This window comes from Neobacillus kokaensis (assembly GCF_014656545.1).
GTDB lineage: Bacteria > Bacillota > Bacilli > Bacillales > Cytobacillaceae > Neobacillus > Neobacillus kokaensis.
In genome coordinates this window covers 2606-233291 of record NZ_BNDS01000003.1, presented here as the reverse complement: position 1 = coordinate 233291, position 230686 = coordinate 2606, and the positions used below count along the sequence as shown (strand labels likewise).

General features: G+C 40.2%; 183 protein-coding genes, 1 tRNA gene, 1 other RNA gene, 2 pseudogenes and 2 riboswitches (1 of these 189 only partly in view). Of the genes and pseudogenes, 34 read left to right on the top strand and 153 right to left on the bottom strand.

Annotation, left to right across the window (positions count from 1 at the left end; translation table 11 throughout):
* The 8 genes from IE222_RS05605 to IE222_RS05570 form a co-directional block, all read right to left on the bottom strand.
* Positions 1 to 758, bottom strand: partial view of a type II secretion system F family protein gene (locus tag IE222_RS05605; RefSeq protein ID WP_223282587.1) — the 5' portion only. The gene continues 205 nt to the left of window position 1, outside the view; the window shows 758 of its 963 coding nt (coding positions 1–758); its start codon is at positions 756 to 758; its stop codon lies off the left edge, out of view.
* On the bottom strand, positions 755 to 2104 hold the full coding sequence (locus IE222_RS05600) for a TadA family conjugal transfer-associated ATPase (protein WP_191270558.1): 1350 nt from the start codon (positions 2102 to 2104) through the stop codon (positions 755 to 757). The genes IE222_RS05605 and IE222_RS05600 overlap by 4 nt, the downstream gene beginning before the upstream one ends.
* Positions 2105 to 2117: 13 nt before the next feature.
* Entirely contained in the window at positions 2118 to 3302 is a 1185-nt protein-coding gene (locus tag IE222_RS05595) for a CpaE/TadZ family protein (RefSeq protein WP_191270556.1), read from the bottom strand.
* Positions 3302 to 3916, bottom strand: coding sequence for a Flp pilus assembly protein CpaB (cpaB, locus tag IE222_RS05590; RefSeq protein WP_191270554.1), 615 nt, complete (start codon positions 3914 to 3916; stop codon positions 3302 to 3304). Before cpaB ends, IE222_RS05595 begins: the two co-directional genes overlap by 1 nt.
* A gap of 33 nt (positions 3917 to 3949) precedes the next feature.
* Positions 3950 to 4954: a TadE/TadG family type IV pilus assembly protein gene (locus tag IE222_RS05585; RefSeq protein ID WP_191270552.1), complete on the bottom strand. Its 1005-nt coding sequence runs from the start codon at positions 4952 to 4954 to the stop codon at positions 3950 to 3952.
* Positions 4955 to 5320: a TadE/TadG family type IV pilus assembly protein gene (locus IE222_RS05580; protein ID WP_191270550.1), complete on the bottom strand. Its 366-nt coding sequence runs from the start codon at positions 5318 to 5320 to the stop codon at positions 4955 to 4957.
* On the bottom strand, positions 5320 to 5826 hold the full coding sequence (locus tag IE222_RS05575; RefSeq protein ID WP_191270548.1) for an A24 family peptidase: 507 nt from the start codon (positions 5824 to 5826) through the stop codon (positions 5320 to 5322). Before IE222_RS05575 ends, IE222_RS05580 begins: the two co-directional genes overlap by 1 nt.
* Positions 5827 to 5906: 80 nt before the next feature.
* Positions 5907 to 6101, bottom strand: a complete 195-nt coding sequence (locus IE222_RS05570) for a Flp family type IVb pilin (RefSeq protein ID WP_191270546.1) — start codon at positions 6099 to 6101, stop codon at positions 5907 to 5909.
* A 283-nt stretch (positions 6102 to 6384) separates the two neighbouring features.
* On the opposite strand from IE222_RS05570, the gene IE222_RS05565 reads away from it, so the two are divergent.
* The 3 genes from IE222_RS05565 (at position 6385) to IE222_RS05555 (ending at position 9743) form a co-directional block, all read left to right on the top strand.
* On the top strand, positions 6385 to 6711 hold the full coding sequence (locus tag IE222_RS05565) for a DUF192 domain-containing protein (RefSeq protein WP_191270544.1): 327 nt from the start codon (positions 6385 to 6387) through the stop codon (positions 6709 to 6711).
* A gap of 189 nt (positions 6712 to 6900) precedes the next feature.
* Positions 6901 to 8301 carry an arginine-ornithine antiporter gene (gene arcD / locus IE222_RS05560; RefSeq protein ID WP_191270542.1) on the top strand — a complete coding sequence of 467 codons (1401 nt, stop codon included), beginning with the start codon at positions 6901 to 6903 and terminating at the stop codon, positions 8299 to 8301.
* Between the two features lie 755 nt (positions 8302 to 9056).
* Positions 9057 to 9743, top strand: a complete 687-nt coding sequence (locus IE222_RS05555; RefSeq protein ID WP_191270873.1) for a spore coat protein — start codon at positions 9057 to 9059, stop codon at positions 9741 to 9743.
* A gap of 55 nt (positions 9744 to 9798) precedes the next feature.
* On the opposite strand, the gene IE222_RS05550 is transcribed toward IE222_RS05555, so the two are convergent.
* From IE222_RS05550 to IE222_RS05515, 8 genes are all read right to left on the bottom strand, one after another.
* Positions 9799 to 10371, bottom strand: coding sequence for a biotin transporter BioY (locus IE222_RS05550; RefSeq protein WP_223282595.1), 573 nt, complete (start codon positions 10369 to 10371; stop codon positions 9799 to 9801).
* 2 nt (positions 10372 to 10373) lie between these two features.
* Positions 10374 to 11732 (bottom strand): adenosylmethionine--8-amino-7-oxononanoate transaminase, encoded by a 1359-nt coding sequence (gene bioA, locus IE222_RS05545; RefSeq protein ID WP_191270539.1) that lies wholly within the window; start codon positions 11730 to 11732, stop codon positions 10374 to 10376.
* The gene (gene bioD, locus IE222_RS05540; protein ID WP_191270537.1) at positions 11729 to 12421 is read right to left on the bottom strand and encodes a dethiobiotin synthase; all 693 of its coding nucleotides are present in this window, start codon (positions 12419 to 12421) and stop codon (positions 11729 to 11731) included. The genes bioA and bioD overlap by 4 nt, the downstream gene beginning before the upstream one ends.
* A gap of 152 nt (positions 12422 to 12573) precedes the next feature.
* Entirely contained in the window at positions 12574 to 14847 is a 2274-nt protein-coding gene (gene metE, locus IE222_RS05535; RefSeq protein ID WP_370465010.1) for a 5-methyltetrahydropteroyltriglutamate--homocysteine S-methyltransferase, read from the bottom strand.
* A 146-nt stretch (positions 14848 to 14993) separates the two neighbouring features.
* A riboswitch (cobalamin riboswitch) is annotated at positions 14994 to 15190 on the bottom strand.
* Positions 15191 to 15301: 111 nt separating this feature from the next.
* Positions 15302 to 15640, bottom strand: a complete 339-nt coding sequence (locus IE222_RS05530) for a YmaF family protein (RefSeq protein WP_191270533.1) — start codon at positions 15638 to 15640, stop codon at positions 15302 to 15304.
* An 80-nt stretch (positions 15641 to 15720) separates the two neighbouring features.
* Complete coding sequence (locus IE222_RS05525) at positions 15721 to 16431, bottom strand: DUF421 domain-containing protein (RefSeq protein ID WP_191270532.1); 711 nt, start codon at positions 16429 to 16431, stop codon at positions 15721 to 15723.
* Between the two features lie 96 nt (positions 16432 to 16527).
* Positions 16528 to 16878: a PepSY domain-containing protein gene (locus IE222_RS05520; RefSeq protein WP_191270530.1), complete on the bottom strand. Its 351-nt coding sequence runs from the start codon at positions 16876 to 16878 to the stop codon at positions 16528 to 16530.
* A 174-nt stretch (positions 16879 to 17052) separates the two neighbouring features.
* Complete coding sequence (locus tag IE222_RS05515; protein WP_191270528.1) at positions 17053 to 17892, bottom strand: sulfite exporter TauE/SafE family protein; 840 nt, start codon at positions 17890 to 17892, stop codon at positions 17053 to 17055.
* A 216-nt stretch (positions 17893 to 18108) separates the two neighbouring features.
* On the opposite strand from IE222_RS05515, the gene IE222_RS05510 reads away from it, so the two are divergent.
* The gene (locus IE222_RS05510) at positions 18109 to 18993 is read left to right on the top strand and encodes a LysR family transcriptional regulator (protein WP_191270526.1); all 885 of its coding nucleotides are present in this window, start codon (positions 18109 to 18111) and stop codon (positions 18991 to 18993) included.
* A 124-nt stretch (positions 18994 to 19117) separates the two neighbouring features.
* Here the strand turns inward: IE222_RS05510 and ssrA are convergent.
* The 15 genes from ssrA to IE222_RS05435 form a co-directional block, all read right to left on the bottom strand.
* Positions 19118 to 19479, bottom strand: a transfer-messenger RNA (tmRNA) gene (gene ssrA / locus IE222_RS05505).
* 146 nt (positions 19480 to 19625) lie between these two features.
* On the bottom strand, positions 19626 to 20093 hold the full coding sequence (gene smpB, locus IE222_RS05500) for an SsrA-binding protein SmpB (protein ID WP_191270524.1): 468 nt from the start codon (positions 20091 to 20093) through the stop codon (positions 19626 to 19628).
* A 201-nt stretch (positions 20094 to 20294) separates the two neighbouring features.
* Positions 20295 to 22631 carry a ribonuclease R gene (rnr, locus tag IE222_RS05495; protein WP_191270516.1) on the bottom strand — a complete coding sequence of 779 codons (2337 nt, stop codon included), beginning with the start codon at positions 22629 to 22631 and terminating at the stop codon, positions 20295 to 20297.
* Between the two features lie 26 nt (positions 22632 to 22657).
* The gene (locus IE222_RS05490) at positions 22658 to 23404 is read right to left on the bottom strand and encodes an alpha/beta hydrolase (RefSeq protein WP_191270514.1); all 747 of its coding nucleotides are present in this window, start codon (positions 23402 to 23404) and stop codon (positions 22658 to 22660) included.
* A gap of 428 nt (positions 23405 to 23832) precedes the next feature.
* Positions 23833 to 24066 carry a preprotein translocase subunit SecG gene (secG, locus tag IE222_RS05485; RefSeq protein WP_191270513.1) on the bottom strand — a complete coding sequence of 78 codons (234 nt, stop codon included), beginning with the start codon at positions 24064 to 24066 and terminating at the stop codon, positions 23833 to 23835.
* 194 nt (positions 24067 to 24260) lie between these two features.
* The gene (locus IE222_RS05480; RefSeq protein ID WP_191270511.1) at positions 24261 to 26420 is read right to left on the bottom strand and encodes a S8 family serine peptidase; all 2160 of its coding nucleotides are present in this window, start codon (positions 26418 to 26420) and stop codon (positions 24261 to 24263) included.
* Between the two features lie 212 nt (positions 26421 to 26632).
* On the bottom strand, positions 26633 to 27931 hold the full coding sequence (gene eno / locus IE222_RS05475; protein WP_191270509.1) for a phosphopyruvate hydratase: 1299 nt from the start codon (positions 27929 to 27931) through the stop codon (positions 26633 to 26635).
* A 48-nt stretch (positions 27932 to 27979) separates the two neighbouring features.
* The gene (gene gpmI / locus IE222_RS05470) at positions 27980 to 29512 is read right to left on the bottom strand and encodes a 2,3-bisphosphoglycerate-independent phosphoglycerate mutase (RefSeq protein WP_191270507.1); all 1533 of its coding nucleotides are present in this window, start codon (positions 29510 to 29512) and stop codon (positions 27980 to 27982) included.
* A complete protein-coding gene (gene tpiA, locus IE222_RS05465; protein ID WP_191270505.1) occupies positions 29505 to 30266 on the bottom strand; it encodes a triose-phosphate isomerase in 762 nt (253 codons plus the stop codon). The genes gpmI and tpiA overlap by 8 nt, the downstream gene beginning before the upstream one ends.
* A 178-nt stretch (positions 30267 to 30444) precedes the next feature.
* Positions 30445 to 31629, bottom strand: coding sequence for a phosphoglycerate kinase (locus IE222_RS05460; RefSeq protein WP_191270503.1), 1185 nt, complete (start codon positions 31627 to 31629; stop codon positions 30445 to 30447).
* Between the two features lie 276 nt (positions 31630 to 31905).
* On the bottom strand, positions 31906 to 32913 hold the full coding sequence (gene gap, locus IE222_RS05455) for a type I glyceraldehyde-3-phosphate dehydrogenase (RefSeq protein ID WP_191270501.1): 1008 nt from the start codon (positions 32911 to 32913) through the stop codon (positions 31906 to 31908).
* A 53-nt stretch (positions 32914 to 32966) separates the two neighbouring features.
* A complete protein-coding gene (locus IE222_RS05450; RefSeq protein WP_191270499.1) occupies positions 32967 to 33989 on the bottom strand; it encodes a sugar-binding transcriptional regulator in 1023 nt (340 codons plus the stop codon).
* A gap of 232 nt (positions 33990 to 34221) precedes the next feature.
* Complete coding sequence (locus tag IE222_RS05445) at positions 34222 to 34476, bottom strand: glutaredoxin family protein (RefSeq protein ID WP_191270498.1); 255 nt, start codon at positions 34474 to 34476, stop codon at positions 34222 to 34224.
* Between the two features lie 101 nt (positions 34477 to 34577).
* Positions 34578 to 35897 carry an RNA polymerase factor sigma-54 gene (gene rpoN, locus IE222_RS05440; RefSeq protein WP_191270496.1) on the bottom strand — a complete coding sequence of 440 codons (1320 nt, stop codon included), beginning with the start codon at positions 35895 to 35897 and terminating at the stop codon, positions 34578 to 34580.
* 161 nt (positions 35898 to 36058) lie between these two features.
* Positions 36059 to 36130: transfer RNA gene (locus IE222_RS05435), tRNA-Arg, on the bottom strand.
* Positions 36131 to 36334: 204 nt separating this feature from the next.
* Here IE222_RS05435 and clpP point away from each other — a divergent pair.
* Positions 36335 to 36937: an ATP-dependent Clp endopeptidase proteolytic subunit ClpP gene (gene clpP, locus IE222_RS05430; protein WP_191270494.1), complete on the top strand. Its 603-nt coding sequence runs from the start codon at positions 36335 to 36337 to the stop codon at positions 36935 to 36937.
* Between the two features lie 103 nt (positions 36938 to 37040).
* Here the strand turns inward: clpP and IE222_RS05425 are convergent, their stop codons facing one another.
* The 33 genes from IE222_RS05425 to IE222_RS05265 form a co-directional block, all read right to left on the bottom strand.
* Positions 37041 to 37298 (bottom strand): HPr family phosphocarrier protein, encoded by a 258-nt coding sequence (locus IE222_RS05425; protein WP_191270492.1) that lies wholly within the window; start codon positions 37296 to 37298, stop codon positions 37041 to 37043.
* A gap of 64 nt (positions 37299 to 37362) precedes the next feature.
* Positions 37363 to 38313 (bottom strand): DNA-binding protein WhiA, encoded by a 951-nt coding sequence (gene whiA / locus IE222_RS05420; RefSeq protein WP_191270491.1) that lies wholly within the window; start codon positions 38311 to 38313, stop codon positions 37363 to 37365.
* 55 nt (positions 38314 to 38368) lie between these two features.
* A complete protein-coding gene (gene mgfK, locus IE222_RS05415) occupies positions 38369 to 39352 on the bottom strand; it encodes a gluconeogenesis morphogenetic factor MgfK (protein WP_191270489.1) in 984 nt (327 codons plus the stop codon).
* Positions 39349 to 40242 (bottom strand): RNase adapter RapZ, encoded by an 894-nt coding sequence (gene rapZ / locus IE222_RS05410; protein ID WP_191270487.1) that lies wholly within the window; start codon positions 40240 to 40242, stop codon positions 39349 to 39351. Before rapZ ends, mgfK begins: the two co-directional genes overlap by 4 nt.
* Before the next feature lie 13 nt (positions 40243 to 40255).
* A complete protein-coding gene (locus IE222_RS05405; protein WP_191270871.1) occupies positions 40256 to 40714 on the bottom strand; it encodes an 8-oxo-dGTP diphosphatase in 459 nt (152 codons plus the stop codon).
* 428 nt (positions 40715 to 41142) lie between these two features.
* A complete protein-coding gene (gene trxB / locus IE222_RS05400; RefSeq protein ID WP_191270485.1) occupies positions 41143 to 42093 on the bottom strand; it encodes a thioredoxin-disulfide reductase in 951 nt (316 codons plus the stop codon).
* A gap of 146 nt (positions 42094 to 42239) precedes the next feature.
* On the bottom strand, positions 42240 to 43736 hold the full coding sequence (locus tag IE222_RS05395; protein WP_191270484.1) for a tetratricopeptide repeat protein: 1497 nt from the start codon (positions 43734 to 43736) through the stop codon (positions 42240 to 42242).
* Between the two features lie 139 nt (positions 43737 to 43875).
* Entirely contained in the window at positions 43876 to 44502 is a 627-nt protein-coding gene (gene hisIE / locus IE222_RS05390; RefSeq protein ID WP_191270482.1) for a bifunctional phosphoribosyl-AMP cyclohydrolase/phosphoribosyl-ATP diphosphatase HisIE, read from the bottom strand.
* Entirely contained in the window at positions 44499 to 45260 is a 762-nt protein-coding gene (gene hisF, locus IE222_RS05385; protein WP_191270480.1) for an imidazole glycerol phosphate synthase subunit HisF, read from the bottom strand. Before hisF ends, hisIE begins: the two co-directional genes overlap by 4 nt.
* Positions 45257 to 45988 carry a 1-(5-phosphoribosyl)-5-[(5-phosphoribosylamino)methylideneamino]imidazole-4-carboxamide isomerase gene (gene hisA / locus IE222_RS05380; protein ID WP_191270478.1) on the bottom strand — a complete coding sequence of 244 codons (732 nt, stop codon included), beginning with the start codon at positions 45986 to 45988 and terminating at the stop codon, positions 45257 to 45259. Before hisA ends, hisF begins: the two co-directional genes overlap by 4 nt.
* On the bottom strand, positions 45985 to 46614 hold the full coding sequence (gene hisH, locus IE222_RS05375) for an imidazole glycerol phosphate synthase subunit HisH (RefSeq protein ID WP_191270869.1): 630 nt from the start codon (positions 46612 to 46614) through the stop codon (positions 45985 to 45987). Before hisH ends, hisA begins: the two co-directional genes overlap by 4 nt.
* A 55-nt stretch (positions 46615 to 46669) precedes the next feature.
* Positions 46670 to 47257: an imidazoleglycerol-phosphate dehydratase HisB gene (gene hisB / locus IE222_RS05370; protein WP_191270476.1), complete on the bottom strand. Its 588-nt coding sequence runs from the start codon at positions 47255 to 47257 to the stop codon at positions 46670 to 46672.
* A gap of 213 nt (positions 47258 to 47470) precedes the next feature.
* Positions 47471 to 48742 carry a histidinol dehydrogenase gene (gene hisD / locus IE222_RS05365; RefSeq protein WP_191270475.1) on the bottom strand — a complete coding sequence of 424 codons (1272 nt, stop codon included), beginning with the start codon at positions 48740 to 48742 and terminating at the stop codon, positions 47471 to 47473.
* Positions 48743 to 49381, bottom strand: coding sequence for an ATP phosphoribosyltransferase (gene hisG, locus IE222_RS05360; protein ID WP_191270473.1), 639 nt, complete (start codon positions 49379 to 49381; stop codon positions 48743 to 48745).
* A 12-nt stretch (positions 49382 to 49393) separates the two neighbouring features.
* Positions 49394 to 50566 carry an ATP phosphoribosyltransferase regulatory subunit gene (locus IE222_RS05355; RefSeq protein ID WP_191270471.1) on the bottom strand — a complete coding sequence of 391 codons (1173 nt, stop codon included), beginning with the start codon at positions 50564 to 50566 and terminating at the stop codon, positions 49394 to 49396.
* Between the two features lie 40 nt (positions 50567 to 50606).
* Positions 50607 to 50849: a hypothetical protein gene (locus IE222_RS05350; RefSeq protein WP_191270469.1), complete on the bottom strand. Its 243-nt coding sequence runs from the start codon at positions 50847 to 50849 to the stop codon at positions 50607 to 50609.
* 50 nt (positions 50850 to 50899) lie between these two features.
* Positions 50900 to 51430, bottom strand: coding sequence for an acyltransferase (locus IE222_RS05345; RefSeq protein WP_191270467.1), 531 nt, complete (start codon positions 51428 to 51430; stop codon positions 50900 to 50902).
* A gap of 4 nt (positions 51431 to 51434) precedes the next feature.
* On the bottom strand, positions 51435 to 52079 hold the full coding sequence (ppaX, locus tag IE222_RS05340; protein ID WP_191270466.1) for a pyrophosphatase PpaX: 645 nt from the start codon (positions 52077 to 52079) through the stop codon (positions 51435 to 51437).
* A complete protein-coding gene (locus IE222_RS05335) occupies positions 52072 to 53016 on the bottom strand; it encodes a nucleoside recognition domain-containing protein (protein WP_191270464.1) in 945 nt (314 codons plus the stop codon). Before IE222_RS05335 ends, ppaX begins: the two co-directional genes overlap by 8 nt.
* Positions 53017 to 53034: 18 nt before the next feature.
* Positions 53035 to 53874: a prolipoprotein diacylglyceryl transferase gene (gene lgt / locus IE222_RS05330; protein WP_191270462.1), complete on the bottom strand. Its 840-nt coding sequence runs from the start codon at positions 53872 to 53874 to the stop codon at positions 53035 to 53037.
* Positions 53875 to 53892: 18 nt separating this feature from the next.
* On the bottom strand, positions 53893 to 54834 hold the full coding sequence (hprK, locus tag IE222_RS05325; protein WP_191270460.1) for an HPr(Ser) kinase/phosphatase: 942 nt from the start codon (positions 54832 to 54834) through the stop codon (positions 53893 to 53895).
* 137 nt (positions 54835 to 54971) lie between these two features.
* Positions 54972 to 55340: a phage holin family protein gene (locus IE222_RS05320; protein ID WP_191270458.1), complete on the bottom strand. Its 369-nt coding sequence runs from the start codon at positions 55338 to 55340 to the stop codon at positions 54972 to 54974.
* A gap of 27 nt (positions 55341 to 55367) precedes the next feature.
* Positions 55368 to 56474, bottom strand: a complete 1107-nt coding sequence (locus IE222_RS05315) for a DUF4097 family beta strand repeat-containing protein (RefSeq protein ID WP_191270457.1) — start codon at positions 56472 to 56474, stop codon at positions 55368 to 55370.
* A gap of 40 nt (positions 56475 to 56514) precedes the next feature.
* The gene (locus IE222_RS05310; RefSeq protein WP_191270455.1) at positions 56515 to 56829 is read right to left on the bottom strand and encodes a magnetosome magnetite crystal formation protein family; all 315 of its coding nucleotides are present in this window, start codon (positions 56827 to 56829) and stop codon (positions 56515 to 56517) included.
* A gap of 416 nt (positions 56830 to 57245) precedes the next feature.
* Complete coding sequence (gene uvrA / locus IE222_RS05305) at positions 57246 to 60119, bottom strand: excinuclease ABC subunit UvrA (protein WP_191270453.1); 2874 nt, start codon at positions 60117 to 60119, stop codon at positions 57246 to 57248.
* Between the two features lie 176 nt (positions 60120 to 60295).
* Positions 60296 to 62272 (bottom strand): excinuclease ABC subunit UvrB, encoded by a 1977-nt coding sequence (uvrB, locus tag IE222_RS05300; RefSeq protein ID WP_191270451.1) that lies wholly within the window; start codon positions 62270 to 62272, stop codon positions 60296 to 60298.
* A 218-nt stretch (positions 62273 to 62490) separates the two neighbouring features.
* Positions 62491 to 62733, bottom strand: a complete 243-nt coding sequence (locus IE222_RS05295; protein WP_223282586.1) for a DUF2198 family protein — start codon at positions 62731 to 62733, stop codon at positions 62491 to 62493.
* 78 nt (positions 62734 to 62811) lie between these two features.
* Positions 62812 to 64242: a sodium/pantothenate symporter gene (gene panF / locus IE222_RS05290; protein ID WP_191270447.1), complete on the bottom strand. Its 1431-nt coding sequence runs from the start codon at positions 64240 to 64242 to the stop codon at positions 62812 to 62814.
* The gene (locus tag IE222_RS05285; RefSeq protein ID WP_191270445.1) at positions 64239 to 64523 is read right to left on the bottom strand and encodes a YhdT family protein; all 285 of its coding nucleotides are present in this window, start codon (positions 64521 to 64523) and stop codon (positions 64239 to 64241) included. The genes panF and IE222_RS05285 overlap by 4 nt, the downstream gene beginning before the upstream one ends.
* Before the next feature lie 394 nt (positions 64524 to 64917).
* A complete protein-coding gene (locus tag IE222_RS05280; RefSeq protein ID WP_191270444.1) occupies positions 64918 to 65853 on the bottom strand; it encodes a cation diffusion facilitator family transporter in 936 nt (311 codons plus the stop codon).
* A gap of 73 nt (positions 65854 to 65926) precedes the next feature.
* A complete protein-coding gene (locus tag IE222_RS05275) occupies positions 65927 to 66538 on the bottom strand; it encodes a class I SAM-dependent methyltransferase (RefSeq protein ID WP_191270442.1) in 612 nt (203 codons plus the stop codon).
* A 139-nt stretch (positions 66539 to 66677) separates the two neighbouring features.
* Positions 66678 to 68759 carry a heavy metal translocating P-type ATPase gene (locus IE222_RS05270; protein ID WP_191270440.1) on the bottom strand — a complete coding sequence of 694 codons (2082 nt, stop codon included), beginning with the start codon at positions 68757 to 68759 and terminating at the stop codon, positions 66678 to 66680.
* Complete coding sequence (locus IE222_RS05265; protein ID WP_191270439.1) at positions 68752 to 69123, bottom strand: ArsR/SmtB family transcription factor; 372 nt, start codon at positions 69121 to 69123, stop codon at positions 68752 to 68754. Before IE222_RS05265 ends, IE222_RS05270 begins: the two co-directional genes overlap by 8 nt.
* Before the next feature lie 92 nt (positions 69124 to 69215).
* On the opposite strand from IE222_RS05265, the gene IE222_RS05260 reads away from it, so the two are divergent.
* Positions 69216 to 69893 carry a YqjF family protein gene (locus tag IE222_RS05260; RefSeq protein ID WP_191270437.1) on the top strand — a complete coding sequence of 226 codons (678 nt, stop codon included), beginning with the start codon at positions 69216 to 69218 and terminating at the stop codon, positions 69891 to 69893.
* A 52-nt stretch (positions 69894 to 69945) separates the two neighbouring features.
* On the opposite strand, the gene IE222_RS05255 is transcribed toward IE222_RS05260, so the two are convergent.
* The 7 genes from IE222_RS05255 to IE222_RS05230 all read right to left on the bottom strand — a co-directional run bounded on the left by IE222_RS05255 (position 69946) and on the right by IE222_RS05230 (position 77975).
* The gene (locus IE222_RS05255) at positions 69946 to 70461 is read right to left on the bottom strand and encodes a hypothetical protein (protein ID WP_191270435.1); all 516 of its coding nucleotides are present in this window, start codon (positions 70459 to 70461) and stop codon (positions 69946 to 69948) included.
* Positions 70462 to 70534: 73 nt separating this feature from the next.
* Positions 70535 to 71710: a chromate transporter gene (locus tag IE222_RS05250; protein ID WP_191270433.1), complete on the bottom strand. Its 1176-nt coding sequence runs from the start codon at positions 71708 to 71710 to the stop codon at positions 70535 to 70537.
* A gap of 249 nt (positions 71711 to 71959) precedes the next feature.
* Positions 71960 to 72076 (bottom strand): cytochrome bd oxidase small subunit CydS family protein, encoded by a 117-nt coding sequence (cydS, locus tag IE222_RS27025; protein ID WP_440590004.1) that lies wholly within the window; start codon positions 72074 to 72076, stop codon positions 71960 to 71962.
* A 12-nt stretch (positions 72077 to 72088) separates the two neighbouring features.
* Positions 72089 to 73114, bottom strand: coding sequence for a cytochrome d ubiquinol oxidase subunit II (locus IE222_RS05245; protein ID WP_191270431.1), 1026 nt, complete (start codon positions 73112 to 73114; stop codon positions 72089 to 72091).
* The gene (locus IE222_RS05240) at positions 73099 to 74457 is read right to left on the bottom strand and encodes a cytochrome ubiquinol oxidase subunit I (protein ID WP_191270430.1); all 1359 of its coding nucleotides are present in this window, start codon (positions 74455 to 74457) and stop codon (positions 73099 to 73101) included. Before IE222_RS05240 ends, IE222_RS05245 begins: the two co-directional genes overlap by 16 nt.
* Positions 74458 to 74543: 86 nt before the next feature.
* Entirely contained in the window at positions 74544 to 75392 is an 849-nt protein-coding gene (locus IE222_RS05235; protein ID WP_191270428.1) for a cytochrome c oxidase assembly protein, read from the bottom strand.
* Between the two features lie 138 nt (positions 75393 to 75530).
* Entirely contained in the window at positions 75531 to 77975 is a 2445-nt protein-coding gene (locus IE222_RS05230; RefSeq protein WP_191270426.1) for a penicillin acylase family protein, read from the bottom strand.
* Positions 77976 to 78353: 378 nt separating this feature from the next.
* Here IE222_RS05230 and IE222_RS05225 point away from each other — a divergent pair, with 378 nt between their 5' ends.
* From IE222_RS05225 to IE222_RS05215, 3 genes are all read left to right on the top strand, one after another.
* Positions 78354 to 78959: a TetR/AcrR family transcriptional regulator gene (locus tag IE222_RS05225; RefSeq protein ID WP_191270424.1), complete on the top strand. Its 606-nt coding sequence runs from the start codon at positions 78354 to 78356 to the stop codon at positions 78957 to 78959.
* Between the two features lie 123 nt (positions 78960 to 79082).
* Positions 79083 to 79826 (top strand): ABC transporter ATP-binding protein, encoded by a 744-nt coding sequence (locus IE222_RS05220; RefSeq protein ID WP_191270422.1) that lies wholly within the window; start codon positions 79083 to 79085, stop codon positions 79824 to 79826.
* Positions 79804 to 80859 carry an ABC transporter permease gene (locus IE222_RS05215; RefSeq protein WP_191270420.1) on the top strand — a complete coding sequence of 352 codons (1056 nt, stop codon included), beginning with the start codon at positions 79804 to 79806 and terminating at the stop codon, positions 80857 to 80859. The genes IE222_RS05220 and IE222_RS05215 overlap by 23 nt, the downstream gene beginning before the upstream one ends.
* A gap of 33 nt (positions 80860 to 80892) precedes the next feature.
* Here IE222_RS05215 and IE222_RS05210 read toward each other — a convergent pair whose 3' ends face one another.
* From IE222_RS05210 to IE222_RS05155, 12 genes are all read right to left on the bottom strand, one after another.
* Positions 80893 to 81066 carry an asparagine synthase gene (locus tag IE222_RS05210; RefSeq protein WP_191270418.1) on the bottom strand — a complete coding sequence of 58 codons (174 nt, stop codon included), beginning with the start codon at positions 81064 to 81066 and terminating at the stop codon, positions 80893 to 80895.
* 176 nt (positions 81067 to 81242) lie between these two features.
* Complete coding sequence (locus IE222_RS05205) at positions 81243 to 81536, bottom strand: DUF378 domain-containing protein (protein WP_191270416.1); 294 nt, start codon at positions 81534 to 81536, stop codon at positions 81243 to 81245.
* Positions 81537 to 81797: 261 nt separating this feature from the next.
* Positions 81798 to 83339, bottom strand: coding sequence for an acyl-CoA carboxylase subunit beta (locus tag IE222_RS05200; RefSeq protein ID WP_191270867.1), 1542 nt, complete (start codon positions 83337 to 83339; stop codon positions 81798 to 81800).
* 60 nt (positions 83340 to 83399) lie between these two features.
* Positions 83400 to 83822 carry a methylmalonyl-CoA epimerase gene (gene mce / locus IE222_RS05195; protein ID WP_191270414.1) on the bottom strand — a complete coding sequence of 141 codons (423 nt, stop codon included), beginning with the start codon at positions 83820 to 83822 and terminating at the stop codon, positions 83400 to 83402.
* Positions 83823 to 83852: 30 nt separating this feature from the next.
* On the bottom strand, positions 83853 to 84980 hold the full coding sequence (gene meaB, locus IE222_RS05190; protein WP_191270412.1) for a methylmalonyl Co-A mutase-associated GTPase MeaB: 1128 nt from the start codon (positions 84978 to 84980) through the stop codon (positions 83853 to 83855).
* Positions 84980 to 87148 carry a methylmalonyl-CoA mutase gene (scpA, locus tag IE222_RS05185; protein ID WP_370465009.1) on the bottom strand — a complete coding sequence of 723 codons (2169 nt, stop codon included), beginning with the start codon at positions 87146 to 87148 and terminating at the stop codon, positions 84980 to 84982. The genes meaB and scpA overlap by 1 nt, the downstream gene beginning before the upstream one ends.
* Positions 87145 to 89307: a methylmalonyl-CoA mutase family protein gene (locus tag IE222_RS05180; protein WP_223282585.1), complete on the bottom strand. Its 2163-nt coding sequence runs from the start codon at positions 89305 to 89307 to the stop codon at positions 87145 to 87147. The genes scpA and IE222_RS05180 overlap by 4 nt, the downstream gene beginning before the upstream one ends.
* A gap of 26 nt (positions 89308 to 89333) precedes the next feature.
* A complete protein-coding gene (gene accB, locus IE222_RS05175) occupies positions 89334 to 89867 on the bottom strand; it encodes an acetyl-CoA carboxylase biotin carboxyl carrier protein (protein ID WP_191270409.1) in 534 nt (177 codons plus the stop codon).
* A 19-nt stretch (positions 89868 to 89886) separates the two neighbouring features.
* Positions 89887 to 91239 carry an acetyl-CoA carboxylase biotin carboxylase subunit gene (accC, locus tag IE222_RS05170; RefSeq protein WP_191270407.1) on the bottom strand — a complete coding sequence of 451 codons (1353 nt, stop codon included), beginning with the start codon at positions 91237 to 91239 and terminating at the stop codon, positions 89887 to 89889.
* Between the two features lie 15 nt (positions 91240 to 91254).
* Positions 91255 to 91737 (bottom strand): biotin/lipoyl-containing protein, encoded by a 483-nt coding sequence (locus IE222_RS05165; protein WP_223282584.1) that lies wholly within the window; start codon positions 91735 to 91737, stop codon positions 91255 to 91257.
* A gap of 403 nt (positions 91738 to 92140) precedes the next feature.
* Positions 92141 to 92794, bottom strand: a complete 654-nt coding sequence (locus IE222_RS05160; protein ID WP_191270405.1) for a TetR/AcrR family transcriptional regulator — start codon at positions 92792 to 92794, stop codon at positions 92141 to 92143.
* Positions 92795 to 93062: 268 nt separating this feature from the next.
* On the bottom strand, positions 93063 to 97400 hold the full coding sequence (locus IE222_RS05155; RefSeq protein ID WP_223282583.1) for a pullulanase X25 domain-containing protein: 4338 nt from the start codon (positions 97398 to 97400) through the stop codon (positions 93063 to 93065).
* A gap of 632 nt (positions 97401 to 98032) precedes the next feature.
* Here IE222_RS05155 and IE222_RS05150 point away from each other — a divergent pair.
* Positions 98033 to 102028 carry a discoidin domain-containing protein gene (locus tag IE222_RS05150; protein ID WP_191270401.1) on the top strand — a complete coding sequence of 1332 codons (3996 nt, stop codon included), beginning with the start codon at positions 98033 to 98035 and terminating at the stop codon, positions 102026 to 102028.
* 414 nt (positions 102029 to 102442) lie between these two features.
* Here the strand turns inward: IE222_RS05150 and IE222_RS05145 are convergent, their stop codons facing one another.
* From IE222_RS05145 to IE222_RS05080, 14 genes are all read right to left on the bottom strand, one after another.
* A complete protein-coding gene (locus IE222_RS05145; protein ID WP_191270400.1) occupies positions 102443 to 103633 on the bottom strand; it encodes a PDZ domain-containing protein in 1191 nt (396 codons plus the stop codon).
* A gap of 350 nt (positions 103634 to 103983) precedes the next feature.
* A complete protein-coding gene (locus tag IE222_RS05140; protein WP_191270398.1) occupies positions 103984 to 105435 on the bottom strand; it encodes a S41 family peptidase in 1452 nt (483 codons plus the stop codon).
* Between the two features lie 210 nt (positions 105436 to 105645).
* A complete protein-coding gene (locus IE222_RS05135) occupies positions 105646 to 106932 on the bottom strand; it encodes a murein hydrolase activator EnvC family protein (RefSeq protein WP_191270396.1) in 1287 nt (428 codons plus the stop codon).
* Positions 106933 to 107079: 147 nt separating this feature from the next.
* Positions 107080 to 107973, bottom strand: a complete 894-nt coding sequence (ftsX, locus tag IE222_RS05130) for a permease-like cell division protein FtsX (protein WP_191270394.1) — start codon at positions 107971 to 107973, stop codon at positions 107080 to 107082.
* Positions 107963 to 108649 (bottom strand): cell division ATP-binding protein FtsE, encoded by a 687-nt coding sequence (ftsE, locus tag IE222_RS05125; RefSeq protein ID WP_191270392.1) that lies wholly within the window; start codon positions 108647 to 108649, stop codon positions 107963 to 107965. Before ftsE ends, ftsX begins: the two co-directional genes overlap by 11 nt.
* Positions 108650 to 108954: 305 nt before the next feature.
* Complete coding sequence (cccB, locus tag IE222_RS05120) at positions 108955 to 109272, bottom strand: cytochrome c551 (RefSeq protein WP_191270390.1); 318 nt, start codon at positions 109270 to 109272, stop codon at positions 108955 to 108957.
* Positions 109273 to 109325: 53 nt separating this feature from the next.
* Positions 109326 to 110192 (bottom strand): YitT family protein, encoded by an 867-nt coding sequence (locus IE222_RS05115; protein WP_191270388.1) that lies wholly within the window; start codon positions 110190 to 110192, stop codon positions 109326 to 109328.
* A 213-nt stretch (positions 110193 to 110405) separates the two neighbouring features.
* A protein-coding gene (gene prfB / locus IE222_RS05110) for a peptide chain release factor 2 (RefSeq protein ID WP_191270386.1) occupies positions 110406 to 111507 on the bottom strand; the annotation gives its coding sequence in 2 pieces (ribosomal slippage) (positions 110406 to 111434 and positions 111436 to 111507; 1101 coding nt in all).
* Between the two features lie 138 nt (positions 111508 to 111645).
* Entirely contained in the window at positions 111646 to 113673 is a 2028-nt protein-coding gene (locus tag IE222_RS05105) for a cytochrome c3 family protein (RefSeq protein WP_191270384.1), read from the bottom strand.
* A gap of 324 nt (positions 113674 to 113997) precedes the next feature.
* A complete protein-coding gene (locus tag IE222_RS05100; protein WP_191270382.1) occupies positions 113998 to 115092 on the bottom strand; it encodes a cytochrome c3 family protein in 1095 nt (364 codons plus the stop codon).
* A gap of 108 nt (positions 115093 to 115200) precedes the next feature.
* A complete protein-coding gene (locus IE222_RS05095; RefSeq protein ID WP_191270380.1) occupies positions 115201 to 116166 on the bottom strand; it encodes a 6-bladed beta-propeller in 966 nt (321 codons plus the stop codon).
* A gap of 16 nt (positions 116167 to 116182) precedes the next feature.
* Entirely contained in the window at positions 116183 to 116872 is a 690-nt protein-coding gene (locus IE222_RS05090; RefSeq protein ID WP_191270378.1) for a tetratricopeptide repeat protein, read from the bottom strand.
* 17 nt (positions 116873 to 116889) lie between these two features.
* Positions 116890 to 118044 (bottom strand): NapC/NirT family cytochrome c, encoded by a 1155-nt coding sequence (locus tag IE222_RS05085; protein WP_191270376.1) that lies wholly within the window; start codon positions 118042 to 118044, stop codon positions 116890 to 116892.
* Between the two features lie 26 nt (positions 118045 to 118070).
* Positions 118071 to 119438, bottom strand: coding sequence for a NapC/NirT family cytochrome c (locus IE222_RS05080; RefSeq protein WP_191270374.1), 1368 nt, complete (start codon positions 119436 to 119438; stop codon positions 118071 to 118073).
* A 508-nt stretch (positions 119439 to 119946) separates the two neighbouring features.
* On the opposite strand from IE222_RS05080, the gene secA reads away from it, so the two are divergent.
* A complete protein-coding gene (gene secA / locus IE222_RS05075; RefSeq protein WP_191270372.1) occupies positions 119947 to 122457 on the top strand; it encodes a preprotein translocase subunit SecA in 2511 nt (836 codons plus the stop codon).
* A 280-nt stretch (positions 122458 to 122737) separates the two neighbouring features.
* Here the strand turns inward: secA and IE222_RS05070 are convergent, their stop codons facing one another.
* Together IE222_RS05070 and hpf are read right to left on the bottom strand one after the other, a co-directional pair.
* Positions 122738 to 124348: a gamma-glutamyltransferase family protein gene (locus IE222_RS05070; RefSeq protein ID WP_191270370.1), complete on the bottom strand. Its 1611-nt coding sequence runs from the start codon at positions 124346 to 124348 to the stop codon at positions 122738 to 122740.
* 121 nt (positions 124349 to 124469) lie between these two features.
* Positions 124470 to 125012, bottom strand: coding sequence for a ribosome hibernation-promoting factor, HPF/YfiA family (gene hpf, locus IE222_RS05065; protein WP_191270368.1), 543 nt, complete (start codon positions 125010 to 125012; stop codon positions 124470 to 124472).
* A 257-nt stretch (positions 125013 to 125269) separates the two neighbouring features.
* Here hpf and IE222_RS05060 point away from each other — a divergent pair, with 257 nt between their 5' ends.
* Positions 125270 to 125764 (top strand): spore coat protein, encoded by a 495-nt coding sequence (locus IE222_RS05060; RefSeq protein ID WP_191270366.1) that lies wholly within the window; start codon positions 125270 to 125272, stop codon positions 125762 to 125764.
* A gap of 62 nt (positions 125765 to 125826) precedes the next feature.
* Here the strand turns inward: IE222_RS05060 and IE222_RS05055 are convergent, their stop codons facing one another.
* The 6 genes from IE222_RS05055 to IE222_RS05030 all read right to left on the bottom strand — a co-directional run bounded on the left by IE222_RS05055 (position 125827) and on the right by IE222_RS05030 (position 133179).
* Positions 125827 to 126543, bottom strand: a complete 717-nt coding sequence (locus IE222_RS05055; protein ID WP_191270364.1) for a ComFC family protein — start codon at positions 126541 to 126543, stop codon at positions 125827 to 125829.
* Between the two features lie 71 nt (positions 126544 to 126614).
* A complete protein-coding gene (locus tag IE222_RS05050) occupies positions 126615 to 128105 on the bottom strand; it encodes an ATP-dependent helicase ComFA (RefSeq protein WP_191270362.1) in 1491 nt (496 codons plus the stop codon).
* Positions 128090 to 129094, bottom strand: a complete 1005-nt coding sequence (locus tag IE222_RS05045; protein WP_223282582.1) for a nuclease-related domain-containing protein — start codon at positions 129092 to 129094, stop codon at positions 128090 to 128092. The genes IE222_RS05050 and IE222_RS05045 overlap by 16 nt, the downstream gene beginning before the upstream one ends.
* Positions 129095 to 130249: 1155 nt before the next feature.
* A complete protein-coding gene (locus IE222_RS05040) occupies positions 130250 to 131092 on the bottom strand; it encodes a DegV family protein (RefSeq protein WP_191270358.1) in 843 nt (280 codons plus the stop codon).
* A gap of 167 nt (positions 131093 to 131259) precedes the next feature.
* Positions 131260 to 131943, bottom strand: a complete 684-nt coding sequence (locus IE222_RS05035) for a response regulator (RefSeq protein WP_240009760.1) — start codon at positions 131941 to 131943, stop codon at positions 131260 to 131262.
* A gap of 93 nt (positions 131944 to 132036) precedes the next feature.
* Positions 132037 to 133179 carry a sensor histidine kinase gene (locus IE222_RS05030; protein ID WP_191270357.1) on the bottom strand — a complete coding sequence of 381 codons (1143 nt, stop codon included), beginning with the start codon at positions 133177 to 133179 and terminating at the stop codon, positions 132037 to 132039.
* A 361-nt stretch (positions 133180 to 133540) separates the two neighbouring features.
* On the opposite strand from IE222_RS05030, the gene IE222_RS05025 reads away from it, so the two are divergent.
* Together IE222_RS05025 and IE222_RS05020 are read left to right on the top strand one after the other, a co-directional pair.
* The gene (locus IE222_RS05025; protein WP_191270355.1) at positions 133541 to 134176 is read left to right on the top strand and encodes a YigZ family protein; all 636 of its coding nucleotides are present in this window, start codon (positions 133541 to 133543) and stop codon (positions 134174 to 134176) included.
* A gap of 200 nt (positions 134177 to 134376) precedes the next feature.
* Positions 134377 to 135372, top strand: coding sequence for an LCP family protein (locus IE222_RS05020; protein ID WP_191270353.1), 996 nt, complete (start codon positions 134377 to 134379; stop codon positions 135370 to 135372).
* Between the two features lie 185 nt (positions 135373 to 135557).
* On the opposite strand, the gene IE222_RS05015 is transcribed toward IE222_RS05020, so the two are convergent.
* The 13 genes and pseudogenes from IE222_RS05015 to IE222_RS04955 form a co-directional block, all read right to left on the bottom strand.
* A complete protein-coding gene (locus IE222_RS05015) occupies positions 135558 to 136601 on the bottom strand; it encodes a glycosyltransferase family 4 protein (RefSeq protein WP_191270352.1) in 1044 nt (347 codons plus the stop codon).
* A gap of 201 nt (positions 136602 to 136802) precedes the next feature.
* On the bottom strand, positions 136803 to 137540 hold the full coding sequence (locus tag IE222_RS05010) for a WecB/TagA/CpsF family glycosyltransferase (protein ID WP_191270350.1): 738 nt from the start codon (positions 137538 to 137540) through the stop codon (positions 136803 to 136805).
* Between the two features lie 147 nt (positions 137541 to 137687).
* A pseudogene (tagH, locus tag IE222_RS05005) lies at positions 137688 to 138473 on the bottom strand (teichoic acids export ABC transporter ATP-binding subunit TagH); the annotation flags it as partial.
* Between the two features lie 49 nt (positions 138474 to 138522).
* Positions 138523 to 139353 (bottom strand): ABC transporter permease, encoded by an 831-nt coding sequence (locus IE222_RS05000; protein ID WP_191270346.1) that lies wholly within the window; start codon positions 139351 to 139353, stop codon positions 138523 to 138525.
* A gap of 111 nt (positions 139354 to 139464) precedes the next feature.
* The gene (locus IE222_RS04995; protein ID WP_191270344.1) at positions 139465 to 140670 is read right to left on the bottom strand and encodes a CDP-glycerol glycerophosphotransferase family protein; all 1206 of its coding nucleotides are present in this window, start codon (positions 140668 to 140670) and stop codon (positions 139465 to 139467) included.
* The gene (tagD, locus tag IE222_RS04990; RefSeq protein WP_191270342.1) at positions 140663 to 141061 is read right to left on the bottom strand and encodes a glycerol-3-phosphate cytidylyltransferase; all 399 of its coding nucleotides are present in this window, start codon (positions 141059 to 141061) and stop codon (positions 140663 to 140665) included. Before tagD ends, IE222_RS04995 begins: the two co-directional genes overlap by 8 nt.
* Positions 141062 to 141515: 454 nt before the next feature.
* Positions 141516 to 145100: a CDP-glycerol glycerophosphotransferase family protein gene (locus tag IE222_RS04985; protein ID WP_191270340.1), complete on the bottom strand. Its 3585-nt coding sequence runs from the start codon at positions 145098 to 145100 to the stop codon at positions 141516 to 141518.
* 228 nt (positions 145101 to 145328) lie between these two features.
* Positions 145329 to 146498 (bottom strand): annotated as a pseudogene (locus IE222_RS04980) (CDP-glycerol glycerophosphotransferase family protein); the annotation flags it as partial.
* A 241-nt stretch (positions 146499 to 146739) separates the two neighbouring features.
* Entirely contained in the window at positions 146740 to 149949 is a 3210-nt protein-coding gene (locus IE222_RS04975; RefSeq protein WP_191270338.1) for a CDP-glycerol glycerophosphotransferase family protein, read from the bottom strand.
* Between the two features lie 297 nt (positions 149950 to 150246).
* Positions 150247 to 152889 carry a glucosaminidase domain-containing protein gene (locus IE222_RS04970; protein ID WP_191270336.1) on the bottom strand — a complete coding sequence of 881 codons (2643 nt, stop codon included), beginning with the start codon at positions 152887 to 152889 and terminating at the stop codon, positions 150247 to 150249.
* Positions 152890 to 153208: 319 nt separating this feature from the next.
* Entirely contained in the window at positions 153209 to 156523 is a 3315-nt protein-coding gene (locus IE222_RS04965; protein WP_191270335.1) for a CDP-glycerol glycerophosphotransferase family protein, read from the bottom strand.
* 456 nt (positions 156524 to 156979) lie between these two features.
* Positions 156980 to 158890, bottom strand: coding sequence for a hypothetical protein (locus IE222_RS04960; RefSeq protein ID WP_191270333.1), 1911 nt, complete (start codon positions 158888 to 158890; stop codon positions 156980 to 156982).
* A 5-nt stretch (positions 158891 to 158895) separates the two neighbouring features.
* Positions 158896 to 159246, bottom strand: coding sequence for a hypothetical protein (locus tag IE222_RS04955; protein WP_191270331.1), 351 nt, complete (start codon positions 159244 to 159246; stop codon positions 158896 to 158898).
* 220 nt (positions 159247 to 159466) lie between these two features.
* Between IE222_RS04955 and IE222_RS04950 the strand changes: the two genes are divergently transcribed.
* Positions 159467 to 161140, top strand: a complete 1674-nt coding sequence (locus IE222_RS04950) for a right-handed parallel beta-helix repeat-containing protein (protein WP_191270329.1) — start codon at positions 159467 to 159469, stop codon at positions 161138 to 161140.
* A gap of 193 nt (positions 161141 to 161333) precedes the next feature.
* Here IE222_RS04950 and IE222_RS04945 read toward each other — a convergent pair whose 3' ends face one another.
* From IE222_RS04945 to IE222_RS04880, 14 genes are all read right to left on the bottom strand, one after another.
* On the bottom strand, positions 161334 to 162359 hold the full coding sequence (locus IE222_RS04945) for a hypothetical protein (RefSeq protein WP_191270327.1): 1026 nt from the start codon (positions 162357 to 162359) through the stop codon (positions 161334 to 161336).
* A gap of 34 nt (positions 162360 to 162393) precedes the next feature.
* Entirely contained in the window at positions 162394 to 163113 is a 720-nt protein-coding gene (locus IE222_RS04940) for a DUF6270 domain-containing protein (RefSeq protein ID WP_191270326.1), read from the bottom strand.
* Positions 163114 to 163245: 132 nt separating this feature from the next.
* Positions 163246 to 164880, bottom strand: coding sequence for an ATP-binding cassette domain-containing protein (locus tag IE222_RS04935; protein WP_191270324.1), 1635 nt, complete (start codon positions 164878 to 164880; stop codon positions 163246 to 163248).
* A gap of 15 nt (positions 164881 to 164895) precedes the next feature.
* Positions 164896 to 165699 (bottom strand): ABC transporter permease, encoded by an 804-nt coding sequence (locus IE222_RS04930; RefSeq protein ID WP_191270322.1) that lies wholly within the window; start codon positions 165697 to 165699, stop codon positions 164896 to 164898.
* The gene (locus tag IE222_RS04925; RefSeq protein WP_191270320.1) at positions 165696 to 166973 is read right to left on the bottom strand and encodes a nucleotide sugar dehydrogenase; all 1278 of its coding nucleotides are present in this window, start codon (positions 166971 to 166973) and stop codon (positions 165696 to 165698) included. Before IE222_RS04925 ends, IE222_RS04930 begins: the two co-directional genes overlap by 4 nt.
* On the bottom strand, positions 166974 to 169703 hold the full coding sequence (locus IE222_RS04920; RefSeq protein ID WP_191270312.1) for a heparinase II/III domain-containing protein: 2730 nt from the start codon (positions 169701 to 169703) through the stop codon (positions 166974 to 166976).
* A 65-nt stretch (positions 169704 to 169768) separates the two neighbouring features.
* Positions 169769 to 170773 carry a glycosyltransferase family 4 protein gene (locus tag IE222_RS04915; RefSeq protein ID WP_191270310.1) on the bottom strand — a complete coding sequence of 335 codons (1005 nt, stop codon included), beginning with the start codon at positions 170771 to 170773 and terminating at the stop codon, positions 169769 to 169771.
* Positions 170774 to 170784: 11 nt separating this feature from the next.
* On the bottom strand, positions 170785 to 174321 hold the full coding sequence (locus tag IE222_RS04910; RefSeq protein ID WP_191270308.1) for a CgeB family protein: 3537 nt from the start codon (positions 174319 to 174321) through the stop codon (positions 170785 to 170787).
* 27 nt (positions 174322 to 174348) lie between these two features.
* Positions 174349 to 174603 carry a hypothetical protein gene (locus IE222_RS04905; RefSeq protein ID WP_191270306.1) on the bottom strand — a complete coding sequence of 85 codons (255 nt, stop codon included), beginning with the start codon at positions 174601 to 174603 and terminating at the stop codon, positions 174349 to 174351.
* Between the two features lie 165 nt (positions 174604 to 174768).
* Positions 174769 to 175911 carry a non-hydrolyzing UDP-N-acetylglucosamine 2-epimerase gene (wecB, locus tag IE222_RS04900; RefSeq protein WP_191270304.1) on the bottom strand — a complete coding sequence of 381 codons (1143 nt, stop codon included), beginning with the start codon at positions 175909 to 175911 and terminating at the stop codon, positions 174769 to 174771.
* Between the two features lie 80 nt (positions 175912 to 175991).
* Positions 175992 to 177323: a glycosyltransferase gene (locus IE222_RS04895; RefSeq protein WP_191270302.1), complete on the bottom strand. Its 1332-nt coding sequence runs from the start codon at positions 177321 to 177323 to the stop codon at positions 175992 to 175994.
* A 24-nt stretch (positions 177324 to 177347) separates the two neighbouring features.
* Positions 177348 to 178529, bottom strand: coding sequence for a glycosyltransferase family 4 protein (locus IE222_RS04890; protein WP_223282581.1), 1182 nt, complete (start codon positions 178527 to 178529; stop codon positions 177348 to 177350).
* 354 nt (positions 178530 to 178883) lie between these two features.
* Positions 178884 to 180011, bottom strand: a complete 1128-nt coding sequence (locus IE222_RS26890; protein ID WP_370465008.1) for a C39 family peptidase — start codon at positions 180009 to 180011, stop codon at positions 178884 to 178886.
* Between the two features lie 452 nt (positions 180012 to 180463).
* Positions 180464 to 180715 carry a hypothetical protein gene (locus tag IE222_RS04880; RefSeq protein ID WP_191270300.1) on the bottom strand — a complete coding sequence of 84 codons (252 nt, stop codon included), beginning with the start codon at positions 180713 to 180715 and terminating at the stop codon, positions 180464 to 180466.
* A 370-nt stretch (positions 180716 to 181085) separates the two neighbouring features.
* On the opposite strand from IE222_RS04880, the gene tagU reads away from it, so the two are divergent.
* Entirely contained in the window at positions 181086 to 182009 is a 924-nt protein-coding gene (gene tagU, locus IE222_RS04875; RefSeq protein ID WP_191270298.1) for a polyisoprenyl-teichoic acid--peptidoglycan teichoic acid transferase TagU, read from the top strand.
* Between the two features lie 47 nt (positions 182010 to 182056).
* On the opposite strand, the gene IE222_RS04870 is transcribed toward tagU, so the two are convergent.
* The 4 genes from IE222_RS04870 to IE222_RS04855 form a co-directional block, all read right to left on the bottom strand.
* The gene (locus IE222_RS04870) at positions 182057 to 185092 is read right to left on the bottom strand and encodes a S8 family serine peptidase (protein WP_191270296.1); all 3036 of its coding nucleotides are present in this window, start codon (positions 185090 to 185092) and stop codon (positions 182057 to 182059) included.
* Between the two features lie 171 nt (positions 185093 to 185263).
* Entirely contained in the window at positions 185264 to 186790 is a 1527-nt protein-coding gene (locus tag IE222_RS04865) for an Ig-like domain-containing protein (RefSeq protein WP_191270294.1), read from the bottom strand.
* 194 nt (positions 186791 to 186984) lie between these two features.
* Positions 186985 to 191265, bottom strand: a complete 4281-nt coding sequence (locus IE222_RS04860) for a 5'-nucleotidase C-terminal domain-containing protein (RefSeq protein WP_191270292.1) — start codon at positions 191263 to 191265, stop codon at positions 186985 to 186987.
* Between the two features lie 401 nt (positions 191266 to 191666).
* The gene (locus IE222_RS04855) at positions 191667 to 191804 is read right to left on the bottom strand and encodes an FbpB family small basic protein (protein WP_191270290.1); all 138 of its coding nucleotides are present in this window, start codon (positions 191802 to 191804) and stop codon (positions 191667 to 191669) included.
* A gap of 218 nt (positions 191805 to 192022) precedes the next feature.
* Here IE222_RS04855 and IE222_RS04850 point away from each other — a divergent pair, with 218 nt between their 5' ends.
* The gene (locus tag IE222_RS04850; protein WP_223282580.1) at positions 192023 to 192634 is read left to right on the top strand and encodes a hypothetical protein; all 612 of its coding nucleotides are present in this window, start codon (positions 192023 to 192025) and stop codon (positions 192632 to 192634) included.
* 418 nt (positions 192635 to 193052) lie between these two features.
* Here the strand turns inward: IE222_RS04850 and IE222_RS04845 are convergent, their stop codons facing one another.
* Together IE222_RS04845 and IE222_RS04840 are read right to left on the bottom strand one after the other, a co-directional pair.
* Complete coding sequence (locus IE222_RS04845; protein WP_191270286.1) at positions 193053 to 194360, bottom strand: UDP-glucose dehydrogenase family protein; 1308 nt, start codon at positions 194358 to 194360, stop codon at positions 193053 to 193055.
* A 389-nt stretch (positions 194361 to 194749) separates the two neighbouring features.
* On the bottom strand, positions 194750 to 194893 hold the full coding sequence (locus tag IE222_RS04840) for a hypothetical protein (RefSeq protein WP_191270285.1): 144 nt from the start codon (positions 194891 to 194893) through the stop codon (positions 194750 to 194752).
* 229 nt (positions 194894 to 195122) lie between these two features.
* On the opposite strand from IE222_RS04840, the gene IE222_RS04835 reads away from it, so the two are divergent.
* A complete protein-coding gene (locus IE222_RS04835) occupies positions 195123 to 196178 on the top strand; it encodes a multicopper oxidase domain-containing protein (protein WP_191270283.1) in 1056 nt (351 codons plus the stop codon).
* 35 nt (positions 196179 to 196213) lie between these two features.
* Here IE222_RS04835 and IE222_RS04830 read toward each other — a convergent pair whose 3' ends face one another.
* The gene (locus tag IE222_RS04830) at positions 196214 to 196402 is read right to left on the bottom strand and encodes a hypothetical protein (protein ID WP_191270281.1); all 189 of its coding nucleotides are present in this window, start codon (positions 196400 to 196402) and stop codon (positions 196214 to 196216) included.
* 50 nt (positions 196403 to 196452) lie between these two features.
* A riboswitch (cyclic di-GMP riboswitch) is annotated at positions 196453 to 196537 on the bottom strand.
* 244 nt (positions 196538 to 196781) lie between these two features.
* Between IE222_RS04830 and IE222_RS04825 the strand changes: the two genes are divergently transcribed.
* Entirely contained in the window at positions 196782 to 197477 is a 696-nt protein-coding gene (locus tag IE222_RS04825) for a M15 family metallopeptidase (protein WP_370465013.1), read from the top strand.
* A gap of 275 nt (positions 197478 to 197752) precedes the next feature.
* Here IE222_RS04825 and IE222_RS04820 read toward each other — a convergent pair whose 3' ends face one another.
* The 4 genes from IE222_RS04820 to wecB (IE222_RS04805) all read right to left on the bottom strand — a co-directional run bounded on the left by IE222_RS04820 (position 197753) and on the right by wecB (IE222_RS04805) (position 201673).
* On the bottom strand, positions 197753 to 198940 hold the full coding sequence (locus IE222_RS04820) for a toxic anion resistance protein (RefSeq protein ID WP_191270277.1): 1188 nt from the start codon (positions 198938 to 198940) through the stop codon (positions 197753 to 197755).
* Positions 198937 to 199593, bottom strand: a complete 657-nt coding sequence (locus IE222_RS04815) for a 5-bromo-4-chloroindolyl phosphate hydrolysis family protein (protein WP_191270275.1) — start codon at positions 199591 to 199593, stop codon at positions 198937 to 198939. The genes IE222_RS04820 and IE222_RS04815 overlap by 4 nt, the downstream gene beginning before the upstream one ends.
* Before the next feature lie 303 nt (positions 199594 to 199896).
* Positions 199897 to 200283 carry an SMU1112c/YaeR family gloxylase I-like metalloprotein gene (gene gloA2, locus IE222_RS04810; protein ID WP_191270273.1) on the bottom strand — a complete coding sequence of 129 codons (387 nt, stop codon included), beginning with the start codon at positions 200281 to 200283 and terminating at the stop codon, positions 199897 to 199899.
* 238 nt (positions 200284 to 200521) lie between these two features.
* Complete coding sequence (gene wecB / locus IE222_RS04805; RefSeq protein ID WP_191270855.1) at positions 200522 to 201673, bottom strand: non-hydrolyzing UDP-N-acetylglucosamine 2-epimerase; 1152 nt, start codon at positions 201671 to 201673, stop codon at positions 200522 to 200524.
* Positions 201674 to 201901: 228 nt separating this feature from the next.
* On the opposite strand from wecB (IE222_RS04805), the gene zupT reads away from it, so the two are divergent.
* Both zupT and IE222_RS04795 read left to right on the top strand, forming a co-directional pair.
* Positions 201902 to 202711 (top strand): zinc transporter ZupT, encoded by an 810-nt coding sequence (gene zupT, locus IE222_RS04800; protein WP_191270271.1) that lies wholly within the window; start codon positions 201902 to 201904, stop codon positions 202709 to 202711.
* 633 nt (positions 202712 to 203344) lie between these two features.
* Positions 203345 to 203623 (top strand): hypothetical protein, encoded by a 279-nt coding sequence (locus IE222_RS04795; RefSeq protein ID WP_191270270.1) that lies wholly within the window; start codon positions 203345 to 203347, stop codon positions 203621 to 203623.
* An 88-nt stretch (positions 203624 to 203711) separates the two neighbouring features.
* On the opposite strand, the gene IE222_RS04790 is transcribed toward IE222_RS04795, so the two are convergent.
* A complete protein-coding gene (locus IE222_RS04790) occupies positions 203712 to 204152 on the bottom strand; it encodes a ferritin-like domain-containing protein (RefSeq protein WP_191270268.1) in 441 nt (146 codons plus the stop codon).
* Positions 204153 to 204403: 251 nt separating this feature from the next.
* On the bottom strand, positions 204404 to 205147 hold the full coding sequence (locus IE222_RS04785; RefSeq protein ID WP_191270266.1) for an SGNH/GDSL hydrolase family protein: 744 nt from the start codon (positions 205145 to 205147) through the stop codon (positions 204404 to 204406).
* 310 nt (positions 205148 to 205457) lie between these two features.
* On the opposite strand from IE222_RS04785, the gene ilvB reads away from it, so the two are divergent.
* Positions 205458 to 207152, top strand: a complete 1695-nt coding sequence (gene ilvB / locus IE222_RS04780; RefSeq protein ID WP_191270264.1) for a biosynthetic-type acetolactate synthase large subunit — start codon at positions 205458 to 205460, stop codon at positions 207150 to 207152.
* A gap of 52 nt (positions 207153 to 207204) precedes the next feature.
* Here ilvB and IE222_RS04775 read toward each other — a convergent pair whose 3' ends face one another.
* Together IE222_RS04775 and IE222_RS04770 are read right to left on the bottom strand one after the other, a co-directional pair.
* Positions 207205 to 208050: a YitT family protein gene (locus IE222_RS04775; RefSeq protein ID WP_191270854.1), complete on the bottom strand. Its 846-nt coding sequence runs from the start codon at positions 208048 to 208050 to the stop codon at positions 207205 to 207207.
* A 155-nt stretch (positions 208051 to 208205) separates the two neighbouring features.
* Positions 208206 to 208757, bottom strand: coding sequence for a GbsR/MarR family transcriptional regulator (locus IE222_RS04770; RefSeq protein WP_223282578.1), 552 nt, complete (start codon positions 208755 to 208757; stop codon positions 208206 to 208208).
* A 310-nt stretch (positions 208758 to 209067) separates the two neighbouring features.
* Between IE222_RS04770 and IE222_RS04765 the strand changes: the two genes are divergently transcribed.
* Genes IE222_RS04765 through IE222_RS04755 form a run of 3 tightly spaced genes read left to right on the top strand, consistent with a single transcriptional unit; the run spans position 209068 to position 212241 of the window.
* A complete protein-coding gene (locus IE222_RS04765; RefSeq protein ID WP_191270262.1) occupies positions 209068 to 210480 on the top strand; it encodes a quaternary amine ABC transporter ATP-binding protein in 1413 nt (470 codons plus the stop codon).
* 1 nt (position 210481) lies between these two features.
* Positions 210482 to 211333 carry an ABC transporter permease gene (locus IE222_RS04760; protein WP_191270260.1) on the top strand — a complete coding sequence of 284 codons (852 nt, stop codon included), beginning with the start codon at positions 210482 to 210484 and terminating at the stop codon, positions 211331 to 211333.
* Positions 211333 to 212241: a glycine betaine ABC transporter substrate-binding protein gene (locus tag IE222_RS04755; RefSeq protein WP_370465007.1), complete on the top strand. Its 909-nt coding sequence runs from the start codon at positions 211333 to 211335 to the stop codon at positions 212239 to 212241. Before IE222_RS04760 ends, IE222_RS04755 begins: the two co-directional genes overlap by 1 nt.
* Positions 212242 to 212422: 181 nt before the next feature.
* Here IE222_RS04755 and IE222_RS04750 read toward each other — a convergent pair whose 3' ends face one another.
* The 4 genes from IE222_RS04750 to IE222_RS04730 form a co-directional block, all read right to left on the bottom strand.
* Positions 212423 to 214417 (bottom strand): bifunctional 2',3'-cyclic-nucleotide 2'-phosphodiesterase/3'-nucleotidase, encoded by a 1995-nt coding sequence (locus IE222_RS04750; protein WP_223282594.1) that lies wholly within the window; start codon positions 214415 to 214417, stop codon positions 212423 to 212425.
* Between the two features lie 103 nt (positions 214418 to 214520).
* A complete protein-coding gene (locus IE222_RS04745; RefSeq protein WP_191270258.1) occupies positions 214521 to 214973 on the bottom strand; it encodes an NUDIX hydrolase in 453 nt (150 codons plus the stop codon).
* Positions 214974 to 215181: 208 nt separating this feature from the next.
* Positions 215182 to 215640, bottom strand: coding sequence for a hypothetical protein (locus IE222_RS04740; RefSeq protein WP_191270256.1), 459 nt, complete (start codon positions 215638 to 215640; stop codon positions 215182 to 215184).
* A 203-nt stretch (positions 215641 to 215843) separates the two neighbouring features.
* Positions 215844 to 217292, bottom strand: a complete 1449-nt coding sequence (locus tag IE222_RS04730) for a S8 family peptidase (protein ID WP_191270252.1) — start codon at positions 217290 to 217292, stop codon at positions 215844 to 215846.
* Between the two features lie 328 nt (positions 217293 to 217620).
* Here IE222_RS04730 and IE222_RS04725 point away from each other — a divergent pair, with 328 nt between their 5' ends.
* On the top strand, positions 217621 to 218223 hold the full coding sequence (locus IE222_RS04725) for a 3D domain-containing protein (protein WP_191270250.1): 603 nt from the start codon (positions 217621 to 217623) through the stop codon (positions 218221 to 218223).
* Positions 218224 to 218358: 135 nt separating this feature from the next.
* On the opposite strand, the gene galE is transcribed toward IE222_RS04725, so the two are convergent.
* Positions 218359 to 219330, bottom strand: a complete 972-nt coding sequence (galE, locus tag IE222_RS04720; protein ID WP_191270847.1) for a UDP-glucose 4-epimerase GalE — start codon at positions 219328 to 219330, stop codon at positions 218359 to 218361.
* 236 nt (positions 219331 to 219566) lie between these two features.
* On the opposite strand from galE, the gene IE222_RS04715 reads away from it, so the two are divergent.
* The 5 genes from IE222_RS04715 (at position 219567) to IE222_RS04695 (ending at position 224934) form a co-directional block, all read left to right on the top strand.
* The gene (locus IE222_RS04715; protein WP_191270248.1) at positions 219567 to 220400 is read left to right on the top strand and encodes an N-acetylmuramoyl-L-alanine amidase; all 834 of its coding nucleotides are present in this window, start codon (positions 219567 to 219569) and stop codon (positions 220398 to 220400) included.
* Between the two features lie 123 nt (positions 220401 to 220523).
* Positions 220524 to 222461 carry an N-acetylmuramoyl-L-alanine amidase gene (locus tag IE222_RS04710; RefSeq protein WP_191270246.1) on the top strand — a complete coding sequence of 646 codons (1938 nt, stop codon included), beginning with the start codon at positions 220524 to 220526 and terminating at the stop codon, positions 222459 to 222461.
* Between the two features lie 212 nt (positions 222462 to 222673).
* Positions 222674 to 223975, top strand: a complete 1302-nt coding sequence (locus IE222_RS04705; protein WP_191270244.1) for an NCS2 family permease — start codon at positions 222674 to 222676, stop codon at positions 223973 to 223975.
* Between the two features lie 245 nt (positions 223976 to 224220).
* Positions 224221 to 224379, top strand: a complete 159-nt coding sequence (locus tag IE222_RS04700; RefSeq protein WP_191270242.1) for a hypothetical protein — start codon at positions 224221 to 224223, stop codon at positions 224377 to 224379.
* 138 nt (positions 224380 to 224517) lie between these two features.
* A complete protein-coding gene (locus IE222_RS04695; protein ID WP_191270240.1) occupies positions 224518 to 224934 on the top strand; it encodes a VanZ family protein in 417 nt (138 codons plus the stop codon).
* Positions 224935 to 225065: 131 nt separating this feature from the next.
* Here IE222_RS04695 and IE222_RS04690 read toward each other — a convergent pair whose 3' ends face one another.
* The gene (locus tag IE222_RS04690) at positions 225066 to 226055 is read right to left on the bottom strand and encodes a zinc-binding dehydrogenase (RefSeq protein WP_191270238.1); all 990 of its coding nucleotides are present in this window, start codon (positions 226053 to 226055) and stop codon (positions 225066 to 225068) included.
* Positions 226056 to 226296: 241 nt separating this feature from the next.
* Here IE222_RS04690 and IE222_RS04685 point away from each other — a divergent pair, with 241 nt between their 5' ends.
* The 3 genes from IE222_RS04685 (at position 226297) to IE222_RS04675 (ending at position 230137) form a co-directional block, all read left to right on the top strand.
* Positions 226297 to 227865: a Na+/H+ antiporter gene (locus IE222_RS04685; protein WP_191270236.1), complete on the top strand. Its 1569-nt coding sequence runs from the start codon at positions 226297 to 226299 to the stop codon at positions 227863 to 227865.
* Between the two features lie 685 nt (positions 227866 to 228550).
* Positions 228551 to 229120 carry a DUF6241 domain-containing protein gene (locus tag IE222_RS04680; RefSeq protein WP_191270234.1) on the top strand — a complete coding sequence of 190 codons (570 nt, stop codon included), beginning with the start codon at positions 228551 to 228553 and terminating at the stop codon, positions 229118 to 229120.
* 78 nt (positions 229121 to 229198) lie between these two features.
* A complete protein-coding gene (locus tag IE222_RS04675) occupies positions 229199 to 230137 on the top strand; it encodes a c-type cytochrome (RefSeq protein ID WP_223282577.1) in 939 nt (312 codons plus the stop codon).
* Positions 230138 to 230686: the final 549 nt, after the last annotated feature.

Genomic DNA, 230686 nt, shown 5'->3' with positions numbered 1-230686 from the left:
CGCAATTCTTCTAAAATCCGCACTCTGCCTCGGATCGTATCCTCCATCGTTTCTAGCAGCTGTGCTAAATTTCCGCCGCTTTTTCGCTGTGCAAGAATGGCCCTAACCACCACTTCAAGTTCTTTGTTCGGCAATCTCTCAACCATTTCTTGAAACACATCGTCCAACGGTACTCCCAAGGCAACCTGACGAACAACCCGGTCAAATTCCGGACCAAGCGGATCTGGAACCTCTCTGCCTACAAGCTGCATCGCCTGCATAAAACTAAAGCCCGCCCGCATGGAATTAGCTTTCATACCTAATACTTCAATTAATTGATAGTTGATCCGTGCCAAGCGTTTTTTCCGTTTTTGCTTCATGAACTCTTTCGGTAAAATAAAGCCGATGACCACAACGAAAATTAGCGTATACCACGGTAGTCCAAGAAAGCCGATTAACAGTGCTAAAGCAGCAGCTGTGATAATTCTGAAAGCAAAAAATTCCTCAGGTTTCAGAGGACTGCCGGCTTCCGCTAAAATCTTTTCGGTACTTTCACTAAACCGGACATTTTTGAAAACATTGGCAACAGAAAGTAAGAAACGTTTTAAAAATGATGGCTTTTTTTCCTGGAATCCTACATCTTCCATAACTTCTGGTGAGGGTAAAAATTCTTTGATGCGGTTAGCGATTCTTCTTTTATAAGAATAACTTTTTAGTAGTAGAAATATTAAAATAGTCGCAACAATAATAATGATGGTTAATTCGATGGCAATTTTCATAGCTGCCACTCTCCGGTAAACCAAGAAGCAGGTATTTTATATCCATTCACCTCAAGCTGCTCGGCAAAGCTTGGACGAATACCGGTACTGATGAACTTCCCTTCAATGTGACCATCAGATGTGTAGCCTGTTTCTTTATAAATGAATAGATCCTGGAGGACGATTGTTTCGCCTTCGAGACCTAACACTTCTGTGATATGGGTAATTTTTCTCGTACCGTCCTTCATTCTTGATTGATGGACAATGATGTCGAGGGCATTGGCAATTTGTTCTCGGATAGCTTTAACTGGCAAATCAAACCCGGCCATTAACACCATCGTTTCCAAACGGGATAATATATCTCTTGGGGAATTGGCGTGACCGGTACTCAAACCGCCGTCATGACCAGTATTCATCGCCTGTAGCATATCCAACGCCTCTGCACCACGAACCTCACCAACGACGATACGGTCTGGCCGCATCCGCAGAGAGTTCCTGACTAAATCCCGGATCGTGATTTCGCCTTTTCCTTCGATATTCGGCGGCCGAGATTCAAGCGATACAATATGGTCCTGATAAAGCCGAAGTTCGGCAGCATCCTCAATCGTCACTATTCGGTGCGAGTTAGGGATGAATGAAGATAACACATTTAAGGTGGAGGTTTTCCCTGAACCTGTCCCCCCGCTGATAAAGACATTCAGCTTCGATTTAACACAAACCTCTAAAAACTCCGCCATCATTTCGTTTAAAGTACCGAAGTGGATTAAATCCCTTATTGTAAAAGGTGTTTCAGAGAATTTACGAATCGTCAGGCTTGGTCCTTTCAGCGCAAGTGGAGGGATAATGGCATTTACACGCGAACCGTCCGGCAGACGGGCATCAACCATTGGGGAGCTTTCGTCAATACGACGGCCGATTGGGGATACAATCCGTTCAATCACACGCATGACATGCTGATTATCCATGAAATTTACTTGGCTTTTATAAACCCTCCCGTTTTTCTCGTAATAGACCTCATCGAAATGGTTGACCATTACCTCACTAATTTGCGGGTTTTCTAGTAAGGGAGTGATTGGTCCATATGCCAGCAGTTCATCTTTTACATAGGCCAAAGCCTCTTGTTTTTCTTCAAATGTCAGCCTGGTTCCTTCCTGCTCAAAAAAAGCTCCCGATAATTCTTCAATCTTCCTGTTTTCTGTATGTTTATCCTGGCCAGGAAACTTTTTTAGTTCTGCCAGCAAATAATTATAAAGATCGTTTTCTACTTCCCAAAATTCTTGGGACTTTTTTGAAACCGGTCTTTCCACATGATTTTTAACGGCTGTCGTCATATTAGCCTCATCTAAATATCGTTTAAATAAGCTCATGTTTCTCGTTCACCTACTTTCCAACTTTAAACCATTTTTTCCGTTTCTTCACTTCCGCTGCCCCGTCCTCTTTCGGAACAAGCTTTTCGGACAAATTCAAAACTGATTTCCCGATATTGCTTCTGGAATTTGACAGAATAAATGGCTGCCCTGCTTTAATCGAAGAAGCAACAATATTCACATGTTCAGGTAAGATATGATAAACTTCTTTCGCTAAAATTTCTTCGATTCTTTTTAGCTCAAGGGCCTGCCCTTTCACAAAACGATTCAGGACGAGCTTTACTTTACCTTTTAGATTAATAGATTCTAACGTTTCTAAATAAAGCTGTGCCAGACGCAGACTAGATAGTTCATTAAGGGTAAGAAGCAAAATTTCGTCGGCCAGATCTAAACAGTGCAAGTGAATCTTAGATAAATAGACAGGCATATCGATTAAAATAATGTCATAGAACTTTTTAGCATCTTCAATTGCCTCTCTAATATGTTTTTCTGTAATCCCTTCAAAGAATTCAGGTCTCGGCGGGGCTGCAAGCACAGCCACATTCCCTTCCACATTTGTCATATATTGAGTAATAGAAAAATGCTCCCGGCCATATCCTTCCTTGACCCATTCATAAATAGATCTTTTCGGTTTCACATTATTGTAAATCGCCACTTCCCCAAACTGCAGGTTGGCATCAATTATGGCAACTTTTTTTCCCATCCTAGCAAACGAAACAGCAAGATTAACCGATACTACGGTTCTTCCCACACCACCCTTTGGACTAGAAACTGCGATAACTCTACTTTTCTCTTTAGGAATGTTGTTTAAACTAGTACGATCCATCTTTGCTCGATGCTGCATGAATTTCTTCGCATGGGAGATCGCCTCAGACAGTTCTCCTAGCTCATACGATGAACGGAGCGTATCCGAGGCCCCCATCAGCATCGCTTTTCTAAGATTCTCCAAGTTATCAGGAACAATTAAAATGATATAAACATGCGGGTAAAGCGCTGAGATTTCCTGGCAAAGTTCATACACATTAAAAAGCGTATGCGCTTTTAAAAATAAAACGGTTTGATGGTTGCCGATCACAAGGGAATGCAGTTTGTCTATTTCATTCGTTGTTGCTAATTGGAATTGCTGTTTATCCAAATAAGTTTGGATTTCTCCCGGCGGAGCATTTGTATCGGAAAAATAAACCCAGTTTATGTTCATTACTTATCATCCTCCTTAATGATTTCTCTTGTTTGCTTGAGCCCCGTTTTTCCGGTTTTGGTGTCTTCTGTATTCCTTAACATTAAATAGAATCCATTCTTATCTTTAGATGCTAAACTAAGCATGACTCCCTGTTCAGGAGTAACCTCCAATGTCACCGTTTCATAGTTAAGCGCACTTTCCTTAGGATCGGCCGATTTACCAGAAGTAAGCACTTTCACATTCTCAAGTACAAGGACTGCTGATAAAAACTTTTTATCCTTTTTTTCATCTTTGGTAGTTTCATAGGCTACAACGTCCACCATGGAATTTGGCGCAACGTATCCGGAAACACCCATTTCTAAGTCAACCTTGATTGATATTGCTCGTTTGCCCTTATCTACATCGACAATTGGGTTTGTGAATTCCCTTTGCAAGGCTTTCTCTTTTTCGGCTTGTTTTGCCTTTTCGACTTCTTCTTCTGCTTTTTTATCCTTTTCTTCCTGCGTTTCTTGACTTGCAGTAGCATTTGCAGGGGTCGTTTGGTTATTTTTGGCGAAAATAGATATGTAAACAAAACCTGCTACTGCTAAGCCAAGAACTAATGAAATTAGCCAGATTTTTTTTGTGTTCATTGTGTGCCTCCCGTCTTTCCACTCCTAAATAAACTATTCATCTAGTTTTACCTTATATAATCCATAATTGGAACTACTGTCGGAGTCTCCTGAATTTACTGCGTTAATAAATTGTCCTACGATGCTTTTACTTTTATCGTTATCTTTGTCCTCATTATTATTTTTATTATCATATTCTTTTACCCAAAAGGGAGCAAAACCTATTATTTCAACAGTATCACTAGCTCCGTTTATCCCCTCCCAAGTTTTAACAACCACCACATAAATTACTCTTTTACAGTTGTTATCAGCTGTAGCAGCGGACTGACACCACTCTTTGTCTTTATCACTATTAATTAAAGAGTCAATTGCAAGTTCAACCGCCTTGTCAATTGGACCATTCATTACCCCTGGTTCAGGATGTGGTGTATCACCTATTTTTACGGTTTTCTTACTACCATTTTTTATTCCTTCTTCCACCTTAGCTGCTCCAGTTCCATCTATTCTTAGAAAGCCACAATTCCCAGGGCTATTTTTTCCTGATTCGTCTTTCTCATTTCCTGTACAGGTAATCCTTATTTCTTTATTTTGAACAACTGAATCTTTCTCTACTCCAATCGGAGCTATTCCATTAGTAGATTTCAACGATCCATCAATACTTGCTTTTGCCGAAGCAGATACATCAGCCGAATTCATTCCTATTACTTTGGCAAACGTTAGTGGAACTGTTACTGTTTTCGCAACCTTTATATTAGATTTTTGAACAACCTCTTTTATATCTGCATCTAAGAGTTCAAAGCCATTTTTTGAGGATATATCTTTAGCCACCGTTCTTGCTTGGTCTTCACTTTCTGTCTTTTCTGCTAAAACAAGCTTGTGAGCCCCAGCTAGTACAGCAGCATCCAATGCTTTTTGCAGTTTACTTTTTTCCAGGTAAAGCCTTCCTCCATCAATTGTTATAGCGCAGAAGCCGAGCAAAGCTACCATTGAAATAGCTATTATTACGAATGTTGCACCGCTTTCATCACGCAAATTTAATAATTTTAAAAATCTTTTCATTTATTCCACCCTCATTACTGTGGTATCAGTTAATGTAATTTCGCCCACAACACTTCCAATTACTGGTGTGAGGAACGTTATCGGGTACGTTATCGTGACTGTGGCATCCGCTCCAGATGACCCTGGCGATACTTTTACATCGGTTAAATTAATACTCTTTCCAGCATTAATACCAATTTGTTCAGCTTCTGCCTGCGTTTTTCCGATACTGGCGGCCCGGGCCGCTTCTCTTCCTGCATGATCAATCGTTAAGTATGCATGGAAAATCCGTCCAAAATCAATAATTCCCAACACTAACATCACTAGTAACGGCAGAATCAAGGCAAATTCTACTAGTGATTGGCCTTTTTCCGATTTCATTAGCATTAGAATCCACCCCAGACAAGCGTGCATAATGTACCAAGAACAATGGCAACCCCATATGGGAATGAAATACTTGAGTGCTCATCCTTAGGGTTTAATATCGAACCTAGATTACCGCGCATAAAAATAATAGAGTAAAAAAAAGATTTTATTAAGTTAATAAAGCCTCTTTGTTTGATAATTAGTAATATAGCAATTACCCCACCAATTAAGGCGGTATAGATAAAGGAATGAAAAACAAAGCTTGCGCCCATTAAGGAGCCAATCGCCGCCATCAATTTCACATCACCTGCACCCATACCTTCTAGTAAATAAGGTATTAGGAGAAGTCCGAGACCGACTAGAAAACCTTTTCCGCTTAAAAGGAAGCCTTCGAATCCAGTAGTGGATATGTGATAAATCAAGCCAATCAAAATAGTAGGTAGAGTGACAATATTTAGTATCTTTCTAGACTTTATGTCGGTATATAGGCTAAAAAAAAGTACAACTAATAAGATAGCTATTTTCATGTGGATTTTGATCCTTTCTTATAAATAAGCCCCGCTTTTCATATAGGAAAAGCAGGGACGATTATAAATTATTTCAAAAATTATTCGGTTGCATCCCCTCCGCCGCCAGCTCCTGTTATGGCATTTTTAATTTCTTCAAATTTCCCATCTAAACCTGTACCAATAGCTGTTAAAGCACCTATCACTACCACTGCAATTAACGCAATAATCAACCCATACTCCGTTAAAGCTTGTCCTTCTTCTTTTACTACTAGATCTTTTAATTTTTTCAACATGTTTTTTTCCTCCTATTAATTGGTTTATTGTTTTTCAGTTTCGTTCAATTAAAAGAACAATAATTCTAAATTCCTGTTCTATAAGTTTCATCATTCCGTTCTATTTAATGAACAACCCTTGAGATAATAATAGTCTTATTTCCCTAAAAAGTAAATAGTTTTATAGTATTTTTGTTCTAAAAAGCGTACGACAAAGTTCTACAAAGTTTATTATTGAGAACAAGACAATGAAATTGTATATTCTATATATAGAACAAAAAAAAACAAAATAGGAGCATTTGCTATGAACTCATTAATAAGAACGATTCCTTACTCTATTGAACTGGCAGATTCATTTTTTAAGAGATTGAAAGGTCTTATGTTTCGAAAGGATCAACTAGTAGGGGAAGGATTGTGGATTATTCCTTGTAACTCGATTCATATGTGCTTTATGAACTTTTCCATCGATGCTGTTTTTTTATCTAAAGAAGGGCGGATTGTCAGATTGGTCGAGGACCTTAAGCCATGGCGCATTGTTAAGCCAATTAAAAATGCTTACTCTGTTATCGAACTTCCTGCTGGAACCATCAAAAAGCATGATCTAAAAATTGGAGAAATCATTAAACTTTAAGGTAATAGGCCGCATTCAATTCAAAGATTGCGGTCTTTTTATTTGTTGAAAATTTAAACTTTAGTTTGTCGCACTTTTTATTGATGTTCCCCAACATGAAATAGTGTAGTATGGATACTGCTGGTTTTAGCAAACATAAAAGAAATGTAAATTTTTTATTGAAATGCTTTTAATTAGAAGGTGGTTTATATGAACAACAAAGAAAATAAACTCGGGATTGTGGCTTTAATCGCCCTAGTAATTGGTTCGCAGATTGGCGGGGGCGGTTTCAATGTTGCCACCGATATGGCGGCAGGCGCGAACGCCGGAGCAATTATATTAGGCTGGATTATAACGGGGATCGGCATACTGGCATTAGTTTTTTCATTTCAAAATTTAACGAATAAACGGCCAGATTTGGAAGGCGGGATTTATAGTTTTGCAAAAGCTGGCTTTGGCAGCTTCTTTGGATTTAATTCCGCTTGGGGTTATTGGCTGTCTGTCTGGCTGGGGAATATTGCTTTTCTCACCCTGCTTTTTAGTTCAATCGGCTATTTCCTGCCAATATTTAATGGAGCAAACTTAGCTTCTGTAATCGGCGCATCTGTATTCCTATGGCTGCTGATTTTCTTTATTTCAAGAGGGATTCACACCGCAGCCATCATGAATATCGTTGTTACCATTGCAAAGTTAATCCCCATTATTCTGTTTATCATTATTGCCATTTTTGCCTTTAATATAGATATTTTTACGAAGGATTTTTGGGGTGGCAAAACATTCGACTTTAAAGATGTAATGGCACAGACGAAAAGTACCATGCTTGTCACTCTCTGGGTATTTACTGGTGTGGAAGGAGCGATTGTCCTGTCACGCCGGGCTAAAAATAAAAAGGATGTCGGCAAAGCAACCGTAATTGGGGTCATTTCCACCTTAACCATTTACATTTTAATCTCGCTATTATCTTTAGGGGTGATGACACGCGAGGAGCTTGCAGCGTTAAAAAGCCCGTCAATGGCTTATGTATTGGAAAGTATTGTCGGGCCATGGGGCGCGGCGTTTGTCAATCTTGGTTTAATCGTCTCTCTATTGGGTGCCTTGCTGGGCTGGACCTTGTTTTCCGCGGAGGTTCCTTATTTAGCAGGTAGAGATGGAACGTTTCCAAAGTTTTTCACGAAGGAAAATAAGCATAATGTACCAATCAATTCGCTTATTTTTACAGGAGTTTTAATTCAAATATTCCTCCTGACACTTTTGGTTTCCGATAAGCCATACAGTTTCGCTTTCTCCATGGCGAGTTCGACCATTTTAGTTCCTTACCTATTCTCTGCCTTATACCAAGCAAAATACAGCTGGCAGCAGAAACAATTTGGGCAAATGGTCATCGGCATTATAGCATCTGTCTATGGGGTCTGGATCTTATATGCCGCAGGGGTCGGCTATTTATTATTAACATCCATATTGTATTCACTTGGGATCCTGATCTTCTTGTTTGCTGCAAAAGAAAAAGTGCAGAAAGCATTCAAACCGTTTGAATTAGTATGGGCTTGTATATTTGTTTTGCTGGCGGTTCTAGCTATTATTATGCTGGCAATGGGAAGAATTGTGATTTAAAAAGGGCTGGGGAACCAGCTCTTTTTTTGATGAGTTTTGGGATTTCGCGGAATTGGTGGATGATTCGCTGGTTTTGTGATTATTTTCGCGGACTTTTGAATTTATTTCGCGGACTTTACCCAGGATTTCGCGGGATTCCCCATTTATTTCGCTACCCCCCCTTTATATTACCTCTTCTAGATGTATACTTACCGTTTTTTGTGCACACTTAGAGACTAAGGCTGGGTTCCGTTAGGTTCGGTAACGGAATTTCGCGCGTTTTCCAATTTATTTCGCCAACTTTTCTTTTTATTTCGCGGACTTTTGAATTTATTTCGCGGATTTTACCTAGGATTTCGCGGGATTTCCCACTTATTTCGCCAAACCCCTTTATAGTTACCTCTTTTAAGATGTACATTTACAGTTTTTCTGCACGCTTAAAGATTAGCGCTCAGGCTGGGTTCCGTTGGGTTCGGTAACGGAATTTCGCGGGTTTTCTAAATTATTTCGCCGACTTTTCTTTTTATTTCGCGGACTTTACCCAGGATTTCGCGGGATTCCCCATTTATTTCGCCACCTTAAACAAAAAGTTCGCGGGATGCAATATATCTCTTTAAGAACCGGTATCTCGTGATTTTTTTATTAGATACGCCAAATTAGTTTGAGTATAGGAAAAATATCCCGTTTTGAAACAGACTAATCGTTGTATAACTTTTGTCAGGGGTCACATAATATCATTGGCAAGTCAATTTCTCACCAGGAGGTAGCAGATTATGATGCAAAATCAACAGGGTCAAGTGCACCAAAATATGCATACAGGGGCTGTACCACCGCAATTGAATCACGGCGGTCATGAGGTATTTGATGTTCATGAGGTTTTATCCGGATCAATCGGTACAATGAATCAATACTTAATGCTGCGTCCGCACGTTAAAGACCAAGAGTTACTTGCCATTATGGACCGTCAATATAAGTTTATGCAGGATGAATATAATATCACCCTGGAGTGTTTCCAAACAGGACAAGATCCATCCCATCGGACACAGAGCTATAATATGACACAGGGCAATGACTTCATATATGGATTGAAGCCGGCACAGCCGAAAAAACCGATGCAATCCATGACGGAAATCTCGGATGAGTTTATTTCAGGCGCCATTCTTGCAGCTTGTAAATCAGGTGCATCGCATAAGACTATGGCCGCATTGGAAACCACCAATCCAGTTGTTCGCCGTGTTCTTGCTGATTCTGTGCCGAACTGCATTGAAATGGCTTATGAGCTTTCGGTTTATCAAAATAAAAACCATTATTACCAGGTACCACAGCTCTCGCAGCAGGATACACAGCAAATTGTCAATTCCTTTGCCCCTGCACAAGGGATGCCGCAAACTCAGAGTATGAATGCAGGCATGAATATGAACGCTGGGATGAACAATTATTCAAACAACAATATGAAGCATTAAATCAAAACAAAATAAGCTGTCCTTTCATCATCGAAAGGATAGCTTATTTAATATTTTATTTTGTTTTTTGAACATTCACTTGACGTTTCCGAATGGAATGAAAGGCTTTATACAGTCTCTTCGTTAACACCCCGGCAAGTACTGTCAGAATAAGATCACCGCCGATGCCATAGACAAACCCAACCATCACAATATGGCCCCAGCTGCTGGTTACCCCCATCCATGTATTTAGCGCCAGGTATAAATAAGGGACACCGATTAAATACACGACAAATATACCGGCTAAGTTCGCAAGGATAAAATGAATCGTTTTTGGATTTTCGATCCGTTCAATAATCCACCCGACGACAAAGGCGGCGGCAATAAAGCCGAGCAAGTAACCAAATGTCGGCTGAAGAAAATAACCGATTCCTCCTCCTTGTGTAAAGACAGGAACACCAGCCAAACCAATGCCGACATAAACGAGCTGGCTCAGCATTCCTTTTTTGCTGCCTAAAAGACTGCCGGCTAAATAAACAAACAGCACCTGAAGTGTAAACGGAACATATGGCAGTGGAATTTTTATAAAAGCACCAATGGCAGTTAAAGCGGCAAATAACGATACGGATGCTAAATTTGTCGTTTTAATATTCAAACACCGCCTTGCTTGAAATATTGCTGGAACGCCTCATTTGTCAGGTCGATCATCGCTTTGATTTCTTCTTTTGTGATCACATATGGCGGCATGAAATAAAGGATGTTACCTAATGGTCGTAAAAGCAGACCTTTTTCTAAAGCAATCTGATAAATTTGATAGCCGACCCGTTCCTCACTTGGAAAAGGTTCTTTTGTCACTTTGTCTTTCACCAATTCTATTGCCCCGACCATACCGGTTTGCCGGTATTCGCCGACATACGGCAGGCGGCTGAAGGTTTTAGAGGCTATCTCCCTCATATATGCACTTTTTTCTTGAATGACTTCCATATACTGCTCGTCTTCAAAAATTTGCAGGACCTCCAGCGCTACCCGGCATGCTAATGGATTCCCAGTATAACTATGCGAATGAAGAAAGGCCTTCATCGTTTCATAGTCATCGTAAAAGGCTTGATAAACTTCATCTGTCGTCAACACGACTGACATTGGCAAATAACCGCCCGTTAATCCTTTAGACAAGCATATGAAATCAGGAGTAATTCCCGCCTGCTCACATGCAAACATCGTCCCCGTCCGGCCAAATCCGACTGCCACTTCATCCGCTATCAGGTGCACATCATATTTCAAGCATAATTCCTTTAAATTTTCCAAATAGGAAGGAGGATACATCTTCATCCCGGCTGCCGCCTGGATTAACGGCTCAATAATAATGGCGCTAATTTCCTCATGGTGCTGCTTTAATTTTTCCTTAACAAAAGAAATACATGGTGTTTTGCAGCTTTCAGGCTTCTCATTAAATGGGCATCTAAAGCAATCAGGCCCTTGAGCCCTTACCGTATCCAACAATAGCGGTTGAAAAACCTCATTATAAAGTCCAACTCCTCCTACTGATAGGGCACCAAGGGTTTCACCATGATAGGCATCGGTTAATGCGAGGAATCGCTTTTTATTTGGCTTATTTTTTTGTGCATGATATTGAAAACTCATTTTTAATGCTACTTCAATGGCAGATGAACCGTTATCGGCAAAGAATACTTTTGTTAAGCCATCCGGTGTAATCGCTGCTAATTTTTCTGCTAAAAGTATGCCCGGCTCATGGGTAAAATTTGCAAATATAGCATGCTCCAGCTGGAAAGCCTGCTGTGATAATGCACTGCTGATCCGCTCATTAGCATGTCCAAATAAATTCACCCACCAGGAGGAAACAGCGTCTATGTACTGCTTCCCATTTTCATCATATAAATAGATCCCCTTCCCGCTTTTAATGACAATTGGCGGAAAATCTTCATAATCCTTCATCTGTGAACAAGGGTGCCAAACATGCGCTAAATCTCTTTTTTGTAAATCAGTAATCATTCATGCAACACCCTTTCAAAAAATAGTTTGTTAGAAATTTCAATAGTTTTAAAATCTGCTAGATTTGTTAATTTAGGAATGACAAGCGTTGGCAGGTTTGTGAGTTGTTGAATGGTTTGTATGTTATCCCTCTCAAGCTCAGTGTCTTCAAATGCATTAAAGACAATCCCTGCAACTGGAACGTCATTGATTTTAAGGGCCTCTAAAGTTAGTAAAGTATGATTAATTGTCCCTAATTTTGTCCGGGCAACGACTACTGCAGGCAGCTGCGACTGCTTAATCAGATTGAGAAAATGGTAATTACGCTGCTCATTGATTGGAACGTATAAGCCGCCGGCACCTTCACATATGACACGGTCGTATTTTGGCTTTAACTGCTCGATATGCTGGAGAATAACCTCTTCATTAATTTTTGCTCCTTCTAATCTGGCTGCATAATGAGGTGAAGCAGGTTCTACGAAAGAATAACTGTTCAAATCCTCTTTAACTAAAGTGTTCGCGCTAAATGTTTGATAGAATTCTGTATCTCCGTAGTATGCCCTTGAACCTTCGACAATCAGACCGGTTTGAATCGGCTTATACGGTATGACGTTTTCTCCCTTTGATTGAAAATAGTGCATGAAGTATGTAGTGACTAATGTTTTGCCGACATCTGTATCTGTACCGGTAATCCAAAAATGGTTTGACATTTATTCTCCCCCTTCGAAAATATATGTTAACTAATATATAAAATAAGTTAACATATATTGTGTAAACTTGTAAATCTACTTTTCGAAAAAGAGGAATAAAATATATAAAAAAACCAAAGGCAATTTCTATGCCTTTGGTTTAGCTTGAATCTTTAATTTGTCACGGCCAAGCGCTCACGAACTATATGTGTCGCTGTCACCATATTAGCTAAAGAACGAACGGTTTCGTCAATTCCTCTAGTTTTTAATCCACAATCTGGGTTAATCCAGAATTGATTCGTTTCAAGAGCCTTTAAACCTTGTTCAATTACTTCAATGATTTCTTCACATGACGGCACCCGCGGACTATGGATATCATAGACGCCAAGCCCGATTCCTTTATGATAGGCATTCTGATGAAAAGCGGAAACAAGCTCCCCATGACTTCGCGATGTTTCAATCGAAATGACATCCGCATCAAGCTGGTCAATGGCTCCAATAAAATCGTGGAATTCACAATAACACATATGGGTATGTATTTGCGTCATATCTGCAATAGAAGAGGTTGTCACTCGAAAGGCCTTTACCGCCCACTGTAAATAATCATCCCATTCTGATTGCTTCAATGGCAGTCCTTCTCTCAATGCCGGTTCATCCACCTGAATCATTTTAATCCCTGCTGCCTCAAGTGCCTCCACTTCGTTTCTTAAAGCAACCGCGATTTGAAAAGCTACCTGTGACCGCGTCAGGTCGTCCCTGACAAAAGACCAATTTAGAATCGTTACCGGACCGGTAATCATACCTTTAACAGGTTTGGTAGTTAGAGACTGTGCGAAGACACTTTCCTTCACCGTCATTTGCTGCAGGAACTCTACATCCCCATAAATGACTGGCGGCTTTACACAACGGGAGCCGTAGGATTGCACCCAGCCGTTCTTGGTAAACGCAAATCCGCCTAATTTTTCACCGAAAAACTCAACCATATCAGTCCGCTCAAATTCACCATGAACGAATACATCAAGACCCATATCCTCTTGAATATTAATCCATTTACGAATTTCCTTTTGTATAAATTGATCATATTCTTCTGTCGTCCATTCGCCTTTTCGCCATTTTCTTCGCGCCTGCCGAACCTCTAAAGTTTGCGGAAAACTGCCGATTGTTGTTGTCGGAAGGAGCGGCAGGTTCCAAGCTTTTTGTATTTCCCGACGTTGTTCAAAGGTGGAATTACGCTGTATATCCTGAGAAAGGAAAGCTGCTGCCGCCTCTTGAATTTCCTTTCGATTTCTCTCTATTGATTGGTTCAAGCGGGTAAGAGCTTTTTTAGATTGAGCAAACGGTTCTTCTTCGCCATTTGCGGCGTTTTCAGCCAAGCACTTTATTTCAGCCAATTTTTCATCAGCAAAAGCCAATGCTTCTTTTACGATCGGATTTAACTGATCTTCATGACGGACTGTAACAGGCACATGCAGCAAGCTGGAGGAAGGCTGCAGCCATAATTGTTCCTCTGATACAATATTTATGAGTGTGTCTACAAGCTGCTTCTTGACTGATAAATCAGAACGCCAAATGTTCCGCCCATCAATAATTCCTGCACCAAGCACTTTGTCCGTAGGAAATCCATGTTCTTTCAAAGCCTCAAGATTCTCATCCAAACCGTGGACAAAATCTAAGCCAACCCCGGCAACAGGCAAATTCATAAAATCCTCATAGTGCTCAACCGCATCAAAATAGGTTTGCAGCATAATTCTTAGCTGCGGCACCGCTTCATTCAACTGTTTATAGATATAGGTAACTGTTTTCATTTCATCTTTTGTGATCGATGTAACAAGGATTGGTTCATCCAGCTGCACCCATTGTACTCCCTCTGCTGCTAGCTCTTGTAATACTTGAATGTAAAGGGGAACAATTTGCAAAATAAGTGCCGGTAATTCCTTTGGTCCAAACCCTTTTGACAGCTTTAAAAACGTAAATGGACCCACGATGACGGGCTTTCCATCAATCCCTAGCTTTTCTTTTGCTTCACGATATGCTTGCAGCGGCTTATTTTCAGTCAGTGTTGGTTTCCGATCGCCCAGTTCTGGGACAATATAATGGTAATTCGTGTTAAACCATTTCGTCATTTCACTGGCCACTGCCCTATTGCTGCCACGCGCCATCGCAAAATAGGTTGAAAGAGGCACCGCTCCACCCTCGTAGTCATATCTTTTTGGAACAAACCCAAACATTACGGCCAAATCGAGCATATGATCGTAAAAAGTAAACTCCCCTACTGGTATCAAATCGATGCCTAAATCCTTTTGCTTTTGTAAATGTTGGAGCCGAATCTGTTCCATCTGTAAAAGAAAATCTGATTCTGTCACCTTCCCTGTCCAATATCCTTCTAAAGTTTTCTTCCATTCGCGGTCCTCCCCAATCCTTGGATACCCTAGATTACTGCTCTTCATCTCTCTCATTCCTCCTGTTTTTTAAAATAAAAAAGGCATTCCTAACGTTTCAATAGAAAGTTAGAAATGCCTAATATCGATCACGGCATACGCCGCCCTTGTATCATTAGCAGTCAATCTAACACCTCCCTATCTCCCGTAGGTTTACAGCGTTGTCGAAACAGGCAGGTCTCCTGACTTAAGGATCATCACCAGCCGCATACCTTCCCAATCATACCGATTAGTGGTTTATCCATGCGTTGATTTCCCTTTTACAGTGGCGGGACCGTGTCGGATTTACACCGAGCTTCCCTTTTCATCCTTGAACATCAGCTTTCAAGGAACCTGTTTCCACTTATTCTATTAAAGATATACCATCTCTTTTGGATAGTATAATGCTATCATACTGCAAAATAATAAAAAGTTCCAATTTTATTTCAATTGTAATTCTTCAAAAATAAAAAATCACTTTGCTTTATCTATTCCCAGGTGCCGCTTTATCAACACCGGTAACACGGTGGCGATGGCCATCGTCCTCACTTGTATAAAAATCATAGTAATGGACATGCATCCCGTTTCCTACTGGAATTGCAGGTCCGGAATAGGCCTTATAGTGATGCGTATGACCGTTTTCAAACATCACGTACCCTTCCGTATAATGAATGTGGCTTCCGTCCTGTGTTTGGATTGGTGGTGATGTAACATCTAAACATTGATGAACATGCTCTGAACTCATCGATGTATAATCAACTGAGCCATGATTATGATGCGGCACAAACCCGTTAACAAAATCATCTTTTCCTATCTTAGCCATATTCCCCCACCCCTTATGCAGCTTTATTACCCATGATATTTTCAAAAAAACGGGAATATGCTCAGTTGGCTGGAAATTAATCAATGATCCTTCCCAGGCTTGTAGTAATTAGGGTCATTATTATTTGCATGTTTGATCTGGTTATTATCAATAAACAACTTTCTGTTTTCTAAAAAGACGGCCAGCATAATGTCCTCAACTTTTTCTCCCTTGTTCTTCACCTCTTTCATTAGCCAATCAATGTCCAGCTTTAGGTATTTTAAGTTATGAGAAATGATTTGACCGTCCATAATCAGCGGAATCGGCAGATATTCCTTTTTAACTTTTAACTTTAAATCCTTCGGCTGAACCGGGCGGTAGTCCGCTTTTGGAATCACACTTATTTCGCCGGTTTCTTCCATCACGGCAATGGCAATATTTAGCGTTTCTGTATACCCTTTTACACGTAAGTGTGACAATAATTCATTCACGGGCATTCTGGCCTTTTTCAACCCTTTACGGTCAATATCACCGTTCCGAATTAAGACGGTAGGACTGTCATATAAGAGCCATCTTAATTTATTATGTAAGGATAGACGAACGATGATTTTATAAATAATGACTATGATTACACCATAGATGATGGCTTTCCCTAGACTTTCAACCTCAACTGGCGTACTAATAATATTTGTAAGAACAAAAATGTATAATAAATCAAACGAGTGCATTTCGGCGACTGCCTTTTTTCCCGTCAATCTTAAAAATACAAATCCGACCAAAAAGACGATCACTGCGCGGTAAATTAGTTCCAATGTGGTTCACCCCCGGGAATCGGCTACTATTGCTATCGATAGTATGAGAAGTTTTCCCTATCTCTAAACTTATAAGGGAGTGAAAATAAAAATAACCTATTCCAATGATTGAATAGGTCTTTTAGTCATTGTTGTAGTTTGAATATCTTTAGAAACTTCTAAAACCTTACCAGTTAATCCATTAATATCAACTTCAATTTCTTTACCTTGATTTACAATATTAACTTCGTATTTTTTAATTCCCTCTTCTTCCTTTGCTTGAATGTTTTTTACAAACCCACCTTTTGATACCTTTATAGCAGCTTCAATTGCTTCTATGTGGCGAATTGGATATGAAGTTGGATTTGTTTGTTCAGTTGCTGTATGGTTATTTGTCATTGCGTAAGCAGCGGCGCAAAGACCTCCAATAAAAGTAACTGCTATTAAAAATTGGGTTAGTAATTTCATTTTAATATCCTCCTTTTGCTGATACCTATATCATAATCAGCAAAAATGAGAACATCCGTATAAAAAGATTAGAAATTGGTGAGAGAATGGTGAGGGAATCAAATATAATGGGACCTGATAAAATAAAGAAGCATAATTTGGCATCATAATAAAACTATGCTTCTTAACAACAGCTTAATTAAAAAACATTCGAAAACCAATAGCAACTAATAATACTGACAGCATTTGTACGATAACTCTTCCGGGTATTTTCTGGGAAAGGAATACTCCTAACTGTGCCCCTATAATAACACCGAATCCTCCCCATAATACAATTTCCCAATCAATATTTCCATAAATGATTTGTGATATAACCCCTACTGAAGTGTATAGGCATAAGGAAAAAATAGATGTAGCGGTAGCAAAATGGGTAGATACTTTAAAAAAATAAATTAGAATAGGAACAAGCAGCCATCCGCCGCCGATGCCCAGATAGCTGGATAATACGCCCATTAGTAATCCAAGGGGTATTATCCATTTTGGCTCCAGCTTGGTATTTTCTCCACCGGATCCATCGGTAATAGAAGGGTTTCCATCTAATTTTACGGTATTCAATTCTCCCTCTCTAGCCATAACAGGCATCCTACCCTTTTTTTCTTTTGCAAAAGGAGAGTTTTTAGCAAATAAGAAAAAGCCGAGTAACACCAATAAACTAGCAAAAACAATATAAAATAATCTTGAAGAATAGATCTGTAGCAGCCACACTCCTATTAATGAACCTGGAATAGCACCTATTGCTAACATTAGTCCTGTTCTATATTGAATCCTCTTCTGTTTTCCGTACCCAATTACTCCTGATAAAGAGTTTACTAATACAATGATTAATCCAGTCCCAGATGCTACTACTGGATCCAAATTATAAATCAACAACAATGCCGGAACAAAAATAAATCCCCCTCCAGCCCCCACTATCGAACCATAAGCACCTGATAGAATCCCAATCAACGAAAGTAGCATCCCTGTAGTGATGTCCATTCAGTTCCTCCTTAACAAACTATATACTTTAAATATATCAAGGATAATAGGAACATTAAATTATCAATATTTTATAGGATATAAGGAAAAGTTATGGAGATTGGTTCATAAATTTCGGTATAAAATTATAACCTAATATATATGGATGAGAATTTTCTGATAATATTAATGATATAATTTAAAAATTTCTTTATAGAAAGTTGGTGACAAACTAAAATGAACGTGGAAAACTTAAGAATGTTTTGCCTAGTGGTTGAGGAGGGGAGTATAAGTAAAGCCGCGCGCTTAGGGTATGTATCGCAACCAGCTGTATCAAAACAAATTCATCAGTTGGAAAATCATTACGGTACATTATTATTTGAAAGAGTTGACGGAAGGTTATCCCTGACTGAAGCTGGTGAAGTACTCTACCCATTCGCCAAAGAAATCATTGATCGCTTTGAAAATTCTTTCGACGCCGTTCAAGAAATCTCGGGAAAGAAGGAAGCTGTTTTACGTTTAGGTGCCAGCTTAACAATTGGCGAATACCTGCTTCCTAGCTTATTGGGTTGTTTTAAAAAGAGCTTTCCTGATATCAAATTTAGTTTATTGATTGGAAATACTCCAAATATATTAACTAAATTAGAAAGCAATGAGATTGATATCGCCCTCGTCGAAAGTCAAGTAGAAAAAAATGAGTTCCTTGTTGAAAATTTCTCTAAAGATGAGTTAATCTTGGTAGCCTCGTCCAATCATCGATGGAGGAATCGTTCCCAGATAGAAATTAGTGAATTATCCAACGAAAAAATGATTTGGAGAGAATCAAATTCCGGTACCCGCCTAATAGTAGAACATGCCTTTAGAGAATATGGGATCCTTGACAGAATTGGAAATGCAATTGAACTTGGTAGTTTGCAGTCTATTAAGAGTGCAGTAGAAGCAGAACTTGGTGTAAGCATACTTCCTAAACTGACGGTGGAAAAAGAATTGAACTTCGGGACACTAATTGAGGTAAAGATAGAAAACTTCACATTAACAAGGGATTATTGGATGGTCCAAAAACCTCATCGCTTTAAAAAATCCATTGTAAATGATTTTATTCAATTTATTCGTAAGGAATAGTAATAAGATAGATGGGGATTGCACAATAATCCCCTATTAAGCTGCAGTGCAGTATTGAAAATACTTTTTACAATATAAAAAAGACCAGCATTATGAATGCTAGTCTTGTTATCCACCTTATGTATGGTGGAGACGGTGGGAATCGAACCCACGTCCAAAGATATCGGCACTTAAGCTTCTACGAGTGTAGTCGATATATTCGTGTTTCGCTGAAGCCATATGCCTATCGACGGGCGTCCGGTCAGCTAGCCTGGTTGTTCTCTTCCTTCATCCTCAGGCGGTGGAATCCGGCGTAGCCCACTGAGAGTGAGTCCGCTACCCTACCACATGGGCAATGGAGGGGCGAACCGCTTAGTGCTTAATTAGGCAGCTAAAGCGAAGTTGTTGTTAGTTTTGCCAGTTATTGGCTTTGACGTTTTAACGAGGCCGATCCCCTCGACTCGCAACCCAAGCTCGAACTACCCCTGTCGAATCCGTAGCGTCCCCATTATAAAAGTGCTGATAATCAGCAAGAACGTTAGGAAACTGGCAAGTTGTTTGAGCAAAAGTTTCTCATCGCTTTATCAGCGACAAACTTATTATAACATACTCAGTGAATTTTGCAATTGTAAGTATTTGTAAAACGCACCGAATTACATTTTCTGACGCTCCCTGAAGGCACGTTCAATTTCACGCTTCGCTTCCTTTTTCTTCAGATCCTCACGCTTGTCATAGTTTTTCTTACCCCTTGCAAGCCCGATTAAAACCTTGCAGAAGCCATTTTTTAAATACAGCTTCAATGGAATAAGCGCGTAACCCGATTCTTTTGAATCTCCAAAAAGCTTGTTGATTTCACGTTTGTGAAGCAGCAGTTTACGTGTCCGTAGCGGATCGTGATTGTATCGGTTCCCTTGTTCATATGGACTGACGTGCATTCCAAACAAAACAGCTTCGCCATTTTGAATCCTAACATACGAATCCTTGAGGTTCACCCGCCCGGCGCGAATTGACTTGATTTCAGTTCCTTGTAGTACAATTCCGGCCTCGTATGTTTCCTCGACAAAATAATCATGAGTAGCCTTTTTATTTTGGGCAACTACCTTTCCTACTCCTCTTGGCATAATTTTCACCTCATCTCTGGATTTTATTGTATCAGAAATAAATAGGACAGTACAACGAAAAGAGAGCTCTTTTGGAGCCCTCTAATTGGTGCAACGTGTGTTTCAAGAATTTCTCTGTCGTTTGGTCACGTAGATCTCTTCTACGTGACCTTTCGCTGCTTTATCACACCTAATCGGTCACGTCCACACTATAAACTAATTCTACCTTTTCTTTTTCCGTTTCGTACTCTTCGATACAGGTACATTCTCATAAAATTTGCGTTTCTTTTTCGGCTTTTTGCCTTCACCGGAAGCATCGGGCTTTTGATTTTTCCCGTCTTGTTTATTTCGGCGCGGCTTATGAGTATCACTGCCGGTTTTGAAAACCTTTGGAGTATCAGGACGTTCCCGACGGCGAGTGCCTTTCATGCCGACGATTTCAAAATCAATCGAATGTTCATCCTTATTTACTTTTACCACGCGGACGGTGATTTCATCGCCAATACGGTAGACATTCCCTGTTCGCTCACCGATCATCGCGTAATGACGTTCGTCAAAACGGTAATAATCATCGGTCATATAGCTGACGTGGACAAGTCCTTCAATCGTATTCGGCAGCTCGACAAACATCCCGAAGTTTGTAACCGAACTAATAATACCATCGTATTCTTCACCAATCTTATCCTCCATGTATTCCGCTTTCTTCAATTCATCCGTATCCCGCTCGGCATCGACTGCACGGCGTTCCATTTTTGAAGAATGCTCGGCAATGTCAGGCAGTTCGGCATTCCATTTTTCGCGTGTGGCTTCATCAAGTTTACCTTCAATTATATAAGTACGAATTAAACGGTGGACAATGGTATCCGGATAACGGCGGATTGGCGACGTGAAATGTGTATAGAACTGTGTCGATAATCCGAAGTGACCAAGGCTTTCAGGGTAGTACTTCGCCTGCTGCATTGAGCGGAGCATCACCGTGGAAACGACCATTTCTTCCGGCTTGCCCTGAACCTCTTCGATAATTTGTTGGAGTGCCCTTGGATGAACATTGTTAGCCGTGCCTCTCACAAGGTAGCCGAAGTTCGTAATAAACTCGAAAAACTTACGGAGCTTATCTTCCTTCGGATCCTCGTGAATCCGGTAAATAGCCGGAACATCCATCCAGTGAAAATGTTCAGCAACGGTTTCATTCGCTGCGAGCATAAATTCTTCAATCAGCCGCTCGGCCACTGAACGTTCCCGTAAAATAACATCAGTCGGCTTGCCTTCTTCATCGACAAGTACTTTTGATTCTTTAAAATCAAAATCAATCGCACCGCGCGTCATACGCTTATTTCGAAGGATAGCTGCGAGTTCCTCCATTAATTCAAACATCGGCACCAGCGGCTCGTAGCGGCCTCTCGTTTCCTCATCCTTATCCACAAGGATTCTGTTCACATCATGATAGGTCATCCGCTCGGTTGTTTTGATAACACTTTGAAAAATTTCATGGGAAACAACATGGCCCTCTGAGTCGATTTCCATTTCGCACGATAAAACGAGCCGGTCAACCCGAGGATTCAAGGAACAAATCCCATTCGACAAGCGATGTGGAATCATCGGTATCACACGATCAACTAAGTAAACACTCGTTGCCCTGTCGGATGCTTCGCGGTCAATTGGTGATCCCTCTTTTACATAGTAGCTGACATCAGCAATATGAACACCAAGCTTATAATTGCCGTTCTCTAAGCGAGTTACCGTCACGGCATCATCAAGGTCTTTGGCATCTGCCCCATCAATCGTGACAATCGTTTCACCGCGAAGGTCACGGCGATTCTCTAATTCACTTTCATCAATGGTGTCAGGCACTGCATTCGCCTGCTGTAAAACCTCATCAGGGAAGGCCATTGGCAGGCCATGCTTATGTATGATAGAAAGTATATCGACACCAGGGTCGTTTTTGTGGCCGAGGATCGTGACAACTTCCCCTTCAGCACTCTTTCTTCCTTCTGGATACGTGGTTAGCTTGACAACCACCTTATGCCCTTCGACCGCTCCTTTGGAAGCCTCCTTCGGGATAAAAATATCACTGGAGAATTTTTTATCATCAGGAATGACAAAACCGAAGCTCTTGCTTTCCACATAGGTGCCGACGATTTGCTGGACGCCCCGTTCAATAATTCGTATAATGCTTCCTTCTCGTCGCTGACCTGAGCTTTCCGTTGAAACACGGACTAACACTATATCTCCATGCATCGCGTTTTTCGTTTCTGTTGGCGGGATAAAAATATCATCCATCCCCGGTTCGTCTGGAACGACAAAGGCAAATCCTTTCGCATGTCCTGTCAGCTTACCACGGACAAGGTTCATTTTTTCCGGCAGGCCGTAACGATTAGCACGGGTGCGGACTACTAACCCTTTTTCCTCCATTTTGACGAGTGCTTTAACAAATTCTTTAAAGTCACTCGAGTCTTGAATCCCGAAAGCTTCTTCCAGTTCCTGAACTGTTAATGGCTTATAGGTCTCCTCTTTCATATATTGCAAAAGCCTATCGATGTGCTTTTGAATGTTTTCCATTGGCAATCCCTCCTCTATAGGATTTTCTAATTGTGCCAGTCGAGTTTTTCTAAAAAGGCGTATACATCCTCATGCAGCATATCTTTTTCCTTATCTAGCGTAATCACATGGCCTGATTCTTCATACCATTTGATTTCCTTTGTTGTCGATTCGATTTCACTGTAAATGATATTGGCGCTTTTGGGATTGATCATGTGATCATGGCGTGCCTGAACAACAAAGGTTGGTGCATAAATCATATCAATATTTTCCCGAACATCTGCAATTAATCCTTGAAGCGCTTTTAACGTGTTCATCGGTGTCTTTTTAAACTCGTTCATTTCCAATTCGATTTGCTCGTCCGATTTTCCTTCTCGCTTCTTAAATTCGCGGGCATATTCGAGAACCCCTTCATACATGACCTCTTCACTTTTTATATACATCGGCGCACACATCGGCACAATTCCTTTTATAGGTACAGTGTAACCTAATTTTAAAGAAAATACGCCGCCTAAGGAAAGACCTGCCACCGCAATTTCCTCGTAGCCGTTATTTTTTAAAAAATTGTACCCGTTCATGACATCCTGCCACCAATCTTCCGGACCGGTGTGGACCAATTCTTCCGGCGGCACCCCATGACCTTTGTAATGCGGCGCATGGCAGGTGTAGCCTTTTTTTTCAAGGAATCTTCCCAACATGCGAACATCAGATGAATTACCGGTAAAGCCATGCAGCAGGAGAACTGCTCTTTTACCACCTTTGAAGAAAAATGGTTTTGGTAATGTTATTTTCATGTAAAAAACTCCTTTGATGCAGTAAATATTGCTATTCTTTAGTTTAAGCAAAGGTGTCGTTAACATTCCAGAAAAAAGGCTTGATGATTGGGTTTTTGAGTTTTTTCTAGAGGCTGTATGGGGGACCGCCTGAGTTAAAATAGAATTCCGCGTACTTTTGGTTTAATTCCGCGGGTTTTCAAATTAATTTCGCCATCTTTTCAATTAATTTCGCCGATTTTTGAAATAATTTCGCGGGTTTTTACAAAGATTCCGCCAATGCCCTTTCCTAAACATAGATACCACCTAGCGTTAAAATTAATTCCACCAATTTTGGAATTCATTCCGCTGATTCCCTATAGAAAACCGCCGATAATAATCAGAATCCCGCGAAGCATTTTTAGGCATACAAAAACCCGGCACTCAGGCCGGGTTTTGATAGTTTCATATTAGATTTTGAAGTAAGTAACAGCAAGCGCAAGCAATATGAATAGGATTGATAATACAACCGTAATGCGATGTAAAACCAGATCGATTCCTCGTGCTTTTTGCTTACCAAATAGAGATTCCGCACCACCGGAAATGGCACCGGATAAACCAGCGCTTTTGCCTGATTGAAGTAGTACAACTGCAATGAGTGCGATACTTACAATTACTAATAATACGACTAAAAATGTATGCATGAAGGCCACCTCCTGTATACGTACATAACACAGTATAATAAATTTACCATATTATTTCCCATTTAACAATAGAATATTGCGACAGCTTCTGGGAAATACTGTAGTATCTAAATATCCTTTCGAACAATTGTATTTCAAATTTAAAAAATAAAACCAGACAAGGGTCACCTTGACTGGTTTATAACTATTGAGCATTAATTTACAGTAATGGAATCCACATTAATGGTAGTTGCCGATTTTTTAGCACCGGAATGAATTTTTCCAGTCCATTCAATTTTTAATACATGCCGGCCAGCTGATAACCCAGTTTTGCTAAATACTTTCGATTTGTAGGTTGTACTTGCTGAGTATAAATCTATATTGTAAGCCACCCCATCCAAGGTTACTTTAGCAATCCCTTGTGAACTGGACTTTAGCGAAGTGATAGAAATACCCGTTCCATTAAACACCAGCTGCCCGCTTGCTCCCAGTTCATTTACGGTTTTGTAGGAGCCGCCTGAGGCACTGCTAGTAGAAGCCTTGAGCCAATTCCCAGAAAAATTGATATTAGAGTTTGTGTCTTCATAAACGCCAGCTGTTACCCCGGATTTTACAGATGCTGTGTAGTTGCCTGACCCTTTATAGGCAAATATGTCTAAGTAATAGGTTCCATCTGATGGAGCAATAAAGCTAAATGATTCAGCAGACGTTCCGGTTTTTTCTGAGTAGGCTAATATCCCTATACTTGAATTGACCGTTTTAGCTGTCTTATCGTAAAGGTACATATCAAAATCTGTTCCTGTTGTACCTGTTAAAGTGACAGACAGCTTCTCGCCCTTTAGGAGATTAATAGAGTAAACATCATCCTTATCACTAGTTGAATTTAAGGTGGAGCTTACACTGGTGCCTTTAAATGGAACACCTGGAATATCCCCGTCTAAATCTCCTGAAACAGCGGCTCCAGCATTAATAAGACCCCCTGTGACCGTTTTTCCTGTCAGGGATGATAATTTTGTAACTGATTTCATAATCATATCTTTTATTTGTAATGATGTTAATGCCGGATTAGCAGCGGTTACAAGTGCTGCAGTTCCGGTGACATGCGGGGTAGCCATAGATGTTCCATCCAAATAACCATACGCATAGCTTTCAGGAAATGTACTTAAAATGGAAACACCCGGTGCTGCTACATCCACACTAGTTACACCATAGTTTGAAAAGGATGCCAAACTTCCAGTATTACTAATAGCCGCAACTGAAAGAATATTATTTAGATTAAAGGAAGCTGGATAAGTCGGTGTGGTGTCAATATTTTCCCCGTCATTTCCGGCCGCCGCTACGAAAAGAGAGTTGGAGTTCTTAATGGCATCGTATAAAGCTTGACTATATCCTCCCCCGCCCCAGGAGTTATTGGAAATCTTAACCCCCTTTGCTTTCGCATAATTAATAGCCTTAATTGCGTCAGAAGTAGATCCACCTTCGGGACCAATAAATTTTAACGGCATGATTTTCACATTAGGTGCTACTCCAATAACCCCAATTGTATTGGCTCTTCCAGCAATTGTTCCCGCAACATGCGTACCATGATAGTCTTCTCCTGCACTATAATACGGTGTCTTATTGTTATCAAAAAAGTTCCATCCAATCACATCATCTATATATCCGTTTTTATCATTATCGATTCCGTCATTAGCAATCTCACCAGGGTTTTTCCAAATATTATCTTTTAGATCCGGATGATTAAAATCAACCCCCGTATCAATCACGGCAATAACGGTGGATGAACTTCCTTTTGTTTTAGCCCATGCGGTCTCTGCCTTAATATCAATTCCTGCTTTACCTTGAACACCATTAATCGTTTGACCAGTGTTTTTAAGACCCCATAGGTATCCGTAATAAGGATCGGATACAGCTGCAGGCTTTAAAATATAGTTTGGTTCCGCATATTCAACAGCTCTAGAACTTTTAAACAATTTGATAATGTCATTTTCAGTCGATAAATTTTTGTTAAACTTGATTAATTGTATGCCTAATGACTTATCAAGGTGTTCTGCCACCTTTAAGCCTTTGTCTTTCGCTTTGGTTCCTAAAGCTTCCAAGGATTGGCCCTTTTTAAATCGAACAATCACTTCTCCTTTTTTATATCCACGTTTTTCATCGTCTTTTGACATACTCCTTTTTTTAACATTACTTAGAGAGAATTGGTACCTCTTCTTTTCCGATTGATTCTTGTCAATTTGAATAATAGGATTAACTTTTTGCGAAACCTTTTTTTGATTTGTTTGCTGCTGCGGTGATGCTCCAGCAGCAGTCGTTATCGACAGCAATAAACCTAATCCTGCTATAATACTTACAATCCTCTTCTTTTTCTTCATCCTATTCCTCCTCGTTATGTCCTATAAGAGTATGTAGGGCTTTCAGCATACCCACAGATTATATTTAATAGGCTTAGAGGAATATTAAGATTAATTTTTTTCGTATTTTTCCAACAATTTAATACACTTTTTGTAAAAACCGGAGAGAATTTAATACCCAAAACGCATAAAAAGGCACCCATTTATTAATGGATGCCTTTTGCTATGATAGATTATTTTTTCAAGTTATAGAAAGATTTAATTCCATGGTACTGTGCTGTTTCGCCTAATAGATCTTCGATGCGAAGTAATTGATTGTATTTCGCCACACGGTCTGTACGGGATGGTGCACCTGTTTTGATTTGGCCGGCGTTAGTGGCTACAGCGATGTCAGCGATGGTGCTGTCCTCCGTTTCACCTGAACGGTGAGAGATTACTGCAGTGTAACCAGCGCGTTTTGCCATTTCGATAGCATCAAAAGTTTCAGTTAGTGTACCAATTTGGTTTACTTTGATTAGGATTGCGTTGCCTACGCCATTTTCGATTCCTTCAGCAAGCTTCTTCGTATTTGTTACGAATAGGTCATCCCCAACTAATTGAACTTTGCCGCCAATGCGCTCTGTTAAAAGCTTGTGGCCATTCCAGTCGTTCTCATCAAGGCCGTCTTCGATTGAAATGATTGGATATTTAGAAACAAGCTCTTCGTACCAAGCAACCATTTCTTCAGAAGTTTTGACAACCCCTTCACCAGCAAGATGGTATTTACCGTCTTCTTTGTTGTAGAACTCAGAAGATGCAGCATCCATTGCAAGCATAACTTCTTCGCCTGGCTTGTAACCGGCTTTTTCGATTGCTTCTACGATCGTTTGAAGGGCTTCTTCGTTAGAGCCTAGGTTTGGTGCAAAACCGCCTTCGTCACCAACAGCTGTGTTAAGGCCTTTGCCTTTAAGAACTGTTTTTAATGTATGGAAAATTTCTGCACCCATACGAAGTGCTTCTTTAAAGCTTGGAGCACCAACAGGCATAATCATAAATTCTTGAATATCTACGTTGTTATCAGCGTGCTCACCGCCGTTAACGATGTTCATCATTGGAACTGGAAGCTGCTTTGCATTGAAGCCGCCAAGATATTGGTATAAAGGAAGTCCTAAAAAGTCAGCTGCAGCACGGGCAACAGCCATGGAAACGCCAAGAATTGCGTTTGCTCCTAATTTCCCTTTGTTGTCAGTTCCATCAAGTTCAATCAACGCTTTGTCCACGCCAACTTGATCAAGAACACTGAACTCTTCACTGATTAGCATTGGTGCAATAATATCATTTACGTTTTCAACAGCCTTAAGAACTCCCTTTCCAAGGTAGCGGCTCTTGTCGCCATCGCGAAGCTCAACTGCTTCATATTCCCCCGTTGAGGCACCACTTGGAACTAATGCACGGCCAAAAGCGCCGGATTCAGTGTAAACTTCAACTTCAACTGTTGGATTACCGCGGGAATCCAATACTTCACGAGCATATACTTCAGAAATAAATGGCATGAAAATCTCTCCTTAAAAAATATGATTAATTTTTACAACAATACGAGTTTACTTTATAATGGACGTCCCTGTCATTTCTGCAGGCTTTTCAACATTTAACAAATCGAGCATGGTTGGTGCTAAATCGCCAAGAATGCCGCCCTCACGTAATTCGATGTCCTGCTTTGTCACAATGACCGGTACTGGGTTGGTCGTGTGGGCTGTCATCGGATTACCTTCCATTGTTACCACTTCGTCAGCATTCCCATGGTCAGCAGTAATAATCGCAGCTCCGCCTTTTTCCAGAATCAAATCGACAACTTTTCCTAAACACTCGTCCACAGCTTCAATTGCTTTAATAGTTGGTTCGAGCTTACCAGAGTGGCCGACCATATCAGGATTAGCGAAGTTTAAAATGATTGCATCAAATTTATCCGCTTGGATTTCATTTAAGAGTGCATCAGTTACTTCATAGACACTCATTTCCGGCTTAAGATCGTAGGTTGCTACTTTGGGCGAGTTGATTAAAATCCGCTCTTCGCCAGGGAATTTTGCCTCGCGTCCGCCGCTCATAAAGAATGTGACATGCGGATATTTTTCCGTTTCGGCAATACGTAATTGTTTCAAATTATTTTGCGACAGCACTTCACCTAAAGTATTGTCAAGGTTTGTTGGTTTAAAGGCAACATAACCGTCAACAGATTCGCTAAAGTGAGTTAAACAGACAAAGTATAAATCTTTCGGATGCTTAGGTCCTCTGTCAAACGAACGGAAGTCTTCGTTCGTAAAGGTGTTTGAAATTTGAATAGCCCGGTCAGGACGGAAGTTATAGAAAATAACAGCATCATTGTCTTGAATGGTGGCAACAGGCTGCCCGTCTTCTTTTACCATCACTGATGGAATCACGAACTCATCAAAGATTCCATGTGAGTAAGAATCTTCCACAAGCTCTAATGGATCCTTATAGGTTGGGCCTTCTCCATAAACCATGGCGCGGTAAGATTTCTCTACACGCTCCCAGCGCTTATCACGGTCCATAGAATAATATCTTCCAGAAATGGTAGCGAACTCTCCGACACCATACTCCTTCATTGTGTCCAATGCTTCCTGAATATATGTCGGGGCTGTTTGTGGTCCAACATCACGTCCGTCAAGGAAGGCATGGATATAAACCTTTTCAATTCCTTCTTCTTTGGCAAGCTTTAATAGTGCGAACATATGATTAATATGGCTGTGCACCCCGCCATCAGACAGCAGGCCGAATAAATGAAGGCTTGTACCATGTTTTTTCACATGCTCCATCGCGCCTAAGAAGGTTTCATTTTTTTCAAATTCATGCTCGCGAATAGAAATGTTTACCCGAGTTAAGCTTTGATAGACAATCCGCCCGGCACCGATATTTAAGTGGCCGACTTCTGAATTACCCATTTGGCCTTCCGGGAGACCTACTGCCTCTCCGCTCGCAGTTAAATGGGAATGCGGATAGGTGCTCCAAAAACGGTCGAAGTTTGGTTTCTTTGACTGGGCAACGGCATTTCCTTTCGTTTCGCTGCGGCAGCCGAAACCATCTAAGATGATCAGAGCTATTGGAGCTTTACTCATTTTTTCCACCCTCTAATAGCTGCAAGAATGATTGGGGCTCAAGGCTTGCGCCGCCAACTAAGGCACCGTCAATATCCGGTTCAGCCATATATTCCTTGATGTTTGCCGGCTTCACGCTGCCTCCGTATTGAATGCGGACGGCCTGTGCCACATCATCTGAAAATTGCTTAGCAATGGTTTGGCGGATGTGAGCACACACTTCATTGGCATCTTTAGAAGTTGATGACTTTCCTGTACCAATCGCCCAAATAGGTTCGTAGGCAATAACCGTTTGTTTCACTTGCTCAGCTGTTAATCCGGCTAATGCCTTTTCAATTTGATTGCCAACAAATTCCATTGTTTCACCGTTTTCACGCTGCTCTAATGTTTCACCGCAGCAAACAATTGGGGTTAAATTGTATTGGAATGCAGCTAACGCCTTCTTGTTCACTGTTTCATCCGTTTCGTTAAACATTTCACGGCGCTCAGAGTGTCCAATAATTACATACTCTACACCAAGGTCAGCAAGTGCCTTCGGGCTGATTTCTCCGGTAAAAGCACCGCTTTCTTCAAAGTGCATATTTTGTGCGCCAATTTTAACATTCGTTCCTTTAGAAGCTTCGACAAGGCTTTGTAAAAATAACGCAGGGGAGCAGATGATTGATTCCATATCTTCCGAAGCAGGAACAAGCCCTTTTACCTCTTCAGTAAAGCTTTGCGCTTCCGAAAGTGTCTTATGCATTTTCCAGTTACCTGCAATGATTGGTTTACGCATGCTAAACATCCCTTTCTTTTTGGAAAAGGGGCGGAGCGTCGTATATAATATCAAGGTCTACCTAATTTAAAGTTAATAAATATATTTATCACTTTAAATTGTTGAGGCCTTGCTTTGCTCACACCGCCTTTTATTTTTTTAAAAATTTTCGATACCTAAATTTTTGTTTTAGTTTTTATTACTTGTCGTTTAATGCAACAACGCCTGGCAATGCCTTACCTTCCATAAACTCAAGTGAAGCGCCGCCGCCAGTAGAGATGTGGCTCATTTTTTCCGCTAAACCGAATTTCTCAACCGCTGCTGCGGAATCACCGCCACCGATGACAGAATACGAATCTGCTGCACCAGCGAGTGCTTCGGCAACTGCCTTTGTACCGCCAGCGAATTTGTCTATTTCAAATACGCCCATTGGTCCGTTCCAAATAACGAGCTTTGATTTTTCAATAACGTCGCGATAGATAGCCGCTGTTTTTGGACCGATATCAAGTGCTTCCCAGTCAGCAGGGATTTCTTCAATCGCTACGACCTTTGTATTGGCATCTGCTGAGAAGTCATCAGCAACGACAGCATCTACAGGCATATAGAAGTTAACTCCTTTTGCCTTTGCTTTTTCCATAAATGATTTCGCAAGTTCGATTTTGTCTTCTTCTAGCAATGATTTACCGATTTCATGACCTTGAGCCTTAACAAATGTGTAAGCAAGGCCGCCGCCAATAATAAGGTTATCGACTAATTCAAGCAGATTCTCAATGACACCGATCTTGTCCTTCACTTTCGCACCGCCGATAATGGCCGTGAATGGGCGTTCTGGATTCGAAAGAGCCTTACCTAGTACATCCAGTTCTTTTTCCATTAAGAAGCCGCTGACGGCAGGAAGATAGTGTGCAATTCCCTCAGTAGAAGCATGCGCCCGGTGTGCAGCACCAAAGGCATCATTTACATAGACATCTGCCAGTTCAGCAAAGGCTTTTGCAAGTTCTGAATCATTCTTTTCCTCACCAGGGTAAAAGCGAACATTTTCAAGAAGCAGAACGTCGCCTTCCTCCATGGTGTCAATTACCGCTTTGACAGCATTACCGTGCGCTTCGTCTGCTTTTTTAACATCTTTGCCTAGAAGTTCAGAGAGTCTCACTGCCACAGGGGTTAAGCGCATTTCCTCAACTACTTTTCCTTTTGGACGGCCTAAGTGGCTTGCTAAAATTACTTTCGCCCCTTGTTCCACTAAATATTGAATAGTTGGAAGGGCAGCACGGATCCGTGTTTCGTCGGTAATTTTCGCATCCTCCATCGGCACGTTAAAATCTACGCGGCAAAAAACGCGTTTCCCTTTAACGTCTACATCTTTTAACGATTTCTTGTTCATTTAAAGACCTCCTTATGTATGGCTTTTACGCTTTACATTGGTGCATGCAAATTACATTAAAAAAGGAGAGGGGGAATCCCCCCTACTCCCCATGGAATACTATAAATATTATAAACAGTTTACTAACAAAATACCAATGGTAACTAGAAAAGCGCAAGCGCCTTGGTCAGGGGCGACAAGTATAAGACGAGCCGGTGAGAAAGCTGCTTTTTAGCCTTCTAGACGGATTGGCTTATGACCTCGAGGCCTTAGGCGCTGGAGCTAGACAATCAAAAATTATAGTCCTTTTTGTGCAATGTAATCAACAAGGTCAACAACGCGGTTAGAGTAACCGACTTCGTTATCATACCAAGATAATACTTTCACCATGTTGCCTTCAAGGACCATTGTTGATAATGCATCAATAGTAGATGAAGCAGCAGAACCATTAAAGTCGCGAGAAACTAATGGAAGCTCTGTGTAATCTAAGATGCCTTTTAATGGACCTTCGGCAGCTGTTTTTAATGCTGCGTTTACTTCTTCAGCTGTAACGTCTTTTTCTAATTCAGCCACAAGGTCAACAACAGATACGTTTGGCGTAGGTACACGCATTGCCATACCGTTTAATTTACCTTTTAATTCAGGTAAAACAAGGGCAACTGCTTTTGCTGCTCCAGTTGTTGTAGGAATCATATTTTCCGCAGCTGCACGGGCACGACGGTAATCTTTGTGTGGCAAGTCAAGAATTTGCTGGTCATTTGTATAAGAGTGTACAGTTGTCATCATACCACGCTTGATGCCGAATTGATCATTTAATACTTTAGCAAACGGTGCTAAGCAGTTTGTAGTACAAGAAGCGTTTGATAGTACATGATGGTTTGCTGGATCGTATTTGTCTTCGTTAACACCCATAACGATTGTAATATCTTCGTTATTTGCTGGAGCGGAAATAATAACTTTTTTCGCACCTGCTTCTAAGTGTTTCGCAGCGTCTTCACGCTTAGTGAAACGGCCAGTTGATTCAACGACAACTTCTACACCAAGGTCGCCCCAGCCAAGCTGTGCAGGATCGCGCTCAGCGATAACTTTCACTTTATGGCCGCCAACTACTAAGTATTCACCGTCAACAGTTACATCTTCAGCAAGTGTGCCGTGAACAGTGTCAAATTTTAAAAGATGTGCAAGCATATTTGCATCTGTTAAGTCGTTGATTGCCACGATTTCTACATTTTCGTTATTTAATGCTGCACGAAATACATTACGTCCAATACGTCCAAATCCATTAATACCAACTTTTACTGTCATGATTGATTTCCTCCTTTATTTGGGTAAAACATTTATTTTTTAAAATATTATTACTAAGCTTTAACTAATGTTTCTGCTGCACCTTCATCTGTCACTAAAATAGTGGATGCTGGTGCCTGTTTCATATAGGCCTTGATTGCCTTTGCTTTTGATGCCCCGCCAGCAACAGCGAGGACATGCGGAATTTCCTTCAGGTTTTCCAATTGAATTCCAATAGTTGAAACCTTATGGACAATTTCGCCATCTTCATTAAAATAATAGCCAAATGCTTCTCCAACAGCTTCCGCGTCTTCTAGCTTCTTTAATAGTTCTGATGAACTTTTTCGCCGCTCGGCCATTGTAATAGCATCTCCAATCCCATGAAGAACCATGTTAGCAGATTGAATCAACTTTAAATTTTCATGTATATCCGGCTCTTTAATAAGGGATTGATAAATTTCTGGACTTACCTGATCAGGCACATAGAAAACTCGATGCCTAGAGTGGGTATTGCTTGCCATAATCGCGCAAATGGTATTCGCTTGATTTTGGACGTCCTCCCCTACTCCGCCTCGGGCTGGTACGAACAATAATTTCTTATCGCTAGATTCAGGAGTTAATTGATCAGCAACTGCGGCCATAGTCGAACCGCCAGTCACAGCGATGATATTTTCCCCCTGGAACAGCTTTTTCATACTTGTGGCTGCGGCCTTGCCAAGCTCGCGCTTAACGAGTGGTGACTTATCGCCATCACCAGGTACGATAATTACCTTTTTGATGCCTAATCGATGCTTCAGCTCCAATTCAAGGACATCGATTCCTTTCAATTCACGCATCAAGCCTTCCAGGTCCTCAAGCAAATTTCTTCCTTCCTGTGTCAAACTCATACCAATATTATTGGAAGAAATAAGATTTTGCTCTTTGAGGAAGTCTACTTCACTACGAAGAATTCTTTCCGTTAGGCCTAGGCTTACAGCCAGACTTCTGCGCCCAACAGGCTGCATGAATCCGATTGTGCGAAGTATGGTATACCTTTTTTGCAGAACTGGCAGGAAATCAGGCAATAATCTTTTTGCGATATCGATGAATGACTGCATAAGTCGTTTACTCCTTTATAATATGTTATTGGTCAAAAAATGTCCACCATAGACATATTATGTCCCACTAGCCGCAAAAAAAATTCACCCTTGCTACATTTTTATTGTAGCAGGAGTGAAAATTAATTTCAACTATTTAGCTTCATATGATTAAGGCGGGGTGAGCAGAGCTAAACTAGACTCTTTTGAATAGGATAATATATATTTTTCATAACTATTTGTTTAGAATGAATCATTGCGGCGTTCCGCACTTTTTCCTTAAATGATTACTAATGTCATATTTATTTACAAACCCGAAAGCTGCCTCTTCCCCGTCAATATGAACGACTGGAATCATCAAACCATAGCGCTCGGTTAATTCATCACTCTGTTCAATGTCCACTTCCTCAAGAACAAAATCATATTCTTTCATTAGCTCAAGCAGCACCGCCTTCGCCTTTTCACACAAAGGACAACGGCCGCGAGAATACAATGTAACTTTCTGCATATAAATATGTTCCTTTCTCTGTTGGTGTCAGACACCGCGAAAAGCGGAAATGCCTTGGTCAGACGCTGAAGCAAGATAATGTGAAATTTCACAAACTGCTATTAAAACCTTCTTCTCTTAGAAGAGGAGGGGATGCCCAGCTGGTCGCGGTATTTTGCGATGGTTCGTCGTGAAACGACGATTCCTTCGGTTGTTTTAAGGTGTTCGACGATGTCTTGGTCGGATAGAGGCTTTTCTTTGTTTTCGTTATCAATTAAGCGGCTGATGGCATTTTTCACTTGACTAGATGAAGTATTTTCGTCTCCTGAAACGGTTTGAATTGTGCTCGTGAAAAATGATTTTAATGTAAAGGTACCGATTGGCGTCTGTACATATTTTTCGCGAACTGCCCTGCTTACCGTAGATTCATGAATATCAAGCTCAACCGCCAGCTCTTTCATCGTCATTGGCACTAAATTTTGCGGACCCTTTTGAAAGAAAGCTGTTTGCTTCTCTACAATTTTGGTTACAACCCTCGTCAATGTTTCCCTGCGCTGTTCGATACTTTTAAGAATCCACTGATAATCCTGCACCTTATCCTGAAGGAAACGGTTAACCTGCTGGTCCTTGTCCTTAAATTGATTAAGATATTGTTCATTAAACGTAATTTTCGGAAGTGTGTCATCAAACATCCGAACGGTCAGGCCGTCATTCGATTGCTCGATAATCACATCAGGAATTATATAAGCAGACGTCTCACGCCCCAACATAGCACCAGGTTTAGGATTTAAAATTTGAATCTCATCAAATACATCCTGAATATCCTTTAATGATACCTGTAACTCCTTTGCAATCATCTTCCATTTCTTCTCTGCAAAAGGAACAAAATAATTGGTAAGAATCTTTTTAGCCAAATCGTTGTCAGGAAATTCATAATCCACTTGGATCAACAAACACTCCTGTAAATTTCTCGCTCCGATTCCAACTGGCTCAAGGTTCTGAATCATCATTAAACAATTTTCCGTTAACTCTTCTGAAACCTTGAGTTTCAATGCAATATCTTCCAAGTTTCCTGTAAAGTAACCGTTTTCATCCAAATGCTGAATTAAATAACGAATTACTCGTAACTGTTCCCCTGATAATGCTTTTATATTTAGTTGTGACATTAATTGCTCTTCAAGTGAGAATGTTTTTGAGGCAATTTGTTCAATCCAGTCCTTTTCCACCTTCTGATGCTTTTTCCGATTTCGATCAATCAGGGGATTCATCGGCTGTACATTAACATTCTCGATTTGTAATAGAGGATTCTCAAGTGCCTTATTTTCCAAAAATTCACTCAGTTCTTGAGCTGAGTATTGCAATAAAGCAATTGCCTGAGACAGCTCCTGGGTCATCGCCAGCTTAAGCGTCTGCTGCTGCCATAAACCTGCTTTTAAATTCATGTTTCTTCCCCCCTAAGACTATTTTACATGAAAGAGGCGAATTGGTGTATTAGAAAATTTGTATTGGATACTTTTGTATGTATGTAAAAGTGGTAGACTCGAAGTTTTTAATAATAAAAATAAAAACCTCCTGTCAATGAATGATCAGGAGGTTTTTATAACGCCCTCGTCAGGACTCGAACCCGAATTTCAAGAACCGGAATCTTGCGTGCTATCCATTGCACCACGAGGGCTAAATATTAGCGACTTTCATATTATATGACATTATCTCCATCTTTGCAAGAGGGTAATAGGTTTTAAAATTTGTCAGAATGGATATCCTTGTTAGGGGAAAGTTGTCGAACAAAATAAAGGTGTATTGTTTGACCTTTATTGACCATCAGTGTATGATAACTATACATAGTTTTAACCCTTTTCAATCCAAAGGAGGAAAGAAAATGAATTTAATTCCTACAGTTATTGAACAAACAAACCGCGGTGAAAGAGCCTATGACATTTATTCCCGTCTGCTTAAAGACCGGATTATCATGCTTGGCAGCGCCATTGATGACAATGTGGCCAACAGCATTGTCGCCCAATTACTATTTCTAGAAGCTGAAAACCCTGAAAAAGATATCACTCTTTATATCAATAGCCCTGGCGGAAGTATTACAGCTGGTATGGCCATTTATGATACGATGCAATATATCCGTCCAAATGTATCAACCGTTTGCATTGGTATGGCGGCATCAATGGGTGCCTTCTTATTAGCAGCAGGTGAAAAAGGCAAACGTTTCGCCCTTCCAAATGCTGAAGTCATGATTCACCAGCCTCTTGGCGGTGCTCAAGGTCAGGCAACAGAAATTGAGATTGCCGCAAAGCGCATTCTTTTCCTTCGTGAAAAATTGAACGGCATTTTAGCCGAGCGCACTGGCCAGCCAATGGAAATCATCCAGCGTGATACCGACCGCGATAACTTCATGACAGCTGAAAAAGCGAAAGAATACGGTCTAATCGATAGCATCATCAGCCGTAATATCCTTGATAAAAAAGAAAAATAATCATCATAAAACAATCGGCAATATTCTGCCGGTTGTTTTTTTTGTATAGCAAAAAGGTCTGGTCCCCTTTGGCCAAACCTATGCTGTCTCTTAAAAAATATTATTAATGATCTTTTTCAATAAAATCCGTTAACGCAGTGATGGCATTTTCTTCATCATCGCCGTCAGCAATAATTGTAATTTCTACACCTGAGCCAACCGCAAGGCTCATTAAGCCCATGATGCTCTTAGCATTAACCTTTTTGCCATCCTTTTCTAAAAAAATATCCGCAGAGAAGCGATTCGCCTCTTGAACAAAAAGAGCCGCTGGCCGTGCCTGCAAACCTGTTTTCAATTTTACTTCTACTTGTTTCTCTAACATAATATAAATTCCTCCTCAAAGTCTCTCTTCTTTATTTGTTTAATTTTTCACAAAGATAAAATGATTATTTTTTAATTGGAAAATCCCCTGCACGCAGCCTTTCAGCAATTTCATCTATTTTACGCAAACGGTGATTGATTCCGGACTTACTGATATTCCCCCCGGACACCATTTCACCCAGCTCTTTTAACGTGACATCGGTATATTGCATACGAAGCTCGGCAATTTCCCGCAGCTTTTCAGGTAAAATTTGCAGACCAACCGTTTGATCAATATAGCGAATATTTTCTACTTGCCGAATGGAGGCACCAATTGTCTTATTTAGGTTAGCGGTTTCACAGTTTACCAGGCGGTTTACAGAATTGCGCATATCCCTGACAATTCTTACATCTTCAAAGCGAAGCAGGGCATTATGGGCACCAATGATATTTAAGAACTCAGTAATTTTCTCCGCTTCTTTTAAGTACGTGATATAGCCTTTTTTGCGTTCCAGCGTTTTGCTGTTTAGCCCAAAGGTATTCATCAGCTCACATAATGAGTCGTTATGTTCTTTGTAGAGTGAAGAAATTTCTAAATGATAGGATGACGTTTCTGGATTATTTACAGAACCGCCCGCTAGAAAAGCACCGCGTAAATACGAGCGCTTACAGCATTTCTTTTTCACAAGCTCGGCTGATATGTCATGAATAAATGTAAATCCTTCTCCTAAAATCATCGTGTCTTCCAAAATTTCCTTTGCTTGCTGTGACAAACGGACAATATAGACATTGTTCTTTTTCAAGCGCATTTTTTTTCTGACCAGCAACTCAACTTGGACTTCATATCTTTTTTTCAATAAAGTATAAATTCTTCTGGCAATCGCTGCATTTTCGGTTTGAATATCGACAACCACTTTGCGATTTGAAAAGGAAAGGGAACCGTTCATACGGATAAGTGCTGACAGCTCCGCACGGATACAGCAGCTTTTCACTTCCAGATTTGTTAATTCTTTTTTCGTCTCCGAAGCGAAAGACATTTCCCTCACCTCCATAAAAACTGCTATGAAAATATTTTCAAAATGACAATCTTATTTACGCTTCATAACGCTTTTGGGTTTCATCAATCAACAAATTATATAATATTTTAGCTACCTTTTTCGGATCATGCCTTAATGCGCCTTTTTCAAGATTAGCAATATCAGCATGAACCACATCAAGCCCAAGCTCAAACAATTGCGGCATGTCATATGCAACGGGGCTCGCCAGCTCTTCTTTATAGCGCAGCTGGACATCCTGAGGAATTTCTTTATTATTTACCAGAATGGTATTAATAAAGCCGCATTTCATATGGTCATAAAATGCTTTGACATGATCACTTGCGGTAAAACCGTGTGTCTCACCAGCCTGGGTCATTAAATTGCAAATATATACCTTTTTAGCCCTTGAACGGCACACCTCATCCCCTAACTTCGGAACAAGAAGATTTGGCAAAATGCTCGTATATAAACTGCCGGGTCCAAGGATAATTAAATCAGCCTGACGAATGGCCTGAAGCGTTTCCGGTAATGGCCGAATATTATCCGGGGTCAAAAATACCCTTTTTATTTTTTTCCCGGAATAAGGGATCTTTGATTCACCTGAAACAACTGAACCATCTTCCATTTCAGCATGCAAAACTACGCTCTGATTAGCAGCTGGCAGGACCTTCCCCCGAACGTTTAACACCTTACTCATTTCTTGTATGGCATAAACAAAATTGCCGGTAATCGAAGTCATCGCTGCCAGGATAAGGTTACCAAGCGAATGGCCTGAAAGCTCATTCGAGGTTTTAAAGCGGTGCTGAAACATCTCTTCCACCAATGGTTCCACATCCGATAATGCCGCTAACACATTACGGATATCACCTGGAGGCGGAATATTCAGATCCTCTCGGATTCTGCCCGAACTGCCGCCATCATCGGCAACCGTCACAATAGCGGTTATTTCAACGGGAAACTGTTTTAGTCCTCTTAGTAAAACAGGCAGCCCTGTTCCGCCGCCGATCACGACAATTCGTGGCTGGCCATAATCGCTCATGTTGTTTTTTCCTTTCTCCTCTCAATGTCACGATGCGAAACGACGGTTTTATAATCCTTTTGGAAAAACCTCCCGATATACTCAGCTAACGTTACAGAACGATGCTGGCCGCCGGTACAGCCTATAGCAATTACAAGCTGCGCCTTCCCTTCACGTTTGTAATGCGGGAGCATAAACGTGAGCAAATCTGTCACTTTTTCCAAAAACTTTTGCGTTTCATTCCATTTTAGAACATAGCTGGATACTTCATCCTCAAGTCCTGTTTTCGGACGCATATGCTCAATATAATGTGGATTCGGCAAAAAGCGTACATCAAACACGAGGTCAGCATCGATGGGGATTCCATACTTAAATCCAAATGACATAACATTGACGGTAAAGATCGATTGTTTATTCGCAGTGAATTCCTCTACTATCTTCTCACGTAATTCCCGTGGTTTCATCTGGGAAGTGTTGTAAATTAATTGAGCCCTTCCCTTTAATTCCTCTAATAGCTCTCTTTCAAGAGAGATGCCTTCAAGCGGGAGTCCTGACTTGGCCAGTGGATGAGATCTTCTCGTCTCCTTGTACCTTCTGACCAATGAAGCATCATTTGCATCTAAAAATAGTATTCTTGGCGTCACCCACGAGGTTTCTGCCAGTTCATCCAATGATTTAAACAGATGATCAAAGAATTCTCGTCCACGCAAGTCCATAACAAGAGCAACTTTATTCATTTTATTCCCGGATTCCTTCATTAGTTCTAAAAATTTTGGAAGCAATGTGGGAGGCAGATTGTCGACACAGAAAAACCCTAAATCTTCAAAGCTTTGGATGGCAACAGTTTTTCCGGCGCCGGACATTCCGGTAATTATCACGATTTGAACATCACTTGTCGAACCGGTACTCATTTCTTCTTCCTCCTTAGCTGGGATCTAAACGATAACTAATCAGCTGAAAGTCTTTTGTATAGGTAAATGTGCCGTAAATGATTCCTTTGCCGTGAATCATATAATCAATAATATGATAGTCGCCGGCAGCCATTGGCAGATCTTTTATATCGTCAAAAGGATGCCACGAAAGCTTTCCTTCCTCCGATTCGTCAAGATCGATACCGTCTGATTCTGTCGCAACGAACGTAAACATCATCCATTCTGAAAGAAGCTGGTCTCCTTCTTTCATAATCATGGTAAAAATACCTTTTAACTTAGGATTTTTCAAGTATACTCCTGTTTCCTCACGGTATTCTCTTATACATGAGTCGCGTACCGATTCACCAGGCTCCATTTTCCCGCCGGGAGCTACCCACCAGCCCCTGCGCGGTTTTTGCAGCAATAATACTTTTTCATCTTTCACCAGCACACAATTGGTAACCCGCTGCATCCTATTCACCTTCTTCAAAAAGAGCAACCGCCCTAATATCCTGTATAATTTATTCTTCTCATTATACTATTTTTAAGAATCAGTCACAATGAATCAAAATGGATAATTGAAAGAAAAGCGTAAGCGCCTTCGGAACAAGCACAGCTTGTTCCTGCGATGATTATTCTAGGGAGCTTTCCTTAGTGGTCAGCCTCAGGCATAGCACAAGGGGAGCCGGCGAGAAGGTTGCTCTATAACCTTCTTGACGGATTGACTTGTGACCTCGAGGGTAGGCCGATTGCGCTAGACAATTCTCAAAGCAAAAAAAGAGCGCAGGCTACTGGTCCTGCGCACAAAAAGGTATATAAAATTAAAGGGGGTCAATTTCTATTATCATACCCTATCTTTATTTCACTACTGTTACAGTTAAATGAAAAAAGAGTTAAGTTTTATTTCTTTAATTTCATTTCCTCTTTTAATTCTTCAATATAGTGCTGAGCAGTTTGGGCTGCAATACTTCCATCGCCCGTAGCCGTTACAATTTGACGAAGTGTTTTTTCACGAACGTCACCGGCAGCGAAGATTCCAGGTACCTTTGTTTCCATTTTTTCGTTTGTTTCAATATAGCCATTTTCATTGGTAATGCCCAAAGCTTCAAATGGCTTTGTCAGCGGCACCATACCGATGTAAATAAACACGCCATCTGCCGGCAGTTCCTGCTCTTCACCATTTTTTGTTGACACAAGCGTAATGCTGCCCACTTTTCCATCTTTGCCGTTAATAGATTTCACAGTATGATTCCAGATAAAGTCGACTTTTTCGTTAGCAAAGGCACGGTCTTGCAGAATTTTTTGTGCACGAAGCTGGTCGCGTCGATGGACAATCGTTACCTTTGAAGCAAAACGAGTCAAATACACGCCTTCTTCAACCGCTGAGTCGCCTCCGCCGATCACATAAAGCTCTTTTCCTTTGAAAAAGGCTCCATCACAGACAGCACAATAAGAAACCCCGCGTCCGCCAAGCTCCTGCTCACCAGGAACACCGATTTTCTTATACTCAGCACCTGTAGAGATAATTACAGAGTAAGCCTTATATTGCTTTGATCCTGCCGTTACGACCTTGTAGTCGCCATGATCGACAATCTCCTTAATATCGCCATAAGCATATTCTGCACCAAACTTTTTCGCGTGCTCAAACATTTTGGTGGATAAGTCAGGACCCAAAATGCTTTCAAAACCCGGATAATTTTCTACGTCTTCTGTGTTGGCCATTTGCCCCCCCGGCATTCCACGCTCAATCATTAGCGTGGAAAGGCTGGCACGTGATGTATATACTGCTGCTGTCATTCCTGCAGGACCGGCTCCGGCAATAATGACATCATAAATTTTTTCTTCTGTCATGTTAAACTTCACTCCTTATTTAAACAGCAATAGCGCTTTATTCGGGAGCGCTGACGCTGAAATTATAAAAAAAAACGATTAAGTTTAGTATTACCACTTAATCGTAATAAACAATTGTTATATAGTCCAAAAATCTGCTTAGATTTTTAGTTTAAAAATTCATTAACTAATTTTACATATTTGCCAACGGTAGCTGATGAGATGTCATATCGTTTGGCAACCTCCTGCTGGGAAACTTTTTCGCTGCGCAGCTTGTGCCAGACATACTCAACCGCACCTGCCCATGCACGTTTGTTTTTTAAGTGAATGCCTGCCTTTGCTGCTTCTACAAACACCGAAAACCACATTAGGTAGAGGCCAGCCTCAATAGTGCCAATTGGCTGGTAGTTTTGATAAAACAGTTCTGCAATTTCCTGGGCATCCGCTGTCTTCGATGGCTTACCGGAACGAATGAGTGAAATATATTCTTTTTCTAAAGTCGTTAATTTATGGTTTTGGAACAGCTTTTTGGACGTAATAATTTCATCTTTTTTACTTGAAACAGATGTCAAAAATAAGGCAAATAGCCGCTCTTCCACGTAATCACTTTCAAGTTTTTGAAAAATGGATCCGGAAATATCTTCAAATCCGTTCGCTTGGTCCTGATCCTCCGCTTTCCATGGTTCACTGCCTTCCTTTTCCGGATTAATCTCAAGAAGTCTTTTCCAGATGGTTTGGGCAAAATTTTCGCGGCCCGTATAATAGGCAGCATAGGAAAGCCAATAATAAAATGGACCATCTCCATCAAAGCCGGTTTTATATAATTTTCTCAGCCAAAAATAGGCATGCTCATATTCACCGACCAAGGCAAATGAAGTTCCAAGCTTAAATTGCTGTTCACTTAAAAGCGGCTGAATTTTTTTCAATGAATCAATCATTTGGTTCACAAATTTAATTCGTCCTTGATAGTGGGCAAATACCATCTTATTGCACAAGGCATGCAGATTTCCCGGATTACGTTCCAGCACCTCATCTAGAATAGCTTCCGCCTTTTCCGTTTTACCTAGGTAAAAATAGGCAAGCGCTAAGTTGTTATAAGCAGACCAGTATTCCGGATACTCTTCAACAACTTCCTTTAACAGCTCAATGGCTTTAGGAAAATAGCCAGATTCCAGTAAGTCGCGTGCCTGCTCCTGCTTTATGATCAGGTCATCTTGGCCATATAACTCATCCTCAAGCTCTTCTGATTCAAATGCTAGCAGCTCAAGCAGCTCCTCAGCATCTTCAGTAAAATCACCATCGGGATCCAGCTGAAGATACAGCATTGTATGATGGTATGCATCTTTAAAAAATCCCAAATGGGCATAATTATTAGCTAAAAAGTAGTGGCATTCAACCATTTCTTGATCTAGATCTTCAAGGATGAGGTGTAGGAGTCGGTTGGAATGTTCAAATTCGCCCAGTTCTGTTGACACAATCGCCAACTGGCATGCAATCATCGGTTCACCCGGCTCAAGCTGCAGCGCCCGTCCCAGATATTTTTTTGCATTTATAAAGTCACGTCGATGGTATGCCTTGATCCCCTTCTTAAAATAATATTCCCCCGTAGGTACAAACGAAACAATTTTCCCCTTTTGCATTCTTGCTTTTGCGTCTTTACTCATGAAGTCCTCCATCATCCTTTCATAACCTATGTAGTATAACACATTTGATGGCTATGCGAGAAGGGGTTTAGGCTGGGTGTCGATGGAAATTGTCTGCGAGACTATTTTTCAACACAAAAATACAACAAAGACCAGTCAATTAAGACCGGTCTTTGTGTCTTTCTTCTAAAGTTTTCAATACTTCTTTAAATGGCAGTCCCTGTTCTACCAGCAATACCTGCAGGTGATACAAGAGGTCGGCTGCTTCCCACTTCAATTCTTCATGACTGCGATTTTTCGCTGCGATAATGACTTCGGAAGATTCTTCGCCGACTTTTTTCAAAATCTTATCTACACCTTTTTCGAAAAGATAGGTGGTATAGGCGCCTTCCGGACGCTCTTTCTCGCGTTTTTGGATGACCGTTTCAAGAGTTTGTAAAATCTCATAGTCTCCTAAGCTTGTTTTGCGCTCCGTCACTCCTTGAGTAAAACAGCTGACAGCACCCGTGTGACATGCCGGGCCTTTAGGGTTTACGAGGACAAGCAGCGCATCCTTGTCACAATCATATTTTATATCGACGACAGTTTGAGTGTTGCCGCTTGTTTCCCCTTTGTGCCACAATTCTTGGCGTGACCGGCTATAGAACCAAGTCTCACCGGTTTCCTGTGTTTTCTCAAGAGATTCCTTATTCATATAAGCTAATGTCAATACTTCTAATGTTTCAGCATCCTGGACAATTGCTGGTACAAGCCCTTTTTCATCAAATTTAATTTCGTTTGAACTCATCGAACCGTCACTCCCTTTTCATGCAAATAGCCTTTCACTTCTTGGACAGAGGTTTCTTTATAGTGAAAAATCGAAGCAGCTAAGGCCGCATCTGCTTTTCCTTTTTCGAAGGCCTCAGCAAAATGTTCCGCATTTCCGGCGCCGCCTGAGGCAATGACAGGAATCGTAACCGCTTCGCTGACCGCTCTCGTCAAATTTAAGTCAAAGCCATTTTTTTCGCCGTCGCTGTCCATGCTTGTTAATAAAATTTCCCCGGCGCCAAGTTCCATCGCTTCCTTCGCCCAGTCGATGACCAGTTTATCAGTCGGCTTGCGCCCGCCGTGAGTATAAACACGCCATGTATTGACGGCTGGGTCAAATTTTGCATCTATTGCGACTACTATGCACTGCGAACCGAAGAAATCGGCCCCTTCTTTAATTAATGTTGGGTTTTGTACCGCTGCAGTATTTAACGACACCTTGTCAGCACCGGCACGAAGAATTTTTTTCATATCCTCAAGAGAATTAATACCGCCGCCGACTGTAAATGGAATCGCCAGTTCAGAGGCTACAGCTTTAACAACCTCAACCATTGTTTTTCGGCCTTCCACTGATGCGGATATATCTAAAAACACCAATTCATCTGCACCCTGCTCATCATACACTCTTGCCAATTCCACAGGATCTCCGGCATCGCGAAGCTGAACAAATTGAATCCCTTTAACAACTCGTCCGTCTTTTACATCCAGGCAGGGGATAATTCGTTTGGTCAGGGTCATTGTGAACTCACCTCTTTTAACGCTTCTATCAAGGTGAATCGGTTTTCATATAATGCTTTTCCAACGATCGCACCGCGGATCGTTTGGGTTTGCGCGATTGCCTGTAGGTCATCTAGGCTGCTGACCCCGCCTGAGGCAATGACGTTCTTGCCTGTAACTTCAGCCATTTCTTGAACCGCCTTGATATTCGGTCCGGACAGCATACCATCGGTTGCGATATCTGTAAAAATAAATGTCTCTGCCCCAGCATCAGCAAAGCGTTTGCCAAGCTCAATCGCCTTCACCTCTGATGTTTCAAGCCAGCCGTGTGTAGCCACATAACCATTCTTCGCATCGATGCCAATCGCAATTTGGGGACCGTACTTTTTAATCATTTCAATCGCAAACTCCGGGTTAGAAACGGCGATGCTGCCGATAATTACGCGCTCGACCTGATTGTTTAGGTAGTGAACAATATCTGCTTCGGTGCGAATACCACCGCCAATTTGAATAGTTACGTTTGGCAGTTTCTTTGCCGCCTCAATCACAAAACGGTCATTTACCCGCATGCCGTCCTTGGCACCATCAAGGTCGACCATATGGATCCATTCTGCGCCATCTTTTGCAAATTGACTAGCCATATCAAATGGTGAATCCCCATAAACCGTTTCCTTACCATAATCCCCTTGCAGCAGGCGGACACATTTTCCGCCCCGCATATCAATCGCCGGATAAATTGTTAAGTTCATCGGACCGCGTTCCTTTCTGAAGCTATTTTTAAAAAGTTACCTAAAAGGGCCATCCCAAGCTTGCTGCTTTTTTCTGGATGGAACTGCATGCCAAAAATATTATCTTTCCCTACTACCGCTGCCACTTCTTCGTAATAGTTTGTTTTTGCAATCGTGACTTTTGAGTTTTCCGCATTTACAAAGTAAGAATGAACGAAATAAACATAATCTTCGACAAGGTTTTCTGTAAGCGGTGATGGTTGAACAAACTCAAGCCGGTTCCAGCCCATATGTGGTACTTTGTATGGTGAGTTGCTGTCGTTTAATTTTCCAGGGAAACGGCGGACACTTCCCTGGAGCAGTCCCAAGCCTTTGGTATGGCCATTTTCCTCACTGCTTTCAAAAAGAAGCTGCATGCCAAGACAGATGCCGAGCAGAGGCTTACCTGTAGCAGCAAATTCTTTAATCGTTTCTGCCGGCAGCAGTTCCATCGCATCGCGGAAAGAGCCGACCCCTGGAAGGATTAATGCGTCTGCTTGCAGCAATTTATTTTTATCTGAAGTAATAAAATAATCGGCGTTGAGTCGTTCAAGTGCCTTGCTGACACTGAACAAGTTCCCCATGCCGTAGTCTACGATTCCTATCATGGTGCCATTCACCGCCCTAAGTTTTTGTGATTTCGTTCCATGTACGAAGAACGTATTAAAGCATACCTTTTGTCGATGGAACGCCTTTGATGCGCGGATCAATCGTTGTTGCTTCGTCAAGCGCACGCCCTAATGCTTTAAAAACAGCTTCAATCATATGGTGAGTATTTTTTCCATAATGGACAATCACATGAAGGTTCATCCGAGCTTCAAGCGCCAGTTTCCAAAGAAATTCATGTACTAGCTCCGTATCAAAGGTACCGACCTTTTGTGACGGAAACTCAGCACGCATTTCAAGATGAGGGCGATTGCTAAGGTCTACGACAACTTGTGCAAGTGCCTCGTCCATTGGAACAAAGGCATTCCCGTAACGCTTTATTCCTTTTTTATCCCCTAACGCTTCACGTAGTGCCTGTCCTAAGCAAATGCCGATATCTTCGGTCGTGTGATGGTCATCCACCTCGACATCTCCATTGGCATCCACTGTTAAATTGAATTGTCCATGCTTTGTAAAGAGGTCTAGCATATGAGTCATGAAAGGGACGCCAGTTTCGAGGTTTGATTGGCCCTCGCCATCTATTTCTAATGCCAGCTTAATTTGGGTTTCGTTTGTTTTTCTATCTATACTTGCGATTCTTTCCATGAGGGTGTTCTCCTTGATATACAATTATTTTTATAGAAAACGTTGATATGTCTTCCTAGACTAGTTAAAGTGAAATATTCCCTGCATTGACCGTGTGAGCAATTTTTTCCGCTTTTCGGGCAATGGAACCTGCTCTCATTGGCAAAACAAAGTCAATCCTTCGTTTTGGAAATGGACTCGCAGATATTTGCAAATGATAAAAAATCAAATCTATTAGTCATTCTTAAGCCGTGCTTCCACAGCCCGGGCGTGAGCTTCAAGTCCTTCCATGCGTGCAAATGCGGCAATTTTTCCGGCATTCTCCATAAAAGCATTCTTGCTGTAAACTATCACGCTCGATTTTTTTTGAAAATCGTCCACATTCAGCGGGCTGGAGAACCGAGCAGTGCCATTTGTCGGCAGCACATGGTTCGGACCGGCAAAATAATCGCCGACTGGCTCCGAGCTGTACCTTCCGATAAAAATCGCTCCCGCGTGGCGGATTTTTCCAAGCAGCTCCATTGCATCGGCTGTGATCACCTCTAGATGCTCCGGTGCCAGCTGGTTTACAACCTCAACCGCTTCATCCAAATCAGCCGTTACATAAATAGCCCCGTAATCAGCAATGGAACGAGAAGCAATCTCACGGCGCGGCAGCACGGCCAGCTGCTTTTCAACCTCTGCCCCAACTGCTTCCGCAAGTGCCATCGAAGGAGTAACCAATACACTGCAGGCTCTTGGATCATGCTCGGCCTGCGACAGCAAATCAGCAGCAACTTCATCAGGCCGGGCTGTATCATCTGCTAAAATGGCAATCTCGCTTGGACCAGCAATCATATCAATATCAACATCACCATATACCTCACGCTTAGCCAAAGCGACAAAAATATTTCCTGGACCAGTTATTTTATCAACAGAGGCAATCGATTCCGTTCCATAGGCAAGTGCCGCAATCGCTTGCGCTCCACCAACCTTATAAATTTCTTCTACACCGGCTTCCTTCGCAGCCACGAGTACAGCCGCTGGTAAACTCCCTTGGCGATCAGGCGGTGAAACCATAACTATCCGTTTAACACCTGCAACCTTAGCAGGAACTACGTTCATCAGAACGGACGACGGGTAAGCTGCTGTTCCTCCTGGTACATACACTCCAACCGAATCTAAAGGAATAATTTTTTGCCCCAAAATCGTTCCGTTCTCCTCTGTTGTCATCCACGATGGTCGGAGTTGTTTTTCGTGGAAAGAGCGGATATTTGCTGCTGCTTCACGGACAATCGCAACGAATTCTTCAGTAACCTGGCCATAGGCCTCTTCGATTTCTTGTTCCGTTGCAGAAAAAGAAGATAATCGAACCTGATCAAATTTTTCCGTCAGCTCTCTTACCGCCTCGTCGCCCCGCTGGCGAACTTCAGCGATAATCGCCTTCACAGCAGTCTGCTGTTCTGATGTTCCAGCTTCCACCGAACGTTTTATCGAAATGAGTTCATTGACTTTTAGTATTTTCATTTAAAGCTCCCCCATTGAAACAACTTTATGAAGCCTTGTGACCAGCTCGTCAATCTGCACGTCCTTGATTCGGTAACTGACAGGATTAACAACTAATCGTGATGTCACATCGACGATTCTTTCATATTCGACGAGGCCGTTTTCTCTCATCGTCCGGCCGGTTGAAACAATGTCGACGATCCTGTCGGATAAACCGATTAACGGGGCAAGTTCGATTGAGCCATTTAATTTAATAATTTCCACCTGCTCGCCCTGTTCACGGAAATAGGCTTCGGCCACATTCGGGTACTTGGTTGCGACCCTTGGTGCTACATCGTTCATTTTTGTATCTGGCAGCCCGGCAACCGCCAAATAGCAATGGCTGATTTTTAAATCGAGAAGCTCGTAAACATCCCGCTCTTCCTCTAATAAAACATCCTTGCCGGCAATACCGACATCAGCGACACCATGCTCTACATATGTAGCAACATCCATCGGCTTTGCTAAAATAAACCGCAAATTCTCTTCCGGCACATCGATAATCAGCTTCCGGGAATCATCAAATTCCGGCGGCAGCTTGTAGCCTGCTTTACGAAGCAATACCACCGCTTCTTCAAAAATCCTTCCCTTCGGCATCGCCATTGTCAGAATCTCTCCCATAAGAGCACCACCTTATTCATTACTCCGTCCCCCTATTAAAAAGGACGTTTCAGCGAATTTTTTCGTAAAGGCATCAAGGCTATTCACCCCGTTAATATCTTGAAGAACAACCTTTTGCCCCTGTTCACGCATTTTTCTCGCTGCTATAAAAGCCTCGCCTCTCCGTTCCTGGCTGAAAAAAATGCAATGAGTGTCGTTTTCAAGCTGACCGCCGCCTAATGCCTCCAGCAGCATATCAAGTCGAACAGCAAAACCAGCGGCACTGGCATTTTTTCCAAACTTCTCAATTAAACTATAGCGGCCGCCATTCCCGATTGGAAAACCGACATTTCCCGCATACACTTCATATAAAATGCCGGAATAATAGCTCATATGGCTGGCAATGGAAAAATCAAACTTCACATGGTCAACATAGCCATAGTCTTTGATGACTTCCCAAAGCTCTTTTAGCTCGTTGATCGCTTTTTTCCCTTGACCGTTTTCAATAATGTCTGCGGCACTGCTTAACACTTCTTCACCGCCTCTTAACTGAAGAAGCTGGAGAAGTCTTTGTTTATCAATCGACGATAGGTTTAATGCCTGAACATGCTCTCGGTAGCCGACGTAATTTTTTTCATATAAAAATTTTCGTAAAGCTGTTGCGCGACCGTTTGTTCCTAAAATTTGGACAAATAATTCCTGAGCAAAACCAACATGGCCGATCGACACCTGGAATTTTTCTAATCCTGCTTTCTTAAGAGAAGAAATCAGCAAGGCAATTACTTCACCGTCACAGGAGACCGTATTTTCATTGACACATTCAATACCGATTTGTTCAAACTCCGCAGGGCGGCCGCCCTCTCGTTGCTGAGCCCGGAACACATTAGCTGAATACGCTAATCTGACTGGCAGGTCTTCCTGCAAAAGCTTTGATGCAGCAACGCGGGCTATCGGGGTTGTCATTTCCGGCCTTAACACCAGAGTATGACCTTCTTTATCAAGTAATTTAAACAGCTGGGCGTCGTGAATCGCGGATGCTGCTCCAACTGTTTCATAATATTCTAGAGTCGGGGTTTCAATGAATTGATACCCCCAAAGCTTAAACGTTTCCGCCAAATGCGCGCGTACTCGATATTTTTTCTCGTATAATTCCGGCAGGGTATCACGCATCCCTAGCGGCTTTTCAAACATAAACAAGCGGCTCATATTGCTCATCCTTTTCGTTTCGCTTTAGTCTGCTAATATATTAGAGAATTAAAGTTTTATTGTATTTTAGTTTACCCCTTGTGCTAGTTTTCGTCAACGAAAAAGTATGGTTGATTTTGGGTTTTATGTTATGAGTAAGGTGGTTGCCGCGGGTTTTTGTATAAATTCCGCCGATTTTCGTATTTATTTCGCGTACTTCAAGCAGAATTCCGCGGACTTTCCCATTTATTTCGCCGGCTTCAACCAGAATTTCGCCGATTTTCACATTTATTTTATCTAACATAATTTTCCCATCTTTTTATAAAAAAAGCCCGGTCGATTAGACCAGACTTTTCATACTTTACCATATATTTCATCATTAGCCCAACGTTCAGCGAGCTGTTCCTTTGTGTAAATGATCCGCATCGGGTTGCCGCCGACAAAGCTGCCTGGCGGGACATCTTTATGAACGAGGGTGCCAGCAGAAACGATTGCCCCGTCGCCGATGGTGATGCCGGGCATGATGGTAGAGTTCGCGCCTATCATGACTTCATCACCAATTACTACATCGCCGAGTCGATATTCCTTAATCAAATATTCGTGGGCAAGAATCGTTGTATTATAACCAATAACCGTATTACGGCCCACTGAAATTTTTTCAGGAAACATGATATCGAGCATGACCATTAAAGCGAATGATGTCTGGTCGCCTACCTTCATGCCGAGAAACGTGCGGTAAAGCCAATTTTTCATCCCTATAAACGGCGTATAGCGAGCCATCTGGATGACTGCAAAATTTTTGACCACCTTCCAAAAAGGAACGGTTTTATAAACATGCCAGAGGGAGTTGGCGCCTTCAACACGATAGCGGGTTGTCTTTCTCATTCCGTTACTCCCCGAGAATCGTTAATAAATCAGTCATCTCGTCTAACATGTAATCAGGTTCATATTTTGCGAGGAATTCGCGGCCTTTAAGTGACCAGGCCACACCAGCAGTCAACGTGCCAGCATTTTTTCCTCCCAAAATATCATGAAAATTGTCACCCACCATGATTGCTTCTTCGGGTGTTGAACCCAGCAGCTCTAGTGCTTTAAAAATCGGTTCAGGATCCGGCTTTACTTTTTCAACATGATCCATAGCAATAACCACATCAAAAAAGGCATCAAGCTTCATTAAACGAAGACCCTTTAAAGCCACATCCTCCCGTTTTGTCGTTACAACCGCAAGCTTATAACCCTTTTCTTTTAAGGTTTTCATGGTTTCATATACACTAGGAAATTCTTTTACCAGTACATCATGTTGAGCAACATTAAAGGCACGGTACACGGCAATCATTTCCTCGACTCGTTCGGGATCAACAGTACTGAAAGCCTCATGAAGAGTCGGGCCCATAAACGGCAGAACATCCTCGCGGACATATTTACCCGGATAATATTTCTCAAGTGTATGCAAGTACGTGGCAATAATTAATTCATTTGTATCGATTAACGTTCCATCTAAATCAAACAACAATGTCGTAATTTTGTTATTCATACGTTGCTTCCTTTCTTCGGATCAAGCCGGTTCGCTTCCATATCGTACCGACAATTAAAGTTAAGGCGATGGCCACTCCAAGCCTTATTAAAAATAACGGCCAGACTGGAATGCCGAGAGGAACAAAGATTAACGTGTCCTCCACAACAGCATGGCAGGCAACAAGAAAAATAAACGCCAAGGTAACATCCTTTTTGCTGACCCCATCCTCTTCTACTGCCTGAATCATCACACCAGCACCATAAGCAAGCCCAAAAATTAGCCCCGCTGCCATTGTCGTCGAGGTGTTCTCCTGCATCCCAAGTGATCGTGTAATAGGAGCCATTACTTTTGAAAACTTTTGCAGCCATTGTAAGTCTTTTAAAATTTGAATCACAATCATTAACGGGATGACAATGATTGCCAGCTGCAGGATTCCTAATCCTGCTTTTTCAAAACCTTGCAATAACATTCCAGCGAACGTTGCGGCTGGTTCCGTTTGCGCCTCAATCAGACCGTATTTGGCTGGCTCCCCGCCGCCGTGCCAGACAAGATTAATCACAGCTGCGGAAACAAATGCCAAACCAAGCCTGGTTGTGAGAATAACCCACAGCTTGACGCCGGCTTTCATTGCTACCCCGGATTCGATGAATAAATTATGTGAGAAGGACATCATAACTGCTAAAATAAAAACCTCTTTCACAGAAAAGTCCAGCGAAAGGATGGCACCAATCCCGGCATATAGGTTCAGGAAATTTCCAAGAACTAAGGGGATCGCAGCGTCCCCTGACAAGCCGATCAGTTTCATGACGGGGGTTAACAGCTTAATAATCCACGGTAAAACTGGTGTGTACTGCAGCATGGCTACAATGAGAGTAACTGGAAAAATAATTTTTCCTAATGTCCAAGTTGTCTTTAAGCCAACCAAAACTCCTTTTTTTAATGAACTAAAAAGCATTTCCCCTAAAACTCCCTTTTATATATTTCTTTCATCTAAATAACGCACATTGGAAAGTCCCTTTTTTCGACGATAAATTAACATCGCAATCGCCGCAATAATTAAAGCGATGGAAATGGTTTGGGCCATACGCAGGCTGCCCAGCATCAGACTATCTGTCCGCATCCCTTCGACAAAGAAACGCCCGACAGAATACCAAATGACATAGGTGAGAAACATTTCTCCGCGGCGCAAATTCACCCGACGAAGCAATATTAGTAAAATAAAGCCGGCAAAGTTCCAAATCGATTCGTATAAGAAAGTAGGATGGTAGTACACTCCATCGATCTCCATTTGATTAATTATGAAATTCGGTAAATGGAGACTCTCAAGGAAAGAGCGCGTTACTTCACCGCCGTGGGCCTCCTGGTTCATGAAGTTCCCCCATCGCCCAATCGCCTGCCCCAAAATAATACTAGGCGCTGCAATATCGGCAAGCTTCCAAAATGATATTCCCCGTTTTCTAGTAAAAATAATCGTCGTGATAACAGCACCAATCAGTGCACCGTGAATTGCGATACCGCCGCCCCAAATTTTTGGGATATCCGCCGGATGCTGAGCGTAGTAATCCCACTCAAAAATGACATAATAAATTCTTGCAGAAATAATCGCAATTGGAATTGCCCACAGCATTAAATCAGCAAATGTATCCTGCGGCAGCTTTCTTCGGTTCGCTTCTCGAATCGCAATATATAAAGCTAGTGCCAGACCAGAACCGATAATCACCCCATACCAATGCACCGGGATTGGTCCAAGATGAAAGGCAATCGGGTCTAAAGCCGGGTATTGGTCAATTGGTGGATTTTGATTATTGTTCATCTAAATCTCCTCTTCCTGTTACATATCTTCATGTTCATGGTCGGCTTCTTCAATCACATCAGAGAGACGCTCTGTAAATTGCTGTGCCGCATTAACACCCATTCGTTTCAACCTGTAATTCATTGCTGCAACCTCAATAATAACAGCAAGGTTTCGTCCAGGCCGGACTGGTACCGTCAGCTTGGTAACCTCGGTATCAATAATTTTCATTTTCTCTTCATCTAAACCAAGGCGGTCATACTGCTTTTTTGGATCCCAGAGTTCTAAGTTAATCACAAGTGTAATCCGCTTGTTGCTGCGGACGGCCCCTGCACCAAACAGTGTCATCACGTTGATGATGCCCAAACCTCGGATTTCAAGTAAATGCTCAATTAAATCAGGCGAGGTTCCAACCAATGTATCTTGGTCTTCCTGGCGGATTTCAACGCAGTCATCCGCCACCAGACGATGTCCGCGCTTAACTAGTTCCAATGCAGTTTCACTTTTTCCGACCCCGCTTTTTCCGGTAATTAATACACCAATTCCGTAAATGTCCACCAAAACGCCATGCACAGCTGTTGTTGGTGCCAGCTGGCTTTCTAAATAATTGGTCAGACGGCTCGAAAAGCGGGTTGTTTTCATGTTTGTCCGGAGCACAGGAACCGACTCCCGTTCTGATGCTTCGATTAACTCCGGTGGAACTTCCAATCCCCTCGTAATGATAATCGCAGGGGTAATGTCCGTACATAAACGTTCCATCCTGGACTCCTTTTCCCTTTGCGAAAGTTCCGCGAAAAAGGACAGCTCCGTCATTCCTAAAAACTGAATCCGCTCAGCAGGATAGAATTCAAAATAACCAGCCATTTCTATACCAGGGCGAGATATATCACTCATGGTAATGGGACGGTTAATTCCCTCTTCACCGCTTATTAATTCAAGTTTAAATTTTTCCAATATATCTTTAGTACGTACTTTTGGCAAGAATGTTTTCCTCCTTAACGGACCTAATTATTCAAAAAAAAATCATTTTTTTCATTTTAACATTTTTTCGATAAGAACCATACTTTCGATGATTAAAAAAAGGTGCGCACCATATTTTGAATGGTACGCACCTATCTTTATTTTCTTTTGGAGGACCGTGAAGGCTCCAATATTGTTTTTTGAATGACCAGGTTTACGAGCGACATTAACACAGCGAAAAATAGCGCCATCCCGAAGCCGTCAATCTCAAAGGCACTCCCCATTAAGTAATCTGTGAGCTCCAATGTTATAGCATTAATCACAAATAAAAATAATCCCATCGTTAACACAGTTGCCGGTAACGTGAGTAATATCAGCAGCGGTCGGACCAAAACATTTAATATGGATAATAAAATGCTCGCCTGAAGAGCTGCTGAAAACCCCGAAATATAAAAACTTTCGCGGAAAAACCCTGCCAGTGCCAAAAATAAAACTGCATTAATCAAACATCCAATGAGCCATCTCATGTCTACGTCCCCTATTTTTAAAAAAATTTACTCTACAGCTTTTTGCAGACTAATAGAGCCTGTTTTCGTTTCTGCATAAATCTTTACCATTTTATCAGGGTGATGGATAGATTGGAAGCGAAGCAGTTTTTGGATCATTTCACTTTTCTCCTCAAGAATCTGTACACCGGTAAGCTTCAGATTAAAGCCGCCAAGATTGGTTTTCAGCTCCCCGTTAATCGGCAGGGTTTCTGGAACAAACAAGTCTACTGCCCCTGACGTTGTTTTGGCATGTAACCATTCACAGCGATTGCCATTTAGATTATAGCTGATGTTGCCATTGAACGACTGAGCCTCTGTCTTTTTAAAATCACCTTCAAGGCTGATCGCGCCGTTAATCGTTTCCGCCTCAAGCTCGTCTATTTGGCTTTTCAGAACTTGGATTTTACCATTTGCCGTTTCAATTTCTCCCCTTTTTGCATTAACATCGTTTAGTGTGATTTTGCCATTTGCTGTTTTCATGCGAAGGTCGTCCACGTCCATGTCACTGCCTGCAATCGGACCATTAAATAGACGAATCCGCATACGCTCATATTGGGCTTTTGGGACAAACACCAACGCATCTACCTTCATCCATTTTTGCTGGGTATTAAACTTTAGCTTCTGCCCCTCTACTTCAAAGACGACATCACGTAAAAAGTTTTGCCTCGCTTGGTCCTGATTGTCAACACGGTACACCTTCGCCTGACATTCCACGCGCACATCCGGCTGGTCCCAGACAGCGATTTTAACTGACCCATTTGCGATATCAACGTCCAGATCCTTTAGCTCCACATCGCCTTGATGGAAAATATGCGATATATCAACGGATTGGCCAAAGTTGAAATCAAAATCGAATTCTTTGATTTTTTTCAAGGCAGAATCGACAAATTCAAAAATCTTATCTTTCGTTGACTGATACTTGGTTTGAAAAGGGTCTTCTTTTTTTGCCTCCTCAAATTGCACAACTGTGGAAAGTTCGTTAATCATTTGCTCCTTTTTCTGATCCGCTGTCAGCTGCGCTTTTTCTAATTCCTCCATTAACGATATGGCCTCGTCCACTGTCACTTTTCCTTCTTCAACCAGTTTTAAAATTCGCTTACGTTCCTCTTTCACTGTTTCCCACCTCAAAATAGTTATTTTTCCCCATTCCATCTTATTCAGAAATTAAGACCTTTACGCCTTTAATAATGTTATAAATCACGACAACGAGCCAAACGATTCCAGTAATAACAATACTAATGATTGTAAAAATTGGAAGATCATTTTGAAAATTAACCATTTCATATACTACTGCCATGACAACAAAAATCGTTGGAATAATCGGAATCAAATGCGAAATCAATGACTTTTTGGCATGCTGCTTAGTTGCTTGGTCGCCGCTCGCTAACCATACAATGAACGGAAAAATAAAACCCGCAAAGAATATGCTGAAATAACACAAACTTGATAATACTTTTCTTGTCTCCATCACGTCCACCATCCTCTATTAATATGTACGATTCGTGAGAGTGAAAGTTTCGTGATTTTTTACATTGGTTGGAAAAATAGATGCTTGTCCATTTTAGGGGATTTGTGGGCCGCATGGGATTCCGTTGGGTATCAAATATATTTTACGGACTTTTATGTTTTTTCCGCGAGTTTCCGCAAATATTCCGCGGTTTTTTGATTTTATTCCGGCGGTTTTCGATGGGATTCCGCCAATCGTTTTCGTTTTCGCGGAAATATCAATTTATTTCGCGGACTTTCACGTTTATTTCGCGGATCTCTGCAAATATTTCGCGAACTTTCACCAGGATTTCGCCGTTTTTACTGATGATTTCGCCAAAGCCAAATTCACTTGCATAAAAAAAGAGCCGAAACTCAAAAGTTTCAGCCCTTTTCTATTTATGCTTTAATCGCACTTTTATCTTCCATTTCCTGCTTCATGCGCAAGCGGTCACGTTCCAGGATCGGCTTTAAATATTTTCCTGTGTATGAACCTTGGGCTTCAGCAACTTTTTCCGGCGTTCCGGTTGCGATAATCGTACCGCCTTTGTCGCCTCCCTCTGGTCCAAGGTCAATAATGTAGTCTGCCGCCTTAATGACATCAAGATTGTGCTCGATGACCAGTACAGTGTCTCCGTTTTCCACCAGCCGCTGCAATACAACGAGTAATCGGGAAATGTCATCCACATGAAGACCGGTTGTCGGCTCATCCAAAATGTAGAACGATTTGCCGTTTGAACGGCGATGCAATTCAGATGCAAGCTTCACACGCTGGGCTTCCCCGCCCGAAAGTGTTGTTGCCGGCTGTCCCAGCTTAATGTAGCCAAGGCCGACATCATAAATTGTCTGCAGCTTGCGGCTAATTTTTGGAATGTTTTCGAAAAACTTCACCGCATCCTCTACGGTCATATCAAGAACATCCGCAATATTTTTGCCTTTATACTTTATTTCCAGCGTCTCACGGTTATAGCGTTTCCCATGACATACTTCACAAGGAACATACACATCAGGCAAAAAGTGCATTTCAATTTTTATTATCCCGTCACCACGGCAGGCTTCACACCGACCGCCTTTTACGTTAAAGCTAAAGCGTCCCTTTTTATATCCGCGGACTTTTGCCTCATTTGTCGCAGCGAACACATCACGGACATCATCAAACATTCCAGTATAGGTTGCCGGGTTGGAGCGCGGTGTTCTGCCGATTGGCGATTGATCAATATTAATCACTTTTTCTAGATGGTCAATCCCTTTTATGCTCTTATGCTGTCCAGGCTTTGATTTGGCATGATTTAGTTTTTGGGCTAATGATTTCAACAGAATCTCGTTGATCAGCGTACTTTTGCCAGATCCAGAAACACCCGTCACCGCAATAAACATCCCAAGCGGAATCTTCACATTAACATTTTTTAAATTGTTTTCGGCAGCGCCTTTGATTTCGACGTAGCGGCCATCCGGCTTTCGGCGTTCCAAAGGCAGCGGGATGAACTTTTTCCCAGATAAATATTGGCCCGTTAATGAATTCGGGTCGGCCATTACCTCAGCAGGGGTCCCGGCAGAGACGACTTCTCCGCCGTGGACCCCGGCACCCGGTCCAATATCAATCAAATAATCGGCTGCCAGCATCGTATCTTCATCATGCTCCACGACAATTAATGTATTCCCGATATCGCGCATGTTTTGCAACGTCCCAATTAACCGGTCATTATCGCGCTGATGAAGTCCGATTGATGGTTCGTCTAAAATGTATAAGACTCCAGTTAAACGCGAGCCGATTTGTGTTGCCAAACGAATCCGCTGGGCTTCACCACCGGAAAGAGTTCCGGCAGTTCGACTTAAGGTTAAATAATCAAGACCAACATTGACCAAGAAACCAAGCCTTTCATTTATTTCTCGTAAAATCAATCTGGCAATCTGTGTTTCTTTTTCAGATAGCTCAAGGCCGGAGAAAAATGCTAAAGCCTCTTCGATTGACAGGTCCGTTACGTGGGCTATATGGCGGCCGTTGATCAGGACGGCAAGGCTTTCTTTTTTCAAACGGAAGCCTTTACAGGTAGGGCACGGTTGTTGGCCCATGTATTTTTCCATTTGCTCTCGGATATAATCGGAGCTGGTTTCTTTATAACGGCGCTCGACATTGCGGATGACACCTTCAAATTCGATGTAGCCATCTCGAATTTGGCCGAAGTCGTTCTCATAGCGGAAATATATTTTTTCACCTTTAGAACCGTAAAGAACTTTTTCGAGCAGATGCTCTGGAATATCCTTAACAGGTATATCCATATCAATTCCGTAATGATTGCAAACCGCTTCGAGCAGCTGCGGATAATATTGTGAACTTGTTGGCTCCCACGGGGCAATGGCATGCTGCTTTAAGGTTAAATCCTTATTCGGTATCACTAGGTCGACATCGACTTCAAGCTTCGATCCAAGGCCGTCACATTCAGGACAGGCACCGAACGGACTATTAAAAGAGAACATCCGCGGTTCTAGCTCCCCAATGGAAAAACCACATTGAGGACAGGCATGGTTCTCACTGAACATCAGTTCTTCTTCACCAATGACGTCGACAATGACTTTTCCTTCGCCAAGACCAAGGGCTGTTTCCAGTGAATCAGCTATACGGGCGTTGACTCCCTCTTTGACAACAATTCGGTCGACAACAACATCGATAGAATGTTTTTTATTCTTCTCCAGTTCGATGTCTTCACTTAGGTCGAGCATATCACCGTCAACGCGGACACGGACAAAACCTTGTTTTTTAATATCTTCAAGTACTTTAACATGAGTTCCTTTGCGGCCGGATACAACCGGTGCAAGAATTTGCATTTTCGTCCGGTCCGGATATTCAAGAATCCGGTCGACCATTTGCTCGATGGTCTGGGACGAGATTTCGATATGGTGATTTGGACAGGTAGGATGTCCAACTCTAGCAAATAATAAACGTAAATAGTCATAGATTTCAGTTACCGTTCCGACAGTTGAGCGCGGATTACGGCTTGTTGTTTTTTGATCGATCGAAATCGCTGGAGATAACCCTTCAATCATATCGACATCAGGCTTATCCATTTGTCCTAAGAATTGCCGGGCATAGGCAGAGAGTGATTCCACATAACGGCGCTGCCCTTCGGCATAAATCGTATCAAACGCAAGCGAGGACTTTCCCGAACCGGAAAGTCCCGTTAATACAACAAGCTGATCTCTCGGAATGGTGACATCAATATTTTTTAAATTATGGGCTCTGGCGCCTTTGATTATTAATTTTTCCATCGCCATGTGCAGGTCATCCTTCCGCTTTAGGTTCAAAAATGGGGCGCTGTTTAAAAATTTCTGCAGCGCATGCTATTTAATTTAAGGTATTTTAACATTTTATCTGCAAATTTCAGCCAAATATCCGCGAGTTACCACAATCCTATCTGAAACTTTTACAAGGTATATCTGCGGATCTAGCATCAATCTGCTTTCAATTCTAAAATTAAATCACGCAGCTCGGCAGCACGTTCAAAATCAAGCGCTTTGGCTGCTGCTTTCATTTCTTTTTCCATATCGGCAATCAATTTATCTTTTTCCTTCTTCGTCATCTTGCCAAACGATGCTGATGGTTTGTATTCTTCCACATCCTCAGCGGCATGGGTTGCACGAATGACATCCCGGATACCCTTCTGGATCGTTTTTGGCGTAATCCCATGCTTCAAATTGTATTCCTCTTGGATCGCACGGCGCCGTTTTGTTTCACTGATGGCTTTTTCCATTGAATCAGTCATTCGGTCAGCGTACATGATGACGCGGCCATTTTCATTCCGTGCTGCACGGCCGATCGTTTGGATCAACGAACGTTCGGAACGAAGGAAGCCTTCCTTGTCAGCATCAAGAATGGCTACAAGGGAAACTTCCGGAATATCGAGACCTTCCCGGAGCAGGTTGATTCCAACGAGAACATCATAGGTACCTAGGCGAAGTTCACGAATAATTTCGATCCGCTCGAGTGTTTTAACCTCCGAATGTAAATACTGAATTTTTATCCCGATTTCCTTAAGGTAGTCAGTTAAATCCTCAGACATTTTTTTCGTTAATGTTGTGATAAGAACACGCTCATTGCGTTTCACCCGGTCTTGAATTTCGCCAATTAGGTCGTCAATTTGCCCCTCGATTGGGCGCACATCAATGATTGGATCCAGCAATCCGGTTGGGCGGATGATTTGCTCGACCATCGTTGGTGTGTGTTCGATTTCATATGGACCCGGCGTCGCCGAAACAAACACAATATTATGGATATGTTTTTCAAACTCATCAAACATTAGCGGGCGGTTATCTAAGGCTGAAGGGAGTCGGAAGCCATGATCGACCAGCACCTGTTTCCGGGCCTTGTCACCATTGAACATTCCGCGGATTTGCGGCAGGGTCACATGAGATTCGTCGATCACAATCAAAAAATCCTCCGGAAAGTAATCTAGCAAAGTATATGGTGTTGCCCCTGCCTCTCTTAAGGTTAGATGGCGAGAATAGTTTTCAATTCCTGAGCAGAAGCCCATTTCCCGCATCATTTCCAAATCATAACGGGTCCGCTGTTCAAGGCGCTGCGCTTCAAGTAATTTATCGTCAGCTCTTAGAACGGCAAGCTGTTCCTCAAGTTCTTTTTCAATATTCTCAATCGCTATCCGCATCTTTTCTTCTCTGGTAACGAAGTGGGATGCCGGGAAAATTGCAACATGCTCGCGCTCACCCATAATTTCGCCGGTAAGGGCATCAACTTCACGAATCCGGTCAATTTCATCACCGAAAAATTCAACACGGATGCAATGTTCGTCACGGGAGGCTGGAAAAATCTCGACTACATCGCCGCGGACGCGGAATGTCCCCCGTTTAAAATCGATATCATTTCGTTCATATTGGATATCAACAAGGCGATGAAGCAGCTGGTTACGTTCAATTTCCATTCCTGTTCGAAGGGATAGCACCATTTCGCGGTATTCCTCTGGATTACCGAGACCATATATACAGGAAACGCTGGCAATAATGATGACATCGTTACGCTCAAATAATGAAGATGTTGCCGAGTGGCGCAGTTTATCGATCTCATCGTTAATGCTGGCATCTTTTTCAATAAACGTGTCCGTCTGCGGTACGTATGCTTCCGGCTGGTAGTAATCGTAATAGCTGACGAAATATTCGACCGCATTATTCGGGAAAAACTCCTTAAACTCGCTGTATAGCTGGCCAGCCAATGTTTTATTATGGGCAATCACCAATGTCGGCTTATTTACCTCTTTAATCACGTTGGAAATCGTGAATGTTTTCCCCGTGCCAGTTGCACCAAGAAGCGTTTGATAGCGCTTGTTCTCGCAGATGCCTTCGACTAATTCTTTGATTGCACCCGGCTGGTCCCCCTGGGGCGAATATTTTGACACTAATTCAAATTGGTTCTCCACGAAAAGTTCCTCCCAAATTAAATTCAAGTCTATCTACCGTAAAAAATCAATAATACCATTTTACCACATTACCCCAAAAACAAACCAATAATATGCGAACTAATATTCGACTTTTTTAAAAAGGCAACAAGTTTATAAAAAAACAATGAGCTATGAAACCTATTACCCCCGTGTTTCATAACAAAAAAGCCTGCCTCGAAAGACAGACTCCTAATAAACTATCCGTTTTTAGCGGCACGCGGCTTCATTTTGGAAGCGAGCCAGAATCCAGCTGTTAATGAAAAGGCATCGACGACAATTAAAATAAAAGAATTTGTATAACCCTTATAAACTGAAGCCGCAATCAGCGCAACGGTTAGGACAAGACCAATAAAGCGATTGTAGGTTACACGGGTGAACAACAAGACCAGCAGTCCCGGCAGAATAAGCCCCGATAAATATCTAATGATAACAATTTCCAAATGAGTGCACCTCATTTTATTAATTTCCTGTCCATTTATTCTAGGAATTAATCGAAAAAATTGCAATTAAAATGCCATCTATTTGGCTATTTTGGTACCTGAAGCATAACTAACAACGATAAATCCAATCATTGAAATCAATATCGGCATAACAACAGTGTGCATTCCAAATGCATTCGGATAAAACCGGTCGAAAATAATATAGGAACACATCCCTAAAACCATAGAAGCAATCGCGCCATATTTATTGCCCTTCGCCAAGTAGAGGCCGAAAATAACCGGCCAAATAAACACAGACTCCAGACCGCCAAAGGAAAATAAATTCAGCCAAATGATTAAATCAGGCGGGCTTAAAGAGAAAATGATTACTATTATACCTATGATAGCAGTTACACTAAAGCTGATTTTTTTCACATGGCTTTGGCTGGCGTTTGGCTTCATGTAATTTAAATATACATCTTTCACCAGGGCAGAGCTGACGAGAATCAATAACGCATTCACGGTCGACATAATCGCTGCCATTGGTGCGGCGAGAACAATTCCGGCAGCATACGGCGGCAGTACCTTCATCGATAATAACGGCATAACGGTATCACCGATTTTGACACCAGGTAATACAGGTCTCGCAAAAACCCCAATTAAATGCATCCCCAGCATGATAAAGCCGACGACAATCGTCCCAATAATAATTGCGCTGTGCATTGCTTTGGAATTTTTATAGGACATCGCCCGGACAGTAATTTGCGGCAGCCCGACAACACCAATTCCAACTAAAATCCAAAAGGAAGAAACATAGGAAGGGGTCAATGTCCGCTCCGCCCCAAACGGGCTGATCAAATTTGGATTTTCCGCTGTAAGGTCTGAAATAATTTTTGGAATGCCGCCGCCTGCTTTAATCGTAGCAATCAGCAAAACGAGCGTACCGGCAAACATGACAACCCCCATAACAGCATCAGTTAAAGCAACTGCCCGGAACCCCCCGATAATAACAAAGATTAAGACAGAAAAAGCAAAAATCAATAATGCCGTTATGTAAGGTAAACCGGTTAGACTCTCGACAAGCCGGGCACCTCCAATCCACTGGGCGGTCATGGAGGAAAACAGAAAAATAATAATGCTGGCCGCTGATAACAAGACAACGGTCTTACTTTGATACCGCTCTTTCAAAAAGTCTATTAACGTAATGGCCTTATACTGTCTCGCGACAATAGCAAATTTTTTTCCCAAGACCATTAGGGTAAAATAGCCAGTGGCTAACTGGGCCATGGCTAAGAGTACCCAGCCGAGTCCTTGCGTATAAGCAACACCGGGACCGCCGATAAAGCTAGAGGCACTTCCATAGGTGGCAACCATCGTCATTGCGAGGATGAATCCGCCCATCTGCCGTTCGCCGAGAAAGTATTCTTCTAAAAAGGAATTAGATTTAAGCACAAATTTATGTGACCAAAAACCGACGGCAAAAATAATTAGTAAGAAAATAACTAATGGTGCAATAACACCCCAATTCATTTACGCTCCCCCTCTTCTTCCTCAAAGGGAACATCTTTAAATAGAAATTTCACGGTGAGGGCAACAAGAATAACCATCACTATGAATCCTGCAATACAGCTATAAAAGAACCAGGCCGGCAGCCCAAATATGTATGTATAGTTTTCAACCTTTTCCGAACCAAGCCCATAAGCAAAACCGTACCACCATATAAAATTGATGATCACGAGAACAGCACCGATCAGTGCTTCCCGGTGGGCAATCTTAAATCGCTTGTCCCTTGGATTAACTGGCTTCTTCACCAGAATTCCTCCTTGTCAATTACTGCTATTATACAAAACTCTTAGACGTATTGTTCCCGTAACAAACGAAAACAACAAAAAACCTTATTTACACGGTACTAATCTCGCTTTAACGGGCAGTAAGCTCCCTTTTCAACGCTTATCAAAAAAATAAGTTGAGTAGGAAGCCAACTGCCCGTATAAGTCCAATTGGTTCAACGAACAATCAGTGGGCCCCTCGTCAAAGTATAACAACGAGGATCCCACTGATTGAAGTTTCACTTTATCGTACCACATGAAAATAAGGTTTTGCACACTTTTTATTAGAGTGTCCACCACAGACGTACAAATGTCCACGAGCGGTGTCAGGCACCAAATTAACACTTTTGCAATCGCAACGGCTCTCATTGTTTAGTTAGTTGCAGGTTCCATGCGGGCTTGGGCAGCCGTTAGCTGCTTTTTCGACCTGGATGGTGCTGTGTTCGATGTGGAATTCGTCATGTAATATTTTTTGTGATTGTGCAAGAATGTCGTCGTGGATTCCTTCATCGGCGATGGTGATGTGACAGCTTAGTACCGGATAGCCGGAAGTGATCGTCCAAATGTGCAGATCATGAACTTCCTTAACAAGCGGAATCTTACTTAGTACCTCTTTCACTTCATCAGCGTTAATTTGGGTAGGTGCTCCTTCCATTAAAATATGGAAGGAATCCTTCACGACACGCCAGCCGCTAATGAGAATCAACACTGCCACAATTACACTGGCAATCGGGTCGGCGATTCCCCAGCCGAAAAACATAATCAACAGTGCCGCGATAATGGCCCCGACCGAGCCAAGCATATCCCCAATCACATGCAAAAAGGCGCTTCTTACGTTTAGATTTTCGTCCTTATCACCCCTCATTAAAATCCAGGCAGCCACAATGTTAACCAAAAATCCGATAACTGAAATAATCAGCATTCCTGTACTTTGTACTTGCGGAGGGGCAAAAAAGCGATGAATAGCCTCATAAAAAATAAACAAGGCAATCACAACTAATGTTATGCCGTTCAGTGCCGCGGCAATAATTTCAAATCGTTTATAACCGTATGTTTTTTCCTGTGACACGGCCTTTTCTCCAAGCTTAATGGCAAAGAAGCTTAATCCCAATGCCGCGGCATCGCTAAGCATGTGACCTGCATCTGAGAGCAAGGCCAAACTGTTTGTCAAGAAGCCGCCGATCACTTCAACAATCATAAAGGCGGCAATTAATAGAAATGCACTAAAAAGCGCTTTTTTGTTGCTTGTATGTGAATGACCATGTGAGTGGCCGTGCCCATGCCCATGTCCGTGACCATGATGGTGTCCCATGTTTATCTCCTCCAAAAACCGCAGTCATTGCTCTTTTCTCTCTATTTTAGAACAAAAGTATTTTCATTAAGCTTTATTTTTTTCTGATTTTTATTTTTCGATACATCCCGCCGAACATGACAGGGTGGTCTTCAAGTAAAATTATCCTTTGTCCGTCATGTCCTTCGGCGATTTTTTCAAACGAGAGACCGATATCTGTTCCAAAAACTTTAATGACCGGACGGATGACTTTCTTTAGCAGCGATGGTTTTGTTGTAAATTTATCAAAAATAATAATCTGTCCATCCTGCCGCGTGACTCGAATCATTTCGGAAAAGGTCTTACCGCTGTCCGGTACAACGTATAGAATCAGACTTGCTATTACATAATCAAATGAATTGTCGGGCAGCTGTAATTCTTGTGCGTCCATTCGATGAAACTTGATCACGCTGGACGTGAATTTCTTCCGCGCCTGCTGGAGCATCTCTTCTGAATAATCGATAGCCGTAATCTCCAGCTGATTGACGGGAACCAGTGCTAGGTCTGCACCAGTTCCGACCCCTACAAACAAAACTTTATCTCCCGCCTGAAAGTCGATTCCGTTGAACACCTCGCACCGAGCCTTTAAGAATGGCCCTTGGTTGAAAAAATAATCATATACTGGCGACCACAGACTGTAAATCCATTTGTTCCAACGATTGTTCAACGGGACCTCCTCCAAAAATAGATTTGTACTCAACTAATTAGATCCGCTCCCTCTTTATCGGCGGTTTTCGTATGTTATCGCTTTTTAATAGAATATCAGCGATTGTACATTTTTATCAGCGAATCGTAAAAAACAAGGACTACTCTTTTACCCGCAAGAGCCGCAGCCCATTTAATGTTACAAGCAGGGTCATCCCCATATCGGCAAAGATGGCAATCCATAACGTCAGCCAGCCCGGGACTACAAGCAGCAGCGCAAACAGCTTTACAACAATTGACAGTGTGATATTTTGCTTAATAATTCTAAGGGTTTTTCGGCTTAATTTAATGGCGAAAGGCAGTTTTTGCAGGTCATCATTCATGAGGGCAATGTCTGCTGTTTCCAGTGCCGTATCCGTTCCCGCACCACCCATCGCAATCCCGACATTCGCCGCAGCGAGCGCCGGGGCATCATTAACACCATCGCCAACCATTCCGACTCTGCCAAATTGCTTCCCTAGTTTTTTAATAAAATTCAATTTATCATGCGGAAGCAATTCTGCTTTAATGCTGTTGACCCCTGTATGACGTCCAATAGCTTCTGCCGTTTTTTGGTTATCACCAGTTAATAAAATAGTATGGTGAACCCCTAACTGATGGAGGTGTTCAATCACAGACTGGCTGCTTTCCCTCACCTCATCTGCCACGGCAATCAGTCCGATAATTTCTTTTTCAGTGCCGGCAATCATCACCGTTTTTCCTTCATTTTGAAGGCGGGTAATTTGCTCCAAAATCCGAGCTGATATGTCCTCGAATAATTTCGTATTTCCAATTCGATATGTTGTACCATCCAGCGTTCCTTTAATACCCATGCCTGTCAGTGCTGAAAAATCCTCTATTACATAATTCTTTTTAACATATGCTGCTTTTTTGACAATGGCACTAGCGAGCGGGTGCTGGGACATGCCTTCTAGCGCAGCGATTTTTCCAAGCAGGTCTTCTTCGTTTGAAAAATTGATATAATCCGTGACGGTAGGCGTCCCGTTTGTTAATGTTCCTGTTTTATCAAAAGCAATTGCTTTTAACGCACCAAGTTCTTCCAAATAGCTACCACCTTTGATCAACACCCCATGGCGGGCGGCATTGCCGATAGCGGTCACAATGGAAACCGGCGTGGAAATTACGAGCGCACATGGACAGCCTACGACAAGAACAGCGAGTCCTTGGTAAATCCACTCCTGCCAGTTAGCCTCAAAGAACAGCGGCGGGACGATTGCGACTAGAGCAGCTACAGCCATAATAACCGGCGTATAATATTTTGCAAATCGGTCGACGAACTGCTGCGACGGGGCTTTTTCTGCCTGCGCATCCTCGACTAATTGAATTATTTTAGCAATGGTTGTATCGTCGGCCAGCTTGGTAACTTTTACTTTTAAAAATCCCTCCTCATTTAATGTCCCGGCGTACACCTCATCTTGTACAGCTTTTTCAACAGGAACAGATTCACCTGTAATGGCAGCTTGGTTAACGGATGAGATGCCTTCAACAATAACACCATCCATCGCAATCATCTGCCCTGGTTTGACCAGCATGAGGTCACCGACTTCAATATCCTCCGCTTTTAGCAGCAGCTCCTGGCCGTTGCGTAGGATGAGTGCTTCCGTTGGTGCCATTTCCATCAGCGAGCGAATTGATTTCCTCGCCTTATCCATTGAATACCCTTCAAGGACCTCGCTTATGGCAAAAAGAAGAACCACAACCGCCCCTTCACTCCATTCGCCGATAATCGCTGCACCAATAATCGCAATCGTCATCAGTGTTCTCATATCAAACTCAAGATGAAGCAAATTTTTTAAGCCCGTTTTAAAAAGCGGGAATCCTCCAGCTAAAATAGCTGCAGCAAAAAGAATATTATTTGAAAAAATAAAGCCGGCAATCAGGAACAACAGCGACAGTCCAAGAAGAGAATATCTTTTCCAGAAAGGTTCTATTGGAATAGCTTCCGGTTTTTCCTTTTCCGGATAAATGGTTAGCTTTTCAAAAGCACCGGCTTCCTTCAGTTGTTCAAGACTGGCATTTCCATAGACTGTGAGCTTGGAAGCTCCAAAATTAACTATTGCATCCACAACACCATCCAGGTGCTGTACGTTCTTTTCGAACTTGGCGGCACAGCTTATTCAGGAAAATCCCTGGACACGATAGACTTGTTTTTCAAGTGCTGCTCCCTCATTTGAATTACTCACGCTCCGCCACCTCTTCCTGGTGTTCAAATGCGATATGGATTAATTGTTTTACATGATCGTCATCAAGGGAATAATAAACTAACTTTCCCTCTTTGCGGTATTTCGCAAGGCCTAGACTTTTCAAATGGCGCAAATGATGGGATGCCGTCGCTGTTGTCGCTCCGACAATATGGGCTACATCACAGACACAGAGCTCGTCTTCGAGCGTAAGCGCATAGGCGATTTTCATTCGGGTTTCATCGGATAATGCTTTAAAAAGCTTTGTTACTTCAAGGATATGGCTGGTTTGTGTAACCGCCTGCTGAACCCGGGCAGTTTTTTCGCTATCGACACAAGCAATCTCGCAAACATCACGGTCTTTCATAGTACCACCTTCTTCCTTCAAATGTTCGTTTGATTATATCTTATTCAAATACAGGTTTGAATGTCAATCATTTAAAAGGGAGTTTTCTAAAAATGGGCTGGATTTTAAAGCAGACTTGGGAGGATTTATTATTTTGTCATTGGGAGGCAGCGGCTGAACGATTACAGGAACTTCTTCCCGCCGAACTGGAGCTGGATTTGTTTGATGGAAAAGCATGGCTGACGATGCTTCCATTTGGTGTCAGTCACCAGCGGTTCCGGTTTCTTCCGGAGATTCCATTATTGAATCGGTATTTGGAATTGAATGTAAGAACGTATGTGAAGGTTGGGAATACCTCTGGTGTTTATTTTTTTACGCTTGATGCTAATCATTTGCCTAGTGTTTTAGGTGCCCGTGCGGCTTCATTACCGTATTGCCTGGCTAGGATGTCATTTTTAAAAAAGGCACATAAATCGGTATTTTATAGTAAGCGGGTGTTTGGAGATGGTGAATTTTCAGTAAAGTATGCGGCGGCCGGGGGACCGTGCATCCGGACCGAACCGGGAACATTAGATTTTTGGCTGCTGGAGCGGTATTCTTTGTTTACTAAGTTGGGACCGTTTTTACTAAAGGGCAATATAAGTCATGAAAGCATGAAAGTCAGCGAGGCGGAGGTTGATGTAGCGACAAATTTGGGAACACCTTTTGGCTTAAGTAAAGAGCCGCAGCTTGTCCATTTCTGTCCTCGAAAAGAGGCGTTTATTTTTCCATTAAAAATGGTGCGGCGATGAAGTAAAAATTTCACGGTAACGACAAAAAAGAAGAACAACAAAGTTCCCCTTTTCAATGTTCAAATGGATAAAAAATCTCTTTACCATTTTTCAAAATGACACTAAACTGATTTGCTTCGAAACTGGTATCCTTTTTATTAAAAATAGGCAGGTACCAATAATAAGAATGGACATTATATTGAACCAGAAAATCATCTGTTTTAAATCGAATACTTTTAATCTGTTTTGAGTCAACATAACCGAAAAGAAAATGGCGGTCTTCAACTGAAATTGTATTAATATTATCCAGCCGAAAAGTTTCATTGTTTTTAATTGAAGGGGTGCCTTCGCTTTTTTTCACCCATCCTAGGATGCTCTTTGTATAACCAACAGCCCGAATTTCTTGGTTATGATCATATATGATAAGTTTACTTTTTCCGGCCGGAATCATTTCTAACATCTTTGCTCCAGCCCCATAATCTTTTTCAAACGCTTTTTGAAAGGTGGAATGTTGAAAATAGTGAATACCCCAAATGCCAATCCCAATAACTAAAAAACTGAAAAATATTAATCTAATTCTATTGGCCATCCGCTCACTTCCAGTTCCTATGGGATTTGTTCACTCAAATATATTCGAACATTCCCTTTTAAAAACCTTCCGTTTAATAAAAAATCAATCCGCCAATCGCTCCCGTTACCACAATCACCCATGGCGGCAATTTCCAATAGACCAACATACTAAAAAGGATAGCTGCAAAGGCAAAGTCCTTTGGCTCCAAGATAGAACTCGTCCAGATCGGATTATAAAAGGCCGCAATCAAAATACCAACTACAGCTGCATTTATCCCGACTAATGCACCTTTGATTTTCGGGTTATGCCTTAACGTGTTCCAAAAAGGCAGCGTACCTAAAACGAGAAGAAAAGCCGGCAAAAATATCGCGATGGTTGCGACCATGCCTCCTATCCATCCTTTAGTCACAGCTCCAATGTATGCTGCAAACGTAAATAAAGGTCCCGGTACAGCCTGGGCTGCTCCGTAACCTGCTAGAAATTCTTCCTTCGATAACCATCCAGTCGGGACAAATTCGCGCTCCAATAATGGCAGTACTACATGCCCGCCGCCAAAAACCAATGAGCCTGATCGGTAGAAACTATCGAATAATGCCAGCCAATAGGAGGATGTGAATTCTTTTAAAATCGGCAAGAAAATCAGCAATCCGAAAAACAGTCCTAAGCAGGCAGTGGCAAATCGATGTGAGACGGGAAAAGCTAAATTACCAGTTGATTCTTCTTTGTTGTGTTTGAAAATGAGCAATCCGACGGCAGCAGACAATACTATGATTCCGACCTGCGTAACAGCCGTCTGCCATAATAACGTGGCGGTTAGTGCAAACAAAGCAATCGCTTTGGTCGGTTTATCAGGTGTTAATTTTTGCGCCATTCCTGCAATAGCATGGGCGACGACAGCGACAGCAACAATTTTCAAACCGTGAATCCAGCCAGCATCATGGATGTTTAAGCCTTGTAGCAGCAGGGCAAACAGGATTAAGGCAATGGCCGATGGTGCAGTGAAGCCAATGAAGGCTAAAATTCCTCCAAGGAGACCGCCTCGATGAACACCGATACCGATTCCGACCTGGCTGCTCGCAGGACCAGGTAAGAATTGACACAGCGCCACTAAGTCTGCATAACTTTTTTCATCGAGCCATTTTTTCCGGCGGACATATTCTTCATGGAAGTATCCCAAATGGGCAACGGGTCCCCCAAATGATGTGAGTCCAAGTCTAGTTGAGACTAAAAGAATTTCCAGTAGTGAGTTTCGTTTATTTTCCGACAATTCCCTATCTCTCCCTGCATTTATTCTATAATTATACTTTAGTAAACTTTGGTATAAATGCCAATTGAAAAGGGGCAAGGAAAAGTTGAAACTTCTTCTTAGGGAAAATCCTTTTTACTCTCAGTGCTCTTTTAAACAGTGTCTTCGGACAAAATCATGTCTTGTTTTTTTACCGTTTGCACTCTTGTGAGGGGGCGAGCGGGCAATAAAACCCGCTTTTTTTACAACTCCATCCCTTTGGCTATAGCGCTACCTCTGCCCTCTGCTATCCTTCACCACACGATCCATCGGTGCCAGCCAAAACGCCGCAACAATCGAAGCCAAGACAACGAGAAACGGTGCATAAAAAATAAAGAAACTTTCCAAACCAATCCCTCCCTACACATGATCATCGCGATTACCCTGCACATACTCTTTATTAAACAAGAAAAGCCGCAGCAACAAATACAGTGACGGCAGCAGCAGCCCAAGACCAGCAATAAAGGCAATAACTAAGGCGGTGGCCATCGCTTCATTGGTAAAACTGTCATAAATCGTTAAATACGGATACATTAAATACGGATAATGCGAAATGCCATAAGCCAAGAAGGCAAGCGCAAACTGCCCGGTCATCAGGACAAATGCGATACCGTAGGCAATTCCTTTCCAAAGCAAATACACTGTTCCGGCAAACAATAACACAGACAACGCGAACATCCACCAAAGGTCTACAAGCCGGCTATAATGCTCCGGATTATGTGTCCGCATTTCTACGATAATACCAGCTGCCGTAATGATTGCCGGAAGCGCCCAGCCAAGGGCATATTTTCGCAGCAGTTTCACCGCTCCCCAGTCCTTTGCTTTTCGCGAATACCATGTTAAAAATACTGCCGAAATATACAAAACCGATGTCAAACTTAACACAACAATACTCCACGATAACGGGCTTGTGAACAACGTCCAATAATCAAGCACCGGTCCTGAACGCTCCAGCCTAACAAAACCGCCTTCTGATATCACCAATACAATTGACAAAGAAGCCGGGATGAATAATCCGGTAAGCCCGTACAAAATGGTATAACGTCGATGCTCCAATCCGCCATAAATAGTAAAAGCATAATAAGCGCCTCGAATAGCCAGCAGTATAATGGCGATGCTTGCCGGAACCAACAATGTCGAGCCGTAATAGTACGCGGTTTTTGGAAAAAATCCGACAATCCCGACGAAGAAAAACACTAAAAACACATTTGTGACCTCCCAAACCGGGGACAAATACCGTTGAATCACCTTCGTCAAAATATGCTGTTTGCCAGTTAACGTGCTATAGGCATTAAAAAACCCGGCACCAAAATCTATCGAGGCAACGATGATATATCCGAAAAGAAACACACCTAAGACAGTTATTCCGATTATTTCAAGGTCCATTTGATGTCACCTGCTTTCTCTGCTCGACGATCTTCCAATTCCTGCTCAACCGGATTATTGCGGAACATCCGCCACAACACTAACATACTGCCGATTCCTAGAATCAAATATAATCCGGCAAACAGCAAGAGCATCAAATCTACCTGACCGCTTGTCGTGGCAGCTTCACTTGTCCGCATAATTCCTCTAAGGATCCACGGCTGCCGTCCAACTTCTGCAAGCCACCATCCAGCTTCAATCGCAATTATCGATAACGGACCGCCGAGAACGATCAGCCAGCGAAACCATTTTGCCGTAATAAACCCCCACCTAAGCCAAGCGCCGGCCAAATAAACCGCAGACAACCCAATCATCCACATTCCGATCGTCACCATTACATCAAACAAATAGTGAATATAGAGCGGCGGTATATCCTCCTCCGCAAATTGATCCAAACCAATCACACTCGAGTACAGACTACTATGTGCCAAAAAACTGAGGGCATATGGAATCTTAATCGCATATTTCACTTCGTCATTAGCTAGAACTCCGTATAAAATCAGCGGTGCACCCTCTCCGGTTTCAAAATGCCATTCCGCTGCGGCTAATTTTTCCGGCTGATATTCTGCTAAATATTTGCCGGAGAAATCCCCGATGATGGCGGTAGCTATCGAAAAAATAAAGCCCAGCTTCATCGTTAAAAATAACGCTTTTTTATGATATGTATGACTAGAGCCTTTCAATAGCCGGTATGCACCGATGGCGGCCAGCACAAATGCTGAGGTCATATAGGCAGTCACCAGAACGTGCGCCACTTTTGTCGGCATGGCCGGATTGAACATTGCCACAATCGGGCTGACATTGACAAGCTGCCCGTTCACCAAATCAAATCCTTGCGGCGCATTCATAAAGGCATTGACAATCGTAATGAAAATAGCCGAAAAGGACGCTCCAAGTGCAACCGGAATTAACAGCAGCAAATGCCTTTTCTGATTTTTAAACCTGTCCCATGTATAGATATAAATGCCTAAAAAAATCGCTTCAAAAAAGAAAGCGAATGTTTCCATAAACAGCGGCAGGGCAATCACATTCCCAGCCAGTTCCATAAAATTCGGCCACAATAGTGATAGCTGCAGGCCAATCGCCGTACCCGTCACAACGCCGACCGCCACTGTAATTACAAACCCGCGCGTCCAGCGCCTAGCTAATAAAATATAATGTTCATCCTGCTTTTTAATTCCCACCCATTGGGCAATCATGATCATCAGCGGGACGCCAACGCCGATCGTTGCATAAATAATATGAAAAGATAATGTTAATTCTGTCAGCACCCGGCTAAAAAATACTGCTTCCTCATTTCCCATTTCTAAATCACCTTTCTGTTATCCCAAAAAAAACCGTCCAAGTATGGATAACCCCATAATAAAAGCCACAAAAAAGGCGAGCCAAATTAACTTTCGTTCTTGTTTTTTATAGATAAAAATTCCCCCTTTACGTTACTTTTACCCATTTCCAAACGTTGTACACTTTTTCCAAGACGAAAAGTTAACAGAATTGAAAATTTATGCATTCCGAGCATTAAAACTCCTGCTAGCAGCTGGTCCCATTGTGATTGATAGCCATCGGGCAATATGTGTAAGCCTTGAAGTTCGATCCCCGGCATACAAAAAGCGGCGTTCATTTCCCTCAAATATAGTGTATTTCCCCCGCCGTTCATCGCATTCACAATGAACAATACACACGCAGGCATTAAAAATAACCCGCTTAGATAAGCAAAGCGTTTCTTTTCGGCATTAGCTTGATCAACTGCAGCGATGGGCAGCCACATACGGAAAGCGAGGACCAGTAGTAACAATAGATAGCTATTTTGAATAGCTGGATGCCGCGAAAGGAATATTAACACCGCCGAAACATGGTACAGCAAGAACAACACAGCAAAGACCGCTAGGGCAGCAATCGGTTTTGGAAAAATTTTAGCCGCCGCTATAGTGCTTATTTTTCGAAAAAAATGAACTGGAATGCCTAATAGACAAAGCGGCGGGAAAATAAAAAAGAGGATGCTCATTTGAACCATGTGGGTGCTAAAGGTCAGATGGCTTAAAGCCGCCAAAGGACTGCCAATTGTTATATATAAAACGGCTAAACTAACAATGAACAAAAGCGGCTGACATTGATAGATTTTTATAGGAGTAAAATAAGTAACAAATACACCATAGATGAGAGCAACGAGCAGCAGACCAGTTAACAGCGGCAAATTCCAGACTAATTGACCACTAAGCAGCAGTGCATAATAAAGCATGAATCCTCCCCCTCTGCCTTTATTCCCTTGGATGCTGACTGTACGACTCATGCTTTATTAACAATATGATAATAACCTGAATTTCAGAATAAAAAGCACCCAGAAACGAAGGCTAGTCCCTGAGTGCTACTACTATTCCTATTTTTTTAACTGTAAGTAATCAACCGACTCGGCGTTCGCCTTTACATCTTTTTCAGTAAACAGAATCGGTTTAAATTTCCAATTAGCATACATCTCAATTTGATCTGCATAATGCTGGTGGACCGTACCATCTTTACTGATAAACCCAATCTGTCCTGGAGGGGTAATATTGAAGCCATGCGGACCTTTTTTGGCCATTTCCACATAGTGATTCTCACTTCCCCTATTCATCTCCGGAATTGGCTTATCAGAACCAAGCCCATGCGGGAATCCGATAAATGAACTACCGCCAAAGGTTGTCGTCCGCACTTTGGTTAACCATTGATCCATATTTTCGCCTGTCTTATTTTCCAATTGACTGATTGTTTGATCAAGGCTATCAAGAATCAATTGATCCCGGGATTCCCCGTTTAACCAATCATTATCGATAGGGGATTTTGCATCTTTCCCTTGGAAAGTTCGTAGGCACACACCGCAGCCATATGCTTGGTCAATGATCGGCTTCAGCTCGCTATAACTTTCCCCAAGGTCATCTTTAAATAAGTTTTGAACAACATGCGACCACCAAGCTTCGAATATCGTTACGGCAGGGCTATCGTACTTTCCATCCTTGTTCAAATCTTCATTAAGGTTGTTCCAGTCTTTCAAATAGTGATAAACTTCCTCGTATTTTGGATCCTTATCAAGATTGTTCTTAAGCGCCTCTAATAAATATGGCTTAAACCACTTTGTACGCAAATTAACAAGACTTGCGTGATAATTGAAGTCATTGATCTTTTTTAATGTGATATCATCTGCCGCTTTGGCTTGATCAATATATTGCTGGACCCTTTGATCTGCGGTCCATCTAAAGCTTTGCTCTCCATTACTCCAGTCTGGAGCGGGTTTATTATTCCAGTTTGCCACAAAACCAGCTTTAGGATTAATCACATGCGGGTTATTTTTGGGATCTAGGAAGCCTTTCCACTCATATTCACCAGTACCTGGTGTTGGCAGGCGGTCATCAACACGCTTGTCACGATTCGGGATTTTCCCAACATGGAAATAGGCGATATTTCCCCGCTTGTCAGCGTAATGCCAGTTTAGTGACATCGTGTATTTCCTTGCTGCTTTCTTAAAATCATTCAAATTATGGGCATAGTTCGATTCTAAATAGGCAGACCAGCTCTGTGCTTCTGTTCCGCGGAACGCCCATGCTTTACTATAAGCAGAATGGGTGTTTTCATCTAAATAAATGACAGGACCGTGCACGGTTTCGTAAAATACTTTTTCTACCTTTCTCGTTTTTCCGTCGTCGGTACGAACAGCAAAGGTCTCAACCCGCTTTTTCATATCATGCCATTTACCTTTGTAAAAATATTGGTGCGGATTGGCTGGATTAAGTTTCTCGCTGAAAATGTCAACAACGTTGCCGTAGCCTGCGGTAGCGGTAAAGCCAATATCTTTTGTAGCGCCAAACATAATGAATGGATAGCCGGTGAATGCAGAACCTTCAATGTCAATTTCCGGGGAGTGGAGTCCGACTTCATAGATAAATCCCGGTGCCGTCAGCCCTACCTGAGGTCCCCCAAACACCATGGCATTTCTCGATTTTGACTTTTTAGGACCAACAACCATCGCATTGCTTCCCACTTTTAACGGCAGACCTAGTTCATGTGAGTTGGCTTCGAAATCCCTCCGCTGCTTGACGAGATTAGCGGCAGCCTCCATTACCTCTTTAGAAACTTGTGATACATTCCTTGAGTGCTTGGCCTGATCAGTTGTTTTCGCTTCCATAATGCTGGTTGGTGATGCAGGGTCATTAGCTGGAAAAATATCGTTGAACATTTTTTCCGCCTTTTCAGCCCCATATTGTTGTGTTAGTTTCTCTAAAATCGCAGCATTCTGAACTTCCTGTTCCTGATCCATAAAAACAGTCATCGACGACATGTACAGTCTTAGGACATCTACATCTGTCCATTTTTCTGGAGTGACATGGTACTCATGAAACTCTTTCGATAATAAATGATCTGGATCTTTTAATGCCTCATTTACATACTGTGTGATCCCTTCAGCAAAGTAGGCCATTACTTTTTGCGAAAACGGATCCATTTTGGCGATCATGTTTTTAATTTCCTGATCGCTGTAACCGTCCCGGCGCATTTTCAAATCTAGGTCTAGGTACTTTCCCCCGAAAACTGAGGCTACCTTCCCTTCGTTGCTGAGGCGAAACATCATTAGTTGAAATAAACGGTCTTGTGCCATCGTATAACCATAGGCACGGTATAAATCCTTTATTGTTTTTGCGTAAATATGTGGAACCCCATATTGGTCTCTCACAATTTTTACGGCATTTATGTTCTTTGTAACACTCTTATGATTATTTGGTTGTTTTGCCATAGTCTTTGTTGTAGAAAATACTAAGATAAAAACAGTTAAAATTACTAGAATCCGCTTACACATCAAATTTCCTCCTATTCCTTCATTGCTTATGTCTAGCCTTCTGATTTCATTTAATAATGAAAATCTTATGTAACGTTACAAAACGTAGTATAGATTAATCGTTATTAACAAGTAAAGAATATTCAGTCACTTTATAAAAATCAGTCCTATCAGCATATGTAATTAACACTATAAAAAAAGGAGGTATTTTCCATTTAATCCTTTTATCTAGGACTACGGTTATGCGTTAGGGCATGATAGAGGTTCAAATAATTTCTATCTTTAACGTTCACGTTAAAGAATTGGGTTATACCAAAATGTTATGAACAAGCTGTTGATTATCTTCCAATTTGAATCATATAATTTATCTAACAAAGAATCTTAAAGGAGTCTCTAACAATGACTGAACGAGCAGCGGAAAAACGAGTAAATCGCACGAAACGGCTGATTCGCGACACTCTTACAGAACTAATGGAGGAAAAGGGTTTTGAAGGAGTTACGGTCCGCGACTTGACTGAAAAGGCACAAATTAATCGCGGAACCTTTTATTTACATTACCGGGATAAGTACGATTTATTGGAGCAAAGTGAGGACGAGATTATTAAGGGCATCGTTCAGCTTGTAAATGACATCAAGCCAATGGAAGCCGTCGCCTTTACAAGCCAAGGTGAACCGTTTCCGGTCATTCAGAAGCTGTTTGAATACTTCCAGGAGCATGCCGATTTCATGAAGGTCATCCTTGGACCAAAGGGAGACCCAGCATTTCAAGTAAAACTTCGTGAACTAATTACACAGACATTTTTGCAAAAAATTGCGACAGAAGTTAATAAGGAAGACATGCTTGTTCCTGTAGAGTTTTTAACCACCTATGTAAGTGCAGCGCATGTTGGAGTGATTCAACATTGGCTTGAAACCGGAATGGAAAAATCACCTAGTGAAATGACCTTAATTTTAGCAAAAATGACCTTACTAGGACCTGGGTATGCGGCAGGCTTGAAAACTTAATTTTCTACAATGAACACTTTGCTCATTATTGTTCATTGTAATTCATGGTGCGGCATTTTATGATAATGGTATAGAAATAATCAACACGGTGTTTATTTCCGTATGATTTTAGGAGGGGCTGCCTTGAATCCATCCATTATAGTGCAGAAAGTGAACAAAAGCTTTGGCAAAAAGCCAGTTTTAAATGAAGTAAATTTAACGATTGGAAAAGGACAGTTGTACGGTCTCATCGGACCTTCCGGTGCTGGAAAAACCACGTTAGTGAAAATGATTGTTGGTATGGAAAAAGCGAATTCCGGTACGATTCATGTTCTGGATGAGAAAATGCCAAACCTCGCCATTCTGCAAGAAATCGGCTATATGGCACAATCCAATGCCCTTTATTTAGAGCTGACTGGCGAGGAGAATCTGAAATTTTTCGCCTCTCTTTTTAAATTAAATAAAGATGAGCAGCGGACACGAATTGCTTATGCTTCCAATTTAGTTAACCTGACCGCCGATTTAAAGAAACGGGTTGCCGCCTATTCCGGGGGTATGAAACGGCGTCTTTCGCTTGCAATCGCCTTGATTCAAGATCCCCAATTATTAATTTTAGATGAACCGACTGTTGGAATCGATCCAGAGTTAAAGCTGTCTATTTGGAATGAGCTCCTTCGGCTTAAAAATGACGAGGGCAAAACGATTATCGTTACGACCCACGTAATGGATGAAGCTGAACGATGTGATATGGTGGCGATGGTGCGGGATGGGGCGATACTGGCAAGCGGCACACCCGATGAGTTAAAAGACTTGTATCATGTTGGCAGTTTGGATGAAGTATTTTTGAAAGCGGGTGTGAAGCAGCATGAGAATCTCGGCGTTAATTAAACGAATCACCCTGCAATTGCTGCGAGATAAGCGAACCTTGGGATTAATGTTTGTCGCTCCATTATTAATCCTTACCCTGATGTACTTTTTATTTAATGGTAATACCGTCGATCCAAAGTTAGGTGTTGTGGGGATTGACGAACAGCTTGTGAAAGGCCTTGAAAAAACGGATATCCAAGTAATAGAATATGAAAAAGCATCCAGTGATACGGTCATCGATAAAGATTTGGATGGATTGCTTGAAGCGGATTCCGGAAACATGATTTTAACATTAAAAAATGATGATACAAGTAAGGCAAAGGCTTTACAAATGAAGGTCAATCAAGTTGCAGCGGCTCAAGTGCAAAAAAAATTAATTCAGCAAAGTCCAGCAGCTGGTGGAATGGCTACGAAGCAGATTGACACCAAATATGTTTACGGTAATAAAGACACAGTCTTTTTTGATGTATTAAGTCCGATTTTAGTTGGCTACTTTGTCTTCTTTTTCGTGTTTATTATTTCGGGAATTGGGCTATTGCGTGAGCGGACAACAGGAACGCTGGATCGTCTGATGTCAACTCCAATCCGCAGATGGGAGATCGTCACGGCTTATTTAACTGGCTACGGAATCTTTGCCATTGTACAGACGGTTATCGTTGTAATCTATGCCATAAATGTATTGGATATTGTCTTGGCAGGATCCATTTTTGATGTGATTCTAATTAACCTGCTGCTTGCGTTAGTAGCCCTAGCATTAGGAATTTTGCTGTCATCGTTCGCAGCCTCGGAATTTCAAATGATACAATTTATTCCGGTTGTCGTGATTCCGCAGGTATTTTTCGCTGGAATCTTCCCGCTGGACGGCATGGCTGACTGGCTCCAGGCCGTTGCCAAAATCATGCCCATGTATTATGCTGGCGACGCCTTAAAAGCTGTCATGTACAAAGGAATGGGGCTTGGCGAAATCAGCGGCGACATCATAGCCCTAGCTGTCTTTGCAGTCATTTTTATTGCCTTGAATATCGTTGCTTTAAAAAAATATCGAACACTATAAAAGCAGGCGGGGTACCAATCCCCGCCTGCTTCCCTAACGTCGATGCTCTATGAGGTCAATCACACCTAATAGTACGTGAGCTAAACCGAAACCAAAAACAGTATCAGCAATCATTTTATTAGAACCACGTTTTTGTCTTATAGCATAACCAGTTGCCGTTACAGCTGTGCCTAAAGCAGTTGGAATTAAGCCCTCTCGTATATTCAACGTAATTCCCCCACATCGAAATTTATTGGTGACTAATCACCAATATTATTTTTTTCTATTCTTTTAAAAAATACTCTGGGATTAGACTTCCTTGAAATAACATTATTTGCACTACCACATCAGCGAATAACATTACAAAAAATAATTAGGGGAAAAATCCCACGATGTGTTTCATTCTAATCCTTTTTCCATTTTGAAAAATCTTCTTCTTCTCCAAATTCAGTAGCATAATTTATGTTTCGATTTCCTTGACGATTATTCGCTTGATTTTCTTCATGCCAAGGAGCAAATAACAGGCTTAAACAAATCAAGCCGCTGATTCCAACAAGGCCATAAATTAGTCTGGACAAAAAAGAATCCTGACCGCCAAATAACGTTGCTACCAAATCAAATTGGAAGAATCCAATTAATCCCCAGTTAATTGCACCAATGATTACGAGAACTAAAGCAATTCTCTGAAGCACTCTCATGATTATACACCTCCTTACTTTATCTTTTGTTCAATCTCTACATTTCATGTTGTGAAGTTTATTTTTTTTTGTATAAAAAAGAAGGAAAGTTAAACAAATATATATATAAAGAAAGCAGGGGATAATCCCCTGTTTTTTATCAACTATATTATCGCATTTAAAATTTTGGTGTCAGGCACCATGTGAAAACTTCACAAACTGTCCACGGATGGTGTCAGGCACCTATTTAATGCCCCCCATTTAAAGCACTGATTTTTCCTCTTACAGAGGGATATTACCATGTTTTTTTGCAGGTCTTGTTTCTTTCTTTGTTCTGAGCATTTCGAGTGTTTCCTTTAGCTTTTTTCGTGTTTCGCGTGGGTCAATGACATCGTCGACCATTCCTTTGGCTGCTGCTTGATAAGGGTTGGCAAACGCTTCGCGGTATTCGGCAATTTTCTGAGCTCTCGTTAGTGCCGGGTCTTCACTTTGTTCAATCTCTTTTGCAAAAATTATATTCGCCGCGCCTTCAGGACCCATTACCGCAATCTCAGCGTTCGGCCAGGAGAAAACAATATCTGCCCCAATCGCCTTCGAGTTCAAGGCAACATAGGCACCGCCATAGGCTTTGCGAAGAATGACCGTAATTTTCGGAACCGTCGCCTCGGAATAGGCATAAAGAATTTTTGCCCCGTGGCGGATAATACCGCCGTGCTCCTGATTAACTCCAGGGAAAAATCCGGTAACATCTTCAAACGTAATTAACGGAATATTGAAAGAATCACAGAAACGAATAAATCTAGACAATTTATCGGAAGAGTTAATATCCAAGCCGCCAGCCATCACCTTAGGCTGATTCGCAATAATTCCGACACTGTGCCCATCAATCCGTCCAAAACCGACTACGATGTTTTTGGCAAAATTGGCATGAACCTGCATAAATTCACCGTTATCTACTACCTGTTCAACCACCTTGCATACATCGTATACTTTGGTCCCCGAAATCGGCACAAGATCAATCAATTCATCGTTCCAGCCATCGTCAATTGACGCTTCCTCAACTGGCGGATTTTCCATGCTATTTTGCGGCAAGTAACTGATTAACTTTCTTACATCCTCCAGCACTTCCGGTTCCGACTCTGCCGTGAAATGGGCACAGCCGCTGATGCTGGAATGAACTTTCGCACCGCCAAGGTCCTCCGAGGAAATTTTTTCACCGGTTACCGCTTGAATGACCTTTGGGCCAGTAATAAACATTTGACTCGTCTTTTCCACCATAAACACAAAATCAGTAATCGCTGGCGAATAGACTGCTCCGCCGGCACATGGACCGAGAATAACCGAGATTTGTGGAACGACACCGGAATAAATAGCATTGCGATAGAAAACATGCCCATAACCGTCTAGTGCCTCTACCCCTTCTTGAATCCGGGCTCCGCCGGAATCGTTTAAACCAATGACAGGGGCCCCGGCTTTCGCAGCTAAATCCATCATTCGGCTAATTTTGAGGGCATGCATTTCACCAAGGGCCCCGCCGAATACCGTGAAATCTTGGGAAAAAACATAAACAAGACGGCCATGGATTTTCCCATAACCGGTGACTACCCCTTCCCCCGGGGCCTCCAATTGATCCATTCCAAAGTTCGTCGCCCGATGCTGGATAAACGAATTTAATTCGACGAATGTATCTTCATCCAAAAGCAGATCAATCCGTTCTCTCGCTGTCAGCTTACCGCGGTTATGCTGGGCTTCAATCCGGTTGTCCCCGCCGCCCAGCTTCACCTTCAGCTTACGGTCCATCAATTCATCAATTTTTTCATACATTGTACTCAAAAGACCATCCCCCACCTGACTATCTTCTATTAAACTGCTATAAATTTTTTATTACGATTGGCTTTGCGGCTGGCACAGTTCCAGCAATACCCCATTGGTTGATTTAGGATGAAGAAATGCGACCAGATTGCCATGTGCCCCCTGCTTCGGTGTATCATTGATTAACCTGATCCCCTGCTCCTTCAGAAACTCTAAACGCTCAATCGAATTATCTACTTGAAAGGCAATATGATGAATCCCTTCTCCCTTTTTTTCGATAAATTGGGCTATTGGGCTATCCGGGCTGAGTGCTTCCAATAGTTCCAAACGAGTTTCACCAATTTCTAGGAAAGCTACCCGAACCTTTTCACTTTCTACCGTTTCATACCCGAGGCAGGTTAATCCTAAAAGATTAGTGTAAAATTGAACGGATTGTTCCAAATTTTTCACAGCAATACCGATATGCTCAATTTGTTTTGGTGCTGTAACCGGCATATACCTCTTCCTCTCTATTACCGTCAGACCTTATTGGTCCTCAAATATTTTCAATAATTGCTTCGCTGCCATGGTGGCAGAAACTTCACCATTCCCGACAGCCTTTTCTATTACTGGAATGATGCTGCTTACTTCTGGGTGATTGAAAAAGCTTGTTCTTAAATAGTCCTCCACCATTGTATACATCCAATCAATGGTTTGCTTCCTGCGGCGGGTATCAAACACACCCGACCTTTGTGTTTTGCCTGTGAAGGCTTGAATCACCTGCCACATCTCGGCAATCCCTTCACCCGTTAAGGCAGAGCACGTATATGCCTTAGGTGTCCAGCCTTCAGTGATTGGTTGTAAAAAATGGAGAATACGATTAAACTCAGCCTTCGCACCTAGGGCAATCTGTTTATTTTTACCATCGGCTTTGTTGACAAAAATAGCATCCACTAACTCCATGACCCCTTTTTTGATCCCTTGGAGTTCATCGCCGCCTCCCGTTAACATCACCAATAAGAAAAAATCAACCATGGACCGGACGGTTACTTCGCTTTGTCCAACACCGACAGTCTCCACTAAAATGACATCAAACCCTGCTGCTTCACAGATCAGCATTGTTTCCCTGCTTTTCCGATTGACACCGCCAAGAGTACCTCCCGAAGCCGAAGGGCGAATGAACGCATTAGGATGACGCGAGAGGGTTTCCATTCTGGTTTTATCCCCAAGAATACTTCCCTTCGTAATCGTACTGCTCGGATCGACCGCCAGGACGGCAACACGCTTCCCCTGTTCGCATAGCATCGTCCCTAACGCCTCGATCAAGGTACTTTTTCCTGCTCCGGGCACTCCGGTAATTCCAACTCGGATCGAATTTCCGGTATACGGCAGCAGCTGCTTTAATACCTGCTGCCCGGTTTCCATATGGACAGGATTATTACTTTCCACCAGCGTAATCGTTTGGGCAATAATGGTACGATTTCTCGATAGAACCCCTTCGACATAGTCATTTACGGTTAGCCTGCGACGCCTGGGCCTTGGAGAAGCGGGTACAGCAGTTGAACTGTGTAACTGCTCCTCCAATTCTTTCACCCCTTCAACCACACGGGAAGCAAATTCATCGCCGCTTTCAGATGGTGCCCATTCCGGTTTTTTCCCGCGATGATCCAGCATTAGACCTCAACCTCTAGCCGGCTGTTGATTTCTTCTAAAACTTTTTGTGCGGCAACAGGAATCACTGTTCCCGGTCCAAAAATAGCTGCCGCACCATGCTGCTTCAAGTATTCATAGTCCTGCACAGGAATCACACCGCCAATGACGACAACGATATCTTCTCGGCCAAGCCCTCTTAATTCTTCTATTAACTGTGGTAAAAGTGTTTTATGACCTGCAGCCAAGGAACTCATCCCAACGACGTGCACATCATTTTCCACCGCCTGCAAAGCCGTTTCTTCCGGTGTTTGGAATAACGGACCGATATCAACATCAAAGCCTAAATCCGCAAACGCCGTTGCAATGACCTTTGCCCCGCGGTCATGCCCGTCCTGCCCCATTTTGGCAATCATAATCCGCGGACGCCGACCTTCTCGTTGTTCAAATTCATCGGCCATTTCTCTTACCACGGCTACCTGTTCGCCTTCCCCGAATTCGGCGCTATACACACCACTAATGGAACGAATAACAGCCTTATGACGTCCAACTGCTTTTTCGTAGGCAGCAGAAATTTCCCCTAGACTTGCCCGTGCTCTTGCTGCCTCAATCGCTAATGCCAGCAGATTTCCTTCTCCTGTTTCAGCTGATTTAGTAATTGCATCTAGTGATGATTGCACCAATGCCTCATCACGGTTCTCCCGCAATTCTTTTAATCTGCGAAGCTGTGCTTCCCGCACTGCAGTATTGTCTACCTCGAGAATTTCGAGTGGATCTTCTTTTTCTAAACGGTACCGATTGACACCGATAATTGATTCCTTCCCAGAATCAATATGAGCCTGGCGTCTAGCCGCTGCTTCTTCAATCCGCATCTTCGGCAGCCCGGTTTCAATTGCCTTCGCCATACCGCCGAGCGATTCAATTTCTTGGATATGTTCCCAAGCACGAACCATAAGATCTTTCGTTAGTGATTCCACATAATAAGAACCACCCCATGGGTCCACTACATTACAAATACCTGTTTCATCCTGTAAAAACAATTGAGTATTGCGGGCAATCCTTGCTGAAAAATCAGTCGGCAGCGCAATCGCCTCATCAAGGGCATTCGTATGAAGTGATTGGGTATGACCTAACGCCGCTGCCATCGCCTCAACGCACGTTCTCGTTACATTATTAAACGGGTCCTGCTCCGTAAGACTCCACCCGGACGTTTGACTATGTGTACGGAGGGCCATGGACTTTTCATTTTTCGGATTAAACTGCTTGATCAGCTTAGCCCAAATCATCCGTGCCGCCCGCATTTTGGCCACTTCCATAAAATAGTTCATCCCGATAGCCCAGAAGAATGATAGCCTGGGAGCGAACGTATCAATATCCATACCTGCTTTTAAGCCTGTTCTCACATATTCCAAACCGTCCGCAAGTGTATAACCCAATTCGATATCTGCCGTTGCGCCCGCTTCCTGCATGTGATAACCGGAAATACTGATGCTATTAAACTTCGGCATATACTGTGACGTATAGGCAAAAATATCAGCGATGATCCGCATCGATGCTTCAGGCGGATAAATATACGTGTTTCGAACCATATACTCTTTTAAAATATCATTTTGAATCGTTCCCGTTAGCTGTGATTGATGGACACCCTGTTCCTCTGCTGCCACGATGTAAAACGCCATAATTGGAAGCACGGCCCCATTCATCGTCATCGAAACCGACATCTTATCAAGCGGAATTTTATCAAATAAAATTTTCATATCAAGAATCGAATCAACTGCTACACCGGCTTTCCCAACATCGCCTACAACACGCGGGTGATCGGAATCATAACCGCGGTGGGTAGCAAGGTCAAAGGCAATCGAAAGACCTTTCTGACCGGCAGCAAGGTTGCGGCGGTAGAACGCATTGCTTTCCTCCGCTGTAGAGAATCCAGCATACTGACGAATCGTCCAAGGCTTTGTTACATACATGGTTGGATAAGGTCCGCGCAAAAACGGAGCCATTCCGGCAACATACCCAAGATGTTCCATCCCAGTCAAATCTTTAGAATCGTAGCAAGGCTTCACATCAATTTGTTCCATCGTCTGCCATGCGTCATGAGCCAATGAGTCTAGCGTAATTGGATTCACGCCCGCTGATCGCGAGCTTTCAGTAAAGTCAATAGTCGTAAAATCTGGGTTTCTCGTCATCATCCAATTCCTTTCTGCTGCTGAAGGTCAAACAGCACTTGATAACAATTTGATCTCACATGAATAAATTCATCTACCCCAGACTGTTTGAAAATGGCTGCTTGTTCTGATGACGGCTGTCCCGCAACGAATAGGGTGATGTTCGGGTTGTTTTGTTTTAACATACTAGCGAGCCTCGGGACGACCTCCGGATAGGCCGCGTCATTTGAACAGATGACTACAATTGAAGCACCGGATGCAAGCGCAGATGCAGCTGCCTGCTCAGCCGTATCAAACCCTTTATTAGAAATAATTTCAAACCCGCCAGCCTCAAAAAATCCAGCAGCGAAATCTGCTCGAGGCTTATGCTGGGGGATTGGACCTATATTGGCAAGGAACACTTTTGGATAAGAGCCATTCTTTTCTTTAAAGATTTCTGAGTTTTCCCGTAATGTTTCAAATGGTTCTGCCCCGCGTTTGCTTTTCAAAGCTTTAATGATAGGAAGATTTAAATCTGATTGGTTTACAGCGTGAATCCACTCACCTATGGTAACCCCTTCCCCAAAGGCTTTAACAAAGGTATCAACGGTCTGTCCACTCTTTGTGCTTAACAGTCCAAGCAGTTTTTCCTTTTCTTTTGAAGCTGTTGATTTTCGGCAGGTGACTACCGCAGCACACCTCATCTGATAAATTGGATCAAGTGCTTCCTGATGTTTTGCAAGCTTTTCCTCACTTAAGTTCGGATACATATTCGTACCTACAAATTTATCTTTACGCCTTCCAATATTTTCAAAACGTTGGTCAGCTACCTCTTTGATCTGTCCTTGTATAAAACAGTTCTTTAATGCTTTATACATTCCGCCGTGACCTTCAATCTGCTGGAAAAGCTGCCAAGCCTGTTTAGCAAGAGAATCTGTAAGAGATTCCACATACCATGAGCCTCCGGCTGGGTCTGCTACTTTCGCTAAGTGTGCTTCCTTTTCCAAGATAATTTGCGTATTCCGTGCAATTCGCCGCGAGAACTCATCCGGCTGGCCTAACGCTTCATCAAATGGTGATACATGAAGGCTGTCTGCCCCGCCGACAATGGCTGCAAAAGCTTCCGCCGTACCGCGGAGCATATTTACATACGGATCGTACTTCGTTTTGGTCCAGGAAGAGGTACGGGCATGAATCAACATTTTCTGTGCTTCTTCATCTCCGCCAAATACCTCAATAATCTTTGCCCAAAGGATACGCCCGGCACGAAGCTTGGCAATCTCCATAAAAACATTTGAACCAATTGAGAACGAAAAAAGCATTCTCGATGCAATCTCTTGAATAGTTACTCCTCTCTCCTGCAGTTCACGAATCGTTTCCACAGCTGAAGCCAAGGTAAAGGCTAATTCTTGAACAGCATTGCTCCCGGCATTATGATATGGATCTCCCTGTATAAAAATCGTCTTTAATTCTGGAGTTTCGTCCTTTGCATATAACGTAATTTTTGCCAATAAATCATAGGCTGTCTGTAAAGAAAATGGGAGTGTTCCTTCTTTTGCCAGCGCTCCTAACGGATCCATCCCGATACATCCACGAAGCTTACTGATATTCTGACCCACCTGCTTTGTATTGGCTATTAACATGGAGTAGACCGCTAATCCAGCACAACCCGCTTGAACAAGCAGCGGTGTTTGTTCAAGGTCAATTCCTTCCAAGGCTTTCGTAATATCGTTGAGAGAACTGATTGAAACCCCGCCTTTGCCTACGTCTTCTGGCGAAACTTGATCCGGATCCATTCCAAAGGCTGAGACACGGTCAAGCGTAATATTCAGCATCGTCTGACCACGTTTTAGGTCACTTTTTGCCGCCTCATTAAATTCTTCAGGGGTACGATAATGAAGCTCTTGGGATACTTCCCATGGTTTTTCCTTATAACAGAATGTCCGTGTTCCACGTAAATAGGGCGCAGTGCCTGGCATTGAAGGAAGGTGTAGAATCCCTTCCAGATCCTTTTTCGTATACAGAGGCTTTAGACGAATCCCTTCATAGGTATTCGTTACAAGCTTATCCTTAAATGAAGCCCCTTTTAATGATTTCTCCGCTTGCTCTCTCCACTCTTCATAGGAGGGAACAGGAAATTCACTAAATTGCAAATCCCCCTCATTTACTTCCTTGTTTTCTGCTGCTTGAACGTCTTTCATCATCCGTAACCCCCTTTCGTCCCCTTGTGCTATTGTGTTTTGATAAGGAAAAGCGGCTGGCCGTGTTCAACTAGTTGACCGTTCTGCACCAAAATGTCGACAACCTCTCCATTCACATCCGCTTCAATTTCATTGAAAAGCTTCATCGCTTCAAGAATACATACCACCGTAGACTTATCCACTTTATCGCCTACTTTTACAAACGGATCAGCGTCTTCACCTGGTGCACGGTAGAATGTTCCTACCATTGGTGAAACAATCTTAAATACACTTGGATCATCGACATCAATTTTCATTGGACGTTCCTCTTGGACCACCTTTACTTCAGGCTGCTTAGATTCAACAACAGGTTTAGGCTGTGCAGGTACAAGAACCGGAGCTTCTTTTACAGCCACTGTTTGAGGCCGATAAACAGTGACATTGTCATGATGGAAGACAGCGCTTCCTTCTTGTTTCTTAAAAGAAATCTGGGATTCCACTCCCTGCAGCTCAATTTCCATTTCCTGAAGAGAAGATTCTTCAAATAGCTTAATTAATTCTCTGATTTCATGCATTTTCCACATTTTTAGATTTCCCCTTTAATTAGTCTTCAATTTTAATAGGATTTAATTCTAGAAATTTCGTATTAAAGTCGCCCTTAACAAAAGCTTCATGTTCTAATAATTGAAGATGGAATGGAATGGTTGTTTTCACTCCGCTGATGACAAATTCCTCCAGTGCCCGTTTCATCCGTGCGATTGCTTCTTCACGGTCATTACCCCACACAATTAGTTTTGCAACCATAGAATCATAGAATGGCGAAATTTGATAGCCTGGATAAACCGCACTGTCGACCCTTACACCGTATCCACCAGGTGGAAGATACATTTCTACCTTTCCTGGAGATGGCATAAAGTTCTTCGCTGGATTTTCGGCATTAATCCGGCACTCCATCGCCCAGCCGTTAATCTGTACATCACTTTGCTCAAAAGAAAGCGGGTAGCCAGCCGCTACGGAAATCTGCTCTTTAATCAGATCAATCCCTGTAATCATCTCCGTTACGGGATGCTCTACCTGAATTCGGGTATTCATCTCCATAAAATAGAACTGTCCATGTTTATCCAATAAGAATTCGACTGTACCTGCTCCGTGATAGTTAACCGATCTTGCCGCTGCTACGGCGGCATTTCCCATTTTTTCACGCAGGCTTTGATCAAGAGCTGGTGAAGGAGCTTCTTCTACAAGCTTTTGATGGCGGCGTTGAATCGAGCAATCCCGTTCTCCAAGGTAAGCCACATTCCCGTGTTTATCAGCAATAACTTGGATTTCAACATGTCTTGGTTCCTCTAAATACTTTTCTAAATAAACACCTGGATTACCAAAGGCAGTTTCCGCTTCCTTCTGAGCCTGGCGAATAGATTTTCGTAACTCCGCTTCGTCGTTTGCCACGCGCATGCCTTTTCCGCCGCCGCCAGCTGTGGCTTTAACAATTACAGGGTAACCAATGGATTGAGCTGTTATAACCGCTTCTTCTACATCATCAATTAATCCTTCGGTACCAGGCACTGTCGGAACTCCCGCAAGCTTCATTGTCTCCCTGGCAACTGCTTTTGCTCCCATCTTATTGATGGCTTCCGCATCAGGTCCAATAAAGGTAATATGGCATGATGTACACAGCTCCGCAAAATCGGCATTTTCCGCTAAGAAGCCATATCCTGGATGAATGGCGTCAGCGTTTGTCAAAACTGCCACACTGATTAAATTGGTCATATTCAAATAACTGTCTTTAGAGGCTGTCGGTCCAATACAGAATGCTTCATCTGCCATTTGCACATGCAGGGCTTCTTTATCCGCTTCAGAGTATACAGCAACAGTAGCAACCCCCATTTCTTTACAAGCGCGGATCACACGGACCGCGATTTCACCACGATTTGCAATAAGTACTTTCTTAAACATCAAAAATTCCTCCCTTTATACTGACTTCACTAAAAATAAAGGCTGCCCATATTCAACAATTTCGCCACCTTCAACAAGAACTTCTGTAATTTCTCCATTTACATCTGACAGGATTTCATGGGTCAGTCCTAATGCTTCAACATTGCAGCTGCCAACTAAAGATCCTTCAGTAACCCTGTCACCAGCCTTTATAAAAGGCTTATTTGAGAAAGAAAATACTCCAATAAAAGGAGAAACAATCTGGTGCGATGAAGGCGCCTTTTCTACCTCTTTAGAATTTGGTTCAGCAGGCAAAGCCGCTTGTTTTTCATCTGCTACTGTTACTGCTGCTTCGTTTAATGCTGTTTGGAATGTTTCCTGGGGATCCATCTCTGCTTCAAGGACCATTGGATGCAACTTTTTCAGCGAAATTCTACCCCCTTTATTCGTCAAGTTGAATTCCTGAATGGAAGATTTACTGACTAATTTGATCATTTCTCTTAGCTCAAGCAATTTCATAATATATAACACTCCTTAACTATTATAAAAATTTACAGGCGCACAGACGGACTGGTTGGTCTGTTTCTTTTAAAAAAACACGAATAATTAAGTTTTAAGTAAATTGGGCATCCCCTTTATTTAAGTTTGTTAACAGACGGACTGGTTGGTCTGTTAACGAGCTTAATCAAATTCTCGATTGCCCCAAAGACATTTTGTTACCAACCGGACAAAGCAAAATCTTCAGACGGACTAGTTGGTCTGTATTAACGAAGACATCCAACCCTTAAAAAACCATTAAGTTCGGTTGGAGTTATTTAGGAATTTCTAGACAGTAATGGAGTATGAGACTAACCCGTTTTCTGTATTACTAACAATTTGCAGCTTCTTCAGACAAACTAACTTATTCTTTGGAATGCCCACTTTATAATAAGGTATTTTTCAAATCCTCAGGAAATGTTTTCAGGAAGAATTTAGAGTAGTTTGGATTTTCACTCGCTTCCTTTGTGAGCACTGAATGTAAGATAATATCTGCATAAATATCAGCAATTTCCGCAATCGTGTATTGACCAGTGTTTTTATACCACTTACAAATCCAGTTGACCGCTCCAAAAATAGACATCGAAATAATGGGAACTGGCAGCTCTTTACGGAACTCCCCACACTCAATTCCATCCTGGATTACTCTGAACATTAATTCTTTATATTGATCTCTTTTCACCTTAATTTCCTTAAAATATTCAGGCGCAAGGTACGAATATTCCTGATAGAATACAGTAACTTGAGATTTATATAGTTCCACCATCATAACAAAGGATTTAATGATTGCGTGAAGCCTCTCTGTTGGCGTATTCCATTGTTCATATGCATTTTGTCCCTCTTCTAAAACATAAGATATAAACTGATCATGGATTACGTATAGAAGCTCATCCTTTGACTTGAAATTATGATAAAATCCGCCTTTGGATGTGTCGCTTTCTTTCACAATCTGGTCAACTGTTACCTTATGGTAGCCACGTACTTCAAACAAACGGAGCGATGTCTCAATAATTCGTTCTCTTAATGATTTTTCAGCCATGTTATAATCACCCTATATTATTTTACCATCCCTCCCAAAAAAAGTGGTAATATTCTTCAGCGTTAAATATATCTGTTGAAATAATCTTATTGTTATTACTATATTTAAAAATATTAAAAACTATTCTATCTGTATTATAACTGTAATTATCATGATTGCAATGATTTTTTTGAATAATTCGAATATTTACTCGCAAATTAGTATGTAAGTTCGGGATGGTCAATAACAAAACAGTCTCTTGCCTATTACTAGGAAGAGACCGTGGATTTTAATTCCTCACTATCGTAAATTCTAACGTTTTTGTTGCTTTGCCGATTGCAGCGCCATCGTTTTTAAAGATTGTCGATTTATTTTCCTCTGTCGGTTCAATGTGAAGTGTTATTTTATTTTCTCCGTTTTTAAGCGTAATCGTATGGGAAAAGCTCATATCATCATTGATGACTGCTTTCTCACCATTAATAGTTAGGATCCCACCTTTAATCGCATTTCCCTTTAGAATAATACTGTCCGATGAGACCGTTTGTCCTTCTGAATGAGAGGTAACGACAACCGGTTGATCGACCCAGCGAAGGATTTTATCCTGAACTACCATTTGATTTCCACCTTGATTCGTTACGGCGATGGAAAGGTCCGTACCTTGTGCTCCGTATCCGTAATAGCTGACGTCATCATCATTAGGGTTCGATGGCGTATGGTCGGCTAACCCTTCTTGATCCCAAGTACCATTTTTAACATATTTATATGTTAATACCTCTCCCTCCTGAGCCTCAATCGTATATTCATAATCATTCGTTACTGCTCCCCCTCTTGTCATTGTCCATGCACCTGTATTCCAGCCATTTTTACTGCCGGGAATGGTAATGGAAACTCCTTGTGGGGTATAGGCTGGCGCATTGACCTTAAACGTCACCTTCACCGTGATAAGGTTAGGTGTTATTGTAACAGCATTGGATTTTACCATATTTCCAAATTGATTATACAGATGTACTTCGTATGTGTATGTCTTTCCGTTTATTACATTTCCATCCCGGAAGGATTGCTTACTCATATCAAACAATTGCTGAATCGTCTTGCCGTCTCGAACAATCGCAATCATGTAAGGGTTGTTTGCTTCTTCCAGCTGCCATGAAAGGTTAACCTGTCCAGATTCCTTTAATGGCTCTGCAAGTGTTATGTTTTTAGCAGGTGCTGTCGTGTCCCCCCTTGTTGTAAAGTCAACAGACAATACTCCCCCTGTAATCCAGCCTCGCCCATTATCACTTGAAAAAGCAAAACGATATTCATAGGTCCCTGCCTTTAGGGGAAGAAAATTGGCACTAAAGACATTACTCTTTTCCTGCTGCGTTACATAGGCAGCTGGAAATGAAGTCCAGTTAGTACTTCCAGGTTCTTTGACCTCAAGCTTCGCCTGTAAGCCTTCCATCTGTCCGGATTCTGTCTCTCCTTTTACAAAAATACTAGCTGTGACCGTTTGCTGCCTGGAAAGGTCGATGATACCCGGTTGGAGCACTGTAACATTGGTAATCTCATAATTACCTTCTGTTAACTCTACATGAGGAATGACGGCATTTTTTATCTCTGCTTTTATAGATGAATTATCATTTTTATCTAATGCAACGACTGCAAAATAGTATTTGCGTCCATTGTCTAAACCATCGATCGTCACATGGTTTTCTGGCGTTTCCTTCACCTTTTCATAAAATGCGCCTTGTATCGTGGTTTGATAAACGGCATACTTCCTGGCATCGCCCTCCCACTTCAAGGTTACAGTGTGGCTGTCTTCCTCAGCGGTCAATCCCTTAACGCTGCTCGGCCGTTTCAGATTTTGCCCCTTGTCGGAAACAAGCATCCGTCCACTCATCGCAGGGACTGTGACTCGAAGCTTTCCATCCTTTGTAACAACTGCATACTTTCTATCTAGTTGGTCTGTTAATTGAATTCCATTGATGACTAAATTACTCAGATCCATCACAACCGTTTTTTCTTCGTTGCCACGATTCGTAACAACAATAGCAAAGTTCTTTTTGTCAGAACGGGAAAAAGCGAGAACATCCCCTTTTGCATAGATATGGTTCAACTCACCATAACTGAACAAATCATGATAATTGGTACGAACTTTTCCGATTGATTGATAATGTTTGATAAGCTCTTTATCCTCATTCCCCCATGGATAAACTCTACGATCGTCAGGATCCTTCGATCCAGTGAGTCCAGCTTCATCGCCGTAATAAACCGTTGGTGCACCAGCATAACCCATTTGCAAAATCGCCGCTAGCTTAAGACGCTTAATTCCTAGCTGATGATTGTAGTTTTTATCATCCTCTGCACGTTCAAATGAATCCGTTCCATTCCCGAGGACAAAGGCTGCACGAGGTGTATCATGAGACCCCATTAAATTCATCAAAGCATAAAATGCTTCCTTAGGGTAGTCTTCGTATACAGCATTCAACTGATTTTCTGCCCCTTCAGCATTCCCGTTTCTCAAATAATCGATAAGGGCGCCGCGAAATCTATAGTTCATTACAGAATCATATAGATCTCCAAGGAAATATTCGGAAGCATCATCCCATATTTCACCAAGAATCAACGGTTCTTGTTTCTTTCCGGTCTTTAACTCCCGGCGGAATTCGCGCCAGAACTCTGTATCCACCTCGTTCGCTACATCCAAGCGCCATCCCGATGCACCGCGATTTAACCAGGTTTTTGCAGCAGAATCCTCATCGTACATGATGTAGTTGGCGAATTGCACATTGTTCAGCTCAGACAAATAGTCCACTGCTTTACCAGGAATCGACTTGATCTCAGGAAGAGAATCAAACCCCCACCATGCTTGATATTTATAAACACCGTCAACCTTTTTATTTTCAATATTAAACCAGTTATGGAATCCATAAGGGCTGAAAATCTGCCCTTCTTCCTTGAATTTTTTCTCAACTTGTTTCTTCGCTTCCTCCTCTTTAATTCCTTGATTAACAAGATCGTAGATTGCCGACCAGTATTCGTACGCTCCCACAGTTTCATATTTTCCGTAACGGTCGAAGTAAAGCGAATCATCCCCTACATGGTTAAACACACCGTCTAAAATTAAATGCATTTTCCGTTTCTTTAACTCCTTAGTAAACGCTAGAAATTCTCCCGGTGTTCCAAACATTGGATCAACTGCCTTGTAATCTGTTGCATCGTACTTATGATTCGATGCTGCATAGGCAATTGGATTTAAATAAAGGGTATTTACACCTAAAGATTGAATGTAATCAAGTTTTTTTTGAATTCCAGCAATATCACCGCCGAAGAAATCATTTGACCAGATTCCATCACCTTTATAACCATCCGCATTAGCTTCACGCGGATTATCCGGCAGCTCATTCCAATCTTTATGTTCGATTGGCTCATTGCCGCGGGCGGTCGTTTTTGCGGTATCATTCTTTTTATTGCCGTTGTTAAAGCGATCCGGGAAAATTTGGTACACAACCGCTTCCTTCATCCAATCTGGCGTTTTGTATGCCGGATCATAAACCGTCAATTGGAATAATGATGCGTTTGTATCTGAAGGTGTTCCTTTCCCGCCTTCATGAATGTCTTCCCCATATTCCTTCTGATCTTCTCCATCACTAGCTATAAATTTATACCCATAAACGCCTTTTTCTGCTGGTTTAATAGTTGTTTCCCAAAATTCCACTGGTGTTCCATCCAGTTCAAGCCATCCGGCATATTCCATATCTGCCGTAATCGTGTTGCCGGTATTATAGTTTTTAAGCTGAACTTTTGCGGCCGTTAAATCACCTTTTTTTGCTTGAAGCCGAAGTTTAACCTGGTCTCCCGCTTTAATGGCTCCAAATGGCGAGCGATAAGCCTGATTCCATTTGTCGTGATATAATTTGTCTCCTTGGACATGCCCATCCGGCAATCCTGAATCATAATCGGTGTACACATTCTTTGTTTCATGATTATAAAAGAACGTAACCTTCGCCTCCTTTACAATATTGAGAACAAAATTATTTGCAGGATAGGCTGGAGCCGACCAGTCGGTACCTAAAACAATTTTGAACTCGTGTTTTCCTTTTGGAATAAGGGCGGTATAGGTGTATATATTATCACAATCTTCATCTTGTAAAATTGCAGTCGATTCATCAGGCGCCCATTCCTTGCCGGCATTTAACTCCGGTTGGAGATCGCCAACAATTCTAGGTTTTTGATCATCAGGCAATGGTATGGTAACACGGCGGGTCACATCATCATAGATAAACGTGACTTGCGATTGATTGTTAAGGGACAATTGATAGTTTTGGCCATTTCTCTCTCCATTCACTCCATAATTTTCATCCCATGAACCGTTAATAGCAATCTTATATTCATAGTTTCCTGCAGGCAGTGTTCCTGTTAATATGTACTTTCCATTTTCCTGCAGCTTCATTCGAGTGGCAGAATCGCCTGGGTTCCACTCACCTGATCCCCCTATTTCATCCTGTAAATTTCCGACCAGGGTTACCACTCTCTCTTCAGCATTCGTTAATTGCGGATCATAATAAGTTATTGCAAGCGCTTGCATAATTAACATGACAAATAGAAAAATACTGAGATGCTGTTTAGTCCTTCTTTTCACCATAATACCCTCCTTATCATTTAGAGTTGTGCAATCGTTTGCATAACACATATCTATTATCTCATAATCTAGCTTAGATTGAAAGAAAAATCAGAAAAATGGATCTAACTATAATTAGGCTGCCGCATATATTTACCTAATACCGAAATATCGACCATTCGGAGTTCTTTTAAAACATCGTAGAAAGTTATTAGCGACGTCAGCAAACTATTCGGTGGCCATAAATCGCGTACTCATAGCTGCACAACAATGCCATCAAAAAACTGCGCACAGCCTTTGAAAACCATTGTTGAAGAAGAGAACGCCTATCCTTCTTTGTCCGATAAGACGGAATATTCTGTAAAATAGTACTTTTAGCCCATTAATTTTCATTTGATTAAAGGTATACTAGTTCTGATCTGTTTATATGTATCACATGTTACTGTTGCGAACAGGCATGGTGGTAAGTAAAAGGAATGCACAACCTTTTATTTCCCCATGCCTTTTTATTTTTTTATGAAAAGGAGGATAAAGAGTTTCAACGTTTTACTGTTGTAATAGAAAATTGTCTTATCATTTTTTTAAAAAAGGGAGGAGAGAATTTGAACTGGTGGTTCTCTCCTTTCTAAGAAATCATTTAAGAGGAGGATATCGTTTTGAAAAGTTTGTCACGAAGTTTATTTGGAAGATCGATTAGTGTGCTTCTTACCATTCTATTAATTCTACCATCGTTTTTGACAGGACTTTCGCTTGAAGCTAAAGCGGTTGCGGAGCCAATCTTCACTGCATCAGGATCTGAAACCACAGCATTTGGTCCGGAAAAAGCTTTTGACGGACATTATAACCGGTATACGAATAAGAATTCCAGATGGGCTAGCACAGTAGGATTGGCCTCAAAGGAAAATCCAAAATGGCTTCAAGTTGAGTATCCCGAAGCCAAAAAAATTCAAGGATTTAAAATTCATTGGGAAAGAAAAAATGTAAAAGCATACTCCATACAGGTGTCCAATGATGGGGTAAACTTTAAAAATGTGTATCATTCTACGGAAAATAAAAATCAATGGATAGAAACCATTAAGCTGGCTAATGCCGAAACAGCTAAAATAGTAAGATTAGTCATCACAGATTTTGTATCGAATTCCCCTGATATAGAAAAAGATGTCGATTGGGCAACTGTCTCCGTATATGAGTTTGAAGTTTTAGAAAGCTTAGATTCAGTTGTGGCCGAAACCGGTAATGCGGCAGTTGGGAAAACCGCTACTGCTTCAAATACAGAAGCGGGAACAAACTTCGTCCCGGGTAATACGGTAGATGGAGACTGGAATACACGTTGGTCCACCGATAAAGCTAACAATGTTCCAAGAACATTGACAATTGATCTCCAAGCCCTGACGCAAGTTCAGTCAGTCATCATTAACTGGGAACGAACTAATATTATTGCCTATAACTTGAATTATTCAGAGGATGGAACGCAATATTTTCCACTCTATCGTCAGATACAAAAATCAGACATTCAACGCCAAATACTAGACATTCCAAGCCCTGTTAATGCCAGATATCTAAAATTAGAAATCACCCAATATGATGGGGGCACAATAAACTGGCAGAATGTTGGCATCAATGAAGTAGAAGTGTACTCCACCAAGAATAATGAAGTTCCAGCAGAAATCACTTCACTAGAACAAATCACCTCCCTAACCGTAAATGAAGAAAAAGGAAAACTCAACATTCCAAAAGCGGCAAATGGGGAAATTGCCGTCGTGGGAAGCAACGCTTTACCTGTCATTAGCTTAGAAGGAAATGTAGTTACTCCATTAACAGATAAAACGGTTAAAGTAACACTGAAGTTAACAAAAAAAGATAAAAGTACCGAGTCAAAGGAATTTACAGTTTCTGTGGAAGGAACGTATAAAGATGAGGGAAAAAATGAAAAACCAATCGTCATCCCTGCCCTACAAGAATGGTATGGCTTGGAGGGAACAAAATCGGTTGATAATTCAACTGTCTTAGTGGTACAGGATCCTGCTTTCCAAAGGGCCGCCAAAATCCTCCAACAGGATGTAAACGATCAAGAGGGACTTAATCTTTCGATGGGGGCAAAAGACACCAATGCAATCATATTTAAAAAGGATGAAGCAGGTGTTTACGGTAAAGAAGGCTATGGGATTGAAATTCAGAATAACAATATTGTCGTGACAGCGGAGGAGTATACGGGGGCTTTCTATGCAACCAGGACACTGCTCCAACTTTTGAAGCAAAGCGATTCGGATGCACTTCCAAATGGTTTAATTCGCGATTATCCGAAGTATAAACTCCGCGGTTTCATGTTGGATGTCGGCCGTAAATTTACTGATCTTGATTATCTATATGAATATGTCAAGAACATGAGCTACTATAAATTGAATGACTTCCAAATTCATTTAAATGACAATGAATTAGAAATGCATTTATATGACACGATTGACGATGCCATAAAAAATGCTTATGCCGGTTTCAGATTGGAGTCCAGCATCGTCGGAGAAAATGGGGTTCCTTTAACATCTCAAGATGGTCATTATGCGAAGCGGGAATTTAATCAATTCATTTCCGATGCCGAGGATTTTGGAGTGGATATTGTCCCAGAGTTTGATACACCGGGACACGCCTTGTCTATGGTCAAGGTAAGGCCCGACCTTTACTATAAGGACCAAATTGTAAACGGTAAACCACCTGAAGAAGCTGCCGCAATGCTGGATTTATCACATCCGGATACCTTGCCGTTTATTAAATCCATATATAATGAGTACTTGGATGGTGAAAATCCTGTATTTAAAAACGCTCCTATCCATATTGGAAGTGATGAGTATTATGGAGGTGCGGAAGCATATCGTGCATATGTCGATAATATGTTAAAATTCGTTCGTGACGAAAAGAAACGAACTGTACGCCTGTGGGGAAGTCTTTCGAATAAAAGCGGCGCTACACCCGTTACATCTAAAGACGTGCAATTGCAGGTTTGGAATACAGGGTGGGCTAATCCTCAACAAATGCTCAATCAAGGGTTTAATATCATTAATATCGATGACGGGCAAGTTTATATGGTGCCAAGAGCGGGTTATTATAGAGATCGCTTAAATCCTCAAACCATTTACAATAGCTATCAGCCAAATAAGTTTTCCAATGGGACAGTCGTCAATGAATCGAACCCGCAGTTCTTAGGTGGCATGTTCGCTTTATGGAATGACAAGGTTGGAAAACTTGAAAACGGAATTACTCCCTATGACATGTTTGACCGTGTGTTTGAGGCAATTCCGGCAATTGCTCAAAAGAATTGGGGAAGCGATACGACAAATGTTCCTTACCCAATGTTCAATGAGGCAGCGAAGAAGACAGGGGTTGCTCCAAATACGAATCCAAAATTTGATGTGAGGACAGTTGATTCAACTGTTATCGATTATGATTTTACTAAAGGCGACAAGGACAATAGTAAAAATGGCTATGACATTGTAAAAAGAGTGAATGCAAGTTTAGCAGCTGGACTAGGCCTTCAATTAAATACCGGAAAGAGCTATGCACAGACGGGTTTAACCAATCTAGGACCAAATGCTGTTATGAATGTCACCCTGACATTGAAGGATACGAACGGTCCACAAATATTGGCAGAAGAGAGCCATGCAGGAACGAATAAAACCTATGCAACCATTTACGCCGTAAATAAAGATGGCTATGTAGGTTACGATTATGCAAACCGATCCTATTCCTTCGATTACAAGTTAGTTAGTGGTAAAAGAACAACGCTCACATTTGTAACAGAATTTGAGAAAACTAGATTATTTGTGAATGGTGAAGAAATACCTCTAACATCCGAAACAAGTATGCCTTACAATACGCTGGTATTACCGCTTGAAAGAATTGGAAGTGCCACTGACTCAGTTCGTGGTATCATTTCTTCCTTTCATGTAGAAAAAGGAAAATTTGTAGACCCGACAAGAATTGACACTAAAACAATGAAAATTAGCGCCACAAGTGAAGAAACATCCCAGGGGGACACGAATGTCGAAGGGCCGATTAAGCTTGCGTTTGATGGAAATGTAAACACGATTTGGCACTCCAAGTGGAGCAAGAATCCGCCGCTCCCTTATGAAGTAAACGTGGAGCTTGCTGAAGAAACTGAACTTGGCAAATTTGTCTATACACCTAGACAAAGCGGTAACAACGGACGGATATTAAAATATCGTCTACAGGTCAGTACTGACGGGGAAACCTATGAAGATGCAGCTTCTGGTACGTGGAGCAACGATCCGTCCGTTCAAACCATTAATTTGAACGGGGTTAAAACAAAATTTGTCCGATTTATTATTGAAGATGGCGTTGGCGGATTTGCAAGTGCGGCTGAATTCTCATTGCATTCTAAGTTACAAGCCCCGCAAGTGACGATAGACGGCTTAGATGAAAATCTAAAAATAGCCTTTAATCTAGGGCTGATCACCAACAAAGGCATTCTTAACAGCCTGCTCGCCAAGGTTGACCAGCTTCAAAAAGCTTCTGGAGACGAAAAACTAATCCAAAACGGCTTGACAGCCCTGGTAAACGAAATTCAGGCTCAATCTGGCAAGCATCTTGACAAAAACTACGCTGCCCTATTGCTCGAGATCATTGCTGAATTAAATTGATGGTAGAGAGCGTTCATAGATCCGTACCGTCAATAAGCACTGAATAAAAGAAATTTTTATGATTTCTGGGGTGGATGTGTCCTTCATCACGGATATGAAGGACACTCCGCCCAAATTTTTAGTTGGATTAGTCCTTCATCGGAGGATATTTATTTTTATTGGGGTTTTAATGGCCATAATTACCTACAAAAAAACAGCGAGAGAAATATTTCTCTCGCATCGTATTATTTAGAACCTATTCAATCATGAAGAGCACTTCATCTAAAAATGGAATAGTTCAAGTTGATTTTAAAAATTTTGTTCCGTTTATTTATGAACGTTGTTCGATAAATTATGAAAAATAAATTCGGACTTTTTTGGTAGAAATCTGGAATTTATTGAACGTAATCCGCTCTTTTTTAGAGTTTTACAGCGTCAGGCACCTTTTTCATATTTACGTTGATCCTGCACGAAAAGGATGCCGAGCTCGTGGTGATCGCCTTCGAATAAAACTCGTTGGACGAAGCGGATTTCACCGTTAGTATCCAGAACATCGAGTTTGCAATGCGCACGGTTTTTCTGTAATGCTTCGTAAAATGTTTTCTCATTTTTTAAAGAAATTCCATTGATTTTGGTGATAATTTCTCCAACCTTCAAGCCCATTTTTTCAGCCGGTGACTCTGGAATAATTCCGATAATCATCAAGCCATTATTTTTTTTCGAGAAATAAAATGGCCGATTGTCATCCTTTAAATAGGCCATTAATGCTAACGTTTCTCGACCGATAACGGCTAGCGCAGCAACGATAATCGATACAATTGGGTACCAATAACCAGCGATAGCGATTAGCGTAATCATTATCCCCAATGTGATAACCTGACGTCCGTAGCGTTCAATTGCCACTGGCGGTAAATTCCCTTTGATTTGCTGATGAAAACCAATTGCAAATGGGACAAAGACTAGGGAGTACCGCTCTGCTCCTAAATGAAAGACTGGCCACCAATCAAATGGCAGCTGGAGAGCTTCTCCTGGAATTAACAAAAACAATGGTACCATCCAAAGTCTTTTCACCTCATGAACTCCAATAACCTGACCGCGTTTACTTTTTGCTAGTTTCGGAGAAGTCCCTTTTGTTCCATTTTTTAAAATAAGAATTCCTTCAGCAATGACTAACAGACCGAGAACAAAAACAATGGAAGGATAAACCATATCACTGATGGATGTGAATGCCTTTTTGAAAAACGGTATTGTCCAATTATTTTGCGCAAAAAGTACCACCGCAAAAAAGGCAGTACCGACTGTATAGGCCGGTGACATCCAGCGAATATTTGTCGTAAGGGACAATAAAATGGTGAGCCCAGCTGTAAACAGAATCGCAGCGAATGGGACGACAACGCCTGCTGCAATTATGATAATAGAAAGGATTAATCCGAGAATGAATCCGAGTGGAAATAATTGCCGAAGTTCAAAATAAGCGTCTTGCGCCCTTACATGAAAGTTTTTCCTCTCGCGTTTTACCCTCATTACACCTAAAATTCCTGATAAAAATACTAGATAGTATAAAACAGGATGAAGAAATAACTTGCCTGTTCCTTTCAGAAGCTCCACAAGCCATATTTGCACCATTCCTACCACCTGCCTCTATTCAAATTTCTATTTTATTATGTAATAAACTCTTACCCTTTATTTTACCAAATATCCAACGCAAAACATATTGCTAGTTTAGATAAATTATCGTAGATTTTTATGTGTTATTGATTTTTCTAATAGAGGGTTTCGCAGGGGTTCGATTTATTTCGCAGATTTTTTTATTATTTCGAGGAAACATACAGGAATTTCGCGGACTTTCGGATTTATTTCGCGGAAATATACGAGGATTTCGCGGAATATCTAATTAATTTCGCCAAACTGCAATAAACCCGTCGACAATCAAAAAACAGCGAACCTCATTACATGAAGTCCACTGCTTGTCATCTTTATTTCACTATCAATCTCAGTGCAGTTTGAAGCTGCATATCATTTTTTGGCTTTTTCATTTCCGCAACGACTGCCTCCTCTAATTTGGAAGCCGTCACATTATCGATTTCTCCGGTTGCTGGCAAATCGTTGTATTGCTGGAATCCCTTCACTGCAGTCGCTGTTTCCACACTGAAGTAACCGTCAGTACGGCCAGGCGCAAATCCTAATCCTGCAAGGATTTCCTGTGCATTCTTAACCTGCTCATTGTTCAAATCCTCTGCAAGCGGCTCATCAATTTGCAGCGGGTGAGTAGCAAAAATCGCAGGCTGTGCAACCTCCACATCAGGCTCAATTCCCTTTTTGTGAATCCAGTTGCCATCCGGAGTCAGCCATTTGTACAAAGTTAATTTTACATTGCTGCCGTCCTCCATTTCTAATGCCTGCTGGACTGTACCTTTACCAAATGTCGTTTCCCCAACAATCTTATAACCTGCCGCTTCCTGTAATGCTCCAGCTAAAATTTCCGATGCAGAAGCACTTCCTTTATTTGTTAATACAACAATTGGATAGTTTTTCTTTTTTGAAATATTCGAGAAAAACCGCCGCTTTTCTCCGGTGCGCTCTTGAATTTGTACATAAGGCTTATCTTTCGGTACCAGCTCTTTTAAAATTTCCTCGACGCTGATTAACAATCCCCCTGGATTACCTCGGACATCGATAATCAATCCTTTAATATCATCATTTTCCAATGCCTTTAATTCCTTTTTAAAATCAGCAGCGGTGTTTTCTGAAAAAGAGGTGATTTCCAAATAGCCGATTTTTTTACCGTCTTGTTTTTTCAGGTCGCTGTGGACCGTTTCAAGCGGAATTTCATCACGTTTTACTTTAATCTCAAGTGCTTCCTTTAATCCTTTACGAGCAATTTCTAAATTGACATATGTCCCTTTTTTTCCACGGATTTTCATTGTTGCTTTACTCAGATCCAGGCCTTCTACACTTTTTCCGTCCACCTTTAAAATTTGGTCATTTGGTTTAATTCCAGCTTTTTCTGCCGGTGAATTTTTAAATGGTGAGATTATAACGATTTTTCCATCAACCATACCAACTTCGGCTCCAATGCCTTCAAACGATGATTCCAGCGTTTGGGTGAATTGCCTGCTAGTTTCCTTGTCCATATAGACAGAGTACGGGTCCTTTAAAACAGACAGCATCCCTTGAATGGCACCTTCGACTAGCTTATCCGTATTTACTTTTTCTACATAGCGTTTCTGAATCAACTCATATGCCTGCTCGACCTTTTCCAAATCTTCCTCAACTGTATCGTTCGTATTGACGTTAATGCTTTTTGGATTCACGGCTTCTTCAAGCTCAGAATTTTTATTGTCTAATAATTGTATTCCGGCGTATGTTCCACCAGCACCTGCCAAAAGTGAGAATGTCATCAATAGGGCAATCCCGTTTCGATTCATCGAACCCCTCCTTGTAAAAAATCCCGAACTATCCTTCTGTTAAAACCATATCGAATTCATGCCCAATAATAATAGTTATGTAAAGAATGGACGAGTTATGAGTTTTCCATAGAGGAATAATTGGTGTCAGGCACCATGTGAAAAATTCACATGGTGCCTGACACCAAAAAGAGAGCAAAAAAAAGAGCGAAGCATAATGCTTCGCCCTTTTTACAATGGGACAATACCCATTGGGTTGATGGCTGAATGGTATTGCCAGCGTCCTTTGTATAATTCAAAGTGAAGATGCTGCCCTTGAGAATCACCAGTATTACCCATGACACCAATCTGCTGTCCTTTGCTTACGTGCTGTCCTGCGCCAACCATGCGTGTTCTCATATGGGCATAAACGGTTGTGTACATTTGTCCGTTAATATTATGCAAAATATAGACGACATTTCCGTAGCTTGATGAGTAATGTGAAACATATACTTCTCCGTCTGCTGCAGCTACAATTGGAACCGGACCGCCTTGAGCAATGTCAACGCCCCAGTGGAATGTTCCCCAGCGCGCACCATAAGTTGAAGTTATCACACCAGCTGCCGGTCGTGTAAAGCTGCCGCCAGAAACTGCTGGTGCTGCTGGCGCTGCTGAAACAGCCCCGGCACTGCTGCTTCCTGAACTAGAACCTGATGATTGCTTTTGTCTTGCTTCAGCAGCCTTTTTGGCCTCAGCTGCCGCTCTAGCCTGGCGCTCTTCCTCAGCCTTAATTGCCCGTTGAATTGCTGCTTCCTGTGCTGCAAGAATTCCTTCTTTTTCTTGTAAACCAATCACATACTCGTGAGCTTCACTTTCTTCTTTCTTTAATTTCGCAAGTAATTTATTTTTTTCCGCCCGCTGCGCACTTAACTGCTGATTCATTTCCTTTAAGTCAGCCAACATCGTCTCAAGCCCGGCAAGATCCTTTTTTACTTTTGCTTCCTTTTTCTCTAGCTCTATTTTGTCTGCTTCATGCTGCTTAAAAATTTCCTGGTCTGCTATCACTAATGTAGCAACTGCATTGGCCCTATCAATGAAATCATTAAAGCTTTGGGCCCCAAATAATACGTCAAGGTAGTTGACCGCACCGCCATTTTCCTGGTAGCTGCGGGCGCGTTCTTTTAATAGCTCACTGCGCTTTTCCATTCGATCCTTGATTACCTTAATGTCACCTTTTAGCTTATTAATCTCTGTTTTTGTTTCTTTAATTTTAGTATTTTTGTCACTAATTTTATCGGTTATATCACTAATCGCAAGATCAATTCGCTCTAAATCATTATTTACAGCTGACTGCTGTTTTTGTAGATTGCTGATTTTCTCATTCGCTTTATTAATATTAGTTTTTACACCCGAACGTTGGTTTTGAATTTCATTTAATTTTGATGACGATGCTGCTTCTATCTTTTCTGGACTTCCGCCAAACATCGTACCCAGGCCGACCGTTGCTGCAACGGTAAGCGTTAGGACTGTCTTCTTCATCCGATTTTTCCTCCCATTTCTACCTCTTTATGTACAGGTAAATCGTTGTTTATCTGTATGTCGTTTTAAAGCCTTAAAAAAGGGTATATCATGTAAAACAATGAAAACAGGAGGGACGACAAAACAGCCCCTTCCTGATCTCCCGGATTATACCTTTAAAAATTTCCTTACGGACATCAAGCTGCCCCAAACACCAATCAAAGCACCCATTAACAGAAGAATGCCGGCTACCTGATACATGAATGGATCAAATGGCAGAATCTTGATAAATGTACCTTCAAGCTTAGGATTTACATAATCAAAAGCACGATAATATGCAATCGAAATAAGGATTATTGGCAGGATCGAACCTAATATCCCCAGCCAAAGCCCTTCAAGGAAAAACGGCCAGCGAATAAATGAATTGGTCGCCCCTACTAACCTCATAATCTTAATTTCTCTCCGTCTAGCAATAATGGTTATTTTAATCGTATTTGAGATTAGGAAAATCGCCGTAAAGAACAAACCGATAATGAGAACTACGCCAACGTTTCGGCTTGCCTTAATAAACTTAAACAGCTTTTCTACTTTGTCTTGACCATATTTTACTTTTGCCACAAAATTGAGTTTTTCAATTTTGGAAGCTGCCTTCATTGTATCCGTAGGTTTTTTCGTTTTAACAATGAACACGTCATTTAACGGATTATCCTGTTCAAAAAGCTTGAACGCCTTTCCTTCCTCACCCATACTTTTTACTAGTTCTTTCAATTCTTGTTCCTTAGAAGAGAACTTAACCGATTTAACTTCAGGAATCGTCTGAAGCGCAGCCTTTAATGTATCTTGATCATGCTTATTTGCCGCAACATCAATGTGAACGCGGATTTGCACGTCCTCTTCGACAGTTTGAGCTACTGTATTTAAATTCATCATGAGAACGAAAAAGACACCGACTAATATGAGCGTTACCGTCACGGCACTTACGGAGGCGAATGTCATCCAGGCATTTCTACTAAGACTTTTGATGCTTTCACGGGCGTGGCGGCCAATAGTGCTAATTTTCATAACCGTATTCACCTCTTTGCTCATCACGAACAATTTTTCCGCCTTCAATGGCGATTACACGACGCTTCAGTGTATTAACAATATCTCTGTTATGGGTCGCCATTACCATCGTTGTTCCTCGATTATTAATCTCTTCAAAAATTTTCATAATTTCCCACGTTGTTTCGGGGTCAAGGTTTCCGGTAGGCTCGTCCGCGATCACCACTTTCGGTGAGTTAACGATGGAGCGGGCGATGGATACACGCTGCTGCTCGCCGCCGGAAAGTTCATTTGGAAGCATTCTTGCCTTATGCTTTAAACCGACAAGGTCAAGGACCTCCATAACTCTCTTCTTAATATACTTTTGCGGAGCTTCGATTACTTCTAAGGCAAAGGCCACGTTCTCATAGACTGTAAGAGTAGGGAGCAGCTTATAGTCTTGGAAAACTACTCCGATATTACGGCGGTATAGCGGCACCTTTTTCATCTTTAATTTTGCTAGATTGACACCGTTCATTAAAATCGTCCCGGAAGTAGGTACTTCCTCACGGTACATCATCTTAATAAATGTCGATTTCCCAGCACCGCTAGGACCAACGACATAGACAAATTCTCCTTGATTAATGCGGACATCAATACCATTTATCGCAGTTACACCATTCGGGTACTTCTTATATACCTCTTGCATCTCGATCATAATTATCACCCATATTATTATTGTTGAATAACATTTATTCGACAATTTTCTATTTATTTCTTCAAAACGGACCAAAATAACAAACATATTGTGCATAATTTCGCATGGCTCTATTATAACATCAAAAATCGGCAAAAAAAGCTAAAAAAATATTACAGTTTCGTTTCAAACAATACAAATCCTTACAATTCTCTCCATCAATGGCAAGATTTTTTACATGCAGGTCGTTCATTTTGTCGAACTTGCAATAGGAGTTTTTCGACAAAAAAACACTCTGCCGAAATGACAGAGTGTTTTCTAATATCTTATTTTTTTTCTGCAAGCCATTGAGCAACCTGGTCAGCATCGTCACCTGAAACGACACCAGGCGGCATTGAGCCTTTACCGTTTTTGAGAATATCTAAGATTTCATCCTTTGAGTATTTAGACCCAACCTTTGTTAAATCTGGGCCCATACCTCCTTTAAGATCGCCGCCATGACAGCTTGAACATTTTTGATCAACAATCTTTGCCGCTCCGGCTGATGCGGTATCTTTTTCACCATCATCAGAACCGCCGCCGCATGCAGCTAATCCCATTACCATAGCAGCTCCAAATATAATTGTTCCTAGTTTTTTCTTCATTGCCACTCCCCCTAATGTGAAAATAGTGCCATCACTGCTTAATTATACCAACATTATCCTCGTTTGAAACCCTCTCCTAACACCTCTGCCGCGTCCATAACGACGACAAACGCTGATGGATCAAGGCCTTTAACCAATTGTTTCAATTTTGTGAACTCCGTTTGATCAACGACACACATCAATACCGGGCGTTCATGGTCGGTAAATCCACCAAATGCCGATAGTTTCGTGACACCACGGTCAATTTTGTTTAATATCCCCTCACGTACTTCATCCTGCTTATTAGTGATGATCATCGCCATCTTCGACCTGCCGAAGCCGACCTGGATTAGGTCAATCGTTTTACTGGTAACATACAGGCCGATTAAGGCATAGAGAGCTTTTTCTATGTCAAAAACGATTGCCGCGGTTAAAACAATAAGTCCGTCTATCATCACAACACATCTACCTAGCGTAAAACCGGTATATTTATGGACAATCTGTGCAGCTAAATCGGTTCCCCCAGTAGAGGCATTTCCGCGGAACACGATCCCAAGTCCCAGACCTACACCAATACCGCCAAATAAAGCTCCCAGCAAGGCATCATGCGTCCATGGCTCCCAGCTTTTTGTTAAAAATACCACAAACGGCAGAAAAACAGTCCCTGCCAATGTTTTGGCACCATAGTGTTTTCCTAAAAGAATTACTCCAGCGATAAATAATGGAATGTTAAAGGCCCATTGTACATATGCCGGCTCCAAGCCAAGCACGGACTTTAAAATTGTACTAATTCCACTTACACCGCCTGATGCAACCTTGTTCGGAAGTAAAAAAGCGTTGAATGAAATCGCAATAATGGCTGAGCCAATTAAGACCAGTAAATAATCCATTACAATTCGTATTTTTGGATTTGCTTCTGTAAAATGATTAATTCGATTCATGTATGATTCCCCTCTGAAAGCTTTTAACCGAAGTGAGTATAACACGGGTAAAAATTGGTGTAAATGCCAGCAATCTGCCGTGTTAAAGTAATAAATTTTTTATAGCATTTGCTATTAAAGGGGGTTTCATGAAAAGATTGAAAAGCTATATTTTACTCGCCATTTCCAAAAAAACAAGCCTATGCTGGAGTCAGCATAGACTTAAACATTTCATTATGAAATTCTCGAACGAAGATAGGCATTGATAAACTGATCAATATCCCCGTCCATTACCGCTTGAACGTTACCAGTCTCGGTACCTGTACGATGGTCTTTTACCATTGAATATGGATGGAAGACGTAGGAGCGAATTTGACTGCCCCAACCGATTTCCTTTTGTTCGCCCCGAATTTCCGCAAGCGCTTTTTCCTTCTCTTCCAGTTCCCGTTGGTAGAGTTTCGCTTTTAACATTTTCATCGCATGTTCCCGGTTTTGAATTTGCGAACGCTCCGTTTGGCAGGAGACAACAATCCCTGTTGGTGTGTGTGTGATTCGAACCGCAGATTCGGTTTTATTGATATGCTGTCCTCCGGCACCGCTCGCACGGTACGTATCAATCCGTAAGTCCTCCGTACGAATCTCAATTTCAATTTCATCATTAAATTCCGGCATCACGTCACAGGAAACGAATGAAGTATGACGACGTCCTGACGAATCAAATGGAGAAATCCGGACTAGGCGGTGAACGCCTTTTTCAGCTTTTAAATAGCCATATGCATTATGACCATTGATACCAAGGGTAACACTCTTAATCCCAGCCTCATCACCAGGCAGGTAATCGAGGGTAACAACCTTGAAGCCCTTACTTTCAGCCCAGCGCGTGTACATCCGCAAAAGCATTGAGCCCCAATCCTGTGACTCCGTACCGCCAGCACCTGGGTGCAGCTCTAAGATGGCATTATTTTTATCATATTCATCACTTAGAAGAAGCTGTAATTCAAAGTCATTTAAGCGGCTCGATAGCTGCTGTAATTCCTCCTCAAGCTCTGCCTGCAATTCGGCATCTGCTTCTTCCTTAACAAGTTCATATGTTAATTCAAGATTTTCAAATGTTTCATTCAAGTTATAAAATTCATTAACCTGATCCTTTAATCCATTAGCCTCGCTAATGACCTTTTGTGCCTCCTGCTGGTCATTCCAAAAATCAGGCTGCAGCATAACATCGTCTAATTCAGCTATTCTGGCTTCCTTATTTTCCAGGTCAAAGAGACCCCCTAAAGTCCGCCAATGTAACAGCCATTTTTTCAAGTGTATTGCGAATTTCCGCTAGTTCCATATTTTCCACCTCTATAAATGATAAATAATCAATATTTTATTCGAAATATCCAAGTCTGTTTTTGTCCATTATCTATTATAACTTGAGAATGGGGAGGAATTCAAAATTAAAAAAAACGAGAGGATATCCCCTCGTTTTTTATGGACTACCTAAATTCACCGATTCCGAAGTAACAGCTTCCGAGTTTGTTGTTTGAAGAATTTTTTTCGGAGCATGTGCTGCTTCGATGAATGAACCTCCTCCATGACACTGGGAGCACATTTGATAATTCTCCTTGAGATGCCCAGAAATAGGATTTCCTGCTGAATCTATCTCCATAAACGTTGTAATTTTTCCATATAGTACTGTTTTATTGTCAGGATTATGACACGCTAAACAGAACTCTCTTTGTGCGGAGGCATCCCAATCGCCCCCGTCCTTTAAAAATTTACTTTTATTTTTTGCTGGTTCTATATTGCCGAGATTAGACCTTAACATTTGGATGTTATTTGAACCATGAGTTTCATGACATTCTGCACAAGGCAGCTGACCAATTAATTTGGTGCCACTGTCAGCAGTTTTTGTAAGATTATGCCCGGATTGGCTAAGGAAATTATCATTCTTGTAATATTGCTTAATGTCTTTACCTTTTGAGCCATCGTGACAGCTAAAACATAATGAGAAATCCTCAGCATCCCCAGTTGCTGAACTTGCTTTTTTATAGGAAAAAGGTTTTAACCTGCTGTCACTTTTCAGACTATTGGGGTTGTCAGGTGTCCCGGGTATATGTGGGTTATGACAACTAGTGCAGGCAGCCGTTTCTTTTGTTTGACCCTGAGCATGTTTAAAATCAGATGAATAATACTTTTCTGCGGCCGGTATGCCGGCACTAGCCAGAGTTCCATCATGACACGCTAAACATAGATTATCAGCTTTCGCTGTTATTGTACCGCCTTCAAGTGTTGCATTTTTTCCATTATGAGTACTATGACAATAGGCACAAGCATTCGTAACATTTGAATAATTTCCGTGGATATTAAAGTCAATGGATCTTTGACTATCCGGTATGTCAGCAATCGTTTCACCATCCTTGAGGCTAAACCCTTTCACATCTTGATGATTTGCGCTGACCGTTGTAAATTTAAGAAACCTTGGAATGATCTTAAATTTTGAGTCATTTTCGAAATTAGGATCTAAATAAACAGAATATGTTTTACCTGGCGAAAGATTATTATCAAATGTATAGGTATAAACATATGCCGTAATATTATCGTTTAACTTAATATCTTCCTTTATTAGCTTTTCTTTTCCATTACTATCTTCTCCAAAAACCGTTATCAATGGTTGAGTTACAGGGATTTTCCCCACGCTTCTAACTTCAATTAAAATTTGATAATCCAATGGTACACGCGTCATATCTTCTGCAGGCAAGGAACCATCAGGCACCTTTCCGTCTGGTTCATATTCATTTTCAGTACCTTTAGGAATTAATAGCATCTTTGTCATATAAGGTCTATTACCGATTTCTTCAACAGCTGGCTGATTTCCAGTTGATTCATTAGCATCAAGCTGATTTGTAATTAGGTTATTGGTACTAGATTCAGCTGTACTAGATTCTATAGCAGCCGGCTGTCTTAGATTCGTTTCCAAATTTGTCTGGTTGTTAGCTGTTTCAACAGTGGCATCAGTTGTTTCCACTGAATTCGTTGTCCCATCACTTGCTGCGTTTTCACTCTCAGATCCTTGAACCTTCTCTGGCAGCATGACCGTAAACGTTTGTTCCACCTTACTACTGAACCCTTGTTGATCGGAAACAAAAAATGTTAACTTATGAATCCCGTTACTAAATTCGTTTAAGTAAGTAAAATCAGCATATTCTGCCTTGGGTGTTATCGTCAGCTTCCCGTCATCTGTAATATCAATGGGCTGCTCAGAATCCTCTGACTGCTCAAAAACCTTTATGACCAATTCGTTTGATGGCGTCTGGTCATCTGAAACTTTCCCTGTAAATTCAACCGTTGAAACGTCAAGTACTGCTTCTGCCGCTGGAGTCATAACCGTTATTTCCGGTTCGCCAGTTGCTGAAAAAACATGGGTTTCAGGAGAATATAAAAGGAAAGAACTAATTAAAAGGCTACAGATAATAAAATATAAGATAAGCTTTTGTTTGTAGTTCATCCTTTTCATGATATTCATCCTTTTCTCGTTTCTCTTTACTCTAAATCTAGGTAAAAAAAATTAATTATATCAACTGAATTAACATTAATTTTCTTCGTTAAATGAAAGATTTTTGACAATTTCTCAATAATCAGGAATAATAAACAAGGCAGTAATACTTACTATTACTACCTTGTTAAATAATGTTACTATCTTCATCAGCTAACTAATAGTGGGGCTATAGGTTAGCTTTTTTTTAGCTAATCAAAATTTAGTCCCCTAAATTCTGAACGCATAAATTCAACTACGCCTCTGCCTTCGTCCTATTGGACTTGCCAATCCGCGAGTTTTCATTTATCTAATTCCAGACTTGCCTTTAAATACTTTAATAGGATTTCCGTATCTGTCTACACCGTCAGTTAAGTATTTTTCATCAGGCTGCTGTGTATCGATGGCATGTGAAGATTGGTGACATGTCCAACATACAGCCATATTGGTATATTTTTTAAGTGATGATGATTTTACACCTTTACTGTTTACACTTACGTCCTTCATGTAGGCTTCGGCTTTTTCTTGTGACCAGCCATCAATTGTCTTATAATCAGCAATTGTTTTGCCTTGCGTATCTTTTAGTGTTGTAATATCTGTACCATGTGCATAGTGACAGCTTGCACAGTTTCTTCCGGCAGAAGAGCTGTTTGTTGTATGACCGTAATGGTTGCTGTGATTTGGCGCACCGCTGCTAGTTAGGTAATCATCATGACATGCCGAACAAAATTTAGAATAGTTAACTTTATCGGTGTTACCTTTTGGTCCGACAGAGGTCGTGATTTTCAACCCAGACATGGTGGAGCTATTGTTAATATCTGCATAAGCAGGATCTTCCGTTAATTCAAGATTAATAGACTTTGTTCCTTTTGTAAGACCAGAATAGTTGACTCCAATGACATTTTCACTTAATAATCTGTCATTAACAGATCCGTGTGGATTGTGACAGCTGGAACATTCTAATTCCCCGATTGATTTATTGGTGTAAGCCCCCGGAGCAGAACCAATCTGTATACCTTTACCAACATCGTGCATAGAAGCACTGTCATGTGTACTGTTAAATACACCAGCACCAGATGCAGTATTTACGTTATAGAAGCCCATTGTCCCGTCATGACAAGATAAACACATATCAGGCTCCGAATTTTGAAACTTAAGTAATGTTTCATTACTGCCATTATGTGCGCTATGGCAGTTTCCGCAGGAATTCGTATTGTTTTGGAAATTACCATGAGTTCTGTGTTGATTTAAATTACCATCATTATCAACTGTACCAACATTAATACCAGGAGCCGGGTTGCTAGGCGTTGCTGTGAAACCTTCTGCGGAGGCTAACGCGGCAAACATACTCAAAAGAATAAGCGTTAACAAAGCAGAAAAACCTAGTTTAATTTTACTCATGTCTAAAAACCTCCCTAAAAATCTTTCTCTCTGTCTTTTCTAAAATTCTTTACCCTTGAGAAACGATGATCTCTTACTTTTACATACCACCCCCTTAAAATGAAAGTTTCAGTAGAAAACCTGTATTCTTTTATTGATTGTATCCGTTACATATATGGCGCCATTTTCATCAATAAACAAACCGTTTGGCAGATAAAGCTGGCCATTATCTGTTCCCATCCCACCTAAAACCGCGGCTTCATTGCCATCTTTGTCATAGACATAGATGTTATGAGACATATTACTTACGATATAAATAGTTCCCTTCGAATCGACTCCAACTCCTCTGGGATTCACAAAAATAGAATCTCCTTTTCCGTCCTTTGTTCCATTGATAAGTTTTATAAACTTGCCATCTTTATTGAAAACTTGAACTCTATTATTTCCTGAATCGGTAACATAAACCTGCTGGTCCTTATCAACAGCTACTGCGTTAGGTGCTATAAACTGTCCGTTTCCAGCACCGGCACCGCCAATTTCCATTAATTTTTTTCCATCCAAACTAAAGATAAACAGTTTGTTTTCTTTTATATCCGTGACATAAAGCTTCTCTTCATAGATTCGCAATCCGCCTGGAGCCTTAAGGACATTGCTTTGATCCGGAAAATATTTGATAAACTTCCCTTTAGAATTAAAAATGGAAATGTTTCCATTATACAAATCAGCAACGTAAATATTTTCGTTTTTATCCCCTGCGATACCATATGGAAATTGAAATTCTCCCTTACCTGATCCAGCTTTTCCAATCCTCGAAATAGTATTTCCTGATTGATCAAAAACCTGGACCTGTTGGTTATTTGTATCTGTTACGTAAATCAGACTGCCAATTTTTGCAACATCCATCGGTTTATTTAAAGGTTTTTCAAAGCTTCCATAAACCGCTTGTCTGAACTCTGGTGTCCCTACAGTTGGATTAGCCGCTGCTACTATCGGTTTGATTGCCGGCTCCAAATTAAAAAAAGTGATGCCGGTGAAAAGAGCTGCAGTAAGAACAACAATTGTTCCCATCCATATATAAACAGTGTTCTTTTTCAATCTTGATCATCTCCTTTTAATGATCCTTAGAGGCAATTTTTGTTAATGCTTCAGTGGCAGGTTTATACAGAGGATCATAGCTTAGTGCCTTTTTGTAGAGCTCTTCGGCATCTTTGATTTTTCCTTGCCCCTCTGCCACTCTTCCCATTTCAAAAATGATATCAGTGTTCGCAGGCATTAATTTGTTTGCCTCCCCTAGAGATGCCAATGAATCTTTATACATTTTCAGTTTCCTATAAACCATACCTTCCAACAAATGTCCTTTATAATCTTTTGGAGCTAATTCTACCGCTTTTTTGGACTGTTTTAAGGCATCGTCATAGCGCTTTTCATCGTTATAAACCACCCCTAAATTAAAATAGCCGCCAACATTCTTTTTATCTAAATCAATCGCAATCTGTAATTGTTTAACAGCTTCATCATTCTTACCTTTTAAATGGTAAGAGTAACCTAGGTTAATGCGATGTTCCGCTTTATTAGGCTCCTTACTGACCATATCCTCGTAATAAGCGATTTGGCCATCCAATCTGCTTTGATTTTTATCAGTCCAGACGAATTTATCGCAAATGAAGTAGCCGCCAATCAAGCTGACAAATAGTGTTCCAAGAATCATCACCATTGCCTGGAGCTTGGTAAAATAGCCTTTCTTTCTGCCCGTGCGTGTCGATTCCTCAATTTCTATTGCGGGGAGTTTTTTCGCCTCCATAAGTATCCACCTCATGATCATTTTTTGTGACAAGATGTACAGGTTTGTTTCACATGACAAGTGAAGCATCTTGCATCAGGTCTTTTGACCGTTTCAGCAGGGAACGGGTGACCTTGCCGCCAATTATTTTGATGTTTCATTTGGTGACATGTTGCACAATTGACTGCGTTGTTACTGGATGTATTTGTTCGATTAGGATCATGACAAGTGAAACACTTTTCTTGGCTTTTGTTTACAAGTGTGCCATGGTTTCCGATAAACGAACTTGTATGGCTTGCCGGCCTTTTCTTGTGGCAATTTTGGCAGAATGTATTTTCCTTTGCATAGGTATGCTCATTTTTATTCACTGACCTCTTATCAGGATTTAAGTACTTATCCACGATTGATGTGTCTTCATACCCTTCCAGTGCTGAGGTAGACATATACTCATGGCATGAATTACATTTTTTTAGGTCGTTTTTTGCTTTAAGACCATGTGTTGTTTTGAAATCTGCCTTTTTATGACTTTTTGGGACCATTCCGGTCGTGTGGCAGGCCTCGCATTTTGTAGTAATTTTTCTTGAAATATGGCAATCCATACAGATTTCCATCGTTGGGCGGGTATATTTCAAATCCGCCATAGCTGCCTGTCCTACCTTGCTGTCCCAGTTATCGTAATCTGTTTTAAAGGTCATGTTTCGATTGGCAATCTGCCCATGGGCAACACTGCTATGACATTGCGTACATTTAATCTTTTTCTCTGTATGCCGATCATGCGGGATAATGAGGTCCCCGGAAGCTGAAACTTGACGTTTTGACATATCATGGCACTGTTCGCAGACATTATTCGGTATCTCTTTTGTCATGCGAATAATCGCAGCCGCTGTGATATTTTCATTTCGTAAATTCTTTACCGCACCATTTACTTGAACCTTAGCAATCTCCTTGACCCCTGGATCCTTATGACAATTAACACAATCCACTTCTGCATGTGTTGAGGCCTTCCATGTATAATACTCAGGCTTCATCTCATGGCATGATACACAGTACTTGGAGCTAGTGGCAGCTTCTTTTCCAAAGTACCCTAGTGAGAAGAAGACAATTAGAAAAAATAATGTTAAAGTCATAATTTTAAATAGTTTATTCCGAAAACGGGGAGGGGCCGACCGCTCGTATTTGTGCTCTTCATCCATAAAAGCGTCCCTCCAGAGTTGATTAATTAGTTTTTAATGTCATCCTTAAAGCCAGTTCTATGACAGTACTGACAATAAACATCTGTCGGTGCTAATGTCTCGGGGGAATCGGCTTTAGGCTTTTTCTGATCATGACAAATGAAGCACTGTGCCTTTTGATCAGACGTTTTTGCTTTGCTGGCATGTGCGGTTAACCATTGATCGCTGTTGCCATGATTATCTGGACGGTCGCTGTGACAAGCGGCGCAGAATTTATTAATCCTTGACTCCTCTTTCGCCAGCGTAATATTCGGTGTGTATTTTCTCTTTTCGTTCCCCATTTTCAGTAATGTAATAATGTCTTCCTTCGGGATATCCCTTTTCCACTTCGAATCCTGGTGACATTCCATACATTTGTCGAGCTCGGCAACAGCTGTCACTCCATGATTATTATTCCAATTGGCGACTTTGTGATTGTTAGGAATTGATGTAGATTTATGACAGTTGCCACATGCCATCGATATTTTTACGTTCTTTTTTTGTTTTCCTATTGCTTCTAAGATTAATTTTTGTGTTTTTTCGTCATGGTCGGAAGCTATAGCTTCTCCTGTTATTAGCGTTTCTTTTGCCTCAGCCTTTTTTTCATTTATCTGAAGTTTTTTCTCCATTTCTTCCGGATTTGGCGGAATGCTGTATGTAATATCCTTCCATGGTTCTTCTCCGTTATTTACTTTGTCATGACAGTCAATACATGTCCCCATATTGGGTGCCATGTACTTCTTCTCCATGATTTTTTGGGCTGTTTCTTTTGTATAATCTCCTCGCACTTCTTCAGTATTAATGCCGCGGGCAGCTATCTTAGCGTGAACAACCCCGGCATGACACGTAATACAAGGAATATCTTTCTCAATGTGCTTTTTATGATTTACTTTCAGATCTCCAGAGGCAGTTACGATGCGGTTTTTCGAGTGGCATTGCAAACAGTTCTCGTTTGAAACTGCTTCATGCTCCGTTTGAACAATTTGATTTGGCACTCCAGTCACGTGATAGTAAACTTCTTTCATCGACTTCATCTTATGAGTCAGCATGTTAATCGTCCCTGGCTTAATGTGACATTGCACACAGGTAATGTTATTGTGGGCACTCGCTGTAAAGGTGGAATATTCAGGTGCCATTTCATGACAGCTGGCACAGAACGTTGGCGAGTTCGTCATCGCTAGAACACCGTAGCCTCCGCCACCGACAACAATCAGCGCCATCAGCGAGATAAACATCATCTTCCAGCGGGTAACCGGATCCTTCCAATCTATATTTCTGACTTTTTGCCAGAGCCTCTTCAATAGGCCGATATTTTTTTCTTCTTCTATTAATTCGGGATCGGTCTCTTTTTTTTTCTCTCTTCCCCAAAAAGCCACTTTCCTCACCCTTCCCATATTGATTGCTCTCTCTATGTATTTTTTCCATTGATACCTCTCTAAAGGTAGTATCTTACATAACACGGGTATAATCCAATGTACAATTTGTGAATATTTTTCCATAGGACAAAAGTTGCGTTTTTCTCTAAAAGCAACATAAGAATGTTGTTATAACAAGGTTATGTTAGCACTATTCCAATAGTGAAAAATAGTATGAATATGTATATTTATACATAATATTGAATTTTAAATTTTCTTCGAGTTCTCTTTTAATAGACTTTGACCCTATAAATGCTAATCTGACATAAAATGCGATAGGCTGTTCAAATTTGACAAAAATAAGACAGTACAGCCTAATCGAAGCAGTTGATAAATTCCCCTAACTGCCAACTTTGTTGTCACTGCTGCAGTTAAAGTGGTAAGATATAAAAGGAAAAGTATCGCTAGAATTAATTGGATTTTATAAAAATAATTGCTTTTTTAAGTAAAAAAGGAGCGTTCTTCAAATATGGGGATTTTAAATAAAGTCTTTGATCTGAACAAGCGCGAGTTAAAACGGTTGGACAAGCTCGCCATGAAAATTGACGCACTTGCTGGCGAAACCGAAAGATTAAGTGACGAACAGCTTAGGGAAAAAACAGAAGAGTTCAAAGCCCGCTATCAAAAAGGCGAATCACTTGATGACCTGCTGGTAGAAGCATTTGCCGTTGTCCGTGAAGGTGCCCGCCGCGTGCTAGGGCTTTATCCATACCATGTTCAGCTGATGGGCGGTATTTCCCTCCACGAAGGAAATATTTCCGAGATGAAGACCGGGGAAGGTAAAACATTAACTGCGACCATGCCGGTTTATTTGAATGCACTTTCCGGAAAAGGTGTTCACGTTGTTACCGTCAACGAATACCTAGCCAGCCGTGACGCTACTGAAATGGGCCAGCTGTATGAATTTTTAGGATTAACTGTCGGTTTGAACTTAAACAGCATGGACAAGGACGAAAAGCAGGCTGCCTATGCCGCTGACATCACTTACGGCACAAACAACGAATTTGGCTTTGATTATTTGCGTGATAACATGGTTCTTTATAAAGAGCAAAAGGTACAGCGCCCGCTCTATTTTGCCGTCATTGACGAGGTCGACTCCATTTTAATTGACGAAGCGCGGACACCGCTGATTATTTCAGGCTCAGCACAAAAATCAACCGTCCTTTACATCCAGGCGAATGCCTTTGCCCGCACGCTTTCGAAGGAAGTCGATTATACGTATGATGAAAAAACAAAAGCCGTTATGCTGACAGAAGAAGGGATCAGCAAGGCAGAAAAAGCCTTTGGTATTGAAAACTTATTTGATATTTCGCATGTTACTTTAAACCATCATATCAACCAAGCATTGAAGGCAATTGTCACGATGCACCTCGATGTTGATTATGTCGTACAGGAAGGCGAAATTGTCATCGTTGACCAATTTACCGGCCGTTTAATGAAGGGACGCCGCTACTCAGAAGGCTTGCATCAAGCCATTGAGGCAAAAGAAGGTGTCGAAATTCAAAACGAAAGCATGACAATGGCAACCATTACGTTCCAAAACTACTTCAGGATGTATGAAAAATTATCTGGTATGACTGGTACGGCAAAAACGGAAGAAGAAGAGTTCCGCAACATTTATAATATGAACGTTGTCGTTATTCCAACAAATCGGCCGATTGCCCGTGACGACCGTGCAGATTTAATTTACGCTTCCATGGAAGGCAAGTTCCGCGCTGTTGTAGAGGACATTGCAGAACGCTATCAAAAAGGGCAGCCTGTGCTCGTTGGTACAGTTGCCATTGAAACCTCCGAACTCGTTTCAAAGCTTCTATTGAAAAAAGGTGTTCGCCACAATGTCTTGAATGCGAAAAACCATGCTCGTGAAGCGGAAATTATCGCTGAAGCTGGTCAGCAGGGTGCAGTAACCATCGCGACCAACATGGCCGGCCGTGGTACGGACATTAAGCTTGGCGAAGGTGTACGTGAACTAGGCGGTCTTGCCGTTATTGGTACCGAGCGCCATGAAAGCCGCCGGATCGATAACCAGCTGCGTGGACGTTCCGGTCGTCAGGGGGACCCTGGTGTGACTCAGTTCTATCTTTCAATGGAAGATGAGCTCATGCGCCGCTTCGGTTCTGATAACATGAAAAACATGATGACAAAGCTCGGCATGGATGATACTCAGCCGATTCAAAGTAAAATGGTATCCCGTGCCGTTGAATCAGCGCAAAAACGCGTTGAGGGCAACAACTTTGATGCCCGTAAACAATTGCTGCAATATGATGATGTCCTTCGCCAGCAGCGCGAAATCATTTACAAGCAGCGTGACGAAGTATTAGAATCTGAAAACCTTCGCGACATTGTTCAAAACATGATTTTACGGTCTATTGAGCGTCATGTTAACGTCCTGGCACCGGCCCATGCCGATGAAGAGGAATGGAATCTGCAGGGTATAGTAGATTACGTTCATGCTAATCTGCTTCCGGAGGGTGACATCACTCTAGAGGACCTAAAAGGAAAAGATTCCGAAGAAATGGTTGAAGCCATTTATGCAAAAGCGATGGAACGCTACGCGGAAAAAGAAGAAATTCTTGATCCTGAACAAATGCGTGAATTCGAAAAAGTCGTTACGCTTCGTGCAGTCGATTCGAAGTGGATTGACCACATTGATGCAATGGATCAGCTTCGCCAAGGTATTCATTTACGCGCCTATGGTCAAACCGATCCTCTTCGTGAATACCAGCATGAAGGCTTCGCGATGTTTGAAGCGATGATTGAGTCTGTTGAGGACGAAACGGCCATGTATATTATGAAAGCAGAAATCCGCAATAATCTTGAACGTCAAGAGGTCGCACAAGGTCATGCCGTGAATCCAAAAGAAGACGGTGAAACGTTGAAGAAAAAGCCGAAAGTCAACAAGGAAAATATCGGCCGAAATGATCCGTGCCCTTGCGGAAGCGGTAAGAAATATAAAAACTGCCACGGGGCAGCGAAATAAATTTTGATTTTTGAGCACTGGCGATTGGGCCGGTGCTCTTTTTTATGCTGTTAGGATTGGTTTGGCGAAATTATTATGATTTTCGGCGAAATTATTGCAAAAGGCCGCGAAATAATTCTAAAAATCGGCGAAATAAATCGGAAAAGCCGCGAAATACCAGACTAAATCCGCGAAATTAATTTTAGAAACCTGCAAAAATAAAAAACAAGAGATTGTCTTTATATAATCTCTTGTTTTTTTGTTGATATTTATCCCAAAATTCTCCGTTTTCAGTACCAACTCACCACGCAGCAATCGACCCGTCTGTCCGTGCTTCGGTTCCGCCCATCAGCACACCCGTTTTTGGGTCGCGCCAAATGATTTGGCCGCGGCCGAAGCCACCCGAATCAAGCGCTACTTCAATTTGGTGCCCTTTTCGTGCAAGCGCCTGGGCAATATGATTTGGAAAATGTGGTTCAACCTGCACCCGCTTCCCTTCCAGCCACTGCCATCTCGGCGCATCCAGTGCAGCCTGTGGATTCAAGCCAAAATCAATTGTATTCATTACGACCTGCATATGCCCTTGCGGCTGCATGAATCCGCCCATGACTCCGAAAGGCCCTACAGCTTGACCATCTTTCGTCAAAAACCCCGGGATAATGGTGTGATACGACTTGGCTCCCGGTCTTAAGGTATTCGGGTGCTGAGGATCCAGCGAAAAATCATAACCACGGTTTTGCAGAGCGATTCCGGTGCCTGACACCACAATCCCAGATCCGAATCCCATATAATTACTTTGAATAAACGAAACCATGTTGCCTTCCCCATCTGCTGCGGCGAGATAAACTGTACCTCCACGCGGCGGCTGGTACGGAAGCGGCTCAATGGCTTCATCACTAATTTCACGACGCCTCGATTCGCCATAGGCATCACAAAGAACGTCCTCTAATTGCATTTTCATAAAAGCAGGGTCCGTGATACATGCCTTTCCGTCAGTAAACGCAAACTTCATCGCTTCAATTTGCTTGTGGTAGGCATCGACGGTCTCTTTTTCCGTAAAATCAAAGCCTTTGACGATATTCAGCCCCAGCAATGCGACGAGGCCTTGACCGTTTGGTGGAATTTCCCACACATCATAACCGCGGTAGTTCACTTTAATCGGTTCGACCCATTCTGCCCTGTAGGCTGCTAAATCTTCCTTAGAAATGAAGCCATTGTAGCGTTCGGAAAAGGCAGAAATTTTGTCCGCAAGTAAGCCACGATAAAAGCTTTCGGCCTCGGTTTCAGCTATTTCATTTAAAGTAGCTGCATGGGCCGGCGAACGCCATATCTCACCTACCCTAGGTGCTCGTCCATTTGGGGCAAAGGTTTCAAACCAAGGCTGGAACTCTTCATCGGTTAGATTTTGTTTGTATCGATTGTAGGCATATTCCCAATATTTACCGAGCGTCGGCGTCAACGGGTAGCCTTTTTCTGCATATTCAATCGCTGGCTGTAAAACTTCCTTTAACGAAAGGCGGCCAAATTTTTTAGACATTTCCGCCCATCCTGATGGTGCTCCAGGAACCGTCACCGGAATAAGCCCAAAAGCAGGAATTCTCTCCAAACCGCGTGATTTTACGGCGTCAATCGTTAATTTTTGCGGTGCAGGGCCACTTGCATTGAGTCCATAAAGTTTATCCTTTTTCCAAATTAAAGCGAAAGCGTCACCGCCGATTCCATTTGAGGTAGGCTCAAGTACTGTTAAAGCGGCTGCAGCAGCAACGGCAGCATCGATAGCATTGCCGCCTTTTTTGAGAATATCAAGACCTGCCTGGGCAGCGAGCGGCTGCGAGGTGGCAACCATACCGCCTCTGGCGAACACAGTGGTACGCTGGGAAGGATATGGATTATACTGAAAGTCAAAATTCACGAAGTTACCTTCTTTCTAGTAATCTTATTTCCATTATAAAAAAGATTCAGAAATTGGTATATCAAAATTTTTACAATAAAAAACGCTGCCCAGCATGTGGACAGCGTTTTAAATAGTTCTATTAATGTGCTTCAATTAAGCCGTAGCGGCCGTCTTTACGCTTGTAAACAACGTTTGTACGGTTTGTATCAGCATTTGTAAATACGAAGAAGTTGTGACCGAGCATGTTCATTTGCAAAATGGCTTCTTCGCTGTCCATTGGCTTCAGGTCAAAGCGCTTCGTCCGGACTAACTCTAAATCATCATCGTCAATAACTTCAGTTGTTGTATTAGTTGTTAATTGGAAAGGCTCAACACCTTTTTCACGGAACTTACGGTTTACTTTTGTTTTATGTTTACGAATTTGACGCTCTAGTTTGTCAGAAATCAAGTCGATGCCGGCATACATATCGCTGTTGGTTTCTTCAGCTCGAAGAACTAAATTTTGCAGCGGGATGGTTACCTCTACTTTAGATGTTTTATCTGGATTGAATCTAAGATTCACATTCACTTTTGCATCAGGTGCTTCAGTAAAATAACGCTCCAATTTAGAGATTTTCTTTTCTACATACTCTCTGATTGCTGGAGTTACCTCAATGTTTTCACCACGTACGTTATAGTTCATGTGTGGACTCCTCCTTTTTGTAAGGCTATGTATTTACATTTCTATTTTACCCTATGATTCTCCTGCTGACTCAAGCAAAATTAGTCGATTTAATGACAAAAACATAGGGAAAATAGTGACAATGCCTGACATAACCTTTGTTTCGAGAAGATGAAGAAATGTTTTCCTCTCTTTTATTTTAATATTAGGTGGGACAACTTTCCAGTAAAATGCTCATGGAATATGGTAAATGGGAATGACGAAAAGGAGGTCCCTTAATGACACAAGAAGAGAGAAAATTACTAGCCTGGCATGAGACGATGGAACTGCATGAGATGGTTGGTTTCCAATCGACCGGGTTAATGAAACTGAAAATGTCCATTAATAAAGTAACCGACCATGAGCTAAAAGAACTTTATCGAAAATGTATTCACGACCTAGAGGGAAATCTAAATGAACTGCTTAAATTTTACCCTCAGGCCCAAGGTTATCAAGCTCGTGAAGATGATGAGCGGGAAGAATTAGGCTTTTTTGCCGCCGATCTCCTGGCCCTTTCCAAAGCATTAGTGCGTAATCTTGCCGGAGCTATTACGGAAACCGCGACACCTGCTTTACGCCATGTATTTACCAGACAGCTGCAAGGAGCCATCCATAGCCACGAGCGAGTCTTCAACTACATGCATAAACACGGATACTATCCAGCCTATGACTTAGGCAAACTTCTTGGCCATGACATTGAGAATGCCCATAAAGCGATAAAAATGAAATACTAAGAATCATCGCTGGCGGCGGCTTTAATGGTTTGCCGCCTCATTGTATTTGGTATCTAACACCACTATCTTGCCAATGTGATCGATTCTATGCTTGCTGCACCAGCTTGCTTTAACAGTTTAGCAGCGTGTCTTAATGTCGATCCAGTAGTGTAGATGTCATCAAAGAGGATGATTCGTTTTTCTTGGATGTCTGCGTCCGGTATGACTTTAAATACTTGCGGAAGGTGGATACGTTCTGTTCTGGATTTTTTTGATTGTTTTTCCGAGTGGACACGGGTTAGGATTTCTGAAGCAGGCAAATCCGATTCGCGCAGCAAAGCAGCAGCTTGATTAAATCCTCGCTCATAAAGCCGCTCATCACTTAACGGGATCGGCACAACTAAATCCGCTTCGTTTATTTTAATCAACTCTTTTACATAACTGGCAAACACCATCGCAAGCACATAATCCCCGCGAAATTTAAATCTGGCAATAACCTCTTTTAAAAAATCATTATAAAGGAAAAGCGAGTGATTTTTTGTCAGAAATCCCGCCCATTCCTCATCCTTCTCCCAACGAAAACAGTCGTGGCACAAATCATCATGGCGAAAGTTTACGTCTAACAATGGTATGGGACGACTGCAGATTCGGCATGTATCCCCTTCAATTTTCTCCAGCTTCTTCTCACATTCTGCACAAATCAGCTGTTCTTTTTCAGGGGAAAAAATTGCCCTCCAACCAACGGCGGGTAAGATTGTTGTGTGACAGATCAGACAGTGGTGTTGCTGGAATATGGTCATATGTATCACCCTCTTGAATTTACATACTGAATCAGTCAAAACACTCCGATTCGCGGATAAATTATAAAACCTTAAACATCAATTAGCCCACGCTTCACCCCCTCCCTATTCATCAAAACGATTTGCCGCCTTGCCTTCAGCATCGCTTCCGTTTTCCCATAATGAAAAAACGTCACAACCCCATCTGGATGGTCCTTGCTCCTCCCAGCCCTTCCAGCAATTTGCACCAAAGCACTTTCTATAAAAATGTCATCCTCCGACCCCAATACAGCAACATCGATATTTGGAAAGGTAACACCCCGCTCTAATATCGTCGTAGTCAGCAGCAAGGGGATTTCCTTGGAGCGCATTTTTTGTACCTTCGCTTTTCGCTCCGGGTCCTCAGCGTGCACTGCTTCAATATTTGGTGCTAACTGCCGCAAAATCGGGAGTGCGTTTTCCATTAACGGAATATGCGGAAAAAAGACAAGTGCCTGTTTCCCGTTATCAAGTCGTTTTTTAATCCATTTATGTACATTGGGAGGAAGCTTATTTTTTTGAAGCTGCTTTTGCCAGTTGCCACACCACTCGAATTCCGGAACTGGCAGCGGGCGGCGGTGGAACCTAGCGGGGATGGTCGTAAAAGCTCGTTTTCCGGAAAAACATTCTTTCTGCCATTTGGCATTCGGCGTCGCCGTTAGATAGACCATAGCAGACTCAGGTTTACGCGCCTGAATAGCGGCATGCTGCAGCGACTCATCCACCGTATATGGGAAGGCGTCTACCTCATCCAAGATAATCGCATCAAAAGCACGATAAAACCTGAGCAGCTGGTGGGTTGTTGCAATCGTAAGCGGGACAAATTTGTGACGATCCTCGCTGCCTCCGTAAAGCGAGGCAATCTCGATATCTGGAAATGCCGCTTTTAATCGCGGTGTCAGTTCAAGAACGACGTCCGTCCTTGGTGTAGCGATGCACAGGCGTTTATTTGCCGCCAATCCTGCCTCAATCCCAGCGAACAGTACCTCTGTTTTACCAGCCCCGCAAACTGCCCAAATAAGCCATTCCTTGTTATGTAGAATCGCATAACTCACCCGATCTGAAGCCTCTTTTTGTCCTTCTGACAGCGTTCCCTGCCAAGCCATAACTTTAGGCGGCAGTGTGGTGTCAGGCACCGGACCATTCCAGCCGATTAACGGTGTACATTCACTGATTCTTCCCATCATGAGGCATTTACGGCAGTAGATACAAGTATCGCCGCACCTGGCGCAAGGGTATGTTCCGAACCATTGCAGGTCTTTTTTGCCGCATCTAACGCAAAACGGCTTTTTCCCTTCATAGTCAATTCCTTTTCGGATGGTAATAAATCCATTGTCATAATGTGCCTGGATTTCATCGAGCAGGTATGGGAGGTCATCTAAGAGGAGCTGTTTTCCGCTAAGGTAGTGTTGCAGTTCCGAGTTGAATTGAAAACTTGGATTAAGCGGCGGCTGAGGGATTTCGGTAAGCTGGGAAATTTTCTGCGAGCCTTCTAAAAAGTTTTTTTCGAACATTAGTCTGCCGTTTACTAGTCTAAATCGCATGGCGGCACCTTCCTTGGCGATAAAAGATATAAACGATTTTTTGTAGTACCCATTGATGGCAAATTAAGTGATTGAAGCTTTTTTTGGGCAATATGTACGGTCGGAAACAAAAAGAAATCACGGAACTCAGTATTGGTGATCGTTGGCTTATACAAATAAAAATAATCATCAAGGGATTCCAGAAAGGTTTCATTCGAAAGTGTTTGACAGATCGGGCAGCGCCATTTTCCTCTTTCGTATCTCATCGGAATGTGCAAACAAATCGGGCAGCGGACACCGGGGCGTACATCATTTTTACTTATCCCGAACTCTTTTAAAATATCAATTTCATCCGGGCTATGATGTTTAAGCAGTAATTTTCCCAATTCTAATAGTGAATTATAGTTAATCTTCGTTTGGTTAAATTGCTTTTCTAAGCTGTAAATCTTATTAAAAATATCTCTTGCCTTGCAAATTTTTTGAGCATCCCTTATGGTTCCGTTGCGATATGACTTTAAAATTGTTTTGTTGCTTGCGAAAAAAATTAAATAATCGAGCGGAAGCTTTTGGAAGCCATTTGTGTCGAGCCAATCTCTAAGCAGCGATCGATGCCACCTCGCTTGAACACGGGGGTCCTCAAACACCTCTTCGTTCCCATCCTCATTCGGCCGAATCAATTGATTAAATTGATCATCAAAATATAGAGTTCCAAGGATATTTTTTGCTTCAATCGGGAGAATTAGGTTCTGTGATAGAAGAGTGTTGTCAATTTGTATGTGAAATCCTTTGTGTTCCAGGTGGAGGTCGTGAATGATGAGGTATTTTTCATTTGGAAGCTGTTTAAGGTATTTGCTTAATAGGTGTTCTCCCCAGTATCCTGCTTTTCTTATTGCAATATTTTTTTCAATTACAGGAAGCTTCGAATGACCGGGGATTAGACGGCGTTTCAACGCTTGAGTCTTAAGCAGTCTCAATGGTGGAGTCAATTCTTTTAATTCCACAGATATCATCACACTTTCTGTTTTTTTGAAAAAAATTCTACAAAATACGCTAAAGTTCCTTCCAGTTTGTCGGATTATTTGTGGCTATTTTATGACTTTTGAAAGTAGTGAGTTTGTATTTCGCGGACTTCCTCATTTATTTCGCCGTACCTTTTAAAAGTTACCTTTTCTAGATTGTATCTTTCATAATTAGAGCACACTCCAGGATTAATGCTCTGGCCGGAGTTCTCCGGTCCTCACCGGAATTTCGCGGGTTTTCCTAATTATTTCGCGGACTTTACTACTAATTTCGCCGTCTCGGACGTTTATTTCGCGGAATTCCTCAATTATTTCGCCATACCTTTTAAAAGTTACCTCTCTCTAGATTGTATCTTTCATAGTTAGAGCACAATCCAGGATTATTGCTCAGACCGGATTTCGCCGGTCCACACCGGAATTTCGCGGGTTTTCCTAATTATTTCGCGGACTTTACTACTAATTTCGCCGACTTGGACTTTTATTTCGCGGAATTCCTGATTTATTTCGCCATTCCTTTTAAAAGTTACCTTTTCTAGATTGTATCTTTCATAGTTAGAGCACACTCCAGGGTTAATGCTCAGACCGGATTTCGCCGGTCCTCACCTGAATTTCTCGGGTTTTCCTAATTATTTCGCCGACTTTACTACTAATTTCGCCGACTCGGACGTTTATTTCGCGGAATTCCGCATTTTTTTCGCCATACCTTTTAAAAGTTACCTTTTCTAGATTGTATCTTTCATAGTTAGAACATCCTCCAGGATTAATGCTCTGGCCGGATTTCGCCGGTTCACACCGGAATTTCGCGGGTTTTCCTAATTATTTCGCGGACTCGGACGTTTATTTCGCGGAATTCCTCAATTATTTCGCCATACCTTTTAAAAGTTACCTTTTCTAGATTGTATCTTTCATAGTTAGAGCACACTCCAGGATTAATGCTCAGACCGGATTTCGGCCGGTCCACACCGGAATTTCGCGGGTTTTCCTAATTATTTCGCGGACTTTGCTACTTATTTCGCCGACTCGGACGTTTATTTCGCGGAATTCCTCATTTATTTCGCCAAACTCTGCCGGCCGAGCAACCCACGCACAAACTAAAAAACCATTCCGGTCCAAAGGCCCGAATGGCAGCAAACTTCATAATAAATCTTATTTCTTCATCCAGCCCATGCCCATGGAGCCTTCACCAAGGTGGGTGCCGATGACAGCTCCGAAATAGCCTATAACAAACTCCACATTCGGATACAGCAAAGACAACTCCTTCGACCATTCCACAGCTTCTTCCTCGCGGTTGGCGTGAATGATCACAGCGCGGTATTCCCCGCCGCCAGAAACGTCTTCACCTAACAAATCGGCCATTCGCTTTAACGCTTTCCGACGTGTCCGGATTTTTTCAAATGGGACGATGACTTTATTTTCAAAATGCAGGAGTGGCTTGACCTGCAGCAGACTTCCGATAAAGGCAGCTGCTCCGGACAGGCGGCCTCCGCGCTGGAGATGTGACAAATCGTCCACCATGAAATAAGCACGGGCCGATTTCTTCAACTCCTCTAAACACACCATAATTCCCTCAGGTTCCTCGCCGCGCATAACCCTTTCGGCCGCCTCCAAAGCATAAAAGCCTTGAACCATACAGCTGATTTCAGAATCGAACGGAAAAATCTTAATGCCTTCAACCATCGAAGCAGCGCTCAAAGCTCCTTGATAAGTGCCGCTGATTCCGCTCGAAAGGTGAATGCTGATGACCGCATCATACCCTTCCGCAGACAGCCGCTCAAACAGCTCCACAAATTGGCCAATCGGCGGCTGGGATGTTGTGGGCAGGTCCCTCGTCTTGACCTCTTTATAAAAATCGTTCCAAGTAATATCTATTTCTTCCTGATAGACCTCGTTTCCAAAAATCACATTCAACGGGATCATATGTATATTCCATTTTTCTAGCATTTCTTTCGGAATGTACGCGGTACTATCGGTAACAATTGCCGTTTTCATACGCTATCCATCCTTGTCTATCTATTTCAACTAATAATCTGCATGCTTAATATTGTAACGAAAATAGCCGGAAATTGCATTATTTACCCTTAAAATGTGAATTTCACAAAATCTTTTCCCAAAAAAAGAACACGCATTTTCTGCGTGTCCTTAAAAAACGTATATAACTACCTAACTTCCACCCAGCCATTTTTAATGGCAGAAACAACAGCCTGTGTACGGTCGTTGACATTCATTTTTTGCAAAATGTTGCTGACGTGGTTTTTAACTGTTTTTTCGCTGATGTAAAGCGCCTCGCCGATGCCGCGGTTGCTTTTTCCGTCGGCCAGCATTTGCAGGACTTCACATTCACGGCGTGTTAATAAATGCAGCGGGCGGCGAATATCAGCCGCAGGAACATAGGATCCGCCGCGGGAGACACCGGCTGCGAGCTTGCGGTATTCGTTGACTAAATTATGCGTCACCTTCGGATGCAGGTAGGACCCGCCATCCGCGACAACACGGACGGCCTCAATTAAGGCATCTGCGTCCATCTCTTTTAATAAGTAACCCATGGCACCGGTTTGGAGCGCATGTGTGACATAGTTTTCATCATCATGGATCGATAGAATGATGACCTTTGTTTTTGGATATTTTTCAATTAGTTCGCGAGTTGCTTCGACGCCGTTCATCTGCGGCATGTTGATATCCATAATCACGACGTCCGGACGATGCTCCTCGACGAGTGCCAATGCCTCCGTGCCGTCATCACCTTCCGCGACAACTTGGAACGATTTTTCAAACTCTAATATTCTTTTAACACCTTCTCTAAAAAGTTGGTGGTCATCGATTATAACAATTTTTGTAATCATTCTTGTACCCTCCTGGTCCTTTTCACTTTATTAAAAAATAAAGGTGGTGTAATCTATCGGAAAATTTTTAGTTAAACTCCATCTTCAGCTGCTTTAGTTGATTAACGGGACACGAATGAATATCTCAGTTCCCTTACCAATTTTTGAATCGAACGTGATTTCTCCGTTCAGCAGATCAACACGTTCCTTCATACCAATGATTCCAAACGATTCCGGTTTCTTCTGATTCAGGTCAAAACCGACTCCGTTATCTTTAATTAAAACAGCAACGGCTGTGTTGCTTATTTCCAATCTCACTTTAATCTGGCAGGCATTCGCATGTTTCAATGCGTTTTGTACGGATTCCTGAATCATCCGGAACAGCGCAACTTCATACTTTGTCTGCAGCCTGCCTTCTAGTCCAATATTTTCAAATTCAATCCTAGATTGATTATGATAATCTTCGATGGTCTGTAAATACTTTCTAAGGGTCGGGACAAGCCCTAAATCATCCAGCGCCATTGGACGCAGATCGTAAATGATCCGCCGGACCTCGTAAAGTGCAGAACGAACCATCTTTTTGAAACTTTGAATCTCAGTAAGCGTCGCTTCCGGACCTTCTTCACGATATACCCGGTCAATTAAATCCGAGCGGACGATGACATTTGCCAGCATTTGAGCAGGGCCATCGTGAATTTCCCGTGAAAGACGCTTTCGCTCCTCTTCCTGGGCTTCAATAATTTTCAATCCGAAATCCTGTTTCGCTTTTGCATGTTCGTAGGCCTCACCGAAATATTTCAAGTCACTCTGTAAGTAATTCATGACAACGGAGATTTGCGAAATAAGCTGGTCTGCGCGATCGATGGTTTCAGTTAAACCAACAAGTCTTTTCTCAACGTCATCACTCTTTTCTAGCAGCTGCTTTTTAAACTGCCAGTTAATAGAGAGATCCATCTGAAGCTGATGCGCTTTTTCGTATGCTTCGCGCACCTCTTCTTCACTAAACTTTTTAAAATTCCGGCTTACTTCTGACAGCCTGCTGCGCGCTTGATGGACCTGTGACTGGAGCTGCATTTCCTCCTCCAAAAGCTTGGCCATCGTTTGCTTAATTTCGGCTAATTCATTCGTCAGCTTTTCATAATCTTGACGACATTGTTCACTAATAAGGAAAATATCACTTTTACTGCACGTAACAGTTTCAATCATATCCTCTCGAATTTCATCAATTGATTTTACTTTTATTTGTTCTAGTTTCATTCCTATTACCTCCAGGGGGGAGTATTTCCCTATTGGCCCGTTAACAATTTTGCCTCTATATGCAGTGGATACCAATTAAATTACTCAGCTCAATCACTCAAGAGTCCCTCAAAATCGGGAAAGCATTGTATAATATAAAAGTATTATGCTATTTCCAAATTGCACTGATTAACCTCATTGTTACTTTGGCTATTATAACATTCGAACTTTACACCTATATTAAAGGTATATTTCATTATTTTTTTAAAAAAATTTCATGACTTTTGTCTCACAAGCTTTTTTTCGAAATAAATGTGGTTTTGGCACAAGCTGCGTCTTAAGGTTTGATCGCCCTTTCCACTAAAAAAGGAAGGATCTTTCAATGCTATCTCGTTATTTAACAGTTAAAGAATATGGTGAACATGAAATCATAATCCAAAAATCCCGGTTTATTGCTCAGATTAAGCGCGTTGAAACGGAAGCCGATGCTCAGGACTTTATCCAAGAAATCAAGAAAAAACATTGGAACGCTACGCATAACTGCTCTGCCTATCTGATTGGCGAGCACGATCAAATTCAAAAGGCCAATGATGACGGCGAACCAAGCGGAACAGCCGGTGTCCCTATCTTAGAGGTATTGAAAAAACGAAACCTTAAGGATACCGTTGTAGTTGTAACCCGTTATTTCGGCGGGATTAAATTAGGCGCCGGCGGTTTGATTCGCGCTTATGGCAAAGCAACCTCTGAAGGTCTCGATGCAATTGGAATTGTCGAAAGAAAATTAACACAAGTTGTTCATGTCAAAATTGATTACACATGGCTTGGGAAAATTGAGAAAGAACTTCGGGCTTCTGAGCACAAAATTAAAGAAATTCATTATTTAGACATCGTTGAAATTGAAACATACGTTGATGAAAGTCTTGTCCAGAGCTTCAAGGACTTGATGATTGAATTAACTAACGGACAATGTACACTACAGCAAGGTGAAACCGTTTATTTAGAAGACTACATTAGTTAGTAACGGCATGATCTTTGACTTTGATTATATTGGCACTAGTAGAAAATTACAATTGGGAAAAAAGTCGAGCTTTTATGATGAATTAGTAAATTATTACCTGCCAAAAATTATATTTTACCAATCAAGCAATCTATTATAAAATAAAGTTTGGCTTATCTTTTTAGTCAGAATTCGACAGCTTTCTATTAAGGAGGAAATGTATGTCTATAAATAGACAATCTTATATACAAAATCAAAAGAAGAAAAAAAGACGATTGAAACGATGGGTCTGGTTTGTCGCTCCAATTTTGATCTTGCTTTTAGGAGCGGGAGCCTATGCCGGCACATTGTATAAAAAAGCGGAATCAGTGATGAATAAATCCTATAAACCAATTGAACGCGACTCGGCAAGAGCGAAGCCGCTGACGATTGATAAGACATCGATTTTATTAATTGGAGTAGATGACAGCGATAAGCGGAAAAACAACGGTCCCGCCCGCTCTGATGCCTTAATGCTGGCTACATTTAATAAAACCGACAAATCGGTCAAACTGCTCAGTATTCCGCGTGACTCTTACGTTCACATTCCCGAAAAAGATATTTATACAAAAATCAATCATGCTCACGCCTATGGCGGTGTGAAGCTGACGCTTGAAACGGTGGAAGAATTATTGGATGTCCCTGTCGATTATTATGTTAAAATGAATTTCAACGCGTTTATAGATATTGTTAATGCACTAGACGGGATTACGGTTGATGTTCCATATACTTTCTCGGAGCAAGACTCGAAGGACCGCGCCAAAGCGATTACGCTGGAAAAGGGTGTGCAGAATTTAGATGGTGAACAAGCCCTTGCGTTTGCCCGCACAAGAAAAATGGACAGCGATATCCAAAGGGGCGAAAGGCAGCAGCAGATTATGAAGGCCATCGTGACAAAGGCTGCCTCAGTTAAGTCACTCGGGAATTACACTGACGTAATGGAAGCAGTTGGGAAAAATATGACGACAGATTTAACATTTGATCAAATGAAATCCTTTTTAGGCTACCTACAAGCTGGTAACAATTTAAATATCGAAACGTTCAGCCTTGCCGGTCAAGATTCATATATTAACTCCGTTTACTATTACCAACTGGATCAAACCAAATTAGAAGAAACAAAGAAAATATTACAGGATCATTTACACGTAACAGACGATACAAATAAAGCTGTAAATTAAAACCCGGAGAGATTCTCCGGGTTTTCTTGCGAGGAAAATGGTTGAAGCGATGCTATAGTATAGGAGTAAAATCTTCTAAGCTAATTGAGAGAGTATTACTACCTCAAACTTTTTAAAGCCTTGCTCACACTGCCATTTTCTACAAAATAAAAACCGGCGGGAAGCAAAGTGTGTTTTCCTGCTTCCTACCGGTTTTTTAGCATCCCCATGATGCGTAATAGTGGTCGATAGTTTTTGTTGATTAAGCCGATGTTTTCGACGAAGAGTTCAATGGCCACCAGTAATATAATAATGAAGATAATCGATCCCCAGACCGTTGTCATCGTGAAAATAAAGGCTGCCAGTCCAAACATGGCACTCATTGCGTAAATCAATAGAACGGTTTCGCGATGGGAATAACCAAGCTTTAGAATGCAGTGGTGCAAATGTGATTTATCCGGTGCTGATAATGGATTTTTATTATAAAGCCGGCGGATAATCGCAAAAAACGTATCCGAAATTGGAACACCCAAGATGATAATCGGAACGACAAATGAAATAACCGCGATATTTTTAAAACCAAGCAAGGACAATACGGATATCATATACCCTAAAAACAAGGCTCCTGAATCACCCATAAAAATCTTTGCAGGATGGAAATTATATTTTAAAAAGCCTAACGTACTGGCGATTAGAATAACGCCCATTGCAACAACATAAGTATTTCCCATAACAACAGCCATACCGGTAATCGTTAACAACGCAATTGAGGAAACACCTGCGGCCAATCCATCCAAGCCGTCAATCAAATTGATGGCATTAGTGATGCCAACAATCCAAAGCACGGTTATTGGAATACTGAAGACCCCAAAGTCAATCCGCCCATTAAATGGAAGATTAATGAATTCTACATCAACCCCGCCCCATATAACAACTAGAGCAGCAGCTATTTGCAGCAACAGCTTTACCTTTGCAGAAAGTTCAAAAATATCATCCAACACACCAGTTATGAGAATGATCACACCGCCAGCAACAATTGCTGCATGATAAGAGCTTTCAGGCTGTAAAATCAAGATTCCAAAAAGGAAGCTGAGATAAATAGCCAAGCCGCCAAGTCGAGGCATAATCCTATGATGTACCTTGCGATGATTTGGTTGATCCGTTGCTCCTACTTTAAAGGCAAGTTTTTTTATAATTGGAGTAATAAGAATAGAGCATAAAAAACATAATATAAAGGTCAGGTACAACATGTAGACCCTCCTTACGGATAGGATGCCCCTCTAAGATAATTTAGAAACAGGCACATATTTCTAAACACAACGCATTCATTATAGCACAGATTATTTACAAAGAATATATAAGAAAAACACAAGAAATTTACAATTCGGATAAAATGTTACATTTATATTTCACTGGTCCATCCTATTGGACGAAAGTTATTTAAAAAGGTTTCAATTTGTTTTGTCTGATAATTTGATCTTAAAAATTTGGACTAAAAATTGAGGAAGTGCCAGCATCCTTCTCCATCTCGTCGGCTGCTTGAGTAAACGATAAAACCATTCTAAATTTAACCTTCGAAAGAATTGCGGTGCCCGCTTTACCTCTCCTGCAAGAACATCTATACTTCCGCCAACTCCCATAAATAGCCCTTTTGAAAAACGGGGCAGGTTTTCAACAATCCATTCTTCCTGCCTTGGATAGCCTAATGCAACAAACACAATATCAGGTTTAGCCGCCTGAATCTCTTCAGTAACTATACCCTCTTTCCAATCAAAATAACCATGATGACTTCCGACGATTTGCAGCTGCGGATAACGGCTGGCAATATTGGCAACGGCTTTCTTATTCGTTTCTTCTTTTCCACCTAATAAGTAAATCCGCCACTTGTGCTCATTCCCAAGCTCAAGGAGGCGTACCGTCAAGTCGAATCCTGCAACACGTTCTTGAATGGGAGTATTTAAAATTTTAGAAGCCATCACAATCCCAATGCCATCAGGGACAACCATGTCGGCTAATTGAACGATTGCATTATAATCAGGATGTTCATAGGCAAACATTGCGATTTCGGGATTTGCGGTGACGACAAAGGATTTTTTATTGCTTTGTATATTATTTTTTAAAATCTCAATCACTTCGTTAAAGTTCTTGTTTATAAATTCAATTCCTAATACGTTTACCGTGTTTTTCATGATTAATTCCTCTTTACTATTCTTGACTTAGGACATTACTCGTTCTCACCGGTAATTATACAGCTTTTTTTATAAAGAAAACCTAAATCAGCGGCAAGAAGACCTACCAATTTAGGTTTTATATAAATGTTTTTATATAGTGGCCAATCCACTTTGTTTTCGTATTACTTCTTCACGAAACTTTTTTTGCTCTTCTTTTGTCATTGCTTTGTATTTCTTTAAAAATTTCTCATATTCAGGAACAACCTCTTTTACAGGTCCAAAATCCTTTATTTCTCCGTATTCAAGCCAAACAGCTTTATTACAGAAGCTTTTTATATCCCTCATATTATGGCTTACAAAAAATATAGTTTTACCCTGATCCTTAAACTCAAACATTCTTTCCTTTGACTTTTCTGCAAATACCTTATCCCCAACAGAAAGTGCTTCATCGACAATCAGGATATCAGGATTGACTGTAACAGAGATTGCAAATCCTAAGCGGGATTTCATTCCGCTTGAATATTTTTTTACCGGTTGATCAATAAATTTACCGATATCGGCAAATTCGATAATTTCCGGTTCCATCGCCTGAATTTCCTTCTTTTTAAACCCAAGCATTAAACATTTCAGTTCAATATTTTCCCTGCCTGTTAATTGATGGTTTAAACCTGATTGAATAGCAATTATCGAAGTCTGACCTATGGTCTTAACAGTACCGGAAGTCGCTGGGATTACACCGGCAATAATATTGGATAAAGTAGATTTCCCCGACCCATTAACCCCTACAAAGCCAATAACATCACCTGGCTTTGCGGTTAAAGAGATATTTTGAAGGGCATAAAAATCCTCGCCATATCCTCCGGGCATAATTAAATTCAGAAGTTTTTCTTTAGGTGATGTATGCATTTTGTATTTTTTATATACATTTTCTAAAATTACAGTTTCACTCATTTATCATTTCACCTCAATATAGGAAGCGCTAAAAATATTTACTCAAAAACTATAGATAATCCACAAATTGATGTCTAAATTTAACATGCAGTACTGAGCCGATTAAAAACATAATAAAGGTTAATACCCAAAAATACAAAGTATAAAGAGGATTTTCCGTTGCATACCAGCTTGTACCTAATAATGATGCCCTGAATCCTTCAACTATGTAGTATAAAGGATTTAACTTTAACAAGAATGCCCAGTTTTGTCCATTTATAATGAACTTATCTGTATGCCATAGAAGAGGTGTCAAATACAGCATCATCCTTAAATAAGATTGCAGGAATTGTTGAACGTCCCTTATGATGGTTGAAAGTGTTGACATAATAAGAGCAAAAGATAATAAAAGAAGCAACTCTGCAAGCAAAAAATAAGGTAATTGTAAAAAATATAATGACAGTTTAAACTCAGTAAATTGTAAAACGATGGTTACAACTGCTATCAGTATTAAATGAGTATAAAAGTTGGCCATAATCACATAAGAAGGAATTGTACTCATTGGAAAGTTCATCTTTGCAATTAAATTAAGCCTTGAATAGATAGATTTGGAAGAGTTTAACATTGATGGATAAATAAAAAACCAAACAATCATTCCTGTTACCATCCAAAGAAAAAATGGAACTTCGGCCCCGTTTTCCATCGTTACATTCTGCCCTTTACGGACTCCTATTCCAAATATAAACCAATAGATCAATAATTGGGTAATCGGATTCAATACTTCCCACAATCGTCCTAAGTAATTATTCGAATTTGCACTTTTCATTTCAAAAGCAGAAAGCCTTAAAATAAGATAAAAGGAACTAATTTGTTCTTTTATAATTGTGATCATTGACTTCATTTAGATTGTCCTTCCTTTAACCATGATAACCTTGTTCATTATACATTAATTTTCCCAAATAGACATTATAAAAAACAATGCTTCGAGCAGTAACATGTCTCGAAGCATCTTTTAACTATATGCAGAAGTTTCCTGAAACGCTTGAGGGCTTTTTTCCAAAAACATATAATGAACCATTTTTGCACTTGAATAGCCTTTGGAATACTTATTCCATAGTTCAGCGTAATAAGCGACTTTATCTAAGTCAAAGCTATTCTGCTTGATTAATTCAATAATCGAATCTGTATCTTTTACGATAGGTCCGGGCAGATTATCTTCGAACCCTTTTAAAACGCCGCGCTTCACTTTATATTCCTCTAAATCATAGGTAAAAAAGATCATTGGGCGTTGTAAAAGGGAATATTCAAACGGAATAGAGGAATAGTCTGTAATCAAAATATCAGAGACTATTAGCAGCTCATTAATTTCGTATTCATCAGAAGAAAAATCAAAAAGAAAGCCAGCCGGCCCTCTTCCAATATCAATCGAATTTCTAATAGCCGGATGCAGCCGTAATATTACTATATACTCATTTCCAAGCGCTCGTTGCATTTTCTCAACATCCAGCTTCAGTGAGAAATCATTTATTTCATCATCACGATAGGTAGGAGCATATAAAATAACCTTTTTTCCTATCAATTCAGGATGTTTCTGTGCGAATTTTTCCAAAACCTTATGCTTAATTTCTTGATTATAGAAAAAATCTGTTCTTGGAATTCCTGTTCTAAGTATATTCTTTTCCTTTAGGTTAAAGGATTTCTTAAAAACATCCGCCATCACTTCTGAACCTACAATGACTTTATTAAACCTGCTGTATACCTGTAAAAAGCGCTGATTTGCCCGATTGCTGCGATTTTTAATGGATTCATCTTCCAGACCAAATTTTTTCATTGCTCCCGATGCATGCCAAAGCTGAATACATTCTACTCCAGCTTTGAATTGAATAGATGCTAAAAATCCAAAATAATTATCAATTAAAATATTCCTAGATGTAGCCAAATGGTAAACGGATTTAAACCAATCCAACAAATGAAGGGTTTCAAACGGTATTGTTTTTACACCATGATAATCGTTAAATTTGTTTAAGCTGGTTCCTTTGCAAAGAAAAACAACCTCTGTTTGAATGTTTTGTCGTTTCATTTCCTCAAAAATATATTGACTGTTATCACCAAAGCTGATAACAAAGGTTGTTTTGTTTTTAAGCGGTAATTGGTTAAAAATAAAAAAGACACACTTAAAAACAAATAAATACAAAGAAATGGCTAGTTCTCTAGCCATTCTTTACCACATTTAAGTCATCTTTAATCTTAGAAGTTGAAATACCAATTGTTCTTGGTAAATAAACAACTTCACAATAATCTTTAAGGAAATCAAATTTGCCTTTCCAATCATCGCCCATAACGAAAATATCAACATTATGGTCAATAACATCTTGGATTTTCTGATCCCATGTATTTTCAGGAATTACTTCGTCTACATAACGGATGGATTCCAGAATCATTTTTCGATTATCAAAGCTGTGATATGCCTGTTTATTCTTCCCTTTGTTAAATTCATCAGTGGAAAGGCCAACAATAAGGTAATCGCCTAAATCTTTGGCACGGCGGAGCAAATTGATATGTCCAAAATGGAGTAAATCAAATGTTCCGTATGTTAAAACTTTTTTCATAAGAGATAATCCTCCTGATTTTATTGTGGGAAAATGGTTTATTTTTTATTCAAGAAAAAGTCGAATTTTGTTTTATAAAACTACACCATATCATTATAAATCTAAGAATCTTAAATTTCAATCTAAAAATTTTCCATAAAATACCCAAATGGAAAATGAGGTAAACCTTTAGGCAGTCGGCACCAGGACTATTGTAATTCTTAACCAAGTATGATGTACATACTCAGTCATTTTTTCCATCTTCTAAGTTAACTTGATACCATCTTTTGGATGATTCCATGATTAATTTATTATTTTCGTCCAATGAGAAGAAATATACTACTATCCTGAATTTTAAATAAGAAGTAAATAGTCCCCTGTAAACTTTTTCATCTAAATGAAAAAAACGTCATATTTACTTAAAAAAAGAAAATGGAATAACCCGAAAATCATCCGATGACTTTCGGGTTTTCTTTTATTCAAAAATTTTGTAAAACGTTCCCATAGCACGATTATTGTACTCGCTTGGTACAAACATTTCCGCTTTATAATCGGACTCGTCCTTCAACATCTGTTTTAAACCGTTCTCAAGTCCATCAATGCTGTTTTCGACTAACAACCCATACTTGCCATCCTCTAGGACAGTTCTATTTGCCACGATATCGGTTGCAACGATTTTCATTCCATGAGTCATTGCCTCCAGTAATACCATTGGCTGCCCTTCATAATGGGAAGACAACACAAAGCAATCGCATTTTTTCATAAAACGAAACGGATTTTCAACCTGTCCTAGAAGATAAACACTATCTTCAACTCCAAGCTCTGAAATTAAATTTTCCAACTCAGGTCGCAATGGCCCTTCGCCTAAAATATAGAGTTTTGTGTTCTCATTGTCTTTATGAAGCCGGGCAAAGGCTTGAATTAAATTATCTTGTCCTTTTTCGGGAGAAAGCCGCCCCATGGTGATAAAATTATAGTGTTCCTTGGATGGTTCAGCTATAAATCTGCCACCGCGCAGTATACCTAAAGTTTTGACATTTTCAAACGCACGCTTATTTAACCAGCCGATTGGCTCAGCTTCGTAACTAATATGATAATAAACTTCATCAATGGTGCGCGCTTCCTTATCTATTATTACCGTTTTACCATTAAATTTTTGAATGTCAGCTAACATTTCTGCATCAACAACCCCCGGCAATTTCCTCCAAATAACGTCGCTATCTCTTAACTTTATATCGGCTGTCTTTTTAACGGCATTTTCCGTATAAATAACAGGTTCCTTCAGCAACGTAAAGGCATGTTTGTCAAGCCAGCCGATTCGTTTCCCATCGTTAAAGAATAAATAATACGTACCTTTAGCGGTCTTATTACTTTTCGTTACAATCACTTTGGCATCGGCTAATTCATTGGCAGCCATCACTTTTTGTCTTCCAGGATTCGGATAAGGTTTCGACCATACGATAAAACTTCCTGGATTAGAAATGACTGCGAGCTCATATAAATTTTTTTCCTCAAGCGTTCGATTGTTGAGAAATGAACGTGTTTTTCGATAATTGGCGATTTGAAAGACAGAGGTCTTTATCCTTCCCTTAGCAGCTGTTTCTTTTAACACGGTTAAGGCCGAGGACTCAATCCAGCCAATGACCGCTCCATTAATTGAAAACCTGCTATAGATGCCGCGATAGGTTCTCGCCTCTGCATCAACGGTGACCATCATCCCTTTATAGTCTGTGGCGGATGATATTTTTGCGGCCCCTTCCGTTTTATAAGGTTCGCTCCAAATATCATGACCGTAAACATGACTCACAACTGCTACTTTGTTTACCGCGTTTTCAGATAAAATCCGATCTGGCAATAACTCAAAGCATTCCCTGGCGAGCCAGCCGACAATCCGATCATTGACAGAAAACTTGTAGTAGCCATCTATCCCATATTTAGCTTCACGTAAAATGGCGACCTCTTTATTTACATAATATTTGGCTGGAGCAATTTTTTCAGCCCCGTTCACACTTGGCGGGCGATTCCATACATCATGATCTTCGGGCTGAATAATGATTGCTGCTGACTTAAAAATAATATTACTTATGACCGTCTCTTTATGATCCGTGTGAGGAACAGCCTCCTTAACTTCATCCTCTTCCTCCGCCATGCGTAATATTTTTTCATGATTAATCGAGTTCATGACAAAATCAAACTTTTCTTCCTCTGCATATTTGGCTAAGTTCTGTTTATTAACCTCCATAGTGCCTTGTGAAACACTGACAAGCTTGTCAAATCGATCATAGACAGAAAACAGTCCTCTTAAATTGATTCGATGCGGTCTACGTCCATTAATTACCTTCTCGCTATCTGACAACAGATTGCTATGAAGATAACAAATTTTTTTCTTTGCCTCGTTGGCAAGAATATATTTTGCCCAATACAAACTGTACCCGCTAAAGTCAATCACATAATCAAACTGAGTTCTGCCGAATAAGCGACTGCAATCACGCTTATACGCCTTTTCCGGATAAAGCTTTTTCATAAATGGAGTATGTGCACCACGGTTATGGATAACTTTATCACGGTAAACCTCATGAAAACTATACATCGGCATCCCGCTGCGAAATAGGAATCGGACCTTTTTATTGACCTTCTCCATATTATTTAATGCTTCCTTGGAATTCGTCGGCTTCATAAACACGCTGACATCATATCGGTCAAAATCAACATTGTCCATCAAATTAATAAAAGAAGCCGTGATTCCGTTATTCATCATCCCGCCAGGATAAATCAAAATTTTCTTTTTGGACGGCTCTAATCCATCGATAACATTTAGCGGGGCTTTGCTTCCTTTAAAAATATAATCAACGACTCGTTCTGTTACCTTGCCATTATCATGATTGGTAAATCGTACTTTTGCCTGCTGATATACTTTTGCAAAATCCGCAAGTACCTTGTTGAGATCCTCGATAGCATCTGCCACTTCCTGAATTGTAAATAGAGTCGGCCCCGGTAGTTCATCATCCTCTAAATAACGACCTCGTTCATCATTGTAATCATCATAGTCCCAGACATAGAAAAGAATTGGTTTATCGGTCACCAAATAATCAAAAAAGATACTGGAATAGTCGGTAATTAATACATCCACCGTACTTAGGAGCTCATTTGTATCAACATAATCTGGAATTAATTGTTTCTTTATCTGCTCATAATTTCTTGCCGTCTCGTATAGATATGGGTGCACTTTAATGAGTAGATTATAGGTCTTACCCACTTGTTCTTTTAGGTAATTCATGTCTGCAATAATTTGAAACATGTCATTCTTCGCCTTCGTGACATTAGTTCCTTTCCAAGTTGGGGCGTATAGAATTGTCTGCTTATCGGGGTCAATACCTACACCTAATTCGCTGAGATAAACTTTAATCTGGCTAGGGTCGCTTTGATAAGTAAGGTCAATCCTTGGGTAGCCTTCCTGAAGTATTTCACCATTGTAAATCCCTCTCAGCTTATAACTGTCGAGAAACATATCGGTTGTATGTTCATTCGGGCTTAATAAATAATCAGCGCTGAGAAAATTCCGGACAACATTGTGTGAGTTGGACGGATTCCCCGGGATATCAAATCCCATGCTTTTTAACGGAGTCCCATGCCAGGTATTGATATAAACTTGATTAGTTTTGGGAGTAAAGAAAGACTGAAAGGTGGAGTTATTGATTAAATATTTACTTGTAGCCAGCCGTTTAACATATTCCCGCGAGTTTCTTTTGACAAAAGAGACATTTTTCAAATTTCGATATTGATTGATCACATAGCGTAATTCTTCAAAGCTGTTCACAGACCATATATGCTTGTAATCCTGATAATCGGGATGATGTAATAAATATTTAAAAATGGCATAAGGACTATCGGTCATGCTTTTCCCGTCCCTGCTTTCATAAAGGATTGTATTATCCAATACCTTTAATTTTTCATGATATCGTGTATATTGATAATTCCTCCGATGGCTCGTCTTTCTAACATACTGATACAGCGGGTCGAACAAAAACTTGGCCCGTCTTTTTAATACCTTTTTGTTCATCAAAACTCTACAGCTCCCTTATCCTGCTTGTCTTTTTGTAACGATCATCTATTAAAGATTTGCTCAATAGAGGTCAATACATGTAAAAACCCGATCTAATACAGTTTTTTCCACAAATCAAACAGGTATACATAGGGGAATTGTTTTACATCTAATTCCTTAAAAACAAAAAAATACATGACAGACACAAATAGTAATTGTGCCCGTCATGTATTCCATAAAAAACGGCTATTTATTTTTTAGAATGACTTCATTTACAACCCGTTCAGCCGCATGGCCATCTTCTAAATAACAAAATTGTTGATAGAATTCATTCATTTTATCGGCATAAACTTTATTTTCTTCGTATCCTTTGATTGCCTCAATGACTTCTGCGGTTGTTTTAACAAGCGGTCCAGGTGCCTTTTCGGCAAGATTGAAATAAAAACCTCTAATATCCTCTTTATATTCATCTAAATCATACGTAAAAAAGATCATCGGCCGTTTTAAATTAGCGTAATCGAAAAATACAGAGGAATAATCAGTAATCAGCAAATCACTGATTAAATATAGCTCCTGGATATCTTCATGTTTGGAAAAATCGTAGGCAAAACCTTTAAATGCATCAAGATTAAAGTTCTCTGCAACCAAATAATGCATCCGAAGAATGATTATATATTCCTCACCAAGCTCCTGCTGCAGTAACGTTAAATCAAGCTGCAAATCCATTTTATATTTCCCAATCTGGTAAAACTGATTATCTCTCCATGTTGGAGCATAAAGAATAATTTTCTTATCATTTGGGAGATGATGGATTTCCTTAAAGCGCTTGGCTATCTCATCACGTTCCGGTTTATAAAAAATATCATTCCGCGGGTATCCTGACTCAATCAGTTTTTTTTCAAATTTAAATGCCCGTTTGAAGATTTCTGTTGAATAACGGTTAGGAGAAATTAAGTAATCCCAGTTTCTAGATTCTTGATAGAAATGCTGCTTATAGTCCTCTGTGGTTGTCCCCGGCATCCGCACTTCCTTCATATCAAAGACTAATTTCTTTAATGGAGTGCCATGCCATGTTTGCAAATATATAGTATGTTTAGGCTTTGGAATCCAAAGCGGCATACGGCTGTTAGTCACCCAGAATCGTGCCTGTGCCATTAAAAACAGCCATTTAATCGAAAAACGCCTTGCATAAGGAACGCCTTTATCTACAAATCCCTTTTCAAATCGGGGGTCAACACTCCACACCAAATCATATTCCGGATAGTGGGTTTTAAGATACTCATAAATTGCTCTCGGGCTATCACTATATTGCTTGCCAAGAAAGCTTTCAAAGATGATTAAGTTTGGTTTCGCCGGCAAAATCGAAACCATTTTAAATAAAAGCTTATAAGCTAATTTTGATAGTGATGATTTTTTTAATGCTGATAACAATGATACCGCTCTCCTCACCAATTATTTATGAAAGACCTGCTGAATGGAGAGCCTCATAGGGTTGAACATGAGGCATAGTATTATAGAGGTAAAAACTTTACCTGCCTATAGAAACACTACAAGGCTGCATGTACACATAGCAGCCTTGCATTTTACTCCTGTATACCATTATCGTCAAGCTTTAATAATTTTTCAAGTACAATACAATGTTTTTACCTCTAACTCTTTAACTTAAAACCTTATAGAATGTTCCCATTGCCTTTTGGTTGTATTCTTCTGGCAGAAATTCAATCATATTTCCTGCTGGCTGCTTTTCAGCTGCCTCCTGCAACCCTTTTTCTATACCTTCAATACTATTTTCTACTAATAGACCATACCTTCCGTGTTCTAATACGGTTCTATTTGCAACAATATCGGTTGCAACAATTTTCATCCCAAGTGTTAAAGCCTCTAAAAGTACCATCGGCTGCCCCTCATAATGAGAGGAAAGAACAAAGCAATCACATTTTTTCATGATTATAAAAGGATTCTCAACTTGACCTACGAGAAAAACGGAATCTTTTAGCTTTAATTCTGCTATTAAATCCTCTAACTCTTTTCTTAATGGACCTGCCCCTAAAATATATAACTTAGAGTTTTGTTGATTTTGATGAAAACGAGCAAAAGCATTGATTAAATTGTCTTGAGCTTTTTCAGGTGATAATCTTCCCATATTAATGAAATTAAAGTTTTCACTGGATGGTTCTGGTATAGTTGTACCTTCGATTGTTTTGACTGCTATATATTCAGACATTTGAACGGCTTGGGTGTTTAACAAGCCTTCAGTCTTATGAATTTCTAATCGATCCACCGTTCCTTCATTTGCCGCGGCAATTTCCTTAACGCTATTCGCAGCTATTGTTAAGCGTCTTAAATGACTAATGTGCCTTTTATATTTTTGTCGATTCCACAATTTAAAGAGGCTCGTCTTAACTCCATTTTCTTTCTTAACCATTTTTAAAGCAGAGGAATCAATCCAGCCGAGGTGTACTCCATTAACAGAAATCCGGCTGTAAGTGCCATGCTGCGTCCTTACCTCTATATCAACATCTACTAAGACACCTTTATATTCTTTGCTTGAACATACCTTCTGAACACCTTCAACTTTATATGGTAAATTCCAAATACTATTGCCGGAGACATTTTGCAGGATCAACGATTTATTGACTACTTTTTCGGATAAAATACTATCTGGAAGCAGTTTAAAGCAGGTTTGGTCCAGCCAGCCTTCAATCCGGTCCTCTATAGCAAACTTATAGCATCCGCCAGCTTCAGTATATGCCTCCCTAAGAATCATTACCTCTTGATCAAGATAGTTTCCAGCTGGAGTTACCCGTACAGCGCCTTCTAACCCTGGAGGCCGGTTCCAAACAAAATGTTCTGCAGGATATTGGATAACCGCCCAAGACTTAAATGGTTTATTGCCTATCAATTGACCGGAATTTATCGATTCATCCTGACTGTCTGAATTCACTTCATTACTTAATCTTAATATTTTCTCAACATTAATCGAGTTCATTACATAATCAAATTTAGAGTTATCTGCATATTGTGCCAAATTCTTTTTATTTAACTCCATTGTTCCTAATGAAACGCTGACAAGCTTGTCGAAACGATGATAGACAGAAAAAAGTCCTCTTAAATTAATCCGGTGTGGTCTGCGACCATTTATCTTCCGCTCACTGTCTGACAGCAGATCATTATGCATATAACAGATTTTTTTCTTTGCATCAGTTGCTAGTAAATACTTAGCCCAAAATAAGCTATAACCACTAAAATCAATCGCAATATCAAATTTTGTTCTGCCGAAACACCTTTTTAATTCCCTTTTATAAGCCTGTTCAGGGTACAGCCTTTTAGTAAAGTCTGTATGCGCTCCGCGGTTATGTACAAATTTATCACGATATATTTCAAAGATGCTATATACCCCCTGCCCATTCCGAAACAGGAACCTGGCATTTTTATTTACTTTTGCTAAATTATTTAATACTTCTTTTGAAGAGGGTGAATTGATAAAAACACTGACGTCATACTGATTAAAATCGATATTATCCATTAAATTGATAAACGAAGAGGTGATGCCATTGTTCATCATCCCGCCAGGATAGATGAGAATTTTCTTTTTTTCTTTGTCTTGATGATGAATGACCTTCAAGCCTGGATCGATATTATTAAAAATATAATCAACAATTCTCTTTGTTACTCTTCCATCATCATGGTTAACAAAGCGGTTTTTTGCCATTTTGTAAACATTTTTATAATCAACGCTTACTTCTCCAATGCTTTGCACAGCCTCTATGACTTCTTTAATGGTAAACAAAATGGGCCCCGGCAATTCATTATCCCTCAAAGAACGGCCTCTTTCTTCATTATAATCATCATAATCCCAGACATAAAAAAGGATTGGTTTATCCGTTACTAAATAATCAAAGAAGATACTAGAGTAGTCAGTGATTAGCAGGTCCACTGCACTAAGCAGCTCATTTGTATCAATAAAATCAGGAACTAAAATATTCTTTATCTCCTGAAATTTCCTTGCCTCGGCATATAAAAATGGATGCACCTTGATGAGTACGTTGTATTCCCGGCCGACTTGATCTATTAAATAAGCCATATCAGCGATAATTTGGAACATATCATTCTTGGCTCTTGAAACATTTGTCCCTTTCCATGTAGGAGCATAAAGAATCGTTTTTTTAGATGAGTCAATCGTTAAACCCGTACTGGTTAAAACCGCCTGGAATTGCCTGCGATTTGTTTGAAGCGTCAAATCAATTCTTGGATAACCTTCTTCAATAATCTCCCCGGGATAGATTCCCTTCAACTTATAGCTGTCTAAAAACATGTTCGAAGTATGTTCGTTTGGACTAAGCAAGTAATCCGCACTTAAAAAATTTCTAACAACGTTTTGTGATAATGATGGATTTCCCGGAATATCAAAGCCCATACTTTTCAGCGGTGTTCCATGCCAGGTATTAATATAAACCTGATCACTTTTAGGAATGAAAAAAGACTGAAAGGTAGAGTTATTGATTAAGTACTTACTAGCTGCTAAACATTTGAGATATTCTTTCGAATTACGTTTAACAAACTTAACATTTTTATAATCCTTATATTGATTCATTACACTTTGTAAATCATCAAAGCAATGTAAAGACCAAATATGTTGATAGTCCTTATATTCCGGATTATGCAGCAGATATTTAAATATGGCATAGGGGCTGTCAGTAATACTTTTCCCATCACGACTCTCATAAAGAATGGTCCGGTCTATTACATCTAGCTTTTCATAATACCGTCTGTATTGATAGTTTCTACGCTGAGTTACTTTTCTAATATAATTAATGATTGGTACGACAATAAACCTGATTTTTCTTTTTATAATTTTTGCATTCAATCAAACCACCCCTTATTTGCGGCTAAATGTCAATCTTTGAGATTAAAAATGCCATTTGTTAAAAAATTACACTATACTGTTTATAGTATACATTTTTTAAACTGGGGAAATATTGGAATCTTTTCTACAAATTTCTGCAAATTACGCATATTTGCTTAAATTGTCATATTTACATAAAGTGCTTTTATTACTAATTTAGAAAACTTAATAAAGCAAAAAAAACGGCCTAACAAATTGGACCGTTTTTTGGGATTTAAAAAGGGGCCAAAATAATTTTGGCCCCTTTCTACGAAACTATTATTTTTCAATTACGTTTATAAAATCTCCTGAAACCCATCCCGTGCTAGAAGAGTTAGGAAGATAGACATTATACCAGCCGTCCTGGATGACAGGCTTTCCGTCTTTTAAAACAGCCTTTAGATAGCTATTAGCCGGAACTGATCCAATCTTATCTCCATCAACAGGTTGTTTTCGAATATACAGGTATGTGCTTATACCTTTAACCTGCAGTAAATTATCTATTTTGATACTGTCTCCGTATACCCACCCGGCTTCACCATTTATTAAAATTCGGTACCATCTGTGGTCATATGGATATTCACCGTTTTCTTTTACGTCTGTATTAAACCCTTCAACGGTTATTACTGAACCAGCTAATAAGTAATCCAAATAGGTTGAACTAGAGGTATATGGCAGCGATCTAAAACTCACATTTTCAGTAATCTTACCTGTTATTCCATTTGGAAAGTCAATAATAATATTAGTTGGGTATGGCAGTCCTTCAGGAATATATCTGCTCAGGTCAGCAGGCGCACTCCCGTTTAAAGGTAATTCAGAAACAGTAGAATAGTATTTTCCATCATAAGGGTTCATACTCTCCATTAGATTCGCAATACCATTCTTCCAGTTTTGATCGGTTGCATATCTAACATTCATTCCCCTTAAGGTTGAGCCATATTCTGAATAATAATATGGACCTCCAGGAGTTAAATAGTTAGTTCTAACCATATAAGCTACAGCTTCAATACTATTTTCGATTGTCGGAAAGTAATATCCGCAGGTAAACGGACATACATCATATGCACCATAGCCATAAAGGTTATTTTTATATTTTATGAGGTTGGAACCTCCCCAGCCCGTTTCCCAAATTGCGTGTGCAACAAGATATAACGCATTAACTCCATATTTGTTTTGGACATTTATGAAACTTTGGGCATATTCTTTTAATGGGCTAGAAGGTTTTACTCTGTTAAAATAATCCACGATATCCTGTGCAGTGATATTAGCCGGCTTTCTTAAATCTAAGTCTAAATAAGGTCTTGTCGTAATATCGCTAACACTGATATAACCTACGTGCGCTGTCCCCTTAATATAAACTTTTACCTTATACCAAGAAGATGTAAAAGTTTCAACTTTCAATTCGGAGCCGCCAGGATATGATTTTAAAGCCGGTGCTTTTTTGGAAGCATAAGTATACACCTTCAAATCATCCTTGGCCCAAACCTGTTTAGTTGAAGGACTAGTCGTACTGTTTTCTACATGACTTGATGCAATATAAACAGTTTTCTTCTTTCCATTAACATAAACAGTTGCTGAGTACCAGCCATTCGCAAAAGTTTGATATTTTAAGATACTTCCTAAAGGATAGGACTTTACTGCCTTTGAACTCGTTGAGGCTATTTCATATACTGAAGTTGGATCCTTTAATGCCACTCCAGTATAACTCTTCGGATTTTCGACAGCATTTTCAACATCCTGGACATTAATATATCCTGATACAGCTTTTCCGTTGATATAAACCTTACCTTCATACCAGCCAGAGGTTAAAGTTTTATATTTTAAGATTGTACCGATAGGATATGATTTTAAGGTAGTAGAATAGGTTGATGCTTTTGCATATACCTTAGTAGGACTTTTCAGCGCAACACCTTGAAGATCCAATTGTTTGCTGGTCAAGTTTTCAACATCTGCTTTATAAATGTATCCTTTGACTGCTTTACCATTCATATACACCGTACATTCATACCATTCAGACGTTAGTGGTTTGTATTTTAACACTGTTCCTTGGGCATAGGATTTAAGTACCTTCGAACTTTTTGCTGCTTTTGAATAGATACTAGTTGGATTTTTTAGTGCAATTCCTTCTAAATTATGTTGTGAACTAACAATATTCTCAACATCACTTGCCTTAATGTACCCTGTTACAGCTTTGCCATTCATATACACCGTACATTGGTACCAATCATTTGAATATGTTTCGTATTTTAGAATGGTCCCTTGCGCATAGCTTTTTAATTCTTGGGAGCTGGTTGACGGCATTTTGTAAACTATAGTCGGATTTGCTAATCCAATCCCTCTAAGTACGACAGATTCCTCAGCCGTTGCAACAGTAAGTGAACGTGTAGTAACTGTGTTTACTTCTGTTTCACCAGACGTGCTTTCCTCTGCTTGTTTTACAGAATCCACAGCTGTTTCAGAATCCTTAACCTCTTCAGTTTGGATGTTTTCACTGCTTACTTCTGCACTTTGGGTTTCTGTTGTATCGAGGGAAGGTTCTTCAACATTTGAATCGTTAGCCTCTTCAGTTCGACTATTTCTAAACTCTTCAGCTTGCGATACGTCCACGACACGATCATTTTCCACATAACCACTTAACTGCTCCTGTCGCTGCTCATCTAAGTACTGGACTAGTGTATATTCTTGCCCTTTTTCTATTACTGATACTGCTGTATCATCCTTGATTGTGCTAATAATGGGAGATGTACTAGATGCTTGTTCATATAAATTAATACTTCCTCCTATTTCATCAGCAAATAATACAGCATTAACTTCTTGGTCCCCAGTTGTTTCCGCAGCATAAACAGCGGATTGATTAGGAATAAACTGCAGAAATAAAAGAAGAATCAGAACATACGAACTTACCTTTTTTACTTTACTCACCAACTATTCCTCCGTATTAAATTTAGAACTCTTCATAGCTGTATTGACTAAGCAGTTACATTTAACGAGAATCCGCTAATCAAGCAGAAAAGTTTTTAAACTTTCATTTTCCCCCCTTTTTTTTAATTCCACCTTTTAATCTAACAAATTTCAACAAATTCTGCTACAAATCTACGACATTTCCAATAACTACTCTTAAAAAATCATACATTCGCCCCGATTCATCTTCAATTTTTCAGACATTTATGAGGCTTAATTCCTACCATTTTTCATAAAAAGAACCTTTGGCCCAAAAATACCAAAGGTTCTTTCTTCATTATTATTTAAAAAATTGATTGACAACCCTTTCGGCTGCTCTGCCATCCTCTAACGGACAGTACTTTCTTTTAAACGCATCGTACTTGTCCTTGTATTTCACCTTTACATCTTCAATATTTTCTAAAGCATTGGCGATATCTTCTGTGTCAAATAAAAATGGTCCTGGTGCTTCCTCTTCAAAATCCATATAGAAGCCGCGAACATCATTTTTATACGTATCCAAATCGTAAGTATAGAAAAATATTGGTCTGCCGGTATTAGCATAATCGAACATTACGGAGGAGTAATCAGTCATTAATATATCGCTAATTAACAAAAGCTCCTGGATATCCGAATAATTCGACACATTCTTTACAAAATCCCTTAGCTCCTCTGGAATCGTCAGCTTGTTACTAATGACTACATGCATCCTCATTAATAATATATATTCGTCACCGAACTGTTCCTGCAGCCTGTGCAAATCCATATTGATATTAAAGACAAATTTATTATTCCCGCTTGTTTCATTGTCCCTGAAAGTAGGGGCATATAAAATAACCTTTTTATTCGCAGGAATTTTCAAGACACTTTTCACTTTATTAGCAATTTCCTCTTGTGCACCTTGATAAAATAGATCATTTCTTGGGTAACCAATCTCCAACATATTGCCTTTATAGCGGAAGGCACTCTTAAAAGCATTTGTTGCATACTCGCTTGGGGAGATTAAATAATCCCAAGTTTGCGTCGCATTATAGACCCTGTCAAGATAACCTTCATCTCGTCCCTGGACATGCTCGATATCGAATAACATCTTTTTCAAAGGGGTTCCATGCCATGTTTGAATATAGGTTGTCTCTTTCCTCTTTTGGATATAGGTAGGAAAGTTCTGATTATTAATCCAATAACCGGCCTTTGCCAAGTAATAGTAATATTGCGGGCTAAGCCTTTTTATCTTTATGGTTTCAGGATCGATAAACCGGATATTTTTGTTAATGACCCAAACTTTTTTATACGGCAGGTTCTGCTTCGCAATCTCCTCATAAATAACCCGAGGGCTGTCAGCATACTGCTTCCCTACACCGCTTTCGAATAAGATAAGGTTTTTATCTACTGGAAGCAGTTTTTTTGCCAGTTTGTAAAATAATTTCATCAAAGGGAAATAATATTTCGTCTTTCTAAAACGATTAAATACCCGTATCAGCAGGTCATTATCCATTATCTTTTCTATCACTGTCTTTTTCAGCGGCAGATTCTTTACAACCTCATAAATCCTTTTTGAGAAGTTAAGATCCCGGTATTTTAGGAATTTATCAGCCCTTTGTTTATTACGGTCTGACATTTTATATTGACGGTCTGTATAGTAGTGAAGCCTGTCTAATATCCCTTCTAAATTAGTGACAATATCTCCAGGCAAATCATTTTCTAAATCTAAATGGGACGGTCTTTTCCCGATAAAGCGGTCCCTATCGAATTGATAGTAAATAATTGGTTTGTATAAAAAGCTAAAATCAAAACCGACACTCGAATAATCGGTAATCATGATGGCACTTTCTTTTAGCAGATATTGAACATCCACTTCCCCCTGATTAATCACCCTTACAGGGGCATCTTGGAAATAGGAAGTAAATTTCTGCATATTTGGATGTAAACAAAGAATGATTTCAAGATTGTTTTTAGAAGCAATGTCCTGCAGCTCAGGGCTGAAAACAAGGTCTTTATACCTTTCAAAATACTCACTCTCTAAAAATGCTTCATCGGTGGTAATCCAATCCCTCCACGTTGGGATGATTAATAATTGTCGTTTAACCTCTACATCATTGGCTAGAAGTTTATCGTAGCGGGACAGCCCTGTGACAAATACCTCTTTAGGATTATAACCAAAGTCGTTTACAATCATCTCTTTTTCAAAATCTGAGCTGACGATGAATGCATCTGTATGAAAACCTGATACATTTTTCCCGTAGTTGGCAATCATGTTTTTCGTCCCCATGACACCATGCTGCAAGAATACCTTTATTCCCTTGACAGCCCTTTTAAATCTTCGGCTCCGTACCGGGTATAAGTAATCAGCATGGTGAGAACCAATAATTCTAGTTGCCATTAACACATGCCAAATATGTTCCTTTGATTTAAAGTCAAGAATGTTTCCAAGCTGCTCGACATTTTTCCGCTCTGGTGAGTCTTTGTCAATGACATAATAGGCATTTTTGTCGGGATGTTTTTCCCGCATATATTTAAAAAAGTGATAACCTGTATCCTGCGCTTTATACGGCCTTTCTCCAATAATCCAAATATCCTTATGTTTATTAAAAAGCCGTTCAAGCCAAGCAAATTTTAATTTTTTCTGCAAATAATGGAACGTCTCTTTATCGAATTCAAAGACCTCCAAGGATAAATTGAACCCTTTAAAGGTGTAATAAGGTGTAATAATAGAAACGTTATTTCCAATCATAGAATAAATCTCTTTGATAAAAAATTTAGCCCTCAATGTTGGACGGCCAACACGAACATATTTTTCTTCACTTTGATCATGAAGTTTAATCTTTAAAAATAAGTCATAAATATCTTCTTTTAAGTTGGTATCACCAGGAATCATATTAAAATTAAGATCCGCCTTGTAGTAATAACGATTAAGACCATATTTTAAGGCTGTTTCTTCTTCATTCCAAATAAAAGAAACATCTGTCTCCAGCTCTATCTTACTGTCCCTTCCCTTTAAAATCAGCCTGCCGTCTACAATTCTTGAACCTTTTGTAAAAAGTTTACCTTCAATTGATAAGATATTGGGAGCTGTCTTTAAACGGTCTATTTGAAGGATCGGCGGGATAAATGGATCCTTATCAAGAACAATTGATATATTTCCTTTTTTGGTGAGATAACAAATTGCCTTTGTTTCGTTACTATATATGTAATTTAACCCTTCCACACGGGTGTGCTGGAATCGGCCAAGACGAATAAAATATTCGGCATACCTTATACCGTTTTCTTCAATAAATTCAGCTTTTTCATCCAGTTTTGCTAAAGCTGATTCACTTAAAGTTTCGACAGCCACCCTAAGTTTAAGATACCAGTCAAAATTTGAATCCTCAAAAGAAACCAATCGTGGGATTAATTTAGATAAATCCACGTTAAAATTAAACTTTCCGTCGGCTGAAGAATTTGCTCCTACTTTTACTCCCTTATCGTCATTACGGGTCTGCAGCCATAATTCAGTTACCTGATAATAGTCTTTAGATAAATTCCCCTGGATTTGCAGAAACTGATCGTTCTGAACTATATAGATCTTTTCTTTTAAAGAGCTAGCGTTTTTTCTCTTTTTCCTTTTTTGAAACAACATACTAATCACCATGCAATTCTGTAGTGAATTTATGTACTTCTTTGGTGTGACTTATAATAAATGTACATAGTTTTTATGATAATTGTTTTTATTTTTTATTACAATAATGCTGTCTTTTACTTTAGAATTTCATTAATTATTAGAAGTTATCCATAAAAGACAGACTTCTTCATAAACCCTAATGTAAAATGGACTTTTTCTTTCTTATTCTAACAAAATCAATTATTTTTTTACAAAGTTTTTTATATAAATAGGAAAATTAATAAAAAACAAAAGGTATCCAATTTAACTGGATACCCTTCGTATTCTTAATATTTATTATAAGATTAGCTTATCCATAATAAACGGGATTACCCCTACTTACGAGTATTTGAAAAGGGGGATTGTTTAGAATTAAACAGGAAAAATAAGATTAAAAGCCCAACTTAATGAATAAGAAGGGCGTTGCATTTGACACTATATATTTCCTATAGTCCATATATTTTTATCTTTAAGATAATTATCATCTACCTTTTCCTTATTAAAATACCAAAGAAGTATGGAATAAATATGAAATACAGTTCTTATGTGTACTCGATTATTTAAGTCGTTCTTTAGTAGTCTGTAAAGAATTTTTCTGTTAAAAAGTGATGCCACTTGACTAGATGGCATTGAAGAAATTAATTCGAGTGTCTTTTGTTGAACCCTTTTTATTTCAACAACTTGCCAAAGATGAGCTTTCAATCTATTTGCTTTTTCCTTCTGTTCGGGTGTTGCTACTATGTTCCTATTTAGTTCTTTACCATATATTAGCTCTGATAAACCAAATTTAGGTTTATCAATGCTGCTAAACTCTCTTACATTCGGTTTTTCTCTATATCTTATATAATTTTCATTAAAGATTTCTCTATCAAAAGGCAGTTCAATTAAATCCTTATACAATTGACTCATGATATCAATACCAACAATATTTGCTGAGCGTAGCTCTTGGGGTAATGTCAGTGCACACCTTATGGCTGATAATGAATATAGCGGATCAAACCTTGACGCAAACTCAGACCAACTATGGGATTGGAATCCTATATAATATCGATTTCTGATTCTAGTGTACAGGTAATCTAAATATGCATCTTGTCTAATTCCATTATCTTTAGCCTCGTCAAAAATATGCCTTATTTTTTTAGACAACTTGTTCTTAAAGTTAGCTGAAAATAAAGAATCATCATCATTTTCGTTAAAAAATACATTTCCCCATAATTTTGGTAATAAGGATAAAATATTTGTGTTATGTTCGGCAAGTCGAGAACCAAAGAAGGACCTAAAACATTCTCCATATCCTCCACTAAGTATAATATCAGTTGTTTTTTTATAATTCCCGTGAATTCCAGCAGATAGGATACCCCCAGAAAACTCCATAGGTAAAAGATATTCTTCCTCTAATGTAGAAGGAGTTTTGAGCGTATTGTAGCCTGGGTATTCAGTCATTGTAAGATTAAATTCTGTGGATAGCCTTTCTGCAATTAATCGATCAGTCAATTCAAATTGATCTGAACAAAAGAAATGATAATTATCAGATGAATTTATATTAAGAATACTAGATAAAACCAGTCTGGAATCAAAACCACCTGTTAAATGCGCTATCTTATGTGCGCCATTTTCATAATTAGATACAGCGGTTATATTATTCTTTATTTCCTCTACTGCAATTTCAATTTCTTCATTATAATTAGTGACCGGAGTAAAAAATTGCTGTTTCCATAAGTAATCCTTAATAGTAAATGAATGATTCCATGCTTCAACATATTGGAATGGCTTCAAAGCTTTGATTTCTTCATAGCTTGAATCAAAAAAACCACCGTTTCCTGTACCTACTAATTCATTTAGATAATCCATAGACTTTTTCAAAGGAATATCCAGTGCATTAAGTATACTTTTAATACTATAAATGCTATTAGAAAATACAGTCACTGCTTCAGATTGGAAGTAAAAAACTATTCCTCCTGAAAGAGGGTCGGTTATGATAGATGCTTTATTTTCAACCTTATTAATTACATAAATGGTTAATGAACCTCTTATATTTTTACCAATTAATTCACTAGATAGATCGGATGTAATGTCATATACATCACTGCCTTTTGTAATAAATTTACTTTTATAAACACCTGAGCCGCTTATATCTATTATTTCATTTTTAGTATTAAAAGCTTTAGAAGAGGGAATAAAGTAACATCCATCATAAATTCTAAAATTGCTAAGTTGATCATACTTATTTTCTGAAAAAACAATTGCAGGACAGTCTCTAAACAATGTTGTAATCCTACCTTCCTGTTTTAATAGGGAATATTTCTTTACTTTAATTTTTTTCTTTAAACAGATACGGTAATACACCAATGTTACATTCTAACAGCTTCAGTCGTTTTTGCTTTAACTTTATCATTTTTATTTTTTACAAAAACCCTAACTTTATAAATACCTCGTTTACTAATCTTATAGGAAAAATGAGCATCACTTTTATAAGGAAATTTCTTTAGCAATTTATTATCCAAGTACAGATAGTGTGCAAATGTTAATTCCTTGCCTTCTGCTTTTGTTTCAACGACCAAGTTCTTCGAATTTTTTTTCTTAATCATAACCTTTAATATTTTGGGCTGATTTTCATTAGACTCTTTATTCGTTTGCTCCTTACCACAACCTGAAATTAGTAATAAAGTGACCAATACTACACTAAATAACTTTGATTTCATTTTTGATTCCTCCCAAAAAAATGTCTAACTAAATTATACACAAATAAATACTAATTCATAGGTTTACCACACGAATTATTGTCCCTTTAAAAACAAGGTAGAAATTTTCAATGGTATAATAAAGTATATCGGTAGAATAAAAAGCTATACTATTCTAAAATATGAATAGAAGCGTAAATAATAAATTAGAAAATAATTTCTAAATAGGTGGAGATGGATATTGCGTTTAAGTAGATTTTCAAAAAATACAAATATAATTATTATATTTTTAATTTTAACAGCCTCTTTATTCCTAGGCATTTGGATTTTCCATAATCAAAAACAGGATAAGATTACGGATAATAGTAAAAGAATCAAAGTGCAAAAAGAAATCAAAAAAACCTACTCTTTTATTAATGTTAGTGACTATGGTGCTGTTGGAGATGGTAAACACAATGATACTCAAGCCATTTTAAATGCCATTGAACATGTTAAAAACGGCGGAAATATCATTTTCGATTCCAATAAGACCTATCTTATTACTGAGACTATTAAGATTACAAAAGATATTAATATTACTACTAATGGGCAAAAAAATGCCACATTACTAATGGGGAGTAATACAAAAAATGAACCAGTATTATACTTTACTGGCAAAGTGAAAAAGACGATAGAAATTAACAATATTCTAAAAACTAGGGATATACATATAAATCTTCCAAATAGATCTGGTGTTGATTCAAATGACCTTTTATTAATCGAGAGTAACAAACCATGGTATTTTGAGCCTAGGACAGGTACACAAAATTTACACAAAGGGGAACTTCACAAAATTATCGGGGTTAATAAATCCGAAGTTATTCTTGCAGAAGGTATTTGGGATGCATATGATCCACAAAAAGAGAACATAAAGATAAAATTAATTGACCCTATAAATATAAGCATTGAAAAAATTAATATTATCCGTAAACCTTCCAACGACCGTACAGTAGGTATTAAATTAGAATATGGAACGAATAGTTCTATTAATAGAGTAAGCATCAAAAACTCTACTGCTGTTGGAATTTACGTAGTAAGTAGTTATCGTACGAATATAGAGAATTCCAAGGTAACTGAGGCAAATGATAAGTATAGTGGTTATGGTATACAATTATACGGAAGTTCATATTCAACAATTCAAGATAATCGAATTTCGGGCTCCAGACGAGGTATAGACGTATCCGGGCAATATCCGGATTATTTTAGCACCGTAGAATTTAATTCTGTCTATGGTGGAGGTAAAAATGAATTAGGTTTACAATACTTAACTGAAGATACACAATATGGTATCGGAACACATTCAACTGCCAACTTCACTGTATTTAGAGGAAACGTGTTAGCTAATCTAAATTATGGAGTTAACATACGAAGTTCAAATGTAACAATTAAGCAAAACAAATTTTTAGGTTATTTTAAGGGAGCTGCTATTATATTAGCATTTGGAAGAAATGTATCTATAGTAGATAATGAAACAATTAGTGGAAATAATATTCCACAAATTGCTCTAAAAAATAACCTACCTAAAAGTATAAAAGACTTTAATGCAAAAAATTTCCTTTCAATTAAGCGCTCATATGATTTAAATAATAGTGAGATACAAATAGTTGGAAATAAAGCATTAGATATTTCCGAATCGTTCATTAAATTCTTAAATGACCAAGGTACTAATACAACTCAAATCAAAAAAATACAAGTCTTAAATAATGATATTAAGCAAGCTAGTATGATGCCTAATCGGCAACCTTTTTATTTTATCTTTTCAGAATTTCCTCTAATGGCTAATTCAAGTATCATGAATAAAAATAAAATTGTAAATTATTCAATGGAGGAACAGGTACCCGTCTTGAAAAACTTTATTGAATCTAATAACAAATAAAGATGCTGAAGGACTGCCCTTTAGCATATAAAAAAAGCAAGTGGCGAAAAACTTTATGCTTTTCCCTTCTTGCTTTTTTATCTTTTTATTTTGTTCAACCTATACCTCGTTGAGACTGTTCAAGGAAGTCTATATTGATACATGATCCTTTTAGACAGGCTCCTTGTATTATTAATTTGTTTATAATTTTCCCCTAAACTTCAACCTGATTTGTCCCAATCTTTACAATTCCCTTTTCATTTCTAATATATATCCTAACCCGATATTTTCCTGGCTGGCTTACAGTCAGTGTATAACTATTTGCCCTGTTATAGTGTATTTTTTCAAATGGTTCGTTATCGTTATTTCTAAAGAAATAATACGCGTATCTGATAGAGCTATCACTTTTTAAGGTATTAGCTATATGACAGAAAACCTTAAGCTCATTTTCTTTTTGTTCTAATTGAGCCCTTAAAATTGTAATTTTCCCTGTAATTCTTGAAAGTTGATTCATCAAGAATGGGGTATAGTATTGCCCAATTAAACCATGATCGGAATAGTCCTGTATATCTAAACGATACTTAATTCTATGATTATCCAGACATTCAATAAAGGGCTTTCCATAATTCACAAAATGGTGATCTCCTGCTCCTCCATGAATATTATAGTTAGTATTTTTTCTTGGATTAAAAAAGATTTTTTCAAAGAATCTATTTAAGTAACGTCTATCATTTTCTTCGTTTCCATTGGTTATTAAAGGCAAAACCTTGTTTCGTGTATAGTCTCCCAGCCATAGATAATCACCTACTTTGGTTTGCATTCCCCCAGCAACTACATGGCCCAAACTATATTTCATTCCAAAGTATAACGCAGCAGTACCACCTTTACTTGAACCAATCGTAATAACATTAGACATAGGGATTTGTAATCTATTAGCGATATAATTAATCAACGCCATAACAGTAACTTCATAATCTAATGATTTATTTTTTCCAATATAATAGCAAGGGTGTCCATCATAACTATCTAAGATAAACAGCTTATGACAATTAAAATCCCTTAATTGTTTGACATAGTTATATCTTGCAGGTTCACCAGTTGATTCTTTTCCATTAAATCCTGAAAATCCAATGATCAAATGCTCTGACACTTCAGTTGAAGGTGAAAAATAATATTTAATCGGCAGTGCGCCGTTAAATATCTTTTCATTTTCTTTAATCATTTCTGCTATTGAAGACACCCTTTACCCACCCTTTATGTATCTTATTTCTTTTCTATTCTATTGTAATAGTCTGTAATTGTTGAAGAAATTCCTTATAATATTCTTCTTCAAAATGAAACGGAGATTTTCCCCAGCGATGTGTTTCATCCGAATAGTACTTTCCATTAAGATCTATTACATGAATACCATCCATATGGTTTTCTATAAAAGAGTAATAGGTATTTAATAGACGATTATTTTGACTAATTACTTCTATATTTTCAAATTCTCTCAGATCTCCTGCAGCAGTTTTATATTTCTCTTGCCAGAAAACCTTATGTAAAATAATCTTATTTAAGTCAAACTTCTTCTTCAAATCTTCGATAAATAACTCAGCTTTTTCAAACCATAAATTTTCTGGTAACTGAAGGCGATTCAGAATTGATACTTGGTCTAATTTAAGTTTTGCATTATCATATTCCTTGGACCTTGTAATATAAGGACCTTGTTTTAATTTGATCAGATTCATTCTTTCGTCTATTAAATCAATAATAAAATAGTCAGATGAGGGATTCTGTATATATCTTCTAAACATTTTTTGCAAATCATTATAGACCATTCTTTGTTGAAATCTAGAGGAAAGCTGTATCTCATCTTCCCTAATATTAATTGCTTTTGAGTATTGACTTATAATAGAAGTACGCGCAAAATACCTATTTATTGTAAATGGATTATCTAATGCAAATGCATCTCTAGTTACACAACTTCCAAAAATATCGATTATAATCGACATCTTATCAATCCTCCTTAGTATTTACTAATCTTCGTATCTTTAGGATATTTTTTAAAACAACCCACTATTTGGTAATTAAAAGCCTATTTAAATAAAAATATCCCTAACTTTTTATTTAAATCGGGGATATTTTTATTTTGTTTCAATTGTTATAGTTTGGTCTAATTTATTATAAATAATATAATTTTGCTCTGTAGCAACAAGGCCGAAATTACCCTCTTGATCTTTGAGAACAGCATTCTCACTCAATGAACTAAACTCAGGAGAGTTTGTATCTATACCTTTTATGATAAGAGCAGTGGATTCTCCGTTATTGATTTGAAATATGATCTGTCCATTTCCAAAAACAAGGAACTTTTTATTTGAGTTTTCTGCAATTTCGTTGGTTAATCCACGCAAATCATTTTTTATTTTTTCTTCACTTGCATTTATATAAGCTAAATAAAATTGATACGTTTTACTAAAAACCTCGGGAGTTATAGATAAGATTCCACTCAAAGTTATCTTTTTAGTATCATCTATGCTGTCCAAAAGGCTAATATTCTTTTGGTCGGTATACCCTTCCTTGTCATTATCTAATCGAATTTTATAAAGTTGGTCCGCTTCTTCTTCAACCATAACTTTTTCGGAAAAATCCAAAGAGGATATCACCTTTTTCTTATTACTATCACTAAATAGTTCGATTTTATTTTCCCGAACATACCCTTCCCGATTAATAATCCGCACCTCTTTTTGAATAGGTTGAGAAGACTTTTTAACTTCTAAGTTATTTTTAGTATTCTCAATCTTTTTGGAAGTATCAGCCACAGAATGAAGACCACCTTGTAACAACATATAAGCACTAACCAACATACAAAGAAATAATACGGATAAAATGAAATTTTTGCCTTGCTTCTCGGAATTTTTCTTCTTTTTTGTCATTGATCTGCTGTGTAACTGAACTGACTCATTTTCAACATTGTTAATCTTATCAAATGATATGAATTGCTTTGCCATCATTTCTTTTTTATACATTTTTTGTTCTTCTGGAGCAAGAGCTTTATGCCAGGAAATAAACTCCTTATATTCCCTTATTACTTTTCCTATTCCCCCATAACTTTGAACTTTACCGTGATGCAGCCAAATTGCCCTATCACAAAAAGATCTGACTTGTGAAATGGAGTGACTAATAAAGAAAATTGTTTTTCCTTTCTTTTTAAACTCTTCCATTTTTGCTAAACATTTTTCATAAAATGTCTCATCCCCGACAGAAAGAGCCTCATCAATAATTAGGATATCCGGATCTGTATGAACAGAGATGGCAAATCCTAATCTGGACTTCATACCACTAGAATAGTTCTTAACCGGTTGGCTGATAAACTCACCTATATCAGCAAATTCAATTATTTTTGGTGTAATTTCCTCAATTTTCTCCTGCGATAAACCATGCATGAGACATTTTAATTCTATATTTTCAAAACCTGTTAGGTTATTGTTCAGTCCAACTGAAATTGCTATGAGTGATGTTTCACCATTTATTGATATTTGACCAGATGTAGGTGGTATAACCTGCGCTAATAAATTTGACATTGTTGATTTTCCAGAACCATTCACACCTATAATACCAATTGTCTCACCTTCATAAACTTCAAATGAGATATTATTAAGTGCATAAAAAGTTTTATTTTTTTTCTTTCTAGATGAAAATAAATCGGCTAATTTATCAAATTTACCTCCATAAAGGGTATAGGTTTTTGAAACATTTCTAAAAATAACTTTTGGCTTCATCAAATAAGCCTCCGATTAAATATAATCTACAAATTTCTTGCGGAATTTAATATGCATAAAAGAACCAAGGAATAAAATAAATAACGTTAAACTCCAAAAATAAGCGGTATAAGTCAATTCTGAAAAGAACCATCCTCCACCCAAAATTGTATGTCTAAATCCCTCAATTAAATAAAAGATTGGATTCAACTTTAGTATATTGACAAAAAGCGGTGGAAGATTGTCTATTTTCCATACAATTGGAAGAAGAAAAAAAACCATTCTCATTCCAGACTGAATCAATAGCTGAAAGTCTCTTACAATAATCGATATTGTAGAAAATAATAAGCAAACAGAAAATAGAAAAACATATAAACAGAATAAATAATAGGGCAATTGAAGTAAATACAGTCCCGCATTAATTTTATTAATTACTAGGAGTACTACTAATATCAGCATCATGCTTAAAAAATTAAAACTATTTGTAACTATACTAGTAGTGGGTAAAATACTAACTGGAAATTTCATTTTTGAAACTAAACTAACTCTAGAATATATACTATTTGAACCTTGCAAAATTGCAGGTCCAATAAAAAACCATGGGATTAACCCTACTAATAGCCAAACCAGGAAGGGAGTATCTCCTACTGGAGACCCCCGCCTGATTCCAAAGCCAAATACAAACCAGTATAATGCAATTTGTAACACTGGATTTAAAAATTGCCATAACCAGCCTAAATAGTGCAATTGATACTGACCTTTAATGTCATAAATAGCTAATCTTAAGATAAGATGAACATTTTTCAATTGTTCATTTATGACTTGTAAGACAAATTTCATACTGTAAGAGCTTCCTTCTTAGTTGCTTCAAATAAATTGCCAAAATTCAAGTACTTTACATCAGTAGGAATCATTTTTACCACATTTTTTGTATCAAAGATCCTTTTAGTTGCCATACCATTAAAATCTTCTTCTTTTAATTCTTTAAATTCGTTGTGGTCTGTTAAGACAACAATTAAATCTGAACCAGTTACAGCCTCTTTAATATCATTGATAACAAAATCTGCACTTACGTGTGGATCATGAGCTCGTACCTCATATTTTCCTTCTGCTTCTAACATATGAAGAATTTCCATTGCTGGACTTTCTCGAATATCGTCTACGTTTCCTTTATATGTTAATCCGAATAAAGTAACAGTTTTTCCATTTTCATTTTCCATCAATGTATTGATGTTTTCTACCACAAACTCAGGCATAGAAGTGTTAATTGTTCTTGCTAAATTGATTAATTGGGCTTGTTCAGGTGCTTTAGCCACGATAAAATATGGGTCAACCGCTAAACAATGACCGCCAACTCCTGGTCCTGGTGTATGAAGATTTACACGTGGATGCTTGTTTGCCATCTCGATAACATCCAGTGCATTAATCTCTAATTCGTTACATACCTTTGTTAATTCATTGGCTAAGGCTATGTTAACATCGCGGAAAGTATTTTCCATTAATTTTGACATTTCAGCTGTTTTAGCATTTGTTTTAATAATTTCACCTTTTACAAACGTGCTGTAAACCATAGCTCCTGCTTCTGTACATTCTGGAGTAACACCGCCAACAATACGATTGTTATAGATTAATTCATGAAGAATTTGACCTGGTAATACGCGTTCAGGACAATGTACTAGGAAGATATCCTTCCCGACAACAAATCCCGCTTCTTCTACAAGTGGTTTTACATAATCGTCCATACTTCTTGGTGCAATCGTAGATTCAACAATAATTACATTGCCTCTTTTTACAAATGGGAGAACGGATCTTACGCCGCTCAAGACAAAGTTCAAGTCACAGGATTTGTATATGTCGTCATTGTTCGGCGTTGGCACCGAAATAATAAATGCATCCGCTTCTTCTGCTTTTAAAGATGCTCGAAATGTCCCTTTTTCTAGTACTTCCTCCAATGCTTCCTGTAAACCAGGCTCTTCAATGTGAATATGACCGCCATTTAATGAAGAAATAACTTCTGGCTTAACATCAACACCTACGACTTCTACATTATGTTTTGCAAACATAATAGAAGTTGGAAGACCAATATATCCTAGACCAATTGTACAAAGTTTCATTTAAAGCACCTTACCTTTTCTATTTATAGTAATTTTTGATGTATTCCTGGCTGTCTGTCCACCAAATTTATCTCGTACATACACTCTTACAAAATATTCTCCATTTGATTCCACTCTGTGTTCTAAAGTTGAATTTTTCGAATAAGAATATTTTTTAATAATTTCATTTCCATTATAAACATAATAAGCAAACGTGAGACCTTCACCGCTTACTGCAGATTCAACTTTAATAGTTTGTCTATCATCAGACGATATGGATAATTTAATAATTTTAAGCAATTCTTCCTGCGGCAGCACATCGGTTTTCCCATCTAATGGTATGCCTAATATTTGTTTCGCTTTTCCCAACAAATAATAAGGGAAATAAATTTTCAATTCATCATGGTTAACCCCGTCAGAGGTTTTTAAATCTACTTTATAGCCCCTATTACCCAATACATTATATAAAGGAAGAACATGATTCTTATAGTGATGATCATCTTTTCCTACAAAAATATGAATATTAGGCGAAACATCACATGGCTGATTAAGAACATTTAACAACAATCCATCCAAGTAATATCTATCAGATTCCTTAGAACCTCCAGCAATATACTCTGCAATGTTCGGATGATTTGCTTGCTGCAATAAAAAAGAGCCTAACTTACTTTGCGGCCCTCCCGCTATTACATTGCCAAAATAATACTTAATGCCATAATAAAGTGCGGTAAATCCGCCTTTTGAAGAACCGAGCGCAGTTACATTTTCAGACAAAATTTTATTCTGCCTCATGATATATTGAATAAGAGAAATTACAGAAGTTTCAATACTAAAATCCCTATTTTTCCCCAGATAATAAGAACCTTGATCACCGAAATCATCGAGAATAAAGAGCTTATTTACAGGTAAATCTTTTAATGTATTCATATAGTTATATAAATAGCTATATTTTGTTCCAAGAGCAGAGAAAATAACAAATAATTTGTCCTTATAACTTTCCGATGCTGCAGGTTCAAAATGATATCGTAAACTTCTAAATGAAGGAAATTCCTTCTCCATCTCAAAAGGTGCCTGTTTTCGAAGCGGTACATTGAATTCAGCTAATCTAAATTCTGTCATACATTCAATATTATCACCGCTAATCTCTACTTCCAAAGTTGTCAGCATTTCCTTAGATTCCATTTTTGGAAACTTCCATCCCAAAATGCTTGGTACTGTTTGTCCTTTAACAGTTCGAATTCTGACAGGAGCAGAAGTTGTAATTTCAATTTCCATCACTTTTTCATCATTCCGAAATAATTCTACTATGCTATCACGTAAGTGAACTTTTATTTCAGGCGCAACATGCCATAGAAATTTGTATTCATGCTTCTTATTTGAAGTCACAAAATCGTTCACGAACACATGATTAGATTTGCTGCTGTATTTTACATTACGTCGATGTTCTACATCATTATAGCGCTTATTAACACCTGTAACCTCACTCGTATCATCTGATGTATGGTAGTCTGTAAAGTACACTTGGTCGCATTTGCCATCTGTACGCGGCAAACCATTCCCATCCACAATCAAAGTATTATGTGCAAAAGAAGAATAAGCATATTTGGTAAATGGATCCTGATAATTATATCCATTTGGACCAGCTTCCGTTATGATTTCTCCTCCGGAATAAATAGTCAAATTTAAATCATCACTATGCTTGTGATAATTACCATGGTAGGCAGCAGTAAACAACACATATGTTGCTTTTTCCTTTTTAGTCCAATCATCACGAAAAATAGCATATCCTGCTTCCGGAAATATCTTCGTATTACCCATTGGAGGTGTTCCGGACTTTCCTGAAGAAACTGCATATTTAAATGATTCACTATCATACAATCTAGCATAGCTGCTGTTTCTAACAGGTATTGGCTCCGAATCACACATTGGCGGGAAAGTGCCATCAGGGCGAATAATATGTGTGGAATATTCCTCAGATTTGTTAAATAATAAGACAAATTCTTTACTGATTACAGGATCAATTTCTTCAAGCCAGGATACTAACTTTTTAATGTTTGATGCAACTAGCATATGATAATTTGGTGAGTGCTCTTTATGAACCCCATCCTCTGTATAAACGGCAAAGAAATAATTCTTTAATCGTGTAACAGCTAAATCAATATACCGTTGGGAAATTCCATTCTTTTTATCATTAAAATAAAAAGAGAAAAGTAAAAGCGAAATATCCTGAAACATTCCATGATTTGTATTCGTAGAATGGAATTCTTCATCAGCCAGTAATGCAGCAGTTTCCCACATTCTCGTTTCAATCTTTTGCCGATCAACATCCGAAATAATGTTGCGTGCAATGATGTAAAATCTTAGAATATATTGCAGCCGGACTGCTGTTGTTTCGTCATGATAGGCCATTGTTCCCTTATTTAGTGTATAGGAATGCTTGTCCAGCCAATCATTAATTAATTCCATACCTTTATTTAAATATTTTATGTCTTTAGTGGCTTGGTAGGCATCCGTCAGGCAGCCTAAAAAAGTATGGCCATGTACAAGTCTTTCAAAGCTTCGGGAACGCTGATCGTTCCAGTCAATTAATTTTGGAAATTTAACTACCCCAAACGGAGGCAGTGTATAAGCGTTCTTCTCCAAAATATTGTTTGCTGAAAGTAAGGAATCCTTGTTTCTGCTTTTCGGCAAAGCTTGGAGAATTGCATCTAACCTCTCAGCTGTTAGATTTGAAGGAACAAATATACTCATATCTCCCCTCCTTGATAATCATTATACTAGAAAAGAAGGATTTTAAAATGTAAAATCATTTCCAGTTACCTGGATAATACTTCTTCGATTAATTCTACCCATTCTTTGCCGATTTTTTCAATATCAAAACGTTGATTTACAAAGTTTTTTGCCTTTTGTCTTATTTCTTCTTTTTGATTAGTATTCATTTCATTGTAATCGAGTACACGATTTACCATATCGTCAATATTTCCGAGCAAAAATTCCTTGTTATAAATAGTATTGCTGCCATCCCATTTCAGGATTAATGGAGGCGCTCCAGATGCCATCCCTTCACCTGGTGCTAAATGGAAGCTTTCAAAATCACTTGTGGAGAGAACAAAGCCAATTTTTTGCAGCCATTCATCAATATCACCAAACCCATCAAAAGCAACAGCATTCTTCCATTCGGCTTTTTCAATTCTCTGGAATTGTGATTCGTAATATTCTCTTTCTTCATCCTTTTTCCAAAGCCAAGGATATTCTTGAGGAAGCTTTCCTTTAACAAACAGCTTATACCTCTTGTCCTTTAACCATAATTTTTCTAAAACATCAAGAGCTAAATCTAATCTTTTCATTTTTGGAGCAATCCCAATGATACCTAAATGAAAATCTGACTCTGCTGTTTTCGGCTTATCTAATTTATTCGCATCCAATACATTGTAAATCATCTTCATCTTTTCACGAGGCAGTTTAAAAACACGATAAAATTCCTCATAAACATATGGTGAAATAGCAATTAACACATCAATATTCTCAATTGTGAATTCCTTCGGATAAGCTGTATCCAATTCTTGTCTATGCATCCGAACTATTAGTTTTTGATGTGGCTGTTTGTGGGAGGAATACCAAACAGCATTCCCTAATCCCCACTCACAAACAATAACATCTGCCCAATTAAGACATTCTTTACTGTACTTTTCATCATGAGCATTATGACCTGCCCACTGATCCAAGCGAATTTCAAAACGATTACTTTTTTCTAAATAGTCAATTATCAATTTTGCAAACTTTAAATCATGTCCTGCAAAAACTAATTTCACTTTACTCATTTTATCAAGCCTCATATTTGAATTTGTTTTAACATTTCAGTATTGATATGCTGATTATTTCTCTGCTTAAAAGCTTTTGAAACATAATTGTACTTGTCATTACTAAATAGCTGCTTGCCATACTTTAAGTAGTAAGAATAATCAGTTCCCTTTTCAAGTTTTTCTAAAACCGCCTCAAGGGACTCCTTCGCAAAAACTCCTGTCTTTACAATGGTAGAGGCTGGTCTTAACGAAGTTACGAACTCATATTCCTTATTTTTATTTACTTCATTTAAAGATTGATCATTTGCATTAAATTCAAAATATGCACCTTTGCCAATAAAATCACTATCTGTAAAGGTCGTTGCCAGCATCAGGTCGGACAAGTAATTTTCACTATAATAATCATTTTTATCAAAATAAGTGATATACGGTGTATCAATCCATTCAAGCATATTTTGATATTTGTGCATGTAACTTCTTATGAAAGTTTTCACTGTCTTCGTATTATATTTGTTGAATAAGTCAAGGTAGCCTTCAAATGTGTCCACTAACATGTATAGCTCTTTATTCTCATAATTTTGGTTATTAAACAGTTCCAGGACTCTAAAAAACTCATCTTTAGAATGAATCAGTGCGATAGCAGTCACTTTGGGGAGCTGATAAGTGACAGGAAGTCCAACAATATCGCAAATAAATTTCAATCTTTCTGTATACGTATGTTTGCTTAGTACTTCACGAATACCTAGCATAGATTTCCGTCTGTACTCTTTTTCATCATTCAAAAGAACTTTAAAGGTATGGTCGATATCCTGCTCATTTTCAGAGATATTTACTAAATCACCAAACATGACTTCGATACCTTCTGCATAGGTACTGATAACTGGTGTCCCACATGCCAGCCCCTCAAATACCCTGCGTGAAAACATGGTTGGAGAGTCTTTAACCGTATTGACATTGATCATGACATTATAGCCTTTATAGGCTTTATCAATCTCATAATACTTAAGACTTCCCTTGATATTTTCTTCAAATCGTTCAGGGAACCTATGATTTGGCATTAGACCTTTTAAATTTTTCTCATAATTTCGGTCATAAATATCTAAGCCATATTTTGCTGCACAATCTAATACCCGGTCCATATCTCTAGCGCGTTCCTCGTGATGACGATAGTAAGAGCCTGCAAAGCATGCCTTGTTTTCCCGCTGGTCTACAATTTTGATTGGATTATGGATTGCTGGCTGCGCAGCAAAAGGTAAAGCATAAACTTGTTCATGTCCAGCAAGTTCTTTATATTTCGGTACCATTCTTTCATCTGTCGTAAAGATATAATCAAACTTAACAGCAGTTTTAATAAAACGATTGAAGTGGACTGGATCCTCTTTATTCCAAAAAACTGTAGGAATGTTATTGTCATTGCACCATTTAATTAAGCTAAACAGTGGCTTCATATTCTCTTCGCCGTAATACCCTACAAGCTTGTTCCAGCTTCCGTTATTACCTACCCATGCAGATTCCACCATTAGTAGATCCGGTTTATTACTCGTTAATGTTTCAAGCCAATTATCAGGAGTAAACGTAATTAACTCGCATTCTTCTGCATAAGAGGCGGTTGTAAAAACATCAAAAATAACGGCCATCTTTAATTTATTAAGTGGCTTGGGGTTAACTAATTTCAGTTCATACGGCTCACGATTGCTGACAAATTTCATACGATCTGTGTCTGGCAGAACCATCATTTCTTTAATAGTAAACTGGTCTAATTTAACCTTGCCTGCACCACTAATTCTAAAGGCCAGACGGATATCGGTTGTTTCAGGATGAAATCTGAAAGTATTTTCAGTATTTAACCGAAGCTGATAAATTTCCCCTTTCACTTCGCCAACATACTCGACTACCATTGGAATTAATTGAACATCTTCTGGAACTGTTCCGTTAAGTATAAATTCATATACTGCTTCTTTTTTTATGGATAATAATTGTGATATAGGTGGGATGCTATAACTATTATTTTTTTCTTTATAAGAAGCATATGCCCTTTTTTCACCAGTATTTGATTCTACAAGTAAACCATTTTCTTCATTTATTAATTTAATCAATTTATTTGAAGCAAACCAATTTTCTGTATTCATTTCTACAGTTAGTTCGTTTGTTATTTCAATTGGTTTCTCATTTAAACGAATACAAACATGTTGAAATAGTCCGGCACCATTGATTCTCAAAACAAATTTAACATCCGTAGTCTCTTCACTAAAGCTGATAATGGATTGTTCATTAAAGGGTACCTGTTTTAAGGCAATTCTTTTTCTATTTTTATAACAATGGATAAACAGCTCTAAGTTTGAATCTCCAGAGATTTCAGCAGTCGGGTGAATTTCATAATAATGCTTTGCCTTAGGTATCAATACCGTTTTCACAGGCTTTTCATTTAATTTACTTTCATCCATACAGGATAAAAAAAGATATTGTTTTGTGGCCAATTTAGATTCAAAGCAATTTGCTTCCTTGTGTACCAAGATTTTATTATCCTGATATAAACCGAATAGATTAGATTTATTGATATTAAAAACATAATCAAACTTAGGAAAACTTGGAATAGTCGATTTCAATCTATTTGGAAGCCAAAACCCTTCTCCAGAAATTGCAACAGTAGTAAGTTTCAAAGCACCTGTCCCCTGTACTCTTATAGCAAGCCTGATATGCTTCACTTCTGAATCCGGTTTAATTAATTTCTTATGATTTAGATCCACTTGCTGTGTTTCCATCTTTTCATTATGTTTATTATAAAAAACTAGAAATAACTTCACATCAAGCTGGGCGTCCTTTTGCCCTTCAAAAAGAACTTGGAATTTTTGATTTTTGCTAATTGTAATAGGATTTTTGGGGGAACCAGAAAAATTAATATTAGCTTCCTTGTATGGAAAATATATATGTTTTCCCTTTTCCAAATCAAAATAAAAGGAAGAACTATTGCCATCAAAGGTTACAGCTTTTTCATTAGGCATATACCAATTTGTCTGTTCAATACGTGAAAATGAACTATTTTTAGCAGAGGCTTGTCCCCAAACTGAGATATCTTCAATTTGAATTGAATCAATGGTAAACGTACCAGCTCCTACTACTTTAAGTGCTAAGCGAATACCATCGTATTCTTTTGGTATTGTTATTTCCTTTTCGACATTAAAAAGAATTACCCGATCATCAATTCGTTTACCCTTAAGATAAAAGATGGCAAACAACGTAATAGATACGTTATTATCCTTTTTACCATTAATAGAGACTTGGTATGTTTCTCCAAATTGTAAATTTAATTCGTTATTTTCCGGACTTTTCGTAAATTTTGTGTTCTGTTCATAATACGAAAAATATACGTGCTTGCCTTCTAGAAGTTCGGAATAAAATGTATTCTTTGATTGGTCGAATGTAATTGGAGCGTCTGACTGCTTATACCAGCCTGTATTGCCGATTTCATCAACCGTTTTTCTTTCCAAATGTGTAATCTGGGTCTGATTTAACCACTTTCTTGTTTTGTTTATTTGTTCCAATTTTTTTCTAATACCACTGTTCATTAATGACTTACTCCTTTTACATTCGATTTATTTCCTAAAGTTTTTTCGGATATTCCAGTACTTAACTGTTAGTTTCCCTAGAACCGAATTTCTAATGGAGTTATATCGTTTTTCTAGTGCATCGTATTTTTTTTTAAGTTTCTCGTAATCAAGTAATTCAGATTCACGCAAATCTAATTGAATTTTTAACTCTTTTTTTAGTAAAAGAATTTCAGACTGCAGCTTTTGATTTTCAAACTCTAATAATTGAGTCCTTTGATTTTTTTCCACAATTTCCACCATGAAAGTCCCCCCTTTATTTTTCCATTTTTTAATATTTTATATTTTTTTGTGATTGAACTTTAATAGCCAGTCGCTAATCAATGAATCGTTAATTTGTATATTCTTATAAAAACTAAGATTATCGTAGTTGTCATATAAACTTTGGTTTTACTTAGCAGTTATTGTTTAACTAAAATCAGCAGGTCTTTCTGTCAGATGGCCAAAATGGTATAGAATAGATTCAACAATCCTTTTAGAAGCATTTCCATCTCCATAAGGATTTGACGACTTCGCCATTTTGTCATGAGATTCTTTATCAGACAATAATTCATCAGCTAGTGAAAAAATAGTGTCCTCATCTGTTCCAGCTAATTTAAGAGTTCCTGCCTTTACACCTTCAGGGCGTTCGGTTGTATCTCTTAATACCAGGACCGGAACCCCAAGTGATGGTGCTTCTTCCTGAACACCGCCTGAATCAGTCAAAATTAAATAGGCCCTTGAAGCAAAGTTATGAAAATCAATAACATCTAGCGGTTCAATAAGGTGAATTCGATTATTTTCACCGAGTACTCTATTTGCAATTTCACGAACTACCGGGTTCATATGAACTGGATATACCACTTGGATATCATCATGTTTTTCAACTAGTCTCCTTATTGCAGTAAACATATGTTCCATCGGTTCACCTAGATTTTCACGACGGTGTGCGGTAAGTAAGACTAGGCGGTCATCCCCTAACTTTTCTAGTACAGGGTGTGAATAATTTAATTTGACTGTTGTCTTTAACGCATCAATTGCTGTATTCCCAGTCACAAAAATATTTTCATCTTTTTTGTTTTCAACCAAAAGGTTTTGCTTTGACTGTCCAGTTGGCGAAAAATGCAGGTCAGCTAATACACCCGTAAGTTGTCTATTCATTTCTTCAGGATATGGGGAATATTTATTTCCTGTTCTTAGCCCCGCCTCAACGTGTCCAATAGGAATCGAATTATAAAACGCTGCTAAGCTAGCAACAAAAGTAGTAGTGGTATCACCATGAACCAATACAATGTCTGGCTTTTCATCTTGGAACACTTGGTTTAACCCCTCTAGACTACGAGTTGTAACATCAATTAATGTCTGCCTGTCTTTCATGATGTTTAAATCATGATTTGGGACAATTTCAAAAATATTTAATACTTGGTCAAGCATTTCCCTATGCTGCGCAGTTACCGTAACAATTGACTTTATTTTTTCCTGATTATTTTCTAATTCTTTTACAAGCGGGGCCATTTTAATAGCTTCCGGTCTTGTCCCAAATACTGTCATAACCTTCAACCGATTTTCCATTTAAAAACCTCCAAAACAATTAAATATTTATTTATACATTAAGCTACAATTTAGTAATGATAAACTATACTAGTTCTATTTTATTTTGCCTCAGCAAAACCTTGTGTATGCCCATTATAAAGGGAGGATGTATGGTTATTATAAATGTTAAGAAATATATTCTTTTCATTTCCCCAGTTGTATTTATGGCTGGCATTTAATGAGTTGGTCTTCATTTCATCATGCTTAATGTGATTTTTTAATAACCAATTAACCCCCTTTGCGATTGATTCGGAGTCATGTGAGTCAACACAGACTCCAGTTCCATCACCTTCGACAACTCCCTTAATCTCTGGAAAACTGCATGCTACAACAGGTACACCAGACATCATGTATTCAAATAACTTATTTGACGATGCAGAGTAATGATTGAAGCATACATTGTTTAAAACTTGAAACCCTAAATAAGCATTTCGTGTGTATTTTGGCAGTTCTGAAAGTGGGACTTTTGGAAGGAATTTAACCTTATCTTCTAATTTCATTTCCTTAACCAATGCTTGAAGCTGCTTTTTAATTTTCCCATCACCAATGAGGACCAGTATGCCTTCATCGAAAAGTGGAACTGCCTTAATTAATTTATCCAAGCCTCTGCCGGTTTGGATTCCGCCTTGATAAAGCAAGATTTTCTCATTGTTCGGAATTCCTAGCATTCCATGCAAGTCTACTTTCTCTTCATTATTAACTGTTTGTTTAAATGGATAATTATGAACCACATGGGGATAAAATCCATATAAGTCTTCATTATATTTTGCTCTAGTATGATTTTCAACAATCATTTGGTCTATCTTTTTAATAAGAAAACCCTCAAGTTTTCCATAAATAGGACTTTGGTAACCGGTACGGCTTGTTTGAACCTCATGAGAATCATAAATAAGCTTTTTCTTTTTTAATCGCCATTTGGAACAGATATATCCTTGCGGAAGTGTATTTAAATCATTGGAATGATAAATATCATATTTCCTTTGAAATCCTTTTAAAATCATCCTAAGGATGAGCGTTCCTCTAACCCAAACAACATTTAATTTTGTTTTTAACATTAACACCGCTAATACAGTAAGAATGGAAAATATAATAGGAGATAAATAGATTAAAAGTCCCCATAGAAGCAGACCTAGAACACCAAGCCATTTATTTCTGATTGATAATCTGTATAGCTTTTGGATAGTTTCTAATAAAATGGGATATCTTCTAATCCTATATACCTTAAAAAGACTGTTCCTTTGCTCAAATTTTGGTAAGTTTACATCTTTTGGGTCGTGGATACAAATCAAATCAACCTCATAGCCAGCCTCTGATAAAGCGGTACATTCTCGTAAAACTCTGGCGTCGTTTGTAAAGTGATTCCATACAAACATGCATACTTTTTTAGACATGTGCGTAACATTCCTTTTAAAAAATTATTTAATATACTCGACAAGTTTATTAATATTAATCTCCCAATTGAATTCACTAAGAATTACCTGCTGCGCTTTGTGAGACATTTCACTTCTTAATGCATCATCATCTAGCAGCTTCTTTATATGCTCTAATATTAACTTCGGCTCATGCTCATTAATGGCGAGCCCGATTTCTTCATTATTAATAACGTCCTTGGCATAACCATCCACAATACCAACAATTGGGACACCGCATGTCATATAATCAATGATTTTACCAGGCAGTACCGTTTTAAAGACTTCTTTATCTTTTAACGTAACTAATCCTAAATCATGATCTGCAATTATTTTAAAGCATTCTTTTTTAGTCAAAGGGTTAATAATCGTAACATTTTTATGATCTTTTATGGACTCAATTAACTGCTTTTTATGAACCCCATAACCGATAATTGTCAGTTTTATTCCTTCATCCTCTAAAAATGGAACTAGCTGATCAATTAATTCAGTATTTTGTGCAAGGCCGAGATTTCCTGCGTAAATAATTTTTTTAGTTTTGCCTTTCTTTTCGGTGAGCGGAGCTAATTCTTCTTTAATGGAGCCATTCGGTATAAATAGTAAATCCTGAACTCCTGCTATCTTTTTAATATGCTCTTCAAAACCTAAGCTATTAATGACTATTTTGTCAGCCTTTTTATATAGCAGTTTTTCTAGAATTTCAAACCCCTTTATTATGAAGACATGATTAAACACCCCTACACCTTTTAAGGATTCGGGCCACAAATCCCTAACGTCTAAAATCATTTTGCATCTATACTTAAATTTTGCAAAAAGACCAACAAATCCCGTAAATATTGGTGGAGAGGTAACAAAAATATAATCAAAATTATGTTTATCTTTCATAATAAGTAAGGCAAATTTGAATGCAATTTCCAAATAATACATAAGTCTGTTAAATATACTATTGGAGTACTTTCTATTTTTTATAGAAATTCGTCGTATGTGATCTGTGTCTTTATTTAACAGATCCTCGTCCCAAAAGTCCCCATTTATATAAATTTTCTTATTTGGGTATGATGGTTCAGTTGTTAAAATTGTTACATCGAGGTTTTTCTTTTTTAATAACATGTACAGATGCTTCATGCGATTTGCATGACTTCCGATCTCTGGATAAAAATGCTGCGTAATAATTAAAACCTTTTTCACTTACTGGTGCCCACCTTTATATACCCAATCTGCTATAATTATACTTCTTTTCATATTTTAGCTAAATTATTCATCGAAATTTGTAATATAATGTAAGATAATCATATATAATATTACATCTATAGGTTGATTATTTAAAGACATTTTAGTTGATTTACATTAAATACCATTAACTATGAAAAAATTACCTTATTTTTTCCCATATAAAATATATATTATCAAAAAATGTCATCAAAATGTCGATTTTTCGCTAAATTTACTTATTCTTAATACTTTTCTGTCGTCCCATCCTTTTTTAATGATAAAAAGCTGCTCATTGAACAGCTTTTTATCACCATAGAAATATTACATTTCTTAATACGATATTGCCCTTCTACTTTGGTTACCCCAAATCCGATTAAACACCTTTTTGCTGATCTTGGCATTTTTTTCTCCAGTCCAGCAATCATTATAGTAATAGTTGCTTTGATCTAAACCAGTCAGTACTAGCGCATGTACAGAAAATCCATGCATCGGTGAAACTAGGACAACGATTGGTTTGCCATTACGAAGTTGTTTTTCGATAGCGGCATTGCTTTTGCCAGTTAGATTAACAGAGCTGCCTGCGTGTTTTTTGACTAACTTCATTAAAGCAGGGGGATAAATCGTCCAGCCTTGCTTTGTAAATGGATTGCCGACGTATCCATAGTTTGGATTCGATGAGTGCCGTGGCATTTCCTTCGCTAAGCTGACTTTATTGACACGTGCACCTTTATACTGCAGCATCATCGTAACTGCGGTAATCTCACAGCCAGTTGGTAATTCCGGTCTTTGGTTAATTAATGGTACGTTTAATTTTTTACTTGAAATTTTATTACCATGCTTTCCATAAACGGTTTTTGATGAATACTGATACCAAGCAAGAATCCGTTGCGTACCATTTTCTTTTTTTGTTGCCTTTGTCACATAACCTGAGGTATTAAGATCAAAAACATATTTGATATTTTTCCCGTGCTTTCCATAAACGGCTTCAGAATAATATTCATACCAGGAAAGAATTCGTTTTGTTCCTTTTTCCCTTTTTGTTGCTTTAGTAACATATCCTAATCCATTGATATCAAAAATATATTTAATCATTGTTCCATGGGAACCATAAACCGCTTTTGGATAATACTCATAATAATTAGTAACTTTTTGCGTTTTTCCGTCCAGTCTTTTTGCCTTTGTAACATATCCACCACTATTTAATTGAAAAATATATTTAATATTTTTCTTTGAATCTTGTAATTTAGCTCCTGAATAATATTGACGTATCTCTATTAATTTACTACCTGAATAAACTTTCGCGCTGCTTATTTCCCCATTGCTGTTAAGATGGTAATCAAACTTTTTCCCGTCGTCTGTACTTTGAACAGTATTCCTTGTATCTGCCTCCACAATTTGAACAGACATAGGTAAAGTAATTGCCAAGATTAACATAAAAGCTAATAATCTCTTCCCCATGATTTTCTCCTTTCTATTAAAATTCAATTAATAAAGAAAGAATTGTCTTTTTGTGATTGGATTCATACCATCAAAGGTTTAATAAAAACCTAATCTTTATTTGTTTTTTCCATTTCCTCTGGTGGCAGATGGTTTCCATATTTTGTTTTTGACTTATATTGATACGAAGAAAGAATTCGCTTCGTCCCCTTTTCTCTTAAGGTTCCTTTCTTTATATAACCAAAGACATTCAGGTTATAGATAAATTTAATGTTCTTACCATGGGTACCATAAACCGTTTTTGGATAATACTCATACCATGAAAGAATTTGTTTTGTTTCCTGTGCTTTCTTCGCTGCCTTTACTACATAACCTGAGGAATTAAGCTCATATATATACTGAATATTATTTCCATGATGTCCAAATACCGTTTTAGGGTAATATATATAATGGCTGGTAACTTTTTGAGTTTTTTAATCAAGCTTAACTGCGTGCTTAATCGTCTTATCACTATTTATGTCAAAACTGTATTTTATATGTTTATTTGCAGTATTAATATTACTTGAGGGATAAAATTGTTGGATTTTGAATAACTTCTTCCCTGTATAAATCTCTGCATATGTAATTTTCCCGAGACCGTTTATGTGATATTTCGTATTCCCTTTCCCTACGACTTTCGCAGGAACTGTCTTGGCATTATGATGTTTATAAACAATCGCAGCCAAATCATAATCACCTATTGATTATACGGAATATTTCTTCTGATAATCGTCTGCATAAATGGCTTTTTATCATAAAGATTCCCTTTAAAAAAGTGTCCAACCTTCACCTATTCCCCACCCTTATTTTACAAGTTTACATTTTTCTATTATTCTAGCAAAAAAAACCATATATTTATATAGATTTTACTATTATAGGTTTTGAAATGATTATATAAAATGTCTAAAGCCCTATATCTTTTTATCGAAAGTCAAAAAAACTTTTCCAGTTCCTCCAATAATTTTTTAGCACTTTTTCAAATATATGTATGAAACTTCGACGAAATCTGCTATTCTATTACATGTGTTTGACATTTTATTTTGGAGGAAAAAATAAATGAGGTCTGAAAAAAAGAAGAAAAGAACATGGCTTCGTGTTACTGGAATTATAATTTTATTACTCGTAATCGGAATCGGAGGTTATGCCTTTTCAGTCTATAGATCACTAACAAATGCAGTTGATACGATGCACCAACCTATAGATCGAAAGTCTGATAAACGTACCGAAGAGGTATCTTTACAAAATAAGCAGCCTTTTTCTGTACTGCTTTTAGGTGTTGACCAGCGTAAAGGTGACAAAGGCCGTTCAGATACGATGATTGTATTGACTATTAATCCTAAATTAAATTCAGTTAAAATGTTAAGTATTCCACGTGATACCCGTACTGAAATTGTCGGCAAAGGGACGATGGATAAAATTAACCATGCCTATGCCTTTGGTAATGAAGAAATGTCGATGAATACAGTGGAACATTTCTTGGACATTCCGATTGATTATTATATTAAAGTGAACATGGAAGGTTTCAAGGATATCGTTGATGCAGTTGGCGGTATTACCGTTAACAACGATTTAGATTTCTCTCAAGGCGGTTACCATTTCCCTAAAGGGGAAGTCACTTTGGATGGTAAAAAAGCTTTAGCCTATACCCGCATGAGAAAACAGGACCCTTCAGGTGACTTCGGCCGCCAGCACCGCCAGCGTGAAATTATTCAAGGTGTTTTAAGAGAAGGGGCAAGCCTTTCCTCATTAACCAAATATCAAAGTATTTTTGCCGCACTTGGCAATAATGTAAGAACGAACCTAACGTTTGATCAAATGATGAATATTCAAAAGAACTATAAGAGCGCTGCCGGCAGTGTAGAACAAATGACTATTAAAGGAAGCGGCTCAAAAATCAACGGGATTTATTACTACATCGTTGACGATGCAGAAAAGCAGCGATTGCATGATGAATTAACAGCACAATTAGACGTTAAATAATGAAATAAAAACTCTGCCTTACATTTAGTTAGGCAGAGTTTTTATTTTTAGAAAAAGTCCCATTCATCAATTTGGTACCAATATTTGTTTCCTAATCCATCTTGATATTTAATAACATAGAATAAATAGTCTGTAGTGGGTTTTGTATAGGTAATCGTATTGACCCCTGGTTTTAAAGTGTATTTCATTAGATCAAGCTGTGTGCTTCCAGAATCGTCCTCATACACATAAAGTATCATTGTTACCTGTTGTGATGTGTCAATGTTCAAGCTCATGCTATCATGATAAAATCTGGATTCAGATACATTATTAAATGAAACCCCATGAGAATTTAGCCAGGATGGGTTGTCGCTGGAGCTCATTTTTCCCTTAACACTAAATTTCTGTCCAATGGCATTTTCCCCTGTAATTACAAAATAATAAAAGTCATCATACTCCTCATTCCCATTTTCATTTTTTCCATCCCAGCGGAAGTATTGATTGCCAGCGTTCATAGGCTCATCCTTCTTGATGGTTTGCACCTTTTCATTACTCTGATTAAAGATTTCTATTGTCACATTCCCTGGATTAGACAAATGATAATAGACCTCACTGGCAATAGTGGAATGTACGTTCAGTGTTACAATTGAAGGATAACTGATGACTATTTTTGCTAATTCGACAAGAACATTTCCTTTAAAAGTTTGAGAAAGACTATATTTATCGGTCACTTCAATTTTAAACTGGTAATCCCCGTCCGGAACTGGTTCAAGCTTTTCATTTGTTCCATCCCACTGGAAACTATTTTTCCCCGCTGATTCGGCTGCATCCACTTTGATATTCTTCATAAGGTTGTTACCTTGATAAATACCCACCGTCACCTTTCCAGGCTTAAGCAGCTGATATTCAATAGTCAGTGGTGTGTTTGTTTTTACATAAAAGTCCTTATCGGCCTGAATCGTCGGGATCCGCCAATCCTGCAGTGAAAAACGCAAGCTGCTCATTGTCGTTGTGTTCCCAGCAATGTCTTTCGCCTGAACAAAATAGTAGTATTTCCCTTCTGGTACTAGTGTACCTTTATCGTTTTTCCCATTCCAACTGACGTTAACAGTACCTGGTTTAGATTGTTTGTTCAGTAATTTTTTGATGATTGTTCCCTTGTCATTTTTTACATAAACGATCAGACTTGAGGCTTCTTTTAATTCTATTTTAGCAGCATGGTTCGTCTTATTATCCATCTTAAATAAGGTTGAGCTTAGCGTAAGCTTTGCCCCAGGACGAACGGTATCCACCTTGATTTGAACCTTCTTGGATGCTCCTGCTTTATTATGGCTGTCAATAAAAGACATAACTAAGCTATATACTCCATCTTTCACCGTTTTCCCTTTTGCACTCATGCCATTCCACACAATGTGATGCTTACCCGCTGCTAACGATTTCTTATTTAGAATCGTGTTCACGTTTTTTCCAGATTGATCTTTGATCACAGCATTTACCTTCACTTTTTGCGTTAACTCGTAAGGAATGGTAATTTTCGTGCTTGCTTTTGGTGAGAAGGTATAGGTGCCTGACACCAATATAGCAGCTTTTGTATGATTGACGACTTTAAGGCTTGCACTTTTGTAAACTGAAGCCTTGCCGTTTGTCACTTTTACTTCTACCTTGTAGGTTCCTGATGGTACAAACTTTTTATTGTCGTTTTTTCCGTCCCAATAGAGAGTGAATTTCGTGCTGGCAGTAGCTTTATTAGTGACGACCTTTCGTATGGTTGTACCCTTTGAATTTTTGACAGTTAAAGAAATCTTGCCATTCCCAGCTGTTTTAAAGGAAATCGCCGATTTATTTGTACCCTTCATTGTATACGTCTTTGGTACGGTTATGCTGGAAATTGGTACTGGAGTGTTCGAAACCGCCTTATCAGCATCGATTCTTCCATAACCGTAGAAGGAGTCCCATCCTTTTGTTCCAAGGTCAACAGTGGATTTTCTTAAAATGCCTTCTACTTGTCCAGGACTTAAAAATGGATTTCTCGAGCGGACAAGTGCCGCGACTCCTGACACAACCGGTGCTGCCATAGACGTCCCGCTTTCATAAGCAAAGGAATTTCCCGTCACGGTAGAAAAAATATTAACTCCAGGTGCTGCGAGATCAATATATTTGCCGCGATTGGAAAAATAAGCAATCTGATCTCCGTTTGTCGTAGCGCTTACCCCTAAAACAGCTTCGCTGGCAGCTGGATAGACAGGTAAATAACTGCCATCATTACCAGCAGCAGCAATTAGTAAAACGCCTTTGGATTTTGCATACTTAACAGCCGTTTCGATAGTGTCGCTGTATCTGTAACTTCCCAAACTCATATTAATAATATCTGCACGATGGTCGGCTGCATATTTGATTGCTCTCACGATGGATTCAGCTGTAGCTTGTTCACCCGTAAAAACATTGATGGGCATGATTTTAATGTTTGGAGCAATCCCTGCAATTCCTGTTTTATTAAAGCTTGCTGCGATAATTCCGGCGACATGGGTTGCGTGCAATTGTGCAGGATATGAGGAACCACCGGTCACAGCATTGTAGGGTTTAACAATTTTCCCCTTCAGATCCGGATGAGTCTGCTGAACACCGTCATCAATTACCGCAACCGTGATGGCGGATGAACCCTTTGTTTTATCCCAAGCTTTTGGCGCTTGAATTTTATCCAGATACCATTGCTTTGAATAGTTTGGCTCATTAGGTATATAGGTTTTGGTGAATTTATAGTTTGGCTCTACCAAAGCAACCTGTTTATTAGTTAATAGCGTTTTAGCGATGTTTTTCAACTCCGCTCCGCTAGGCACTTTAACAATGGAAAAGTCGCCGTTCAATAATTGTGAATCCTCTTGGGCGTTTGCTTCTTTGAGAATACTTGAGCGTTCCGCTGAAGTTGTTTCTGGTTTAAATTTAACAATCAACTCTTGCTCAACAAATTCCTTCTTATCCTTAAATAGAGTATCAGGATTAATTTGTTTAGACTGGATTGTAACTTCATTCGCCATTGCAGGTGATGTCATACATATTATGCATAGAAAAAATAGGATAAATGACCATATCGATTTTGGCCCCACTTGTACTCCCCCGTTATGATACTAGTAAATTGGAATTCTATTAATTTACATTCTAGCATGTTCAACATTTGTTGCGGCAGATGGTAAAAAATTTATTCTTATTGAAAATTGCCTAAAAAAAGTCCCCTGCCAGGATCCATAATCGGCCCTAGGGCAGGGGTTTTGATAGGTTTAGTTTGTTACCTCTTCAGCTGCCGCTTCAATTGTTTTTGATTCACTTTGTTCACTTACATTTCCGGCCTTATCGGTTGCTGTAACGGTGATAACAGTTCCAGCCTCCACATCCTTAATTTCCACAATGAAGTTACGATCCGCTGCTGTTTTACCTGTTGCAATTGCTTTGCCGCTTGCAAAAACGGTGATTATCGATCCAGCTTCTGCTGTTCCTTTTACCTCAGTTGTTGTAGCAGAGGTTACCTGTGGTGCCTCAGGAGCGGTTTTGTCAGCGACTTTTACAGTTTTCACTGTTAAATTTCCTGCTTTATCCTTAACGCTTACCTTAATAGTTGATTCGGCTTTTTGCATTGGTATCACAGCTTTGTAAGTTCCTTTCGAATCAACAGATTTTGCTGGGTAACTCTTAGAACCAATAGTCACATTAACAGATGCTCCTGCTTCTGTTTTTATAGTAACTCCTGTCGATTGATCTGAAACTGGCTCAATAGAAACAGATGGTGCTGTTTTGTCAATAACAGTTACACTTCTAGTGGCTTTATTACCCGCTTTATCCTTTGAAACGATTGTAATTTTTGTACCTGCTTTTTGTTTATTAGACAGTGTTACATTGAAATATCCATTTGATTTAGCTTGGGTATTCTTTGTCCACTTTCCGATTGAAACTGTTACATTTGCTTTTGCTTCTGTTTTTACAGACACTTTGTTATCTTTATCTGAAATTGACTTAACAGATAAAGATGGAGCTGTTTTGTCTAGAACTGTTACACTTTTGGGTTTACTTACGTTTCCTGCTTTGTCCTTAGCTGTAACGGTAACTTTTTTACCAGCTTTTTGCTTTGGAATTTTAATTTTAAAATTCCCTTTCGTATCTGCAGTTTTGCTATATTTCTTTGAACCAATTACAACGGTTACTGTTGCTTTGGCTTCTGTTTTTCCAGTTACATATATTGACTTGTCAGAAACGGTATTGACTTTCGATACTGCTGGAGCTTTAATATCAATATTTTTAAAATATGAAGCGGCCAGCTGATTAAATGTTTTTTTGGAAGTCGTGATTCTGACTTTCGTCCCAAGGTTTACCTTTGAAAATAATTCACGAACCTCCTTGTTATGCATCCTGATACATCCGCCAGATATGTATTTCCCAATCGAGCTCTCATTATTATTACCGTGAATGGCGTAAGTTGTCCCCCATGTTCCCCTTGCATTTAAACCCATCCAGCGATTTCCTAATGGATTTCGCGGGTCGCCGCCTTTAATCCCACCTGTATAGTAGGGACGATTGACGATCTTATTGACAATTTTAAATTCTCCTTCTGGGGTTAAGCCTGGCGTTCTTCCTGTTGCCACTGAGTATGTTTTTACTAATTTACCATTTTCATAGAATGCAAGTTTATTAATCTTTTTATTAATGATAATTAATTGCTGTTTTGTACTTGCCTCTGCCTGTTGCGCTTGCGGAAAGGACATAAAGGTTAAAAATAAAACTATTAAACTAATAACAATGCGTTTTAACACCATTGACACCCCTCACATGTTTCCATTTATTTCAAAGATAACACAATCGTAAAATTTGTAACACTATTTTCACATCAAAAATTTCGCTATTTTTTTACATATTATCACTGCTAAAATGATAGATTTTCGGGGTTTAACGACCAAAAAAAGGGCCCTATTTCAGGACACCTCTCTCAATTCAAATGGTTTACTAGAGTCTAAACAGCTTTTCCGTTACCTTTTGGAGTCTCTGCTTGCAGCACTCCGTTTTCGTCAAAGAGGTACCATTGACCCTTAATCTTCACCCAGCCGGTTTGCATTACGCCTTTATTGTCCAGGTAATAATGTTTACCTGAAAGCTCTAACCAGCCGGTCTGCATAATTCCGTTTTCGTCAAAATAGTAGCGTTTGCCGTCTATTTCCTGCCAGTTCGTCTGCAATTCACCGTCTGAATTAGCATAGTAGTCTTTACCTTTCACTTTAGTCCAGCCGGTTTGCATTTCACCCTTGTTGTTAAAGTAATAATTTTTGCCTTCTACTTTGGCGAAACCTGTTAGCCTATTTCCATCGGCATCAACGTAATAGCGTTTACCGTCTTTATCCTGCCAGCCGTCCTTTACAACCCCATTAGCATCAAAGGAATAGCTGACACCGTCGATGACAATATTGCCTGTTTGCCTTGCCCCTGTTGTTGAATCGAGATAATAGGTCTTGCCATCTAACTCAAGCCATCCAGTAACCTTATTACCTTTTTCATCAAGGTAGTACCATGTGCCATTGATCTCAACCCAGCCAGTTTTGATTTCGTCAGCTGCAATAATTCGTTCTTCCACTTTTGGTGCAACTGGGCTATTAGTTCTAATATAATCAGTTAAAATCTCATAGTCGACAATAAGCAATTCATGAATGCGTCCATCATCTTTTGCCTTCTTGAACATTGTGAAGCCGTCGCCGCCGTCAGCTACGAAGGCATTGGTCGCAACAGAGTATGTCTTCTTCAAGTCGATTGGCTCATAGCCGTCAGCTGTTTTTACATTTACTTCCCAGACTCTGTCATAGGCTTGCTTATTCGGATCGTACTTAAATTGCAGCCCGGATACCTGCATGAACTGGCCCGCGCCGCTTTCTACCCTACTGACACTGTGCTCAAGGGCATCCCAAATTTCTTGTCCTGTCAGATCAAGCGTCACGAGTAAGTTAGCGAATGGCATTACCGTATGAATATGGCCTAGAGTAACATCGCCCTGTGGAATCGAAGCACGAATACCGCCGCCATTTTGCATCGCAATTGTAGTGTTATTTTTCAAAATTTCGTTAGCTCTTTGAGCCATTGAATCGGCAATCAGGTTGCCAAGGTTGGTTTCTTTGTAGCGGACATTGTTTCGTTCGCCGTCAAGGAATACATCTGTAGAACCTACAACTGTCTTTTTCAGTTCATCTAACGGAACCTTTAATTCATTTACTTTTGCTAATGCCTCTTCGTCTGCGGCATATTCGTTAGTATTAAAGTTAAGAAGCTTGCCGTCTTGGGCTGTGACTACACCGTTTTCGTCAAAGCTAACATCTAGAACCCCTAAATAGTTCAGATATTCGTTTGCCTGGACAATGACTGTTGGTTCTGCTTTTTCCATCACGACTGGTTTTTCCAGCTTCGTATGGGTATGTCCGCCGACAATAACGTCAATGCCGTCCACTGCCTTAGCCAGCTCTTGGTCTGGACCATAGCCTAAGTGGGATAGGACAACAATTTTGTTAATGCCTTGTTCTTTTAGTGAAGCAACAGTTGCTTTTGCTTTTTCAACAGCATTTTCAAAAACAACATCTTTTGAAGGGTTAGCAAGAAAAGAAGTATCCTCGGTTGTTAAGCCAAATATACCAACTTTTTCACCGTCTACCTCTTTAATGATAGCAAGATAAATATTGCCGCCTTCAGGTGCTGCACTGATTTCATTTTTGAACAATGCCCCTAGAACAGGGTCCTTCGTTACATTTACATTTGCCGATACCATCGGGAATTTCATGTCTTTGATAAAGTCAGCCAGGACATTTGAGTCTTTGTCAAATTCATGGTTTCCAAATGTCATTGCATCATATTTAAGATTATTCATGAACCATAAATCGGCTTTTCCAAGGTATTGATTGAAGTAAAGCGTACCAGAGAATACATCGCCTGCATCCACTAGCAAGGCTTTAGGCTTTACTGCACGTACTTCTTTTACAGCCGTTGTCAGCTTCGGATATTTTTCCACATTGGCATGAGAATCGTTCACGTGCATGATAGTCAGGTCAATTGCTTTTGGTCCTGGCGGTATCACTTCGCCCTTCAGGTCAATCTGTGCCATAACCGGATCATGGTCACTGACTCGCCCATGTGCCTCAACAAACGGGGAGTTGATGTGGACGATATCGATTTCCGAACGATCGGCCAGGTTGTTGGAAACAAGCATATGATCAAGCACCTGTGAGTTTCCTTGATAGTTATAAGTAAATCTCTCTGTTGCCGGAACTTTTTCGATTAAGTTTGTTAATTCATTTCCTTTTAGTTTCGTAAGCGGATTAGAGAATTCAAAGTCATTCAAATCGCCGAGAACAACAATGTTGGCATCCGTGTTTTTACTTTTTACATCTTGGATAAAGTTGTTCACTACGCCGGCAATCTTCATTCTTTGAGTTTCACTGCCAAGTGTAGGAGGCTGATTTTTCCCAAAAATCGGCTGATCGCCGCCCTTTGAGTTAAAATGATTAGCAATAACAATAACATCTTCACCATTAAAGGTGAACTCAGCGGCCAATGGTTTACGGCTCGATTGAAATGCCTCATTTGTTGGATCAATTCTGCCAGGGTTTAGAGTTAACGAATCGTTTTCGTAGCCGACAGCCTGTGTTGCTGTTCCTTTTGTGCCAGGCTTTAAGCTGACGCGATCCGGATTATAGATGAATCCGACACGGATGTTGCCGTTTGGCGCCCCGCCGTCTTGATTTTCGACTGGTGCAATATCCGTCCAGTTATAGGCTGGACCGCCGTTAGCTTTAATCGCATCAATCAAAGCTTGGTAGTTTTGCGATGCGTCGGTCCCTCCAGACGATTCGCCGTTATTATCCTGGACTTCCACAAGCCCAACGATATCTGGGGTGTTTAAGTTTTGAATGATAGACTTAGCGATTTTGTCTGTTTTAGCCGTATCTGCCTTTGTATAGTTTTCCATATTGTAGCTGGCAACCGTCAGCTTGTCCTCATTTTTTACAAGGTCTGTAACTTCCTGCTTATAATCGCTTTCGACCAATGGCGGAAGGTCTGCCTTATTGGTTAATAGTTTATAGTTTTGAAACGTATAGGTAATGACACCTGTTACTGTACCGTCAAAGCGATCGCCTGTTTTTGAAACAAAATTTCGGTCGCCGAATAACAGATGAATCCGTTCAGGATTCATGTTTTCCTTCGTAATTGGTACTCCGCCCGGTGTCGTGTAGGTCTTGCCTTCCACTTTCCCGGCGATGACCGGAATTTCACCGTATTTTTGAGGAGCGACAGCTGTTGGATTTTCCACTGCTACCCGCATTCCTTCAATGCTTTCATAAAAATCAATGCCATCTTCTTCAGGATCGAAGTTGGCGAACTTATCATTATCTACAACTTGAGCTGGAATTTGGATGTCTTTTCCAATAACGAGTGCTGGCGGCAGTTCTTGGCCGCTTTTATGGACTGTAACGCTGCCCGTATTTGCATCTATTTCTGTGGTAGCTAGGTCTGTTTGCAGCATGTCGCTGTAGCCTTCGAGAATCCACTCTTTTACAAGACCATTGACGGATACAAGGTCACCAACTTTGACACCGTGGGTCTTTTTGTAAACGAGAATTCCTTCAGATGTTTTCGGGTTGTTATCAGGATTTGGATCCTGAATATAGAAATTGCTGCCGTCTTTAACAAATGTGACTACACCAGTGACACCTGTGACATTTTGTCCCTTATACGGTGAGTCATGGGTTTCACCTTGGATGGCACTGATTTTGATGCCATCGGTTGGGACTGGCGGCGGGTCACCCGGATCCCCTGGGTCACCAGGATCGCTGCCTTCCGTGAAGCTAATGGCGCTCGGTGATTTTAATCCCGGCACGGTAAAGTAAGTTTCCAGTGAGCCGGTTACTAAAACCTGTTTTCCAATATTTCCAGGGTTGGTCATAAGTCCAAATTGTGCCCGATATCCGGATGTTAATTGTACCGGAAGAAGTTTTGTCGTATCTTTTTCCGTTGGACTGTCGGCAATTGCAAAATTATAGTCATCCTTAAATGGTGAATTAAAGTTATATGATTTAGTACCTGTTGCGTGGGCTACAATATACCCCTTCACTGTCGCTGTTCCAGAGTTGTTCGCAATCGCTTGGGCTACGGTTATGTAGTTTTCAGCGGCGCTCGCATGGTGAAGGTAAGGTAACACGTAGCTTGCAAGCAGTGTGAAAATAGCAGTGAAAATAAACAATTGTTTTTTGAAAAACCTCATCCTCTTCCCTCCTGTTTTCTATAAAGATTGTAAAACCGGACTCATTCCTCCTCTATTAGGTTTTTTACCAGGGGTTTTAGACGTATAGACAAATAGACGTTCCAAACTTCTTATTAAGAAGGTTCTATGTTTTCGTGTGTTAAACTTTCCCCTTGGACCCCCCTAGAATTGGCCTATCCACCTATATTTTAGTGTATATTTTTTGCTTAATCTACAATATTTAGCACTATTTCCATCCACGCCCATCCGACTAAATACCTAAAAAGAGACAGGTTTACGAAAACTTTACAATAAAAAGACTCAGCTGAGATAAGCACGGATGATGTTTAAAAAAAACAAAAAGGAAACCTAAGTTGTTGTAGACTGGTTTCCTTTTTGTTGGGAATTACAATAATTTCCCTTTATTTAGTTAATTGCAGTTCTTTATTATGTTTTTCGTCAATCTTCTTTTCGATCCTCGCTAGCTCCTTCTTATTTGAAAGAATCTCCTTTTTATTGTTATTAATCAAAATTTGCATATTTACATGTTGCTTTCTCAAATCTAACCTTCCCTTCGTGTAAGTATTTGTCGATTATTTTTATATTTTAAATATATCACAAGATTGTGAAATAATAAACAATTTTGTATTTATACTTATCACTATGACTTTTGGTTATTGTTTTTTCAAAATATCCCCATAAATAAATGGTGCTTTTGTCTTGTTTTGTAGTAATATATTATTAATTTCCATTAATTGAGTAGATAGGGAGTGCTCCTATGTTGACTCCTTCCCAGCAAAAGGTGAAACAAGAATTAGATGAGTTAAAGGCAATAGGTTCATATAATCATGGTAGTGATATGAATTTTCCTAGGACTGAATTACCAGCCTCTAAAAACCGTGTTTATTTTTCTATTGGACTAGTTTTGTTTCTGGTAGTCATTTCGATTGCTGCTTTGTATTTTTCAACTCCGTCCCAAACAAAAATTAGCAGCTATTTAACGAAAGAGCAGCAATATAATAGAAAGAGCTTGAAACTTTTTAATGATTTTGCCGAGAAAACTAGTGGTGACCTCGAATCCGATGTGTTAAAGCAGGCATCCTTAGTTAAGAAGGCGGATGATTTGAGCGCCCCCTCAGGTTTTGAAAAACATAAGCTTGATTTCATCGACGTGATGCAACATCGATTGGACATTCTTACATATCTATCTGAGAATAAGCAGGCGGACACCTTGCTGCTGAAAAAATTGCTTATCGAATTGGATGTGAAACAGGAGCTTGCCCAGGACAGTCTATTGAAAGCCTTTGATAGAGAAGAGATTCAATATGAGGAACATGTTGATGGGGCGTTTCGGTATTGGATAGGGAAAAAATCTTTTCGATATGAGTAGTAAAAATGTTGGATTGGGAGTGTCCCTATAGAGAAGGGAAGTTCCCTTTTTTATTTGCTCTGCTTTTTAGAACTTGTTTTTACCAGCGGCCTTCTTTTGTACCCTGCTCAGGCAATAAAACTCACTTCTTTTTACCCTTGAATCCTCTTCGTTACACCGCCCGGGCAATATAAACTGCTTCTTTTTACCGTTGAATTCTATTCTTGACATCACCCGGGCAATAGAACACAAATTCTTTTTACCGGGGCCCCACTTTACTGACCTCACTCGGGTAATAAAAATCCTTTATACTGCTTGAAATCTGATGACTGTCCACCTGGAATGGACAAATGTCCATAAATGGTGTCAGGCACCATGTGAAAATTTCACATGGTGCCTGACACCAAAAACTGACACCAAAAAACAATTCCTATTTCCTCTAATGATTTGCAAATCCAGTATAGTGGAACCCTAATGCTTCGACAACTGCCTTGTCGACCATGTTTCTTCCGTCAAAGATATATGGTTGTTTCATTAGTAGTTGGATGGCCATCCAGTCGAGTTGTTTGTATTCATCCCAATCGGTGCAAAGAATGACAGCGTCGGTGCCTGACACCGTTTCTGCTACTGTTTGCAGCTGCTGGCAGTGTGGACCGATTGGCAAACCCGTGGTCCCTTCTTCAAGTTTGACTATAGGGTCGTGCATTTTAATATTGGCTCGTTCTTTTAATAAATGATCGATTAACACCAGACTTGGTGATTCTCTGGTATCATCCGTATTAGCCTTAAAGGATAATCCAAGAACAGCGACGGTTTTCCCTGCTAAATTGCTTCCAAGTCCCTGTTTGATTTTATCCAAAAGATAAAGAGATTGTTCTGCATTAACCTGCACTACCCTCTCTAAAATAGTTAGCGGAATTCCATTGGCATTCGCTGTTTGCAGCAGGGCGTTCACATCCTTCGGAAAGCATGAGCCGCCGTAACCCATACCCGCCTTTAGAAAGTGAGGGCCAATCCGCTGATCAAGTCCAATTCCCTGTGATACATCGTCGACATTAATGCCCAGACGGTCGCAAAGTCTCGCTAGCTCATTGATATAGGAAATTTTCATTGCTAGAAAAGAATTGGCAGCATATTTTATCAATTCAGAGGATTTTGGATTCGTTTCAATGATTGGGCATTGGAAGCCCTGATACAATTCCCTCATGATCCCCCTGGCTTTTTTACTTGTTGTACCGATGACAATTCGATCAGGATTTAGGGCATCATAGAGCGCTGAACCTTCACGCAGGAATTCGGGGTTAGAAACGACATCAAATGGTATGGGCTCCTTTTGGCAGGATTTTATCCACTCTGTCACTAATTGTGCTGTCCCCACCGGCACAGTACTCTTTGTTACGACAACTTTATACTCTTTCATATGCTTCCCGATGGATTGGGCAACATTTTTTACATAGGTAAGATCAGCGCTTCCATCTTCCTGCTTTGGAGTACCGACACAGATGAAAATAACGTCATTCTTTTTGATGGCTTTATTCGTATTATTTGTAAAAAGGATATTCCCTGCTTGAACATGCTTCGATAGCAGCTCCTCAAGTCCTGGTTCATAGAAATGTAATTTACCAGCATGCAAAGCTTTGAGTTTCTGTTCATCAACGTCTAATCCGGTTACTTGGTGACCCATTTCGCAAAAAATTAGTCCAGTAGTCGTCCCAACATAACCTGTTCCGACTATTAAAATTCTCACAGCTGACTATTCCCCTTCCTCATCACCTAAAAAATACCCGTCCGTTTTCAGTTAGAACTAGTAATAATGTATTCTTAAGTGCAAGTAGAGGAAGGTTGTCCACTCTAGAAAGGGCTCTAAACAAGCCTTTGGTGTCAGGCACCATGTGAAATTTTCACATGGTGCCTGACACTTCTAAATATCAAACTGTTTTCCTAGATTTTTTACAGGGTTATCCACAAGGTTTACGTAATTGTTAACAAAATAGTTTGAATACCCACAAAGTTATGAACATTAAACGTAGATTGTTCTACATTTATTTTTATATCAGGTTGGTTATCCACAAAGCGGTGTTGATTATCCACATTTTTCAGAAAATTCTCCACAACTGCAAATAAAGGAACCTATTGTTATAGGTCCTTTTCTGATTGTGAGGCTTCATCTTGCTTATATTTTTCTACAATCTCTTCCAACTCACCAACATCCCCATTTGCGTTCATAATTTCAATAATTTGATTCAAACCTTCACTTGTTTGATCTGTGTTTTTTTTCATTATGTCAGCCCCCTTATTTATTAATAGAATAGCCCAATTTTTAAGGATTTATCACCATTATTACCGTTCTCACGGTACTTACAATAGATTGCTCACCAGTTCACAAAGTGTTCACCAACCCCCTGCTTTTCAGTGACCTGCGTCACTAGGATAGTTTTCTAAAAAATTAAAATAAAGGTGTAAACAATAAAAAAATTAAAATTTAGGAGTTATAGTGGAGGGAATTAGGATGAGAAGGTTGACAAAGATTGCAGCAGTTATGGCTACATCTGTCATGTTGTTAAGTGCCTGTGGAAATGTGGATAACCTTTCTGTTGATAAAAAGGTTGAAGCTCAAGCACCAACTAAGAAGGACACACAAGTTTTTGCCCCTCATGAACATCTGAATCAAAAACCAACTCCCGTGAAAATACAAAGAATTGGCGAACACGAAGTAAATGTCGAAATGACCTCACAAATTACAGATATTGAACTTGCTAAAGGTGATATGTATAAGGCTTGGACGTTTAACGGTGAAGCCCCTGGCCCAGTGATTGTTGTCAATGAAGGCGATAAAATTAATTTCACCCTAAAAAATATGGATCCAGCAATCCCACACAGCATGGACTTCCACGCTGTCCATACAGCACCATCTAAAAATTTTGCGAATGTCATGCCTGACAAAACCGGCACATTTAGCTACCCTGCTAACAACCCTGGAGTATTCATGTATCACTGCGGTACAAAGCCAGTACTTGGACACATTGCGAACGGAATGCACGGGATGATTATTGTAAAACCTAAGAATGGCTATCCAACCGATTCTAAAGTTGATCGTGAATACGTTGTCATTCAAAATGAATGGTATAAATACAATGACATGGATGATATGACAAACGGCGTTCCAAAATACGTTGTCTTTTCTACAAAGGCTTTAAAAGATGGCGATATGAATACGAACGGAACAGTTGGCGCCTTATCAGATCACCCGCTGCTTGCGAAAGTCGGCGAGAAAGTTAGATTCTATGTTCTAAATGTCGGTCCAAATGAAGTTTCTAGCTTCCACGTAGTAGGAACCATGTTTGATGATGTGTATGTCGATGGGAATCCTTATAACCATATGAAAGGTATGCAAACGATTATGCTTCCTGCTAGCGGAGGGGCGGTTGTAGAATTCACCGTTACCGAGGAAGGCAGCTACCCATTTGTTACCCACCAATTCAACCATGCCACTAAAGGAGCTGTTGGAGCTCTGAAGGTAACGAAAGACGGTAACGATGACGGCAGCGAGGTAATGTCTCACTAATACTGGGTGTTTTTCAAAAAAGCGGCGCCAGGACTTCATAGTCCTGGCGCTACTTTGGTTGATATCCTTGTTCCAAGTTCCACAGCCTTGCTGCTATGGTACACAGCTTTTACCTTTAACTTGATTCGTAGTTCATCACATAGGCAATCCTGCTGGAGCAGTTCGTTATGGCGCTGTTGCAGGATATGATAAAAATATTTCCCTTTTAATAGCATTTTCAACACAACAAGCCCTCCTCAAATTTAACATATACATAAATCGCGGGAGTTTCGTGTTCGATAACAGGCGAGCATCGTCAGAAGACTTTAGCCCCTATAGCTTTGCGTCCCCATTTTTCAATAGGTTTGCCATTTCGTACGATTTATGTGTTTTTTTTAAATATAAGAAACTCAGTTTCAAAATAAAAGGGTCTAAAGTCCCAGTATGATTTGATTCTCAATTTACAGGACTTGGGAAAATTCTGATTTTTGGGTTTACTTATAGATTGTAGGTTTTAAAGTTTATGAACATGTCGATGATAGGAACAAGAGTGATTTTTTTAAAAGGATGTTTTTCATGAATAAAATTCATTTTGTTCTCATCTGTTTTATTTTATTGATAGCTATGCTCGCAGGCCCCCTTTGGAAGAAGGATACTGCCCCTGACGATGGCGATACGGCCATTCCTGTAAATAAGAACATGGGCGGCAGTAATCTTGATTCTATTAGTGTTGTAGCCAATCCGGAGAGTATTCCGGTGCTGGTTAACAAGAAGAACAAGCTTCCAGAGAATTATGAACCGAATGATTTGGTAGAACCTGATATTGAGTTTATTTTTGCGGAAAAGTCGGATAAACGAAAAATGCGCGCGCAGGCCGCCGCCGCAATCGAAGCGCTATTTGCAGGTGCTTTGGAAGATGGAGTGAAACTGCTTGGTGTCTCAGCCTATCGCTCACATGCCACACAGGAAATTTTATTTCATTACTATGTTAGCCAAGATGGCTATGAAGCTGCACAAAATTACAGCGCCAAACCTGGCACAAGCGAGCATGAAACAGGGCTGGCAATCGATGTAACCGGCGGTGATGGATCGTGCGCTGCGGAGGACTGTTTTGGCGGCAGTATCGAGGCTGAGTGGCTCGAGTCCCATGCGGCCGATTACGGATTTATCATCCGCTACCCGAAAGGAAAGGAAGCAATAACCGGCTACCAGTACGAGCCATGGCATCTCCGCTATGTTGGCAAAAAAATCGCTGGTCAGATTGTGGAACGCGGGATTACTCTGGAGGAATACTACAAGGTCGTTCAGGTTAGTAAATAAGGTTATTTTCATTGGATTGCTTGATTGAAAAAACAACTAATCGATGAATTTTGATGAGCAGTTCCTGGTGCTTTTTCTACAAATGTAGGCGGGTACCGGCAAATTTTAAATTTTCCTCCTCAACTTTGCCTGCATTTAAATTTATATCTGCGAGTTTTCAGGATATATCTGCGGGTATTGCAAATATATCTGCGAGTTTTGAGATTATATCTGCGAGTTGGTCAATCGATAAGCTCAACAATAAAAAGCCCCGCTTTTACGGCGTGGGCTTTTTGTTATTTTCCTTTGATTTCTAATAGTTTGAGCCGGAGTTCGTTTTCCATGGATGCAAGGTCTTGTTCGGCGAGGCGGCGCTTGTTGCGGCCTTCTTCTTGAATGCGCAATGTTTCTTCTAACGTGCTGATTAGGTTTTCCTGGGTTTTCTTGAGTGTTTCAATATCCACGAGGCCGCGCTCGTTTTCTTTGGCCGTTTCAATAGTATTCGTTTTTAACATTTCCGCGTTTTTCAACAGCAGCTCATTGGTCGTTTTAGATACCTGCTTTTGTGCTTCTACTGCGTGCCGCTGACGAATTAACGTCAAAGCAATCGCGACTTGATTTTTCCAAAGCGGAATAGCCGTGACTATGGACGACTGAATTTTTTCTACAAGCGCTTGGTTCGTATTTTGGATCAAGCGGATTTGCGGCGCACTTTGAATGGTGATTTCCCGGCTTAGTTTCAAATCATACAGGCGTTTGTCCAAACGGTCGGCAAATTGAATCATGTCACTGACCTCTTGGAACTTCATTTGGTCTTGTGATGCTTCCGCCTGCCTTTTCAGCTCTGGGATAATCTTTTCGTGCATTTCTTCAAGCTTAATTTCCCCTGCGGCAATATACACATTAAGGGCATGAAAATATTCTTTATTGGTTTCATAGAGCTGTTCCAGTAATTTAATATCAGATAATAGGACGTTCTTGCTGCGGTCGAGCTTGACGCTGATGCGGTCAATTTGCGCACCAGTTTTCTGATATTTGGAAAGCGCCTCCTGGAGCGAGCCGGATATTTTTCCAAACATCCGCGCAAACAAGGAAGGCTTCCCTTCCTTTAATTCATCCGGATTTACCTGATTTAAGTGTTTCATTAAATCGTTGATGATATCCCCAATTTCACCGACATCTTTTTTCTGGACATGTTCAAGCATGGTATGCGAGAAAGAGAGCAGCTTTCCTTGCGCTTGCGTGCCGTATTGGATCATCGCCTGATGATTGGTCGGGTCAATTTGCTCAGCAATCTGGTAGGCCCGCTGCCGGTGCTCTTCCGGAATCACTTCAATTAATTTCACAGGCTTTGCTTCCGCTGTTTGCGGTGATTGCTGCCTTTTTGGCTCAAGCTCAAATTGGTCGTCGCCAAATGGATTGGCCAAAATATCGTTCAATAAATCACCTGATTGTTTATTCAACATCGGATTGTTTTCGCTCATTTTAACCACCTATTTTCTTCAGGAAATTTCAAATCCTTTTGTTTTTTGATTGTATTTTTTGCTACATCAATTTCAAAATTTAAATAATCCACATCATCGGAAACTACCCGGTACAGGTCGTCTTCCAAGACCTTTGTCATTTCATTCAGCGTTTGCCGCGTGTCGATGAGGGATTGATTGATCTCCAGGTTTTTTTTCGGCTGGGCGGCTAGGAAGCTGTATTTTTCCGTCAGCTCCACAATGGAATCAAGGTGTGAAAAATAAAACGGCTCCGCCTGGTAAAATCGCTTTGGCTCCTTTAAGGCCATTTTTTGGATTTTCTTGGTGATACGGAGAATGTCAATCCGTTGTTTTACGGACGAAAGATCGCGAATGGAAAATAACGATTTATTAAGGCGGCGGATTTTTTTGTTGGCTTCCGCTAAATTTTTCCTAATGTAACGATATTCCTTCCTAGTCAGTTGATGTTTTTTATAAAAATTTCTGTCCATGACGATGGAAAGGACAAAATGAACGGCAACCCCGCCTGCTATAGCATACGCCAATGACGGCAGGAAGTTTTGCCCGAATATAAAAAAGCTGACTAATCCTGTTAACACCGTGACAGGTACAGCTACAAACGATCGAATCAGTAACGACACAATTGGGTTCATGGTAATCGACTCCTAACTAACTTATGAAGTGAAACTTACTATATATACGAACCATACAAGTGAATGTTTCAATTTCTTTAAGATAGGATCGCATTATGGTTCAGGTAATGCGAGCTTTGGCCCGCTACACTACAAAGTAATTTCCACTTACTTACTTCCACAATACACTAAAAAACTCCTGCTTACCATAGACCTCAAACGGAAGATTTCTAGGACTTAAGACGTAGTGATGCAGTTAACGGTGTCAGGCACCATGTGAAATTTTCGCATGGTGCCTGACACCGTTAACTCTATTTACAATTTCTAAGACTCGTAAAGTTCAATAGGCAGACCGTCCGGGTCGGAGAAGAAGGTGAACTTTTTGTTGGTGACAGGGTCAATCCGGATGGGCTCGGGAGTTAATTGCTGCTTCATTAGATAGGAGACGGCTTCTTCTATGTTTTCTACTTCAAAGGCGATATGCCTTAATCCGGCTGCTTCTGGATAGCTTGGTCTTTCAGGTGGATCTGGAAAGGAAAACAGTTCAATTTGGTATTGCCCTCCTACTTCCAAATCCAGCTTATAAGAATCTCTCTCAGTGCGATAAACCTCCTTAATCGGTTTCAACCCCAGAACTCGCACATAAAAGTCTTTTGACACTTCATAATTAGAACAAATAATGGCTACATGATGGATTTTCTTTAATTTCATAAGATTTATCCCCTCGTTTCAGACTCATAATCTATTTGATCTTCTTTTAATTATAAATGCCCCTTGTCCAATCTACTTGACAGAAGGGGCATTAAAATCCTTTATACTTTAAAGCATTGCAACCATCCATACAGTTCTATCCAAAATCAGTAAAACTGGCCATCCTAGGCGGACAAATCACCCAAAATATCCACGAATGGTGCCTGACACCATTCATTCAACATTATTGATAACGGCGTTATTTCCCTCTAAAATCGGCAGGCCTTTGCTCAAGTTGACCAAAGTGGTAGAGGATGGCGTCGACAATGCGGCTGGAGGCATGGCCGTCGCCGTACGGGTTGTAGGCTTTGGCCATTTTGTCGTGGGCTGCCAGATCTGACAATAGCTCATCCGCCAATTCAAAGATAGTTTCTTCATTCGTGCCTGCGAGCTTCAATGTCCCTGCCATGATCCCTTCTGGGCGCTCTGTAGTGTCCCGGAGCACTAATACTGGAACTCCAAGCGAAGGCGCCTCTTCTTGGATGCCCCCCGAGTCAGTTAAAATGAGATACGCCCTTTCGGCAAAGTTATGGAAGTCAATCACATCTAGTGGTTCAATAAGGTGAATGCGACCATTGTCCCCGAGCACCCGGTCGGCAATTTCCCGTACAACCGGATTCATATGGACAGGGTATACCACCTGGATATCCTCATGCTTTTCCACCAACCGGCGAATTGCGCGGAACATATTTTCCATAGGTTCCCCTAGGTTTTCCCTTCGGTGCGCCGTCATTAACACCAATCGGTCATTGCCCACCTTATCTAAAACAGAATGCGAATACTGATTCCTCACTGTTGTTTTTAAAGCATCAATCGCTGTATTACCGGTAATAAAAATGTCAGCTTCCGATTTACTTTCTACTAAAAGATTTTCCTTCGCCTGTACGGTTGGAGCAAAATGCAAATCAGCCAGAACCCCCGTCAGCTGCCGGTTCATCTCTTCAGGGTACGGCGAGAACTTGTTGTGTGTTCTAAGCCCTGCCTCCACATGACCAACCGGAATCTGCTGGTAAAACGCCGCCAGACTTGCCACAAAGGTTGTAGTCGTATCACCATGGACTAATACAATGTCCGGCTTAGCCTCTGCGAACACCCGGGTCAGCCCCTCAAGGCTTCGAGTGGTCACGTCCACTAACGTTTGTCTTTCCTTCATAATATTTAAATCATAATCTGGTACTATTTCAAAGATATGCAGCACTTGGTCTAGCATTTGACGATGCTGTGCTGTCACAGTTACAATTGATTTAATTTTTTCGGGGTATTTTTCTAATTCTTTTACAAGCGGTGCCATTTTAATGGCTTCAGGCCTGGTTCCAAAAACCGTCATGACTTTTAACGGATTCTTTTTCATAAAAACCTCCAAGTGGTTCTGCTTAATTTTTAGAAGATGATCAGTGATTCTCACTAACATGATAACAAATTTGCGGTGGGTGGGAAAAGCAATCGGCGGGGCTGCTCTACGCTGATTGTAACAATCAATTTGTTTCTCTTAGGAAACATTTCTGTGTCTAGACATATAAAATATAATTAAACCTGTCGTATTCGATTAATACCATTCCATAAAGGAAGTGAAATAAAGGTGACTGAGAATCTGCTTTTAGCTTTTGGCCTAACATTATTTGCAGGGCTCGCAACAGGGATTGGAAGTCTTCTTGCGTTTTTTACATCGCAAACGAATACTAAATTTCTCTCTGTTACCCTAGGATTTTCTGCCGGGGTTATGATTTACGTGTCAATGATTGAGATTTATGTTAAGGCAAAGGATGCGCTTGTTCATTCGATGGGGACTGTTCCAGGAAACTGGCTGACCGCAGGCGGATTTTTCGCGGGAATGCTCTTGATTGCAGGCATCGACAAATTTATCCCGAAGCAAAGCAATCCGCATGAACTTCGAACTGTTGAAGATATGTCGTCCCCCGGCAGCACAGATAAGCAGCCAGACCTTTTAATAATGGGGACGTTTACCGCACTGGCCATCGGCATTCATAATTTTCCTGAAGGGATCGCCACCTTTACCTCTGCACTGCAGGACCCGAAGCTTGGAATCGCCATCGCCGTAGCTATTGCGATTCACAACGTTCCCGAGGGGATTGCCGTTTCTGTCCCTGTATATTTTGCAACTGGTGATAAAAAAAGAGCTTTTAAACTATCATTTTTGTCCGGATTGTCAGAACCAATCGGCGCATTGGTCGCTTATCTCTTTTTAATGCCTTTTCTAAATGAAGTAATGTTTGGGGTTATTTTTGCAGCCGTCGCAGGTATTATGGTGTTTATTTCACTTGATGAGCTTTTGCCTGCTGCAAAAAGATATGACGAAGCCCATCTGTCTATTTACGGATTAATCGGCGGGATGGCCGTCATGGCGCTGAGTTTGCTGATGTTTATTTAAAAATTGGTAAGTTGTTAGAATCAAGCCGGCTTCGTCCCATAGAATTTTCTGCTATGGGACTGTTCTAATTAAAAACTTATTAGATTTGTCCCATAGGACCTTACTATGGGACTGTTTTTCTTAAAACCTTTATATGGTTTGTCCCATAGAACTTCCCTATAGGACTGTTTTTCTTAAAACCTCATTTGGTTTGTCTCATAGAACTCCGCTATGGGACTGTTTTTCTTAAAACCTCCGATTGTTTGTCCCATAGAACTCCGCTATGGGACTGTTTTTCTTAAACCACATCTGGTTTGTCTCATAGAACTTCGCTTCAGGATATTTTTTCCAAAAATTGCCGTTCTCCCAAAAAAGCTTGTCCGTCGGTGAAGAATTCATATATTGTTTGTAATGGTATGAAGGCGGGTCGGGAAAATAGGATAGAACTGGTTTGGGGTTAACGAGCGGAATTTTTCGCCGTAATACATAGATTTTTCATATGAAATAGCACTTCCTCCAAATGTAACAAAACGTTCAAGCCCTGTTTTTGTTATAGGAGAGGGTAGTAAAAAAGCAACAAGCCCTCCACCCCTTTTCCAAGTATAAAAGTCCCTAACCGCTAATATTTATTACTATAGCTTTCAACAAGGGGGAGTGTCTCTGAAAAGTGTTAGATTCATTCAAAGGATTGTTGGTGTTCTTTTTTTAGCTGGCGGAATATACCTTATTTTTGTAACTCAGGAGTTTTTTGGTACCATATTAATCATATTGGCGTTTTTAATCTTCCCTACTGTCGGGAAAAAAGGGAATTCTGATTACAACGAACAAGTTTATGAGCAAGAACGATACAATGAAGCGACTAACGATCATGATAATTCCTATGGAGGCGGAGATTCAGATGGCAGTAATGATTCAGGCGGAGGCGGGGACTAAGAAACTGGCCGCTTTCCTATCTTCTTATAAAATTAAAAAGCCCTTGCCTGCTTGAATAACCAAGTAGACAGGGGCTTTTTTACAGCAGTTACTTTGCTTTTGAAAAAAAATACAAAAACCAAACCGCATGATTTTGCTCATCTATTGCGGCTCTTCGAAAAGCACCTTTTATGAACTGATCCGTTGCAACGTCGGCAATTTCCATATAAAAGTCCACCGTTTTTTGCTCATCCTGAAGTGCAAATTCCAAGCCTGGGCGATAATGTCCAGGACATTGCTCCACAATTTTGGGCTGTGGGAGCCTTCCTGTCAGCTGGCGGTAAATCTGGACAAACTGTTGATAATGTTTAATTTCATCCTGCCGAATCTCCAGAATTCGCTCCCGTTCTTTCTGATTCGGAGCTAAATTCGCCAGCTTGGCATAGCAGTCAATTGCACTATACTCACCATTGATAGCTTTTTCAATGTCATCGATAAATTTGTTAGACTGCCTATATAAAGCATCGTGGTAGTTGGTAAAAGGATACATTAGGCGGCACCCCCTGTTTTTCTTATATTCTTTATTATCATACTGCTAGGCATGGGGCAGTGTGCATATAACTGTCATTTGAAAAAATTTAGCGCACGACTTTTTTACGAAAAAAACCGTGTAAATCTCCAAAATCTATGATATTTCCTGGGAAACTTGCAACTTTCGACATTTCCGAAGACAAAAAAAGAAGTAACTTTCCCCTTTAATTCTAAGATAGGGAACGTTACCTCAATACTACAGTACATACTTTATTTCAAATTATTCTTGCTTTTATCAATGACTTTCCAAAATTCCTTTGCGACAATCTGGTACCCTTCTTCACTTAAATGGATGTTTGAAGGGTTAGGCAGATAGGTTTCGTAATCTTTGGCGATGATCTTAGAGATAGGGACAAAAGTATCTCCGTTTGTCTTGGTAACTTGTTCAATATTGTAATTTAGTACATCCAACACGGACAATAGTACTGCCTGCTGGTCTGCAGGTAAATAAGGGAATGTGTTGTAATAACCCATTACATATACTTTGGCGTTTGGATTTATGGTACCAATGGTTTGTAAAATGGTATAGATATTAAACGCAGCGCTTTTAATTGCGCTTGGTACGATTTGGGTTTTACCAGTAGGGTCCTCCTTTAGTGCTGCAAGTATATCGTTTCCACCGATATCAATGGTAATGAATTCTGCATCTTTAATTTTTGCCTGGACATCCTCTCTACCAAGGACATCATTTAGTAGGTGCACAGATGTATAGCCTGGCACCGCAAAATTTTTATACCCAACCGTATACTGCGATTGTTCAAAACGCTCTTTAAGATATACTGGATACCCTATGCCTGGTTTATTATCAGGCGTAAACCCAGCAGCAAGCGAATCGCCTAGCGCTACATAGTCAATTACCTTTTTTTCAGGACCCTTGGCAAAAGCAGTAACCGGTAAAGAAACAAGTAATGCACCCACCAATACTAAACTTTTAAACTTTTTACCAACCTTCATAAGACCCCTCCTAAATGCGTTATAAGGAACATATTAATCATAACAGAGCACTACAATCGTTCACAATCGGGAACGTATAAATATTTATTAAACTCTGTTCACCTCAGGCTTACAAATGTCCACGAGTGGTGTCAGGCACCAAAAAAGGTAACAAAAAAGGCAGCAAGAAGGCACCAAATAGACCCTAAAAAAGATACCATACAAAACACTAAGAAACATTAAAACCTGTTCACCCCATGATTTATCTCACATACAAACATTGTTTAATAATTTAAAATATTCCTTAAAACTTTAGAAATCAGGTGAAGGGATGTCATTATTTAAGGGGTTTACAAGGATTCAAACATTATTTGAGTCATTGAGCTTGCTTGGTGTGGATTGCGTGTTTGGTTGTGTTGATGAGCGGCTTTTGCCGCTGTCTCCCCAATCTACAGAAGGCGCAGCAATCCGTTATTATCAATTAATGCATGAGCAGGCAGCGGTTCATGCGGCAGACGGGTATGCCCGAGCTACAGGGAAACCGGGTGTGGTATTTTTAACAACCGCTTCAGGGATCACAAATGCTATCACGGGAATTGCCACAGCATATAGCGACTCCGTTCCAATTGTGGTAATTGCAGGGCAGCTGCTTCCTAGTCCGCTGCCAAAAGAAGCAATGCAGGAGCTAGATATTGGCGGTGTCATGATGCCAATTACAAAGTATGCTTGTACCATTAACACTAACAACCAGTCTGATGTTTCCATGGTACTAAAAAACGCGTTAACAATTTCTTCAGATGGAAGACCGGGGCCCGTTTTAGTAGAAATAACAAAGGCAGAAACACCGGGATCATCTGAGGAAACTTTAAACAACAGCCGCCTGACCAGAACAATCGCTACTAGACCGATTATGGAAAAATCACTTGAATCAGCAAAACAGTTAATTGAAAACGCGAGAAAACCAGTACTTTTTATCGGCGGCGGGGTGATTGCCGCGGATGCAGCTGAAGATCTACGGGAGATTGCTGAAAAGACACACATCCCTGTCGCTAGTTCATTGTTGGGAATCGGGGCGATGGATGCAGGAAACCCGCTATTCCTAGGAATGCTTGGAATGCATGGAACATTTGCCGCAAACAAGGCAGTCCACCATTGTGATCTATTGATAAGTATCGGGGTTCGTTTCAGTGACCGTGTGACCGGAAAAATCAGCGGATTTTCACCAAAGTCGAAAAAGATTCATGTGGATGTCGACCCTGCGGAAATTAATAAAATTATTTCCGTCGACCTGCCGATTGTCAGTGATGCAAAAGAATTTTTGTCTGTACTAAAAGATTTACTGAATTATCGAAAAATAAGGGAAAACTCAGAACATTGGACAAATGAGGTAGTTGAATGGACGCGAACTGTTCCGCGCTTTGATAAATCAAATAGCGTATTAAGCCCGCAGTCAGTGATTCGTATGCTTAACGAATATGCGGACAAGGATACAATCGTGGTAACCGATGTCGGGCAGCATCAAATTTGGACCGCACATCATTATTCTTTTTCCAAACCTCGGACATTGCTTACATCTGGCGGTTTAGGCACGATGGGATACGGACTTCCTGCTGCGATTGGTGCGGCGGGTGCATATCCAAGGAAATCCGTTATTTGTGTATCGGGTGATGGCAGCTTTCAAATGAATCTGCAAGAGTTGATAACAGCTGTAAAATACCAGCTGCCAATTAAAATTGCCATCTTAAATAACGGCTACTTAGGAATGGTACGGCAGTGGCAGGAATTGTTTTACCAAGGGCGTTATTCGGAAGTAAAAATGTCCTCACCGAACTTTACGAAGCTCGCAAATGCCTACGGCGCTGCAGGATTTTCGGCCCATACCGAAGAAGAGGCTAAACGTGTCATGGGCGAGGCATTCCATTGTAATGGACCAGTCCTAATGGAATTTGATGTCGTCGAAGAAGAAAACGTCTACCCAATGGTCCCGCCCAATCACAACAACCACCAAACAATTCTCTCAAGATAGACCTTGGGAAATATGATGGGAAATGGTGCCTGACACCCTATCAGGCACCAATCTAGTTGGAAGAGGTAGCTTTGTAACCTTTACGCATTAATTCATGTACATTATGGACAGTGACATAGGCGAGTTCGTCGATTTCTCGGATGATGTGTTTTAACTGGACGATTTCCTGTTTGTTGATTACGAGGTATAAGACCTTTTTGTCTTGTCCGGTGTAGCCGCCATGGCCATCTAACACAGTGAGACCGCGTGACATTTTTTCTGTAATATGATTCAACACCTGTTCCGGCTCATTGGAAATAATCAACACAGCAACTCGTTCGTCCCATCCCTCAACGATAAAGTCAATTGCTTTTGCTCCAATATACACCACGAGAAGCGTATACATCGCTTTTTCTAAGCCAATGACAAATACTGAACCAGCAACCACTGCAACATCCATAATCAGCATCGCTTTGGCAATGCTCCAGCCAAAATATTGGTTCGCCAGCTGAGCTAAGATCGTGGTACCGCCTGAGGTTCCCCCTGAGCGGAAAATCAACCCTAAACCCGCGCCTACTAGGAAACCGGCAAACACCGAAGCAAGCAGCGTATCCCCGGTTAACTGTTTTCCAACATCCTCTGTTAAAAATAAAAACAGCGAGCAAGCGGCAATCGAAATCAGCGTGTAAATAAACGCCCTTTTTTCAAAAAACTTATAGCCGACAACAATAAGCACCGCGTTTATGACAAAGTTCACTACCCCCGGCGACCAATGGAATAGATAGTAGGTAACAATCGTAATCCCTAGAATGCCGCCCTCCGAAAGCATATTTGGAAGGGTAAAGTAATTTACACCAAGGGCAAATACGAAAGCACCGGCAAAAATCAATAATAAATCTTTCAATATTCTTTTCATAATAGGTCCATCCTGTATAAATATTTTTTATAAACCTATGATACAACAAGGGGGCAATTCGTGGAATAATAAAAGTTCTAGACTTGTACTTTATGTATTTTCCGAAAAAATCAAAAAATAAACAAAAAAAAAAAAACGGCAGCTTGCATCAGGCATCGCTACCGTTTTTTTGGGATAAAATTAAAAATATCTTTCGATTCGAAGCTGTCAACCAATCGGTTAATCCAGTCGTAGTATTCGAGAGCAGAGGTGAGTTTTTCAATATCCATCCTCGCTTGATCCTTTATATGCTCTTCTACATGCTCATCATTTATTAGTGATTGTAGTTCATTAAGAGATTTCTCCATAGCTGAAACATTAATCGATACTCCTGCCCGCCATTTGATCGTAAAAAAATCGATGAAGGTCTGGTACCAATCAGGCTCTGCCTGGTAGAGGTCCTTCCGCACCCCTTTTCGCCAAACTTTGCCGACCATTTTCAGATCCACCAGATTCCTTACAGATGTGCTCATGCTCGTCTTGCTCATGCCGAGCTCCACTTTCATTTCATCTAATGTCATAGGGTCTTCTTGAAAATATAATGCGCCATAAAGACGTCCAACGGATTCAGTTACTCCATATAAATGCATATTTTGCGAAATTGCATCAATTACCCGTTCACGGGCCTGTTCCAGCCTTTTCTCTCCGTGCATGTTTGTTTTCACACCCATTCCTATACGTGTCCTTTAATAGACTACCACGTTTCTTTTAAAAGTAAAGGACTCAAATCTGGAGGAATCAGGAGTTATTTGGAGCAATTGTAAGAATAACAATCATTCATTATGTACAGTTTTTTCTGTACGTACTTTACGAACGAATTTAACCGATTACCAACATTGCCAAATACATCCAAGGGGACCTACAATAGGAAGGTCACAATTAAATTGGTGTCAGGCACCATTGTTATGGGATGACATATTACTCTTTCGAATAGCAACATAATCAATCGAAAGGCACTACTTCGTGAAGGAAGGTGAGTTTATGAAGAAAATTGAGGTTCGCAATGTAACAAAGGTATTTGGAAAGTCGAAGAAGGCCATTCAGCTTTTACGGGATGGTGAGTCGAAGCAGACTATTTTGAAGAAGACTGGGGCAACCGTCGGAGTGAATCAGGCTAATTTCTCGGTAGAGGCTGGTGAAATTTTCGTAATCATGGGGTTATCCGGCAGCGGCAAGTCAACTTTAGTCCGAATGCTGAACCGCCTGATTGACCCGACTATTGGTGAAGTCCTCATTGATGGCCAGGATATCGTCAAAATGAACAAGGAACAGCTAAGGGAAGTCCGGCGTAAGAAAATCAGTATGGTCTTCCAAAAGTTTGCCCTTCTCCCCCATCGCACCGTTCTCGAAAACACCGAATACGGGTTAGAAATCCAAGGAGTTCCTAAGGACACTCGGACACAGAAAGCGATGGATGCTCTAAACCTTGTCGGGCTTGAAGGATACGAGAACCAGTATCCCGGACAGCTGAGTGGCGGAATGCAGCAAAGAGTTGGGCTTGCACGGGCCTTAGCCAATGATGCCGATATCCTGCTGATGGATGAAGCCTTTAGTGCACTCGATCCATTGATACGTAAGGATATGCAGGATGAGCTTCTCGAACTGCAAGCGAAAATGAAAAAAACAATCGTTTTCATCACTCATGATTTAGACGAGGCGCTGAGAATCGGCGACCGCATCGCCCTCATGAAGGATGGTTCCATCGTCCAGATTGGAACAGCGGAAGAAATCCTCATGAACCCATCGAACGACTATGTTGAGAGATTCGTAGAAGACGTTGACCTCTCTAAGGTGTTAACCGCCGGTCACGTCATGAAACGGGCTGAATCCGTTTCTATAGAAAAAGGTCCACGGGTTGCCTTGAAAAATATGAAGGAACTAGGAATCTCGAGTATTTATGTCGTGGATAAGAAGAAAACATTGCTTGGTGCGATTACCGCTGCCGATGCCAAATATGCACTTGAGCGTGGAGAAAAGCTGGCAGGTATTTTACAACAGGATGTTCCGACCGTCCTGCCGGATACCTTATTAACTGATTTATTTGAAAAAGTCTCTACTGCTACTATTCCGGTTTCTGTGGTAGACGAAAATAGAAGATTGCTGGGGATTTTAGTGAGAGGTGCCGTAATTGGTGCACTTGCCGGAAATAACATCGACTTGAATACGATAACTGATGTAAAAACGGAAGTCGCGGCGGGAAAGCTTGAGCGAACTAACCAAGGTGATGTGCCAGCCGTATCAGCTCAGGCAAAACCATTCAATGGGGACAATTTTTCAAGTACATTAGATCAACGAAGTAAAGGAAGCCTTCCAGATAACACCATCAAATTAAATTTTTCCGGCCGGATGAACGAAATAAATGATACGCCGAACTCTGACAGGGAGGTGAACTAAGATGGAAAATTGGTTACCAAAGCTGCCGATTGCTGATTGGGTAGACGTGTTTGTCACTTGGCTGACAACGAATCTTGATGCTGCTTTTTCCGGCATCACTAGTGTGTTAGAGGCGGTCGTCGAGGGAATGGTCGCTGGTTTCGGCTATATCCCTTCCTATGTATTTATGATTCTACTAACCTTAATCGCATGGAAAATTGCCAATAAAACGATTGCTCTTTTTACCCTTATCGGTTTATTTCTTATCTCTAACCTTGGCTACTGGGACCCCATGCTTGAGACGCTTGCACTTGTGTTAACAGCCGTTATCATTTCCATTCTTTTAGGAATCCCATTAGGTATTTGGGCATCGCAGAAGCAATCCGTAAGACAGGTGATCACCCCAATCTTAGACTTTATGCAAACAATGCCTGCCTTTGTTTACCTTATTCCAGCGATTTTCTTCTTTAATATTGGGGTTGTTCCTGGGGTCGTCGCATCGGTTATTTTTTCCATGCCGCCGACGATCAGGCTGACGATTCTTGGAATCCAGCAGGTCCCTGAGGATATTATAGAAGCAACTGAGGCATTTGGTTCGACCACAAGCCAGAGGTTGCTCAAGGTGCAGCTGCCGCTGGCAATGCCGACGATTATGGCCGGGATCAATCAAAGCATCATGCTTGCTTTGTCGATGGTCGTTATTGCCTCAATGGTTGGTGCTCCTGGGCTTGGTGCAGATGTATATCGCGCCGTTACCCAGATTCAGATTGGGAAAGGGTTCGAAGCGGGGCTGGCGATTGTCGTGATTGCGATAATTCTTGACCGCTTAACCCAGAATATTGGAAAAAGTAAAAAACATGGAGGTACTGCTTAATGCTTAAGATGAAAAAAAAATGGATGATGCCGGTACTTGCTGGACTTTTAACCATCGGGCTTGCTGCCTGCGGTTCGGATAAGACGGGCAGTGATAAAAAGGAAGCTGGTGCTTCGACGGTTGGTGAAGCTGTGGATTATAAAATTATCGGGATTGATCCCGGTGCGGGTCTGATGAAGGCAACTGCTAATGTTCTTGAGGACTACAAGTTGGACGATTGGAAGCTTGTTGAGGGTTCCAGTGCTGCGATGACCGCTGCTTTGAAAAAAGCTTATGATAAGCAGGAGCCGATTATTGTGACAGGCTGGACACCGCACTGGATGTTCGCCAAATTTGATTTGAAGTATCTCGAAGATCCAAAAGGTGTATACGGACCGGATGAGACGATTCATACAATTGTAAAAAAAGGACTGAAGGAAGATGCTCCAGTTGCCTATACAGTATTAGATCAATTCCACTGGACTCCGGACGATATGGCTGCTGTAATGAGCGCTATACAAAATGGCGAAAGACCTGAAGATGCTGCATCGAAATGGGTAGAGGACAATGAAGATAAGGTCGCAGAATGGACAAAAGGCGCAAGTAAAGTATCTGGGGACAAAATCACTCTCGGCTACGTGGCATGGGATAGTGAAATAGCCAGTACCAATGTAGTGGGGAAGGTTCTTGAGGATCTAGGGTATAAGGTTACACTTCGTCAGGTCGAAGCCGGGCCAATGTGGACCGGAGTTGCTGACGGAAGCTTAGACGCAATTGTCGCTGCTTGGCTCCCATCCACCCACGAAGACTACTACAAGAGATATGAAGCAAAAATTGAAGACCTAGGAGAAAACCTTGAAGGCACCAAACTAGGGCTTGTCGTCCCTGCCTACATGGACATCGACTCGATTGAGGATTTGAAAAAATAGGTTAGTATTAAGAATGGTATCAATGAGTGGTGTCAGGCACCACAAAAAGACATTTAAGGCAAATTGTCCATCTCAGGCGGACAATTTGCCATTTTTTGTGTCCGTTCCGGGCAGAATCGTGTCCACCGATGGCGTCAGGCACCAATTTCTATTCAATTTCTATTCAATTTCTATTCAATTTCTATTCGGTTAGGTCAATGGAATACAAGGCAAACCCGCTGTTTGACGGGCCTAGATATCTTATATCTTTGTATAGATTGATATAGTTCTTGGCTTTAGGTGATGAGTCAAAGACGGTTATTGTACTGCCTTTAAATTTTGCTATGGACCAGTTTTGGTCGGCAGATGGGTTAATCGTTATGTTCTTTTGAATATAGTTCATGAGAATCTGCCGGTTCTCGTCTGGTGATTTAACGATCGATTCACCCTCCTTAACTCCAGGAAACGTCGTGCTAGAAGCCCGGTAATTATTCGTGGCAACGATAAACTTTTGCTCCGCCATTATTGGTTTTCCTTGATAGCGAAGATTTATAATCCGGCTTGTACCGGCATTCACAACATTGCCAATAGCATCATATTTCGCGGGCTTCGTTACATCAAATTGGTACTCAATACCGTCAATCACATCAAAATTATATGAACGGAAATCAGGGTTAATTAACTGCTGTGGATCCCCGGTTTTAGATGGGTCTATTTGATTAAATTGTCCGGCACTCATCTCGAGCCATTCCTTTAGCTGTTCCCCGTTTACCAGCACCGCCTGAAGCGTATTCGGATACACATACAAATCCGCGACATTTTTAATTGCTAATGTACCCGCCGGAATATCGGTGTAATAATTTGGCCCGCCGCGCCCGCCTGCTTTAAATGGCGCAGCCGCTGATAAAACAGGAATCCCTGCATATTTTCTATAAGTTGAATCCCTTAATGTTTCCGCCAAGTAATCCATTTGCGCATTGTTCAAAATTTGCACCGATGGATCGTCCTTCACCAGGGCAAAATAGCTGAAAATAGGCGCCAAAGTTTCGCCGACAGGCCTGTTGACATATTCAATCGTAGCTTCATGCTCTGGTAAAATCGCATTCATTAATACCTTGTCTGTCTCCACAAGAGCATTGCCTTTTTCATCGGCAATCGGGCGTAGTGAGCTATGCCCATCCACAACCTGCCATTTTCCTTTTTTCTTTTGCAATTTCAGGTCAATAACTCCGAGATGGCTCCCAAATGAGCCAGGCATTACAACCGGCTTGCCATTAATTGTCCCCTTTTCCATGTTGGTATTAGGTAAATAATCATAATCTGATCCTGGGAAGAGATTATGCTGATGGCCTGTTAAAATGGCATCAATTCCTTCAATCTCAGTTAGATAGTATGTCGCGTTTTCCATTCCCGGCTTATAAGGAGCTGCACTGATTCCGGTATGAGCAAGAGCGACGATGACATCCGCCCCATTTTTTTTCATGACTGGAATCCATTCACGAGCCGATTCAACAATCGATTTTACCATCACTTTTCCTTCCAGATTCGCTTTATCCCATTCCATGATTTGCGGCGGCAAAAAACCAATGACTCCCACCTTGATTGTATGCTTTTTCCCCTTCTCATCTACGACCTTCTTTTTCAACATGACATATGGTTGAAAGTAAGGTTTATTTTTCCCATCGCTGACGTTTGCATCGTAGAGATTGGCACTGACAACCGGCATTTTAATGCCTCTTAATGCGTTGTTTAAAAAATCAAGTCCATAGTTGAATTCGTGATTGCCAAGGGTAATTGCGTCGTAGCCTAGCTGATTGAAAGCACGGTAAACAGGATGGACCTCCCCTTCCTTCAAACCTTTTACTTTTGCCACATAATCGCCCATTGGATTCCCTTGGATTTGATCGCCATTATCAAACAGCATAGAGTTTTTCACTTCATCACGCGCCTGCTTGATGAGTGTCGCTGTTTTCACCAAGCCAACCTTGTTATCCTCTTTTGTCTGATAATAATCATAATTTGCTAGGAATACATGGATATCTGTCGTCTCCAGTAAGCGGAGCTGCACCGTGCTCTCACCACCTTTGCTCTTATTGCTGACTACAGTTGGTCCCTTCTTTGCAGCCCATGCTGGGGAAAAAGAAAGCGAACCTGCCGCAATCACAAATATTACTATTAAAGCTAACAGCTTCTTCACCAATTAAAAATCCTCCCAAATGTTAAATTATACAATCGATAGTATTTGTATAAAGTGGAGGAATATAACTAATTTGGTATCAGGCACCAAAAGGTCTAATATTTCATTCTGTATATTTCGTGTACTTCTGAATCATGGTGCGGACTAAGTTGCTTGTTCCGGCTGGGAGGGCTGTGATTTCGAAAAACTGGGCGTCTAGTGTTTCAACACCGTCAATTCGAATTTTCTTATTTTTTATATCTGTTGACCGGTACGCAATTGTAACTGGGTAAAATTCGTCCCCATTTTCAAGCTTCACAAAGTACTTTTCACCCGAGAACACACCGACCAATTCGAGCTGGCCAATTTCTATACCGGTTTCCTCCCAGACCTCTCTCCTTCCCGCCTCTTCAGCAGACTCTCCTAATTCGAGCAGACCGCCTGGAAGTCCCCAAACCCCGTTTGGCCGTTTTTGCAAAAGTATCCTGTCCTGCTCATCCATGACACCAACGACAGATCCGACTAAAATTAATGGCCGCGTTCCGACAATTTTCCGTAAGTCTTCAATATATCCCATACCGTACCTCCAAAACTAGGTTGTAACCTCTCAATCAACTATTTCACTGCAAGCGCAAAACAGTTTCGAAGAGTTTATTATAAATGTCAATAATACAAGGAATTTGTCTTATGTATATAATTCTTTTTTCAAAAATAAAACCCTTTAAATAGAGAAAATCTCTAGAAAACAAATAAGCGGGAGCACTGTAATAAGACGTCTCCCGCATTTAGTGTTTATAGTCCCATAGAATCTTCCACTCGCCTTTTACTTCTACAGCAAAAACATCCTGCTGCAAATCAAAGTTGCCGTACTTTCCTTTATACGTTTGTGTAACAGGGACTTTATAGACGTTTTTTAAGCCCTTCCCCGTCTTGGACATTTTCCAGCTATCTAATTTTTCTGGCTTACCGAGTGTATATGTAAACGTATCAACGCCAAAATGGTTCATGAAGACATGAGCCCGGTCTTGAATATAGTTGCCTTTGCTGAATTTCTTTTTCATTTCAGAATGAAAAAACTCCCATGACCTTGAGAAATCCCCTTCCTGTTCATAGCGATAAAACTCATTAACCGCTTCCTCGGCCCCCTTGCCCGGCGAAAATAATAACCATTTTCCTACTATAAAAATAAGGATAATCACTAGAACAATACTGAATAATTTAAGCGGAGCCCTTTTTCTAGCCATGGTGCATGTCTCCTTCTTTGTAAAGGTCATTTATCAAAGAATATGAGGATCCCTGTCCAAATAGAAGGTAAACCTGAATGGGAGCGAAGTTTTGACTTGATGATGAAGGTGATTTATTGCGGGCAACGCCGAGTACTTGCGGATAAACCTGTTATCATTAAAAAAGAGCTCGCACAATTTCTATGTACGAGCTCCCGTCCGTTTTAACGATTCAACGCGTTGAACGCATTCAAGTGACCTGCACCGAAATATGCCTTATCTGTCCCCTTAACTGGGTCGACTGCTGTTTTATAAAGAAGATCCTGCAGCTTCGCCGGCGACATTTTTCCATACTTATCTACTAACAAAGCCGCTACTGCGGATACCTTTGGGGTTGCCATCGATGTACCGATGGACCAGTACCAGCCACCATCTTCACCAGCGCTTAAATTAAATTCTTTTTCAAATAAACGCTGCGCTAAATACTTATCAAATTTGCCCTCATTCAGATATTGAACATACAACCTGGCATCGCCGCCAACTGCAGCAATATCAATAAAGCCTGGACCATAATTTGAGTAATTAGCTAGTACGTCTTTCGGACCTGTTGCTGAAACTGTCACGACACCAGGCAGAGTACCAGGCACTTCAAAGCCGGCACCGACAAAGTACAGACCATCTCCGGCATATTCGGCATTAAGGTATTCCATAACTTCGCTTTTATTTGTTGCGTTAAGGCCATCGTTTCCTGCTGCCACAACCACAAGTGATCCTTTTTTCGTTACATACTCACCTGCACGCTTATAAGCTTGCAAGTCTGCGATATCGTTTCCAAGGTTAATCTTTTCCCCAGTTTCGGGATCAACATAAAAAATTTGGCCATTTACATTAAATCCGCCTAAACTCATGGAAATGACATCAACTCCATCATCCGCAGCGGCAATCATGGCCTTTAGAATCCAGGCTGATTCGGCTGAACTTGTTCCAAACACCCGGTAAGCACGGATGCCTGTATCCGGTGCAACCCCAAGCATGGCGCCGTTTCCAGCGATAGATCCGGCAACATGGCTTCCATGGCCGTTTCTGTCATCAAATGCATTGGGATCTCCATTTTCAGCCTTCTCTTTCCCTTGGAAGCCGCCAGCTGGAACAAAATTTTTCGAGCCCGGCATTAAGTTTCTCACTAAATCATGGTGGTCACGATCAATTCCGGTATCAATAATACCAACCACTACATTGTGGGAACCGGTGCCAAGCTTGTAGCTCTCACCATTATTCGTAATCCGCTGAATATCCCATTGTAGGCCCCATAAAGCAGCCTTACTCGTATCCACTCCAGACGGAACTGCTTCTGTAATTTTTTGAGACTTCGGAAGCTTCCAGGAAATCGATGGATTTGCCAAGCTGACACTAGACAACCCTCTTAATTTTCTAAAAGACTTAGTCGGAGCCATCACCTGAACAAAACCGATTTCGGGAACTTGATAGACGACTTCCCCTCCTAAGCTTTTCACCTGTTTTTCAAACCCTGCTGGAATACTATTTTGTTTAAAAAGAACCGAATAGTAATCCGTTTTAGCCCCTGCTGTTCCTTTCACTCCTGCCGCAGATGCTGCTGGAAGAAAAGAGAGTAATAGGATAATACTGAAAAGCACCGCAGAAAATTTTTTCAACCTGCATTCCTCCTCATAAAAAATTTACTGGTCTCCCTTATGTATGTAACAAAACAGAGAAGCCAGTCTCTTTTATTATTACGGAATTTGAATTTATTGTAAATTTCATTTATCTTTCAAAAGCACCCCTTTTTCGTCACAATACACCCTAAAGAGGGATAATTAATAAAAAATATATGTCACTAAGGGGTTCAAAACGTAATAATTTAGGGACTTATCCCTAAATTATTACAAATTTTAATTTATTTTGTCATGAAACTAGTAAACTGTTGAAATATATCTGTAATACTAGTGTGTTATCTTATTATCAATAGAAAGGGGTTTTAATATGAAGAAATTCCTCCTAACATTTGGTTTAGCAGGTTTAGTATTATTCGGAAGCCATGCAGCATCAGCTTCAGCAGCATCCAATACATATACCGTAAAAAGCGGCGATTCACTTTATAAAATCGCTAAAAAATATAAAACTTCGGTGAGCAATCTAAAAAACTGGAATCACCTTAAATCAGATATTATTTATCCAAAGCAGAAACTAGTTGTAGCGGGTTCAAAGAAAGCTGTAAGCAAAAAGAAAACTACAGTGAAAAAGACGGCCGCTGTAAAAAGAACAACGACTAGTAAATCTAAAGCGCCAAAGGTTGTCAAAACGCTGACGGTTACAGCTACTGCCTACACAGCAAATTGCAAAAGATGCTCAGGTATTACTGCCACAGGATTAAATCTTAAGAAAAATCCAAAGCTAAAGGTTATTTCCGTTGATCCTAAAGTGATTAAATTAGGAACAAAGGTGTATGTTGAAGGCTATGGCTACGCAGTTGCCGGCGACACAGGCGGCGCTATGCGAGGCAACAAAATCGACGTCTTCATCCCATCTAAAGCAAAAGCTCTCCAATGGGGAAGAAAAACAGTAAAAGTAAAAATTCTTAAATAATCATTTAATTAAAAAGGTCTCAGGCTGAATGGTTAATTCGCAGCTTGAGACCTTTTTTAGCTATTAATAATTAATGGGTGTCAGGCACCATGTGAAAAATTCACATGGTGCCTGACACCCATCTATTTATCCATCCTAGTAAGTTTGTTTTTGATGCCATTTCCAAGCATCGGCGATGATTTGTTCTAAATTTTTTTCGGCCTTCCAGCCTAGTTCGTCATAGATTTTTTTAGCAGATGCGACGAGTCTTGCAGGGTCGCCAGGGCGGCGGTCTGCCATTTCAACGTTAGCTTTAATGCCTGTTACACGCTCACAAGTTTCAATGACCTCTTTTACCGAATAACCTAAACCATTGCCTAAATTGTATATCTCAGCAGATTTTTTCCCATTTAGCAAGGCTTGAAGTGCCAAGATATGTGCGGCTGCTAAATCCATCACATGAATATAGTCACGGATGCATGTACCGTCCTCTGTGTCATAATCAGAGCCAAATACTGAAACCTTATCCCTAGTTCCCAAAAGATGCTGGAGCACAATCGGAATCAAATGGGTTTCCGGATCGTGACTTTCGCCAATTACCGCTGACTGATGGGCCCCTGCAGCATTAAAATAGCGCAGCACCACATAATTCAACCCATATGCCTTTGAAAAATCAGCAAGAATTTGCTCCACCATTAATTTCGAACGTCCATAAGGATTAATTGGTGCGGCAGGGGTTGTTTCATCAATAATATCCACATTCGGAATGCCGTATGTTGCTGCTGTAGATGAGAAAATAAAGTTTTTCACCTTGAATCTTTGCATTACTTTTAAAAGCATAATAGTAGATGCTACGTTATTATCGTAATATTTTAAAGGATCGACAACTGACTCCCCGACTAAGCTGTTTGCAGCAAAATGCATCACGGCTTTTATCGGATAGCTTCTAAACACCATAACTAAGTCGTCTACATTACCAAGGTCACCTTTTACAAAAATAGCCCGGCTATCGACTGCTTCGCGATGGCCTGTTGAAAGGTTGTCCAATACAACAACCTCTTCTGTTTCTACTAATTCCTTCACAAGATGGCTGCCAATGTAGCCAGCTCCGCCGACAACGAGAATCATAGTACATTGCTCCTTAAATATAAGATTCACTTACTTATGTATTATAACATTTTTAAAAAACTTCCGCTTGTTATAGCAGTTTAATAGAAATTAAGTGGTCCATTTCCCTTTGTTACATTCTTACATATAAACACCCAATTGATCATAACGTATTATAGGTATCCGAACAAATCCAGCTTATTTTCCATACTATATGGGTATAACCTGGGCTTTCTTGGAAAAGGGGGGAAATCTTCATGAAACTTTATTTAGACCCTGGTCACGGCGGACAAGATCCCGGTGCCCAAGGACATGGGTTGAATGAAAAAGATCTTACGTTAGATATCGCCCTCAAACTGCAAAGCATTTTACAAAATGAGTATGAAGAGGTTGAAGTAAAAATGAGCCGTACAAGTGATATTACAAAGGGCTTAAGCCAGCGGACAAGTGAAGCAAATTCGTGGGGGGCTGATTATTACCTGTCCATTCATATTAATTCAGCAGTTAGTTCTGCTGAAGGGTATGAGGATTATATTTATAGCGGACTATCCAACTCCTCGACTACTGCAAAATACCAAAATATCATCCATGGTGAAGACTTGAGGGAGAATGAGCTTAAAGACCGCGGTACAAAAAAAGCCAACTTCCTCGTCCTCAGGGAGTCAGCTATGCCCGCTATTCTCACGGAAAACGGCTTTATTACAAACACCCACGATGCTGCCTTAATGAAACAATCGTCATGGCGGCAAAAGGTTGCTCAAGGGCATGCCAACGGTTTGGCAAAAGCTTTTAAACTGAAACGCAAACACTCAGTCCCAGAGCACCCCCCACCCCCACCCGCTCCGGTAACACTTTACAAGGTTTTCGCCGGCTCATTTCAATCACGAAAAAATGCAGATGAACAAGTAGCATCGCTTCACTCAAAGGGCTTCGAAGCATTTGTCAATTCAACCACCATCTTCGGTGAAACATGGTACCGCGTACAAACAGGCGCCTTCGAAAGCCGCAACAACGCCGACGAACTCCTAGCCCAACTAAAAAAGGCCGGCTATAAAGACTCATTCCTCGTTGCTGACACCCTTTTTCCATGAATTTGTATATATAGAAGATGGGAATACAGGATTAAGTCCGCGGCGGTTTGTTTAGGAACGATTTCCTGTTTTGCCCATACCATATATATGTAAAACTATTTTTAATGAATGGGGGAATGGAACATGAAGCTTTATTTAGACCCAGGTCATGGCGGGCAGGATCCGGGTGCTCAAGGGCATGGGTTGAATGAAAAGGACGTTACATTGGATATTGCCCTGAAATTGCGTAATATCCTGCTAAATGACTATGAAAATATTGAAGTAAAAATGAGCCGTACAAGCGATACTACAAAGGGCTTAAGCGAGCGGACATCAGAAGCCAATAGCTGGGGTGCGGACTTCTTTTTAGCAATTCATATTAATTCCGACAGTCACACTGCTCAAGGTTACGAAGATTATATTTATAATAATATTTCTAATTCATCCACCACTGCTAAGTATCAAAGCATTATCCATGCTGAAGTACTAAAAATGAGTCAATTAATTGACCGTGGCAAGAAGAAAGCTAATTTTCACGTACTCCGTGAGTCTGAAATGCCTTCAATGTTAACCGAAAATGGCTTTATCGATAATACTCATGATGCGGCTTTAATGAAACAATCCTCCTGGCGGCAGGATGTAGCCCAAGGGCATGCTAATGGTATTGCTAAAGCTTTTGGATTGAAAAGAATAGCAAGTACTGCACCGAAACCACCAGCATCTCAAAAGCCAGTTAGTCCAAGCCTTAGTCCAAGTAAGCCGGCTGATTCCGGGACTGGAAACGTCTATGAAGTAATGGTCGGGTCCTTTTCCTCAAAAGAGCATGCCGAGGAAAGGGTCGCTGAACTGAGCAAGCTGGGCATAAAAGCAGCAATTGTCAGCGCAAAGGTTTCCGGCGCTACCTGGTACCGGGTCCGAGTCGGTTCATTTGCAAGCCGCGCCAAAGCGGATGCCCTTTTAAGCAATATGGAAAAATCCGGATATAACGATTCGTTTATTGTGATTGAAAGAGTCAAAGGAGCGGACAGTTCAAGCAAGCCGGCTCAATCTGAGGGAGGAACCGTTTATGAGGTAATGGTCGGGTCGTTTTCCTCCAAAGAGCATGCCGAGGAAAGAGTCGCAGCCCTGAAGAAAATTGGCACGAACTCGACAATTGTCAGTGCAAATATCTCAGGGAAAACCTGGTATCGTGTTCGAGTCGGTTCTTTTCCAAGCCGTTCCAAAGCGGATGCACTTTTGACAAAAATGGAGAAGGCCGGATACGATGATTCGTTTATTGTGATTGAAACAGGAAGTGCAGGGGATGATAAAAAAGGAGGCACTAGTGGAACGACAACTAGCAGCTCAAGCTCCAGCGGAACCACCGGAAAAACAGCAGGGACTTCTGGCGGCGGCATAAGTGGCAGCTCTGGTAGCAGTACCGTGGGGAACAGCGGCACTACTGGGGGAAATTCAGGCACAGGAAATACCGGCAGCATCGGTGGAGGCTCAAGCGGGGGCTCAGGAAGCGGGACATCCAACAACCAAACTGATATTGACCCAGTACATGGAAACCCATCTGGATTCACCATTTTAGGACCAACCATTCTTTCTCCTGAGCATATGAATCGCTTTGTTAAAAATATAAACCCTAAAGCTCCTGAACTAGGAAGCTACTATCTGACCTTCGGTGAGTATTATGGGATTAGGGGAGACGTGGCTTTTGCACAAGCCATACTTGAAACAGACTATTTTCGGTTTACTGGAGATGTGAGACCAGAGCAAAATAACTTTTCTGGATTAGGTGCAACAGGATCGAAAGCCCAAGGAGCAAGGTTCGAATCACCGGAAGAAGGGGTTCTGGCACAGCTTCAGCATTTATATGCCTATGCAACTACGAAAAAGCTGCCAACCCAATATCCGCTTGTGGACCCTCGCTTTGAACTGGTAGACAGAGGTTCTGCTCCAACATGGATCGCCCTAAACGGAAAATGGGCTGTTCCAGGCAGTGATTATGGGCAATCCATTTTAAATATATATGAAAGAATGATTCATATGACCATCCAGCATTTAGAAACCACTCGTCAAAATCTTAACCCTTAATATGCAGCCCTTCCCTTCTTTCCTTAAAAAAGACCTTTCATAGGTCTTTTTTGCATACTTGTACTAGTGATTAATTGGAGGTTATTACCAAAACCAATATGACTTGTTTTCGTATAATTAAGGAAAAAATAATATTTACTATTGAAATTTTACTAAAAAACGAATATTATATTTATTGCTTTTAAAAATGTTCGTGTTTACGGAGGGCCATTATGTTTAAACTGAAAGAAAATAATACAAACGCCAAAACAGAGTTAATTGCGGGAATTACGACTTTTTTTACCATGGTTTACATCGTTGTCGTCAACCCGGTAATTCTCTCCGATGCCGGCGTGCCGTTTGATCAAGTTTTTACCGCGACCATCATTGCAGCTGTTGTCGGGACTCTTTGGATGGCGCTTTTTGCCAACTACCCAATCGCCATTGCACCTGGAATGGGTCTCAACGCCTATTTTGCCTATTCTGTCGTCGGCGGCTCGCAAAACATTGACTACCAAACAGCCTTCGCGGCGGTGTTTGTTGCCGGAATTATTTTTCTCATCTTGTCTTTAACACCGTTAAGGGAAAAATTAATTGAGGCCATTCCCGAAAACCTTAAGTACGGAATTACTGCAGGAATTGGTCTGTTTATTGCTTTTATCAGCCTTCGCTTAACGAAAATCATTGTCGCAGACCCTGCCAACTTGGTTCGTCTCGGCAATTTGCATACTTCTTCTGCTATTCTGACCTTTATTGGTCTTGCTGTAACCCTTATATTAATGTTATTTAGGGTAAATGGTGCATTATTTATCGGAATGATTGTGACGGCTTTGATTGCCTTTTTTACCGGCCAGCTTTCCTTCGATAAGGGTTTTGTCGGCTTTCCGTCCCTGCCTGAAGGATTAATGATCGCCAACCCGCTTACTGCCTTTAGTGACGTCATTCACCACAGCCTGTTTGCCGTCGTGTTTTCCTTCATTTTGGTGACGATTTTTGACACCACTGGAACCATGATTGGGGTCGCAAACCAAGCTGGATTAATGAGAGGCGATAAGCTGCCGCGTGCCCGCCATGCCCTTCTATCTGACTCTTTGGGAACAGCAATTGGCGCAATGTTTGGGACAAGCCCAACAACTGCCTATATTGAATCGACATCTGGCGTTGCTGCCGGCGGTCGGACAGGCTTAACCTCCCTTACTGTTTCGGTGTTGTTTATTGTTGCTGCATTCTTCGGGCCGCTTGTGAGCGCCGTATCCGGTCTTTCCGCCATTACGGCACCTGCATTGATTATTGTTGGAAGCCTGATGATGGGGAGCATTGCCAAAATTCGCTGGAATGAGCTCGATGAAGCCTTCCCGGCATTCTTAACCATCCTTAGCATGCCGCTGACATCCAGTATCTCCACCGGGATTGCTCTTGGATTTATCAGCTATCCTATTTTAAAAGCGGCCAAAGGAAAATGGCGCGATGTTCACCCGCTGCTATATGTATTTGCGGTATTATTCTTTATACAGCTGGCGTTTTTGCAGCATTAATTGTTTAGAATTGGGGAAATCGGCGGACTTTGTCTGTCGATTTCTTTTTTTGCTGAAAAAAATGCTGCTTTACCGAATTTGCTTTTTTCTTCTCTTTAGGGGAACTAGACCCCTTCTAGCTTCCGAAAAGCTTTTATTTTCTTCTGTTCAAGTAATTAGACCCTTCCCATTTATGAGCCACCCTCTAAAACGTTGGTAATAAACCCTTACTAAATAGGAAATGCTAAAAATGGGAGGTGATGGAATTGTTATTAGATCCTAATTATTGCGGCAATCCATGGCAGGAGGAATGGAACAGTGCAGAAGTTCAAAATGAAATAATGTCATCCGGAATTACCCGTGACGAATGGGAACAATCTAGAATAATGGATGATTTAGATGCGGAATTTGATGACGATTGGTAACTAGGACAGGCCTATGCTCAGGCCTTTTTTCATTTATTCCTATTTCACGAAGGAAACAAAAAAACGTTACATTTCCCTCCCCTAGTAGGTATAATCTCCTCCCTCAACGGTTTAAAATGAGATGAAGGAGGTTTTACCATGCGAGGGTTATTTGTTTTGTTTTGGGCAGGTATGATTTTTGTTTTCACCTGTACCGCAAGTTTTAATGGTTTAATGGATACAGGAGAAATTAGATTTTACATAAACCCGACTCCTCATTTTTCTGAACTTTTAGCACCATTACCTTTGCAGCTTTCCGGCGGGTTTCTTATACAAAAATTCGGCCATGCTTTTGCGTTCTTCATTTTGACAGCATTGCTCCAAATTGCATTCCAATCAAAAAAGTTAGTCTTTTCTTTAGCGACTTTTTATGCAGCCCTCACTGAGTTTCTTCAATTATTTTTTACAAGGGACGGAAGGCTTTTCGATGTAGGAATTGATACAATAGGGATATTGTTAGCATTAGGAATAGGCCGGCTTTTTATGACGCACCCTTCACGAGAAACCAATTTCTAGAAAGGTGCGTCGGCTTTTTCCATTAGAATTCCTGTTTTCTAAGCTTCTGTCCACCCCAGGCGGACAAATGTCCACGAATGGTGTCAGGCACCATTAAAAGCACCATGAAAGGCACTATAAAAAACATCTAATTATATAGTAAACCCGATTTTTCCAAGCTGCTGGGCATTTTCCATTCGGTTGAATGCTTCTTGAAATTGTTCTAGTGGGTATATGCGGTCGATGACCGGTTTGATTTGGTGTTTTTCAATGAATTCTAGCATTTCTTTGTACTCTTCTCCGCTTCCCATGGTTGAGCCGTATAGGCGAAACTGGCCGTAGAAAAAGTCGCGTAAATTCAATTCAACGACATCTCCTGCAGAAGCGCCGAAGGTTACGATCGTGCCGCCTGGCCGAAGCTGCTGCAGCGACTTGTTAAAGGTCGCAGCCCCTACACACTCAATCACAAGGTCCACTTTCTCACCGCCAAACTCCTTCTCCCAATCTGCATTACTGTCAAAAGCCTTGTCTGCCCCAAGTTCCAAAGCCTTTTGGCATTTTTCAACAGAACGAGAGGTTACATAAACAGTCGCTCCCGCTGCCTTGGCAAACTGTAATAAAAATGTTGCCACACCACTGCCGATACCCGGAATTAACACTTTCATGCCTTCACGAACTTGACCTTGGGTAAACAAAGCCCGATATGCCGTTAATGCGGCTAGTGACAAAACACCAGCTTCTTCCCACGATAGATGCTCTGGTTTTGGGGCGACATTCTCAGCCGGGATTACCACCTGCTCGGCAAAGGTTCCATGAAAAGGAAGTCCGAGAATTTCAAATCCTTGTGGTGGAGCATCCGTTTTATCCTTCCAGCCTAATCCAGGATTAATGACGACCTTATCTCCCGCTTTGACACCAGTGACCCCTTCTCCAACTGCGTCCACTACTCCGGCACCGTCCGACCCGATAATCAGCGGCGGATCTGTAGGTTTATGACGCACAAGCACAAACAAATCACGATGGTTTAAGCCTGCTGTTTTCAATTTCACCCTGACCTCGCCAGCTTTTGGCTGTAATTCTTCCATATCACGAACTGCCAGCCCAAAAAGCCCAGCCTTGTCCGCATGAACGACTGCTTTCATTTATATCACTCCTAAATGATTTCATTTAGCAACACTATATCCATAATACTCTGAAAAAAATGTTTTTTAAATAAATTGAATTCAAAACAAAAGAATACTCCAATTACCTATAATAATTACGAACGGTGTCAGGCATTAACCCTATTAAAACATGGATATTAATCGCCTATTTTGTTAAGGATAGTACGTAATATTCGTCTTGAAAAGCTGAAAATGAATCCGATAAAGGTGGAATAGAGCCATGCAGGATTTGGATTTGCATTATACCTTCGAACTAGGACTTATTTTAATCATGCTTGCTGCCGGAGTAACGGCGATTGCAAAAAAGTTTAAAAAGCCCTATCCGATTGCCCTTGTCATTGTTGGAGCGATGATCGGACTATTTAACATTCCCGTTTTTGAGCCTTTAAAGCAATTTATCACGGAGGGCGAGATCTTTAACTTTGTGGTTATTACCTTGTTCTTACCTGCATTATTAGGGGAGGCGGCATTTAAACTTTCCTTTGCCCACTTAAAAAAGAATAAACGGCCGATTATGACACTCGCTTTTGGGGCGACCCTGATTTCCTTTATTGCAACCGGTTTTTTGTCCCTTTGGCTGCTAGGTTTCTCCATCCCGGCAGCATTTGTTTTTGCTGCCTTAATGAGTGCAACTGACCCTGTAAGTGTCTTGTCGATGTTTAAAAGCCTTGGGGTGAATAAAAAATTAGCGATAGTGGTGGAGGGTGAAAGTTTATTTAACGATGGTCTGGCCGTTGTCTTCTTTAAAATATCGGCATTTTCCTTATTAACGTATATCGGCCTCGGGATTCAGGGTTTCAGCTATGGTGTGTTTGAATTTCTCAAGGTCATTTCGCTTGGTGTCATCATCGGTGGTGCTCTAGGCTATGGGTTTTCCATTTTAACAAAATACTTTGATGACTACCCTTTAGAGATTATCTTTAGTCTCATCCTGTTTTATAGCTCTTTCCTGCTCGCCGAAAGCGTGCATGCGTCTGGGGTAATTGCCGTAGTTACAGCGGCCCTAGTTTTAGGTAACTATGGTGCCAAAATCGGGATGAGCCCCACGACAAAATTAAATATTAATAACTTTTGGGAAGTTACCGCCTTACTGGCAAACTCGCTCGTATTTTTAATGGTAGGTTTAGAAATCACTCGCATAAATGTATCCGACAAATGGACATTAATTTTTTTAGCGATTGTGATTGTATTAATCGCTAGAAGCTTGGCAGTTTACATCAGCTTGTTTTTTATGAAAAATTTCCCCGTCCCCTGGAAGCATATTATTAACTGGGGCGGATTAAAGGGGTCCTTATCGATTGCCTTAGCGCTCAGCCTCCCGCGGGACTTCGCCGGCCGGGAGGACATCCTAATTGTGGCTTTTAGCGTCGTATTATTTTCCTTGGTGGTGCAAGGGCTTTCGATTAAACCGCTGCTCTCCCTTTTAGGTGTCAATAAAAAAACGGAGAGCTTTAAGGAATATGAAGTACTCATTGCCCGAAGCTATCGCTTGGAATCCGCTATTGAGGAAATCCATAAAGTCAAAAGAAACCTGTTCATCACGGAAGCTGTTTCGCAGGTACTAGTCGAACAATACGAGCGGGAATTAGCAGAATTACGGAATGCCATGAACCAGCTATTCGAAAAACATCCCGAGCTTAAAGCAAAACAGCAAATCACTTTACAAAAACATTCCTTATACGCCCAGCACGAAGCGATTGAAACACTAGTAAAAGAAGAGATCATCTCAAATGAAGCAGCTGCTGAAGAACAGGAGCTTATCACAAATGTGCTGGTGAAGCTGGACTGAAGTATGGGGACAGTTCTAAACCGCTGAAAAAGTTGAGGTATTGGTGAGAAAGGAAAAAGGTGCACATTGACGCGTTCAATGAACGCGAGAGCAAGGGAAAACGCCAATGAAGTGCACATTGACACGTTCAATGAACGCCAGAGCAAGGGAAAACGCCAATGAAGTGTACATTGACGCGTTCAATGAACGCCAGAGCAAGAGAAATCGCCGATGAAGTGCACATTGATGCGTTCAATGAACGCCAGAGCAAGAGAAATCGCCGATGAAGTGCACATTGACGCGTTCAATGAACGCCAGAGCAAGGGAAATCGCCGATGAAGTGCACATTGAGGCGTTCAATGAACGCGGGAGCAAGGGAAATCGCCGATGAAGTGCACATTGACGCGTTCAATGAACGCGGGAGCAAGGGAAATCGCCGATGAAGTGCACATTGAAGCATACAAAAAAGCGAGGTAACAATAAGCAATCATGTAATCCCGAAAAAGGACACAAAACACAAAGAGCTGTCCTTTTATCGATTATTAATTCTTATTTTTTTCCCAAATAGTTTTTCTGTACTTTCGGATAGTTCTTCTGTTTTATCAAGAAAACAGGAGAATGTCCCCTCTTTTTATTCGACACTGGAATTATTATGAATTTTCTGCTAAAGTGGAACCATCCAGAGCAAAAAACAGGGGGATAGGTAATGAAGAAAACGTTAATTTGGACTGCTATTGTTTTGGTGGTTTTAATTGGAGGAAAGTATGGTTTTAATAAGGTAATGGATAATAAAGATTATGCTGAAAAAAAGCAGGCATCCGCCGTTCAAGATATGGCTGTTAATAAGAAAACAGATGCAGATAAGAAAGATGAGAAGCAGCAAACGGCCAAAATTGGCGGTGTTCAATATGAGATTGACCTTGATAAAGATAGCCCTCAAAATGCCGTGATCGACGTGATGCACAAAATGACACATCAGAAAGTAAAAGCGGAGGAAAAGTGGGGGGCTGTACCGATGATTCCCGATACGATTAATCAAGTTTACGAGATTGTGAGTAATAGTGATTATGAACTAAAAGACGATTTGCTAGGAATTCTTGAAAAATGGAAAAAAGGGCAATTCGATGAAGTCGATGAGGACCATAACTATTTCTGGCGATATAAGAACGGGAACATTGGAAAAGCTTATGGAATCCTCTCAAAAAAAGAGGAACAAAAATTTATAGCTAATAACTTTGGTGAAGGTTTTGCAAAGGAAGTAAGCTCCCAGGAATAAGGGGGCTTTTTTTTTTAGAATAAAAAACAATTCTTCAAAAAATAATAACTACGACAATATCTGAAGGGACGAATTTATTTGAGACTAAGGAAAAATTTGTGTATTTATTCTTTCCTGCTTCTGGCACTTTCTCTCATTGTAGCTGCTTGTGGTAGCAAAGAGAATAATCAGCAAAACGCTGCTAAAGATACAAAAACAGCAAATCAAGGCTATACCAAGACAAATATGGATGAATTAAAAGGAAAAGATGATCCTTATAGTAAATCTGTGAAACGCGGCTATGAACTGATGAATCAAACTCATGTTTTATTAGATGAATATGTCGGAAACAAGCTTTCCTGCTCCAGCTGTCACGGAGGAGCAGGATTAGATTCATCCTCCCCGTTAATAGGCGTTACCGCTGTTTATCCACAGTATAATGCCCGGTCTGGTAAAGTATTAACAATTGAAGACCGAATAAATGGCTGCTTCAAACGAAGTATGAACGGTAAGCCCCTCCCATATAATAGTGATGATATGCGTGCAATGGTATCATACCTATCCTATATCTCTAGAGATGTACCGGAACGCATCGACAAGCGGGATTGGGTCGTAAAAAACACTATTGAGAATTTACCGAAACCTAATGTTACCAATGGAGAGAAATTATACAAACAATCCTGTATGGCCTGTCACGGGCAAAATGGAGAAGGTACCGGTGCTACTACAGGTCCAGCATTATGGGGAGATAACTCCTTTAATATCGGGGCAGGCATGGCAAGAATCAGTACCACTGCTGGTTTTATTAAAAGGAATATGCCTCCTGCTGAAATGGGCGGGATTAAAAAAGGCGAATTAACCGATCAACAGGCAGCAGACTTAGCAGCGTATATCCTTTCGCATGACCGTCCGGACTTTGCCGAAAAGGAAAATGATTGGCCAAATGGCGATGCACCTGCCGACGTACCATATAAAACTAAAGCTGCAAAAGTGAAAAAGGCTGCTCCTCAAGGTGGCGAAGGTGAGAAGAAGAAATAACTAATAACCGTTTAATGACAAACGTGCAGGTATTATGGAACCCCCCCACGTTTCCATTTGATTTTGATGACGGGGGGTTTTTTATGTATATGAATCCTGTTTAAATTGTCGAAAACAAATTCTATCAAAAGACAAGTTGCACCAATTTTCTTATCTCATTTTTGTTATTCTATCTACAACGATTAGGAGTGAATTCTATGGATGAGAAAGGAAATTTCCTGACCGGGTTAATATGGGGGACATCGCTAAGCATCCCGCTGTGGCTGGCCTTTTTTGGCTGGATTAAAATCATTACATACCTATTTTACCATTGATTTAAAATACAAAAATCCCCGCCTCATTTAAAGGCGGGAATTTTATTGCTGGGCTTGCACCTACAATCGTACGATGCCCATTTTTCAAAATACAAATTTATTATTTTGTTTCAGTAGATTCTACAACTGCAACATTGCTGTCTTCAGCTGTTTCGTTTCCAACGGTTGCTTCTGGTGCTTCTGTAGTTTCTTCTGTGTCTACTACAGTTTCTTCTTCAGTTGCTTCATTTTCAAC

Excerpts from the sequence above, each read along its gene's own strand:
- IE222_RS05600 (WP_191270558.1), bottom strand. The coding sequence starts at position 2,104 with ATGAGCTTATTTAAACGATATTTAGATGAGGCTAATATGACGACAGCC.
- IE222_RS05595 (WP_191270556.1), bottom strand. The coding sequence starts at position 3,302 with ATGAACATAAACTGGGTTTATTTTTCCGATACAAATGCTCCGCCGGGA.
- cpaB (WP_191270554.1), bottom strand. The coding sequence starts at position 3,916 with ATGAACACAAAAAAAATCTGGCTAATTTCATTAGTTCTTGGCTTAGCA.
- IE222_RS05585 (WP_191270552.1), bottom strand. The coding sequence starts at position 4,954 with ATGAAAAGATTTTTAAAATTATTAAATTTGCGTGATGAAAGCGGTGCA.
- IE222_RS05580 (WP_191270550.1), bottom strand. The coding sequence starts at position 5,320 with ATGCTAATGAAATCGGAAAAAGGCCAATCACTAGTAGAATTTGCCTTG.
- IE222_RS05575 (WP_191270548.1), bottom strand. The coding sequence starts at position 5,826 with ATGAAAATAGCTATCTTATTAGTTGTACTTTTTTTTAGCCTATATACC.
- IE222_RS05570 (WP_191270546.1), bottom strand. The coding sequence starts at position 6,101 with ATGTTGAAAAAATTAAAAGATCTAGTAGTAAAAGAAGAAGGACAAGCT.
- IE222_RS05565 (WP_191270544.1), top strand. The coding sequence starts at position 6,385 with ATGAACTCATTAATAAGAACGATTCCTTACTCTATTGAACTGGCAGAT.
- arcD (WP_191270542.1), top strand. The coding sequence starts at position 6,901 with ATGAACAACAAAGAAAATAAACTCGGGATTGTGGCTTTAATCGCCCTA.
- IE222_RS05555 (WP_191270873.1), top strand. The coding sequence starts at position 9,057 with ATGCAAAATCAACAGGGTCAAGTGCACCAAAATATGCATACAGGGGCT.
- bioA (WP_191270539.1), bottom strand. The coding sequence starts at position 11,732 with ATGATTACTGATTTACAAAAAAGAGATTTAGCGCATGTTTGGCACCCT.
- bioD (WP_191270537.1), bottom strand. The coding sequence starts at position 12,421 with ATGTCAAACCATTTTTGGATTACCGGTACAGATACAGATGTCGGCAAA.
- metE (WP_370465010.1), bottom strand. The coding sequence starts at position 14,847 with ATGAAGAGCAGTAATCTAGGGTATCCAAGGATTGGGGAGGACCGCGAA.
- IE222_RS05530 (WP_191270533.1), bottom strand. The coding sequence starts at position 15,640 with ATGGCTAAGATAGGAAAAGATGATTTTGTTAACGGGTTTGTGCCGCAT.
- IE222_RS05520 (WP_191270530.1), bottom strand. The coding sequence starts at position 16,878 with ATGAAATTACTAACCCAATTTTTAATAGCAGTTACTTTTATTGGAGGT.
- IE222_RS05515 (WP_191270528.1), bottom strand. The coding sequence starts at position 17,892 with ATGGACATCACTACAGGGATGCTACTTTCGTTGATTGGGATTCTATCA.
- IE222_RS05510 (WP_191270526.1), top strand. The coding sequence starts at position 18,109 with ATGAACGTGGAAAACTTAAGAATGTTTTGCCTAGTGGTTGAGGAGGGG.
- smpB (WP_191270524.1), bottom strand. The coding sequence starts at position 20,093 with ATGCCAAGAGGAGTAGGAAAGGTAGTTGCCCAAAATAAAAAGGCTACT.
- rnr (WP_191270516.1), bottom strand. The coding sequence starts at position 22,631 with ATGGAAAACATTCAAAAGCACATCGATAGGCTTTTGCAATATATGAAA.
- IE222_RS05490 (WP_191270514.1), bottom strand. The coding sequence starts at position 23,404 with ATGAAAATAACATTACCAAAACCATTTTTCTTCAAAGGTGGTAAAAGA.
- secG (WP_191270513.1), bottom strand. The coding sequence starts at position 24,066 with ATGCATACATTTTTAGTCGTATTATTAGTAATTGTAAGTATCGCACTC.
- IE222_RS05480 (WP_191270511.1), bottom strand. The coding sequence starts at position 26,420 with ATGAAGAAAAAGAAGAGGATTGTAAGTATTATAGCAGGATTAGGTTTA.
- eno (WP_191270509.1), bottom strand. The coding sequence starts at position 27,931 with ATGCCATTTATTTCTGAAGTATATGCTCGTGAAGTATTGGATTCCCGC.
- gpmI (WP_191270507.1), bottom strand. The coding sequence starts at position 29,512 with ATGAGTAAAGCTCCAATAGCTCTGATCATCTTAGATGGTTTCGGCTGC.
- tpiA (WP_191270505.1), bottom strand. The coding sequence starts at position 30,266 with ATGCGTAAACCAATCATTGCAGGTAACTGGAAAATGCATAAGACACTT.
- IE222_RS05460 (WP_191270503.1), bottom strand. The coding sequence starts at position 31,629 with ATGAACAAGAAATCGTTAAAAGATGTAGACGTTAAAGGGAAACGCGTT.
- gap (WP_191270501.1), bottom strand. The coding sequence starts at position 32,913 with ATGACAGTAAAAGTTGGTATTAATGGATTTGGACGTATTGGACGTAAT.
- IE222_RS05450 (WP_191270499.1), bottom strand. The coding sequence starts at position 33,989 with ATGCAGTCATTCATCGATATCGCAAAAAGATTATTGCCTGATTTCCTG.
- IE222_RS05445 (WP_191270498.1), bottom strand. The coding sequence starts at position 34,476 with ATGCAGAAAGTTACATTGTATTCTCGCGGCCGTTGTCCTTTGTGTGAA.
- rpoN (WP_191270496.1), bottom strand. The coding sequence starts at position 35,897 with ATGAATTTAAAAGCAGGTTTATGGCAGCAGCAGACGCTTAAGCTGGCG.
- clpP (WP_191270494.1), top strand. The coding sequence starts at position 36,335 with ATGAATTTAATTCCTACAGTTATTGAACAAACAAACCGCGGTGAAAGA.
- IE222_RS05425 (WP_191270492.1), bottom strand. The coding sequence starts at position 37,298 with ATGTTAGAGAAACAAGTAGAAGTAAAATTGAAAACAGGTTTGCAGGCA.
- whiA (WP_191270491.1), bottom strand. The coding sequence starts at position 38,313 with ATGTCTTTCGCTTCGGAGACGAAAAAAGAATTAACAAATCTGGAAGTG.
- mgfK (WP_191270489.1), bottom strand. The coding sequence starts at position 39,352 with ATGAGCGATTATGGCCAGCCACGAATTGTCGTGATCGGCGGCGGAACA.
- rapZ (WP_191270487.1), bottom strand. The coding sequence starts at position 40,242 with ATGAGTACCGGTTCGACAAGTGATGTTCAAATCGTGATAATTACCGGA.
- IE222_RS05405 (WP_191270871.1), bottom strand. The coding sequence starts at position 40,714 with ATGCAGCGGGTTACCAATTGTGTGCTGGTGAAAGATGAAAAAGTATTA.
- trxB (WP_191270485.1), bottom strand. The coding sequence starts at position 42,093 with ATGACAGAAGAAAAAATTTATGATGTCATTATTGCCGGAGCCGGTCCT.
- IE222_RS05395 (WP_191270484.1), bottom strand. The coding sequence starts at position 43,736 with ATGAGTAAAGACGCAAAAGCAAGAATGCAAAAGGGGAAAATTGTTTCG.
- hisIE (WP_191270482.1), bottom strand. The coding sequence starts at position 44,502 with ATGAGTTCAAACGAAATTAAATTTGATGAAAAAGGGCTTGTACCAGCA.
- hisF (WP_191270480.1), bottom strand. The coding sequence starts at position 45,260 with ATGACCCTGACCAAACGAATTATCCCCTGCCTGGATGTAAAAGACGGA.
- hisA (WP_191270478.1), bottom strand. The coding sequence starts at position 45,988 with ATGAACTTAACAATTTATCCGGCGATTGATATGCGGGGCGGAAAATGT.
- hisH (WP_191270869.1), bottom strand. The coding sequence starts at position 46,614 with ATGATAGGAATCGTAGACTACGGCATGGGGAACTTGTTCAGTGTCAGC.
- hisB (WP_191270476.1), bottom strand. The coding sequence starts at position 47,257 with ATGGAAAGAATCGCAAGTATAGATAGAAAAACAAACGAAACCCAAATT.
- hisD (WP_191270475.1), bottom strand. The coding sequence starts at position 48,742 with ATGAAAATACTAAAAGTCAATGAACTCATTTCGATAAAACGTTCGGTG.
- hisG (WP_191270473.1), bottom strand. The coding sequence starts at position 49,381 with ATGGGAGAGATTCTGACAATGGCGATGCCGAAGGGAAGGATTTTTGAA.
- IE222_RS05355 (WP_191270471.1), bottom strand. The coding sequence starts at position 50,566 with ATGAGCCGCTTGTTTATGTTTGAAAAGCCGCTAGGGATGCGTGATACC.
- IE222_RS05350 (WP_191270469.1), bottom strand. The coding sequence starts at position 50,849 with ATGTTAGATAAAATAAATGTGAAAATCGGCGAAATTCTGGTTGAAGCC.
- IE222_RS05345 (WP_191270467.1), bottom strand. The coding sequence starts at position 51,430 with ATGAGAAAGACAACCCGCTATCGTGTTGAAGGCGCCAACTCCCTCTGG.
- ppaX (WP_191270466.1), bottom strand. The coding sequence starts at position 52,079 with ATGAATAACAAAATTACGACATTGTTGTTTGATTTAGATGGAACGTTA.
- IE222_RS05335 (WP_191270464.1), bottom strand. The coding sequence starts at position 53,016 with ATGCTTTTTAGTTCATTAAAAAAAGGAGTTTTGGTTGGCTTAAAGACA.
- lgt (WP_191270462.1), bottom strand. The coding sequence starts at position 53,874 with ATGAACAATAATCAAAATCCACCAATTGACCAATACCCGGCTTTAGAC.
- IE222_RS05320 (WP_191270458.1), bottom strand. The coding sequence starts at position 55,340 with ATGAGATGGCTCATTGGATGTTTGATTAATGCAGTTTTATTTTTGGCA.
- IE222_RS05310 (WP_191270455.1), bottom strand. The coding sequence starts at position 56,829 with ATGGAGACAAGAAAAGTATTATCAAGTTTGTGTTATTTCAGCATATTC.
- uvrA (WP_191270453.1), bottom strand. The coding sequence starts at position 60,119 with ATGGCGATGGAAAAATTAATAATCAAAGGCGCCAGAGCCCATAATTTA.
- panF (WP_191270447.1), bottom strand. The coding sequence starts at position 64,242 with ATGAATTGGGGTGTTATTGCACCATTAGTTATTTTCTTACTAATTATT.
- IE222_RS05280 (WP_191270444.1), bottom strand. The coding sequence starts at position 65,853 with ATGGGACACCATCATGGTCACGGACATGGGCATGGGCACGGCCACTCA.
- IE222_RS05265 (WP_191270439.1), bottom strand. The coding sequence starts at position 69,123 with ATGAAAGACCGTGATGTTTGCGAGATTGCTTGTGTCGATAGCGAAAAA.
- IE222_RS05260 (WP_191270437.1), top strand. The coding sequence starts at position 69,216 with ATGGGCTGGATTTTAAAGCAGACTTGGGAGGATTTATTATTTTGTCAT.
- IE222_RS05255 (WP_191270435.1), bottom strand. The coding sequence starts at position 70,461 with ATGGCCAATAGAATTAGATTAATATTTTTCAGTTTTTTAGTTATTGGG.
- IE222_RS05245 (WP_191270431.1), bottom strand. The coding sequence starts at position 73,114 with ATGGACCTTGAAATAATCGGAATAACTGTCTTAGGTGTGTTTCTTTTC.
- IE222_RS05240 (WP_191270430.1), bottom strand. The coding sequence starts at position 74,457 with ATGGGAAATGAGGAAGCAGTATTTTTTAGCCGGGTGCTGACAGAATTA.
- IE222_RS05235 (WP_191270428.1), bottom strand. The coding sequence starts at position 75,392 with ATGCTTTATTATGCACTGCTGCTTAGTGGTCAATTAGTCTGGAATTTG.
- IE222_RS05230 (WP_191270426.1), bottom strand. The coding sequence starts at position 77,975 with ATGTGTAAGCGGATTCTAGTAATTTTAACTGTTTTTATCTTAGTATTT.
- IE222_RS05225 (WP_191270424.1), top strand. The coding sequence starts at position 78,354 with ATGACTGAACGAGCAGCGGAAAAACGAGTAAATCGCACGAAACGGCTG.
- IE222_RS05215 (WP_191270420.1), top strand. The coding sequence starts at position 79,804 with ATGAGAATCTCGGCGTTAATTAAACGAATCACCCTGCAATTGCTGCGA.
- IE222_RS05205 (WP_191270416.1), bottom strand. The coding sequence starts at position 81,536 with ATGAGAGTGCTTCAGAGAATTGCTTTAGTTCTCGTAATCATTGGTGCA.
- IE222_RS05200 (WP_191270867.1), bottom strand. The coding sequence starts at position 83,339 with ATGTATGAAAAAATTGATGAATTGATGGACCGTAAGCTGAAGGTGAAG.
- mce (WP_191270414.1), bottom strand. The coding sequence starts at position 83,822 with ATGCCGGTTACAGCACCAAAACAAATTGAGCATATCGGTATTGCTGTG.
- meaB (WP_191270412.1), bottom strand. The coding sequence starts at position 84,980 with ATGCTGGATCATCGCGGGAAAAAACCGGAATGGGCACCATCTGAAAGC.
- scpA (WP_370465009.1), bottom strand. The coding sequence starts at position 87,148 with ATGATGACGAGAAACCCAGATTTTACGACTATTGACTTTACTGAAAGC.
- IE222_RS05180 (WP_223282585.1), bottom strand. The coding sequence starts at position 89,307 with ATGATGAAAGACGTTCAAGCAGCAGAAAACAAGGAAGTAAATGAGGGG.
- accB (WP_191270409.1), bottom strand. The coding sequence starts at position 89,867 with ATGTGGAAAATGCATGAAATCAGAGAATTAATTAAGCTATTTGAAGAA.
- accC (WP_191270407.1), bottom strand. The coding sequence starts at position 91,239 with ATGTTTAAGAAAGTACTTATTGCAAATCGTGGTGAAATCGCGGTCCGT.
- IE222_RS05165 (WP_223282584.1), bottom strand. The coding sequence starts at position 91,737 with ATGAAATTGCTTGAGCTAAGAGAAATGATCAAATTAGTCAGTAAATCT.
- IE222_RS05160 (WP_191270405.1), bottom strand. The coding sequence starts at position 92,794 with ATGGCTGAAAAATCATTAAGAGAACGAATTATTGAGACATCGCTCCGT.
- IE222_RS05155 (WP_223282583.1), bottom strand. The coding sequence starts at position 97,400 with ATGGTGAAAAGAAGGACTAAACAGCATCTCAGTATTTTTCTATTTGTC.
- IE222_RS05145 (WP_191270400.1), bottom strand. The coding sequence starts at position 103,633 with ATGGTGCAAATATGGCTTGTGGAGCTTCTGAAAGGAACAGGCAAGTTA.
- IE222_RS05140 (WP_191270398.1), bottom strand. The coding sequence starts at position 105,435 with ATGAATCGAAACGGGATTGCCCTATTGATGACATTCTCACTTTTGGCA.
- IE222_RS05135 (WP_191270396.1), bottom strand. The coding sequence starts at position 106,932 with ATGAAGAAGACAGTCCTAACGCTTACCGTTGCAGCAACGGTCGGCCTG.
- ftsX (WP_191270394.1), bottom strand. The coding sequence starts at position 107,973 with ATGAAAATTAGCACTATTGGCCGCCACGCCCGTGAAAGCATCAAAAGT.
- ftsE (WP_191270392.1), bottom strand. The coding sequence starts at position 108,649 with ATGATCGAGATGCAAGAGGTATATAAGAAGTACCCGAATGGTGTAACT.
- cccB (WP_191270390.1), bottom strand. The coding sequence starts at position 109,272 with ATGAAGAAAAAACTAGGAACAATTATATTTGGAGCTGCTATGGTAATG.
- IE222_RS05115 (WP_191270388.1), bottom strand. The coding sequence starts at position 110,192 with ATGAATCGAATTAATCATTTTACAGAAGCAAATCCAAAAATACGAATT.
- IE222_RS05105 (WP_191270384.1), bottom strand. The coding sequence starts at position 113,673 with ATGAAAAGGATGAACTACAAACAAAAGCTTATCTTATATTTTATTATC.
- IE222_RS05100 (WP_191270382.1), bottom strand. The coding sequence starts at position 115,092 with ATGAGTAAAATTAAACTAGGTTTTTCTGCTTTGTTAACGCTTATTCTT.
- IE222_RS05090 (WP_191270378.1), bottom strand. The coding sequence starts at position 116,872 with ATGGAGGCGAAAAAACTCCCCGCAATAGAAATTGAGGAATCGACACGC.
- IE222_RS05085 (WP_191270376.1), bottom strand. The coding sequence starts at position 118,044 with ATGGATGAAGAGCACAAATACGAGCGGTCGGCCCCTCCCCGTTTTCGG.
- secA (WP_191270372.1), top strand. The coding sequence starts at position 119,947 with ATGGGGATTTTAAATAAAGTCTTTGATCTGAACAAGCGCGAGTTAAAA.
- hpf (WP_191270368.1), bottom strand. The coding sequence starts at position 125,012 with ATGAACTATAACGTACGTGGTGAAAACATTGAGGTAACTCCAGCAATC.
- IE222_RS05060 (WP_191270366.1), top strand. The coding sequence starts at position 125,270 with ATGACACAAGAAGAGAGAAAATTACTAGCCTGGCATGAGACGATGGAA.
- IE222_RS05055 (WP_191270364.1), bottom strand. The coding sequence starts at position 126,543 with ATGACCATATTCCAGCAACACCACTGTCTGATCTGTCACACAACAATC.
- IE222_RS05050 (WP_191270362.1), bottom strand. The coding sequence starts at position 128,105 with ATGCGATTTAGACTAGTAAACGGCAGACTAATGTTCGAAAAAAACTTT.
- IE222_RS05045 (WP_223282582.1), bottom strand. The coding sequence starts at position 129,094 with ATGATATCTGTGGAATTAAAAGAATTGACTCCACCATTGAGACTGCTT.
- IE222_RS05040 (WP_191270358.1), bottom strand. The coding sequence starts at position 131,092 with ATGAAAACGGCAATTGTTACCGATAGTACCGCGTACATTCCGAAAGAA.
- IE222_RS05035 (WP_240009760.1), bottom strand. The coding sequence starts at position 131,943 with ATGATTACAAAAATTGTTATAATCGATGACCACCAACTTTTTAGAGAA.
- IE222_RS05030 (WP_191270357.1), bottom strand. The coding sequence starts at position 133,179 with ATGAAACTAGAACAAATAAAAGTAAAATCAATTGATGAAATTCGAGAG.
- IE222_RS05025 (WP_191270355.1), top strand. The coding sequence starts at position 133,541 with ATGCTATCTCGTTATTTAACAGTTAAAGAATATGGTGAACATGAAATC.
- IE222_RS05020 (WP_191270353.1), top strand. The coding sequence starts at position 134,377 with ATGTCTATAAATAGACAATCTTATATACAAAATCAAAAGAAGAAAAAA.
- IE222_RS05015 (WP_191270352.1), bottom strand. The coding sequence starts at position 136,601 with ATGTTGTACCTGACCTTTATATTATGTTTTTTATGCTCTATTCTTATT.
- IE222_RS05010 (WP_191270350.1), bottom strand. The coding sequence starts at position 137,540 with ATGAAAAACACGGTAAACGTATTAGGAATTGAATTTATAAACAAGAAC.
- IE222_RS05000 (WP_191270346.1), bottom strand. The coding sequence starts at position 139,353 with ATGAAGTCAATGATCACAATTATAAAAGAACAAATTAGTTCCTTTTAT.
- IE222_RS04995 (WP_191270344.1), bottom strand. The coding sequence starts at position 140,670 with ATGGCTAGAGAACTAGCCATTTCTTTGTATTTATTTGTTTTTAAGTGT.
- tagD (WP_191270342.1), bottom strand. The coding sequence starts at position 141,061 with ATGAAAAAAGTTTTAACATACGGAACATTTGATTTACTCCATTTTGGA.
- IE222_RS04985 (WP_191270340.1), bottom strand. The coding sequence starts at position 145,100 with ATGAACAAAAAGGTATTAAAAAGACGGGCCAAGTTTTTGTTCGACCCG.
- IE222_RS04965 (WP_191270335.1), bottom strand. The coding sequence starts at position 156,523 with ATGTTGTTTCAAAAAAGGAAAAAGAGAAAAAACGCTAGCTCTTTAAAA.
- IE222_RS04955 (WP_191270331.1), bottom strand. The coding sequence starts at position 159,246 with ATGAAATCAAAGTTATTTAGTGTAGTATTGGTCACTTTATTACTAATT.
- IE222_RS04940 (WP_191270326.1), bottom strand. The coding sequence starts at position 163,113 with ATGTCGATTATAATCGATATTTTTGGAAGTTGTGTAACTAGAGATGCA.
- IE222_RS04935 (WP_191270324.1), bottom strand. The coding sequence starts at position 164,880 with ATGAAGCCAAAAGTTATTTTTAGAAATGTTTCAAAAACCTATACCCTT.
- IE222_RS04930 (WP_191270322.1), bottom strand. The coding sequence starts at position 165,699 with ATGAAATTTGTCTTACAAGTCATAAATGAACAATTGAAAAATGTTCAT.
- IE222_RS04925 (WP_191270320.1), bottom strand. The coding sequence starts at position 166,973 with ATGAAACTTTGTACAATTGGTCTAGGATATATTGGTCTTCCAACTTCT.
- IE222_RS04920 (WP_191270312.1), bottom strand. The coding sequence starts at position 169,703 with ATGAGTATATTTGTTCCTTCAAATCTAACAGCTGAGAGGTTAGATGCA.
- IE222_RS04915 (WP_191270310.1), bottom strand. The coding sequence starts at position 170,773 with ATGAGTAAAGTGAAATTAGTTTTTGCAGGACATGATTTAAAGTTTGCA.
- IE222_RS04910 (WP_191270308.1), bottom strand. The coding sequence starts at position 174,321 with ATGAACAGTGGTATTAGAAAAAAATTGGAACAAATAAACAAAACAAGA.
- IE222_RS04905 (WP_191270306.1), bottom strand. The coding sequence starts at position 174,603 with ATGGTGGAAATTGTGGAAAAAAATCAAAGGACTCAATTATTAGAGTTT.
- wecB (WP_191270304.1), bottom strand. The coding sequence starts at position 175,911 with ATGGAAAATCGGTTGAAGGTTATGACAGTATTTGGGACAAGACCGGAA.
- IE222_RS04895 (WP_191270302.1), bottom strand. The coding sequence starts at position 177,323 with ATGTCTAAAAAAGTATGCATGTTTGTATGGAATCACTTTACAAACGAC.
- IE222_RS26890 (WP_370465008.1), bottom strand. The coding sequence starts at position 180,011 with ATGGGGAAGAGATTATTAGCTTTTATGTTAATCTTGGCAATTACTTTA.
- tagU (WP_191270298.1), top strand. The coding sequence starts at position 181,086 with ATGAGGTCTGAAAAAAAGAAGAAAAGAACATGGCTTCGTGTTACTGGA.
- IE222_RS04865 (WP_191270294.1), bottom strand. The coding sequence starts at position 186,790 with ATGGTGTTAAAACGCATTGTTATTAGTTTAATAGTTTTATTTTTAACC.
- IE222_RS04860 (WP_191270292.1), bottom strand. The coding sequence starts at position 191,265 with ATGAGGTTTTTCAAAAAACAATTGTTTATTTTCACTGCTATTTTCACA.
- IE222_RS04850 (WP_223282580.1), top strand. The coding sequence starts at position 192,023 with ATGTTGACTCCTTCCCAGCAAAAGGTGAAACAAGAATTAGATGAGTTA.
- IE222_RS04840 (WP_191270285.1), bottom strand. The coding sequence starts at position 194,893 with ATGAAAAAAAACACAGATCAAACAAGTGAAGGTTTGAATCAAATTATT.
- IE222_RS04835 (WP_191270283.1), top strand. The coding sequence starts at position 195,123 with ATGAGAAGGTTGACAAAGATTGCAGCAGTTATGGCTACATCTGTCATG.
- IE222_RS04825 (WP_370465013.1), top strand. The coding sequence starts at position 196,782 with ATGCTCGCAGGCCCCCTTTGGAAGAAGGATACTGCCCCTGACGATGGC.
- IE222_RS04820 (WP_191270277.1), bottom strand. The coding sequence starts at position 198,940 with ATGAGCGAAAACAATCCGATGTTGAATAAACAATCAGGTGATTTATTG.
- IE222_RS04815 (WP_191270275.1), bottom strand. The coding sequence starts at position 199,593 with ATGAACCCAATTGTGTCGTTACTGATTCGATCGTTTGTAGCTGTACCT.
- gloA2 (WP_191270273.1), bottom strand. The coding sequence starts at position 200,283 with ATGAAATTAAAGAAAATCCATCATGTAGCCATTATTTGTTCTAATTAT.
- wecB (WP_191270855.1), bottom strand. The coding sequence starts at position 201,673 with ATGAAAAAGAATCCGTTAAAAGTCATGACGGTTTTTGGAACCAGGCCT.
- IE222_RS04790 (WP_191270268.1), bottom strand. The coding sequence starts at position 204,152 with ATGTATCCTTTTACCAACTACCACGATGCTTTATATAGGCAGTCTAAC.
- IE222_RS04785 (WP_191270266.1), bottom strand. The coding sequence starts at position 205,147 with ATGAAGGTTGGTAAAAAGTTTAAAAGTTTAGTATTGGTGGGTGCATTA.
- ilvB (WP_191270264.1), top strand. The coding sequence starts at position 205,458 with ATGTCATTATTTAAGGGGTTTACAAGGATTCAAACATTATTTGAGTCA.
- IE222_RS04770 (WP_223282578.1), bottom strand. The coding sequence starts at position 208,757 with ATGGGTGTGAAAACAAACATGCACGGAGAGAAAAGGCTGGAACAGGCC.
- IE222_RS04765 (WP_191270262.1), top strand. The coding sequence starts at position 209,068 with ATGAAGAAAATTGAGGTTCGCAATGTAACAAAGGTATTTGGAAAGTCG.
- IE222_RS04760 (WP_191270260.1), top strand. The coding sequence starts at position 210,482 with ATGGAAAATTGGTTACCAAAGCTGCCGATTGCTGATTGGGTAGACGTG.
- IE222_RS04755 (WP_370465007.1), top strand. The coding sequence starts at position 211,333 with ATGCTTAAGATGAAAAAAAAATGGATGATGCCGGTACTTGCTGGACTT.
- IE222_RS04745 (WP_191270258.1), bottom strand. The coding sequence starts at position 214,973 with ATGGGATATATTGAAGACTTACGGAAAATTGTCGGAACGCGGCCATTA.
- IE222_RS04740 (WP_191270256.1), bottom strand. The coding sequence starts at position 215,640 with ATGGCTAGAAAAAGGGCTCCGCTTAAATTATTCAGTATTGTTCTAGTG.
- IE222_RS04725 (WP_191270250.1), top strand. The coding sequence starts at position 217,621 with ATGAAGAAATTCCTCCTAACATTTGGTTTAGCAGGTTTAGTATTATTC.
- galE (WP_191270847.1), bottom strand. The coding sequence starts at position 219,330 with ATGATTCTCGTTGTCGGCGGAGCTGGCTACATTGGCAGCCATCTTGTG.
- IE222_RS04715 (WP_191270248.1), top strand. The coding sequence starts at position 219,567 with ATGAAACTTTATTTAGACCCTGGTCACGGCGGACAAGATCCCGGTGCC.
- IE222_RS04710 (WP_191270246.1), top strand. The coding sequence starts at position 220,524 with ATGAAGCTTTATTTAGACCCAGGTCATGGCGGGCAGGATCCGGGTGCT.
- IE222_RS04705 (WP_191270244.1), top strand. The coding sequence starts at position 222,674 with ATGTTTAAACTGAAAGAAAATAATACAAACGCCAAAACAGAGTTAATT.
- IE222_RS04695 (WP_191270240.1), top strand. The coding sequence starts at position 224,518 with ATGCGAGGGTTATTTGTTTTGTTTTGGGCAGGTATGATTTTTGTTTTC.
- IE222_RS04690 (WP_191270238.1), bottom strand. The coding sequence starts at position 226,055 with ATGAAAGCAGTCGTTCATGCGGACAAGGCTGGGCTTTTTGGGCTGGCA.
- IE222_RS04685 (WP_191270236.1), top strand. The coding sequence starts at position 226,297 with ATGCAGGATTTGGATTTGCATTATACCTTCGAACTAGGACTTATTTTA.
- IE222_RS04680 (WP_191270234.1), top strand. The coding sequence starts at position 228,551 with ATGAAGAAAACGTTAATTTGGACTGCTATTGTTTTGGTGGTTTTAATT.